This window comes from Mycolicibacterium lacusdiani (assembly GCF_021916785.1).
GTDB classification, from domain to species: Bacteria; Actinomycetota; Actinomycetes; order Mycobacteriales; family Mycobacteriaceae; genus Mycobacterium; species Mycobacterium lacusdiani.
This window is the reverse complement of record NZ_JAKCFC010000002.1, coordinates 627,351-854,132: the sequence shown is the minus strand read 5'-3', so window position 1 is coordinate 854,132 and position 226,782 is coordinate 627,351. Positions and strand designations below refer to the sequence as shown.

Below are 226,782 nucleotides of genomic sequence, written 5' to 3'. Positions count from 1 at the left end.
AGGGTCAGGTTGCCGGGCATGGGTGGGCCATAGCCGCGACGACCCGCGCTGAACGTCGCCGACGCCGCACCGGACGTCATCCCGTGCCACGACCGGTCGAACGACACGACCTCGTACCTGCCGGTGTACAGCTTCGCCATCTTGATGGCCGCCTCGTTGGACTCCGCCCCGGTGGTGAGGAGCAGGACCTTGTTCAACGAGGCGGGCAGGGTTGCCGCGAGCTTCGCCGACACCTCCACCACCGGCTCGCTGAGCATTCCACTGAATAGGTGATCGAGGGTGGCGACCGCCGTCGACACCGTGGCCACCACGTCGGGATGGGAGTGACCCAGCACCGAACTCATCTGCCCTGAGGTGAAGTCGAGGATCGCCGAGCCGTCCTCGTCGTAGACGTAGCTTCCGCTGGCGCGCTTGATGACTCGCGGGACGAACGTGGCCCCGTATCGCACGACATGCTGCTCGGCACTCTTCCAGAACTCGTCGGTGTCCACGCGACGAGTATGCCGTTGGCCGAGGCCGGACGCCGGGCTACGTCCTCGCGCCGGCGATGTTCTGTTTTGGTGCGATCGATCGAACCCCGGGGCAACCCTCGTTGCCACGCGGGGCCGACAGCTCCGACCTTCGGTCGCCTGTGCCCCCAGTCGGACTCGAACCGACACTTGGCGGATTTTAAGTACGGGCGACCGGCCTTCTTGGCCTGCACGTTTGCAACGCCGTTTGGCCCCAAACTCGCTGGTAAGCGCTATATCTCGGGGCGTCTAGCAACCTGACCTCGCAGTACCCTGAGAGGGTTATCCCCCTCAGGGTTGCGCATGGAGTGCACACGGGAACTGTCCCGCTACCCGGTTTGCTGGCCGTGTGAGCGCCGCAGCGGGACGACTGCGCCGTTCTGCCCGTGGCCTGCCGACGCGGGTACGGGTGGCGCTGGCAACTCGATGGGGGCCACGTCGTCCTGCTCGATCCAATCCCCATACGTGTCCAGCGTGACAGTCCGAGTGGCGTGCCCCATTCGTTTACTCACTAGAACGAAGTTCACACCTGCGCTGAGATGCAGCACTGCGTACGTGTGTCGTAGGTCGTGGACACGAACGCCGCGAACCGCTGGCCGCGTTGCGGTCGCGGGGCGGCTGGCGGGTAGGCCGATGGCTTCGAGGGCGGGTTTCATGATCGTGTCGTAGAACGCACCCAAAGCGAGAGGTTGAGACCAGTCCAGCGGCACCGCGTACCGCTGGCCCTCGGCCCGGTGTCCTCCCCCGTTCTTGCGCGACGGCCATAACGGCGCTGAGGGCTCGTTGGCGCGTTCGTGAACGTTGGCAAGGTAGTCGGCCATCCGCTGCGCCAGCCAGGGCGGCAGCGGCACCGTGCGTTCCGACTTCTTCGTCTTCAACGGCCCCGTGACCCAATGCGTACCCTTCCGCCCTGGCACCTGCTTGCGTTCCTTCGCCCGCTGTACGCGTACCGATGCGCTCGGAGCGTCAGGGTCCGCGCTCGGAGCGAACACAATGTCGGCCACTTCGAGGCCGGTGACTTCCGCAGCACGCAGGCCGGTGTATGCCATGAACTTGATCATTAGCGCGTACACGGGATAGGCGGGCAGCGTCGGCCCGATGTAATCGGCGGGCGGAATACCAGCCACCGCAGCCGATAGCGCGCCGACCTGCCCGGGGCTCAGCGGGCGATGCTCGAACCTCTCGCGGTTGCCGTTCGAGGACGCGCCGGTGAACTCGATTGCATCGCAGGGGTTTACCGCGATGGCACCGTGGCGCTGCGCATACTTGAGCACCCTCCGCAGCACGTCGTACGCGTGCTTGACGGTGCCAGGGCTGAGCGGCGCTCGGTCGCCCTGGCGACTTCGCTGGCGTACGAGCCCAGAAACGAACTGCTCGCAGCGGCGAGGCGTGATGCTCGCGACCGACACCTCCCCCAGTTCCGGCAGCACGTAGCAGCGCAGCAGGCGGGCGTACTCGTCGGCGGTCGACTGCTTCGGCCTGCCGTTCGCGACCTGTATATCCAACGCACTCAACCACTCTCGCGCGTAGTAGCCGAGCGGCAGCTCACCGGCCCTGCGCTGATCGGACAGTGCTGACGTGCCGCCAGTGTGGCGGGCGGCTTCGAGTTCGTCCTTGAACGCCTGCGCCTCGGCGTAGTCCTCGAACGTCTCGGAACGGTTGCGGTACTTGCCCTTCCGCTGCACGCCATAGTCGTCGCGCATCGGCTCGCGCCAGCCGACGCGGTATTTGACGACGAGCTTGCCGTCCTTGCGCCGCTTCGTGGCAACGCGGTTGAGTGATGCCATCAGGCCACGCCCTCACGTGCGAGCACGCCGCGCACGGTGCTTGCGTGCCAGCGACTTCCGCCACGCGGTGCCCTCACCCCATCTGCTGTGAACCGCTCGGCGATGGCGTTGGCGCTCAGCTTGTTTCGCGTGCGCATGCGGACGATGCGCTTGGCCGTATCGGCGTCCACCTCGGGCCGTCTGCCGAGCGTCACGCCATTGCGACGCGCCTTCGCCAGCCCCTCGCGGGTGCGCTCACTGATCTTGCGCTTCTCTTCCGCCGCCATCGCGATCCGCACGTCGGCCAGCAGCCGTTGCGACGGGTCACCACTGTCAGCCTTGTCGCAGTCGAGCAGCCGCCAGCCGTTGCGCTCGGCGCGGTCGTAGAGCGTGGCCGCGTCGAGCTGGCTGCGCGTCACCCGGTCGAGCGCCCTCACCAGTAGCGCATCGGCCACGCCCGCCTCGATCGCGGCGATGGCGACGGCGCGCCCGTGCATGCCGTCCACGTTGCCGCCGCTGACGACATCGGTCGTCACGGTCAGCAGCTCGTAGCCGTAGGTGGCGCAGTGCTGCGCCAGGGCGGCGCGTTGCGCTTCGAGGCCGTGGCCGCGATCGCCCTGCTTGTCCGTTGACACGCGGCAGTAACCAACTACGCGCAACCGTCCGCTCGGGGCGGTATCCGCCGCTGCTGTCCTTGCCATCAGTCCTCCGATGTTCGAGCCGTGTAAACGTTCGAAACGGTCGTTTCGAACAGTTTCACACTACGCTCGCGCGCTGAAATACACTGTCCCAGTGCGCTATTCGCTACCATTTGGCTTGGTGCGTATGGGGTTTGGGCGCGACCGCGGTGCGCTTCAGCTCGGCCTCCCAGTAGTTTTCGCGGGTGCCGCCGCTGAACTCCACGGTGACGAGCAGGTCGCCGCCGTCGAGCTGCACGCGGCGCACCGTGCCTTCCTCGCCGCTGTGCGGCGCGCGGTACGGCAACACCTTCACCCGGTCCCCATACGCGAGGTACGCCGCATCCACCTGAGCCGGTTGCCGCCTGCCGCGTTCTGCTGCCATCACGCGTTCCCCCGCCCGTGTGCCCGCCTGCCGAACGCAATGGGCGCTGCGGGGCGTACAGCGGCGCGCGCGGGGCTATCCGGTAGCGCGGCCACGGCTGCTCCGTACGTGTCGCGGCTGACTGCCGTTGTTGGCGAGCTGCACGACGGCGTCCTCGTACGACATCAGGCCAGTGCCAGGGCGGCTGCGCTCGGCCTCGGCCTGCGCGTCCCTGACCTACTCAGGGGTCCAGTGGTCGTTGGGCGCCGGCTGGGGGCCATCGGGTACTAGCTCGGCGTCCACGGGTTCGTTCGGGTCGGCGGCGGGCAAGGCGCGGGGCGGTTCGGTCAGGCCGCGTCGTGCGTGGCTTTCCTCGCGGCTGATGCGGGCAATGCCGGTCACGTCGCCTGCGATGTCCTGCCAGGGCGCGGCGATGACCTCGACCTCGACCTCGACCGAGGTCTTCTCGTTGATACCGGCGACGGCGAGCACGTGTTTGACCGCCGCCAGCTTCACGGCTTCGCTCTCCGCGCTCTCCGCAATGCCCAACAACTGCTTTGCCATTCGATCGGCCGCGTCCGAGAGTCGTTGTTGCGCTTTGCGTCTAACAGCTGGGGCACGGCCTCCGTGATATCCGCAGACCGTGCCGCCGAGGATCGCGGCGTTCTTGCATTGCTCGCCGTTTTTGCGGTGGCCGGTGCAGCGGCGCTCGGGGTGCGCGCTGCGGGTCCAGTCGCGACCTTCGTCAGGTCGAGACTCCGATAGGTCTTCAGTCATGTTCGGTAGTCCTTTCTCGTTCGGCATGTCAGGGGCGGGTGTTCGGACTTACGTTGGTGTCTCTGGTGTCATGCATCGCTCACCTGTTCACGTCGCGGAACCGGATTGACGGGCCGACGCGGTGTCTGGCGGGTGCAAACGGACAGCGCCTCGCGCGCGCGAAGACTCGTGTCCGTTTGTCCGTTTGTCCGTTTACCCCCTGATTCGTGCCATCCCCGCAGTTCAGACGAGTTTTTCAAACGGACAAACGCTGTCGGCTCGGACCTCGGTCGCCCCTGAATCGGACAGTCGGATTTTGTCCGTTTGCCCTCGGCCTCTGAAACGGACAAACGGACAGAACGGACAATCGGACACACAACGGACAAACGGACAGTCATCTCTAGGCACTCTCTTCGGTCGTCGTTCCGAGTCCTCGACGTACGTACTCGCCACGTCCGGCCTTGCGAATAAACCCGTCGTCGGCCAACCGCCGCAGATACCTGCCGAGGGTGTCTTTCGATATCCGCAAGCCCGGTGAGAGCCGATCGGCGGTCACCGGGTGATCGCTGGCTTCGACGGCCTGCAAGACCTCCAGCATCTTCGTGCCGCCCTTGGCGACGTTGCGCTCCTTGGGGTCGGTTTGGAGCACGTCGCTGACGCGTCGATCTGACTTGCCGAGGATCGTGAACCTCACGACGTTGGCCGTGCGTCCGCTATCGGTCGTGACGGGTACTGGTGTCAGGGTGTATTCGAGTGCCAGGTCTTCGGGTCCGGCGCTGTTCTTCTCCTGCGAGAGCACTCGCAACCCCTCGTCGGACTGCTGGTCCTTGGCGAAGGCGATGATCGACCGGGCGACTTCGCCGAATGCGCTTGACCCGTTGATGGCTGCGACCACTTCACCGCCGGGAGCCTTCGTCAGGTGCACGATGCCGATCACAGCCCCATTGATGGCACGTGCGATCCGCGCCCACGGTTCGAGGTAGTCGCGCACCTCGTTGTTGTGGTTGATGTTCACCTTCGACCCGATCGAACTCATGATCGGATCAACGAACACCACCGTCACTCCCAACTCGCGCAGCCCGTCTGTGAGCGCCTTCTCGTCGTCGCGGGAGCTGAGGCGAACCTCTTGGCCGTCGATCTCGACTTTGGGAAAGTGAATGCGGCTCATGTCCGCACCGTGTGCGCGCAAGCTCGGTTTCACCATGTATTCCACCGATTCCTCGGACGCGATGTAGGCGACGTGTTGTGGCTTCCCGGCGAAGCATCCTTCGAGTTTTCCGTTCGAGTAGTCGGCTGCGAATGATCGCGCAGCGGTTGACTTTCCGGCACCGGGCCGACCGGCGAAGAGCCCGAGTGTCGCGCGTTGCGCTCGGCCACCTCCGCCGTGCTCCCAAGCCCATTCCGGTACATCGTCACGGATGTCGTTGCCGCTCAGCCATGTCAGGGATCGCGTCTTCGTCTTATTGCCGGTGATCGGATCGTCTTCGGACGTGTCGTCGACATCCACGTCGGCATAGGGGTCGTCATTTCGGTGGACGTGCTGGCCGAGGTCGTCACGGGACTGCTCGTCGGTCTTCGTCGTCGCGACATGCTCCACCGCCCACGCGAACGTGCTCGGGACTTCGAGGGCGGGCACCTTCTCGCGAGTTCGCCTGCGCAACTCCACCAGCCGAGCGTGAAGGGCTTCTTGCGCTGTGCTCCAATCATTTTCGGTGATGCAGCCGAGCCGTACGGCGCAGGCCAGCCGCACGGCCTGCTTCACGACCCACGGGTGCCGCCCCGGCTTCGTCGTGCTCGGGTGATCGGTAGGCAACTCGTCGATGATCGCGCGGACGTAGCCGCACGTGTCGTCTGCGAAGTCCCATGCATCAGGGACGTTCTCGGGGTCGACGTGTGCGGTGTCGCCGTCTTCTTCGTAGATGCCGACTTCGACTAGCCGCTCGTCCAGCTCGACTAGCGTTAGGGGTGCTCCGGTGTCCTCGTAGCAGCGGACGGGTAGTCGCTCGCCGTCGCGCTTGCAGTTGTTCGAGCCCGGTAGACGCATGGCGCGACCGGGCTGAAAGACGTTGTCGACTTTCGCACCATGGGACTTGGCGACGACTGCTACCAGCCGGCCGAATCGCTTGAGGATGGCACGGGCCTTCGCGGTGTCACCGATCAGCCCGTCCTCTACAGGCCAGTAGACGTGCCATCCGTGGCCGCTGTGCGTGATCGCAGAGGGCCGGGTGCCGAGGACGCCCGACACGGTGCTGACGATCGTCTCGGCCACCTCGACGCTCGGGCACTTACCGTCCTCGAAATCAAGGTCGACTACCATTGCGGCCAGCCTCGTCGCGTCATCGTCGCCTCCGCGACCGGCGTTCTCGCGTTCGGGGCCTGCGGTCGGGTTCACGCCGAAGAAGACATCGGCGTCCTCGGGGAGCTTGCTGACGTATCCCGCCACGTCGGCCAGGGGCAGGACTGCTGTCTGCGTCTCGCCGTCGCCATGTTTGACGAACGTTCCGACCAGCTCGTCGCCTGTGTAGCAGAGCAGTTCGAGCAATGCCGTGATGTCGAGCATTGGCGGCTCGGGCGGGTCGTCGTCGTCCTTGGCGGGTATCATGTGAATCAGTTACTCCTTCTTGCGCGTTGGTGGTGACTGGCGATCACCCCGGCTGCTACCGCGAGCAGCCGGGGTCTCGCCGTCTAGGCCGACATCGCCTGCGCCGGTCGTTCTTTTAGCGAGGCGATCCAGTCGAGGCCGTCGCGTTTCGAGAAGCGATGGCGATTGCCGAACACCGTGGGCAAGATTTCTCTGTGCAGCACCGCATCTCGAATGCTGCGGCGCGTAACGCCGCTCAGCTGTTCGTCATCGTGCAGGAACCGGAACAGCTCGTCCTCAGTCAGGTTCGGTCGGTCTAGCTCGTTGATGTGGCTCACGGTGATTCCCTTCCGTCGTCGCCCGCCGCGGGTCGTGCATGAGTCGTTCTACGCCGCGAAGATGAAACGACCCCCGTTGAGACCGCATATCTGCACCGTCTCCGCGAACTTTCTTTCCGAGAGCCGCCAGAAACCGGACACTTTCCATTCGGTTTTCTGGCAACAGACCACTTCAGCGCCGTGCGCGAGTTCGGCGGGTGGCGCTATGGCTCGCCACGGTCGTCTGCCCGCGCTCGGGCGCCTGCGGGTCGTCGGTGTTCTCGGTGGGCTCAGATGGGCGTTGCGGCTGCTCGGCGGGGCGGTCTGCGCCATACCTCGGGCGGATACCGACGCGGGTGCGGATGTACCCCGGTCCCGGCGGTGCTGGCTCATCACGTGCAGCGCGCTCGGCTTCCTGCGCGGCCCTACGCTCGGCCAACTCTTCGGCCTGGCGGCGCTCCGCGAGGCCATCGGTCAGCTTGCCGCCGGGGCCGCGCCTCACCGGGCACCGCCGGTCCACCGCTCGACGGCAGCCTTCGCCGCGCCGTCGAACGCGACGCGGGCATCGGCCTCCGCGAGGATGTCGCCCGCCTCCGCAGTCGCCGCCAGCGCCTGAAGACAGGGATCGCACACCTCAAACGCCAAAATCCACGGGGGCCGACTGATCGTCGCGTACACGCCGAGCGCATCCTCACCACGGCAATCGACAGCCTCCGCGAGATCGCAGTGCCCAACCGGCCACCGCAGACGATGCAGCCCGCCGAAGTCCGTGACCGTGCTCGGGTCGCGCAACACGTGAACGGTGTCCTGCTCCCCTGCGAAGTGGAGCATGGGGATTGCCATCATCGCGGGATCGTCCCGGTCGAAGGGCTTTGCGCCATCTAAGGCATGGTCGATGTAGTGCACGTCCTCCGCCGTCCACAGCCGGTGCGACAAGTCGACTACCCGCCGATACAGACTTGGGCACAAGGCCGGGTCCGCCAGCCGGTCGACCGCCAGCGCGCCAAACGTCGAGCACCACTCGTTCAGGTGCGAGGCGATGTTCTCGGCCTCGCGGATTGCGGCGAGCGAGTGACTTGGCTGGGGAATGAGTGTCATGGGTTCTTCCTTCCTCGGTTCGTGGACGACGGCAACTGCACGATGAAGTCCCACAAGGCTTGCGTCGAGTAGCGGCGCTTGCCCGCCACGATCGCGGCGACGAGCTGGCCCGATCTGCGGGCGTTCGTCAGGTAGGTCGACGTGACGGTGACGCCGTGCGACGCCAGCCACGCGACGGCCTGATCGGTGGACAACGTTGGTAACGGGCTCAATTCGTCCGCCATGCTCGGCGGCGGTGCGGGGATTGTGCGACTCATACCGTCAAGCCTGACACATCTTCACGACGCGTGCTCGCAGCAAGGTGCATGCATACTGCGTGGAAGATGCTGCAAGGTAACCACATTGGTGCTTCGTCGAATGCATCGTTGGGATGGCGGAGGTACGGTCGAGCCAACTCGACAGGATGGAGAAGACCGTGGCCGGTACCGGAGTGAAGGCCGACGCCCTTGTGCGGCGGACCGCCGATGGCGTGGATTACATGACGATCTGGTCTGAGATCGCGGACCTACTCGAAGTGTGGAACGCCGAACGTACCAGCGTTTCCTCGCTGCTCACGTACAACACGGTCGCCGCCGGGGAGGCCGTGAGCCAGGGCATCGCTGCGGCCTCGTTCGAAGAAAGTTCGGAGTTCGGCATCAGCCGCGCTTCGAATCCACCTCCGAACGTGCTCGTTCTGTCTTTTGGCCTCAAGGATTACGACCTGCGCACCAGTTTCACCTGGCAAGCATTGCGCGCCATGACATCCGAGCAGGTGCGCAACTCTGTCAGGTTGGTACTCGACTCCGATAACCGGCTCGTCAACGGAATGGTGATGCGGCGGCTGTTCGACCCGTCGCCGTGGCTTAGCCCCGAGCGGTCGACCGTCTACGGCCTGTGGAACGGCACGGACGGCCTCGCCCCGCCGCCGCACATGGGCATCGAATTCGATTCTTCTGCAACGCATTACCATCCCAGCGGTGCAAACCTGCTCGATGCTCAAGACATCGAGAATCAGATCAACGAATTGACCGTCAAGGGCTACGGCACCCGCCCCGGCAGCCAGTTGATCATTCTCGCGAACCCGACCGAAGGCGAATCCATCCAGGGCTGGCGCGCTGGCGTCGAGTCGCGCCCTGGCGGGCCGAAGGCGAAGTGGGACTTCGTGCCGTCGAGCAATGCGCCCGCGTGGATCAGCGCCGAGAACATCCACGGGGCCATCCCGCCCGCCGAGCACGCCGCGACCGGCCTGAAGATTCAAGGCGCGTATGGGAAGGCGTGGTTGATCGAGTCGAACTACGTGCCCGCCGGGTACGTAGCAGTCGCTGCCAGCGGCGGAATCGACCACCCCGACAACGTAATTGGCGTGAGATCACACGTCGACCCTGCTTGGCAAGGCCTTCGAGTAATCCCAGGCGGTCACCCACATCCCATCCAGGACACGTTCTTTGTCCGTGCGTTTGGCGTCGGCGTTCGTCATCGGGGCGCGGCCTCGGTGCTTCAGGTGACGACGGACCCGACCTACACCGCGCCGACGATCGCGATCTGATGCCCGATAGCGAGGGCGGCGGCTTCCCCTACTGCGAGCCCGACACCGCGCCCTCTCGGGTGCCCGGTGTCCGCAACCCGTTCGAGGCCGTCGAGGACAGCGAGTTCGGCGTCGGTCGCGGCGGCGGGATCGGGTGGGACTACCGGAAGCCGGGGCATCAGGAACGGTTGGCCCGCAGAGGTGTCGGCCCTGCTGACGGCGGGCCGCATCGACCTCTGTCGCCCGGTATCGGCGTGACGGCAGGCAGGCAGTCCGGAACCCCCGGCAAGCGCATCGCCCCCTAGACCGGCGGGCAGTGCTGGACGTTGGTTGCGGCCCCGGCACTGCCGGCCAACGGCGTGGCGGCGGCACCGTGGAAACCCGATTGCGAGGGACGGTGCCGCCGTCACCCGCTTCATGTAGCTGGGGTTTGGGCTACTGATAGATATTCTTCAGTGCGTCACCGAGCCGTCCCGCTGGCGCACCGAGAGCGAGCAGGTACCCGGCGACGAAGCCGTAGCTGTAACCCGCATCGACCAATATTCTGACCGGCGGCTCGAACTTGGCTTTGTAGAACGCACCTCTGCTGTGATAGCCGTTGTAACCAGCATCGTGCAAATCGTCTAGCGCCGTTGCGATTTCGGCAGGCACCTCAGGTCCACGCTCGCCGGTCGCAAGATTCAGTGCGTTCGTCGCCGCTGCCCAACCCGGTATTTCGTCACCCGGCCACGCGGTGACGCCGAGCAATTGACCGTCTGCGGCCTGCTCCGCGTGACCGAGCAGTTGGAGGTCTGGTGCGTGCGCCAGCACCGAACCACCGCGAGTGACGCCAGGGCTCTTGTTCGTCCCGATGTTGCCGTTCGCGCCGTAGCTCACGACGGCTTCCGGCTGCGCGGCGAAGTGATTCTTGTTCGGTACGAATAGGGCGCGGGCCGTCCATCGGTCGCCGGGACTGTTCTCGGCGAGCCACTGCACGACGACGGCGGGGTCTGTTCCGTGCGGTGTCCACACGCGTTCTGTTGGAGACATTCCGCCATTGTCCCAGCTACCTCTGACAAGCCCGGCGTGTCCCGGTGTCGTGTCGGGCGTTCGGCAGTCGAGCTGGCCCGCGATGTGGCGGTCAGCGGCTCTCAGCTCACCGCTTCTGCACGACCCAACCCTCACGGTGCCACTGGACGATCGTCGCGGCGAGCGTGACGACGGCGCGAGCCTCTTCGTCGGAAGGCGCGCGCTTCGGCGCGGTGCCGCCGTGCCGGTCGTGGTTAGGCCACAGCAGACGCAGCATCGCGACGAGCGGCGCAACGTCTTGAGATTGATCACTGCCGGGCAAGATCAACTTCCAGTTTCCCGAGTTCGGGCCGCCCAATTCGCCCAAAACCTGACCCAGTGTGGCGGAGAGATTATTGGGCATAACCTCGCGGATAAGTACGTGCTCGACAGCCTTGATGGCGTGATCCCATGCGTCCGAGGGGTCGCCGTTTTTACCGAAGGCATTCGACCAAGCCTCCCGGAGGTCGTTCGTGGCTTCGTCGGCTGTTGCGGTCGCGGAGTCGAAAGTGGCTTGAGCCTGATCGCTGACAACACGGGTCAGCGAGGAGCCATCATCGGCGACGGTCCATACGGAACCACTCACGCTGAGCAGTTGCCGTAGAGCGGCTTTGCTTCCGCCGCCAACGTTGTAGATGCCGAGTGTCCCGTCCACCATGTCTAGGAAGAGTTCATCGTCGGAGATGGCGGCGGAGATAAGGGCTTCACCGGTCTTGCTGGCATGCCAACCGGGGTTGATGTCGGCGCGTATGAGTGCGATGAGGGCGCGAAGAGGCCGCTCATTGCCGAAGAATCCAGCGGTTCCCGTCGTGGCAATTTCCCGCCACCAGTGAACGAGTCCTGGGCGAAGGTGTACTGGAACGCCCTCGTATGGGCCGTCTGGGCCCGCTCCGGTCATTCTCTGGGACAAACGTTGTCTCACCACGCGCCCCAGACTATGTGCAGCCCCCGACGCGCAGCGGCACCACGCCGACGCGGTCAGCCGCCGAGCTGGCCCGCGATCCTGCGCTCGGCTGCGGCGTGCACGTCGGCCAGGGCGGCGGGCGTGCGGGTGCGGGTGCGGGCGTAGCGGTACAGCGCGGCCTCCACGTCATCACTGAGCCCAGTGCACGACGTGACCGAGCCGTCGCGGTCGATGCGCGCCAGGGCGAAAGCCATCGCTGCGCGCAGCTCCGCGACGCGCTCGGCTGCGGTCAACTCGCGAACTGGGGCGAGACGGGACATGGCGCACCTCCTTGCCAGCCGTCAACGGCCACGGCGTCGCGGCTTGTTCCCCACGGGATCAGCATTTCCATTCATCGACTGGTAGACCGAAGTAGTCGGTTAACTCGTTCGTCGGCTCCTGGAGCCACTGCCCGTCCTCGTACACCATTGTGCGGGACTTCTTTACGAGGCCGAGCACTCCAACGCGGACGATCGCCTTCGAGTCGCCTTCCATGCGTACGCCCTCGACTTGCAGGGTCATGCCGTCGCCTATACCAAGTTCTTCGACACACCGCTCGGCGAAGCGGACGTAGTCTTCTTGGCTGATCGCGTCGCGAAGCTGCTTGCTGTAGAGCAGCCATTGCCCTGCGAAGTCGCCGGATGAGTAGCGGTCAGCGTTTTCCTGCTCAGCTGCGGTCGCGGCTTCTAGCGTCTTCGGTTGTCCTTCTGGTTTTGTCGGTGCCGCTGGTGCCGTCGATGACGTGGCGGCGTCACTCTGGCTCCCGCTTGCGTTGTCGGTCGACGGGGAGCTGCTGCACCCGCCGAGCGCGAACATGAGAAAGGCAGCGAGTACGGCTCTGCTCAACATGCCGAGAGCCTAGACAACCCGCTGACGACAGTTCGCACCTTTGAGGCCACAACCGCGTTTGCTGGATGGCCCCTCCCCCGGCACTGACCCCCGCAGGGTTGCACACGCAGTGCACACGCGAACTCGCCTCGCGAGTGCGCCGCAGTCGTGATCGCGCGCTGAGCTGCGGCAATACGTGCCCCCAGTCGGACTCGAACCGACACTTGGCGGATTTTAAGTCCGCTGCCTCTGCCAATTGGGCTATGGGGGCGTTACTGGGAGGCGACGCTACCAACCCCGGCGCACCCGTCGCCGAGTGTCGCGTCGAGCAACGGTTTCCGGGCCAGACCGTGGCGGTAACCAACGTTCGGCGGAAACTAGTCACCGGCCCTCTCCAGCACCGCGGCCAACCCGTCGAGGTACGCGCACACCGCCTTCTGCTGCGAGGGCGTCAAGCCGTGGCCGACGTCGTCGAGGGCGCGAACCACCGGCGCCCACGTGTCGAAGAGCAGCTCGAGCGCATCAGGCAGCGCGCGTACCGTCACCCTCCGTCGATCACGGTCGTCACGCACCCGTTCGACGTAACCGCTGGCCTCTAAACGATCGAGCAGCACGGTCACCGACGCTGACCGCAAGCCCAGCCGGCGGCCCAGTTCGGTGGGGCCGAGCGGCCCGTGCAGGTCGAGCAGCCGAAGCGCCTGCATGTCCGTGGCGTTGATCCCCATCGTCCTGGCCTGGCGCCGCTGCATGTCGTCATGAGCAGCGAGGAACGTCCGCAGGGACAGCATGGGCTCGCTCAAGCCGGCCAGCCAGTGGCCCGACTCGTCTCGCTCGTGCACGACGTCACCTCCCGGTCACAACTCTCTCAGTCGACGTGTATTACGTTAATCTAGCTACCCAGTCGAGAAATGCGAACACGCCACGTTCGCCGAAAGGACACCGACGCGCGTGACTCGCCATGCCGTGATCTCCGGGGCCGGCATCGCCGGACCCGCCCTCGCCCATCAACTCGCCGGGCGAGGCTGGCGAACCACCGTCGTCGAACGCTTCCCCGAGCGTCGCGACGAGGGCCAGAACGTCGACGTTCGTGGCGCCGCGCGCGAGGTCGTGCGCCGGATGGGCATCGACGGCGACGTTCGCAAGGCGGGCACCGGCGAGATCGGGATGCGCTTCCTCGACGAGAACGGCGTACCGAAGGCCTCCTTCCCTCTCGGTGCACCTGGCGAGACAGACGGTCCCACTGCCGAATTGGAGATCCTCCGAGGCGAGCTGTCGCGCATCCTCATCGATCACACCCGCGCGGCCACCGACTACCGCTTCAGCACCGAGATCGCGGACGTCACCCACCACGGGAACCGCGTGACCGTCGACCTGAACGACGGAACCACACTCGACGCCGACCTCGTCGTGATCGCCGAAGGGCTGCGCTCACGCTCGCGCCGGTACGTCACGACCGCCGACGTCAACGATCTCGGGATGTACTTCGCGTACGTCACCATCCCCCGTCTGCCGGACGACGATCAGTGGTGGAACTGGCAGCACGTCCCAGGCTCGCGCGCGGTGCACACCCGTCCGGACAACCTCGGGACCATCCGAGCGCTGCTGACGTTCATCTCCGACGTGCGCGGCCTGGAGACACTCGGCCTCGCCGATCAGGTGACCATCCTGCAGCGGACGTTCGCCGACGTCGGCGGCGCGGCACCGCGCATACTCGCAGCACTCGACAACGGTGCGCCGCTGTACTTCTCGTCCGTCGGGCAGGTGAGCACGACGACGTGGAGCAACGGGCGCATCGCCCTGCTCGGCGACTCCGCCTTCTGCAATGCGACCTTCGGCGGCGTGGGCACCAGCATGGCGCTGATTGGCGCGTACGTCCTCGCCGGTGAGTTGTCCCGCGACGACGACGTCCACGCCGCCCTCACGCGATACGAGGGCTTCATGCGCTCGAAGATCGTCGACTTCACCCCACCCATTCAAATGAAGACGCTCCGACGTGCCAGCCCACAGACCCGCGCCGGCATCCGACTGCTGCACAACGGCGCTCGAGTGATGACGAGTCCTGCCGGCAAGACAGTGATGAACGTGTTCGGGAAGCGGTTCAGCAGGGTGTCAGTCGACGGCGTTCAGCTACCCGACTACCCCGGCTGACCTATTCGTCGCCCGAGTCCGACTCCCCCGCATCGTCATTGGCCGACCCCGTGTCGTTCTTCGGCGTGGCGTCCTTGGGCTGCTCGTCCTTGGGCTCGGCGTCCTTCGGCTCCGTACCCGTGACCCCGGAGTCCTTCGTCCCGGCGTCCTCGGCTTCCTTCTCGACGTCGACGTCGCCGAGGCCCTTGGACTCGTCGTCGGACGGGGTGGTCCCGGTCGGCTCCTGCGGCGCCTCGGGAACTTCCGGAACGACAGGAGTTTCGACCTCCTCGCTCACGGGCGGCGTGACGACCGGGTCCTCGGCGACCACTGGCGCCGTCTCGACGAGCGGTTCGGCTACCAGGGTGTCGCCGCCCGCGTCCTGCGCCCCTCCGGCGAGGCTGACGGTCGTGTCGGTGGAGAGGGTGCGCAACGCCGAGACGTCGGACACGGCCGCGGTCTCGAACGGAGATGGCGGTGGCGGTGTCGCCAAGGCCGTCGCGATACCGAACTGCGCCGCTTCGATGCCGTCGACGATGGCCACGGCGCCCTCGCCGAGCGCCACGAAGAAGTTCCTGGTCCCCTCCACGGCTGCATCGATGATGTTGCCGAGGTTGAAGGTGAGGACCGCGCTGATGAGGTTCTGCGTGCCGACGATGAGGGACGTCGTCACGACGTTGCCTGCAGCCAGGAACCCGTTGGCGAGGTCGATCCATGCCCTCGGCACTGCGGCTTCGAGCGCCGTCTGAACCGCATAGAACTTCTGGTTGCGCCAGATCAGCGAATCCAGCAGCGGTTGCCCGACGGCCACGACCGAATCCCTGATGGCGGTCGTGATGGTGTCGAACGCGCCGACGAAGTTCAAGGCCAGGACTTCCTGAATGACCTCGACCGTGACCCCCGGGATCGCCAGCAGCGAATCCACCGCACCTACGCCGGCCTTGCCCAGCCCGGCTAGGTACACGGCCCAGTTCGCCGCCCAGTTGCGAATCTGTTGCCGGACGATCGGCAGCGTCAAGATGTACGGCACCTCGAACGCAGTGAGTTCGAATTGGGTCGAGGCGGCCACTGCCGCTGTCCGCGCTTGCACCGAAAGTGCCTGCGGCGCCACCGGCGAAATGGGTGCCAACGCAATGGCGCCCCCGCCGACCAACGCCACACCCGTGGTGAACCACGGCCTCATCGAAGTCTCCATGCCAATCCCCACGTCATCGAATAGGTCAGATCAAGATCACACTAAACCGCTGCAACCAATCTTGAGGCGAAACCACTACCCCATCGGCATCTCTGGCATGGGTACGTTGCAGCGATTGCGGAAGTCGGCGGCGGCCTGTCGGACCCCCCGCAATTCGTCACTCACCCGCGGGTTTGCCTGGAAGTACGCCTCGATCTCGGTGCGCATCTGGTCCCGCGGCATCCCCTTGAGGCCGGTGAAGAATGCGTTGACATCGGGGTGAGTGAACAGATATGTCGACGTGCCGGCCGACACCCCGGACATCACACCGGCCAAGTCGGCAGCCGTGCAGTTGGGCGGATCCGCGGCAGCGGGAGCTGTGGTACCTACGAGAATCGCCCCGGCGACGACACCGACGGCAATCGTGTTCTTGAGTAACATTTTTCGAACTCCTCTTCGATTCAGTAGCGACATGTCATGGGTTCTCAACGTGGACCAATGCCACCACCGCCACCACCGCCACCACCGCCACCGGGACGACCTGGACGACCTGGATCCCAGATCACGTCGACATCCCATCCGTCGTCGCAGTACCAGGGATCGGCACAGTAGGACGGGTATGCGGGGCCGGCCAAGGGTGGCGTCGGGCCCCCACCACGAACGGTCCCCTGTCCGCACACCGTCGAGTTGCCGGCTTGCACGCAATCGGCCATGGCGTGTGGTGTGACGACGACGCTGATGGGTAAGAGCGCAAGGGCAGCCAAACCTACTCCGAGGCAACGCTTGACCAGTAGTGCCACTGTTCCTCCTGGACTAGTCGGCCCACCGAAGTCGACAATCCGCAGACACGATCGAACCGCGTACGCAAAACGGTAGTCCGCATCGACCTGAGTGGGGCCGACTACGACGAATTCATGATCGCTACGGCGTACGTTGATTGCGTCGGCAACCAAAAATGCTTGCAGTGGTGCGGTATTAGGCACGCAAACGACGATGGTCCAGGCAGCCGGTCGGCAGCGTCCTCGTCCAATCGCGATTCTGCCGTCTGCGGCGGTGTTACCGTCCGCCTATTCCGTCCTTCAGGAGGGCCGACACATGGTTGCCAACTCGAACGACTGGAGCCGCCCAGCCGCGATGTCCATTCCGCCAGAGGGGTACTTCGAACTGGAGCGCGGTCGGTACGGCCCCACGTATCCGAGAACCCCTGCCTGTCACGGTTTCTCGATCATCGCGAAGGTGAAGGAGGGCCGCGAGGAGATCGTCCGTGCGTATGGCAAGACGATCGAGGAGACCATCGCCGCCAGCCCCGACGCTCTGGCTCCGCTGCGATTGCACTACCTACGGTGGATTCTGTTCGACGTCGGATCCGGCCTGCACTTCCAGTACCAGGGGATCTTCGACACCGATTTCGACAAGTACACCGAAGACGCGGTTCAACTGTTCAGCGCCACGGGAATCACGACCGTCTTCACCAATCTGGAGGGCTTCCCCGAGGACTGGAAGGAGAACCCCGACGCGTTCATCGAGTTCGTCCGGGATCACCAGGTCCCGAGCTTCCTCGAATACGGCGAATACCCATATGTGACGGCCGACGAGATCAAGAAGGCGCTGCGGCTGAAGGCAGCCTTCTCCGACATGCTGGATCAGATGCAATAGATGCTCGAACTCGACGACATTCAGCACATCCTGCTGACTCGAACGCCCGCGATCACCGGACGGTACGAATTCCTGACGTTCGATACGCCGACCGGCGGTAGAGCGTGGCTGACGGCGCTGGCCGATCTGGTGCAGTCAGCCGACGACGCGACGGCCACGATGGACGAATCCGAGCGTTGGGTCACGCTGGCGTTCACGTGGAACGGCCTGCGCGCGCTGGGAGTGCCAGAGGATTCGCTCGCAACGTTTCCCGCCGCGTTCCGCGAGGGCATGCCGTCGCGGGCGAGCATCCTCGGCGACGTCGGTCCGAATGCGCCGGAGAAATGGGTGGGTGGCCTCGCGGGGGACGACTTGCATGCGATTGCAATCCTGTTCTCTCGCAGCGACGAGCAGTGCGTTCGATCCATCGCCGCGCACGACGAGTTGCTGGCGCGCACTGACGGCGTGCGCAGCCTCTCGCATCTCGACCTCAACGCGACACCGCCGTTCAACTACGCCCACGACCACTTCGGCTTCCGGGACCGACTGTCGCAACCGGTGATGAAGGGCAGTGGCGAGGAGCCCACGCCTGGATCCGGCGCGGCACTCGAGCCAGGGGAGTTCATTCTTGGCTATCCCGACGAGAACGGCCCGGTCGCCGACCTACCGGAGCCCTCGGTGTTGTCGCGAAACGGAAGCTACATGGCTTATCGGCAGCTTCGGGAACACGTTTCGGTCTTCAGGGACTATCTCCGCGAACACTCCGAGACTCCGGACGACGAGGATTTGCTCGCGGCGAAGTTCATGGGCAGGTGGCGCAGCGGCGCCCCGCTGGTGCTGGCTCCGGACGCCGATGACCCGGAACTCGGTGCGGACCCGATGCGCAACAACGACTTCAACTACGAGAAGATGGATCCGCACGGGTATGCCTGCCCGCTGGGCTCGCATGCCCGGCGGCTCAACCCGCGCGACACCGCGCACTACATGAACCGTCGCCGCATGATCCGTCGCGGCGCCACCTACGGACCCGCCCTGCCCGAAGGGGCACCCGACGACGGCGAGGATCGCGGCATCGCCGCCTTCATCATCTGCGCCGACCTGATTCGTCAGTTCGAGTTCGCCCAGAACGTGTGGATCAACGACGAGTCGTTTCACGAACTCGGAAACGAGCACGACCCCATAGGCGGCATGCAAGACGAGACCATGGACTTCACCGTCCCGAAACGCCCGATTCGGAAGGTCTACAAGGGCATTCCTGCCTTCACGACGCTGCGCGGCGGAGCATACTTCTTCCTGCCAGGCTTGTCGGCGATTCGCTACCTCTGTGCGCTCGGGGACTGATCCATGACCCCGACGCCGGCACGAACCTACAACCAGGCGCACGTCGCCCGCCGACACGACGGCCGTCGACGAATCAGCATCTACTGGACGTGGAGCTACCCGTGGGAGGCGCAGCGAGACCCGGCCTCGATGGAGAACCGGTTCTCCACCATCACCGAGGTCCGCAACGTCGCGTGGCCAGCCTACGAGACACCGGAATACGACTCGGCGACGTTCCTGCAAGGCATCGCGGGGACGCTGGAACTCTTCCACCGCTCGACACTCGACTTTCAGGCCGTCGCCGAAGCGGTCACCGGCCATTCGGTGGCGGTGTTCCAACGCATCGACCAAGCCGGCTACCGGCAGCCGATCGACGAGCGAATATTGGCCGACACCGACACCCTCATGGTGTTCGGGCTCGACCATCTCCTCGGCGAGCAGGATGCCAGCCCCGACGAGATCGCCGCCATCAACCAGTGGCTGGAACGGGAAGGGACCTGCCTGCTGCTGGCGCCGCACCACGACGTCGGCTTCACCGACGACTACGCGCAGCGGCAGGTCGAATACGAACACCATGGCGATCGTCTGGTCCCTCGCCAACAACGCTTCAGCGCGTACACCCGATCGCTGATGAAGGCGCTCGACGTACCGGTGCACAACACGTGGGGATTGCGGCCCGCAGTGGCCGAGGCCACACGGGAGATTGCACCGCTCAACGCCATCCGAGACCTCGACGAACCACACCTGCTCGACGACGTCACGACATTCAACTTCCATCCGCACCTACCGCACTACGAACTTCTCGAACCCGAGGGATCGCGTCTCCACGTTCTGGGCCGCCAACGGGTCGACCCTCACCGTCCGCACCCGTTCACCGACGCGGGCAACACGGAGTTCAACGCGTTGATCTGGATGCCTCCGAGCGACCGGCGATCCGGCGACGTCGTACTCGTCGACTCGACGCACTTCACCACGTTGTTCGGCGGCACCGACAGTCTGCGGAATCTCTGGAGGAACCTCGCCACGATGTCGATGTGACCTCCCTCGTTCCCCGAGCGATCCCGCGTCCGCCGTGATAGAGACAGACATGGTCAGCCTTCCGAATGCCCGCGTCCTGGCCCGGTCGCTCTGCGCCGCAGTGCTCGCCGTGGCCCTCGCCGTGCCGATGCCCGCCGCCAACGCGGAACCGCAACCCGTCGCGCCAGCGGACTTCGTCGCGCTCGAAGACGTCGACCCCACGATTCTGCAGGACATCCGTTACGTCACACCGCACAACTTCACCGGCGACCCCGTTGACGGCTACGAGGCGCCGCTGTGTCTGCTGACCCGCGACACCGCCGAAGCCCTCCGCCGCGCACAGCAGGAATTCCTCGCCGACGGCTACACGCTGAAGGTGTACGACTGCTACCGCCCCCAGCGCGCCGTCAACGACTTCGTCGCCTGGGCAAGGGACTTGGACGACCAGCGCATGAAATCCGAGTTCTACCCCCGGGTCGACAAGTCGACGCTGTTCCGGGACGGCTACATCGCCGAGCAGTCCGGTCACAGCCGGGGCAGCACCGTGGACCTCACCATCGTCGCGCTTCCCGCAGAGCCGACGCGGGCCTACGTCCCCGGCGAGCCCCTGGTCGACTGTGCCGCGCCACGGGCCGAACGCTTCCCCGACAACGGCGTCGACACCGGGACCGGCTACGACTGCTTCGACACCCTGTCGCACACGCTCGACCCTCGGATCCAAGGCGACCAGCTGAAGAACAGACTGCTGCTCAAGGACGGCCTCGAGAAGCAGGGCCTGGAGAACTACGAGAACGAGTGGTGGCACTTCACCTACAAGCCGGAGACCTTCCCCGAGACGTACTTCGACTTCCCGGTCACCCGCAACAGCCTCACCAACTGACCGCCTGGCGTGACGGCGCCCACAGCGGCGCAAGGACGGCGTAAAGGACTGCTCGGCAGGCGTCAAGAAAGCGTCAACGCGGCCGGTTGACCTGCGTAGCGGTCGTAATTTCAGCGCATGGCCGTTCTTGCATTCGTCGTGCTGACCATCGCGGTATTCGTGGTGCTCGGCGTCATCCAGAGGGCTCTGGAGTCATGAGCCTCGCCAACGCCGTAGGACTCGTCCTCGCCGTCCTAGTGGCATCGTTCATGGTTGCCGCCCTGCTGTTCCCCGAGAGGTTCTAGGTGTCTCCCACGACCGCGGGGATCCTGTTCCTCGCCTCCCTGATCCTCGCGCTGGCCGCCGTCCACGTACCGCTCGGCAACTACATGCACCGGGTCTACACCTCCGACCAGCACACTCGCGTCGAACGCATCCTCTACCGCGCCATCGGCGCCGACCCGCGGGCCGAGCAGGGTTGGGGCGCCTACGCCCGCAGCGTGCTCGCGTTCTCGGCCGTCAGCGTTCTCGGCCTATTCCTCTTCCAGCTCGTGCAGGGCAAGCTGCCTCTGCACCTGCACGATCCGGCCACCGAGATGACTCCCGCGCTGGCGTGGAACACTGCCGTCAGCTTCGTCACCAACACCAATTGGCAGGCGTACTCAGGTGAGTCGACGCAGGGCCACCTGGTGCAGATGGCCGGGCTCACGGTGCAGAACTTCGTCTCCGCCGCCGTCGGCATGGCCGTGGCGATCGCCTTGGTCCGCGGCTTCGCCCGGCGCCGCAGCAATGAGTTGGGCAACTTCTGGGTCGACCTGGTGCGCGGAGCCATCCGCATCCTGCTGCCGCTCGCGGCGATCAGCGCCGTCGTGCTGATCGCCGGCGGCGTCATCCAGAACTTCGCCCTGCACACCCAGGTCGTCGAGACGCTTGCCGGCGGACAGCAGACCATCCCGGGCGGACCCGTGGCCAGCCAGGAGGCGATCAAGGAACTCGGCACCAACGGCGGCGGCTTCTTCAACGTCAACTCGGCACACCCGTTCGAGAACCCGACGGCGTGGACCAACTGGGTGGAGATCTTCCTGCTGTCGGTGATCGCGTTCAGCCTGCCGCGCACGTTCGGCCGCATGGTCGGCAGCACCAAGCAGGGACTGGCCATCGTGGCCGTCATGGGTCTCATTGCCACGGTGAGCATCTCGCTCACGATGTTCTTCCAGATCCGGGCGCACGGTACCGTGCCCACCGCGGTCGGAGCGGCGATGGAGGGCGTCGAGCAACGCTTCGGCGTGGCGGACTCCGCGGTGTTCGCCAGCGCCACCACGCTGACGTCGACCGGTGCGGTGGACTCGTTCCACGACTCGTACACCAGCCTCGGCGGCCTGATGACGATGTTCAACATGCAGCTCGGCGAGATCGCCCCTGGCGGTGTCGGTTCCGGCTTGGCCGGCATGTTGATCCTCGCGGTCATCACCGTGTTCGTCGCCGGGCTGATGGTCGGGCGCACGCCCGAGTACCTCGGCAAGAAGATCACCGCGCGCGAGATCAAGCTGGCAGCAGCCTATTTCCTCGTCACCCCGCTGATCGTGCTGACCGGCACCGCCGTCGCCATGGCGATGCCCGGCCAGCGAGCGAGCATGCTCAACACCGGTCCGCACGGCCTGTCGGAGGTCCTATACGCCTTCACGTCCGCGGCGAACAACAACGGCTCGGCGTTCGCGGGCATCTCGGTCAACACCGTCTGGTACGACACCGCGCTCGGCCTGGCGATGCTGTTCGGTCGCTTCCTCCCGATCATCCTCGTCCTCGCCCTGGCCGGATCGCTGGCAGCACAAGGCAGTACGCCCGAGTCCGTCGGCACGCTGCCCACCCACCGGCCGCAGTTCGTCGGAATGGTGACCGGGGTGACGCTCATCCTCGTCGCGCTCACCTTCCTCCCGATGCTCGCGCTCGGACCCCTCGCCGAAGGAATCCACTAACCATGACCACGTCCCCCTCGTCCTCCGTCGTCGACCGTGACGCCAGCGGCCCCCCGAACGTCGAACGTGACGCTGGAGACACGCCGTCGTCCACGCAGCGCGTGCAGGGCGGCCTCCTCGACCCCCGCATGCTGTGGAAGTCGCTGCCCGACGCGCTACGCAAGTGCGACCCGCGCACGCTGTGGCGCAATCCCGTCATGTTCATCGTTGAGGTGGGCGCTGTCTGGAGCACCGTGCTCGCCGCCATGGAGCCGACGTGGTTCGGCTGGTTCGTCGTGTTCTGGCTCTGGCTGACGGTCGTCTTCGCCAACCTGGCCGAGGCCGTCGCCGAGGGCCGCGGCAAGGCCCAGGCCGACTCGCTGCGCAAGACCAAGGCCGACACCATGGCCCGCCGCCTCACCGGGTGGACGCCGAGCACCCCGGGCACGGTCGAGGAGATCGCCGCTCCCCTGCTGGCTCAGGGTGACGTCGTGGTCGTCGAAGCCGGCGAGGTGATACCCGGTGACGGTGACGTGCTCGAAGGCATTGCGTCGGTGGACGAATCGGCCATTACCGGCGAATCTGCCCCGGTGATCCGCGAATCCGGCGGCGACCGGTCCGCCGTCACGGGCGGCACCACCGTCCTCAGCGATCGCATCGTCGTGAAGATCACCCAGAAGCCCGGCGACAGCTTCATCGACCGCATGATCGCCCTCGTCGAGGGCGCCAACCGGCAGAAGACGCCCAACGAGATCGCACTGAACATCCTGCTCGCCGCGTTGACGCTGATCTTCGTGTTCGCCGTCGCGACCCTGCAGCCGCTCGCGATCTACTCGAAGGCCAACAATCCCGGCGTCCCGGACAGCCTGGCACTCACCGGCGATGGCATCAGCGGCATCGTGATGGTCGCGCTGCTCGTCTGTCTTATTCCCACCACCATCGGTGCGCTACTGAGCGCGATCGGCATCGCAGGCATGGACCGGCTCGTGCAACGCAACGTCCTCGCCATGTCCGGCCGTGCCGTCGAGGCGGCCGGCGACGTCAACGTATTGCTTCTCGACAAGACCGGCACCATCACGCTGGGCAACCGGCAGGCGGCCGACTTCATCCCGCTCGACGGCGTCACACCCGACGAGTTCGCCGACGCCGCACAGCTGTCCAGCCTCGCCGACGAGACCCCCGAGGGCCGCTCGATCGTGGTGTTCGCCAAGGCGGAGTACGGCTTACGTGGCAGAACCACCGGCGAACTCGACGACGCGCAATGGGTCGAGTTCACCGCCGCCACCCGGATGTCGGGCGTCGACGTCGGCGGTCACAGTCTGCGCAAGGGTGCCGCCGCATCGGTCGCCGAGTGGGTGCGCAGCCAGGGCGGCACGGTGCCCGAGGAACTCGGTGCCGTCGTCGACCGGGTATCCGGCTCCGGTGGGACTCCGTTGGTGGTGGGCGAGGTGCGCGACGGCCGCGCCCGCGCGCTTGGCGTCATCCACCTCAAGGACGTCGTCAAGCAGGGCATGCGGGAGCGGTTCGACGAGATGCGCAGCATGGGCATCCGCACCGTCATGATCACCGGCGACAATCAGCTGACCGCCAAGGCCATCGCCGACGAGGCGGGCGTCGACGACTTCCTCGCCGAGGCGACACCCGAGGACAAGTTGGCCCTGATCAAGCGCGAACAGGAGGGCGGCAAGCTCGTCGCGATGACCGGCGACGGCACCAACGACGCCCCGGCACTCGCGCAGGCCGACGTCGGCGTCGCGATGAACACCGGCACGTCGGCCGCCAAGGAGGCCGGCAACATGGTCGATCTGGACTCGGACCCGACGAAGCTCATCGAGATCGTCGAGATCGGCAAGCAGCTCTTGATCACCCGCGGGGCGCTGACCACGTTCTCGATCGCCAACGACATCGCGAAGTACTTCGCGATCATCCCGGCGCTGTTCGTGACGCTCTTCCCCGGCCTCGACGTGCTGAACGTGATGCGCCTGCACAGCCCGCAGTCGGCGATCCTGTCCGCGGTCGTCTTCAACGCGCTCGTCATCATCGCGCTGATCCCACTGTCGCTGCGCGGAGTGCGCTACACCCCTAGCAGTGCCTCGAAGTTGTTGAGCCGCAACCTCTTGGTGTACGGACTCGGCGGCATCGTCGCGCCGTTCGTCGGCATCAAGCTCATCGACCTGCTGATCCAACTCTTCCCAGGGATGTCCTGACATGTCATTGACCAACCTCTTCCGTCAACACTGGGCCGCACTGCGCGCGCTGCTGGTGTTCACCGTCATCCTCGGCGCCGCCTACCCCGCGGCCATCTGGCTGATCGCGCTACTGCCCGGACTCGACGACAAGGCTCGGGGCTCCGTCATCGATGCCGACGGCAAGCCGGTCGGCAGCAGCCTGATCGGCCAGCAGTTCACCGACGCCGACGGCGCTGCGCTACCGCAGTACTTCCAGAGCCGACCGTCGGCGGCGGGCGACGGGTACGACCCGATGGCCACCAGCGCGAGCAACCTCGGGCCGGAGAGCATCGTCGACGCGCCGGACAAGCCGAGCCTGCTGACGCTGGTGTGCAGCCGCAGCCGGGACGTCGGGAGTGCCACCGGGGTCGACGGCGCCCGGCCGTACTGCACCGGCGACGGCGCGGGTGCGGTGCTGTCGGTCATCGGGCCGCGCGACGCGTCCGGACGGGTGGCCCGCCCCACCCGCGTGGTCAGCGTCAACGAACCGTGCGACACCACGCGCACGCCGTTCCTCGACTCCTACGAGGGCGTACGCGTCGAGTGCGCCAAGACCGGCGAGGACTACGCCGTCGGCCAGCTGGTGCCGATCCGGGGTGCGGCACCAGCCGACCCCGCGGTGCCCGCAGACGCCGTCACCGCGAGCGGCAGCGGCCTCGATCCGCACATCTCGCCCGCCTACGCGGCATTGCAGGTGGACCGGGTGGCCCGCGCCCGCGGCATCGACCCCGGCCTGGTGCGTGCCGTGGTCGCCGAGCACACCGATGGCCGTGCGCTGGGGTTCATGGGCGAGCCGGGGGTCAACGTGCTGGAGACGAACCTCGCCCTGGACCGGCTTGGGTGAGTAGCTTGCGGATCACCCCATGCGGCACGGGTGAGTAGCTTGCGGATCACTCCGTGCGGCACGGGTGGATGATGGGCAGGTGAGCAGCGCATCGTCGAACCCGGGAAGGCGAGGTGAACTGCGCGTCTACCTGGGCGCGGCGCCAGGCGTGGGCAAGACGTACGCCATGCTCGGCGAGGCGCACCGCAGGCTGGAACGCGGAACCGACGTGGTCGCTGCGGTCGTCGAGACCCACGGCCGCCGCAAGACCGCGGAACTGCTCGACGGCATCGAGGTCGTCCCGCCGCGCGTCGTCCGCTACCGCGGCTCGGAGTTCACCGAGTTGGACGTCGACGCCGTGCTGCGCCGCAACCCGCAAGTGGTGCTCGTCGACGAACTCGCGCACACCAACACCCCGGGCAGCCGAAATGCCAAGCGCTGGCAGGACGTCGACGAACTACTCGACGCGGGCATCACCGTCGTCTCCACGGTCAACGTGCAGCACCTGGAGAGCCTCAACGACGTCGTCGCTCAGATCACCGGCATCGCGCAGCAGGAGACCGTCCCCGACGAGGTGGTCCGCCGCGCCGATCAAGTCGAGCTGGTCGACATCGCGCCTGAGGCGTTGCAGCGCAGACTCTCTCACGGCAACGTCTACGCCCCCGAGCGCATCGACGCCGCACTGAGCAACTACTTCCGGCGCGGCAACCTCACCGCCCTGCGTGAACTGGCCCTGCTGTGGCTGGCCGACCAGGTCGACGCCGCACTAGCCAAGTACCGCGCCGACAACCACATCACCGACACGTGGGAGGCCCGTGAGCGCGTCGTCGTCGCGGTGACCGGCGGGCCGGAGTCGGAGACGTTGGTGCGGCGCGCCTTTCGCATCGCGTCGAAGTCGAGCGCCGAGCTGATGGTGGTGCACGTCGTGCGGGGTGACGGCCTGTCCGGCGTGTCGGCCCCGCAGATGGGCCGGGTGCGCGACGTCGCGACGAGCCTGGGCGCGACGGTGCACACCGTGGTGGGCGACGACGTCGCAACGGCGCTGCTGGACTTCGCCCGCGAGCGCAACGCTACCCAGCTCGTGCTTGGCATCTCCCGCAGGTCACGGTGGGCCCGCATCATCGACGAGGGCATCGGCTCGGCCGTCGTGCGCGACTCGGGCAAGATCGACGTCCACATGGTCACGCACGACGAGGCCAACCCCGGTTGGGCGTGGTCGAGCGTCACCGCGGGCCAACGACATCTGGCGTCCTGGCTGGCCGCAGTCGCGGTGCCGTCGGCGATCTGCGCGGTGACCGTGCTGCTGCTGGACCGCTTCCTCGGCATCGGCGGCGAGAGCGCGATGTTCTTCGTCGGCGTACTCGTCGTGGCGCTGCTCGGCGGCGTGGCACCCGCAGCGCTGTCGGCGGTGTTCTCGGGCCTGCTGCTGAACTACTTCCTCGTCGAGCCCCGGTTCACGTTCACGATCTCGGCACCCGACAGTGCGATCACCATCATCGTGCTGCTGGCCGTCGCGGTGGCGGTCGCGGCACTCGTCGACGGCGCGGCGAGCCGGGCGCGGGAGGCCCGCCGCGCGTCGCGGGAAGCCGAACTGCTGGCGCTGTTCGCGGGTTCGGTGCTGCGTGGCGCCGACCTGTCCGCGCTGCTCGAGCGGGTCCGCGAGACCTACTCCCAACGTGCAGTCAGCCTGGTGCGCGAACCCGCAGGCGTCATCGCGTGCGTCGGCGATGAGCCGTGCGTCGACGTCGACACCGCCGACACCGCGATCGAAGTCGGTGACGACGAGTTCTGGATGTTGTTGGCGGGCAGGAGTCTGCCTGCCCGCGACCGCCGCGTCCTGGGTGCGGTCGCGAGGCAGGCGGCCGGGCTGGTGCGCCAGCGCGAGCTGACCGAGGAGGCCGGAAGGGCGGAGGCCATCGCGCGGGCCGACGAGTTGCGCCGCTCCCTGCTGTCAGCCGTCAGCCACGATCTCCGTACCCCGTTGGCCGCGGCCAAGGCTGCGGTGTCGAGCCTGCGCGCCGAGGACGTCGGCTTCTCGCCCGAGGACACCGCCGAACTGCTCGCCACGGTCGAGGAATCGGTGGATCAGCTGACGGCCCTGGTCGGCAACCTCCTCGACTCCTCGCGGCTCGCGACAGGTGTCGTACGACCCGAACTGCGCGAGGTCTTCCTCGACGAGGTCGTGCACCGGGCGATCGTCGCGATGCCCCGCGGCTCGACCGGCATGGGACGGATCAAGGTCGACGTCGGCGACGCCGCCGTGCTGGCCGACGGCGGCCTGCTGGAACGCGTGCTGGTCAACGTCATCGACAACGCACTGCGCTATGCCCCCGCCGGATTGGTGCGGGTGAACGCGGGACGGGTCGGCGACCGGGTGCTGATCAACGTCGTCGACGAGGGACCAGGCGTCGCACGCGGCGCGGAGGACTCGCTGTTCGCGCCGTTCCAGCGCCTGGGCGACACCGACAACACGACCGGTGTGGGTTTGGGCCTCTCCGTCGCGCGGGGCTTCGTCGAGGCGATGGGCGGCAGCATCGCGGCCAACGACACACCGGGCGGCGGGCTCACCGTGGTGCTGGACCTGGCCGCGGCGGAGGACCAGCGATGACGCGGGTCCTGGTCATCGACGACGAGCCGCAGATCCTGCGCGCGCTGCGCATCAACCTGTCGGTGCGGGGTTACGAGGTGCACACGGCGGCAACGGGTCTCGAGGCGTTGACGGTGGCTGCCGAACACAAGCCCGACGTGGTGGTGCTCGACCTCGGCCTGCCCGACATGTCGGGTATCGAGGTGCTCGAGGGTCTGCGCGGGTGGCTGACCGCGCCGGTGATCGTGCTGTCGGCGCGAACCGATTCGTCGGACAAGGTCGAGGCTCTCGACGCCGGCGCCGACGACTACGTGACGAAGCCCTTCGGGATGGACGAGTTTCTGGCCCGGCTGCGGGCGGCCGTGCGGCGCGGGGCGACGTCCGTCGACACCGACCAGCCGGTGGTCGAAACTGCCTCCTTCACAGTCGATCTCGCCGCGAAGAAGGTCACCCGCGGCGGGGTCGACGTCCACCTCACGCCGACCGAGTGGGGCATGCTGGAGATGCTGGTGCGCCACCGCGGCAAACTGGTCGGCCGCGACGAGCTGCTCAAGGAGGTGTGGGGGCCCGCGTATGCGAAGGAAACCCATTACCTGCGCGTCTATCTCGCACAATTGAGGCGCAAACTCGAGGACGACCCGTCGCACCCCAAGCACCTGCTGACCGAAGCCGGCATGGGCTACCGCTTCCAACAGTGATTCGTGGAGTATTTCCTGCGCTGGTCGCAGGTTATCCGCCACGTATCGCTCGGGTGATCTCGCTGAGCACGCGCTCTGGGTACTCGGTCAGGTCGAGCCAGGTGAATCGCAGCAGCTGGTAGCCCGCCAGCGCTATCGCGTTCTGCTTGGTGCGATCGCGCTGAAACGTATCGGAGTCGGTATGGAAGGCGAAGCCGTCGACCTCGATCGCGACCTTCGCCCCGTGAAACACGACGTCCACCTCGTAGCCGGCGATTCGTCGATTCGCCTGCCAGCCCGTGATGCCCGCGGCCCGCAGCAATCGCGACAGCAGCCGCTCGGCCTCCGACCGCGTGCCATCCTCGGCGGCCTGCAACAGCCGGCGTGCGCGAGGTGACCCGTGCCGACCCTTGTTCCGTAAATGAGCGCGCCACAGCTGGGCGAGATCGGCATGGTGGCGCTGCAGCGCGTGGTCCAGCAGTGGCGCACCGCCACCCTGGCGGCTTGCTGCCTCGACGACGGTGAGGGGCGTCGCCGTCACCCGCAATCCGCGTCGCTCCACGAGATCGGCCGGCGCAAGGTCGCGTCGACGCAGCCGCGTGCCGGGCCGGTGCACCCGCCGACGCCCGCGCGCCACGGTGACCTCGACGATCTGCGGCGCGAAGTTGGTCAGGCCCAGCCACCATGCGGCGGCCAGACCGCTCGCAGCCGCGTCACTGCCGTAGCCCAACACCCCGACGCGCACCCTCGCGGCGTCGGAGAACTGCCTGTCCTCGACGAAGAACACGCCGGGAGTGCAGCGGCGCCAGTGACCCGTTCGCACGCGTCGCTCGACGGCGTATGCGCTGACGCCGATGCTCTGTGCCTGGGCGAGCGTGATGACGCCGTCGTGGTCGCGAAGGTGTTCGTCGAGTAGTGGAGACACGCCTATTAGACGCGCGCGGCCCTCAAACGGCTCCCACCATCCGCAGTCGTGGAACATTTCCTGCGCTCAGCGCGGGAGATGTTCCACGAATCGCAACTACATGAGGCGTTTCGCCATCTCGACCAGGGGTTCGTAGAGGTCGAGCACGGCCTGGGGATCGTCCTCGATCAGGGCGTTGGTGACCATGGTGGAGATCGACGCGACCAGGGCCCGGCACATGAAGAGGTCCTGGTCGGATCTGGCGTCGAAGATCGTCGCCACGCCGTCGACGAACTGCTGCTGCAACTCCAGGCGCTTGGCCATGGCCTCCGGCCCGGCGGTGTACACGCCGACCAGGTACAGGCGGGACAGACCCGGATCGGCCGACATCACCGAGAGGTAGTTGCGGAGCAGCGCCCCGAAACGCCGGATCGCCGGCCCGTTGGCCGGAGCATCCAGCATCGCCTCGATCACCGCGCCCTGCCGCCGCCCATAACTGGCCAGGAAGCAGTCCTGCTTGCTGGTGAACAACTCGTAGAAGGTCTGCCGGGACACCGCGGCGACCTTGATGATGTCCGCAACGCTGGTGTCGCCGTAGCCCTTCGCACCCATCGCGCTCTCCAGGCCCTCGAAGATGCGTTCGCGCTGGTGAGACCGCACCTCGTCGCGAGTGAGGTGCTGCCGCCCTGGTCGAAGTCTCTTACCGTCCATGTCTGGGTGAGCAAGTCTCGAGGATGTGGATGTCGAACTCAAGCGAAGATCATAGGCACGATTCCGTCGGCGATGGGATTTCGCGCGCACGACCTCGTCATAGGACAGCCGTTCGTTTTGCGATACATAGACATCGGTGTTTATATGATGGGCGTACCGCGCGGTAGTGAAGCAGCCAGCTACTCGAAGGGGCCGGTGTCGTCGTAACCGTCCGAGGCGGCAGGAAACTGCCGCCCCCGGAGGTGCGATCGGACGGGTCCGGCTGAGGGGATTGGATCCGTCCCCGGCACCGCCCCGCGGTAACGCTCACACGCTTCGAGCGTCAGCCCGCCGCCGTCTCCTCGGCCAGCGCGATTAGCTTCGCGCGCACCAGATCCGGCCGCTCGTCGGTGATGAAGTGCCCGCCGTCGACCGCCTCGAACGTGTAGTCGTCGGCGTTGGCCGTCTCCGCCGCCGCCATCGACGGGTGGATTGCGGTGTCCGACAGCCCGAACAGCGCGCGGATCGGCACCGTGGCCCGCCGGGATTCCGGACGGCGTGCCCCGGCGGGGAGTTCGTGCAGCAGGAACGTCCGGTAGGTGTCGCGCGCGGTGCGTGCCACCACCGGATCTCGGAATCGCTCGGTGTAGGTGCGCACCACGTCGGCGGGCATCCCCTTGGCCGCCGTCCCGAACACCAGCTTCCGCAGGTAGTTGGTGCGCCGCTGCAGCGGAACGCCGATCGACGCGACGAACGGCTGGTACATCAGGAAACGCCACAGGTGCGGGGCCACGGACCGGGTCGTCTGCCACGGGTGAGCGATGTTCAGCGCAAGATAGCCGTCGACGCGGTCGGGTGCCGCCAGCGTGACCAGGTGTCCGACGTAGCCGCCCCAGTCGTGGCCGACTAGCAGGAAGTTCGTCAGGCCCAGGGCGTCGGCCAGCCCCAGGACGTCGGCGGCCACCTCCTCCTTGACCCACTGGTGCGGGGCAGGCCCCGACCACCCGTAGCCCGGCAGGTCGGGCGCGATGATCCGCAACCCTGGCGGCGGGTCGGCCAGCAGATCCCGGTACGCCCAATGGTGTTGTGGCCAGCCGTGCAGGGCGATGACGGGCCTGCCGTCGGCGGGACCCGCCTCGGTGACGTGGAAGCGCACACCCCGCGCTTCGACGAACGACCTGCGCACACCTGCGATCGGAGGTGGCTCGGTGTTGGCTGACCCCGGGTTGTTCAACGTCGTGTCAGTAGCCATGCCTTGGAACTATAGGGAACTCTCGAACGCACCGACAGGCCCCGTCGCCACCGCCCGGCGCGCTACCGTGCCGGTATGGCCGGCGCACGCGGATACCAGGAAGTCTTCCAAGCCAGCATCGACGACCCGGAGGCGTTCTGGGCTGAGGCGGCGCGTTCGGTGACCTGGACCCGCCCCCCGACGCGCATCATCGACGACTCCAATCCGCCCCTGTACCGCTGGTTCCCCGACGCCGAACTGAACACCTGCGCGAACGCGCTCGACCGTCACGTCGAGCCCGGCGGGCAGGAGCGCAGCGACTCGGGACAGGTCTGGGGCGGCCGCGGCGAGCAGGCAGCCCTGATCTACGACTCCCCCGTGACCGGCACCAAGCGCACCTACACCTATCGCGAACTCCTCGACGAGACTGCGCGATTCGCCTGGGTACTGCGCAGCCTGGGGGTCGAGAAGGGGGACCGCGTCGTCGTCTACATGCCGATGATCCCCGAGACCGTCATCGCGATGCTGGCCTGCGCCCGCCTCGGCGCCATCCACTCCGTCGTCTTCGGCGGGTTCGCCGCGCACGAACTGGCTGCCCGCATCGACGACGCCCGGCCTGCGGTGCTGGTGACGGCGTCGTGTGGCATCGAACCGACCCGCACTGTCGACTACAAGATGATCGTCGACGGCGCGTTGCACCTCGCCGAGCACGACACCCCGGCCTGCGTCGTCCTCCAGCGCGAGCAGCACCCGTGCCATCTGACGCCGGGCCGCGACGTGTCGTGGACCGATGTCATGGCCGACGCGGAACCCGTCGATCCCGTGCCCGTCGCCGCCACCGACCCGCTCTACGTGCTGTACACCTCGGGCACCACCGGAAAGCCCAAGGGCATCGTGCGCGACAACGGCGGACACGCCGTCGCGCTGCTGTGGACCATGCGCAACGTCTACGACACCCAACCCGGCGACGTGTACTGGGCCGCCTCCGACGTCGGCTGGGTGGTCGGCCACTCCTACATCGTCTACGGGCCACTGCTGCTCGGAGCGACGACGGTGCTGTACGAAGGCAAACCGGTCGGCACCCCGGACGCAGGGGCATTCTGGCGGGTCGCCGCCGAGTACGGTGTGAAGACGCTGTTCAGCGCACCGACGGCGATGCGTGCCATCAAGAAGGACGACCCCGACGCGAAACACGTTGCCGACTACGACCTCTCGAAGCTGCGCTACCTGTTCCAAGCCGGCGAGCGACTCGACCCCGGCACTTATCAGTGGGCCGACGAGAAGCTCGGCATCCCCGTCATCGATCACTGGTGGCAGACCGAGACGGGCTGGTCCATCGCCGCCGCGCCGATGGGCATCGAGCAGATGCCGATCAAGCCCGGGTCGGCCACCGTCCCGATGCCGGGCTACGACGTCCGGGTCCTGCGTCCCGACGGCACGGAATGCGAACCGGGCGAGGAGGGTTCGATCTGCGTGAAGCTGCCGCTACCGCCCGGAACGCTGCCGACCCTGTGGGGCGACGACGACCGCTACGTCGCCTCGTACCTCAAGGCGTTCCCCGGCTACTACCTGTCCGGTGACGGTGGCTACGTCGACGAGGACGGCTACCTGTTCGTCATGGGCCGCACCGACGACGTCATCAACGTTGCCGGACATCGGCTTTCGACCGGTTCCATCGAAGCCGTGCTCGCTACGCATCCGGCCGTGGCGGAATGCGCGGTGATCGGCGCGGCCGACGAACTCAAGGGCCAGGTGCCGCGCGGTTTCGTCGTGCTCAAGTCCGGAGCATCGGCCGACGGTCTGGCCGACGAACTGGTCCTTGCGGTGCGCGAGAACATCGGCGCGGTCGCGGCACTCAAGCGCGTCGACATCGTCCCGGCGCTTCCGAAGACCCGCTCGGGCAAGATCCTCCGCAAGACCATGCGCGGCATCGCCGACGGGCGCGACGAGCCGGTGCCGTCGACGATCGAGGATCCCGCAGTGCTCGATGCGCTGCGGCCGATCCTTCGATCCTGAACCGCCGCGGCGCTATTCGATCGACAGGGCGATGCCGTCGAGGATGTCGTGCTCGCTCACCACGAGTTCGGTGATGCCCGCGCGGCTGCGCAGTTCGCGTGCCAGTTCCTCTACGATGATGGCGCCGCCACCGATGACGTCAACGCGTCCCTCGTGCATCGGACCCAGCGCGGCACGCTGCCGGTAGGTCATCGCGATCAGGTCGCCGCAGACGCGCAGCAGGTCGTCGAAACCGACGCGGGACAGGTGGATTGCGTCCGAGTCGTAGGTCGTCATGCCGGCCGCCAGCGCCGCCAGCGTCGTCATCGTCCCGGCCACGCCGACCCAGGTCCGCGCGCCCTCCACCGGAACCACCCGCAGTGCCTGCAGCAGTCCCTCGCGCGCGACCGCGCGCGCATCGGCGATCTCCTCGGCCGTCGGGGGGTCACTGTGCAGACACCGCTCCCGCAGCCGCACGCAGCCGATGTCGGCCGAGAAGCTCGCGGTCACCCCGGCCCGTCCGCCAGTAACCACCTCGGTCGAACCGCCACCGAGGTCGACGACCACGAATGGCCCTGCGGAGTCGTCCAATTCGCCGACGGCACCTCGGAACGACAATGCCGCCTCCTCGGATCCGCTGATGACCTCGGCCACCGCACCCGGCACCACCGCGCCGAGCACCTCGGACGTCATGGCGAAGAAGTCGGCCCGGTTGCCTGCATCGCGCGCCGCCGACGTCGCGACCATCCGCACCTTCGACACGTGGTACTCCCGCATCAGTTCGGCGTAGTCCTCGAGCGCGGCGCGGGTGCGAATCAGTGCCGCCGGAGCGAACTCGCCCGTGGCGTCGACGCCCTCGCCGAGCCGGACGATCCGCATCTCGCGGTGCACGTCGCGCAGACCATTCCCATCGACGTCGGCGATCAACAGGCGGATCGAGTTGGTGCCGCAGTCCACAGCAGCCACCCTCATGTCCAGCTCCCTCGTTCGAGTATGCCCGCCATCGCCGGTTCGGCGCTGAGTATCGCCAGCGCCTCGTCGCCAAAGGGGTTGACGCCCCGGCCCTTTGCCAAGGAGTGCGCCATCACCACGTGCAGGCACTTGACCCGATCGGGCATGCCGCCGCCCGAGAACGTCGTGCCAAGCGGCTCGATCGCATCGCGTTCGGCGAGGTACGACTCGTGCGCCCGGCGATAGGCCTGCGCCAGCTCCTGGTCGGTCGCCAGCCGTTCGGTCATCTCCCGCATCAGACCCGACGACTCGAGCCTGCTCGCCGCTGCGGTCAGCGCCGGATGCGTGAGGTAGTACAGCGTGGGAAACGGTGTGCCGTCGGGCAGTCGCGGCGCGGTCTTCACCACGCCCGGTTCGCCGTTGGGGCAGCGGTACGCGATCGCGAGCACGCCGCGCGGCTCGCGCCCCAGCTGCCTGGCGACCGCCTCGAGGTCGGCCGGCTCAACCACCGGGTACCGGGCCAGGCGGGGCGTCGGGCGGGGGCGGCGACACACCGGGAACACCGGGCACGCCAGGGACACCTGGGGCGCCGGGCGCCGGCGGCGGACCGTGCGGCGCGTCGGCGATGGTGTGCCACAGCGACGTATACCAGGGCTGCCCACTGGGCACCGTCTCCGCGACCTCGCCCGGCACCGCTTCGGGTCCGACCGGTGTGGGCAGTTGTACCTGGTACGGGATGTCGCCCGGCATCACGAAGCCGAGGCGTTCGCGTGCCTGCGCCGCGATGAACACCGGGTCGGCCAGCTTGATCTTCTGCTGCTCGAGATCGGTGATCTGCGAACGCAACTGGGCCTCGGCGTCCTCGAGCTGCTTCATCTCGGCGCGTTGGGAGAAGTACGTCCGGACCGGGCCTGCGATGGTCAGCGTCAGCACGCACACCACCGCGGCCAGGATCGCGGCGCGGCGCGCAGCCGAACCCAACCGCTGCTCGGACTGCTGCTCGGCCGCCTCGGCGATCGACTGGCGGACCGGAACGACGACGATCTCGTCGTCGTCGACCGACTCGTCGTCGATGTCCGGGGTGGCGGCACGGGGCAGCGCGGGCCTCGGCTCCCGGCGCACCGGCGACGCGCCGCGGGGTCTGCCCTTGGCCGCCTCACCGGACTTGCCGCCCTTGCCCGGGCGCGACGCCGGAGAGCGCCGCCTCGGGTCGGGCCGCTTTGCGTCGGGCATGGTGAAAAGCTACTTGCTCTCCAGCCCGAAGCGCGGGAAGGCCAGGTCACCGGCGTAGCGGGCCGAGTCACCGAGGATCTCCTCGATGCGCAGCAGCTGGTTGTACTTGGCGACGCGCTCGCTGCGCGCGGGCGCACCGGTCTTGATCTGCCCGCTGCCGACCGCGACCGCGAGGTCGGCGATCGTGGTGTCCTCGGTCTCGCCGGAACGGTGGCTCATCATCGTCTTGTAGCCGCTGCTGTGCGCGAGCGTGACGGCGTCGAGGGTCTCGGTGAGCGTGCCGATCTGGTTGACCTTCACCAGCAGGGCGTTCGCGGCACCCTTCTCGATGCCCTCTTCGAGGCGCTCGGGGTTCGTCACGAACAGGTCGTCGCCGACGATCTGCACGCGATCGCCGATCGCGTTGGTCAGCGCCACCCAGCCGTCCCAGTCGTCCTCCGACAGCGGGTCCTCGATCGAGACCAGCGGGTAGGCGTCGATCAGCTCGGCGTAGAACTCGATCATCTGGGCGTCGGTGCGGGTTTCCTTCTCGAAGGCGTAACCCGTTCCGTCGGTGTAGAACTCGGTGGCCGCGACGTCCAGGGCCAGCGCGACGTCGGTGCCCAGCTTCAGGCCGGTGGCCTCGACGGCGACGGCGATCAGGTCCAGTGCAGCCTTCGTGCCCGCAACGTCGGGCGCGAAGCCACCCTCGTCGCCGAGGCCGGTCGCCAGACCCTGCTTCTTCAACACGGACTTCAGCGAGTGGTAGACCTCCGCGCCCCAGCGCAGCGACTCCTTGAACGTGGGCGCACCCATCGGGGCGACCATGAACTCCTGGACGTCGACGCCGGTGTCGGCATGCGCGCCGCCGTTGAGGATGTTCATCATCGGCACCGGCAGGATGTGCGCGTTGGGCCCGCCGAGGTAGCGGAACAGCGGCAGCCCGGCGGTCTCCGCGGCGGCCTTGGCGACGGCCAGCGAGACGCCGAGAATGGCGTTGGCGCCCAGGCGCGACTTGTCGGGCGTGCCGTCGAGGTCCAGCAGCGCCTGGTCGATCAGGCGCTGGTCGTCGGCGCTCTGGCCGATGATGGCGGGGGCGATCTCGTCGAGGACGGCGTTGACCGCCTTCTCGACGCCCTTGCCGCCGTACCGGTCACCGCCGTCGCGGAGTTCGACGGCCTCGTGTTCGCCGGTGGAGGCGCCCGAGGGCACCGCGGCGCGGGCGAACGTTCCGTCACTGAGCGCGATCTCGACCTCGACCGTGGGGTTGCCGCGGGAGTCGAGGATTTCGCGGGCTCCGACCTGCTCGATCATTGACACTGTCGCGCCGCCTTCCGTCCGGGGTGATTGCGCACATCAGCCTAGAGGGTGGGCGTGGCGGCTGCCCCTCCCAGGACCGCGTGTGCCCTAGAGGTGGTGGCCCTCGGCGTACGCCGTCGCCCAGTCGCGCACGGTACGGGCGTACTGATCGGACAGGTTGTAGGCCCGCAGCGCGTCCATCCAGCCCTGCGGCTTGGCCAGGTCCTTGCCCCGCCAGCACAGGTATCCGGCCGCCGACAGCGCGGCGTCGTCGATGTTGTCGGGGCTGATCTGCCCGTCGTTGTTGGCGTCGACGCCGTACAGCTTCCACGTCTCGGGGATGAACTGCATGGGCCCCATCGCCCGGTCCAGCTCCTCGTCGCCGTCGAGCTTGCCGCGGTCGGTATCGGCGATCGCCATGTTGCCCAGCGAACCGTCGAGGCGCACCCCGCGGATCGGTGGCGTGACCTCGCCGCCGGGCGTCACCGACGAGCCGCGGTAGGTGCCGTGATGGCTCTCGACCATCCCGATGCCTGCCAGCGTCGTCCACGCCAGGTGACACTTCGGGTTCACGACCTCCGCCACCCGCGCGGCGTAGGCGTACGCCTCGAGCGAGGTCACCGGCATGCCGAGGGCGGGCGCCCGTTCCGCGGCCCATTCGTGCAGCTGATCGGCCGCGCGGCCCTTGGCCTGGGTGTCGATCTGGGGCACCGGGTCACCGCTGGGCGGCGGGACGCCCTCGGGGATCGGGATGCCGGTCTGCCACGAGCACGAGGAAGCCATGAGCAGCGCCGTTGCGATGATCACCGCGACGGCCCGCCCTACACGCAGTGGCGACACCGGACTCCTCTGACCTGACGGACCCGACCCATTGTGCCAAGGCCAACGGCGTGGTCCCCGCAACCGTGCCGCACGACGGGCCATTCAGACGCCGTATTTAGGGCTGCCTACCCTATGAATGCGTCGCGCGGTAATGTCACGCGCGTCTAACTATGAGGAGGCTGTATGAGACGGCATGTTGCCTGGCCGGTGTCGGTCGCGGCGGTAGCCCTGGTCCTGAGCGGCTGCTCCGGCAGCACCAGCGAAGGGTCGGACTCCAGCGCGAGCGAGACCAGCTCGAGTTCGCCGGCCTCCAGCTCCTCGGCGGTAGCGGCACCGAACCCGTTGGCGGACCAGGCGGCAGTCGAGTACAAGGCCTACGCCGACGGACAGGTCGACGAACTCGTCGGCGCCGTCAAGGTTCTCACCGACGCGGTGCGCGCGAACGACCTGAAGGCCGCGCAGGACGCCTATGCCCCATCGCGCGTGCCCTGGGAGCGCATCGAGCCGCTCGCGGGCCTGGTCGAGGAGATCGATGGTCTCGTCGACTCGCGCGTCGACGACTTCTCAGGTGTCGACGATCCCAAGTTCACCGGCTGGCACCGGCTCGAGTACCTGCTGTTCGAGAAGAACACCACCGAGGGTGGCGCTCCGTACGCCGACCAGCTCGACAAGGACATCGCGACGCTCAAGGAGCAGTTCGCGACCGTCGAGGTCAAGCCGATCGACGTGTCCAACGGCGCTGCCGAACTCATCGAAGAGGTCTCCGAAGGCAAGATCACCGGTGAGGAGGACCGCTACTCGAAGACCGACCTGTGGGACTTCGACGCCAACATGCAGGGCGCCCAGGCCGCGGTCGACAAGTTGACCCCGGCACTCAACGAGGCGGACCCGGCGCTGCTCGGCAAGATCGATGCCGGGATCACGTCGGTGTTCGACACGATGGCACCGCTGCGTCAGGGTGAGGGATGGGTGCTGTTCTGCACCGAGAACGATCCCTACCCGTCCCCGCGCTGCCCGGCCGTCACCGTGACACCCGATGTGATCGACAAGCTGAAGGCCGAACTGGCCGGGCTGTCGGAGAACCTGTCGCAGGTGTCGGGAGTCCTGAAGCTTTCGTGACGGCAGGCCTTTCGTGACGGCGGGCCCGACTGATCGGTCCCCGCGCCGGGGCATCTCGCGACGAGGTTTCGTCACGGGTGCCCTCGGCGCGGGCGCCGGCGCCGCGGTGGGAGTCGGTGCCACCATGGCGCTGACCGACTCCGGCCACGGTGAGGGCAATCGCGGTCGCCCCGACCCACGGTTCGTGGCGTTCGAGGGACCGCACCAGACTGGCATCACCGCGCTACCGATTCCCGAGCAGGGGCTGGTCGCGTCGTTCAACCTGCAGTCCCGCAACCGCGCGGGACTCGAGGCGACGCTGCGGGAACTCACCGAGGAGATCCGCGGGTTGATGGCGGGCCAGCCGCCCGAGACCCGCGATCCCGCCTACCCGCCGGTGGACTCCGGCATCCTCGGCGAGAAGCCGCCGCCGGACAACCTCTCGATCGTGGTCGGCCTCGGCGCATCGGTGTTCGACGACCGGTTCGGCCTGGCCGATCGCAAGCCCAGGGATCTGGTCACCATGCCGTTCCTGGCCAACGACCGGCTCGATCCCAAGCTCTCCCACGGCGACGTCTCGATCATCTTCGAGGCAGGCCACAACGACACCGTGCAGTTCGCGTTGCGTCAGCTGATGCGCAGGACCCGCCGCGACATGGTGCTGCGCTGGATGATCGACGGCTACGCCCGCGGCATCGGCGCAGGCGCCACCTCCGGAGCCACCACACCGCGAAACCTGTTGGGCTTCAAGGACGGCACGGCGAACCTCGACGTCGACGACGACGCACTCATGGACCGCCACGTCTGGGTCGGCCCGGGAGACGGCGAGCCCGAGTGGGCAGTCGGCGGCTCGTATCAGGCGGTCCGGATCATCCGCATGTTCGTCGAGTTCTGGGACCGCACCCAACTCGTCGAGCAGGAGGCGCTGATCGGCCGCAGCAAGGTCAGCGGCGCGCCGCTCGGCCTCACCGGCGAGTTCACCGACCCCGACTATCCGTCCGACCCCGACGGCAAGCGAATCAAGATGGACGCCCACATCCGGCTGGCCAACCCCCGCACCGCGGGCACGGACGAAAACCTGATCCTCCGGAGGGGGTTCAACTACTCGCGCGGGTTCGACGGCGCCGGCCGACTCGACCAGGGCCTCGCCTTCATCGCTTACCAGCGCAGCCTGGAGAAGGGCTTCCTCGCCGTGCAGGAACGGCTCAAGGGCGAACCGCTCGAGGAGTACATCATGCCGGTGGGCGGCGGCTTCTTCTTCATGCTGCCCGGCGTCACCGGAGACGACCGCTTCCTCGGCGACACCCTGCTCGCGTGAGCTACTCGGGGGCCGCTTCCGGGTCAGCCGGGGGCTGCTCTTCGCCCTCGTGCGTCGTCGGCCAGTGCGCCCGCCACTCGTCCTCGGTGATCGCCCCAGGTGACGTCACGTCGATCGCCTGCGGCGCATCGCTACCGCGCCGGGCGGCGGCCACGGCCTGCTCGACCTTGCGGACGGTGTCCATGAAGTCCAGCGTCGCGGTCCGCATGGCGTTCTCGGTGTCACCACCGTGCGCGGTCCCGATCGACACCATGCCCTCGGGGATCAAGTCGGCAGGCAGCCCGGCGGCGGACACCCGCTCGTAGACCTTCTGCGTCAACGCGAGCGCCGGCTGCGCGATCGGCACGTCGTCCATCGACGAGTTCCTGACCTTCTCGGCGGCCTTGCGTTCCTCCCACTGCGCGAGCTGCTCCTCCAGCGACACCGACTCCCCGGCCAACACGGCGGGCACCCGGTTGGCCAGCTTGCGGACCAGCGCGTCGGCGACATCGTCGATCGAGAACGCACCCTCGGGTGCGTCCTGGGCGATGCGGGCGTGAAAGAGCACCTGCAGCAGCACGTCGCCGAGTTCGTCGCGGACGTCCTCGGCGTTGCCGCCCCGCACCGCGTCGAACAGTTCGTAGGTCTCCTCGAGCAAGTACCGACGTAGCGAGTCGTGGGTCTGCTCGCTCTCCCACGGCCCCGCGGTGCGGAGCCGGTCCATCGTGGCGACTGCGTCGACCAGCCGCTCGCCGGGCTGCGGGGGAGGCACCGAGATCAACTGCTCCCCCGCGGCCAGCCGGGAGCGCACCTCGGGATGGTCGGGGTCCGACGACAGCAGCACCGGCGCCGCGTCGTCATCGGGTGCGCCGAACGAGCATGGCCGGGCCGCGGGCAGCGACCAGGGCACCTTGATCGGCATCTCCTCGGTGTACTGAACGTCCCCGGCGAGCAGGCCGACGGCCTCGACCGGCACCAGCGAGGGGCGGCGTGGGTCGACCAGGACGACGGTCACGGGAACTCGAACATCGTCGTGGGACCTCTACCTCTTCGCGCGTGCGGGGGTGGACGCACCCTGCTCCTCGCGCGAACTCTGCTCGCCGCGCCACTGGTCGAAGTTCGTTATATCAACATCGGTGCGAGGTCGGCCATCCAGCGCCAATAGCAGTTCGGCCACGGCACCGGCCAGTTCGAGGTCCCGGATGCGCGGGGCGCCGATGCCGGTGCCCGCCCGCGGGATCGGCATGGTGATCGTCGACGTCGTCGCGCGGTAGGTCGCACTGGGGTACATCCGCTTGAGGCGCAGTTGCTGGGAATCCTGCAGCGGCAACGGCGAGATGCGCACCGTCGACTCCGACACGCCGCCCACTTCGGTCACGCCGTACTGGCGGCACAGCAGCCGCAGCCTGGCCACCGCGACCAACCGCCGCGCAGGCTCCGGCAGCGGGCCGTACCTGTCGACGAGTTCCTCGACGACAGCGGCGATCGCCTCCTCGTCGTTGGCGGCCGCGAGCCGGCGGTAGCCCTCCAGTCGCAGCCGGTCGCTGCCGATGTAGTCGGGCGGCAGGTTGGCGTCGATCGGCAGGTCGATCCGGACGTCCTTCGGTTCCTCCTGCGTCGCAACGGTTTCTCCGTCGACGGCAGCGCGGAACGCCTCGACGGCCTCCCCGACCAGGCGCACGTAGAGGTCGAACCCGACCCCGGCGACGTGACCGGACTGCTCGGCGCCCAGCACGTTGCCCGCGCCGCGGATCTCGAGGTCCTTCATGGCCACGGCCATGCCTGCGCCCAGCTCGTTGTTCTGGGCGATGGTGGCCAGCCGGTCGTAGGCCGTCTCGGTCAGCGGAACCTCCGCCGGGTACAGGAAGTACGCGTAGCCGCGCTCCCGGCTGCGCCCGACGCGGCCGCGCAGCTGATGTAGCTGGGAGAGGCCGAAGGTGTCTGCGCGCTCCACGATCAGCGTGTTGGCGTTCGAGATGTCCAGGCCGGTCTCGACGATCGTGGTGCACACCAGGATGTCGTAGTCGCGGTTCCAGAACCCTTCGACCGTGCGCTCCAGCTGCTCCTCGGGCATCTGCCCGTGTGCGACGACTACGCGGGCCTCGGGCACCAGGTCGCGGATCTTGGCCGCGGCCGAGTCGATGGAGCGCACCCGGTTGTGGATGAAGAACGCCTGGCCGTCGCGCAGCAGTTCGCGGCGCAGCGCTGCCGCCACCTGCTTGTCGTCGTGCGGCCCGACGTAGGTCAGCACCGGGGACCGCTCCTCGGGTGGCGTGAGGATCGTCGACATCTCGCGGATGCCTGCCAGGCTCATCTCCAGGGTGCGCGGGATCGGCGTGGCGCTCATGGTCAGCACGTCGACGTGGGTGCGCATCGACTTGATGTGCTCCTTGTGCTCGACGCCGAAGCGCTGCTCCTCGTCGACGATGACCAGGCCGAGGTCCTTCCACGTGACACCGGTCTGCAGCAGCCGGTGCGTGCCGATCACGATGTCGACCGAGCCGTCGCGCATGCCCTCGAGCGTCTTGCGCGACTCCGACGGATCGGTGAAGCGCGACAGGCCCTTCACCGTCACCGGGAAGCCCGTCATCCGCTGACTGAACGTCTGCAGGTGCTGATCGGCCAGCAGCGTCGTCGGCACCAGCACCGCGACCTGCTTGCCGTCCTGCACCGCCTTGAACGCCGCGCGCACCGCGATCTCGGTCTTGCCGTAGCCGACGTCACCGCAGATGACCCGGTCCATCGGGACCGGCTTCTCCATGTCGCTCTTGACCTCGGTGATGGCGGTCAGCTGGTCGACGGTCTCGGTGAATCCGAACGCGTCCTCCATCTCGTTCTGCCACGGGGTATCCGGACCGAACGCATGCCCGGGCGCAGACTGACGCTTGGCGTACAACGACACCAGCTCGCCTGCGATCTCGCGTACTGCCTTGCGCGCCTTGGTCTTCGTGTTGGCCCAGTCGCTGCCGCCGAGCTTCGACAGCGACGGTGCCTCCCCGCCGACGTAGCGGGACAGCTGGTCGAGGGCGTCCATCGGCACGAACAGCTTGTCCGAGCCGCCGCCGCGCTTGGCCGACGCGTACTCCAGCACCAGGTACTCGCGGCGCGCGCCGCCGACGGTGCGTTCGGTCATCTCGACGAACCGACCGATGCCGTGCTGGTCGTGCACCACCAGGTCGCCCGCGGTCAGCGCCAGCGGGTCGACGACGTTGCGCCGCTTGGCGGCGAGCTTCTTGCCCTCGGTGGCCGTCACCCGGTTGCCGGTGAGGTCCGCCTCGGTGATCACCACGAGCTTGGCCCCTGGCAGCACGACGCCTTCGCACAGCGGGCCCTTGAGCACCCCGACGACGCCGGCCTTGGGGGCGTCGCCCGGCTCGAGCATCGCCGCGGCGACGTCGGATTCGCCGAGCTGCTCCACGACGCGGTGCGCGGTGCCCGCGCCGGGTGCGACGATCGCCGCCAGCCCGCCGGTGGCGACGTGCGCGCGCAGCATCGCGAAGACCTCGTCTTGGAAGTCCGGGGTGTTCTGCTGCGACCGTGCTGACGGAGCCGGCCGGATGTCGAGTGTGATCGCCGACGGATCGCCGAGCTGACTCAGCGTCCACCACGGATGCCCGCCCGCCGCGGCGTTCGCCCTGACCTCCTCGAGACCACGGAATCCCGAGCCGCCCAGCTGTTCCAGGTCGATCGGTGCGTCGGCGCCCATGGCCGCGATCGACCACGACGCCTCGAGGAACTCCCGGCCCGTCTTGACCAGGTCGGCCGCGCGGGTGCGCACCTTCTCCGGATCGCACACCAGCACCGGGCTGTTCGCCGGCAGGTGGTCGGTCAGCAACGACAGGTCGGCGGGACGCAACACCGGCAGCAGCGACTCCATGCCCTCGACGGGGATGCCCTCGGACAGCTTGGCCATCATCTCGCCGACGGTGCCGCTGACGCGGTTGTCGTCGTGGGGCTGTTCGGCGGCCAGCGCGGCGGCACGCTTGCGCACGTCGTCGGTCAGCAGCAGTTCACGGCACGGCATCGCGATCAAGCTGTCGACCTCGATCTCGGGGATCGAGCGCTGATCGGCGACCGAGAACATCCGCATCTCGGACACCTCGTCGCCCCAGAACTCGATGCGCACGGGATGCTCGGCGGTCGGTGCGAACACGTCGAGGATGCCGCCGCGGACCGCGAACTCACCGCGCTTGGCGACCATGTCGACGCGGGTGTAGGCCAGCTCGACGAGGCGCTCGATCACGCCGTCGAAGTCGGCGTCGGAACCGACCGTCAGCGTCACGGGTTCGACTCGGGCGAGGTCCGGCGGCATCGGCTGCAGCAGTGACCGCGCGGTGGTGACGACCACCCGCAGCGGGCGGCCGAGCCGAGTGTCGTCGGGGTGAGCGAGCCTGCGCAGCACCTTCATTCGTGCGCCGACCGTCTCCACGCCCGGCGACAGGCGTTCGTGCGGCAGGGTCTCCCACGACGGGAACATCGCGACGGCGTCCCCGAGCACCGCCCGCAGCTCGTTGGCGAGTTCGTCGGCCTCCCGGCCGGTCGCGGTCACGGCCAGCAGGGGTCCCGCTTCGGCGAGCGCGGCGGCGACGAACAGCCGCGCGGCAGCGGGCCCGACGAGCGCGCCTTCGGTGGCGCCGGCCGCAGCGCGTTGTGTGACGTCGCGCAGCCCCGGGTCGGTCAGCGCAAGCGAGACGAGCCCGGCGATCGGGGTCTGGACATGGTCATACCCCGGTGCATTCATGGTTCCTCCATTGTAGGGAGCGCTCCGACGTCCGCCGACCGGGTGACCGCCGGGCTGGGCGGGCACCGGGGAGCTTCGTCACAGCCGTCACAGGTGTCACTGGCCGAGGCGCGCCACCGGACTCGTGAATGTCCCATCTGGTCAGCGAATTAACACCCCGATGACAAGGGTCGGGCGATTGATTCGCTCGCTAGGTGGAACATCGCGCAGTCGATCGGGCCGCCGCGCGCAGTGACTCTCGTGACTGATGTGACGTGCGTCGAGCTACTGCTCGTGCAGCATCGGGTCGGGCTCGAGGTGGGTCAGACCGTTCCACATGAGGTTCACCAGGTGGGCGGCCACGACCTCCTTCTTCGGTTCGCGGGTGTCGAGCCACCACTGCGCCGTCATCGACACCGACCCGACGAGGGCCTGTGCGTACAGCGGCGCGAGTTCGGGGTCGAGACCGCGGCGGGAGAAGTCGCCGGCCAGGATCGACGACACCTGGTTGACCGCGTCGTTGAGCAGCGTCGAGTAGGTGCCCGACGTGATGGCCGCCGGGGAGTCGCGGATCAGGATGCGGAACCCGTCGGTGCGTTCCTCGACATAGGTGAGTAGCGCCAGCGCGACGCGTTCGAGGCGGACCCGGGAGCGGTTGTTGCTCAGTGACGACGTGATCCCGTCCAGCAGAGCGGACATCTCGCGGTCGACGACGACGGCGTAGAGGCCTTCCTTGCCACCGAAGTGTTCGTAGACGACGGGCTTGGAGACGTGCGCGCGCTGAGCGATCTCCTCGATCGAGGTGCCGTCGTATCCGCGTTCGGCGAACAGCGACTTCGCGATCTCGATGAGCTGTTGGCGTCGCTCGCTACCGGTCATCCGGGCGCGGGGTGCGCGGGGTTCCTTCTCCGGTGCGGCCACGCCGATTACCCTATGTGGTCGACTAGAGTCTCACCGACAGTCCGTCGTAGTGTAATCGGCAGCACCTCTGTTTTTGGTACAGATAGTTCAGGTTCGAGTCCTGGCGACGGAGCAGCGAGCAGCCCTGCAAGCCCCCCGCCGAGCGTGCGCGTCTGCGGCCGACACGCCGCCAAAATCCCACACTCCGCGCACGCTCGCGTGAAAAGAAGGTCAACATGACGACACGAGGCGAGGCCGCGGTCATCGTCCTGGCAGCCGGGGCGGGCACTCGGATGCGCTCGACCATTCCCAAGGTCCTGCACACCCTGGCGGGCCGCAGCATGATCTCCCACGCCCTGCACGCGATCGCCGCGGTCGAGCCGCGGCACCTCGTCGTGGTGGTGGGCAGTGACCGCGAGCCGGTGTCGGCGGCGGTCACCGCGCTGGCCGAGGAACTGGGACGCGATGTGACGATCGCCGTACAGGAGGAGCAGCGCGGCACCGGCCACGCCGTGGGGTGCGGGCTCACCGCACTGCCAGATGACTTCACCGGCACCGTGGTCGTCACCGCGGGCGATGTCCCACTACTGGACGCCGACACCCTCGCCGACCTGATCGACGCGCACAGTGCGGAGTCGGCCGCTGCCACGGTGCTCACCACCACCGTCGCCGACCCGACCGGTTACGGCCGCATCCTGCGCACGCAGGACAGGGAGGTCATCGGAATCGTCGAGCAGGCCGACGCCACCGAGAAGCAACGCGACATCCGCGAGGTCAACGCCGGCGTCTACGCGTTCGACATCGGCGCGTTGCGATCCGCGCTGAGCCAGCTGCGCAGCGACAACGCCCAGGGCGAGCTGTACATCACCGACGCCATCTCGATCGTGCGGCAGAGCGGCCACGTGGTCCGCGCCCGTCACCTCGACGACAGCGCGCTGGTTGCAGGCGTCAACGACCGCGTCCAGCTCGCCGATCTCGCGGCCGAGCTGAACCGACGCATCGTCGCGCGCCACCTGCGCGCGGGCGTCACGGTGGTCGACCCCGCGACCACGTGGGTGGACGTCGACGTGACGATCGGTCAGGACACGGTGGTGCGTCCGGGCACCCAGCTGCTCGGCGCCACCGCCGTCGGCGCGCGGTGCGAGATCGGGCCCGACACCACCCTGGCCGACGTCTCGGTCGGCGACGGCGCGTCGGTGATCCGCACCCACGGCACCTCCTCGGCGATCGGCCCCGGCGCCGTCGTCGGCCCGTTCACCTACCTGCGGCCCGGCACCGACCTCGGGGCCGACGGCAAGCTCGGCGCGTTCGTCGAGACGAAGAACGCCGTCATCGGCGCGTGTACCAAGGTGCCGCACCTGACGTACGTCGGCGACGCCGACATCGGCGAGCACTCGAACATCGGCGCATCGAGCGTGTTCGTGAACTACGACGGAGAAACCAAGCGCCGTACCACGATTGGTTCGCACGTGCGCACCGGCTCCGACACGATGTTCGTCGCGCCGGTGACGATCGGCGACGGCGCATACACCGGGGCGGGCACCGTCATCCGCACCGACGTCCCGCCGGGAGCGCTCGCCGTCTCGGCCGGCCCGCAACGCAACATCGAGGGCTGGGTGGAGCGCAAACGCCCCGGCAGCGCCGCCGCCGAGGCCGCCCGCAAGGCCGCCGGCAGCGCCCGAACCGACGACTGAGACGACGTCGTCCGTTGGCTTTCTGGTAACCCGGCCATGATCGCCCGGGGAACCTCCGTACCATTGCCCCGTATCGACCGCCGACCGCGAAGGCAGCTCTGAAGTGGCTACGGACTGGACCGACAACCGCAAAAGCTTGATGCTCTTCTCGGGCCGCGCTCATCCCGAGCTCGCCGAGCAGGTGGCGAAGGAACTCGACGTCCACGTGACGGCGCAGACGGCACGGGACTTCGCCAACGGCGAGATCTTCGTCCGCTTCGACGAATCCGTGCGCGGCAGCGACGCCTTCGTCCTGCAGAGCCATCCCGCGCCGCTCAACACGTGGCTGATGGAACAGCTGCTGATGATCGACGCGCTCAAGCGCGGCAGCGCCAAGCGGATCACCGCGATCCTGCCGTTCTACCCGTACGCCCGGCAGGACAAGAAGCACCGCGGACGCGAGCCCATCTCGGCCCGGCTGGTCGCCGACCTGCTGAAGACCGCGGGCGCGAACCGGATCCTGACCGTCGACCTGCACACCGACCAGATCCAGGGCTTCTTCGACGGCCCCGTCGACCACATGCGGGCGCAGAAGCTGCTGACCAGCTACATCGCCGAGAACTACTCAGGCCACGACATGGTGGTCGTCTCCCCCGACTCCGGCCGCGTCCGCGTCGCGGAGAAGTGGGCCGACTCGCTCGGCGGTGTCCCCCTGGCGTTCATCCACAAGACGCGTGACCCGCTGGTGCCCAACCAGGTGGTGTCCAACCGCGTCGTCGGCGACGTCCGGGGCAAGACGTGCATCCTGACCGACGACATGATCGACACCGGCGGCACCATCGCCGGAGCGGTGAACCTGCTGCGCCAGGACGGCGCGTCCGACGTCATCATCGCCGCCACCCACGGCGTGCTGTCGGATCCGGCGGCCCAGCGCCTCGCGGACTGCGGCGCACGCGAGGTCATCGTCACCAACACCCTGCCGATCGGCGAGGAGAAGCGCTTCCCGTCGCTGACCGTCCTGTCGATCGCCCCGCTGCTGGCCAACACCATCCGCGCGGTCTTCGACAACGGCTCCGTCACCAGCCTGTTCGACGGGTCGGCATAGATGACCCACCCGGTCATCTATCACAACCCGAAGTGCTCGACGTCGCGCAAGACCTTGGAGTTGTTGCGCGACAACGGCATCGAGCCCACGGTCGTGCAGTACCTGAAGACGCCGCCGACCCGTGCCGAACTGGCGACGATGATCGCCGACGCGGGCATCGACGTCCGGACCGCCGTCCGCAAGCGTGAGTCGCTGTACGCCGAACTCGGCCTGGCCGACGCATCCGACGACGAACTGCTCGACGCGATGGCCGCACATCCCATCCTGATCGAGCGACCCTTCGTCACGACGTCGAAGGGAACGCGGCTGGCCCGGCCGATCGACGCGGTGCGCGAGATCCTGTGACGCCGGCCCGCTTCACCCGCTGCGTGGTCGCGGCCGCGCTGGTCGCGCTCGGCCTCACGGCGTGCGGCCCGGCGACTCCCGAGTACAAGTCGATCTGGACGACGACCACCACGACGACGACGTCCACCAGCAAGGAACCGCCGATCCCGTTCGCGCAGTACCTCGAGAACGCCGGCGTCACGGGCCAGCCCGTCGCACCCGACAAGATTCCCGACCTCAAGGTGACCATGCCCGCCCCGGCCGGGTGGCGCACCTACTCAAACCCCAACCTGTCGCCCGGCACCCGCACGATCGCCAAGGGCGACACCTATCCGACGGCGATGATCCTGGTCTTCCGGTTGGCCGGTGACTTCGACGTCGCGGAGGCCATCAAGTACGCCGACGCCGACGCCGAGCTGTCGGAGAACTTCAAGAAGCTCAACGGCTCCAAGGACGACTTCAAGGGCTTCCCGTCGTCGATGATCGAGTGCACCTACGACCTCAACGGGCGGCGGATGCAGAGCTACAACCGCGTCGTCATCGCCACCGGACGGCCCGCGGCGCCCAACATGCCGGGCCAGCGCTACCTGGTGCAGTTGACCGTGACCAGCTTCGCGGACCAGGCGCGGGCCGAAGGCCCGGAGGTCGAGCAGATCATCAAGGGCTTCGACGTCGCCGCGGCGTAGCCGCATGTCCAACACTGCGGCGTAGGCCCTACTGTCGTCGTCATGAGCGACTGGACTGCTGCCGACCTGCCTTCGTTCGCCGGGCGGACCGTCATCGTCACCGGCGCCAACAGCGGCCTCGGCGAGGTGACCGCCCGCGAACTGGCCCGGGCCGGCGCCAGCGTGATCCTCGCCGTACGCAACGAGGAGAAGGGCCGGGCCGCCGCGGCGACCATGCCCGGCGACACCGAGGTGCGACGCCTCGACTTGCAGGACCTGGCATCGGTGCGCGCGTTCGCCAACGGCATTGCCAAGGTCGACGTCCTGGTCAACAACGCAGGCATCATGGCGGTGCCCTACGCCAAGACCGTCGACGGGTTCGAGAGCCAGATCGGCACCAACCACCTCGGCCACTTCGCGCTGACCAACCTGCTGCTGCCCAAGGTGAGCGACCGCATCGTCACGGTGTCGTCGATGATGCACCTGATCGGCGTCATCAGCCTCAAGGACCTGAACTGGACGTCGCGGCCGTATCTGGCGTGGCCGGCGTACGGGCAGTCCAAGCTGGCCAACCTGTTGTTCACCATGGAGTTGCAGCGCAGGCTGACCCAGGCCGGCTCGCCCGTGCGCGCGATCGCAGTGCACCCGGGCTACTCGGCCACCAACCTGCAGGGCAACACCGGCAACGCCTTGGGCAGCAAGGTGTGGCGCGCGGCGAACGCGGTCGCGACCGACGCCGATTTCGGCGCCAGGCAGTCGTTGTACGCGGTGTCCCAGGACATTCCCGGCGACTCGTTCGTCGGGCCGCGCTACGGCATGCGAGGCGCCACCGGGCTGGTGGGTCGCAGCCCGCTGGCGCGCAACGCCAAGACCGCCGCCGCGCTGTGGGACCTGTCGGCGCAGCTCACGGGCACCGACTTCACGCTCGCAGCCCGAATCTGACGCCGTCACTCGATTTCGTGGTGTAGGCCCGATTGCGCTAACCTTGGCGACGATCACGGCGAGGGTGGCCCCGGATTCTTGGCGAAGCCACCGTTATCGACGGAACACGAGCCGCAGCCCTGCTGCGCCGAGTCGCCCTTGCCGCGCCCACACCCCGGCATAGGAGCAGACACATGGCCAAGACCAAGGCCCACCTTCCGAACAACCTGACCGTCAAGGTCCGCACCGAGACCGGCAAGGGCGCATCGCGTCGCGCTCGCCGCGAGGGCAAGGTGCCCGCCGTGCTGTACGGCCACGGCACCGACCCGCAGCACCTCGAACTGCCCGCCCGCGAGCTGGCGGCCGTGCTCCGTAACTTCGGCACCAACGCGGTGCTGACGCTCGACGTCGAGGGCACCGAGGCGCTCGCGCTGCCCAAGCAGATCGAGATCCACCCGATCCGTCGCAACATCCAGCACGTCGACCTCATCGTGGTGCGCCGCGGCGAGAAGGTGACCGTCGAGGTCAACGTCGTCGTCGAGGGCGACGCCGCGCCCGGCACCCTGGTCACCCAGGAGACCAACAGCATCGAGATCGAGTCCGACGCCATGTCGATCCCGGAGCAGCTGACGCTGTCGATCGAGGGCACCCCCGCCGGTACGCAGATCTTGGCGAGCCAGATCGATCTGCCCGAGGGCGTCACGCTGGTGTCGGATCCCGAGCTGCTGGTCGTCAACGTCATCGTGGCGCCGAGCGAAGAAGAACTCGAGGCCGAGGGTGGTGGCCCGTCGCTCGAGGAGCAGGCCGAAGAGGCCGAGGCAGAGGGCGACGAGGACGGCGAGGCATCGTCGGATTCCGAGTCCGACTCCGACTCCTGATCGGGTAGGGCGGACAGCTCGTGGCCGAGCCGCTGCTGGTGGTCGGCCTGGGCAATCCAGGCCCGCAGTACGCCACCACCCGGCACAACTTGGGCTTCCTGGTCGCCGACGTGCTCGCCGACCGGATCGGCTCGGGCTTCAAGGTCCACAAGAAGTCCGGCGCCGAGGTGGTCACCGGCCGCCTCGGCGGCCGGTCGGTGGTGCTGGCCAAGCCGCGCACGTACATGAACGAGTCGGGGCGCCACGTCGGCCCGCTGGCGAAGTTCTACTCCGTGGCGCCTGCTGACGTGATCGTGCTGCACGACGAACTCGACATCGACTTCGGCCGCATCCGGCTGAAGTTCGGTGGCGGGGTCGCCGGGCACAACGGCTTGCGATCAGTCGGTTCGGCGTTGGGCACCAACGACTTCGCCCGGGTGCGGCTCGGCATCGGCCGACCGCCCGGGCGGCAGTCGGGTGCGTCATTCGTGCTGGAGAACTTCGCGTCCAGGGAGCTGCCGGAGGTCGGACTGCTCTGCGAGCAGGCCGCCGACGCCACCGAACTCCTGGTGCGCGACGGCCTCGAACCCGCGCAGAACGTCGTGCACGCCTGGGGCTAGCGGTGCCTAGTGCGGCCTAGTGCGGCCTAGTGCGGTACCACTCCCCTTCCGCGAGCGTGCGTGTCTGCGGGCGACACGCCGACCCGGAGGGCGAGTTCACGCACGCTCGCGCCTATCTCCGGAGCGCTAGCTCCGCCCCGCGATCCCGCTGTCGACGACCTTGGTCGGCTTGTGCGGATACCGCTTCTCGGCGAACGCCTTCGCCGCGGAGTTCGGTAGCACGTAGAGCGTTTCGCGCTTCTCCTGCAGCGGCTTGAGCACGATGTCCATGAACCCCTTGCGGTCGTCGAGGTATGGACCGATGACCTCCTCACCCGCCGGGCACACCGCCAGGCAGTAGGCCGCCTTGTAGTTCGCCTTGAACGACAGGCTCTGCCACATCGACGCGCTCTCGGAATCGGTGACGCGCGAACGGTAGTCGGCCGCGTCGTCGCTGTCGGCGACCGTCTGCACCCAGTCCGTGAAGCCGCCCATGAACTCGCGGTAGTTGTGCGTCGAGCACGCGAAGAAGTCGAACTCGCCGTCCTTCTTGATGGCCCCGACCGGGCACGCCGCCACGCACAGCTTGCACTCCAAACACGGCGAATAGTCCAGCGGCTCACCGTACTTCGAGATCGGCGCGTCGACGATGATCGTCGCCAGCAGGACGAAGTTGCCGAACTTCGGGTGGATGACGTTGCGGTGGATGCCCATCACGCCGAGCCCGGCGGCGACCGCGACGGGTTTGTGCGCGACCACCCAGATGCGGCCCGGGAAGCGGTCCATCTCCATCGGGAACGTGGCCGACGGGTTGAGCGACCGGTAGCCCGTGTCCTGGAGGACGCGCGTGATGCGGTGCGCCGCTTCGTTGATGATCTCCCCGCTGCGGTGGAACTCCTGGTTCGCGACGCTCCTGGCCACCGACCGCACGTTGTCCCGGTTCATCTTGACCACCAGCGAGATGAAGCTCCGAGCACCTGGCAGCGCGGCGTCGGCATGCTCGCGCTCGGACTGCAGCGCGGGGTCGTCGATGGTGGCGAACGCCGCGTCGTCGGCACCGGCGTCGAGGCACACCTGCCGGAGCCAGTCGGCGTCGATCACCGCGGGCGGCTTGAGCGTGTGGCCACGCATCTTCCGCACGGTGGGGTGATCGGCGATGCGGGGCGACACGTCCGAGGCCATGTGGCTGAGTATAGCCACATGAACTCAGATCACGTCAACGTCAATCAGACGTGCGCCGCGCATAGGCGCGCAGCGCGAACGGCGCGATCACCGCGGTGATGGACAGCGACCACAGGATGGTCGCCAGCACGGGATGGTGCAGTGGCAGTTGGGCGTCCGGTGGCGCGGGGGGACCGTTGCCCCACAGCTCGCGCATCGCCTGCGCCAGCGACGACACCGGGTTCCACTCGGCGACCACCCGCAGCCAGCGGGGCATGGGTTCCGTCGGCGCGAACGTGTTGGCCAGGAACGTGATGGGGAACAGGACGGTGAACATCACGCCGTTCACGGCCTCGACCGAGCGCATCAACGATCCGACCAGGATCCCGAACCAGATCATCCCGAAGCCGAACACCAGGATCAGTGCGAACGCGAGCACGGCTTCACCGACGCTGCCCCGGATCCGCCATCCGATGCACAACCCCGTCACCGCCATCACCACTACGCCGATCGACGAGTGCAGCAGGCTCGCCACGCTGCGGCCGATCAACACCGCCGAACGCCGGATGGGCAGGGAGCGGAACCGGTCGATGATGCCCTTCTCGACGTCGGCGGTGATGCCCGACGACACCACGAACGCGGTGAACACGATGGTCTGCGCCTGGATGCCGGGCAGCAGGAACTCCCGGTAGGACGCCCCGCCCCTGGTCGCGATCGACGCGCCGAAGACGAACGCGAACAGCAGCACGAACATGATGGGCTGCACGGTGACGTCGCTCAGCATCTCCGGCATGCGCTTGGTGTGAATCATGTTGCGCTTGACCATGATCCATGACTGCTGAACGATGTTGGTCGGGCGGATCTCCGGCCGCTCGGCGGTCACGGCGGGCCGTGGCTGGACGGCGGTCATGCGGGCTCCTCGTCGTCGGCGCGGTGGCCGGTCAGGGACAGGAATACGTCGTCGAGGCTTGGCCTCGACAAGCCGATGTCGTCGACGTCGATCTCGTGTTCTTGAAGCCAGCCGGCGACGGTGGTCAGTTCGGCGATGCCGTCGGCGGAGGCGGTGAGCTGACGCGCACCGATGTCCTCGTGCACCTCCGCGCCGGTGCGGGCCAGTAGATCCCGTGCGGCGGGTAGGTCGTCGGCATGGGAGACGGTGACGACGAGGCTGGCGTTGCCCGCCTGCTGTTTGAGCTGCAACGGCGTGCCCTTGGCGATGATGCGGCCGCGGTCGATCACGACGATGTCGTCGGCGAGCTGGTCGGCCTCCTCCAAGTACTGCGTCGTCAGTAGCAGCGTCGTGCCCTCGGCCACCAACCCGCGCAGCACGTCCCACAGGTCGTTGCGGCTACGCGGATCCAGCCCGGTGGTGGGCTCGTCGAGGAACAGCACCGGCGGTGACGCGATGAGGCTGACGGCGAGGTCGAGCCGTCTGCGCATGCCGCCCGAGTACGACTTGACGGGCCGGTCGGCGGCATCGGCGATGGAGAACTGTTCCAGCAGTTCGTCGCCGATCCTGGCCAGATCACGCTTCCCGATGCCGTACAGCCCACCGATCATGCGGATGTTCTCGCGCCCGGTCAGCAACTCGTCGACGGTCGCGGCCTGACCGGTCAGCCCCATGTTGCGCCGGACCATGTCGGGTTGCTCGCGCACGTCGTACCCCGCCACCCGTGCGGTGCCGCTGGTGGGCAGCGAGAGCGTCGTCATCATCCGCACGGTGGTGGTCTTGCCTGCGCCGTTGGGCCCCAGCAGGCCGAGCACCGAACCGGCGGGCACCGAGAAGCTCACGCCGTCGACCGCCGGTCTCTGGTCGTCGGCGCCACCGAACTTCTTGACGAGGTCGATCGCCTCGATGGCCGGGGACGTCATGGACCAACCGTAGCGAGGCCCGCCGACGAGACTCCATTGCATTTCATGCCCACCGCCTAGAGTCGGCGAGGTGCTGCTGTGGATCAACGGGGCATTCGGGGCCGGGAAGACGCAGACTGCCTTCGAATTGCACCGCCGACTGCCCGGCTCGCACGTCGCCGACCCGGAGCTGATCGGCTTCGCGATCCAGAAGATGCTGCCGCCCGACGCGCGCGGCGACTTCCAGGACCGCCCGCAGTGGCGCGCCGCGGTGGTCGCGACCCTGGTCGACGCGGTCGCCGCCAACGGGTCGGATCCGGTGATCGTGCCGATGACCCTGGTGGACAGCGCCTACTTCGACGAGGTGATGGGCGGGTTGGCCGGCGCGGGTGTCGACGTGCGGCACTTCGCACTGCAGGCGTCCGCGGACACGCTCCGTCGGCGGCTGCGAACCCGTTCCGCGTACTGGCTGGGCCGCGCGGTCGGACGTCCCGAGACGTGGGCCATGGACCAGATCCCGCGGTGCGTGCCTGCCCTGGCCACCGAGCGGTTCGCCGCGCACGTTCCGACCGACGAGCGAACCGTCGACGAGGTGGTCGAGGACATCGCCGAGCGCGCCGGACTGTCGCTGGGACGGCCCCGGTTGCCCGCCGCGCGGTATCAGCTGCGGCGTATCGCGGTGGGCGCGCGGCACATCAGGCTGTGACAACCCGGGTCAGGCGATGACGTCGTGCACCTGGTCGACGACGAAGGTCGTGCGGTCGGGTCCGATGCCGCCGGTGACGACCACCCAGCCTCCGACGGGCGGGTAGACGTTCTCGAACCAGGTGTTCTGTGGCTGACCCGTTCCGTACCAGGTCACCCAAGCCGCCGTCCCGCGTTGCGGGTAAACCTGGTTGACTGCCGACACCTGGCCCAGTCGATAACGGGGGTCGGCGGTGCATACGTTGACGGCGTGCTGCCAGCGGGCCTGCGACGAACCGCTGCTGCCACCGGCCTTCGACCGGCGCACCAAGTACACGATGAGCCAGACGATGCCGCCGCCAAAGAGCAACGAATAGAACGTCAGCTGGCCGAGTACGAGACCCGGTCGATCCACGACACCCCCCTATGGTGGCGAGCGTGCGCGAACTCGGGTTTTAGACCGGCGTGTCGCCCGCAGACACGCACGCTCGCGGGATTAGGTGACCAGCGAGACGGAGTTGGCGCGGCGCAGCTTGCCCGACGGCGTCTTCGGGATGGTGCCCGGGCCGAGGACGACCACGTTGCGCGGCCGGACGTCGACCTCGGTGACGACCTCGTGCGCGACGTCGTGCTCGATGCGGCGCACCTCTGCCGGGTCCTGCCAGGCGTTGGACTCGACGGCGACGGCGAACGTCTCGCGCGAGTGGCCCGCGTCGAGTCGCACGGCGACGGCGCAGCCGGGACGCACGCCCTTGACGCGGCCTGCGGCACGCTCGATGTCGGTCGGGTAGATGTTGCGACCCGCCATGATGATGACGTCCTTCACGCGGCCGCAGACCACGATGTGGCCGTTCTCCATTTGGTAGCCGAGGTCACCGGTGTCGTACCAGCCGTGGGCGTCCTGCGACGGCAGGAAACCGCCCATCGTGATGTAGCCGGGGGTCAGCGATTCGCCGCGCAGTTCGATGACGCCGACGCCGCGAGCGGGCATCACCTCACCGTTCTCGTCGACGACGCGCGCCTCGAGGTCCTGCAGCAGCGGGCCGAGCGAGGCCAGCCGTCGGGTGTTGCCCTTCGTAGACGGCACGGCGCGACGCAGCGCGGCAAGCAGGTCGGCGTCGACCTCGTCGACGACCAGGCCCGCGCCGCACTCGGAGAACGACACCGCCAGCGTCGTCTCCGCCATGCCGTACGCAGGCAGGATCGCGTTGGGGTCGAGGCCGAACGGCTTGCCGGCGTCCAACAGGTCCTCGACGTCGGCGGGTTCGACCGGCTCGGCGCCGGACAGCGCGAACCGCAGCGTCGACAGGTCGAACTGACCCGGCTCGGCCTGTTTGCGCAGCCGCTTGGCGAACAGCGCGTACGCGAAGTTCGGCGCCGCGGTCATGGTGCCCTTGTACTTGTCGATGAGCTTGGCCCACAGCAGGGTGTCCCGCAGGAAGTCCATCGGCGTGACCTTGACCAGCTCCGCGCCGAAGTACATCGGGATGGTTAGGAAGCCGACCATGCCCATGTCGTGGAAGCAGGGCAGCCAGCTGACCATGACGTCGGAGTCGACGTCGTACTGCGCGCCGACGAACATCGCCTCGGCGTTGGAGTGGATGTTGCGGTGGGTGATCTGCACGGCCTTCGGCGATCCGGTGGACCCGGACGTCAGCTGCATCAGCGCGAGATCGTCCTCGCTGGCCTCGACGGGATCGATCGGCTCGGCCTCGAGCAGGTCGGTCACCTTGAGGACCTTGATGCCCTTCTCCTCGAGCACGGGGATCGCGACGAGGAAGGGCTCCGAGACGATCACCGCGGTCGCCTCGATCATGCCGATCACGTTCATGGTGTCCTCGGCCCACACCACGAGGTCGGTCCGCGGCGTCGGCTGGTGCAGCATCGTCAGGCTCGCACCGCGCATCCATACGCCCTGGGCGGTGGGAGCGATCTCGACCGGGAAGCCTGCCAGCACGCCGACGGCGTCGCCGTGGCCGACGCCGGCTGCCGCCAGACCGCCTGCGATGCGGCGGGCGCGCTCGTGCACCTCGAGCCAGGTGTGCCGCACGGGTTCGTGGGGTTCGCCGGTCACCATGCCCCGCGTGCTCTCGTGAGCATTGCGGTACATCTTCTCGGTAAATCTACTCACCACGACCTCCTGAGTTCAGGCGCCTGTGCCCGGTAATCAATGCTCCACCTGCTGATAGCCGCCGCCGAGGAGGCGCGCACACACGATTCGGGAGCGGCTTGGAAAAGAAACGGTAAAGCGTCCGACGGCTTGGCCAGGGCGGGCACGATGCCCCCGTCGGGAGTCCCGGCGGGATGCGTCGTCGCGTAGGCCGCGTGACCGCTAGCTTTCACCGTCGCTCATCTTAAGAGACCCTTAAGTAACTAACAAACCCATGACCAAAGTGAGGTCTGGGTCACAGTCCGACGCGTCTACCGCAGTCCCGTCAAGAAGCGTGGGGTTCCGAGACCACCCGGGCCCCGTGCACCGGCCCACTGGCGGCCCGGACGGTGCGGCAGACGCCCTCCCCCGCCAACACCGCGCCGACGTCGACGGCCGAGGACGCCGACGAGCAGAGGAACGCGCACGTCGGGCCGGACCCCGACACGATCCCGGCGAGCGCACCGGCGTCGACACCGGCCGCGAGCGTGCGACGCAGTCGCCCGTCGAGCCCGACGGCAGCCGCCTGCAGATCATTGCCCAGCAGCGGAGCGAGTTGGTGGGCGTCCCCGGACGCCAGCGCGGCCAGCAATGGCTCGGGGTCCTCGAGCCGGGGCGGGCCGCCTGCGGGGTCAGCGCGCAGCCGGTCTATCTCGCCGAAGACCCGCGGCGTCGAGAGACCGCCGTCGGCGAATGCGAGCACCCAGTGGAACGTCGTGCGCGCCAGCACCGTGGCGAGCCGCTCGCCGCGGCCGGTTCCCAGTGCGGTGCCGCCGTGCAGGCTGAACGGCACGTCGCTGCCCAATTGGGCTGCCAGCCCGTGCAGGTCGCGGCGCGGCACGCCGAGTTCCCACAGCGCGTTCATCGCCACCAGCACGGCGGCGGCGTCGGCGCTGCCGCCTGCCATGCCGCCGGCCACGGGGATCGACTTGGCGATCGAGATGGCCACCTCGGGCGCGCGGCCGACGTGCTCGGCCAGGAGTTCGGCGGCCCGCCACGCGAGGTTTCGGTCGTCGGTCGGCAGGGAGCCGGCGCCCTCACCGGTGATCGCCAGGGACAGGACGTCGGCGTTGCGCACGGTGACGTCGTCGAACAGCGACACGGCGTGGAAGACGGTGGTCAGTTCGTGATAGCCGTCGTCACGCAGGTCGCCGACGCCGAGATAGAGGTTGACCTTGCCCGGGACGCGGACCGTCACCGAGCTTGACGGAACCCAGTCGGAGGCGGCGTTTCCGTCGGAGGCGGGCACGCCACACACTATCGCCGCAGCGCCGACGGTAGGGACGAAGTGGTGAGATACCCCTCGTACGATCCCGCCGCTCGCGCCGGCTGTCGCGCAGCCCGCAGGCGTCAACGCTAGTGTTTGCTCGCGAACTGTGTCAAGGATCACTCGGCGCTTCGTGCCGCGACCTTGGCCCGGTTGAGCCGTAGGGTGAAGCCGTGTCCGAACCCGTCACTCGGTTCGACGACTTCGCAATCGAAGGCCTCGTCGGCCGCGGCGGGTCGGCGACGGTGTATCGCGCACAGCGCATCTCGCGGCCCGGCCCTGCGCTGGCACTGAAGGTGCTCGACGAACGGCACCGCGGTCCGTCCGACCTCGAGCGGCTGCACCGCGAATTCGAGTTCGCCAGGCGAGCCGCCCACCCCCACGTCGTGATCGTCGACGAATGCGGGGATGGTTGGCTTGCCATGGAACTCGTCGACGGCGGCTCGGTGAGCACCCTGGGCACCCTGCCCGCCTTCCTGACCGCGCTGGCCGACATCGCCGAGGCGCTCGACCATGCCCACCGTATCGGCGTCGTTCACTGCGACGTCAAGCCGTCGAACATTCTGGTGCACAGCGACTTCGCGGTGCGCGGCGCCGTGCTCGTCGACTTCGGGGTCGCCCGCTCGCTCACCGAACGCGCACCGCGCCCCGCCACCCGCATCGACGCGTCACTGCCCTACACCGCGCCGGAGATCCTGCACGGTAGGACGCCGTCGGCGGCGTCGGACGAGTACGCGCTGGCCTGCACCGCAGTCGAACTGCTGATCGGCACAACGCCTTTCGTCGCATCGACGGCAATGGGACTGATCGACGCACACCTGAGCCACCCCGTGCCGCGTTACTCCCGCCGGCTGGCATGGGTGAGCCACGCGTTCGACTCCATTCTCGCCAAGGCCATGGCGAAGGACCCCGACCACCGCTACCCCACCTGCTCGGAGTTCGTCCGGCTGGTCGCCCGCGCGCTGACCCCGTAAGACCCAAACGTCGCGGAAACATGGCGTAATGCAAGGTTTACCGTGCACGGGTTGCGGGCCGCTCGCACCGGTCTAGCGTTTGCTCAATGGCTGCACCCACCGAGTACGACAACTCAGCACTCGCACACGAAGAAGAGGGCTACGAAAAGGGCCTCAAGCCAAGGCAATTGCAGATGATCGCCATCGGCGGTGCGATCGGAACGGGTCTGTTCATGGGCGCGGGCGGACGGCTCGCCAGCGCCGGCCCCGGCCTGTTCATCGTGTACGCGATCTGCGGGGTCTTCGTCTTCTTCATCCTGCGCGCCCTCGGCGAACTGGTGCTGCACCGACCCTCCTCGGGATCGTTCGTGTCGTACGCCCGCGAATTCCTCGGCGAGAAGGCGGCTTACGTCGCGGGTTGGATGTACTTCTTCAACTGGGCGTGCACCTCGATCGTCGACGTGACGGCCATCGCGCTCTACATGCACTACTGGGGCGCCTTCGAGGCAATACCGCAGTGGACGATCGCCCTGATCGCGCTCGTCATCGTGCTGGCCGTCAACATGATCTCGGTCAAGTGGTTCGGCGAGATGGAGTTCTGGGCGGCGCTGATCAAGGTCGTCGCACTGGTCACGTTCCTGATCGTCGGGATCATCTTCCTGGCGGGACGCTTCACGGTCGAGGGTGCGGCGACCGGCCCGTCGGTGATCGCCGACAACGGCGGCATCCTGCCCAACGGCGTGCTGGCGCTCGTCGTGATCACCTCAGGCGTGATCTTCGCCTACGCCGCAGTGGAATTGGTCGGCACCGCGGCAGGTGAGACGGAGAACCCTGCCAAGGTGATGCCCAAGGCCATCAACTCGGTGATCTTCCGAATCGCCGTGTTCTACGTGGGTTCACTGGTCCTGCTGGCACTGCTGCTGCCCTACACCGCCTACGTGCAGGGCACGAGCCCGTTCGTCACCTTCTTCTCGAAGATCGGCGTTCCCGCTGCCGGCGACATCATGAACTTCGTCGTGCTGACCGCGGCACTGTCGAGCCTCAACGCCGGCCTCTACTCGACGGGCCGCATCCTGCGCTCGATGTCGATGAACGGCAGCGCCCCGCAGTTCACCTCCAAGATGTCCAAGCGGGGCGTGCCGTGGGCAGGCATCGCGTTGACGGCCTGCTTCACGGTGGTCGGCGTCTTCCTCAACCTGGTCGTCCCGGCCGAGGCATTCAACATCGCGTTGGACCTCTCGGCACTCGGGATCATCGCCTCCTGGGCGACGATCGTGATCTGCCAGATTCAGATGTACCGCTGGTCGAAGAAGGGCATTCTGCAACGCCCGTCGTTCCGCCTGTTCGGCACGCCGTACACGAGTTACGCCACGCTGGCCTTCCTCGGCGGCGTGACACTGCTGATGTGCATCGAGAACTACTGGAACGCGATCGCGCTGCTCATCATCGTTCCCACGCTCGTCGGCGGTTGGTACGCAGTGCGCGGCAGAGTGCTCAGCGTCGCCCAGGAGCGCGTCGGGTACACCGGCAACTACCCGGTGGTTGCGGAGACCCCGCTGCAGGCCGAACTCATCGCCAAGGACAACCGGCACCCCGTGGAGCCGAAGGAGTCCGACTAGCTCGAGTCGGTGGTGCGGACCGCTTCGGCGTCGTCCTGCTGCTTCGCCTTGGGTTGCCAACCCGAGCGCTGCAGCAGCCGCACGAAGTCGGCGATCGCGAGGGTCTCGCCGCGACGAGCCGGATCGATGCTCGCCGACAGCAGCCGCTCGGCCGACTCGTTGCCCGAGCCCGCCCACTCGGCGAAGGCGTTACGGGAAGTCTTGCGGCGTTGCGCGAACGCGATGTCGATCAACTTGAAGACCTCGTCGCGGAACTCCGCGTCGGTAGGCCACGGCGGTGCCGAGTCCGCAGGAGTCTCGTAGCGATCGATGCGCACCAGCCCCGAGTAGACCCGCGGGATCGGCCAGAACACCGTCGGCGACACCATGCCATAGCGGCGGACGTTGCCGTAGAAGCGAACCTTCGCACTCGGCACGCCGTAGTCCTTGCCGCCCGGTTCGGCAGCAAGCCGCTCGGCGACCTCGGCCTGCACCATCACCATCACGGTGCGGATGGTCGGGAACTCGGCGAGCAGATGCAGGATCGCCGGGACCGCCACGTTGTAGGGCAGGTTCGCCACGACCGCGGTGGGCTGATCCCGGTAATCCGGCATCGCCTCGATGTCGGCCCGGGTCAGCGTCAAGATGTCGTGGTGCAACACGTTGAGGCGACCGGCCTCGCTGTGCGAATGCTCCCCGACGGTCTTGGGCAGGCGCTCACACAACACCGGATCGATCTCGACGGCGGTGACCCGCGAGCCGCGATCGAGCAGGGCAAGTGTCAGGGATCCGAGACCGGGGCCGACCTCGAGCACGTGATCGTGCCGGTTGACCCCGGAGGCAGTAGCGATCCTGCGAACGGTGTTCGCATCGTGGACGAAGTTCTGACCAAGCGATTTCCGCGGCCGGAAGTCGAGTTCCTTCGCCAAGTGTCGTATCTCGGTGCGACCGAGGAGCCTGATGGTCAGCGCACTCCCAACCTTCCACTACACGTAGGCCAGGCACCCCATCCTTGGCGCGCCCGTGTTACCTCAGCAATCGCGATCTGTTCTTCCCTCGTTGCCAGATCGGCCCGCTGAGAATACCTCAGACCACCGTTGCGTTCCCATGTGTTTTGATCAAATTGCACGCCACCGTAAAATCCGTTGCCTGTGTTGATCGCCCAGTTGCCTCCCGCTTCACACTGGGAAAGCGAGTCCCAGGTTGCACCCATGGACACCGGCGGCACCTCGGTACCCGGCTTGGCGCCCACCCGCAGGATGGCGTCGCGGGCGGGTTCGACCACGACATTGGCTACTGGCAACCTGCCCGTTTCGACCCCGTTGGTGGTGGCGATGGCAAACGTGACGTCCTGCGTGCCGGGTGTTCCGGGGTCCTCGACGACCTGGCGGCTCATGTTCATATTGACGTCCGGGATGGTGTGACTGGCGGGCTTCAGCGGCATCCGCTGGGTCACCTTCTCGGTCCGCACCCGGGTCACACGGATCTGCATTCCGTCTACGACCGGTGACGACGCGGCGGGAGTCACCGCATCGCTCTGCTGCAGCGGAACGCCTGCGGCCTCGAGCAGACCGGCCACGTTGGCAGCCGCCAGACGGACCGTGCGGACCACGCCCGCGTCGTCGAGCTGAACCGTCCGCGGCGTCACGACGGGCAGTGACATGCCCTTTAGCGGCACGCGGGTGGCGCGCGACGCCGCTGCCGGCGCGGTGTCGGTCATGGCGAGCTGAGCCAGCGCGCCCTGCACCGTCGACGCGGTGGTCCACACCTCGCGGCTGTCGCGGCCGTCCATCGAGATCTGCAGCGGCCTGCTCCGGCTCAGCACGATGGTGTCCGACTGGTGCACGTCCTCGTCGGCTGCCGGGAACAGATCGTCGCGGTCACCGACCTCGAACCCGTTCTCCTCGACCACGTCGATCACCCGGGTCTTCATGGTCGACACCGTCATCGTCGAACCGTCGACCGTGAGTTCCACAGTCTTGTGCGAGGCGACGGCCGAGCCACCGGCAAAGGCCAGCGCGGCCAACAGCAGGGCGACGCAGAGTCGCAACATCGGCGAGCGGGTCTCGTGCAATCTGTGCAAGACGTTCAAGAGGTCAATCCCAAAGATGTATGGCCGGCGCGTGGACAGGACTCAACCGGCGGTTTCATCACAGGACGGTAACGAAATGCCCAGGTAGGGGCAACTTGGCTCACCGACGCAGCCCGTAGGCCCCTGCGGCTGTGTCGGAAGTCTCGCGGGCCAGCTCGGTAGCCGAGCGATCGAGCACGTCGGCCAACGCCCGGACCGTGTAGGGCAGACAGTACGACTCGTTGGGTGCGCCGCGGTACGGATGCGGGGTGAGGAACGGGGCGTCGGTCTCGACGAGCAGTTGCCCGAGCGGGATCAACCGCGCGGCGTCCCGCAGCGCGGCGGCGTTCTTGAAGCTGACCGTGCCCGACAGGCTCAGCAGCCAGCCGGCGTCGACGCACACCCGCGCCATCTCCGGACCCGAGGAGAAGCAGTGGAAGATCACGGTGTCGGGAGCACCCTCGGCGCGCAGCACGTCGAGCACCTCGGCGTCGGCGTCCCGGTTGTGGATCATCAGCGGCTTGCCGGTCCGCTTGGCCAGGTCGATGTGCCATGCGAACGCCTCGCGCTGCTCGGCGGGGTCGGCACAGCCCTCCAGGCGGCCGGGCCAGAACATGTCCATGCCGGTCTCGCCGATCGCGACGACCCGGGGGTGGGCAGCCAGCCGCTCGATCTCTGCCCGCGCCTCGCCGTCGAGGGCTCCTGCGCGGGTCGGGTGCAGCGCGACGGCGGCGTAGACCCGCTCGTCCCATTCGGCGGCGTCGACGACCCAGCGGGCCGACTCGAGGTCATCGGCGATGGTCACGACGGCTTGAACGCCGACCGAGGCGGCACGGTCGAGGATCGCGTGCACGTCGTCGGCGTTTCGGGCCCCGCAGGCGTCGAGGTGGGTGTGCGCGTCGACCAGCGGTGCCAGCGGTTCAGGCAGTGGAGGGGCCTGCCGTTCGCGCCGCGACGATCCGGTCGCCTCGTTATCGGATGTTCCGGACACGCCCTAGACAATAAGGTGAAGCGCGATGAGCACCCCTGATCTATCCCCCGGCGCGGGGACGCGCACCCCTGATCTATCCCCCGGCGCGGGGACGCGCACCCCTGATCTATCCCCCGGCGCGGGGACGCGCACCCCTGATCCCTCGCACGGCGCCGGCAGACCCTTCTACGTGACCACTGCCATCGCCTACCCGAACGGCGTGCCGCACGTCGGTCACGCCTACGAGTACGTCTCCACCGATGCAATCGCCCGGTTCAAGCGACTCGACGGGTTCGACGTCCGATTCCTCACCGGCACCGACGAGCACGGACTGAAGATGGCCCAGACCGCGGCCGCCGAGGGCATCCCGACCGCGGACCTGGCGCGGCGCAACTCCGACGTGTTCCAGCGGCTGCAAGAGGGCCTCGGCGTCACGTTCGACCGCTTCATCAGGACCACCGACGCCGACCACGTGGAGGCGTCGGTCGCGATCTGGAACCGGATGAGCGACGCCGGCGACATCTACCTCGACTCGTACTCCGGGTGGTACTCGGTGCGCGACGAACGCTTCTTCACCTCCGACGAGACCGAGGTCGTCGCCGACGGCTCGCGCATCGCCACCGAGACCGGTACGCCCGTCACGTGGACCGAGGAGCAGACCTATTTCTTCCGGCTTTCGGCCTACACCGAGCGGTTGCTCGCCCACTACGAGGCGCACCCGGAGTTCATCGGGCCCGACGTCCGGCGCAACGAGATCGTCAGCTTCGTCTCCGGCGGACTGCGCGACCTGTCGATCTCGCGCACGACGTTCGACTGGGGCGTCAAGGTGCCCGACCACCCCGACCACGTCATGTACGTCTGGGTGGACGCGCTCACCAATTACCTGACCGGCGTGGGCTTCCCGGACACCGAGTCCGAGTCCTACCGTCGCTACTGGCCTGCCGATTTGCACATGATCGGCAAGGACATCATCCGGTTCCACACGGTGTACTGGCCTGCCTTCCTGATGTCGGCGGGGCTCGAACTGCCGCGCCGGGTGTTCGCGCACGGCTTCCTGTTCAACCGCGGCGAGAAGATGAGCAAGTCGGTGGGCAACGTCGTCGACCCCGTCGCCCTCGTCGACGCGTTCGGGCTCGACCAGGTTCGCTTCTTCCTGCTGCGCGAGGTGCCGTTCGGTCACGACGGCAGCTACAGCGAGGACGGCATCATCAGCCGGATCAATACCGACCTCGCCAACGAGCTGGGCAACCTGGCGCAGCGGTCGCTGTCGATGGTGAACAAGAACCTCGGCGCGGCCGTGCCCGATCCGGGACCGCTGAGCGCCGAGGACGCCGAGATGCTCGCTGCAGCCGATGCCCTGCTTCCGACGGTCCGCGCGCACTTCGACGAGCAGGCCATGCACCTTGCGCTCGAGGCGATCTGGTCGGTGCTCGGCGCCGCCAACCGGTACTTCTCCGCCCAGGAGCCATGGGTGCTGCGCAAGTCGGAGGCCGCCGAGGATCAGCAGCGGTTCGGCGCGGTGCTGTACACGACGCTGGAGACCGTCCGCATCGCCGCGCTGCTCGTCCAGCCGGTGATGCCGGAGTCGTCGGCGAAGCTGCTGACGCTGCTCGGACAGGACGAGGACGCCAGGACGTTCGCGTCGATCGGCACGCGGTTGGCACCGGGCACGGCACTGCCGAAACCCGAGGGCGTGTTCCCCCGCTACGTCGTCGAGGAGGCTTCATAGTGAGCTGTGCCACATTCGGCGTCTAGGTGTCACACTTCGACGGTCACGGGTGTCTTGAGGTCAGACCGGCAGCGCAGCCGGAACGACCCTGAGGAGTAGTCATGACCACGAGCAAGCAGACCAACGTCGTGGTGATCGGCGGCGGATACGCGGGCGTCATCGCGGCCAATCACCTGCGGACCAATCCGGACGTCGCGGTCACGCTGATCAACCCTCGCCCGGTGTTCGTCGAGCGAATCCGGCTGCACCAGTTGGTGACGGGCTCCGACGATGCAATCGTCGACTACGCCGACGTGCTGGGCACCGACGTCCGGCTGGTGGTCGACTCGGCCGTCCGGATCGACGCCCCGGCGCGCACCGTCACCCTCGCGTCCGGTGACACCGTCGCCTACGACTACCTGATCTACGCCGTCGGCAGCACCGGCGCTGCGCCGACCGTGCCCGGCGCCGCCGAATTCGCCTATGCAGTCTCCGAATTCGAGCACGGTGAGCCGCTGCGCGCCGCGGTGGCGGGCACCCGGCGGGGCGAGCCCGTCGCCGTGGTGGGCGCGGGCCCGACCGGCATCGAGATGGCCACCGAGTTGGCCGAAGAGGGGCACGCGGTGACGCTGCTGTGCGGTGGCGTGCTCGGGCCGTACCTGAGCAACCCTGGCCGCAGGTCGGTCGCGAAGGTGATGCGCCGCCTCGGCGTCACGGTCGTCGACGGGCCCGGCTCGAAGGTCACCGAGGTGCGCGAGGGCTCGGTGGTGCTGTCCGACGGGCGCGAACTGCGCAGTGCCGTGACGATCTGGACGGCGGGCTTTGGGGTGCCGGACCTGGCGCGGCGCAGCGGCCTGACGACCGACGGGCTCGGCCGGCTGCTCACCGACGAGACGCTCACCAGCGTCGACGATCCGTTCATCGTCGCCGCAGGAGATGCGTCCGCGCCGTCGGGCGCTCCGCTGCGGATGAGCTGCCAGGCCGCGCTGCCCCTCGGCGCGCAGGCCGCCAACACGGTGCTGAGCCGGATCGCGGGAACCGAGCCGGCGGTGATCAATCAGGCGTTCACGGGCCAGTGCATCAGCCTCGGGCGCAACGCGGCCACCATTCAGTTGGCTCGCCCCGACGATCGGGTGCTGCCGCTCTACATCGGTGGCCGCGCTGCCGCCACGGTCAAGGAAGCGGTGTGCAAGGGCACGATCTCGTTCCTGGCCAAGGAGGCCCGCAAGCCGGGCTCGTACTTCTGGCTCAAGGGCGGCAAGCGTGCGCAGCGGCTGGCGGAGGCCGACACCGCGTCGGTCCGATGAGCGACGAGCACGCCGAACGGTTCACTCGGCTGCGGCCGCTGCTGTTCACGATCGCCTACGAGATCCTGGGCGCCGCAACCGAAGCCGAGGACGTGCTGCAGGACGGGTACCTGCGCTGGGCCGAGGTGGACCTGGACACCGTCGAGGACACCAAGGCCTACCTCGCCCGGCTCGTCACCCGTCAGGCCCTCAACGCCCTGCGCGCGCAGTCCCGCAGGCGCGAGGAGTACGTCGGACCGTGGCTGCCCGAGCCCGTGCTGGTCGATGCAGGCGACGCGTCGTCGGACGTGGTACTCGCCGAGTCCGTCTCGATGGCGATGATGGTCGTGCTGGAGACGCTGAGCCCCGATGAGCGTGCGGTGTTCGTGCTGCGCGAGGTGTTCGGCTTCGACCACGGCGAGATCGCCGAGGCCATCGGGAAGTCGCCTGCGGCGGTTCGCCAAATCTCCCACCGGGCACGCGAACACGTCCAGGCCAGACGGCGACGGTTCGAGCCGGTCGACCCCGCGACGTCCTTGGAGATCACCGCTCAGTTCTTCGCCACCGCCGCGACCGGAGACGTCAACGGGCTGATCGGCATGCTCGCACCGGACGTGGTGTGGACGGCCGACAGCGACGGAAAGGTCAGCGCCGCACGGCGTCCGGTGTCCGGCGCCGACAGCGTCGCCCGGCTCATCGTCGGCCTCATCCGGCTCGGCGGGCCCGACGGTCGCGCCGAACCCGCGTTCTACAACGGGGCACCCGCGCTCGTGCTGTACACCGGCGACAAGTTGGAGGGCGTGGTGTCGGTCGAGATCGTCGACGGCAAGATCGCCAACTTCTACGCGATGCGCAACCCGGAGAAGCTGGCGGGCGTGACGGTCTCCCGCGCGATCGGGCGGGTCTGACAAGCTGAGGCGGTGCACGTCGAGCCGCTGAGTGCCGGGAGCGCCCCGGTAGTGCTGCGCGCACTCACAACGGCGACCACGCGGCTCCGTCTGCCACCGCCTGCCGCACTGACCGGGGACTGGTTCGCCTCGCGCGCGGTGATCGTACCCAGCGTGGCGGTGCTGCCGGTGGATCCGGCCGACGTGTTCGACGTCGCGCCGGGGGCGGGTGACGGCACCGTCGGCGGCGGGTGGATCGGTTACCTGTCCTACCCCGACGCGGGTAGCGACGCGGCGGACGGCCGCATCCCGAGAGCAGCTGGCGGGTGGACGGATTGCGTCCTGCGGCAGGACCTCGACGGCCAGTGGTGGTACGAAAGCCTGCTCGGCACAGGGCCTCCCGCGTGGATCACCGACGCGCTGGCAGCGCCGGCGCCGGTTCTGCCCCACCACGTCGACTGGCGTACACCGGATCGCGCCACGCACCGCCGCGGCGTCCTGGCATGTCTGGAGGCCATCCGAGCCGGCGAGGTGTACCAGGCCTGCGTGTGCACGCAGTTCACCGGCGAGCTCGACGGATCGCCGGTCGATCTGTTCGCCGACGCCGTCGCCCGGACCGCACCCGCCCGCGCGGCGTTCCTGTCCGGCGAATGGGGTGCGGTGGCGTCGCTGTCACCCGAGCTGTTCCTGTCCCGGCACGGCGAAGTCGTCACATCGAGCCCCATCAAGGGCACCCTGCCGCTGGAGCGACCGCCGTCGGCGCTGCGGCAGTCGATCAAGGACGTCGCGGAGAACGTGATGATCGTCGACCTGGTGCGCAACGATCTGGGCCGGGTGGCGATCACCGGATCGGTGACGGTGCCCGAACTGCTCAGCGTTCGGCGCGCCCCGGGCGTGTGGCATCTGGTGTCGACGGTCGAGGCGCGCGTCGACGCCGACCTGCCGATGGCCGCACTGCTCGACGCCACTTTTCCACCGGCGTCGGTGACCGGGACGCCGAAGACGCGGGCGCGGGAACTGCTTCGGACCTGGGAGCCTGCGACGCGCGGGATCTACTGCGGGACGGTCGGATTCGCCTCCCCGGTGGCGGGATGCGAACTCAACGTCGCGATCCGGACCGTCGAGTTCGACGCCGGCGGCTCGGCAGTTCTCGGCGTGGGGGGCGGTATCACCGCTGACTCGGATCCGGACGACGAGTGGGACGAATGCCTGCACAAGGCGGCACCGGTCGTCGGGCGGACGCTAGCCGCGGGCCCGCAGCACGGCGTCGTACAGCTCGCGCCGTGACGGCGCACCCGGCGTCGCCTCGACCACCTCGGCGCACGCGTCCTTGACCCGCATGCCGTCGTCGACCCTGGCCTGCACCAGGGTCACCAGGGTGTCGACGTCGGCCCGCGGTTGCGCGCCGGCGAGCACGACGGTGATCTCGCCAAGCACGCCCTCGGCCGCCCACTCTGCGAGGTCACCGAGCGTCCCGCGCTTGACCTCCTCGTGGGTCTTGGTGAGTTCGCGGCAGACGACCGCGCGGCGATCGGCGCCGAGCACGTCGGCGGCGTCGCGCAGGCACTCCGCCAGACGGCGCGGCGACTCGAAGAACACGCACGTACGCTGCTCGTTGGTCAGGGCCTTGAACCACGTGAGGCGGGCGGCGTGCTTGCGCGGGGCGAAGCCGTCGAAGCAGAACCGGTCCGACGGCAGACCGGACACCGCCAGCGCCGTCGTCACCGCCGAGGGGCCGGGCAGACAACTGACCGTCAGCCCGGCCGCGGCGCAGGCGGCCACCAGCCGGTACCCGGGGTCGCTGATCAGCGGCATGCCCGCGTCGCTGACGACGAGCACCGTCGCTCCCCCGGCCACGTCGTCGACGAGACCCTGCACCCGCGCCGCCTCGTTCTGATCGAAGAAGCTGACGATCCGGCCCGCCGGCTTCACCTCCAGCGAGTGGGCGAGCACCCTGATCCGGCGGGTGTCCTCCGCGGCGATGACGTCGGCGGTGGCCAGCGCCTCGATCAGGCGTGCCGAAGCGTCGCCGACCTGCCCCAACGGTGTTGCTGCGAGCAGCAGGCGGCCTCCGGTCACAGGCAACAGCCTACGATCGCATGCGTGACCGCCCCGCCCGCCGAGCGCACCGTGCCGGTGATCAGCCCGGCGCCGCTGATGCCGACGCCCGACTTCGGGCCGCTCGACCGGATGCAGGGCTGGATCATGACCGCGGTCATCACCGCGCTCGCGGCGATCACGCGCTTCATCAACCTCGGCTCGCCCACCGACGCGGGCACGCCGATCTTCGACGAGAAGCACTACGCGCCGCAGGCCTACCAGGTCCTGGGCAACCACGGCGTCGAGGACAACCCCGGCTACGGCTTGGTGGTGCACCCGCCGGTGGGCAAGCAGTTGATGGCCATCGGCGAGGCGATCTTCGGCTACAACGGGCTGGGCTGGCGGTTCAGCGGAGCCGTGTGCGGCGTGATCATCGTGCTGCTGGTGGCGCGCATCGTCCGTCGGATCACGCGGTCGACGCTGATCGGCGGCATCGCCGGGCTGCTGATCATCGCCGACGGCGTCAGCTTCGTGACGGCGCGTACGGCACTTCTCGACGTGTTCCTCGTGACGTTCGTGGTGGCGGCGTTCGGGGCGCTGATCGTCGACAGGGACCAGATGCGCGAGCGGATGCACGTCGCACTACTCGAGGGCCGGATCGGTGAGACGGCATTCGGCCCGCGGCTCGGCGTGCGCTGGTGGCGGTTCGGCGCGGGCGTACTGCTCGGGCTCGGCTTCGCGACGAAGTGGTCGGGCCTGTACTTCATCCTCTTCTTCGGGCTGATGACGCTGGCGTTCGACGTCGCCGCGCGTCGGCAGTACCGGGTGCCGCGGCCGTGGGTGGGGACGCTGCGACGCGACCTCGGCCCGACGGCGTACGCGATGGGCCTCATCCCGGTGCTGGTGTACCTGGCGGCGTATGCGCCGTGGTTCGCGTCCGAGACCGGGGTGTACCGCCACGAGGAGGGCCGCACCATCGGCGACGATGGTCTGCTGCCCAACGCCATTCGCTCGCTCTGGCACTACATGTACTCGGTGTTCACGTTCCACTCGGAGCTGACGAATGCCGCGGGCAACCACCATCCGTGGGAGTCGAAGCCGTGGACGTGGCCGATGTCGCTCCGGCCGGTGCTGTACGCAATCGACCAGCAGGAAGTGGGCGGCTGCGGCGCGCAGTCCTGCGTGAAGGCCGTGATGCTCGTCGGCACGCCCGCGATGTGGTTCCTCGCGGTGCCGGTGCTGGGCTGGGCGCTGTGGCGCGCGGTCGTCAAGCGCGACTGGCGCTACGGCGTGGTCCTGGTCGGCTACTTCGCGGGCTACCTGCCGTGGTTCGCCGACATCGACCGGCAGATGTACTTCTTCTACGCCGCGCCGATGGCCCCGTTCCTGGTGATGGCGATCGCGCTGATCCTCGGCGACGTCCTGTACGCGCCTCGACAGAACCGAGAGCGGCGAACGCTGGGCCTGCTCGCGGTGTGCTTCTACGTCGCGCTGGTCATCACGAACTTCGCCTGGCTGTTCCCGATCCTCACGGGGCTGCCAATCTCCCAGGCGACCTGGAACATGCAGATCTGGTTGCCGTCCTGGCGCTAGGGGCTTGGCACTGAGTTCCCGCGACGTCTACACCAGCGTCGTGCTCCAGGAGTTATCCACAACCGTGGGGTAGACGTCGCGAGAACCGGCGGGTTCTGTCGGGTGCGGCCACCAGCATCCGGTTCATGGAACGAGCATTCGTCGGCAGTGAGCTACTCGACGGCGGCCTCACGCCGGGCCAGTTGCGGTGGCGGTACAGAGCCGTCCACCCGCGCATCTACGTGCCGCGTGACGCCGCGTCGTCGATCCAACTCGACGCATACGCCGCCTGGCTGTGGACCGATCGCCGCGGCATCGTGTCCGGCCGTGCGGCCGCCGCACTGCACGGGGCGCTGTGGGTGATCCCCGATACGCCGATCGAGATGATCGCCCCGCAGGGTCGCCCTCGACCAGGGGTGCTGATCCGCAACCAGCGCATCGACTGGGACGAGGTGTGCATGATCGACGACCTGTCGGTCACGACGCCCACGCGGACGGCGCTGGACCTCGCCAGGCACTTCGCGCGTGACACTGCCGTCAAGTACCTCGATGCGCTGGCGGCGGCGACTGGCATCACGGGCGAGGACGTGGCACCGCTCGTCGAGCGATATCGCGGCGCCAGGGGGATGAAGCGCGCCCGCATTGCGCTGGACCTCATGGACGGCGGGGCGCAGTCACCGATGGAGACGTGGCTACGTCTGCTCGCAATCGATGCCGGATACCCGCGGCCTCGGACCCAGATCCGCGTGCACGACGGCAACACCGAGGCGTTTCTCGACATGGGCTGGGACGAACCCAAGATCGGGCTGGACTACGACGGTCAGCAGCACCAGACCGACCGTCAGCGCTTCGTGCACGACATCGGGCGCAACGCGATGGTCGAGCGCCAGGGCTGGCTGGACATTCACGTCGTCAAGGAGCACGGCAAGGGCTTCATACTGCAGCGCATTCGGGAAGCAGCCGAGCGTCGGCGGTGGTTTCCGCTCGCGAGATCTACACCAGCGTCGTGATCAGCGGCAGATCGACGACAGTGGTGTAGATCTCGCGAGGAATCAAAGCGGGTCGCGCGCCACCGGGCACGACATGCACCTCGGGCCGCCGCGGCCGGTGCCCAGCTCGGACGCGGAGATCGGCAGCACCTCGATGCCCGAATCCGCAAGCCGCGCATTGGTTTCCGCGTTGCGCTCGTAGGCGACGACGACGCCGGGCGCCAGTGCCAGGGTGTTGTTGCCGTCGTCCCACTGCTCGCGCTCGGCCGTCACGGGGTCCAGGCCGGTGTCGATGACGCGCAGCTTGCCGATTCCCATCGCATCCGCTGCCGCCTTCACGAACGGGGCGGCGCCGTCGATCTTCACCCCGCTGCCCGTGCGGTGGATCGTGAACGCCGACAACGAGTCGACGATGTTCGGGTACATGACGACGGCGTCGTGGTCGACCATGGTGCACACCGTGTCGAGGTGCATCTGCGCCCGCTCCTGGGCGATCGGCACTGCCAGCACGGTATGCGCGAGGTCGTCGTCGAACAGGGTGCGCGCCAACGCCTCCGCTCCGGCGGGCGTCGTGCGCTCCCCCACCCCGACGGCCACCACGCCCGGCGCCAGCAGCAACACGTCACCGCCCTCGACCGGAGCGGAGCGCGACTCGTACGCCCGCCGCACGCCGAGGAACCGCGGGTGGTGCGCATAGATCAGGTCGGTCAGCGACGTCTCGCGCACGCGGGCGGGCAACGCCAGCGACGTGATCGCCACCCGCGCCCCGATCCAGAACGACGAATCCCTGGTGAACAGCAGATTCGGCAGCGGGTCGATCACGAAGTCGCCACCGTGGTGCATGCGCCGGACCAGCGACAGCTCGATCTCGTCGAACGGCAGCTCGTTGAACGTCATGCCCGCCATCAGCACGTGGGCCAGCGCGCCGGCGTCCAGCGTGCGCAGGTACACCGAGAGTTCTTGCGCCAGGGGCAGTCCGAGCCTGCGGGCGTCGACCGCGGCCGAGATGCCGTGCATCCGCGCCGCGCCGCTGGCAAGCGCCTCGCTGAGCAGATCGGCGACCAGCAGCACCTCGACACCGCGCGAGCGCAGCAGATCGGCGAACGCGTCGTGCTCCTGCTGCGCACGTGCCACCCACGGCAATCCGTCGAACAGCAGCTTGTCGTTGTTGCGCGGCGTGAGGCGCTGCAATTCGGCGCCGGGCCTGTGCAGGATCACCACCCGGAGCGTGCCGACCTCGGAATCCGCTCCCAGCAGCGTCTCAGTCACGTCTAGCACCGTACGCCCAGGGCACTTCGTCGTCCTTCCAACGCGGCACCTCAACTATCGTTGAGGTCATGGAGACGCTCGAACTGAGCCCTGGCGAGCTGTCGCGGCGCAGCGGCGTGGCGGTGTCGGCACTGCACTTCTACGAACGCGAAGGCCTGATCGTCAGCAGGCGAACCACCGGCAACCAGCGCCGATACGCCCGCGAGACGATCCGGCGCGTCGCGTTCATCCGGATGTCGCAGCGGCTCGGCATCCCGCTGGCCCGCATCCGGGAGGCGCTGTCCACGCTGCCCACCGACCGCGTGCCCACCAGCAAGGACTGGGCGCGCCTGTCGGCCGGCTGGCGGGAGGACCTCGACGAACGGATCCTGCACCTGCAGCGGTTGCGCGACAACCTCTCCGGCTGCATCGGCTGCGGTTGTCTCAGCCTCAAGGCGTGCTCGCTGGCCAACCCGGGCGACGTCCTGGCTCAGCGGGGACCGGGGGCTGCGAACCTATGACATCGAACGCCTGTGCGATAGGATCGAAACCGTGGCTGGAAGCGCGATGCCGGTTCAGACCTCGCTGTTCGATTGCACCGACCGGCGAGATCTCGGTGACGGCGCCTGGATAGACGTCCGGGCCGGTTGGCTGACCGGCCACGACGAGTGGTTCGGCGAACTGCTCGAGGCCATCCCGTGGCGCGCCGAGCGCAGGCAGATGTACGACCGCGTGCTCGACGTGCCCCGCCTCGTCAGCTTCCACGACCTACTAGCCGGGCCCGCTCCGCACCCTGCGCTCGCGAAGCTGCGCGTGCGGCTCAACGACATCTACGCCCGCGAACTCGGCGAGCCGTTCACCACCGCCGGACTCTGCCTGTATCGCGACGAGTCGGACAGCGTCGCCTGGCATGGCGACGACATCGGCCGCAGCCGCTCCGAGGACACGATGGTGGCGATCGTGAGCCTGGGCGCGACAAGGGCTTTCGCGATGCGGCCCCGCTCCGGTGGCCGCTCGCTGCGCCTGCCCCAGGCGCACGGCGACCTGCTCGTCATGGGCGGGTCGTGCCAGCGCACCTGGGAGCACGCGGTGCCCAAGACCACCAAGCCGACCGGCCCGCGGATCAGCATCCAGTTCCGGGCCCGCGACGTCCGCTAGGCCCCGCGGACGTCCTCGACGGCGGTAACCACCAGGTCGCGGGCACGCTTGGTGTCCACCGGCACGACGGGCTGATTCGGTACGACGAGTGGGTTCGCTGTGACGATCACCAGGAACGACCCGAAGGTCGCGACGTAGTTGTACAGCTCGCCGGAGGCCGGCTTGCCGTTCACCACGGTCTGCACGACGCGGTGGGTGCCCGTGGTCCGCACGTCCTCGATGGCCGGCGCCTCGGCCACCTCGACCAGGCCGCGCGCACCCGTTCCGGCGAACGCCACCTTCTGACAGTCCGCGCCCGGCTCCGGCAGCGGCACCGCCTCGGACGTCTCGACGGCGATCGCGATGAACCGGTTGCCCGCGCCCTCCGCGGTGACGGCGGCCATGTTGCCCTTCAGCCCCGGCGGCACCTGCAGGCCGGTCGCGAACTTCCCGCAGGCGGGCGGGTCGAATCTGATGCCCGGCGGAAGTGCCTGCGGCGCAAGCAGACGCGGGTCGACGCCGGTGGGGTTCACGGTGGACACCTTGAACTCCGGGCCGAACGCCGACTTCAGGTCGAGCACCTTCGCGATGTCGCCCTCCGACTCGTCACCGGACGACGCCGACCCGCCGGAACAAGCGGCGCATGCGGCCAGCAGCAGGGCGGACAGGAGCACGAGCGGGGTCCGAGACATCGGCGCCAATCTACCCGCCGGCGGGTGCGGCACCCCGCAACGCCGACACGGTGCTGCTCAGCAGCGTCGCGCCGAAGTCGGCGGGCAGGCCCGGCTCCGCCGATCCCGGGTCGGTGACGACCGTGACGTAGGCGACGTGACCGGGCAGGTATGCGGTGAAGGTGTCTGCGTTCGAGCGCGTTTCGGTGCTGCCTTCGACCACGGTGACGGTGTCGGCGCGCAGTGTGAGCGTCTGCGCGTCGTCGATGGGCGGCGCGTCCACCATCGACACCGTTCCCGAGGTGTGTCCGGCCAGCACCGCGAACTCGCCGCACTCGGCACGCGCGACGTCGTCGGGCCCGACCGGCGCCGCCGCCGCGACGACGTAGACGATGGCCCCCGGACCCGACGCCGACCAGCCCCGCACCGATACGGGGTCCACCGGCGGATCGGCCAGCACGCCGCACGCCGACGGTTCGGCCGTCCACTGCGCGCCGAGTCCCCACATCGCCACCGGCGCGACGCGCCCCGTCACGTCGGCCACCTCGAACCCCGGGGGTAGCGCGGTGCGCGTCCGACCAACCTTCGCGGGGTCGATCACCGTGTTCACCGTCGAAGGCGCCGCGGCTGCCCCGGAAGTGGACGGAGGCGCTGGCGGCTCGGATTCGCCACACCCCGCGCACAGCGTCAGCACCAAGGCGGCCGCGAAGATGCGCACGCCGCCTTGATACCACGGCTACTGTGGCGTGGGACCAATGCCGGCCGAGGACACGCGCCTCGAATCCTCGAGGAGGTTCCCAACAGTGTGTACGCGAGTCCTGTGGAACGACAACGCGTTAGCAGTGCTGGCGGGGCGGAGCATGGATTGGCCCGAGTCGACTGAGCCATTGCTCACGTCGTTTCCGCGTGGTCGCGCACGCGACGGTGGCCGACTGCTCACCGAGGTGGTGGTGGCCGAGAATCCGCTGCGCTGGACCAGCATTCACGGAAGCCTGGTCGCGACCGTCTACGGTCTCGGCACCGTCGACGGGATCAACGAGAAGGGCCTGGCGGTCCATGCGCTCTATCTCAAGTCCACCGACGTCGGAACCCGCGACCCGCGGCGACCGGGGCTCCACACCGGGCTGTGGGCGCAGTACTTGCTCGACCAGGCCGCAACGGTTGCCGAGGCATTGACCCTGATGACGGACGTGCAGCTGGTCATGGTCGGTGCGAACGGGCACGACGCCACCCTGCACCTGGCGGTCGAGGACCCGACCGGCGACAGCGCCATCCTCGAACTCGACGGGGGAGAACTCGTGGTGCACCACGGACGCGAGTTCAGGCTGATGACCAACGACCCCACGTACGACGAGCAACTCGGGCTGCTCGCGGCCCGCGACTTCTCCCATCCCAGCCGCGACATGCCCCTGCCCGGAAACGTGAACCCGGTCGACCGGTTCCAGCGCGCCGCGTATTACGCAGCACTGCTTCCCGAGCCGTCGACGGAGCGCCAGGCCGTGGCCAGCGTTCTCGCGATCATGCGCAACGTGTCGGTTCCGTTCGGCGCGCCCTACGGCGAGTTCGGCGTGTACAACACCGAGTACCGCACGGTCTGCGACCTCACGCACCTCGTCTACTTCTTCGAACTCACCACCAGCCCCAGCACGCTGTGGGTTCGGCTGAGCGGCCTCGACTTCGCAGAAGGCGCACCGACGCGGGTGATCGATCCGTATGACGAGACGCTGGCGGGCGACGTCACGGGATCGTTTGCGACGCGAGACGTCGGCTTCTGACCCCTGGACGTCAATTTCGAGCGCTTTGGCACGTCCGTCCGTAGGCTCATGCTGCTTTCCCACGACAGGAGATCCTTGAGAATGAACACGCCCACGAAGGCCGCAGGCCCCGTCGTCGCAGCTGTCGCGTTGGCCCTGGCCCTCGCCGGGTGCGGGTCCGACTCCGAGACGCAGGCGACGTCCTCCTCCTCGTCGGAGAGCAGCAGTGCGTCGAGCAGTAGCGCCGAGAGCAGCGCGCCCGAGACCAGTGCGGCGCCCGCAGGCAAGCGCGAGACGATCGCCGACTACATCAAGGCGAACGGCATCACCGAGACGCCGGTCAAGAGGGGCCAGCCGGGTACGCCGACGGTCGACCTGCCCGTGCCGGCCGGTTGGCAGGACGCGGGGCCCAAGACCCCGCAATTCGCCTACTCCGCAATGGTCTTCACCGGCGATCCCGCGATGGCGGCCGATCCGCCCACGATCGTGGCGCTGATGTCCAAGCTGACCGGAGACGTCGACCCGGCGAAGATCGCCGAGTATGCCCCTGGCGAGCTGCAGAACCTCCCGGGGTTCGAAGGCGGCGACGCCAAGAAGGACGAGTTGGGCGGTTTCGAGGCCTACCAGGTGGGCGGCAGCTACCTCCGTGACGGCGTGAAGCGGATGATCGCCCAGAAGACCGTCCTGATCCCGTCGGGCCCCGACCTGTTCGTGCTGCAGGTGAACGCCGACGGTCTCGAGGATCAGATGGGACCGCTGATGGACGCCACGACCACCATCGACGACAAGACGGTCATCACCACGTAGCCGATCAGGCCCGCGAGATCTCCGACGCCTCGGCGACCTGCTCGTCGGTCGGCCGCACCCCGGTGTAGCGCTCGAACTGCTCGGCGGCCTGCAGGGCGATCACCTCCGCACCGGTGACGACGGCGGTGCCTGCGTCCCGCGCCGCGGTGATCAGCGGCGTCTCCGACGGCAGGGCCACCACGTCGAACACCGTGGCCGCGGCGGCGATGGTCGCTGGGTCGAACGCGCACTGCGACGCCTCGGCGCCACCCGCCATCCCGATCGGCGTGACGTTGACGATCACCGATGCGGTGCGGTCACCCACGTCGGGTGCGTACTCGTAGCCGAGGCGATCGGCCAGCGCTCCACCGGTGTCGACGTTGCGCGCGACGATGAGACCAGAGGTGAAGCCGCTGTCGCGGAAGGCCGCACCGACCGCGTTGGCCATTCCGCCGCTGCCCCGGATCAGCACCGTGCCGCCGGGGTCGAGACGGTGTTCGGCGATGAGCCGTTGCACCGCAAGGTAATCGGTGTTCGACGCGGTCAGATGGCCACCCGGGACGGACACGTCGTTGACGATGGTGTTGACCGAGTGGATGGCCCTGGCCGAGGGCTCGACCTCGTCGACCAGGGCGAGGACGTCTTCCTTGAACGGCATCGACACCGAACACCCGCGGATGCCGAGCGCACGCACGCCGCCGATCGCCGCGGCGATGTCGGTGGTGGTGAACGCCTTGTAGACGAAGTCCAGGCCCAGCACGTCGTAGAGATGGTTGTGGAACCGCGTGCCGATGTTGCTCGGTCTCGCGGCCAGCGAGATGCACAGCAGGGTGTCCTTGTTCAGCGGCGGTCGCCGGCCTGCCGACTGCGTCATCAGCCCAGCGCCCGCATGACTTGGCGTGCGAGAGAATGGATCTCGCGGTACTGCACCGGGGTGAGCGACGTCTCGCGGAGTGTGGGCACGTCTATCACCGTAGTCACCACCCCGAGGTCGTCGCGATGCCAGCGCGCGCCATACCGGTTGAGGATCGCGCGCATCGCGTAATTGTCGGCCAGCACGCGTGCGGTGAACTGCCGAACGCCGTCACCGTGCGCCGCGACGGCCAGGGCGTCCATCAGGAACGACCCGATCCCGCGGCCCTGGTAGTCGTCGCCGACGATGAACGCGACCTCCGCGACCGCCGGCTGGCCCTCCTCGCGCACGAACCGCGCATCTGCGACGATCGGACCTGCGGCGCCGTCGGTCAGCACCCACACGAAGTGGTCGACGTAGTCCACCTCGAACAGGTAGCTCATCAGCCGGGCAGTCGGCGTGCGGGTGGATTGGAAGCGCCGGTACAGCGTCTCGCTCGAGAACTGCACGGGACCGTGCACCAGGCGTTCGTTGTCGCCGGGGAGGACCGGCCGCAGGAACAGCACGGTGCCGTCGCGCATCGTCACCGGGATCGGCGCGACGTAGGCCGCGAGCCGCTGCCGGGCGGTCCGGACGAGGGAGTCCATCATGGCCGGCGCTTCGAGCATCGTCGCGAACGCCTCGCGTCCCCCGACCCACCCGGTGAGGCCGTCGATGGCGGTCACGGTCGCCGTACGCGGGGCGTCTCGCAGCAACGCGATCTCGCCGACGATGAGGCCGGGTCCGACGGTCGCGACGCTGGAGTCGCCGTCGACGTTCGCGTGCGATACCTCGGCATACCCCGACTGGATCAGGAGGAAGGAGACGGCCTGCTCGCCCTGGCGCATCAGCACCTGGCCTGGGGCGGCGCTCAACGGTCTAAGGCGAGCCGCCAGCGGACCCAGGGATTCGGTGGGACAACCAGCGAAGAATGCCAGTTCAGCCAGCTCGTCGACGCTGACGGCATCGGTTCCCGTCACGCCCCGAGGCTACGGGTTCCGCGCAGCCATGTCAGGGAGTGACGGCATCCATCGGTGGACCGTTCAGTGCGGTCACCTCGCGGTGGGCCACAGCCGTCGCGACGGCGGTTCCGTCCCGGACCACGCCCACGATCGCCACTTCGTCGTTCACGGTGAAGGCGCCGGTATCGCCGATCTGGCTACCGGCCGCCGTGATCGCGTTGGTATCGGCGTTCACGACGTAGGTGCGGGCCACGCCGTCGACACCCTGCGCGGTGACCGAGGTGGGCGTGACGTCGATCAGCCTCCCCTCATGGCTGATCGACTGCTCGACGTGCGGGATCGCGGCGTTCTGGACCTGCTGCTGCACTGGCGACGCGGTCGGAACCGGGTCGGCCGTGCGCGCGAGGATCGCGGCGGTCACCGAAGCGAAGACCACGGCGAAGGAGATCGTCAAGAAGATGGTGACCGTTCGCCGCATCTCGCGGTCCTGCATCGTGTTGGTCTTGCCCATTGCGGGCCTCGCCTCTCGTCGGGTAAGGAACGAATACCCGAGGCGTCGGCTGAGAAAACACCGAAGTTCACTTGCCCGTCGGCGGCGGCGGCGGGATCTCGACAGCCAGGCGGTGTCAGAGTGCGGAAAAGCCATTGTCCGGGGTCCTCCCGCGTAATACAGTCGAGGTCAGGTTGAGGGCACAGCCGTCCAAACGTCATTCGACGCCCGGCAAGAACTGCGAGCGGTGGCTTTAAGCCAACAGGGCCCATTCCCGTGACGTGACTCCCAATCCCCCTTGGAGTTCACCGTGTCCATCGCACCCAATGCCACACGTGGCGCGCCCATTCGCCCGCACGAAGCGTCGTTCACGTCCTGCCCGATCGGCACCTCGACGACCTTGCACGGGGTCGCAGGCGAGATCGACGCGGCCAACGCGTCCGACCTCTCCGACTACGTCGACGCCAACCTCGAAGACGCGGGAAAGCTCATCCTCGACCTGCGTGAGTTGACCTTCTTCGGCACGCAGGGCTTCTCCGTCCTGCACCGCATCAACGTCACGTGCTCGCGGCGTGGGGTCACTCTGGTGGTGGTGTCCGGATCCGAAGTGGACCGGATACTGCGGATCTGCGACCCGGCAGGTGGCCTGCCGGTCGCGCGATCACTCGAGGCTGCGATCAACGCGGCGGCGTCGCCGCCACCGACTCACCTCAGGTTGGTCCCCCGGGGCTGAGAACTCGTCGCGGTAGGCGCGCTCCTGCTCGCGATCCAGCTTGGCCTGGCGCCATCCGCCGTGGCCCTTGCCGCCCGAGGCGAACATCCAGAATCCACCGGCGATCAGCACGACCGACAGCACGGTGAGCACCACGGGTGAAGCCCATCCCGCCCCGCCGCCGGCAGCCGTCAACATCAGACCGACGGCGACCACGCCGGCGATCACCGACGACAGTCCTAGCAGTGGCAACCAGTAGCTCTTGGTGGAACGTTCTCTCGCCATGTCGAGTACCTCAACTCGTCGGGGGCTGAGCCTCTGCGTGGGGATGCTGCTCGGCCCAGCGAAGTTCCTGCTGCCGAACACGACGGTGGGTCAGCCACAACCACGATCCCCCCACGATCCACGCGAGCACCGCAATGCCCGCGCACACGGCGCCGGTCGCCACGTTGCCGGACGCGAACGACGCCAGGCCGACGACCAACGCGACGACGCCTACGGCCATCGTCACCAACCCCGGTGCGTTCACACCGTTCTTCATCGTCTCGCCCGCGTGCTGACGCGTCGTTCGGGCGTGATCGATCGGATCGTGCGACGTATCACCCATCGTCCACCTCACTTCCGGCGCCGCATCTCCAAAGCGCGCCGCCACAGTCGATCGGATACCCGCGGCCGAACCGTCAAAACGGCCGGGCGACCGCGTTCACCGTTGTGTCACCAACGCCCACTGCCGTTTCGCATCTCCAGCGCGGGGAACCCCGCCACCCATGCCCAATCCCGCCGTCCTCTTCGACATCGACGGAACCCTCGTCGACAGCAACTACCTCCACGTCCACGCCTGGCTACGGGCGTTCTCGGAGGTCGGCATCGACGTCGAGTCGTGGCGCATCCACCACCGGATCGGCATGGACGGCGAATCCCTGCTCGACGAGTTGGTCCCCGACGAGTCCGCCGATCAGGCGCCGCGGGCCAAGGAACTCCACGGGACGTTCTACAAGGAGACCGCGCCGCTCATCCGTCCCCTCGCCGGCGGACGTGAACTCCTCGACGCCGTCGCCGACATGGGCCTGCAGGTGGTGCTCGCGACGTCGGCGCCGGAGGACGAGCTGGCCATCCTTCGAGACGTGCTCGATCGGGAGGACATCCTGTCGGCGGTGACATCGTCCGAAGACGTCGAGACCGCGAAGCCGCGGCCCGACATCGTCGAGAAGGCGCTCGAGCGCGCAGATGTGCCCGCCGAGCAGGCCGTGTTCGTCGGGGACACGATCTGGGACATCACGGCAGCCAGTCGCGCCGGGGTCGAGTGCATCGCCTTCGCCAGTGGAGGCATCGGCCGCAAGGAACTGGAGGACGCCGGCGCGATCGCCGTCTACGACAACCCACGGGACCTGCTCGAGCAGTTGGCGTCGAGCCCGATCGGGCGACTGCGCGGCAGCGGCTAGACCGCGTAGGGCAGAGTCGATCCGATGAAGTAGACGACGGCGGCCGAGATCACGGCGACGAACATCAGGAACGCCGATACCGTGGCGATCACGTAGGTGACCCCATCCAGTTTCGACTCCGGTGTCCGAGACTTCGTTTCCATGACCTTCGCTTCCGTCGAACCGCGTCCGATGTGCTGTCAATACCCAAACCCCAGCACCAGAAAACGCCGGGGTTAGCCGGGGCTACGGAATCAGCGCTCGAATCGGCCACGAGCCGCCACGCGGAATCGACGCCTACCAGTCAGCGCGGGTCTCAACTGCGTATTCGCAGAAAATTCGTCGCCATTGCGATGACGACGGATTCCGTATTAACCTGGTCACACCAGGTTGAGTGCACAGCCGAACGTCATCGTCATCCGGCGCGAATCCTCCGGCGACGGCTCTCAACCGCAGAACGTGACGTGAACTTCAGTACGAACCCTCGACTGATGGAGTTCTCGAATGTCGGTAGCACTGGCGGCCCCCCTGGCCGCAACTCTTCGCCCCGGCGCCATCTGCATTCGCGATGAGCGTCTCGACCCCTCGACGCTGCTGGTCGACGCCGCGGGCGAACTCGACGCCGCGAATGCGCGCCAGCTCGTCGACCACGTCGCGGCGATCGACGACCCACATTCGACGCTGATCGTGGACCTACGCGAATTGACGTTCTTCGGTACCGAAGGGCTGTGGGCGGTCAACCGGATCATCGCGGCGAGCGCCAAGCGTCACGCGACGTCCGTGCTGGTGGCCGGACCCGAGGTGCGGCGGGTGCTGCGAATCTGCGATCCGCACGGAGCCCTGCGGACGGTGAGTTCGGTGGTCGACGCACTGGTGGCGTCGAAGCCGAACCCGATGCACACGCTCATCCACGCCTAACCCGCCCCGGGGACATCGGTCCGCGCAGCCACCGAGGCCGACGCACCCACCGTGAACACGTCGATGACCACGTCGTCGTCCCGGTACCCGGCCATGCGGTACAGACCCGGCGTCGCGGCGATCACCTCGTTGGCCTCGTCACCGCTCATCGGGTAGTCGGCCACGGCATGGCGCCAGTGCGCCGCGACGATGGTCGTACCGCCGTCGAGTCGCGGGCACTCGCGAACCAGGACGTCCCGCAGCGCGGACGCCTCGAAGTAGTAGGCCACCTCCGAGATCACGACGAGATCGGTGCCGTCGAGCGGCCAACGTTCGTCGAGTGACAACCGCAACAGGTCGACCCGTTCAGTCGTCCCACTGCGTTCGAGCCGTGCTCGGGTGGCGTCGAGGGCGACAGCCGAGACGTCGGTTGCCGTGACCTTGGCGCACCGCGCGGCCAGCGAGTCGGTGAGCACGCCCACCGAGCATCCCGGCTCGAAGGCGTGCTCGTAGCGGGGTGAAGGCAGCATCGCCAGCGTGATCGCGTACTTGCGTTGCTCGTACCAGCGCTCCCCAAGGCTCCAGGGATCTGCTGCGGCAGCGTAGATCTCGTCGAAGTACTGGTCCGACAGGCGACCGGTCACACGAACACGACCTCTCCGACTCGCATCAGCCGATCCACGACGTCCGGCGGCAGTACCGCCCCGCCGCCGCCGGCGGGTGGCACCGTCTGCGAATGGAACTGCGCGGCCGCCGACTCCTTGCGTGCCGCTGCGCTCGCGTCGACGACGACGCGCTGCATGCGCGACCAGGGCACCGCGGCGTCCGCGGGTTCCGCCCAGTGCCACATCCAGATCGGGTACTCGAGCAACCGCACGGAGGTTCGAGCGCATGCCGCGGCGGCAGCGCGACCGACCGCCTCGTGGTCCGGATGGCCGTCGCCCCGCCACGTCGCCGCGCACCACGAGCCCGGCGGTCGGCCCGTCAGCAGACCGACGAGCGATTCGGTCAGCGCACTCTCGTGGGACTCGAGTTCTCCGTCGGGTAGGCCCAATTCGACGACGTCGTCGATGCCGAGAGCGTCCGCTGCCCGCCGGAGTTCGCCCCTCCTGGCCGCCTCGAGGCCCGCGCGCCGAGCGGGCGACCAATCGGCGAAGGCGCCACCGCCATCGGTGACCGAGATCAATTGGACGTCGACGCCCCGGTCGCGCAGCGCAGCCGCGGCCCCGCCGAAGCCGTAGGTCTCGTCGTCGGGGTGCGCTGCGACGACGGTGAGCGACGAGCACGTCGAGAAGTCCAGCGTCGGAGACCCCGGCAGCCAGTCGAGCCACGCCGCGGACGACGTGCCACCGTCGGCGATCGGGCACGCTGCGAACCTCGACTGGTTGCCCACGTCGGCGCTCACCGTGCGGCCAGTCGGCCGAGCGCTGCGAGGTCGCGCTCGGCGTGGCTCTGGCGCACGTACATGGTGAGGTCGGCGACCCGCTGTGCGTGCGCGGCGTCCATCGCGAGCGGCTTCGGTCCGAGTGCGCGGCCCGTGCGGGTGATCGCCTCGTCGACCGCGTGCTCTACCACTGCCCGCACCCGGCGGGCGATCAGTTCGGCGTCGGGATCGCAGGGGTCCGAATCGATGGCGCGTGCCGCTGCCGCCACCGTCGCCTCCGCTGCCGCGAGCGCCCCGTCCACGGCACCGAGATGGGCCTGGGCGTGCGGATCGGCCGGTGCCGCCGACGAGTTTTGCGCGGCGTGCGACACCGCGCGATAGAGCGGAGCAGCGACGGCGCGGGCGCCACCAAGCCAACACGCAGCCACGCCGATCGCGCCGTGCCAGAAGCCATGTCGCGTCAGATACTCGCCAGGGGCGCCGACCTCCACCGCAGCCGCCGACGCGAAGTGGACCGGTCCGGTGTCGCTGTCCCGCATCCCGACGTTCTGCCAAGTCGACGGCAGTATGGACACCCCAGGGTCGGCCAGGTCGACCGCGTACAGCCCGCGAGATCCGTCGGCGCGGCGCGCGGTGACGAGCGCGTGGGTGCACAGACCCGCACCCGAGCACCACGCCTTCGTCCCATCGAGGACCACCCGGTCGGCGTGGTGGGCCGTCACGACGGCGTCCGGTGGCTCGGCCGCCCACACGCCCCACAGTTGACCGACCGTCGGGGGTGCGCCGTTGCACTCCGCGAGGATCGCGGCAGCGTCGCAGTGCGCCTCGGCGAGTCGGCCCGCGGTGACGTCGACTTCGGTCAGCCTGGCCAGTGCCGTCCAGCGGTCCAGGGTGCGCCCGTGACCCGGCAGTGGCAGGTCGAGTTCGCCAGCGTCCAGCCACTGGCGGAGGCGATCGTGGGTCACGTTCGTTCCGTCGTGACGCCGGTGGCGACCGACCGCAGGTGCGCGGCGAACCCGCGCGGCGCCCTGCCGACGGGGCGTGCAGACGTCGACACGGAGATGCGGCGGTCACTGTCGATGCGAACCCCGGCCGCTCGGAACCGGTTGACCAGGTCGACGTCCTCGTCGTTGGCCAGGGTGGCGAAACCGCCCGTCTGCCAGTAGGTGGCTGCCCGGAAACCCATGTTCGCTCCATGGACGTGCCGATGCCCGCGTCCGTCGGGCCGGTACTTGGTCTGGTAGGAGGACAGGTAGCGGCGGATGGCGACGGTGGACGTGTTGCGCCAGTTGGGTACTCGCACGACGCCGAGCACGACGTCCGCGCCCGACCCGATCTGCCGGATCAGCCAGTCGGGATCGACCCTGCTGTCGGCGTCGGTGGTCGCGTACCAGACCTCGTCGTCCGACGCCGCCGTCGGGAGCGACTTCGCGTAGTCGAATCCCGCTGCGCGCGCGGCCCCGACGTTGCGCAGGTTTACCTCCACCGCGTGCACGGCAGCGCCGAACGACTGGGCCAGTTCGGCCGAGCCATCGGTGCAGGCATCGAGCACGACGACCACCGACGTCTCGAACGGCAGATGCGCTGCGGCGTCGAGCACCGATTGCACGCACCCTCGGAGTCGGCTCGCCTCGTCGTGGGCGGGAATGACGACGACGGCGTGGCGCAGCGTGACCCCCTGCAGCGGTGAGGCTGGTCGCCTCACCCCTTTACTCATAGGCCGGGTAATCGACAGCGGCCAACACCTTGGCCAGGTGCACCGCGTTGCGGGCCACCGTCGCGGTCGTCGAGGCCACCGCCTCGGGCACCTCGTCGAGATCGCCATAGTCGGTCGAACCCATCGCCGGACCCGTCCAGTAGGTGTTCGCCTGCGCCGGAATGGTGTAGCCGACGTCGTTGAGCGCCTGGAAGACGTCGGCGGCGACCTTGTGCGCGCCGTCCTCGTTGCCGACGACGCTCACCACCGCGACCTTGCCCGCGAGGATCGGCCGTCCCGCGTCGTCCTTGCTGGACAGCTCGGCGTCGAGGCGTTCGATGACCCGCTGGGCGATGCTGGACGGATGGCCCACCCAGATCGGGGTGCTGAACACCAGGATGTCGGCGGCGAGGATCTTCTGCCGGATCGTGGGCCACTCGTCGCCGTCGCCCATGTCGGCCTCGACCCCCGGGGCGATCGCGTAGTCGACGCAGCGCACCGACTCGCATTCGACGCCTGCCTCGCGTAGGTGCGAGAACACGTGCTGGGCGATGAGTTCACTGCTTGATGGTGCCGGGCTGGGTTTGAGGCTGCACACCAGCGCCAGGGCGGTCAACTGCTCCCTGTCACTACTCATGATCGATCATCTACCCAATCGTTCCGTCGCGGAATCTGACGAGGACATGACGTGGGTTGCGAGGCCGTGAACCGGGGTAACGCTGATGCACCACCAACAGGAGGACACATGGCCGGACGAGACCCGGAGCAGAGCGAATCAGACGTGCAGGCCGACGATCACGTGGCCTCGACGCGGGCGAGCAACGGCGACGATGGTGACTACGTCGGCCGCACGTTCGCCGACGACGACTTCGATGCCGGCGAGAGCGGCGCCGAGGCGCGCGCGAAGACCGAATAGCTCTCTTCGGCTCACCCCTTTGCGACGCGGGCGATGAGGTTGCGGGTGGCCTTCTCCACGATCGCCTGCCGTTCGGCCGGGTCGTCGGTGCGTTCTGCACGACGGGCCGACGCCTTGATCGTGAGGCCCTGCTCGTAGGCCGTCACCACCCGCGGATCGACGTAGGACGCCCGGGCGACGGCAGGCGTGTTACCGAGCCCTTCGGAGACTTCCTTGAAGACATGCGATTCGACGCGCTTGACCACCTTCTTGGACACCGGCGGATCGGCGTCGACGAACGCCTCCGCCGCGAGCACAGTGCCATGCCAGGTACGCAGGTCCTTCACGCTGTAGTCGGACCCGACCATATCCTTGAAGCGGGCGTTCAGGTCCTCGGCATGCAGGTCCGCCCACCCGGACATGGTGCGGCACACCAGAAGGCGGTTGCCGTCGTGTTGGCGCCGCAGTAGCGACCGGATGGACCGCACCACCTGCGGGTCCTCGATCTCGAGCATCCGCCGCACCCCGCTCTTGGCCGGGTAGTCGAACGACACTGCGTTCTTGCGGACCGTCACGTGTTCGCACAGCAGCGTCGCGATGCCGTAGGACTCGTTCTCCTCCGCATACTGCTCGCCGCCTGCCCGGAAGTACCCGCGGTCCAGCAGGTGCAGCGCGATCGCCAGCACGCGGTCTCGGTCCAGACCCTTGCGTCGGAGGTCCTCGGCGACCTTGATCCGCCACTGCGGCAACGTCTTCGACATGCCGAGGACGCGGTCGAACTTCTCCTCGGCCCGCTCCTCCTGCCACCTCTGGTGATACAGGTATTGGCGTCGCCCGGCGGCATCGGTGCCGACCGCCTGAATGTGCCCGTTGGCGTACGGACTGATCCACACCTTCTTCCAGGCCGGCGGGATGACCAGGTCCCTGATGCGGGCCAGCGCCGCCTCGTCGGTCAGCGGCAAACCGTCGGTACCGACGTAGGAGAAACCCTTGCCGCGTCGCACCCTTCCGTAACCCGGGCCGGTGACGACGCTGCGCCGTAGCCGCACCGCAGGGACCTATCCGTTGCTCTTGCGCAGCGCGTCGGGCTTGTGCACGGCATCGTTGCCGCTCTTCTCGCTACGCACCCGATACTGCGGATCGTCGGGGCTCGCCCGCACCGTGCGCTTGGCCGCCTTCGTGTCCTCGGTGATCTTCTCCTCGACGGTCCCCTCGGCGGTGCTGCCATGGCTGCTCCACTCGACGTGGTCGCCCTTCTTGAATTCCTTGTCGTCTTTGCTCATGAGGTCGTATTACCCACTGTCACAGGCATTGAACGGACGGTTTCACCTCAGCGCCCATGTTGCGTTCCATCATGGCCAGCGCGGCTTCACCGAGTTCGGGGATGATGTGGGCGACCGCGTCGGGTGGCACGACCACGTCGAGGTGACGCAGATAGCCGTCGAGGGCGGTGTAGAGGATGCACTGTTCGGTCACCTGGCCGGTGAGTACGACGCGCTTGGTCTCGAGGCGTCCGAGCAGGTAGTCGAGCGCGGTCGCGTAGAACGCGCTGTGGCGCACCTTGGTCAGGAAGGTGCATTCGTCGCCCGGCACAATCGGTTTGATGAGATCCGGTCGCTTGCCGTCGAGCGCGGTCCGGATCAGGTCACCGCGGTCCGCGGTGAAGTCTCCCCTGTTGTCGTTGACGTAGATGAGGTCGACGTCGTCGCGTGACCGCGCCTCGTCGATCAGCGTGGCCAGGGGGTCGACGATCTCTCCGACGTTGGCGGCGAGTGCGTCGCCGTCGCGATGGTCGTAGTCGTTCAACATGTCGATCACCAGTAGTGCGGTCTTGCTCATGAACCCGTCCATACCCGCGAATGGTCGGCTCATACGCCCGTATTTGACTCCGCGATGACGTTTCGTCACGGTGGATGGAACTCACACAGTGGTAAATTCATGATCAAGGTTGAGAGTGCAGCCTGCGGTGTCGTCGCCGGGGCGGACACGGTTCCCCCCGCGTCTGGACGCTGACACCACTTCGATCGCCGACCGGTAGCCATACCGACGTCGGCAAGACGCCCCAATGGGGCAGGGAAGCTGGTGGGCATGCTGCCCAAGCAGACCATTACCGATCAAGCTGTCGACCTGTGCGGGCCTGCGGCCCCGGGCCCGACGCTCGATCGCGCCGAACTCCTCGAGCAGGTCGGCACCGGCCTCGCCGGATCGCTGAACCTCCGTCGCACGGCCATCCGCCTGTTGACCCTCATCACTCCCGGTCTCGCCGACTGGGCGGTCGTCATCGTCCCCGACAGCACGACCGGCGGCCTGCACGTGCTCGGCGGCGCGGGTCACGGCTTCAGCGATGTCGTGCCGATGGCCCAGGTGTACGACCAAGCGCTGGGCCGGGTCATGCGTTCCGGAAGGACCGAACTCCTGCACGTCGAACTCGGCGACTTCGAGACCCCGGTCGTCGGCGACGGACTCGCGGCGCTGATACCCCACCCGCGACTGTCGGCCGAGGCCGCCGCACTGCGCCCGGCCGACGTGGTCGGCCTGGGGCTCACGGCGCGAGGTACGACCGTCGGCGCCTTGATCCTGGTCCGCGGTCAGGGCCGCGGGTTCGACGCCCACGACGTCGCCCTCGCCGAGCAGGTCAGCGAGCGGGCGGCGCTGGCGCTGGACTCGGCTCGCCTCTACGAGGACAGCTCGCGCATCGCCAGCACGCTGCAGCGGGGTCTGCGTCCACCGTCGCTGCCGGACATCGACGGCGTGCGCCTGGCAGCGCTGTACCGGCCCGCGGCCGAACACCTCGACATCGGCGGCGACTTCTACGACGTCCACGGCTCCGGCGACGACTGGCTGCTGGCACTCGGCGACGTCAGCGGCAAGGGCGTGGAGGCCGCAGCCGTCACCGGCCGCGCCCGGCAGAGCATCCGCACCGCGTGCCTGTTCGACCGCAGGCCCACCGCACTGCTCGGCGCGCTCAACACGGTGCTGCACGAGACGGGCACCGACAAGTTCGTCACCGTGGTGTGCGCTCGGCTGCGCCGCTCGGGCGACGGCCGGATCACGGTGGAACTCGCGTCCGCCGGTCATCCCCCGCCAATCGTGTTGCGTGCCAACGGCCGAGTGGAACAGGTCGACGTTTTCGGCACCGCGGTGGGCATGATCCCGCGCGTCGAGTACGCATCGGTCGAGATCGAACTTCGGCCGAACGACACCCTGCTGATGTTCACCGACGGGATCGACGAGGCGTTCGGCGCCGACGGCATGTACGGCGTCGAACGACTGCTCCGACTACTCCCTGCCTACGCCGGCGCCGCACCCGAGGTGGTTTGCGAGGCCATCGAGCGCAGCGTCATCGAGCACCTCGACAGCCGCGCCCACGACGACATCGCCCTGCTCGCGGTGACGTGCGGGGGTTGAGTTCGTGAGCGACCTCGCCCTCGCCTCCGCCTACGACGACGCCATCGCCTCGGGCGACGCCAACACCGTGGCCGCGGTCATCGACCGGATGCTGGCCGCAGGCGAGTATCCGGTCACCGTCCTCACCGACGTCATCGCCGCGTCGCAGCGCGAGGTCGGCGCCCGCTGGCAGCGCGGTGAGTGGACCGTCGCCCAGGAACATGCGGCCACCGCGCTCGCCGTCTCGGCCACCAGGGTGGTCGCCGCACACGTCCGTCGGGTCCCACCGACGCGTGGCGGCGCGCTCATCGCATGCGCGGAGAAGGAATGGCATGCCCTGCCCGCCATGATCATCGACTGCGCGCTGCGGGCAGACGGCTGGGACACCACGCTCCTCGGCGCATCGACCAGCCCGATGCGCCTGAACCGGCACCTGCAGGAGCTGGGCCCCGAGGCCGTCGCCGTGAGTTGTTCGGTACTCGGCTCCCTGCCGACGTCACGCCGCTTCATCGAGGCGAGTACCGCTGCGGGAGTGCCGATCCTGGTCGGTGGGCCCGCATTCGGCCCCGACGACGCGCGTGCGCGTGCCCTCGGCGCCACCGCGTGGGCGCGCGACGCGCACGATGCCATCCGAGCGATGCGGGAGCTGCCCGCGGTGGTCGCGCCCGCACCGGCGCTGCCCGCAGAGGCGCTCGCCGAGCAGTCGGCGCTCGAACTCGACCACCGCAGGATGGTCGACCAGCTGCGCCGACGATGGTCGGTCGCCGCGAGCGGCACCGGTTCGGTCAACCTGGCCGACGACGAGGTCGTCGACGTGCTCAACCAGACGCTGCACGCCGTGGCAGCCGCGGTGCTGACCGCGGACCCGCGGCCGGTGTCTGAGACCTCTGCCTGGATCGACGACCTACTGCGCGGCCGTGGCGCCGACCCGGCCTCCGTGGTCGAACTGAGCGGACTCGTCGGCGAAGTGCTGCGGGACTACCCGCTGGCAGCCGCCGTCGTCGCGGAGCACTTCGCCACCGGACTCGGCTGACGCATTCGCGGGGCTAGTGCTCCTCGAGCACTGGGTGAGTAGGGGAATCGCTCGTCGCGGTGATGAACTCGTCGATCAGACGGAACACCTCGTAGGGCGCCTCGACGTGGGCGAAGTGCCCCACCCCGGGCATCACCTCGAGGTGACAGTCTGGCCGCGCCTCGAGTGCGGAGTACGCGTGGTCGACGGGAATGATCGTGTCGTCCTCACCCCAGATCGCCAGCGTCGGCAGATCGGACTTCAGCTTCAGCCGGTTCAGGGCGCTGACCGACTGGCCGCGGTAGTCGACGACCGACCGCAGCGTCCGCAGGAACGACTCGCGGGTGGCGGGATCCGCGAACGACGAGTACGCACTCCAGATCTCTGCGCCACGCGGTGAGCGCAGACCCATCGACGTCAGCCACGACTTGACCGAATTGCCCACTCGCAGAACCGGTGTCGGCGCGATGATCGGCATGATCAGCTCCGCACCCGGCGCCGAGAGCAACCGCAGTATCAAACCCACGTCGGGGCCGAGGCCGCCACTGCTGATGAGCACCAGCCGTCGGCAGTAGTCGGGGTGCTGGTAGAGGAACTGCATCGCGATGCCGCCGCCGAGCGAATGACCGACGACGGTCGCCGACGAGACGCCGAGTTCGTCGAGCAAGTCGCGCAGGCCCACGGCGAACGCGCCGAGCGAGTAGTCGGTCCTCGGCTTCGCCGACTGTCCGTGGCCGAGCAGGTCGGGGGCGATCACCCGGTACCGCTGCGCCAGCTTCGGCAGCAGTTCACGCCATGACTGGGAACTTCCGGCCATGCCGTGGACGAGCAGTAGGACCTCGCCCCGACCTTCGTCGTAGTAGGCGATGCGTTCGCCATGGATGTCGATGAACTTCTGTTCTGTCATCAGGTCTCCGCTTCCTCGGACCCCCACCTTACCGATCGGTAACCTTTCCGTCCGCCAATCGTGGTGTCCGCGGATGGGAGGCGGCGAGTGTGGGTAACGTCACGCCCATGAAGCTCATCTCGCCGACAGATTCGATGTTCCTCCTTGGCGAATCACGCGAGCATCCGATGCACGTCGCCGGTTTGCAACTGTTCGAGCCGCCAGCCGACGCCGGCCCAGACTTCGTCCGCGAACTGCACGCGGTGATGGCCGGGACGGGTGACTTCCAGCCCACGTTCCGCAAGCATCCGGGCACCCTGCTTGGCGGCATCTCGAACCTGACGTGGGCCGTCGACGACGACATCGACGTCGACTACCACCTGCGGCGTTCGGCGCTCCCCCGTCCCGGCCGGGTGCGCGAGCTCCTCGAGCTGACGTCGCGCCTGCACGGCACGCTGCTGGACCGCCACCGCCCGCTGTGGGAGACGCATCTCATCGAAGGTCTCGCCGACGGCCGCTTCGCCATCTACGTGAAGTTCCACCACGCGCTCATCGACGGGGTGTCGGCCCAGCGGCTGCTGATGCGCGCGCTGACCCCCGATCCCGACGATCGCGAGACCCGCATCGCCTGGACGCTCGGCTCGAGGCGGCGCAATGCCGAGGACGCGCCCTCGCGGTCGGCGCTCCAGCAGCTCACCGGCGTCGCGGGTTCGGCACTCTCCCTCGCGCCGACCACGCTGTCGCTGGCACGTGCCGCGCTGCTCGAGCAGCAGCTCACGCTGCCCTTTCGCGCACCGAAGACGATGTTCAACGTGCCGATCGGCGGTGCGCGCCGGGTGGCCGCGCAGTCGTGGCCCCTGGCCCGGTTGCGCAACGTGAAGACGGCGGCGGGGACCACGGTCAACGACGTCGTGCTCGCCATGTGCGCAGGCGCGCTGCGGGCGTACCTCACCGAACAGGACGCGCTGCCCGACACTCCCCTGATCGCCATGGTTCCGGTCAGCCTGCGCGGTGAGGACGAGCAGGACGCGGGCGGCAACCTGACCGGGGCGATGCTGTGCAGCCTCGCCACCGACGTCGCCGATCCAGGCAAGCGACTGGAGATCATCAGCACGTCGACGCGCGAGAACAAGCAGGTGTTCAACGAACTGCCGCGCACCCAGGCGCTCGCGCTCTCGGCGTTCGTCATGTCCGGACTCGCACTGGGCCTGCTACCCGGCTTCGTCTCGTCGGCGCCGCCGCCGTTCAACATCGTGATCTCGAACGTGCCGGGCGCACGCGAACCGATGTACATGAACGGCGCCCGCCTCGACGGCAACTACCCGTTCTCGATCGCCCTGGACGGCCAGGCGCTCAACATCACGTTGACCAACAACGCCGACAACCTCGACTTCGGCCTCGTCGGCGCAAGGAGCAGCGTGCCGCACATGCAGCGCCTCCTCGGCCATCTCGAGGACTCGCTGACCGCGCTCGAGGAGGCAGTGGGAGCCTGACGGCTCGGACCGATTGGGTTCTGCGCCGCCGTGCTGCGATGCTGGTGCGTCGTGGCGGTTGACGGTGGTACCCGATGAGTCGCGGTCTGTACGACCGCTGCACCTGCGGCCACACCCATCCCGAGCATTCGCTGTTCGGCACGTGCCGCGCGTGCCTCGACTGCGGCGAGGTGTTCGACGAGGACGACGATCACCCCTATCGGCAGTGTGAGTGCCGAGCGTTCGACCCCGTTCCCGAGGACGACCCGGTGGTCTACGTCATTCGGGACCGCTGAGGTCATCCAGATCTGCTGAGGCTCAGGCTTTTCCGAACGCGATCGACACGTTGTGGCCGCCGAAGCCGAAGCTGTTGGTGACCGCGTGGCGGAAGTCGCCGCGGCGGGCCTCACCCGTGACGACGTCGAGGTCCATCTCGTCGTCGAGGTGCCTGAGGTTGAGCGTCGGCGGCACGACGCCGTCGCGCAGGGCGAGGACGGTGAGCACCGCCTCGATCGCACCCGCCGCCCCGAAGGAGTGGCCGAGAGCCGCCTTCGGCGCGTACACGGCGGGATGGTGGCCGCCGAACACCTTGTTCAGGGCGATGGCCTCGGCTTGGTCGCCGCACACCGTGCCCGTGGCATGGGCGTTGACGTGGTCGACGTCGGTGGGCGACAGACCCGCGCGCTCGAGCGTGCGGTTGATCGCGTACGTCTCCTGCTCGGCGCCGGGGTCGGGCAGGAACGGGTCGTAGCCGTCGGAGGACACCGCGGCCCCGAGCACCCGCGCCAGCACCGTCGCTCCACGCGCCTTGGCGTGCGCCTCGGTCTCCATGACCAGCATCGCGCCGCCTTCGCCGAGCACCATGCCCCTGCGGTCCCTGTCGAAGGGGCGACAGGCCCCGGCCGGATCGTCGTCACCGGGGGCCAGCACGCCGTCGATCTGGCCGTACGCCGCCAGCGGCACGCCCTCGATGCGCAACTCGACCCCGCCACAGATGATGATGTCGGCGTCGCCGAACACGATGCCGCGCCACGCCTCGGCGATGGCGGCAGCGCCGGACGCGTCACCGGTGAGCGGCGCCGTGACACCGGCGCGCGCCTTCTGGTCCAGTCCGACCGCCGCGGCAGCACCATTCGGCATGAACATCTGGACGGCCAGCGGTGACACGGCCTTCAGGCCCCGCTCCTGCATCTGGTGGTACGCCACGATGATGTCCTCGGTGCTGCCGAGGCCGGTACCGACCGTCACGCCGAGGCGCGCGGTGTCGACCTCGGGCGATCCGGCGCTCGCCCACGCCCTGCGGCTCAGGATCAGCGCCATCCGCTGCAGCCAGGACAGCCGCCGCAGCTCGACGCGACTCAGCTCGCTCTCGAAGTCCTCGAGCATCTGACCGCCGGCACGCGACGGCAGGTCGAGACCCTCCAGGTTGGGGGCAGACAACTGGCGGATTCCGCTGCGACCCTCGAGCAGCGCGGCCCAGGTGGACTCGGCGTCGGTGGTGAGTGCCGTGGTGGCAGCGACACCGGTGATGACGACGTCTGGGTACTGGCCCGACATGGTTCGCCTTTCTCGAGGCCGGCGGGGGAACGTCACCCGCCAACACCACTGCAGTGTTCTAGGGGGCGCTTGTCGTACGGCGCATTGTCAACACCACGGCAACGTCAGAGCAACGGCATGCCGCCGACGGCTACCCCCGAAGCCCCTCGCCAACCATTTCTCGACGGACGCGGGCGAAAGCCAAAATACAGGGTCGCCGCCGGAACCGGTGCAGTCGATGGCCATCGACGCTGGTGACGAAAGTCCTCAGACCCCCGCCGGGGCCGGTGCCGTCTCCGAATCCGCCGGCGGCGGCCGATGCGCGAGGCCGCGGGTCCGGACCATCTTGGGCCACCAGAACCATCGGCCGAGCAGCGCCGCGATGGCCGGGGTCATGAACGACCGCACGATCAGCGTGTCGAACAGCAGACCCAGCGCGATCGTGGTGCCGACCTGCCCCATCACGCGCAGCTCGCTGAACGCGAAGGTGGCCATCGTGGCCGCGAACACCAGACCGGCCGACGTCACCACCGACCCGGTGCCCGCCATCGCGCGGATGATGCCGGTCTTGAGCCCGCCGCTGATCTCTTCCTTGAACCGCGACACCAGCAGCAGGTTGTAGTCCGATCCCACCGCCAGCAGCAGGATCACGGACATCGCCAGCACCATCCAGTGCAGCTCGAGGCCCAACAGGTGCTGCCAGAGCAGCACGGACAGGCCGAACGAGGCGCCGAGCGAGAGGAGCACCGTCCCGACGATCACCGCGGCGGCGACCACGCTGCGCGTGATGAGCAGCATGATGATGGAGATCAGCGTCACGGCAGAGATGCCCGCGATCAGGAGGTCGTAGGCCGAACCGTCGCGCATGTCCTTGTAGGTGGCCGCGGTGCCGCCGAGGTAGACGGTGGAGCCCTCCAGCGGAGTGCCCTTGATCGCCTCCTTGGCCGCGGTCTTGATCGCGTCGATGTGCGAGATGCCTTCGGGCGTCGCCGGGTCGCCCTCGTGGCTGATGATGAACCGCACGGACCTGCCGTCCGGGGAGATGAAGTTCTTGATGCCCCGCTTGAAGTCCTCGTTGTCGAAGATCTCTGGCGGCAGGTAGAACGAGTCGTCGTTGCGCGCGGCGTCGAAGGCGTCGCCCATGGCCGTCGAATTCTCCGAACTCGCCGTCTGCTGGTCCTGCATGCCCTTCTGGGTGGCGTACTGGGTCAGCATCATCGTCTTCATCGACTTCATGGTCTCGATCTGCGACGGCAGCAGCGCGACGAGTTGAGGCAACAACGTGTCGAGCTTCTCCAGCTCGGGGACCAGCAGCTGGATGTCGTCGGTCAGGGTGTTGATGCCGTCGAGCGTGTCGAACACCGACCTGATCGACCAGCAGACCGGGATGTCGTAGCAGTGCGGTTCCCAGTAGAAGTAGTTGCGGATCGGGCGGAAGAAGTCGTCGAAGTTGGCGATGTCGTCGCGCAATTCGGCGATGTCGACGACCATGCCGTTGACCTTGGCGACCATCTCGTGGGTCACGTCGGCCATCTGGGCGGTCAGGCTCGACATCTCGGTCAGCGTGTCGATCGTGGTCTGCATGTCGTCGGCCTGCTTGAGCATGTCGGCCGAGCGGTCGGCGTTGTACTTCTCGTTGAGCTTCTGGGTGGTGCTCTGCATGCTGAGCAGGAACGGGATCGAGGTGTGCTCGATCGGCTTGCCCTCGGGCCGCGTGATCGTCTGCACCCGGGCAATGCCCTCGACGTGGTAGATCGCCTTGGCGATCTTGTCGATGACGAGGAAGTCGGCGGAGTTGCGCAGGTCGTGATCGCTTTCGACCATCAGCAGTTCGGGGTTCATCCGGGCAGTGTCGAAGTGCTTGTCGGCCACCGCGTAGCCGACGTTGGCGGGCATGTCGGCCGGGAGGTAGACGCGGTTGTCGTAGTTGGTCTCGTAGCCGGGCAGCGCGAGCAGGCCGACGAGGGCCAGCGCGATCGTGGCGACCAGGACGGGGCCCGGCCACCGCACGACCACGGTGCCCACGCGGCGCCAGCCACGCGACCGGATGGTGCGCTTGGGTTCGAACAGGCCGACACGGCTGCCCAGCGCGATCACCGCGGGACCCAACGTCAGCGCGGCCAGCACCGCTACCAGGGTGCCTACCGCGCACGGCACCCCCATGGTCTGGAAGTACGGCAGCCGCGTGAACGACAGGCAGAGCATCGCGCCCGCGATGGTCATCCCCGAGCCGAGCACGACGTGGGCCGTGCCCCCGAACATGGTGTAGTAGGCGTCTTCTCGCGATTCCCCGGTGCCCCGGGCCTCCTGGTACCGGCCGATGGCGAAGATCGCGTAGTCGGTCCCGGCGGCGATCACCATGAGGGTGAGCAGGCTCGTCGCGAACGTGGACAGCCCGATGATCTCGTAGTAGCTCAGCACGGCCACGATGCCGCGCGACGCCCCGAGTTCGAGGAACACCATGAACAGGATGAGCAGCATGGTGGCAATGGACCGGTAGACGAACAGCAGCATGACCGCGATCACGACGAGCGTGATGATCGTGACCATCACGATGCTCCGGTCGCCCGCGTGGTGCTGGTCGGCGGTCAGAGGTGCGCCGCCGGTGACGTACGCGCGGATCCCGGGTGGAGCGGGCGTGGCCTCGATGGCGTCACGGACCGCGGCGACCGATTCGTTGGCGAGCGTCTCGCCCATGTTGCCGCGCAGATAGACCTGGACGTAGGCGGACAAGCCGTCGTTGCTCTGGGAGCCGGACGCCGTCAGCGGGTCGCTCCAGAAGTCGGCGACGTGCTCGACGTGGACGGTGTCGGCCTGGAGTTTGGCAACGAGTTCGTCGTAGTAGCGATGGGCTTCGGCGCCGAGCGGCTTGTCGCCCTCCAGGATCACCATCGCGTTGCTGTCGGAGTCGAACTCCTCGAAGTTGGCGCCGATCTTCTGCATCGACACCATCGACGGCGCGTCCTTGGCGTTCAGCGAAACCGTGTGCGCCTCGCCGACCTCCTCGAGCTGCGGGACGACGACGTTCGTGATGACGGTCAGCGCCAGCCAGCCCAGTACGACGGGAAGGGCGAGCGCGCGGATGAGGCGCGCGACGCCCGACCGTCCGGCGGCAGGGCGTCCAGCCACCGGCCCATGCTTGCGAGCCACCCGGCCCCCCGATCACTCACAGCCCACGCTCCGTTACGAAAAGCGCAGATCGTGTCATATGTCTAGCTAGACGAACTTGACTCTGTCAATCCACGTCGCAACGTCTCGGTTTGGCGCCCGACCGGCCGGGCAACTCGACTGGGAACGTTCGACGGGCAGTGCGGCCCTCGACTGCTGGATCGAACCGCTCACCGAGCGAAGAAGGACGTGCCATGCCAGGCGGCCAGGGAATCTACGACAACACCGACGAACCCGACGAGGGTGAGACCGGCACCCCCACGGCGGGCGACGACGTCGACACTGACACCGACACCCCGGACGTCAGCATCCCCGAAGGCGCCGAACCGACTGACTGAGCGTCGGCAGGGGCAGAATCGGGTCGATGGCCGCGGATACCTCCGACACCACGCGCGACGACCGGGCGCGGGATCGCGACGAGACGGGCCGGGCGCGCAACGCCCGGCCGCGCGACGCGTTGGGCCGGCCACTTCCACGGGGTGCCGCCGGGGTGCCGCGCGTTCCCGACGACGCCACGTTCACGCCCGCCGAAGCGCTCCGGCAAGCGCAGGACCTCATCGACGACGGAAGTTTCTTCCACGCCCACGAGGTCTTCGAGGCGGTGTGGAAGACCTGCCCGCCCGACGAGCGATGGCTCTGGCGGGGTCTGGCCCAGGTGGCGGTCGGCGTCACCCACGTGCAACGCGGCAATCCGAGTGGCGCGCAGGCCCTCCTCCGGCGTGGCCGGGACGCCCTGGACCGTTCCTACGCTCCTCATGACGTCGATGTTTCCGGCGTCGTCGCGTTCGCAGATCGGCTGCTCGAGGACGTGGAGGCCGGCCGCCACGTCGACACGGCAGGCATCGGACTCACGTTGCGCGCCGGGTGATCCTCAGCCGTTGGCGCCCATCGCCGGGATGCCGAGGGCCAGCAACGCGAGTGTCGCGAGGAACCACCCGGCGCCCTGCCAGATCGGCCAGGTGCGGTTGCGCTGCCAGTCGCGATAGGTCTTGGCGAATGCTCCCAGCGCGCCGATGAACAACACTGCCGGCGCGGACACCGCCCACCAGACGTTGTTCCTGTCGACCACCACGTAGATCGCGAAGGCCGCTGCCGCCAGTGCCACGATCGCCACGGCATACATTGTCGCTGCGCGCAGCGCACGTGGGTCGTGCCAACGCTTTTCGACGTCGTTCGTGCCGAGGGACATGGTTGCCGATCCTTTCCGCGAGCGTGCTCCACTGAGGGCTTCCCCCGCCCGCCTCGGCGAAACGCGACTCGTTGGAGCCCATCGTCGTCGACCGGTGGTTCGCCGTCGTCCGCTGTGCGTCGCGAAGGGCCATCAAACGCACGAGTGAAATCGAGCGCATGAGGTCTCGGCGAACGGGTACCTGCGCCGAGGTGAACGCCCCGTCGACCGCAGCCACGGCATGGCCTGCCGGGGAGGTGCGTCGACGGTGAGCCGACCTGGGCACGCAGAGGACGTCCGCGCCGCGATGATTCGCGACATCGTCCACAGCTTGCGCGCCCTGCTCACCGAGTCCGACCGCATCGCCCACGGCTTCGCCATGGCGCATCGGCTGTCGCCCAGCGACTTTCGCGCTCTCCTACACGTCGTGGCCTCCGAGGCCGACGGCACCCCGCTGGCGGCGAGCGACCTGCGCAGCCGGCTCAACGTCTCCGCGGGTGCGATCACCTACATCATCGACCGGCTCGTCAAGGCGGGCCTCGTCCGGCGCGACGCCGACCCGTCGGATCGCCGCAAGGTCATACTTCGCTTCTCCCAACAGGGGTTCGAACTGTGCCGGTCCTACTTCGAGCCCATCCAGGCGCGTTATGCGCGCGCTCTGGCCGAGGTCTCGGAGCACGACCTGATTGCCACCGAGACCGTGCTCGACGCGCTGCTCGTGGCGATGCGATCACCCACGCCCGACACCGAATCTATCGAGACGTTCGAGTAGTCGGCGCAAGTCGATCCGCCAAACGAACGATGCAGCGCGACGGGGCGACGAGGGCGCTTGAGCGACGTACCTTATTGCAAGGTCGATTTTGACCTTTCACCGTTTAGGTACAAGCGGGGCACATCAGCCGCCGGATTGCCGAACGCAGCCATCGAGCCGTCGAGGATCCGAATTGCGCGACAGCCCGGCATCGCTGACACATCCGATTCGCTAGGCGAACGGCTACAGCGTCCGCGCTGTACGCCCGAGAAGGGAGTCCTTCTCCCCATGACAAGCACGCTGACCACCGCGGCCACCACCGTTCAACTCGACATCGACGTCCCCGCAACCGTCACCCAGCCCGTCAGGCCCACCCGATCCAGGTCGACCGACGAGTACCTCGACGTCATCGACATGTTCCACGCACTGCATGACATGACGGTCGGCAGCCACGAGTACCGCCGTCAACGCGAACGCATCATCCGGCGCTGCATGCCGATGGCCGACCACGTGGCGCTGCACTTCGACAGGCGAGGGGAGGCGCTCGACGACCTCGTCCAGGTGGCCAGGGTGGGACTGCTCAACGCCGTCGAGCGCTTCGACCCGACCCGCGGTTCGTCGTTCGTCGCATTCGCGATTCCCACGATGATGGGCGAGGTGCGCAGGCACTTTCGCGATCACGCCTGGACCATGCACGTGCCTCGTCGCATTCGCGATCTGCACGTGCAGATCACCCGCGCGACCAGCTCGCTGATGCAGGAGCTGGGGCATGCGCCCACGCCGAGCGAGCTGGCCGACTACCTCGGCGCGGATCGGGAGCAGATCGTGGAGTGCCTGATCTCCGCCGACGCCTATCAGCTGCGCTCGCTGGATGCCCCGATCGGCAGTGACGGTGTGCGGCCGCGCATGGTGGCCGACATCGTGGGCGAGGTCGACGAACGCATCGAGTACGTCACCGACCGGGAGGCGATCCGGCCGCTGCTGGCTGCGCTGTGCGACCGCGACCGCGATGTCCTTCAGATGCGCTTCTTCGACTCGATGACGCAGAGTCAGATCGCCGAGAAGATCGGCACGTCGCAGATGCAGGTCTCCCGCATCCTCGCGCGGATCCTTGCCGACATGCGCAAGGCGCTGGAGTAGGCGCGGCTCCCGCGGGTATGAGATTCGTGGCACCCAACGACCGAGAAGATTGTCGAGGACCACGAATGAATCACCTGTGCAGCGGAAGCGGACGGGAACTGGCAGGCGACCCGCCGCCGAACACCGCCGCGAGCTGTCCTGTCTGCGGCCGGGGCGTCCGAGTAGACGGCCACGACACCGACCACGGAATGACGTTCAGCGTCGCGGCGCATCAGCAGATCTTCCAGAGCCGCTAGCATTCTCCCGTGACGGGGCTGGGCACCGTCGGCCAGGCGGTGGCGGTCTTCGTCGCCACGAACGTCGACGACGTCGTCATCCTCGCCCTGTTCTTCGGCCGCGCGGCCGGCCACCGGGCCGCGACGACCGCCGTCGTGGTCGGCCAGTATCTCGGTTTCGTCGCGATACTCGCGGGGTCGGTCGTGGCGGCGCTGGGTGCCCGGCTGCTCCCCGAATCGTCGATCGCCTATCTGGGTCTGCTGCCGCTGCTACTCGGGATCTACGCCGCGTGGGAGGCCTGGCGTTCCCGGGGCGACGATGACGACGACGCGGCGGGTCCCTCGCAACTGGGTGTGTTGACCGTCGCGGCGGTGACGTTCGCCAACGGCGGCGACAACATCGGCGTCTACATCCCCGTGTTCGCCGTCGCCGGCGTCGCGGGGATGGTCACCTACGTGGTCGTGTTCCTGGTCGGCGTCGCGGCCTGCTGCGCGCTGGGCTGGTACCTCGCCACCCGCCCAGCCATCGCCCGGCTGATGGCGCGCTGGGGGGACGTCGTCCTACCGGTCGTGTTGATCGTGCTGGGAGTGGTGATCCTCGTCGAGGGCGGGGCGTTCGGGATCTGACCAAGGCGGGCCAGCACCCCGGCGGTCGACCGAGACAAGGGCTTGGAAGGATGCGGACGTGACCGCAGCGCCGCCGCCGTCGGGCGAACCTCAGCCCTCCCCACCGGTTCCGGGCATGGGTACCCGCACTGCTGCGCTGCTCGTCTTCGGCTCGTCGGCTGCGGTGCTGGTCATCGAGATCACTGCCCTGCGCCTGCTCGCGCCGTACCTGGGGTTGACGCTGGAGACCAGCACCCTGGTCATCGGCATCGCGCTCACCGCGATCGCGATCGGTTCGTGGGCCGGTGGGCAGTTCGCCGACCGGTCGGATCCGCGCAGGCTCATCGCGCCGTCGTTGGGCGTCTCCGGTGCCGTCGTGGCGATCACGCCCGCGATGGTGCGGACCACGGCCGAGTGGGCGCAACCCATTCTGTTGCTGGTCGCGTCGCTGACCATCCTCGTTCCTGGCGCCCTGCTGTCCGCCGTGACGCCCATGGTGACCAAGCTGCGTCTGACGGCCCTCGCCAAGACCGGCACCGTGGTCGGATCGCTGTCCGGAGTGGGCACCATCGGGGCAATCACCGGCACCGTGCTCACCGGTTTCGTGCTGATCTCTCGGGTTCCGGTGAGCGGCATCCTCGTTGGGCTCGGCGCCCTCCTGGTGGTGGGCAGTCTCGTCGTCGAGTGGCGAATGCGGGTGTGGCGCAGGGCGAGCGCGGCGGCGGTCGCCGGCATCGTCGTACTGGGCGGTCTCGCGGGGCTGGTGGCGCCGGGAGGGTGCGATGCCGAGACCCAGTATCACTGCGCCCGCGTGATCGGCGACCCGGAACGTGCCGGTGGGCGCACGCTCGTGCTCGACGGGATACGGCACTCCTACGTCGACGTCGACGATCCCACCACCTTGACGTTCGCCTACGTGCGCGCGATCGCCGCCGCCGTCGACAGCGCCTTCCCTCCGAAGGAACCGTTGGCGGCCTACCACCTCGGCGGCGGAGGCATGACGTACGCCCGCTACCTCGCCGCGACCCGTCCGGGGTCCCACAGCGTCGTCTCCGAGATCGACGGTGGCGTGGTCGGTTTGGACCGCGAGAGGCTGGGGCTGACACCGGACGGCGGGATCGACGTACGGGTCGAAGATGGCCGACTGGGCCTGCGCGAGCTGTCCGCGCGCAGCCGCGACGTCGTGGTCGGCGACGCCTTCGGCGGCGTCAGCGTCCCGTGGCACCTCACCACCAGGGAGGCGATCGGCGACGTTCGGCGCGTGCTGAAGGACGACGGCGTGTACGTCGCCAATCTCATCGACTACGGCGCACTGGCGTTCCTACGGGCTGAAACGGCGACTCTCGCAGAGACCTTCGATCACGTCGTCCTCGCCGGGGAACCCAGGGACGTCGGCGTCGACCCGTCGGCCGCGCCGAACGGCGGAAACTTCGTCGTCATCGCCTCGGACCGGCCGATCGAGCCCCGAAGGTTGCGAGATGCCCTGCGACAGCGCGAGACCCAGTGGACCACGATTTCCGGCGCGGACCTCGCCGACTGGATCGGCGACGCCCAGGTGCTCACCGACGACCATGCTCCAGTCGATCAACTCGCGGAGCCGAACCGCCCGTGAGGCGCTCCCGCGCGACGTTCACGAAGTCGGCGACCAGCGGGTTGGAGTCACCGACGCGGGTCGCCACCATGACCTTGCTGGTCGGGAATCGCTCGACCGGCACGGTCGCCAGATCGGTGCGCAGCGAGCTGCGCCGGTCGCCCACCGGCAGGACCGCGATCGCCTGACCGCTCGCCACGAGTTCCATTCTGTCCTCGAAACTCTCGTTGACCGGGCCCGCCGAGATGGGACCGGGGTCGCTGCCCCGGTACGAATCCGTCGGATAGAGCGCGCGGGCGCCGCCGTGCGGGCAGATGAACTGCTCGCCGGCGAAGTCGTCCGGCGAGACCGACGCCCTGCCGGCCAGGTGGTGGTCGATGGGCACCACCAGCATCCGTGGCTCCTCGTAGAGCACGGTCGTCTCGGCGACGTCGGCGGGGAACGTGAGCGGGTCGCGGGCGACGACGGCGTCCACTCCTCCCTCGGCGAACACCCGACCGTCATGGCACTCGAGGTGGCGGGTGTCGATCTCCGCATTCGGGTGACGCCGACGCAGTTCGCGCACGGCAGGAGTGATCACCAGATCCTCGACGTATCCGATGATGACCTTGCCGGTCGGCCGGTAAGCGCGGGTCACCAGCGTCGCCTGACGAGCGGCCCGCAACAGCGCACGAGCCTCCGGTAGGAATGCCCTGCCCGCCTCGGTGGGCAGCGTGCCTTGCGGCGTGCGGTCCAGCAGACGTACGCCCAGGCGATCTTCGAGGCGCTGTATCTGGCGACTGAGCGACGGCTGTGCCAGATGCAGCTCGGCGGCCGCGCGGCTGAAGTTCCCGTGCTCGGCCACCACGGTGAAGTAGCGCACCAGTCGCAGCTCTAGATCGGTCCCGAGGTCGTTCATCCGTGCACCACCCACATGACCCTCCCAACCCGGCAGGTGGCCGGAGGTATTCCTCGCCATGCCGATTCGGCATGGCGGGATGCAAACCAGGTCTTGGACACCGTGCGCCCACGGTCGAAGACTCGAAGGCACGGATGCGACGAGAGGATCGGCGAAATGGGCAGGTACGACGGCAAGAACGTCGTCATCACCGGTGGCAGCAGCGGACTCGGACTGGCGGCCGCTCGGTACCTGGTGGACGAGGACGCACGCGTCATGGTGACGGGACGGACCAGCGAGACACTGGCGGACGCCGCTCACCGACTCGGCGACCGCGGTGTCGCGGTGCGAAGCGACGCCAGTTCGCTCACCGACATCGACGCGCTGGCCGACCGGGCCGCCGCCGAGTTCGGCACCGTCCACGCGCTGGTGGTGAACGCGGGCATCGGCAGCTTCGACGCCTTCGAGGACGTGACCGAACGGACCTTCGACGACGTGTTCGCGATCAACGCGAAGGGTCCGTTCTTCACCGTGCAGAAGCTGGCGCCGCTGCTCGCTCCGGGCAGCGGCGTCGTGTTGACGACGTCGATCGCCAATCGAACGGGGTGGGACAGGCTCAGCGTCTACTCGGCCAGCAAGGCGGCGCTGCGGTCGATGGCGCGCACCCTCAGCCGGGAACTGCTGCCGAGGGGAATCCGCGTCAATGCGATCAGCCCCGGCTCCATCGACACCGGGAAGCTGGAGAAGGAGGCGCCGGAGCGAGCCGAACTCCTCAAGGCCCAGTTCACCGCGAGCAGCCCGATGCAGCGGTTCGGCCATCCCGACGAGTTCGCCCCCGCGGTGGCCTTCCTTGCCTTCGAGGCGACGTTCGTCGCGGGCATCGAATTGGTCGTCGACGGCGGCGAGTCCCAGCTCTGAGGCCATGTCGATCGACGAACACCTCAATCATCATGCGAGACAACGGAAAGGCCCGTCCATGAGCACCCTCGAAGGCAAACGAGTCGTCATCACGGGAGGCACCAGCGGCATCGGCCTCGCCACCGCCAAGGCACTGGTGAGCGGCGGCGCTCGCGTCCTCGTCACCGGCCGGACCGCGGCGTCCCTCGATGCCGCGCGAGCCCAGCTGGGTCCGACGGCGATCGTCGAAGACAGTGACGCCGTGACCGGCATCACCGCACTGGCCGACCGTGCAGCCGCCGAGTTCGGTGGCGTCGACCTGCTGGTGCTCAACGCAGGCGGAACTCTCGTCGCGACTCTCGACGAGACCACCGAGGCGTCGTACGACGAACTGTTCGATCTGAACGCCAAGGCGCCCTTCTTCACGCTGCAACGGGTCCTGCCGCTGATGCCCGCCGGGAGCGCCGTCGTGCTCACGACCTCGGTGAGCCACGTCAAGGGCATCGCATCGACGAGCGTGTACTCGGCGACCAAGGCTGCGCTTCGGTCGATGACGCGAACCTTCGCCCGCGAGCTGGCCAGCCGTGGCATCCGCGTCAACGCCGTGTCCCCCGGCCCGATCGACACCGGCATCCTGGAGCGGAACATGCCTCGCGACGATGCCCGGCAGTTCCTCGCTCAGATGGCCGCCGAGAATCCGATGCAGCGCCTCGGCGAGGCCGAGGAAGTCGCGAAGGCGATCACCTTCCTCGCGTTCGACGCCACCTACACCACCGGCACCGAACTGGCCGTCGACGGAGGTGCATCCCAGTTGTAGGTCAGGTCGCTTCGGCCTCGAAGGCGGCGAGCGCCGCCTCCAATGTCGCGAAGGTGGCGAACATCTCGTCCAATGCGGTCACCTCGATGGGTCTGCGCGTGGCCGGTGAGTCGGCGACGACGGCGTAGAACACGGCCGTGTCGAGTTCCTGCGCGGTCAGTACCAGCACGCGCAGCCCTGCCGAGCCCATGAACGTGACACCGGTCAGATCGATGATCAGTGCGCGACCCGGGGACGTACGGGCGGCGGCGACGGCGTCTTCGAGTGACGGTGCCGTCGCCAGGTCGACGTCGCCCTCGACGAACAGGACCGTGACGTCGCGATCTCGACGTTCCTCGCGTGTGATGACCGGACTCGGGGGCATCGTCGGCCGACCCTTCCTTCTCACGACGCGGACGTCGCGTGTGGGCGGACATACAGTTCGAAGGCGAAGGACTCCGGTCTGAACCCAGGTCGACTCTATCCGATGTTTGAGTCGTCCCTCCGACGTGAAAGTAGACACCAAGGGGGGACGACCACATCGCGGGAGCTTGGATGACGACTGACGTAGCTCACGCGCGGCGTCCGCTGGTACGGCGATGACACCGCCGCGGCTACATCTGGTGGTTCCGGCGCGCGCTGAGTCGTTGTCGGCCGTGCGCGAACAGGTGGCGGCCTGGTTGTCGTCGCTCGGGACGCCGGACGAGCGGATCGGCGACATCGTCCTCGTCGTCAACGAGGCGTGCAGCAACAGCATCGAACACGCCTACATAGGTGGCGCGGCCGGCGCCATCCGGGTGTCGGCCGACGTCGATTCGCAGTCCATCTGCATCACCGTCGAGGACTTCGGCCGGTGGAAGACCGACACGTCGAAGACCGACGTCTCGCGCGGCCGTGGCCTTGCCCTGATGCGTGCCATGAGTTCTCACGTCGGCCTCTACACCAATACGAGCGGCACGCGAGTGTCACTGAGCTTCCCGTCCCCACCCGTCGACCGCCCCTAGGTCCATTCACGGTCGGACCCGTGACTGGCCGGGTAGGCGTGCACGAGCGCCGAGTGAAGTTTCGGGACCACGTGGGTGAGCGTGTGCTCGGCATCGTGGGCGATCCGATGGGCGTCGGCGAGACTGACCGCCGGATCGATGTCGAGTTCGGCATCGGCGTGTAGCCGATGCCCGATCCACCGCATCTTCACGCTGCGAACGCCGGTGACGCCGGGCTCGGCGGCAAGCGCCGTCTCAGCGGTATCGACGAACGTGGGATCGACGGCGTCCATGAGGCGGCGGAAGATGTCACGGATGGCAGTCCGGAGGACCGCGAGGATGGCGACGGTGATGACCAGGCCGATGATCGGGTCGGCCAACGGGAAGCCGAGCGCGACGCCACCAGCACCGAGCAGGACCGCGAGCGAGGTGAAACCGTCTGTGCGAGCGTGTAATCCGTCCGCGACGAGGGCGGCCGAGCCGATCCGGCGGCCGACGCGGATGCGGTAGAGGGCGACCAGTTCGTTGCCGATGAACCCGACGAGTCCGGCGAGGGCGACCCAGCCGACGTGCTCGATGGGCACCGGATCGATCAGGCGGCGGACCGATTCGACGCCGGCGACGATGGCCGACAGGGCGATCATCGCGACGACGAACAGCCCGGCCAGGTCCTCGGCGCGTCCGAACCCGTAGGTGTACCGCCGCGTCGCTGCCTTGGTACCGAGCGCGAAGGCGATCCACAGCGGTATCGCGGTGAGGGCGTCGGAGACGTTGTGGATGGTGTCGGCCAGGAGTGCGACCGACCCGGAGACGACGACGATGCCGATCTGCACGAGCGCCGTCGCACCGAGGACGAGCAGGCTGATCTTGACCGCGCGGATCCCCGCTGCGCTCGACTCCAGCGCCCCGTCGATGCTGTCGCTGGCGTCGTGGCTGTGCGGTGCGAACACCTCGCGCAGAGCTGCGCCGAACCTCCCGCCGCGACGATCGTGATGGTGATGTCCGTGGTCGGTGTGCGAGTGGCCGATCATGCTCGTCGCCCCGTTCCCGTGCTGCCACCCGGTTCGCCGACGCGTAGCCGGGCGATCCCTGCGGTGTCGCGGTGGTGGCCCGGGACGCCAGGACCCGCGTGTTCGGCGTTGTAGACCGCGTCGGTGACGAGCTGTGCGATGTGGTCGTTGTCGAGGTTGTAGTAGATCGTGGTGCCCTCGCGCCGGGTGCGGACGAGTCGGGCCATCCTCAACTTCGCCAGGTGCTGGGACACCGACGGTGCGGGCTTGCCGATGTGGGTGGCGAGATCGTTGACCGACATCTCGCGGCCGACCAGCGCCCAGAGGACCTGAACGCGCGTGGCGTCGGCCAGCATCCGGAACACCTCGACCACGAGGCCCACCTGGTCGTCGGGAAGCCGACCGCCGCGGGTATCGCTATCTGCATTCATACGCAGATAATAGACCGTCGTCGTAGACCTGGCCATGGGCTGGGTTCTGACTCGATGATGGCCGCGACCGCGGAGTGCGGCCGACACGGCGTCCTGCGTCAAACTCTGTGGAGCTAGGGAGAATCGAACTCCCGACCTACTCGATGCGAACGAGTCGCGCTACCAACTGCGCCATAGCCCCTAGTGCCGGTACAGGTTATCAGTCACCCCGCCCGGCGAGAAAACGACCGGCTATTGGCCTGCCGCTCGGGGCAGGTCGTAGTCACGCTCGAGCCGGGTGTACTCGAGATGCTCGAAGATCGGGTCCTCGTCGTCGATCTCCAGGACCACCGATCCTGGGCGACGCAGTCGTGAAGGGACGACATCGAACTCCTGGTCGTCGGTGTTCTCCACCCCCAACCTCGACCGAGCCATGCGCTGCGCCCTGCGGCGCCGCAACTGCTCTTCGATCCGGGTCTGCCGTCGCAGATAGGCAAGGTAGAGGACGGTGACGACGCCGATGGTGCCGCACAACCACCACAGGCTCGGACTCACCAGGTAGGACGCCACGGCCGAAGCGAGCAGGAGCACCGACATCGCCATCAGCATGCGCTTGCGGAAGGCGAACTTGCGCTCGCGGACCGCCACGGCGGTCTTGGTCTCGTACCGGTTGGTGCGAGCCCGCGACATGGAGTCGGCCAGTTTCGGCTCGCCGTCGGACTCGGCTTCCAGGCCCGACGAGTCGTCGACGTACTCGTAGTCGTGGTCGGTGCCGTCGTCGATCGCCTCGAGGCCGTCGGTGTCCTCGTCGGTCTCGAAGGTGGCGTCGACCTCGGAGACGGCGGCGGGTGCGGCCGGCTCGCGGACGTCCGGCCCGACGGCCTCGAACTCGCCGGTGTCGTCGGAGAACTCGGCGTCGGCGCGAGTGCGAATGGCGGCGGTGGGAGGGCCGGCCCCGGCCGCGACGTACTCGGGTTCGGCGGGGACGTCCTCGTCGGGCTCGGCATGGAAGTCGAGCGGCAGCTGGGGCTCGTCGGCCTGCGGTTGGGCCGTCGCTCCCACCGGCAGTGCACCGGAGTCCATCTCGACGACGTCGACGTCGAGGTAGTCGGGTTCGCTCGCCACCGCGCTCGCGGCCAGCACCACGGCCTTGCGGGGTGCGGTCTCAGCGTCGTCCCCGTCGTAACCGTCGTCGTACTCGTCGAGGTCTTCCTGGGCGGGGCGCCAGTCCGGGTCGCTGAAGTGTCCGGCGGCAGGGCCGCGCTTGCGCAGTCGCGCGCCTCGACCGGTATTGAGCACCCGGGTGGCCAGCGCGACGTCACTCGTCCGGCGCACGGTGTCCCGCTTGCTGATGAGCATCGGGACGAGGACGAACAGCCAGAGCACGACGAGGGAGATCCACAGGAGGGATTGGGGGATGCTTGGCATTGCGCCGGCTCCTTTCCCCTTCAGGCTAGGTCTGACGACCAGCGCATCGAGGGGGGACGCGCCGAGGACAATTACACACCTGTAATTCCCCTTCTACAAGCACATTCGCCACTCATGTCACATCTGCAACACGTTCACGCCCAGTTCGCTCGTCCGGACCGGACCAGCGCCGCCGTCGCGGACACCTGCAGTTCCTCGACCGTCAGCGCCACCAGAAGGTGGTCGCGCCACGCGCCGTCGACCTCCAGGTACCGTCGCAGCAGACCCTCTTCCCGGAACCCCGTCTTGGCCAGCACCCGGCGACTCGGCGCGTTCTCCGGCCGCACCGTCGCCTCGATCCGGTGCAGCATCACCCCGCTGAAGCCGTGGTCGACGCCCAGCGCGAGCGCCGCGGTCGCCACTCCCCCGCCGTTGAATTGGCGAGCCACCCAGTAGCCGATCCAGGCGGACCGCAACGCGCCATGGGTGACGTTGCCGATGGTCAGCTGTCCGCAGAACTCGCCGTCCAATTCGATCGCGTACGGCAGCATGCGACCCCGTCGCGCCTCCGCCCGCAACCCCGAGCAGATCGCCGGCCAGGACGAAACAGCATGCCGCACTTCCCAATTGACCTCTGCGACCGGCTCCCACGGTTCGAGGTGGGCGCGGTCGGCCAACCGGATGCGGCTCCACACGCCGCCGTCGCGCAGCCGCACCGGCCGCAGCCTCACCAGGCCTGCACGCACCCGGATCGGACCGATCGGCTTGGGCCAGCCCGGGTGCATCGAGGCGGAGCGAAACAGGTTCACCGACGTGCCACCGGTCGGTCAGCCGCGCTGGGCCAGGAAGGCCACGTCGACGACCTCACCGGTGCGGACCTCCTCGGTCTCGCTCGGCACCATCACCAGACAGTTCGCCTCGGCCAGCGTCGCCAGCAGGTGTGACGACGCGCCGGGCGCACCACCGAGCGCCTGCACCAGGTACTCGCCGGTGTCCTGGTCGCGCATGAGCTGCCCACGCAGGAAGCCCTTGCGCCCGGCGACCGAGCTGATCGGCGACAGCGCACGGGCCTGCACGACACGCCGAAGCGGTTGCCGCTTGCCCAGCGACATCCTGATCAGCGGCCGCACCATGACCTCGAACACGACCAGCGCGCTCACCGGATTGGCAGGCAGCAGGAAGACCGGGACGCCGTCGCGCCCCAGTTGGCCGAAACCCTGCACCGACCCGGGATGCATCGCGATGCGGGCGACTTCGACCTCGCCCATGTCGGCCAGCACGGTGCGGACGCTCTCGGCGGCCACCCCGCCGACCGCACCGGCGATCACCACGACCTCGGCGCGATTGATCTGACCCTCGACGACGTCGCGAAGGGTCTTGGCCTCGGTGTCGACGATCCCGACGCGGTTGACCTCGGCGCCGGCGTCGCGACCGGCCGCGGCCAGCGCGTAGGAGTTGACGTCGTAGACCTGCCCGTTGCCGGGCGTGCGGGAGGTATCGACGAGTTCCCCACCCACCGACATCACCGACAGTCGCGGCCGGGGATGCACCAGCACCCGCTCGCGACCCACGGCCGCGAGCAGACCGACCTGTGCCGCGCCGATGATCGTGCCCGCGCGGACCGCGACGTCACCGGGCTGGACGTCGTCCCCGGTGCGGCGCACGTAGGCGCCGGACCGCACGCCGCGCAGGACGCGCACCCGCGAGTCGCCGCCATCGGTCCAGCGCAGCGGCAGTACCGCGTCGGCCAGGGTCGGCATCGGCGCGCCGGTCTGGACGCGGGCGGCCTGACGTGGCTGTAGGCGGCTGGGGGTGCGGGCACCGGCCTCGATCACGCCCATGACGGGCAGGCTCAGGTCGCCGCGGTTCTGGTCGTCGTCCGCCCCGGCTCCCAGGACGTCGACGCTGCGAACGGCGTACCCGTCGATGGCCGCCTGGTCGAAGCCGGGCAGTGGTCGCTCGGTGACGACCTCCTCTGCGCACATCAGGCCCTGCGCCTCGGCGATCGCCACTCGAACGGGTCGGGGTGCCACCGCAGCGGCCGCCACCCGAGCCTGCTGCTCCTCCACCGAACGCAAGTCAAGCCTTTCTGCAGTCCTAGGGCCCGCCGTGCGCACGTGCGCGTCGCCGCCCAGCCCGGGGGCTGGATTGCCGCGTCAGCCCGCGGGAAGACCCAGTCGCTCGACCAGCCAGCTCCTCAGCTCGGGGCCGTAGTCGTCGCGTTCCAACGCGAAGTCAACCGCAGCCTTGAGGTAGCCGCCGGGATTTCCCAAGTCGTGTCGGGTACCGCGGTGCACCACCACGTGCACCGGATGCCCGTCCTCGATGAGCAGTGCGATCGCGTCGGTCAGCTGAATCTCGCCGCCGACGCCCTTCTGCACCCGCCGCAACGCGTCGAAGATGGCCCGGTCCAGCACGTAGCGGCCGGCGGCGGCGTACAGCGACGGCGCGTCCTCGGCCTTGGGCTTCTCGACCATGCCCTTGACCTTGAGCACGTTCGGGTTGGCGGCGTCGGGCACGACCTCGACGTCGAAGACGCCGTAGGCACTGATCTTGTCGGCAGGCACCTCGATCGCGCACAGCACAGTCCCGCCGCGCTTGGCACGGACCTTCGACATGGTCTCCAGCACGCCGGTGGGCAGCACGAGATCGTCGGGCAGCAGCACCGCGATGGCGTCCTCGTCGGGCAGCAGGCTGTCCTCGACGCAGCCGACCGCGTGCCCGAGACCCAGCGGCTCGTGCTGCACCACGGACTCGACCTTGATCAGAGCCGGCGCCCGCCGCACCTTCTCGAGCATGAGCTGCTTGCCGCGGGCCTCGAGGGTGCCTTCGAGGACGAGGTCCTCGACGAAGTGCGCGACCACGCCGTCCTTGCCCTCGGAGGTGATGATCACGAGACGCTCGGCGCCCGCTTCGGCGGCTTCGGCGGCTACCAGCTCGATGCCAGGCGTGTCGACGACGGGCAGCAGCTCCTTGGGAACCGTCTTCGTCGCGGGAAGGAAACGCGTTCCCAAGCCTGCGGCGGGAACGACGGCGGTGCGCGGAATCGGCACCAGAGCCTGTGGAGTCATCCGTCACACGATAACGCCATCGACCGTTCCCGACCCTGCGAGTCCACCATCTCTGCGCGACCCGGCCAGCGGGGTGACAGGCTGGCGACCGTGACGGTCGGCGGGAGGACGAAGGCGCAGTGGCGATCGGCCGTGCTGCGCGCCCGCCGGGAGCTGACACCGGCGCGCCGCAGCGCTGAAGCGGATGCGATCCGGGCCGCACTGAGCACCGTCGTCGAGCGCGGAGACGTCGTCTGCGCCTACGTGCCGGTGGCTTCCGAACCGGGGTCGGTCGACATGCTGGACGCAATGGTGGCCGCAGGCGCACGGGTACTGCTGCCCGTCGCGCGGGACGACGACGGCACCCCGGTGCCGCTGTCGTGGGGCACCTACCGCGGCGACGCGCTGGTCGAGGCGCCGTTCGGGCTTCGCGAACCCGCGCCGCCGCACGAACCTCCGCAGGCGATCGCATCGGCCGCGCTGGTGCTGGTGCCCGCGCTTGCCGTGGATCGCCGCGGCGTCCGGCTCGGCCGAGGCGCCGGTTACTACGACCGCTCGCTTCCGCTGATCGGCCCCGGCGCACGACTGTGCGCGGTCGTGCGGGACGAGGAATTCGTCGCGGAGTTGCCCGGCGAGGCGCACGACGTGGCCATGACGCATGTGCTGACACCGGGGCGAGGACTCTTCGAACTACCGCGGCGGTGAACTGCGCTGCTCGTCACCGTGCGTCGGCGGCTCGGCAGGAATTGACCGGGCCGCTTGGCGGTTCTAGCACTTGCACCGGTAGAGTGCTAACAAGTTTGACCATCTTCGGAGGTTCACGTGCCGACCTATTCGTACGCATGTACTGAGTGCGACAACCGCTTCGACGCCGTACAGGCGTTCACTGACGATGCGCTGACGACGTGCCCGCAGTGCTCGGGTCGTCTGCGCAAGCTCTTCGGCAAGGTCGGCGTCGTCTTCAAGGGCAGCGGCTTCTACCGCACCGACAGTCGCGATGCGGCCAAGAGTTCGTCGAGCAGCTCGTCGAACGGCGATTCGTCGTCGTCGACGTCGTCCTCGTCGGAGTCGTCGAGTTCGGCAGGCAAGGACTCCGGCAGCAAGGAATCGAGCAGCTCGAGTTCCAGCTCGTCTAATTCGTCCTCGAGCGACGGCGGCAGCAAGTCGTCGTCGAGCAGCACGGCTCCGGCCTCCGCCGGCTCCAAGTAGAGGTTGTCCACAGGCCTGCGCGCCAGGCATGTTCACCCGGACCGTCGCTCTCTAGCGTGAGGGCATGGGGCATTCGCTCGACCCGTCGGCATGGGGCCGCCTCGCGGCACTACGCCCCGACTGGACGCGTACCGTCGCCGCCCGCCGCGCGCTCGCGGGTGCCCTCGTCGTGCTGGCCGCCGTGGCCGCCCTACGCCCGGATCCAGCCGACGGACGCGTCGACGTCGTCGTCGCCGCCCGGGACCTGGCCCCCGGCACCGCGCTCACCGACGCCGACGTCCTCGTCGAATCCCATTCGGCAACAACGGTTCCCGACGGCGCGCAGTCCGACATCGACGGGCTGGTCGGCATGAACCTGGCCGGGCCCGCCCGACGCGGCGAGGTCATCACCGACGTGCGCCTACTGACCCCGCGTCTGACCGAAGCCACCGCAGGGCCGGACGCGAGGGTCGTGGCACTGGACCTCGCCGACGCGGCGCTGCTCGACCTGCTGCGGCCCGGTGACGTCGTCGACGTACTCGCTGCCCCATCGACCCTGCCCGGCGATCACGCCGACGCCCCGCCACGGGTGCTGGCTGCCGAGGCCGTCGTCGTGCTGGTGTCGCAGCGGTCGTCGTCGCCAACGAGCGGCGATCAGCGCGTCGTACTCGTCGCGCTGCCCTCACGCTCCGCGACCGAGGTAGCGGGCGCATCCCTCACCCAGGCACTCACGCTCACGCTGCGGTGACGCGGTACTCCACACGCCTGCGGCGAGTTACGGTTGGGGCGCAATCGTCACGTCCGGAAGGGGACAGCTCGTGCTCAAGGGCTTCAAGGAGTTTCTCGCTCGCGGCAACATCATCGACCTCTCGGTCGCGGTCGTCATCGGCACCGCGTTCACGGCACTGGTCAAGTCGTTCACCGACACGATCATCACGCCGCTCACCAGTCGCATCGGCGCCAGCGGTACCGACGTCGGGCTGCTCAAGGTCAGCATCGGCGGCGGCCAGACCATCGACCTCAACGTCTTGATCTCTGCGACCATCAACTTCGTCCTGGTCGCGGCCGTCGTCTACTTCCTCGTGGTGGCGCCCTACAACCGCCTGCGCAAGCGAGGCGAGGTGGAACAGGCTCAGGACACCGAACTGAGCCTGCTCACCGAGATCCGCGACCTGCTGGTCGACGGACGCGGCAGCGCACCCGGTGCCGGGCCCAGCCCGGATACGGCGAAGGTGACGAGCGCCGACAAGGACTGACCCTCACAGAGAAAGAAGACAGCCCCCCGGCCGGAGCCGGGGGGCTGTTCTCGATGAGCGGGCGAACGGTTAGTTCATGTTCCAGGGCTCGCCGTAGGTGGTGACGCTGTCGCCGGTGCTCGAGATCAAGCGGGCGAACGGACGCAGCAGCACGCCACCGGCAGCACCGGTCACCGTTCCATGCGCGTTGGAGACGGCAACCGCACCGTCGGGACCCGCGACGTCCACCGAGAAGGTGGCGACTTCCTGGATGCCGGGGCCGTTGCCCAGGTCAGCACTGAAGGACACGCCGGGGAACAGGTTCGGGGTGATGACCGACTCCAGGCCGAAGGGAGGGCCGGTGATGTCGCCATCGTCGATCAGGATGTTCGGGGTGGTGTACGAGAAGTTGATGCCCACACCGAGCGACCAGGGGAAGCCGATCTGGTAACCCAGCTCCAGCGTTCCCTCGAACTCATCGGCACCGGGGCCCGCGACGATGTACTTGGCCTTGCCCGAGTGGAACCACTCACGGGTGAGCCGGTTGCGGTCCAGGGGGAACACGCCATTGAGGAACGTGTCCCACTGCTGGACGGTCAGCGTGCGGTCCTTGCCGTCAACGAGGCTCAGCTCGTTGTCCAGACCTGCGTGTGAGGTGCCCGTGCTCGCGAACAGAGCCGCGATGGTCGCGACCAACGCGACCAGCACCCGACTAATTGCCTTCATTTGGGTTGACCCTTCTAGATGGTGAACTGCGGTGACTGCGGCCCTGCGGAGCGAGCGTGCCGGCCGGACCGAAGTCCGACCGGCACGCACCGCTACTTGGTGATCGTCACAGGAGTGACAATTGTTAATTCATGTTCCAGGGCTCGCCGTAGGTGGTGACGCTGTCGCCGGTGCTCGAGATCAAGCGGGCGAACGGACGCAGCAGCACGCCACCGGCAGCACCGGTCACCGTTCCATGCGCGTTGGAGACGGCAACCGCACCGTCGGGACCCGCGACGTCCACCGAGAAGGTGGCGACTTCCTGGATGCCGGGGCCGTTGCCCAGGTCAGCACTGAAGGACACGCCGGGGAACAGGTTCGGGGTGATGACCGACTCCAGGCCGAAGGGAGGGCCGGTGATGTCGCCATCGTCGATCAGGATGTTCGGGGTGGTGTACGAGAAGTTGATGCCCACACCGAGCGACCAGGGGAAGCCGATCTGGTAACCCAGCTCCAGCGTTCCCTCGAACTCATCGGCACCGGGGCCCGCGACGATGTACTTGGCCTTGCCCGAGTGGAACCACTCACGGGTGAGCCGGTTGCGGTCCAGGGGGAACACGCCATTGAGGAACGTGTCCCACTGCTGGACGGTCAGCGTGCGGTCCTTGCCGTCAACGAGGCTCAGCTCGTTGTCCAGACCTGCGTGTGAGGTGCCCGTGCTCGCGAACAGAGCCGCGATGGTCGCGACCAACGCGACCAGCACCCGACTGATTGCCTTCATGTTCTCCCTTTTGTGTCGAAGGTGATCCGGCAGGCTCACCGCGGTGGTTCCGGTGGGTGGTCTTACGCCTCAACCACACACCGTGCAAGAGCTTCATGTGAGCGGAATTAGAAAGTCCACATGTTGCTCTTATCAATCGCTCATCGTTGACAGCAGAAACATAACGGTGAGGCATCCCCCCGGCAACGCAAGCGATTCTCGAGTTTGGGAGACGCACAGGCGAAGAAGCGATTTGCTGAGGCGTACCGAAGCCGACTCGTGTACGGGCCCGTCTACGAAGGCACTACGTCATCGACGCCGGTCACATACCGAAAGTATCCAAGGGACGAAGTGCGCACCTCGGGCCCGCCGCATTTCGCTCAGCGGGAAAGCACAGGTCAGCCGTGGTGTGGCGGGACGTTGTCCCGCAGCCAGCGATCTCGGTCCGGATCGTCGTCGGGGCGGGTGTCGTCGCGCTCGTCACTAGTGATAGTGGGAATGGATTCGCCGAAGATCTTGTTAACTACATCCCGCGTTGGCCGCGCTGGGTCGCTCATGAGATCCACCCGGTGTGACGAAGATCACAGTTGGCGCATCGGCGCTGTTCACCGTGCGTTAACACAACACGGGTGTGACGTACGAGGTTTGGCGTCACCACGAGCATTGCTCCACCTGTGCCCCTGAGACCGAGACCGAGGTCCGGTCGCCTGAACACCGGCTCAGATGTCCAGGCTGGATAGCTGGGCGATGACCTGAGTCGCGAGCGGACCCAAAGTGGCCATGCCGTCGCGTACCGCGCCACGTGAACCGGGGATGTTGACGACGAGCGTGCTGCCGGAGATGCCGGCCAGGCCGCGGGAGACGCCGGCGTCGACGATGCCCGCCGACAACCCGGACGCCCGCAGCGCCTCGGAGATGCCGAGGAGTTCCCTGTCGAGGATCGTGCGCGTGGCCTCGGGCGTGACGTCGCGCGGCGTGACACCGGTGCCACCGACGGAGATCACCAGGTCGACGCCGCCGATGACGGCGGTGTTGAGCGCGTTGCGGATCTCGACCTCGTCGGACGCCACGACGACGACCCCGTCGACGACGAATCCCGCCTCACCCAATAGTTCGGTGACCAACGGACCGCTGTGGTCCTCCTCGTCGCCATGCGCGGTGCGATCATCGACGACCACGACCAGCGCGCGGCCCACCAGTTCCGACGGCTGTTCCATGAACTCAACCGTATATGGCCCGACCGACGCGGGCGTGACCATTCTCAGCTCGGGTCGCCCCGGCGCGATGGTCACTGGGCGGCCTTGCCAAGGGTGACCTGCACGGTCTGCGGCTTGCCCGACGGATCGAGGTAGGTCAGCGTGACCTGGTCGCCGGGCGCCTTCGAGCGGACGGCTGCCACGAGCGCGTCGGCGCTGCCGATCACCCGGTCGTCGACCTTGGTGACGACGACGCCGCTGGGCAGACCTGCGGCCGCCGCAGCGCCACCGCTGGTGACGTCGACGATCTTGGCGCCGTCCGCCGCCGCGTCGTTGCCCACCTGCACGCCCAGCGAGGCGTGCGAAGCGGTGCCGTTCTGGATGAGTTCGTCGGCGATGCGCTTGGCCTGGTCGACCGGGATGGCGAAGCCGAGCCCGATCGAACCACTCTGCGACTGCGCCGAATCGCCGCCCAGCGTGGCGATCGCGGAGTTCACGCCGACGAGTTCGCCGTTCATGTTCACCAGCGCGCCGCCCGAGTTACCCGGATTGATCGCGGCGTCGGTCTGGATCGCGTCGAGCACGGTGTTCTGGTTCTTCACATCGCCGCCTGCGGCCACGGGCCGGTTCAGCGCGCTGACGATTCCGGTGGTGACGGTGCCCTCGAGTCCGAGTGGCGATCCGATGGCCACCACGTCCTGGCCGACGCGCAGATTGCCCGAGGAGCCCACGGTGATGGGCGTCAGGTCCCTGGCGTTGTCGGCGCGGACCACGGCGATGTCACTGCTCGGGTCGGTGCCCACGACGGTGAACGACGTGGTGGCTCCGTTGGCGAAGGTGACCTTGGTCTGGACGGCACCGCCGCCGGGGCCGCCGTCCTTGGCAGCCGAGACGACGTGGTTGTTGGTGAGGATCAGTCCGTCGGACGACAGGATGATGCCCGAGCCCTCCTCGGACTGCCTGCCCATGTCGGTCTCCAACTTGACCACGCTGGGAACGACCTTGGCGGCGACCTGCTCGACGGAGCCGGCGGGCAGGCTGGCCGCGGGCTCGCCGGGGGTTGCACCGGAGACCGAGGACACCGATGCCCGGTCGGGCTCGACCAGCGTTGCTACACCGCCGCCGATTCCGGCCGACACCAGTGCGATCGCGAGCGCTCCGACCGTCAAAGCGCCTGCGCGCGAACGGGTCTGCTGCGCGGGCACCGGCCCACCCGGCATGACGCGGGTCTGCGGACCCCCGGCGTACGGATCGTGCGGGCCGCGGTAGCCGTGCTGTTGGGTCGCGTAGCGCCAGTCGTAGTTCGGCTGCTGCGGACCTGGACGAGCCTGCCCACCCGGGTAACCAGGCGCCGCGTGGTCATAGCCACCGGGACGCGGGCCCTGCGGCGGCTGCGGCGGCGAATACCTCGGGTGGTTCGTCATCTGCGGTCTGCGCTCTTCCTTCGAATCGGTGCCTGGTCGATCAGTACGTACAACGAAACGCTCGTCCAGACAGTGCCCCCCTGGGCTGAGAATCCACTTAGAGATTCTTCGGGGCAGGCCGAGACTTTCTCCCGACCGCCAGACCAATCACCCTCAATCATCGACGCCCGCGTTCGACCCGTCCACTGCAGCGCCCGCGCGTGTCGCCATGGGGCGACCGGGTAGCACCACGTGGATGGAGGTCCCCGGCGGGTCGGCGCCAGGCACGGTGTCCTCGATCCACAGTGTCCCACCGTGTTTCAGCACGACCTGCTTCACGATCGCCAGCCCCAGGCCCGAGCCGGGCATCGCCCGCGCGGCCGTCGAGCGGAAGAAGCGCTCGAAGACCAGTGCCCGTTCGTCGGCGGGGATGCCGGGGCCGTGGTCGGCGACGACGAGCGTTGCGTTGACCGGATCGATCTGGACCAGCCGGACCCCGACGCGTCCGCCGGGCGGACTCCACTTGGCCGCGTTGTCGAGCAGGTTCAGCACGGCGCGCGACAGACCAGCGGCATCGCCGTCGACCTGCCAGCCCTCCAGGAGGACGTCGAACTCGATGTCGTTGCGGCGCCGCCGAACTCGTTCGAGGCTGCGCTCGACCACCTCGGCCATGTCCACGGGCTCGTGCACGGCGATGCCCTCGTCATCGCGGGTGAGGTCGACGAGGTCGCCGACGAGGGTCGACAACTCCTCGATCTGTGCGATGACGTCGGTGCGCAGATCGTCCATCTCCTCGTCGGGCAGCCGCGGGGCGCCGGGCTGCTGTGACGCCATCAGCAGCTCGACGTTGGTGCGCAGCGAGGTCAGCGGGGTGCGCAGTTCGTGGCCCGCGTCGGAGACCAGCCGGGCCTGGCGTTCGCGCGACTCGGCGAGCGCGCGCAGCATCATGTTGAACGCCTCGGTCAGACGCGCCAGTTCGTCGCTCCCGTGCACGGGTATCGGGCGCAGATCGTCGGTCCGCGCCACCCGTTCGGCGGCCTGGGTGAGGCGGGCAACGGGTCTCAGCCCGGTGCGCGCGACGGTGCCGCCGGCGATCGCCGCGACGGCCATGCCGAGGCCGCCGACGATCAGCAGGATCGTGCCCAACCGGCTGAGCACCCGCCCCGTCGGCTCCATGCTCTTGGAGATCAGCAGCGAGCTGCCGTTGTTGAGGTGGTAGGCCAGCACCCGTTGCCCGTTGATGGTGCGCAGCGACATCCTGAGATGACCGGTGATGACGTCCTTCTCGGGCGGTCCGAGCGGCAGGGTCTGCCCCTGCTGGTTGGCGGTGTAGATCGACCGGCCGGGATTGACCAGCATGGCGTTGACGTCGGAGTACGCCGTTCCCTCGATCGCCTTGCCGGGGTCGGCCGCCAACGACCCGCTCTCGATGAGCAGTTTGGCGCGGCTCTGCAGCTGGTTGTCGACGTCCTGATACAGCGCGCGGGACACCACCACGTAGACCGCGACCGCCATGAGCACCACGACCATGGCCACCATCGACATCGCGAGCAGCATCACCCGCCAACGCAACGACACCGAACTCACGTCGTGCAGTACGTCGGTGGCCGGGCGGCCGGAGGGATTGGGCCGCCGCTTGCGCCACGGCTTCACCCGAACCATCAGGGCGGGGTCTCGCGCAACACGTAACCCACGCCGCGCACGGTGTGGATCAGTCGCGGTTCTCCCTCGGCCTCGGTCTTGCGGCGCAGATAACCGACGTAGACCTCGAGCGCGTTGCCCGACGTCGGGAAGTCGAAGCCCCACACCTCCTCGAGGATCCGGCTGCGAGTCAGCACCCGGCGGGGGTTGGTGATCAGCATCTCGAGCAGCGCGAACTCGGTGCGGGTGAGGCTGATGGCGCGCTCGCCGCGCATGACCTCGCGGGTGACGGGGTCCAGGCTGAGGTCGGAGAACGTCATTGCCACCGACTCGCCGTCGTCCTCGGGCGTCGCGCGGCGAAGCAGGGCACGCATCCGGGCCAGGAGTTCCTCGAGTGCGAACGGCTTCGGAAGGTAGTCGTCAGCGCCGGCATCGAGGCCGGCCACGCGCTCGGAGACCGAATCGCGCGCGGTGAGGACCAGGATGGGCAGATCGTCGCCCGTGCTGCGGAGCTGTCGGCAGACCTCGAGTCCGTCGAGGCGCGGCATCATCACGTCGAGGACCACCGCATCGGGGCGGGTGCTCGCAATGGATTGGAGGGCTTCCACGCCGTCCTGCGCCAATTCGACCGAGTAGCCGTTGAAGGAGAGTGAACGGCGGAGGGATTCGCGGACAGCGCGATCATCGTCTACGACAAGTATTCGCACAGCCACAGTCTCAACCCACTGTCTGAGACTGGGCTGAGAGGCGCGCCGTCAGACTGGCGCGGTGCGTCAGCGGCGGCCGAGGTCGATCAGGCCGAGGCGGGCGGCCTTGAGCAGGCGACGCGGCACCTTGTGCTGCTGACCAGCGACGTTGACGTTGACGAGCCCGGTGGCCTCGGTCTTCCACTGCGCGCGACGGCTACGGGTGTTCGAGCGCGACATCCTCCGCTTGGGCACGGCCATGACGAGCATCTCCTTGATCAGGGGTGTTGCCGCGCATACGACAGCGGCCAACGGTTGCCTAGAAGGATAGCCGCCGACCTGCGTAGCGTCCAAAACGTCGGCCGTCGCCGCCGCGGACGCACGGAGCGAGCCTTGACGCGTTACCGGAGGTATCGGCTAACCTACCGGTTGGTTGAGAGCCGTCGATGGCGATGGGAGCCCTGTTACGTTGGCAATGAATCGAGATTCGGTGCGCATCGGCAACTGCTCGGGCTTCTACGGTGACCGCCACGCGGCCATGCGGGAGATGATCACCGGCGGCGACCTGGACTACCTCACCGGTGACTACCTGGCCGAACTCACCATGCTCATCCTCGCCCGCGACCGCGCGAAGTCGCCGGAGCGGGGATACGCCAAGACCTTCCTGACCCAGCTGGAGGAATCGCTGGGGTCGGCGCTCGATCGCGGAGTGAAGATCGTCGCCAACGCAGGCGGGCTGAATCCGGCAGGCCTGGCCGAGGCCGTCCGAGCCCTCGCCGAGCGCCTTGGTCTGACGGTCGACGTCGCGCACGTCGAGGGCGACGACCTCATCAACCGTGCCGACGACCTTGGCCTAGGTCAGCCTCTTGCGGCCAACGCCTACCTCGGCGCGTGGGGCATCGCCGACTGCCTGCTCGGCGGCGCCGACGTCGTGGTGACGGGCCGGGTGACCGACGCGTCGGTGATCGTCGGTCCTGCCGCCGCGCACTTCGGCTGGAGCCGCACCGACTACGACGCGCTCGCCGGCGCCGTCGCCGCGGGACACGTCATCGAGTGCGGCACCCAGGCAACCGGCGGCAACTTCGCGTTCTTCACCGAAGTGCCCGATCTGATGCACGCCGGCTTCCCAATCGCCGAGATCGACGCGGACGGATCGTCGGTCATCACCAAGCACCCCGGCACCGGCGGACTGGTCAGCACCGACACCGTGACCGCCCAGCTGCTCTACGAGATCGGCGGCGCGCGCTACGCCAATCCCGACGTGACGCTGCGCGTCGACAGCGTGACGCTGGCCGACGACGGACCCGACCGGGTGCGGATCAGCGGAGTGCGCGGCGAGCCGCCGCCGCCCACGCTCAAGGTCTCGCTGAACTCGGTCGGCGGCTTCCGCAATGCGATGACGTTCGTGCTGACGGGGCTCGACATCGAGGCCAAGGCGGATCTGGTGCGCCGGCAGCTGGAGTCCAACCTGACCGTCGAGCCCGCGGAGATGGAGTGGACGCTCGCGCGCACCGACCATCCCGACGCCGACACCGAGGAGGCCGCCAGCGCGCTGCTGCGCTGCGTCGTCCGGGACTCCGACCCCAAGAAGGTGGGACGCCACTTCTCCTCTGCCGCAGTGGAACTGGCGCTCGCGAGCTACCCGGGCTTCACCACGACTGCACCGCCTGCCGACGGCCAGATCTACGGCGTCTTCACCGCCGGCTATGTCGACGCGACCGACGTCCCGCACGTCGCGGTCCATGGTGACGGCACCCGCGTCGACATCGCACCGGCCGAGGAGACCCAGGCACTCCAGCCCGTCGACGCGCCCGAAGTGCCCAACGCCCCCGCAGACGGACCGACCCGCCGCATGCCACTAGGGACCATCGCGGGTGCACGCAGCGGCGACAAGGGCGGCGACGCGAACGTCGGGGTGTGGGTGCGCACTCCCGAGCAGTGGCAGTGGCTGGCCCACACGCTCACCGTGGATCGACTGCGCGAATTGCTGCCCGAGACCGCGGATCTCACCGTCACCCGACATCTGCTGCCCAACCTGCGTGCGGTCAACTTCGTGATCGAGGGCATCCTCGGCCAGGGCGTCGCACATCAGGCCCGCTTCGACCCGCAGGCCAAGGGGCTCGGCGAATGGCTGAGAGCCCGCTACATGGACATCCCGGAAGGACTTCTGCCGTGAGCATCTGGACCACCCCCGAGCGTGACGCGCTTCGAAAGACGGTGCGCACCTTCGCCGAACGCGAGATCCTCCCCCACGTCGACGAATGGGAACGCGCCGGAGAGATACCGCGTGAGCTGCACCTGGCCGCCGGTGAGGCGGGCCTGCTGGGCGCGCCCTATCCAGAGGCCGTGGGCGGAGGCGGCGGGGACGGCGCCGACGCGGTGATCATCTGCGAGGAGCTGCACCAGTCCGGTGTGCCCGGTGGCGTATTCGCGTCGCTGTTCACGTGCGGGATCGCGGTTCCCCACATGATCGCCTCGGGCGACGAGCGGCTCATCGACACCTACGTCCGGCCCACGCTGCGCGGCGAGAAAATCGGCTCGCTGGCCATCACCGAGCCGGGCGGTGGCTCCGACGTCGGGCACCTGACCACCCGGGCCGACAGGGATGGCGATCACTACGTCGTCAACGGCGCGAAGACCTACATCACCTCGGGCGTGCGGGCCGACTACGTGGTCACCGCGGCGCGCACGGGCGGACCGGGGGCAGCGGGCGTGTCGCTGATCGTCGTCGACAGGGGCACACCGGGATTCGAGGTCACCCGCAAGCTCGAGAAGATGGGGTGGCGCTCCAGCGACACCGCCGAACTCGCCTACACCGACGCCCGCGTTCCCGTCGAGAACCTGGTGGGCGCCGAGAACACCGGCTTCCTGCAGATCGCCGCGGCGTTCGTCTCCGAGCGGGTGGGTCTGGCCGCGCAGGCGTACGCCAGCGCCCAACGCTGCCTCGACCTGACCGTGCAGTGGTGCCGCGACCGCGAGACGTTCGGCCGCCCGTTGATCTCACGGCAGTCGGTGCAGAACACGCTCGCCGACATGGCCCGGCGGACCGACGTCGCCCGCGTGTACACCCGGGCACTGGTCGAGCGTCAAATTGCAGGTGACCAGAACCTCATCACCGACGTGTGCTTCGCGAAGAACACCGCCGTGGAGGCCGGCGAGTGGGTGGCCAATCAGGCAGTGCAGTTGTTCGGCGGCATGGGCTACATGGTCGAGTCGGAGGTCGAGCGGCAGTACCGCGACATACGCATTCTCGGCATCGGCGGCGGGACCACCGAAATCCTGACGGGGCTGGCCGCCAAGACGCTTGGATATCAGTCGTGACCACCCTGAAGTCGACGATCGACGTCCGTTCGGCCACCTACACCGGTGCAACGGAGGCGATGGCGACCAAGATCGCCGAACTCGACGCCGAGCACGTCAAGTCGCTGGCCGGTGGCGGCACCAAGTACGTCGAGCGCCACCACGCCCGCGGCAAGCTCACCGCCCGCGAACGCGTCGAGGCGCTGCTCGACCCGGACTCGCCGTTCTTGGAGCTGAGCCCGCTGGCGGCCTGGGGCACCGACTTCACCGTCGGCGCCAGCGTGGTGACGGGCATCGGCGTCGTCGAGGGCGTCGAGTGCCTGATCGTGTCGAACGATCCGACGGTCAAGGGCGGCACCAGCAACCCGTGGACGTTGAAGAAGATCCTGCGCGCCAACCAGATCGCCCTCGAGAACCGGCTGCCGGTGATCTCGATGGTCGAGTCGGGTGGCGCCGATCTGCCGACGCAGAAGGAGATCTTCATCCCGGGCGGCCGGATGTTCCGGGACCTGACCCGGCTGTCGGCGGCGGGCATTCCCACGATCGCGCTGGTGTTCGGCAACTCGACGGCCGGTGGGGCGTACATCCCCGGCATGTCCGACCACGTGGTGATGATCAAGGAACGCTCGAAGGTGTTCCTCGCCGGTCCCCCGCTGGTGAAGATGGCCACCGGCGAGGAGTCCGACGACGAGTCGCTCGGCGGCGCCGAGATGCATTCGCGCGTATCGGGTCTCGGCGACTACTTCGCCGTCGACGAACTCGACGCCGTCCGCATCGGTAGGCGCATCGTCGCGCGCCTCAACTGGCGCAAGCAGGGCCCGACCCCGCAGCCCGTCGTCGAGCCGGTGTTCGACGCAGAGGAGCTGATCGGCATCGTGCCCGCCGATCTGCGCATCCCGTTCGACCCGCGCGAGGTCATCGCGCGCATCGTCGACGGTTCGGACTTCGACGAGTTCAAGCCGCTCTACGGCGGGTCGCTCGTCACGGGCTGGGCGACGCTGCACGGCTATCCCGTCGGCATCCTGGCCAACGCCCGCGGCGTGCTGTTCAGTGAGGAGTCGCAGAAGGCGACCCAATTCATCCAGCTGGCCAACCGCTCAGACACGCCACTGCTGTTCCTACACAACACGACCGGCTACATGGTGGGCCGCAAGTACGAGGAAGGCGGGATGATCAAGCACGGCTCGATGATGATCAACGCCGTCTCGAACTCCACGGTCCCGCACATCTCGCTGCTGATCGGCGCGTCCTACGGCGCAGGCCACTACGGCATGTGCGGTCGGGCGTACGACCCGCGCTTCCTGTTCGCGTGGCCCAGTTCGAAGTCCGCCGTCATGGGTGGCACGCAACTGGCGGGCGTGCTGTCGATCGTCAGCCGGGCGGCGGCCGAGGCCCGCGGCCAGCAGGTCGACGAAGACGCCGACGCCGCCCTGCGCGCTGCGGTCGAGGCGCAGATCGAGGCCGAGTCACTGCCGATGTTCTTGTCCGGCAGGCTGTATGACGACGGGGTCATCGACCCGCGCGACACCCGCACCGTGCTGGGGATGTGCCTGTCCGCCATCGCCAGCGGCCCGATCGAGGGGACGTCGAACTTCGGCGTCTTCCGGATGTGAGCGCCATGACGTTGGCGATTTCGGCGCGCCTTGCCGCGGTGACCGCGGGTTTCCGCGCCGAAATCGCAGAGGGAGTGAAGTGATCACCACAGTCCTGGTCGCCAACCGCGGCGAGATCGCCCGACGCGTGTTCGCCACGTGCCGACGGCTCGGCATCGGCACCGTCGCGGTGTACACCGACCCCGACGCCGCGAGCCCCCACGTCGCCGAGGCCGATGCCCGCGTGCGCCTCGATGGCCGCAACGGGTACCTCGACGTCGCGCAGTTGATCCGCGCGGCCCGCGCGTCCGGTGCCGACGCGATTCATCCCGGGTACGGATTTCTCTCGGAGAACGCAGAATTCGCCGCCGCGGTGCAGGACGAAGGAATGGTATGGATCGGCCCGCCGGTCCCGGCCGTACAGGCGATGGGCAGCAAGATCGAGGCCAAGAAGATGATGGCCGCCGCGGGTGTGCCGGTGCTGGCCGAACTCGACCCCGAGACGATCACCGCCGAACAACTGCCCGTGCTGATCAAGGCGTCTGCCGGTGGCGGCGGCCGCGGCATGCGGGTGGTCCGCGATCTGGCCGAACTGCCCAAGCAGGTCGAGGCAGCGCAGCGCGAGGCACAGTCCGCGTTCGGCGACGCGACGGTGTTCTGCGAGCGCTACCTGGCCACCGGTCATCACGTCGAGGTGCAGGTGATGGCCGACGCGCACGGCACGGTGTGGGCCGTCGGAGAGCGTGAGTGTTCCATCCAGCGCCGCCATCAGAAGATCGTCGAGGAGGCCCCGTCACCACTCGTCGAGCGCGTCGAGGGCATGCGGGACAAGCTGTTCGAAGCCGCCCGCCTGGCCGCCGAGGCGATCGACTACACCGGCGCGGGCACCGTGGAGTTCATGGCGGACTCAGATGGCCCCGGGGCGGGGTCCTTCTTCTTCCTTGAAATGAACACCCGCCTGCAGGTCGAGCATCCGGTGACGGAGGAGACGACGGGGCTCGACCTCGTCGAACTGCAGCTGCACGTGGCCGACGGCGGCCGGTTGGACCCGCAGCCTCCGCCCGCGCGAGGTCATTCGATCGAGGTGCGCCTGTACGCCGAGGACCCGTCGAAGAACTGGCAGCCCCAAGCCGGCCCCGTGCACCGGTTCGACGTGCCGACGGCGCGGGCGGCGTTCACCACCCTGGGCTCGGTCGGCGTGCGCGTCGACACCGGCGTGGTGGACGGCTCGGAGGTGTCGATCTTCTACGACCCGATGCTGGCCAAGGTCATCTCGTACGCGCCAACCCGCAGGCAGGCCGCGGCCGTGCTCGCCGACGCCCTGGTCAGGACGCGGCTGCACGGCATCACCACCAACCGCGACCTGCTGGTCAACGTGCTGCGGCACCCGGCGTTCATCGACGGCGCCACCGACACCGCGTTCTTCGACACGCACGGCCTGGCCGAGTTGGCGGCTCCGTCGACCGCACCCGGTGCCGCCCGCCTGTCGGCGATCGCCGCGGCGCTGGCCGATGCGGCCCACAACCGGAGCCGCGCAACGGCTCTGCGCGCCGTTCCCGGCGGGTGGCGCAACCTTCCGTCGGGTCACCAGGTGAAGCGGTTCACCGACGCGAGCGGTGACGAGATCGAGGTCCGGTACCGGTTCACGCGCGGTCGCCTCGAGCTGCCCGACGACGCCGACGTGGCGCTGGTGTCCTCGGCACCGGAGCAGGTGGTGCTGGCGGTCGACGGCGTCGAGCGTTCCTTCGGGGTCGCGCGCTATGGCGACACCGTGTTCGTCGACAGCCCGCTCGGGTCGGTGCGACTCACCGCACAACCGCGCTTCGGCGATCCCGACGCCGCCGTCGCTCAGGGTTCATTGCTGGCGCCGATGCCGGGCTCGGTGATCCGGGTCGCCGCCGCGGTGGGCGACCGCGTGACGGCCGGCCAGCCGCTGATCTGGCTGGAAGCCATGAAGATGGAGCACACCATCGCCGCGCCGAGCAGTGGCGTGCTCACCGAACTGAACGTCGATCCGGGCCAACAGGTGGACGTGGGCGCCGTGCTGGCCCGAGTCGCAGACCAAGACTGATTCAAGGAGAAACCAATGAGCTTCATCGAGACCGACGAGCAGAAGGAACTGCGCAAGGCCGTCGCGCAGTTCTCGGCCAACTACGGCGAGAAGTACTACCTCGAGAAGGCCCGCGCCGGTGAGCACACCACCGAGTTGTGGGAAGAGGCAGGCAAACTCGGCTTCATCGGCGTGAACCTTCCCGAGGCGTATGGCGGTGGCGGCGCCGGGATGTACGAGCTGTCGCTGGTGATGGAGGAGATGTCCGCGAGCGGCTGCGCGCTGCTGCTGATGGTGGTCTCCCCCGCCATCAACGGCACCATCATCAGCAAGTTCGGCACCGAAGAGCAGAAGCAGCGCTGGATTCCCGGCATCGCCGACGGGTCCATCACGATGGCCTTCGCGATCACCGAGCCCGACGCCGGATCCAACTCGCACCGGATCACGACGACCGCGCGCCGCGACGGCAGCGACTGGATCCTGTCCGGACAGAAGGTGTACATCTCGGGCGTCGACCAGGCCCAGGCGATCCTCGTGGTCGGCCGCACCGAGGAGGCGAAGACCGGAAATTTGAAGCCTGCGCTGTTCATCGTGCCCACCGATGCTCCCGGCCTGTCGTGGACCAAGATCGACATGGAGATCGTCAGCCCGGAGAACCAGTTCCAGTTGTTCCTCGACGACGTCCGGCTGCCTGCCGATGCGCTCGTCGGCTCCGAGGACGCCGCGATCGCGCAGCTGTTCGCGGGCCTCAACCCGGAGCGCATCATGGGTGCGGCGAGCGCCGTCGGCATGGGACGCTTCGCGATCAACAAGGCCACCGAGTACGTCAAGACGCGGCAGGTGTGGAAGACGCCGATCGGTGCGCACCAGGGCATCTCGCATCCTTTGGCGCAGAACCACATAGAGGTCGAACTGGCCAAGCTGATGATGCAGAAGGCCGCGACGCTCTACGACCTCGGCGACGACGGCGGCGCCGCAGAGGCCGCGAACATGGCGAAGTACGCCGCGGGCGAGGCGTCGGTGCGCGCCGTCGACCAGGCCGTGCAGTCCCTCGGCGGCAACGGCTTGACCAAGGAGTACGGCATCGCGTCGGTGCTCGTCGCGTCACGGCTGGCCCGCATCGCACCGGTCAGCCGCGAGATGATCCTGAACTTCGTCGCGCAGACGTCGCTGGGCCTCCCCCGGTCGTACTGATGAGCGCTGACACACTCGTCCACTACTCCGTCGAGGCGGGCGTCGCACGCCTGACGCTGGACTCACCGCACAACCGCAATGCGCTGTCCACCGCGTTGGTGACCCAGTTGCACGACGGGCTGGCGACCGCAGCGGCCGACCCGACGGTGCGGTGCGTCGTCCTCGGGCACGAGGGCGGCACGTTTTGCGCGGGTGCTGATCTCAGCGAGGCGGCAGGCCGCGATCCCGGCGACCTGGCAGTCGACCGCGCCCGCGAGATGACCCAGGTGTTGCGCGCCATCCTCGAGCTTCCGGTGCCGGTGATCGGGGCGATCGACGGGCACGTTCGCGCAGGCGGTCTGGGGTTGGTCGGCGCCTGCGACATCGTGGTCGCCGGGCCGGCGAGCACGTTCGCGCTGACCGAGGCGCGCATCGGCGTTGCACCTTCGGTGATCTCGCTGACCCTGCTGCCGAAGATGACGGCGCGCGCCGCGGGACGCTACTTCGTCAGCGGTGAGAAGTTCGGCGCCGGCGAGGCGGCGGCCATCGGGCTCATCACGGTCGCCTCCGACGACGTGGCGGGCACCGTCGCAGCGCTGGCCGCCGACGTCGCCAAGGGTTCGCCGCAGGGCCTCGCCGCGTCGAAGGCGCTCACGACCGCGTCGATCCTGCAGTCGTTCGACCAGCACGCCGACGCGCTGGCCGAGCAATCCGCCGCGCTGTTCGTCTCGGAGGAGGCCCGCGAGGGCATGCTGGCCTTCCTGGAGAAGCGGCCGCCCCGCTGGGCGTCGGCGTAGCGTCGTGGGTAGTCGCCGCCGACACTTCGAGGCGACGTTGCCGAGTTGGATGAGGTCCGCCCCTTGCATGTACCGAGGTTCGTCGTAGGCTCGTGTCGATGAGCACTCCAGCGTCGCGCAACGGGTCGAAGCGCGCTGCCGACACGGATCGCATCCACGTTGCTCAACTCCTCACCGAGGCCGCATCCCAGGGCCGGTTGCAGATGGCCGATTACGAGGATCGGTTGACCAAGGCGTACGCCGCTCAGACCTTCGACGAACTCGAGCGCCTCAGTGCCGACCTGCCCGACGTGGCGACGGCATCGGGTCGCAGCGGCGGCGCCTGCCACCCCGCGCCGTCGACCCTGCTCCTGGCGATCATGAGCGGTTTCGAACGGCGGGGCCGCTGGAACGTGCCGCGCCGCGTGACGTCGTTCGCCCTGTTCGGTGGTGGCGTGATCGACCTGCGCTACGCCGACTTCACGTCACCCGAGGTGGAGATCCACTCGTACTCGATCTTCGGCGGGCAGACGATTCTGCTGCCGCCCGAGATCAACGTCGACGTCCACGGTGTCGGGGTCATGGGGTCGTTCGAGCACATCGGCGACGTCGGCTCCCCTGGTGCACCGCAGGTGACCATCCGCGGCTTCTCGCTCTGGGGCAGCGTCGGCATCAAGCGCAAGAAGCGCAAGAACCCCTGACGAACGTCGGCCCCTGCCGCGAGCGGAAGGGGCCGACGTCTTGTCGTGCGTCAGTGGCTACTCGCCGTCGCCGCCACCGTCGTTGTCAGCGCCGTCGGTGGCGCCACCATCGGTGGTGCCGCCGCTCGTGCTGCCTGCGGGGGTCTTGCCGCCCTTGATCATGCTGTCGATGGCCTTGAACGCGGGCTTGAAGACACCCCACGCTCCGCCGCCGCGCACGCCGTCGGACGAGCCGCCGCCTCCGGGGACGATGATGACCGGCTCGACCTTGTTGCCGTCCTTGACTTCGGTGTCCTCTTCTTCCTCCGCGACGGCCTCTTGCTTCACCGATGAGGTGGATTCGACGGGTGCGGTCGCTGGTGCTGGCTCTGCGGCCGCTTGCACCGGTGCAGCGCGCAGCGCGGTCGGGGCAGGAGCGGATGAGTCGGCCGTGGACTCCTCGGCCCCACTCACATCGGCCGCCTGAAGTGTCTCTACGTCACTGTCAGTCGCGGCGACCTTCAACGCCTCGGTCTCGGGAACCTCCACTGGCACCGGCGGACTCTCCACCTCTGGCACGGGACCCGTCAGGAGGTAGCGGACGACACCGGTCACGCCGTTGTCGAAGAACTCATTCCACAAATCCTTGGATCGCTGGTCGCCTGCACCTGCAACCAGCCGCCACCGGAAGTTCTCCGATATGCCGCCATCGAAGAACGTTTCGATGTCGAGCTTCTGCGTGGGGTCTCCCGTGCTCGCGAGCAGCCGCTGCTTGACGACCTCGGTCGCGCCACCATCCCAGAACTGATCCAGAGTGGCCTGCTGATCCGGGCTCAACCCGGTGTTCCGGATGGTGTTGTAAATGACGCCGAAGCTGCCGCGGCGGGCCGGGTTCGGGTTGCCGAGATATCCACTGATGACGTAGACGGGGTCGCCGTTCTCATCGAAGATCGGATCGCCTTCTGCATCGACGGCTTGCACATACGTCGGATTGCCGTCTTCGTCGAGCACGGGCTCGCCGTCCTCGTCGAGAATCGGCTGAAACACCGGCACAGCTTGCGAGTTGTAGATCGTCGGTGCATTGAAGAACGTGTCGAGCAGCCGCCGCTGGTCCACGCTTAGACCGGTGCCGACGAGCGCGTCGTAGAACAGACCCTGGAACCCGTTCTGCGCGATGTTCTCCGAACCGTCGGCGTTCAGAGAATCACCGAAGAACGTGTTGATTTGAGCCCGCAGCGTTGGGTCAGCCTGGTATGCGAGCAGTCGGTAGCGCGCTACTTCGCTGAGCCCTTCGTTGAAGAAGGTGTTGATCTGGAACGGCGTCGGATCATTCTGGTTCGGATAGTCGCGAGTCAGAAGCAGTCGGACGACGTCGGACAGGCCCGCCTCGAAGTACGAGTCGATAACTTCGGTTCCGCGGGGGTCGTTCACGTTGGCGTTCTGCAGCAGCTGCTGGAGCACCCCGAATGCGTGAATGGTGCCTGCGTTGTCGGGGTCACCGGGGAACTCACCGAAGTACGTGTTGATCAGATCCGTGAGATTCGCGTTCAGGTCGACCTGCGTCTTCTGCGCCACCTTGACTTCGCCAGGCGACATCGGCGGCGCGATGGCGACCGTGGCGGCGACGGCGCCGGCAGCAGCAAAGGCCACGCCTGCAGTGATGAATGGGCGAAGTGCCATGTGAATCCCCCTTGGATCTGATGGTGGCTCGGTGCGTGGCGAAACGATACTGCGCGGCTTAGAAGAAGCTGAGAAGACCATAAACCGTTTCCAATCGTTTTGCCACGGCTATGTCGAAAGTTTGCGAAGCAATCACTGAAACGCGCCCTGATGCCAGTTGTCACACCTTTAGGACGATTGATCGACGCAATTCGGCCTGTTCGACTCAACACCAGTTGAGAGGGGTTTTCGACCGTCGAAAACGGCGCGGGCCGACCCCGGCGGAGAGAAGATCAAGATCGACGGGGGTCGGGCCGGCAGGACGATTGCCGGAATGGTTGCCGGCAGCTAATTCGAGTTAACCAGCGTGCAGTTGCAGAACGGGGTCAGCGACGTTTGCGGGACCGCAGATAGTCGCTGACCACGGCAGCACCCAGGCCGTCGAGTTCCGGCACCACGACACGGCCCTCGACACGGCGCGCCACCTGATCGATGAACCGCGTCAGGCTCGGGTCGCTGCCGAGCCGAAAGATCGTCACGTGCGCGCCGAGGCGGGCGATCTCGTCGAAGCCACGCACGGTGTGAGCGATGGTGCGCGGATGCGGCGGGTAGTCGAAGAACACCGACGAACCGTCACCGTCACCGAAGTCCTCGAGGTGCGCGGTGGGCTCGCCGTCGGTCACGATGAGCACCGTCGGCTGAGCGTTGGGATGACGCCGGAGATGGCGGGTGGCCAGCGCAAGCGCGTGGTGCAGGTTGGTGCCCTGCTCGTAGACGCCTTCCAGCCCGGCGAGTTCGCTGGCAGACACGGTGCGCGCATAACGCCCGAACGCGATGATCTCCAGCGCGTCCGACCGGAAGCGGGTACTGACGAGATGGTGCAGCGCCAGCGCCGTCCGCTTCATCGGCAGCCAGCGGTTCTCCATCACCATCGAGAACGACGTGTCGACCAGCAGCGCCACCGCCGCCTGCGTACGTGTCTCGGTCTCGGAGATCTCGACGTCGTCGACGCTGATCCGCAGCGGCGGTTCCGCGACCCCGGTTCCGGCCTGCCGCAGGACGGCGTTGGTCAGAGTGCGCGTCACGTTCCAGGGCTCGGTGTCACCGAACTGCCAGGGCCGCGTGGCACCGGTGAGTTCACCGGCGGCGCCGGCGCGACGCGTATCGCGTTCGCCGTGTCGCCCCGAGAGTTGTTGCGCCACATCGCGAAGCGCGGCCTGGCCGAGCTGGCGCATGGCCTTGGGCGACAGTCGCCACTGCCCGTCCGAGCCACGGTCGAGGAACCCCTGCTCCATCAGGGCACGCTCGAGTTCGGCCAGGGTGCGCGCGTCGACGGCAGCGTCCTCACCCAGCTGGCGGGCCAACATGTCGAGGTCGACGTCGTCCATCTGCGCGCCGGCATAGCTCTGCGAGAGTTGCTCGGCGAGTTGTTCGAGTTCGGCGATGTCGGCCATCGCTTGCGCGCCCTCGCCCATTCCCATGGGGTTGTCGCCGCTGAAGTTCTCCGACCCCGACCAGTCCTCACCCGGGCGGGCCGACTGCAGATGAGAGTCCAGGCGGTTCAGCGCGTTCATGAGCGACGGCGACCCGAAGGCTTGCTGTGCCAACGCGTCGAGTTCTGCGCGCTGCTGTTCGGTGAGGCTATTGCGGAAGCGCTGGGCGGCCGCCGCACGTTGGGCGAGCGAGTCCAGTAGCTCGTCGATGTTCTGCGGGTTCTCCGGGAAGTACTCGCCGTGCTTGGCCATGAAGTCTTGGAAGTCCTGGGGCGTGTCCTGCCCCTTCGCATGCTTGTCGAGTAGCTCGTTGAGGTCGTCGAGCATCTCGTTGACGCGCTGACGGTCCTCGTCGGTCGCGTTCTCCAGCGCCTGCTTCATGCCTGCAAAGCGCTGGTCGAGCATCTCGCGACCCATGAGGTCCTTGATCTGCTCGTACTTCTCGCGAGCCTCCTGGCTGCGCCAGTCGTACTCGGCGAGTTCCTGCACGGCCTTGGCCGGGGACGGCGACAGCGACTCCATCTGGAGTTCGCCAAAACGCGCGTCGTCGTCGAGCGCCCGCGCGAGCTCCTTGCGTTCGGCTAACACCGCCTCGTCGAGCAGCTTCTTGATGTCCTGCAGCGTGCCGTCGAGATTGTTGCGTTGCAAGAGCTTCCGGCGCTTGCTGTTGGCCTCGGCGGCCAACCGGTCGGCACCCCGCTGGTTCTGGGTGCCGCGCCGCAACAGCTCCTGCAGTGCCCGCCGCGGCGAGCTGCCCTCCATCACGTCCTGGCCGATCTGCTCCAGTGCGTCGCGCAAGTCAACCGGCGGCGCCAGCGGGTCGGGCCCGCCGGTGTACCGGGAGTACCGCGAGAGGCGCTTAGCCACGGCGGCACACCTCAACGCGGCTCGTCCCTCGCCGCTTGATCGTCGTACCGCGTTCAGCCATAGACGGTTTCGCCCTCGCCGGACACCTTGTCGATCCGCTTGGCCAGGTACAGGGCTTCGAGCGCCAACTCCAGCGCCCCTGCCCGTTCACCGTCGCTCTGTGCGCCGAGGCGCTCGGCGATCTCGTCGACCACCGGCAGATCCGGCACGGCGGCAAGCACGTCCTTGGCCGACACCCGCTCCCCGGTCGTCACCGGCGCACCGTCCTCGACGGCAACCACCAGCGGTCCCACGTCGATGCCGCCGAGCAGGCGCTGTGCGGTGTCGGCGGTCGCCCGGCGCAGCAGGTGCTCCAGGATGGCCTGCTCGCGGCCCTCCTCGCCGGACTCGAACTCGAGCTTGCCGCGCAGCACGTCGATCACGGTGGCGAGGTCGACGACGCGGGCCACCGGCTCCTGCTCGCCGAGGATCGTCGACCGGTGCCGGGCTGCGGCCGCGACCGTCTCGGCCGCGGCGATCGCGAAGCGGGCGGAGACACCCGACCGCTGATCGATCGACGACGACTCGCGCAGCGCGCGGGCGAACCGGGCCAGGATCTGCACTAGGTACTCCGGCACTTCTGCAGCCAGATGCGCCTCCTGGGTGATGACGCCGACCTCGGCGTCCAGGCGGACCGGGTAGTGCGTCCGGATTTCGGCGCCGAAGCGGTCCTTGAGTGGCGTGATGATGCGGCCGCGGTTGGTGTAGTCCTCGGGGTTCGCGCTGGCGACCACCAGAACGTCGAGCGGCAGCCGCAGCGTGTAGCCGCGGACCTGGATGTCGCGCTCCTCCATCACGTTGAGCATCGACACCTGGATGCGCTCGGCGAGGTCGGGCAGTTCGTTGATCGCGACGACGCCGCGGTGCGCGCGCGGAATCAGGCCGAAGGCGATGGTCTCCGGGTCACCGAGGCTGCGTCCCTCCGCCACCTTGATCGGGTCGATGTCGCCGACGAGGTCGGCCACGCTGGTGTCCGGCGTGGCGAGCTTCTCGGTGTACCGGTCGCTGCGGTGCACCCAGCTGATCGGCAGGTCGTCACCCGAGGTCGCCACCCGGCGAATGGATTCCGGGGTGATCGGGCTGAACGGGTGCTCGTTGAGTTCCGAGCCGTCGATGACGGGCGTCCACTCGTCGAGCAGGCCGGTGAGCGCGCGCAGCAGGCGCGTCTTGCCCTGACCGCGCTCACCCAGCAGCACGATGTCGTGGCCTGCGATGAGCGCCCGCTCCAACTGCGGCAGCACGGTGTCCTCGAACCCGAGGATGCCCGGCCATATGTCGCGCCCTTCGGCCAAGGCGGCAAGCAGATTCTCCCGGATCTCGTCCTTGACTCCCCGCTCCTGGTGGCCTGAGGCACGCAGTTCACCGACGGTACGGGGGAGATCGTTAGGTGATGTCACGACTCCACGCTACGACTGCTCCGCGACAGCGGCACGAGTTCCCCCACGAGCGAACGTCTCCGGCGGCTCGTCGACCCCGCCAAGCGCGCCGCCGAATGGTTCGAGCATTCCCACGCGACCCATGACTCGACTCATCATCACGGCAAAGACCGAAACCTCGAGGAATGACCTTCGAGACGACATTGCCATTCGCGTCCCGAATATTTGCCAGAATCGATCTTGACCCGGTCCGTCGGCCCGATCGCAATACGCGGCGCCATTCGAAGGAACCCAATAAAACAGCTCTGAACTGGATGCTTGCACTCGCAAGGAGGAGGGGCCTCCGATCCCGCTCAGCGACGACAAAACCTTCGCTATCAACGCACGAGGCGCGTACATTGGGATGCAGAATCAGCCAGGGGGCGGTTCGAAGGGTCTTCTCAGCAAGGCCCGGGGCTATTTGAACAAGGGGAGATCATGGCACGACTGAACACGGCGACCTCGCGACGACTGCAGCTTGCGGTTGGCGGTGCACTCGCGAGCGGCGCGCTCCTATTCAGTGGGTCGGCAGGCGTCGCCAGCGCGGAACCCGCGCCTGCGCCGAGCCCCGGCTGCTTCGGTCTGCCGATCTGCCTGCTGCCGGGGTTCGAGGGTGGCGGTGGCTACGCGACCGGGAACGCGGGCGGTGGCTACGCGACCGGCGAGGCCGGCGGCGGTTACGCGACCGGCGAGGCCGGCGGCGCAGCATCGCGCGGCCAGGCCGGCGGCGCCTTCAATCACGCGGAGTGATGCCACGCTGAGCTGAACGAACGCGATTCCTCCCGCGAGCAGGCACCAACTCGCACGTGAGGGTTGTGATCAATGCGAGTTGACGTCTGCTCGCGCGGCCCGCGTCAGTGCGCGAAGTGCCGCGCGCCGGTCAGGTAGAGCGTGATGCCCGCCTTGGTCGCGGCCTGGGTGACGACGTCGTCGCGCATGGAACCGCCCGGGTGGACGATGGCCTTTACCCCTGCCGCGGTCAACGTCTCGAGACCGTCGGGGAAAGGGAAGAACGCATCGGATGCGGCGACGGCGCCCGCCACCCGGTCACCGCCGCGCTCGACGGCCAGCCGGGCCGCGTCGACGCGGTTCACCTGTCCCATGCCGACGCCGACGGTCGCACCGTCCTTGACGACGACGATGGCGTTCGACTTCACCGCCCGGCAGGAGCGCCAGGCGAACTTCAGCTCGGCCAGGGTCTGCGGATCGGCAGGCTCGCCGGTGGCCAGCGTCCAGGTCACCGGGTCGTCGCCGGGGGCGTCGAGGGCGTCGCGCTGCTGCACCAGCAGACCACCGCTCACCTGACGGAACTCGGTGCCGCCCGGCTGCGGCTCGGCTGCGACCAGCACGCGGATGTTCTTCTTGCGGGCCAGGATCTCGACGGCGCCGGGCTCGTAGGCGGGCGCGATGATCACCTCGGTGAAGATGTCGGCGACGGTCTCGGCCATCTCGACGCTGACCGCCGTGTTCGATGCGATCACCCCGCCGAAGGCGCTGAGCGGATCGCACTCGTGTGCCTTGCGGTGCGCATCGGCGACCGACACCGACGACACCGCGATGCCGCAGGGGTTGGCGTGCTTGATGATCGCCACGCAGATGTCCTCGTGGTCGAACGCCGCCCGCCACGCCGCGTCGGCGTCGGTGAAGTTGTTGTAGGACATCTCCTTGCCGTGCAGCTGTTCGGCCTGCGCCAGGCCCGGCCAGGCCGCATCGTCGACGTACAGCGCGGCCTGCTGGTGCGGGTTCTCGCCATACCGCAGCACCGCGCTGCGACGCCAGGTGCCCGCGTACCACAGCGGCAGCGGCTGCGCCGGCTCCTCCGGTGACAGGGTGTCGGCCATCCACGTGGCGACGGCCACGTCGTACTCGGCGGTGTGCCGGAAGGCCAATGACGCCAAACGCTTCCGCTCGGCGAGGGTGAACCCGCCCGACCGCACCGCGGCGAGCACTCCGTCGTAGCCGATCGGCTCGACGACCACCGCCACGCTCGGGTGGTTCTTGGCGGCGGCACGAACCATCGACGGACCGCCGATGTCGATCTGCTCGACGCACTCGTCGACGCCCGCACCCGACGCCACGGTCTCGGTGAACGGGTACAGGTTCACGACGACGAGTTCGAAGGCCTCGACGCCGAGGTCGGTGAGCGCCGCGACGTGCTCGGGCTTGCGGGTGTCGGCCAGCAGCCCGGCGTGCACGCGCGGATGCAGCGTCTTCACCCGGCCGTCGAGCACCTCGGGAAAGCCGGTGACGTCCTCGACGGGCGTGACCGGAACACCGCTCGCGGCAATCGTTTTGGCCGTCGAGCCGGTCGAGACGATCGTGACGCCCGCATCGTGCAGGCCACGCGCGAGATCGGCCAGACCCGTCTTGTCGTAGACGCTGATCAATGCTCGCCTGACCGGACGCCGGCCCTCGCTCGCGTCGCTCATCCCATGGCCGCCTTTCGTCCCGTCCAAGTCACACCGCGCGTCGCCATCGCCGCGAGTACGTCCACCAACAATCGTCTTTCGACCACCTTGATGCGCTCGTGCAGAGTCGCCTCGTCGTCGTCGTCGAGCACCGCGACCGCCTCCTGGGCGAGGATGGGGCCGGTATCCATGCCTGCGTCCACCAGGTGCACGCTGCAGCCGGTGACCCTCACACCGTAGGCCAGCGCGTCGGGCACCGCGTGCGCGCCGGGGAAGGCGGGCAGCAACGCGGGGTGGGTGTTCACGACGCGACCCATGAACCGCGAGAGGAATTGTGGGCCAAGGATCTTCATGAAGCCGGCGCTGACCACCAGATCCGGCTCGTGCTCGGCGGTCGCCGCGGTGATGGCGGCGTCCCACGCGGCGCGGTCGGGATGGTCGCCGAGGCGGGTCGTGTAACCGGGGATGCCCGCGGACGACGCAACCTCGAGCGCCCGGCAGTCGCGGTCGGTGCCGACGGCGATCACCCGCGCGGGGTAGTCCCCGGTGGCCGCATCGAGGAGCGATTCGAGCAGGGATCCGGTGCCCGACGCCAGTACCACCAGCCGAGCGGGTGCACTCGGGGGCACACGGAGCGGGGGCTGCACGCGAAGCAGCCTAATCGGCCGGTCGCCGGCCCTCGCCGCTGGTGGCCCCGGGCCAATCGTCGTCGTCGGTGACGAAGTGCGCCTCGGGATCGTCGTCGAGGTCGTGCGGTCGCGGCTCACGTGCCCGCGGCACCGGCTCGGGCTCGTAGTACGGCTCGTCGCCCACGTCGTCCTCGGGCTCGGGGTCCGCGTCCGGCCCGAGGTCCACTTCATCGCGCACCGGGTCGGGGTCGGCGGACGGTCCGGGTGATCCCATCACGACGGTGGGCGACTCGGAGTCGCCGACGAACCCGTCGTCGTAGGGCTCGTCGTCGGGGACCGCTTCGGGGCCGGCCTTGCGGACCGCGACGGGGCGTGGCTTGCGCACCTGGCTGATGCCCCCGGCCATGACGACCGTCAGCCCGCCGACGCCGACGAACCAGAGCAGGATGGCGGGCGCGAACGTCGCCTGGTCGACGCCGACGTCGCCGAAGTTGCCGAGCCGTCCACCGCCGGCGTAGGCGAGCAGGGCCATGACGACCGCCGACATCACCGCCGCGGTCGCCAACTTGGCCGCCGCCGCGGGGAGCGGCAGAGGCCGGCGGGCGCATTGCTGGCCGAGTGCCACCGCAGACGCTGCGCCCACGATCAGCAAGGCCACCCAGATCGGACCGAGCGGTGGCGTCGGGAGCGCGGCGAGGACCGGCACGGGCGGGATGTCGCCGCCCAGCACGGTGAAGGAGCTGAACGTCGCGAGCCCGACGTGGGCACTGGAGCCGACCGCGACCGCGGCGGTGCCGACGATGACGTTGGGGACGTAGAGCGCCGACAGCAGCGTCAGGCTCAACTGCCCGAACAGTGAGTCGGTGATGCCGTAGAGGTCGTGCATGGTGCCCCAGTGCACGACCATCGACGCCACCGCGACGACGCCCGAGAGCCCGCACAGCGCGAGCACGCCCGCCGCTGCCGCACGGCCCGCCTCGGGCAGCCAATCCGGCACCCACGGCAAAGCCGCGATGCGGCGGTGCATGCGCATGCCCACACCGATGACGGCGCCGGCGAGGTGTACCGCCAGCACGCCGCCGAACGCCCGCAGCGCACTGGGCGTCTGCAGCTCGGTCAGCACCGACGAGGCGTCGTGGATCACGGCGAGGGAGAGCGCCGCGATGAGCAGCGGACCGCCAAGCGCGGACGCGACCACCCACCTGGCCACGAACCACGACGTGCTCGGCGACAACGCATTGGCCGTCGACCTGGCCGTGCCCCACACCATCAACAGCAGCGGCAGCAGCGGCATGACGCCCAGCACCCGGCCGCCGATCGACACGGGCACCTGATGCACGCCGAGCCACATGCTCGCGATGGCGCCGAACGCACCGGTCATGTCGCTGTTGGCGATCAGCAACTGGAGCAACACGACCGCGGCGATGATCACCAGGGCGACCACCGACGGACCGAACGCGACCCTCAGCAGGTCGCGGGCCTGGCGGGTGCCGACGGGCCGGTTGTCCACTAGACGGGTCACTCCTCGCGCAGGCAGGGGCGCGCGTGGATCGTGTGCGCGCCGCTAGAGACTACGACGGCGGAGGACCGCCCTGTGGGGAGGTGGACTGCTGTGTCGACTGCGGCTGCTGCTCCGACTGCGGCTGCGCCTGGGCCTGGGGGCCGGTGTCGGCGGAGCTGCCGGGAGGCTGCGGCTGGCCGTAGGCGGGGAAACCGGTGGGAGGCGTCGGGGGGCCGGACTGCTGCCCGCCCTGTGCGCCCTGCAGGGCCTGGCCGCTGAAGCCGCCGGTCGACGGGCCGCCGTAACCGTAGCCCTGCTGCGGGTAGCCCTGGCGCTGCTGCTGCCCCTGGTGCGACCCGAGCTGCTGCGGCTGCCCATGCGACTGGCCTTGCGACTGGCCTTGCGACTGACCGTAGTACTGCTGCTGCGGTGAGTAGCCGCCGTAATGCTGCTGCTGCTGGTGGTCGTACTTCTGCCGCGGCTCGGGAGCGGTGATGACGCCCGAGTCCAGCAGGAGGTTGGCGATGGCCGCACCCGCCTGCAGGAACGTGAAGGCGATGATCACGTAGAGCGCCCAGCCGATGCTGACCTCGGCGGGTGCGTTGATGACCTCGGCCAGCACGAGCAGGAAGGCCAGCGTCGCGACGATGGCCACCCAGGCGCGGCGCGGCTTCTGCTTGGCGAGCACTCCCGCGCCTGCGATCAACGCGGCGACGACGGAGGCGATGACGGCCAGGCCGAGGCCCGTGGTGCTCCCGCTGGCGCTGCCCAGCTGCGGGAAGTCGGAGTTGCTGATCGTGAACAGCGGACCGAAGTTCAGCAGATAGACACCGAGGCCCAGCAGGGCGACGGCGAGGCTCAGGTACAGCGGCAGCTTGCTCGCGCCGGTCGGCGTCTGCTCCGACGGCTTCGCGAACTGCTGTGTGGGCGCGGCGAACTGGGTCGTCGGCGCCGGTGGCGGGTATCCGGGGTTACCGGGCGGGTAGCTCATGAAATCTCCTGTGCTCCTCGATTCGCCACCCACGCTAGCGCACGCGCCTGCGAGTCCCGACGAGCGCTCGTGCCGCCATCGCCCGCGATCAGACCGACGCGAGCACCGGCTCGCCGCGCGAATTCGATTCCGCCGCCTCGATCTCGCGCACCAGCGGCAGGACGTGCGCGCCGAAGTACTCGATCTCCTCCTGGAAGTGGAGGAAGCCGCCGAGGATGAGGTCGACGCCACGCTTGCGGTAGGCGACGATGCGTTCGGCGATCTGCTCGGGGGTACCGATCAGCTGGGTGCGGAAGCCGTCGTTGTACTGGACGAGATCCTCGAACGACGAGTCGGCCCACATCCCCTTCTTGTCGCCGGTGGAGTTGCCTGCCTGCTGCACGGCGCCGCGGAAGCCCTCGACGGCCGGCTTGTTGGCCTTCTCGATGATCTCCCGCAGGACGTTCCTCGCCTCCTTCTCGGTGTCGCGCGCGATGATGAAGCCGTTGAGCCCCACCTTCACCTCGCGGTCGACGGTGCGGGCGTGGTCGCGAACCTCGACCACCTGCTCGGTGATCCCGTCGAAGTCCTTGCCGTTGGAGAAGTACCAGTCGGAGTAGAGCCCGCCGTTGCGTCGCGCCGCGGTCGAGTTGCCGCCCTGGAAGATCTCGGGGTTGGGCCGCTCGGGCGTGTTGGCGGGCTTGGGCTTCAGCGTGAAGTCGTGGATGCGGTAGAAGTCGCCACGGAAGTCGACGTCGTCCTCGGTCCAGATCTTGCGCAACACCTGGAGGAACTCCGCGGTGCGGCGGTAGCGCTCGTCGTGTTCCAGCCAGGGCTCGCCGAGGTGGGTGAACTCGTCCTTGAACCAGCCGGAGACGACGTTGACGGCGAACCGCCCGCCGGAGAGCTGGTCGGCGGTGGCGCCGAGCTTGGCCAGGACGCCCGGCTGCCACAGGCCGGGGTGGACGGCGGCAATCACCTTCAGACGTTCGGTGGCGAGCAGCAGCGCCAGCGAGAAGCTGGTCGACTCGTGCTGGTACTCGGCGCCGTAGCTGGCCTCGTAGCGAACCTGCGACAACGCGTACTCGAAGCCGTTGTTCTCCGCGGTCTGCGCGAGCTTCTTGTTGTAGTCGTAGTTCCAGTCGGTGCGCTGCTCGATGTCGCTGGTCACCAGGCCGCCGCTGACGTTGGGCACCCAGTAGGCGAACTTGACGTGGTCGGCGATGCGTTCGGTCGTCATGGGTGCCATATCAGCAACCTGGCGCCCGCAGGTCACGGTTAAGGATCTGACGGAATGTAATGGTGCGCGGGGGCGTGCGTGTTCAATCTCGACGGCCGTCGCGCGGGCTCACCTGCGCACGGCCTTGCGCACACGGACTGAAACACGTTCTAATTCTCGCCATGGACTACGGGCTCGTTCTCTTCACCAGTGACCGCGGCATTGCGCCGGCACCAGCCGCCAAGCTCGCCGACGACCACGGCTTCACCACCTTCTACGTGCCCGAGCACACGCACATCCCGATCAAGCGCGAGGCCGCGCACCCGACCACGGGCGACGAGTCGCTGCCCGACGACCGCTACATGCGCACCCTGGACCCGTGGGTCTCGCTGGGCGCCGCGTCGGCCGTCACCACCCGGGTTCGGCTGTCGACCGCGGTGGCGCTGCCCGTCGAGCACGACTGCATCACGCTGGCCAAGTCGATCGCGACGCTCGATCACCTGTCCGGCGGCCGGGTGTCGCTCGGCGTCGGGTTCGGTTGGAACACCGACGAACTCGCCGACCACAACGTGCCGCCTGGCCGTCGCCGCACCATGCTGCGCGAGTACCTCGAGGCCATGCGCGCGCTGTGGACCCAGGAGGAGGCGGAATACCACGGCGAGTTCGTGAACTTCGGCCCGAGCTGGGCGTTCCCCAAGCCGGTCCAGTCCCACGTGCCCGTACTGGTGGGCGCTGCCGGTACCGAGAAGAACTTCAAGTGGATCGCCAAGTCGGCCGACGGCTGGATCACCACGCCGCGCGACTTCGACATCGACGCGCCGGTGAAGCTGCTGCAGGACACCTGGGCGGCGGCCGGTCGCGACGGCGCACCCCAGATCGTCGCGCTCGACTTCAAGCCCGACCCCGACAAGCTGGCCCGCTGGGCCGACCTGGGCGTCACCGAGGTGCTGTTCGGCCTGCCCGACAAGTCCGAGTCCGACGTCGCCGCCTACGTCGAGCGACTGGCGGGCAAGCTCGCCGCCCTCGTCTAGGAGCCCCTCCCCACCCTCGGAGCCACTCCCCACCCTCGGCGAGCGTGCGTGTCTGCGGCCGACACGCCGCGTTAGAACCTGAGTTCGCGCACGCTCGCGCCTAGGCCAGCGTCGCGGTGTTCGTCTTGCCGTCGTTGGTGACCGCGATGGCCGCGCCAAGGGGATCGCCCTCGGTCATCACTGCCATCAGATCGGGGTCGGTGGTGAGCGCCATGAACCGGCTCTGGTCGGCGTCGAGCCTGCCGATGATGACGCCGGTGGTCTCCGGCCAGTCGTAGCGCACCGAGTACGTCTCGATGGTGCCGCGGCCTTCGGCGTTGCGTGTGACGGCGACCTTGGGCTGCGCGGCGATCTGCGCCTGCAACTCCTTGCTGCGGTCCGGCGCCCAGTCGCTGGGCTCGGTCGAGTAGACGCCCACCGAGTACTTGCTCATGACACCGCCGTTGGCGCCGACGAGGCCGTACGCCCCCGGCTTGTCCCGCATCGCGGCGACGGTCTCGGCGATGCCGTGCAGTGAATAGCTGTTGCCGGGGCCACCGAAGTAGGGCAGCCCGCCGGTCAGCGTGAGGCCGCGCGGATCGTCGTGCGTCAGCCCGAACTCGTCGCACACCGCGAACACCGGGAACGGGAAGCAGCTGTAGAGGTCGAACGTCGCAACGTCGTCGATGCCGATGCCCGCGACCCGAAGCGCTTCGGCGACGGCCTGTTTCGCGGAGATGCTGACGCTGACGTCGGTGCGGTCCAGCAGGTCCTGCTCGGTCTGGTCGGCGTGCCCGCGCAGGTACACCCACTTCTCCTCTGGCACGCCGAGCCGGGTGGCGGCGGCCACCGACATGACCAGCGCGGCGGCGCCCTGGTTGACGGTGTCGCGGGCTACCAGCAGGCGGGGATACGGGTCGCAGATCAGCCGGTTCTCGTCGGTGACCATGACGATCTCGCCGACCGAGCGTTCGACCGGGGACGACGAGAACGGGTTCTTGGCAGCGACTTTCGAGAACGGCGCGAACAGTTCGGCCATCTCGCGCCGATAGTCGGCGACGCCGAGGCCGAGGCGGGCGCGCCGCGCGTTGTCGAGGAGGCCGTACTGCACGGGTGCGCCCGTCAGCCCGTGGCCCGCGGTGTACTCGCTCATGTACTGCTCGAAACCGTAACCGCGGTCCTCGAGTTGGCCGCCGACGTGTTCGGTGAAGTCGGGCTTGTCGAACTTCTCCCCCGTCGCTTCGCTCGCCCTGGCCCGGTCCGCGAAGTACTTCGCCGTCGACCCCGGTTCGGAGCCGACGATCAGCGCCACCTCGATGTCGCCGGCGGCGATCGCCCCGGCGAACTCCGTCATCACCTTCTGCGGGCCGTTGCCACCGATGGGCTCGAGCACGGCGCGTGCCGGGTCGGCGCCAATGCGGCGAGCCACCGAGCGCAGGTAGTTGTCCGACGCGCCCAGCGGCGGATCGGCGAAGGGCGTGCAGATCTCGAACTGCCGCAGCCCGACGAACACCTCGATGGCCGCGGCGACGTCGGCGGCGGACGTGCCGGTGTCTGCGAGCGCAGCCTGGGTGGCCCTGGTCGCCAGTTCGACGGCCGAGATGCCCTGATAGTCCGGGTCGCCGAGGCGCTCGGTGAACTGCCCGACGCCGACGAGCACGGGGGTACGCGGGTCGACCTGCATGACAAACCTCCTGGCACGTGTTAATTCGTCACGCTAATAGAACCTGTTGCAGTTTAGCGAACGGGCCGTACGTACGCCCGATTCGACGTACATCATCGCTGTTGTACGTCGAACCGGTTGTATACGCTGGTTGCATGTCCTGGGAGCCGCGTCCGATGTCGCTCGTCGTCGGCGGAATCGTGCCGCCCGAAGACGTCGTCGGCCGGGTGCGCGAGGCCGGCGAGGTCCTCGCGTCGCTCCCGGCTGCCGGTGCGGTGCTGGTGGGCGACCGCAGGCACGGCAAGACCTCGCTGTCGCGCCTGGTGCAGCGCCTCGCCGCTGACCGTGGCGCGGTCGTGGTCGCCGTCAGCGCCGAAAGGGCCAGCTACGCGGACTTCGTCGCCGCCCTCACCAGTGAGCTGGCCCGGCTCGACCCGGGTTGGGCGCAGGAACTCGCCAGGATCCGCGTCTCCGTCACCGCGGGGCCCGTCCGCATCGAGCGCGACGTCCGGGCGGCAGCCGCCTTCGACGAACTGCTGAACCGCGCCATCCGGCGGACCGACGGCCGGCTGCTCGCCCTGTTCATCGACGAGGTGAGCATCCTGGCCCGCAACCTGGAACGCGCACAAATGGGCAGCGGCGACGCGTTCCTGCACCTGCTGCGGCGCCTACGGCAGGAGAACCAGGGCAGCCTCGCCACCGTGCTGTCCGGCTCGATCGGGTTCCACCACGTGTCCGGCGACGCTCCCAGCACCGTCAACGACATCACGAAGATCGCCGTGGGACCCATCCGCTTCGATCACGCGACGTATCTCGCCGAGTGCCTGCTGATGGGCAGCGGCACGCCGACGACCGATCGCCACGCCGTCGCAGCGGCCATCGCGTCGGCCGCGGAGAACGTGCCCTACTACATCCAGCATCTGGTGGCTGCAGCCCGCAAGTCCGCTCAGTCCACGGGCGCCGCTGCGGCGCCCGAACTCATCGGCCGGCTCGTCGACGACGCCGTCGACGACCCGTACGACCCGTGGGATCTGCGGCACTACCGGGACCGGTTGACGCACTACTACGGCGACGATGCCCCGGCGATAGCCAAGCTCCTCGACGTCTACGCCCACGCCGACGGGCCGCTGACCGTCGACACCGTGCTGGCCCGACTCCGCAGCGAGGGCAGCACCATCGCCGACCGCGACGCGCTGGTCGGATTCATCGAGCGGCTGGTCCTCGACCACTACCTGATCCGCACCGCCGACGCCGACCGCTTCTCGTCGGCGTTGATACAGCGGGCGTGGAAGGCCATGCGGCGGTGATGAGCGCCCTGCCGGTGTTCACGCCGAACGCCCTCGAGCCCGCACGACTCGACGGGCTCACCTTCGGCCGGGCCGACGTGTTCGACGACCTGGTGTCGAGGCTGCGGTCCGCCGCCCGCGACGGCTCACGCCCCCACACCCTGCTCATCGCAGCCCACGGCGGCGGCAAGACCCACACGCTGCACGTCGCGGTGAACCGTGCGCTGGCCGACGACGACACCCGCGCGCGCGTCCTGCCTGTGCTGCTGCCCGAGTCGTCGCTGGCCATCGGCTCATACCTCGACCTGCTGACCGAGATCGCAGGCCAGATCGGCGGCGACCTGGCCGACACCGCGCGGGCGCTGCGCCGCACCAGGGACCCGGTGGGCATCGAAGCCGCGATCTCCGCCGTGGCGGGTGACCGGATGATCCTGCTGGGCCTGGAGAATCTCGACCGCGTCTTCGACCGCATCGGCGAGGTCGGCCAGGGCAGCCTGCGCGCGTGGGTCGAAACGTCAACTGCCGTGCTGGTATTCGGCACCGCACCCACGCTGTTCCCCGGGGTCTCGTCACGCACCCACCCCTGGTACGGATCGTTCATCGTCGAGACACTGCCCGAACTCGACCTCGACGAGTGCGTCGCGCTGTTCACCTCCGCCGCCGAGCAGCGAGGCAAGGCAGACGTCGCCGAGTTCGCAGCCTCAAGCATTGGGCGCCAGCGACTTTCGGTGATCCACCGTCTGATCGGTGGTTCGCCGCGGCTGTGGCACCTCCTCGCCGACGTCGCCGACGCAACCTCCGTCGACGCCGTGACGCCCGTCCTGCACGCGCTGCTGGATCAGATGGCGCCCTACTACCAGCAGCGCCTCTGGGAACTTCCCGCCGGCGAGCAGCGGCTCGTCGTCGAACTCGCCCGCGGCCGGCAGGCCCGCACCGTGGGCGACCTGGCCGACGCAGTGGGCGTGTCCAATCAGTCCGCGGCGTCGGCGCTGGGTCGGCTCAGCGACACGCGGTGGGTGTCGTCGTCGAAGGCGCTCGACGGCGACCGCCGCACCTCTTGGTACGACGTCACCGATCCGCTGCTGCGCTACTGGGTGCAGTACCGCGAGGGCAACCCGGAGCCGCTGGCCCGTGCGATCGAACGGCTACGCGACGAGTGACCCCCGAACGCGAGACTGCGGCCAGATCGTGAATCTCGGCGGATTCGCGACCTGACCGCAGTCTCGGCGGAACGTGGTGCTGCTTACAGGCTTTCGTAGATCTCGCGGGCCAGGCGCGCGGTCTCGGACGGCGTCTTGCCGACCTTGACGCCTGCGGCCTCGAGCGCCACCTTCTTGCCGTCGGCGGTACCCGCACCATCGGACACGATGGCACCTGCGTGGCCCATAGTCTTGCCCTCGGGCGCAGTGAATCCCGCGACGTAGCCGATGACCGGCTTGGTGACGTTGGCCTTGATGTAGTCGGCGGCCTTCTCCTCGGCGTCGCCGCCGATCTCGCCGATCATCACGATGACCTTGGTCTCGGGATCCTTCTCGAACGCGGCGATGGCGTCGATGTGGGTGGTGCCGATGACCGGGTCGCCGCCGATGCCGATGGCGGTCGAGAAGCCGAGATCGCGCAGCTCGTACATCATCTGGTAGGTCAGCGTGCCGGACTTCGACACCAGGCCGATCGGACCCTTGCCGGTGATGTTGTTCGGCGTGATGCCGACCAGCGACTCACCGGGGGTGATGATGCCGGGACAGTTCGGCCCGATGATCCGGGTCTTCGGCGCTGAGTCGCCGCCTTTAGACAGGTTGTAGGCCCACGCATAGGCGCTGTCCTGCACCGGGATTCCTTCGGTGATGACGACCAGCAGCGGGATCTCGGCGTCGATGGCCTCGATGATGGCGTCCTTGGAGAACGCGGGCGGGACGAAGGCGATCGACACGTCGGCGCCGGTCTCCTTCATCGCCTCGGCGACGCTGCCGAACACCGGCAGTTCGACGTCGTTGCCGTCTTTGTCCTTGTGCGACACGGTGGTTCCGGCCTTGCGGGCGTTGACGCCGCCCACGACCTGGGTGCCCGCCTTGAGCATCAGCGCGGTGTGCTTGGTGCCCTCGCCGCCCGTGATGCCCTGGACGATGACCTTGGAATCCTTGTTCAGGAAGATAGACATCTTTGTGGCTCCCTTACTTGTTGGCCAGCTCGGCGGCCTTGTCGGCACCGGCGTCCATGGTCTCGGCCTGAATGACCAGGGGGTGGTTCGCTTCGTCGAGGATGCGGCGACCCTCTTCGACGTTGTTGCCGTCCAGACGAACCACGAGCGGCTTATTAGCGCTGTCGCCGAGCTTCTTCAGCGCGCCGACGATGCCGTTGGCCACCGCGTCGCAGGCGGTGATTCCGCCGAACACGTTGACGAAGACGCTCTTGACCTGCTCGTCGCCCAGGATGACGTCGAGGCCGTTGGCCATCACGTCGGCCGAGGCGCCGCCACCGATGTCGAGGAAGTTCGCCGGCTTCACGCCGCCGTGCTTCTCACCGGCGTAGGCGACGACGTCGAGCGTCGACATGACCAGCCCCGCGCCGTTGCCGATGATGCCGACCTCACCGTCGAGCTTGACGTAGTTGAGGTCGTTCTCCTTGGCCTTCAGCTCGAGCGGATCCGTGGCGTCCTTGTCCTCGAACTCCTCGTGACCCGGCTGACGGAAGTCCGCGTTGGCGTCGAGGGTGACCTTGCCGTCCAGCGCGAGGATCTGATCGTCGGGCGTACGCACCAGCGGGTTGACCTCCACCAGCGTGGCGTCTTCGCCGATGAAGACCTCCCACAGCTTCTGGATGGTCACCGCGGCGGCATCGAGCACCTCGGCGGGCAGGTGGCCCTGCTCGGCGATCGAGCGCGCGGTGGCCAGGTCCACGCCCTTGACGGCGTCGACGGGCACCTTCGCGAGGCGCTCGGGCTTGGTGGCCGCGACCTCTTCGATCTCCATGCCGCCCTCGACGGAGCACATGGCGAGGTACGTGCGGTTGGAGCGATCGAGCAGGAAGGAGATGTAGTACTCCTCTGCGATGTCACTGGCCTCGGCGACCAAGAGCTTCTTCACGACGTGGCCCTTGATGTCCAGGCCCAAGATGTTCTGCGCGTGCGTGAACGCGTCGTCGGGGGTGGCTGCGTACTTCACGCCGCCGGCCTTTCCGCGGCCGCCGACCTTCACCTGCGCCTTGACCATGACGGGCTTGCCGATCTCCTCGGCGATGGCCTTCGCGCCCTCGGCGGAGTCGGTCACCCGGCCCGGCGTCGTCGGTACGTTGTGCTTGGCGAACAGTTCTTTCGCCTGGTATTCGAAGAGATCCATGGGCTCACTGTCTTGTCTGCGTTGACGTTTGCGTTATTTAGAGGTCTGGCCAGAATTTGGCGCTGGACTCGAACCAGTGGAAACTTTATCCACACGCGGAGGAGGCTCCGGCACCGCCTACCAGTCATGTGGCACATCTCACCGGGGTGCTGAAGTGATACGGATCACAATCGCGGTTGGAATCAATCCTCGGGTTGCCACCAACATTGGATTTTGGTTAACGTGCCTGGGGCCTCGATAACGGTACGGTTACGGAACTAAGGATATTTCGGTTGGCAGAGCACAGTTCGTCCAGATTCCCGCAAGGGGTTCCGACGGGCGCTTATGACGCCGCCATCACCGACATCATTCCGTTCAACGAGTTCGGCGACCTGGCTGACCTGGGCGACGACCTTGGTTTCAGCAACAGCTCCGCCTTCGACCGCGAAGCCCGCGTCATCCACGCCCCCGAGCTGGACGACCTGCACGACACCGACGACCTGATCCCGCTGCGGCTCGAGGTCCCCACTCAGTTCCAGCTCACCGGCAGCAGCCGCCACAGTGCTCGTCAGACGGCACGCGCCTACCGCGAGAGCAACACCGACACCAGTGACGGCATGGCCCAGACCGACGTCATCGACATGTCGTCGCGGCGGGGCGCACACCGCAAGCTCGACGCAGGAGCGGTCAAGGGCCGTCTCGTCGCCGCAGCGATGGCAGCAGGCGCCACCGCGGCCGCTGCTTACTCCGTCGCCAACAGCACCGACGTTCCCGCCGCCGACACCATGCTCGCCGCGGGCCAGGGCGCCTTCGTCGACGGCGGCACCATCACCGGCTCCGTCGACGGCATGCAGATCGTCACGGTGGCCCCGGTCGCCAGCGCCGCGATCCACAGCGAGGAACTCGCCAACGGCGCCGCCTACGCCCAGGAGCGCGCTGAGCGCGAGGCCCGCCTCGTCCGCCCCATGTTCGTCATGCCGACCAAGGGCGTGTGGACGTCGGGCTTCGGCTACCGCTGGGGCGTGCTGCACGCCGGCATCGACATCGCCAACTCGATCGGCACGCCGATCCTGGCCGCCTCGGACGGCGTCGTCGTCGACGTCGGCCCCACCGCCGGCTACGGCGCCTGGGTGAAGCTGCGTCACTCCGACGGCACCGTGACCCTGTACGGCCACCTGAACACCTGGTCGGTCAGCATGGGTGAGCGCGTCATGGCGGGCGACCAGATCGCCACGATGGGCAACCGCGGCAACTCGACCGGCCCCCACTTGCACTTCGAGGTGCTGTCCGGCGGCACGAACCGCATCGACCCGGTGCCGTGGCTCGCATCGCGTGGCCTGACCCCTGGCGGTTACGTAGGCTAGTTCGGTGGCTGACCGGACGTCCTCCTCCGACGGACCATCCTCAGACCGAACGCGCATCATCAGGCGACGCCCGGATCCTCTGCACGCCGACTTCGCCCCGCAGACCGGCATCATCCGTCGAGCCCCTACCGGCCCGGTACCCGTCGTCGTCCCACCCGGCCGCGACGACCCGCAGACGACGTTCATCACCCCGCCCGAGTCGCAGACCACGTTCATCGAACCGCCCGACGCGAACACCTTCCTGCGGCCGCCCGACGACCCCCAAGCGACCTACCCGCCGCGCGCCACCCCGGAGGTCGTGCGCGCCCGTCCCAGCCCCGGTGCCGCATCGGCCACCGCGACCATGGCGATCATCAGCGGCTGGGCCACCGCCGTCATCGCCACGTCGCTGATCACCAACTGGTGGCGTACCGACGAACTGTTCTGCATCGCAATCGGTTTCCTCACCGCGGTGTCGGCTTCGGCCACTATCGGCGGGCTGATCTCGTTGCTGCTGCGCCGTCGCATCGGCCGGCTGCTCATCGGCGTCGGCAGCATCGTCGCACTCATGATCTTCGCCGGCCTGTTCGTGGCGGGCGCCAGCCTGCCCGCGATCGTCTACGCCATCCCGGCGCTGCCGCTGGTCACCATCGTGCTGGCGGTGCTGCCCGCGACCGGACGCTGGTGCCGCTAGCTAGCGGGTCAGAGCTTCTGGATCGGCGCGTGGTTGTGCATGAGCTTGACCCGTCCGGCACTGCCGAAGTCGATGAGCGACATCGCCGACTCCCCCATGCCCGAGACCTCCTCGACGCGGCCCAGCCCGTACTTGTCGTGCGTGACCCGGTCGCCCGGCTCCAGCACGATCAGCGGCTTGTTCCTCGCACCGCCGGGACGTGACGTCGGCGACGGACGCGGCGTGCCGAAGCGGCCCGCCCCGCTCACCGGTGCGCTGTACGCCGACGCCGGGGTGTCGACGCGGCGCCAGTCGATGAGTTCCTGCGGGATCTCGCGCAGGAACCGCGACTCCGGGTTCAGCATCGGCTGACCCCACGACGACCGCACCTTGGCCCTGCTGAGGTACAGCCGCTGCCGCGCACGGGTGATGCCGACGTAGGCCAGGCGGCGTTCCTCGGACAATTCGTTAGGGTCGCCGAGGGCGCGCATGTGCGGGAACATGCCGTCCTCCCAGCCGGTGACGAACACGACGGGGAACTCGAGACCCTTGGCGGTGTGCAGGGTCATCATCGTCACGACACCCGCGCCGTGCTCGGGGATTCCGTCGGCGTCGGCCACCAGCGACACCCGTTCGAGGAACTGTGCCAGCACGCCGGTGTCGGGCACGTCCTCGTCGACGGGCTCGCCCTCCTCCTCGCGCAGCGCTGCGGCGTTGGCCAGGTCGATGCTGAATTCGTGTGCGACGCTGACCAATTCGTTGAGGTTGTCGAGCCGTGCCAGGTCCTGTGGGTCGCTGGACGCTTCGAGCTCGCGGCGGTACCCGGTGCGGTCGAGCACCGCCTCGACCAATTCGCCCAACTCACCGTCGAGCAGGCCACGCAACTCGTCGAGCAGGCTCGTGAAGCTCGCGACCGCCTTCTCGGAGCGGGTGTTCAGCATCGGCACCCGCCCCTCGGCGGCTGCCTGCAGCGCGTCGTTGAAGCTGGCGCCGGTGTTCTCGGCGTAGACCGCGACGCACGCCTCCGCCCGGTCGCCGATGCCGCGCCGCGGCGTGTTCAGGATGCGCCGCATGCTGACCGCGTCGCCAGGGTTGTCGAGCACCCGCAGGTAAGCGACGATGTCGCGAATCTCCTTGCGCTCGTAGAACCGGACGCCACCGACCACCTTGTAGGGGATGCCCGCGCGGATGAACACCTCTTCGAGCGCTCGTGAGTTGTTGTTCGTGCGGTAGAAGACCGCGACGTCGTTGTAGGTGATGTCCCCTCGGTCGGACAGCTCGTCGATCTCGCTCGCCACGAAGCGGGCCTCGTCGTGCTCGTTGTCGGCGACGTAGCCGACGATCAGCTCGCCCTCCCCCGCGTCGGTCCACAGCCGCTTCTCGCGTCGGCCCGAGTTGCGCGCGATCACGGCGTTCGCGGCGCTGAGGATGTTCTGGGTGGAGCGGTAGTTCTGCTCGAGCAGGATCGTCGTCGCGTTGGGATAGTCGCGCTCGAAGTCCTCGATGTTGCGGATCGTGGCGCCACGGAAGGCGTAGATCGACTGGTCGGCGTCACCCACCACGCACAGCTCGGCGGGCGGCACCTCGGCGTCGTTGAGGTCGTGGCCGACCAGCTCGCGCACCAGCATGTACTGGGCGTGGTTGGTGTCCTGGTACTCGTCGACCAGGATGTGCCGGAACCGTCGGCGGTAGTACTGCGCGATCTGCGGGAACGCCTGCAGGACGGCGACCGTCTCCCCGATCAGGTCGTCGAAGTCCAGCGCGTTGGCCGCACGCAGCCGCTTCTGATACTCCGAGTAGACCTCTGCCACGATGCGGGTCAGCTCGTCGGTGGAGTCGTTGAGTTCGGCCGCCGCGCGATCCGGGTCGATCAGCTCGTTCTTCAGGTTCGAGATGTTGGTCGCCAACAGCCGCGGTGAGTACTTCTTGGTGTCGAGGCCCATGTCCTTGGCGATCATCATGAGCAGCCGGCGTGAGTCGTCGGCGTCGTAGATCGAGAAGTTCGAGTTCAGGCCAGGCAGCAGCGACGCCTGGTTGCGCAGGATTCGCACGCAGGTCGAGTGGAACGTCGACACCCACATCGACCGTGCCCGCGGACCGATCAGGCCGGCTACCCGCTCGCGCATCTCGGCGGCCGCCTTGTTGGTGAACGTGATGGCCAGCACCTGGCCCACCCCCACGTCGCGGGCGGCGAGCAGGTAGGCGATGCGGCGGGTGAGCACCGCGGTCTTGCCAGACCCTGCACCCGCGACGATCAGCAGCGGTGACCCCTCGTGGATGACCGCTTGGCGCTGCTGAGGATTCAGTCCGTCGAGGAGCTGATCTGTTTCGGTGGCGATCGACATAGCGTCTCTGAACTTACCGCTGCCCGGGGACACCGCGGCGGAGCCGCGAAAACCAGCACTGCGGCATACCCGCCGAATAGGGCTTTGCGCGGACGCGGGAGTTGGTGGCACACTCGATCCGTGCTCGTAGCGCAGGGACGATTTTTTTACGGATACCGGCCGCCGGTGTCCGTGGTCTAGCTGCTTTCCCAGAGCCCCGCGGTCCGCTTCCGGATCCGGGGCTCTTCTTCTCTCGTGAGGCCCGAAACCGGATGAGACCACAATCCACCCGAGACGACGATTCGGAGCCACACATCATGAGCGTTGACGCAGAACCCACACCAGACATCGACGACCTTCGCCAGGAGATCGACCGGCTCGACGCCGAGATCATCACGGCCGTCGCCCGGCGCGCGGAGGTCTCGAAGATCATCGGCAAGGCGCGGATGGCCTCCGGCGGCACCCGCCTGGTGCACAGCCGCGAGATGAAGGTCATCGAGCGCTACAGCGTGCTGGGCCCCGAGGGCAAGGACCTGGCGATGCTGCTGCTGCGCCTCGGCCGCGGACGCCTCGGGCACTAGCCCTCAGGGCGTGCCGAAGCCCGCATCGCCCAGCACCTTCCGGCCCTTCTCGCCGGTGACGAAGTCGACGAAATCCTGCGCCAACTCGGCGTTCGACGAGTCCGTCAGCGTCGCGATCGGATAGGTGTTGACGGCGTCGGCGGCCTCTGGGAAGTGGACGGCGGCCACCTTGCCGCCCGAGCCCGCGACGTCGGTGACGTAGACCAGCCCGGCGTCGGCCTGCCCCGACGTCACCTTGCCGAGCACGTCGGTCACCGATGACTCCTCGCTCACCGGGGCCAGCCGAACGCCTGTCGCCTGCTCGACGGTCTCGGTCGCGGCGCCGCACGGCACCTGCGGTGCGCACGTGACCACGTCGAGCCCGGGGCGAGCGAGGTCGCCGAACGTGGCGATGCCCTCGGGGTTGCCCGGCGCGACGGCGATGGTGAGGACGTTGCTTGCGAAGTCGACGGGCTCGCCGGCCAGCAGGTCCGCCTGCGCCGCCTTGTCCATGTTCTTGGCGTCCGCCGATGCGAAGACGTCGGCCGACGCACCCTGGGTCAGCTGAGTGACCAGGTCCGACGAGCCCGCGAACGAGAAGTCGACCGTCGACCCAGGGTGGTCGGCCTCGAACTGCTCGCCGATCTGGGTGAACGACTGCTTGAGCGAGGCCGCCGCGAACACCGTCAGGGCGTCCGGGGAAGCAGTGTCCTGACCGCACCCGGCGGCCGAAGCCGCGACGGCGAGTAGCGCCGCCGCGACCGCGAGGGGTCGCACGCTCTACTTCGTCAGCGCGATGTACTTCGTGTCGAGGTACTCCTCGATGCCCTCGGTGCCACCCTCACGACCGAAGCCCGACTCCTTGATGCCGCCGAACGGAGCAGCCGCATCCGAGATCACGCCGCGGTTCACGCCGACCATGCCCGACTCGATGGCCTCGGCCACCCGCAGCGCCCGGTCGAGCGACTGCGTGTAGACGTACGCCGCCAACCCGTACTCGGTGTCGTTGGCCGCGGCGATGCCCTCCTCCTCGGTGTCGAAGCCGGTGATCGGCGCGACGGGCCCGAACACCTCCTCCTTGAGGATGCGCGCGTCGGTCGGGACGTCGGCGAGCACGGTCGCCGGGTAGAAGTTGCCCGGCCCGTCCGGCGCCACGCCACCCACCTCGACCGTCGCGCCGCGCGATACGGCGTCGGACACCAGCTCGGTCACCTTGTCGAGCTGCTTCTGGTTGATCAGTGGTCCCAGCGTCGACGACTCGTCGAGGCCGTTGCCGAGCTTCACCTCGCTCATGCGCTTGACGAGCTTCTCGGTGAACTCAGCGCGGACCGAGTTCGCGACGTGGAAGCGGTTGGCCGCGGTGCACGCCTCGCCGCCGTTGCGCATCTTGGCGAGCATCGCGCCGTCGACCGCGGCATCGACGTCGGCGTCGTCGAACACGATGAACGGCGCGTTGCCACCCAGCTCCATCGAGGTGCGCAGCAATTTGTCCGACGACTGCTTCACCAAGGCCTTGCCGACACCCGTGGATCCGGTGAAGGTGAGCTTGCGCAAACGTCCGTCGTCGATCAGCGCGCTGGTGACCGCACCGGGATCACTGGTCGGCAGGACCGACAGCACGCCCTTGGGCAGGCCCGCCTCGTCCATCAGCTTCGCGAGGTACAGCATCGTGAGCGGCGTCTCCTGCGCGGGCTTGACGATCATCGTGCAGCCGGCCGCGAACGCCGGGCCCATCTTGCGGGTGCCCATGGCCAACGGGAAGTTCCACGGCGTGATCGCGTAGCAGGGGCCAACGGGCTGCTTCGTGACGATGATCCTGCCGGTGCCCGCAGGGCTCGGGGTGTAGCGGCCGCCGATGCGCACGGCCTCCTCGGCGAACCAGCGGAAGAACTCGGCGCCGTAGGTCACCTCGCCCTTGCTCTCCGCGACCACCTTGCCCATCTCGAGCGTCATCAGCGCCGCGATGTCGTCGGCGCGGTCGGTGATGGTCTCGAACACCGATCGGAGGATCTCGCCGCGCTTGCGGGGCGCGGTCGCGGCCCACTCGGCCTGGACGGCGCACGCGGCGTCCAGCGCGGCGACGGCGTCCTCCGCAGTCGCGTCGGCCACGCTGATCAGCGGTTCGTCGCTCGAGGGGTCGAGCACGTCGAAGGTCGATTTACGTGTGAGTTCCTCACCGCCGATCCACAGGCCGGTGGGAACTGACTTCAGGAGGGCGCTGGTGTCCATACATCCATCATTTACACCTTCGTTTCGACGCCCGCATTAGGGTTTGGATATGGCGCAGATTTCAGACATCTCGACGACTCCGGCGTGGAACGCATTGGTCCGGCACCACGAGACCATCGGCTCGAAGCACCTGCGCGAATTCTTCGACCAGGACCCGGCCCGCGGCCACGAATTGACCTTGACCGTCGGCGATCTCTACATCGACTACAGCAAGCACCGCGTCACCCGCGAGACGCTGGAACTCCTCGTCGACCTCGCCCGCGCGGCCGACCTCGAGGGCAAACGCGACGCGATGTTCGCAGGCGAACACATCAACACCTCCGAGGACCGCGCGGTGCTGCACACGGCGCTGCGACTGCCCCGCGACGCGTCGCTGACCGTCGACGATCAGGACGTCGTCGCCGACGTGCACGAGGTGCTCGATCGGATGGGCGAGTTCACCGACCGGCTCCGCAGCGGCGAGTGGTCGGGCGCGACGGGTGAGCGCATCACCACCGTCGTGAACATCGGCATCGGCGGTTCCGACCTCGGCCCGGTGATGGTGTACCAGGCGCTGCGGCACTACGCCGACGCCGGCATCTCCGCACGCTTCGTCTCCAACGTCGACCCCGCCGACCTCGTCGCGAAGCTCGACGGGCTCGACCCCGCCTCGACGCTGTTCATCGTCGCCTCGAAGACGTTCTCCACCTTGGAGACCCTGACCAACGCGACGGCCGCGCGGCGCTGGCTCACCGACGCACTCGGCGATGAAGCCGTGGCCAAGCACTTCGTCGCGGTGTCCACCAACGAGAAGCTCGTCGACGAGTTCGGCATCGACACCGCCAACATGTTCGGCTTCTGGGACTGGGTCGGCGGCCGCTACTCCGTGGACTCGGCGATCGGACTGTCGGTGATGGCGGCGATCGGCAAGGAGCGGTTCGCCGAGTTCCTGGCCGGCTTCCACCTCATCGACGAGCACTTCCGCACGACGCCGCTGGAGTCGAATGCGCCTGTGCTGCTTGGCCTGATCGGGCTTTGGTACAACGAGTTCTTCGGCGCCCAGTCGCGCGCGGTGCTGCCCTACTCGAACGACCTGGCCCGGTTCGCGGCGTACCTGCAGCAGCTCACGATGGAGAGCAACGGCAAGTCGGTACGCGCCGACGGCTCACCGGTGACCACCGAGACCGGCGAGATCTACTGGGGCGAACCGGGTACCAACGGTCAGCACGCCTTCTACCAGTTGCTGCATCAGGGCACGCGGCTCATCCCCGCGGACTTCATCGGGTTCTCTCAACCGACCGACGACCTGCCGACCGCCGACGGCACCGGCAGCATGCACGACCTGCTGATGAGCAACTTCTTCGCTCAGACCCAGGTGCTGGCGTTCGGCAAGACCGCCGAGGAAATCGCCGCCGAAGGCACCGCGGCCGACGTCGTCCCGCACAAGGTGATGCCCGGAAACCGGCCCAGCACATCGATTCTCGGCACCAAGCTGACGCCGTCGGTCGTCGGCCAGCTGATCGCGCTCTATGAACACCAGGTGTTCACCGAGGGCGTCATCTGGGGCATCGACTCGTTCGACCAGTGGGGCGTTGAACTCGGCAAGACTCAGGCCAAGGCGCTGCTGCCGGTGCTCACCGGTGACGGCTCCCCCGCCGAGCAGACCGACAGTTCGACCGACGCCCTGGTGCGGCACTACCGGTCCGAGCGCGGTCGTTCAGCCTGACCGCCTGCGATTCGTGGAGTGTTTCCTGCGGTGAGCGCGGGAAATGTTCCACGAATCGCTACTCGGGGTCGGGGTCGGGATCGGGCCGGGTCCAGCCGACGATCATCGCGGGTAGGCAGCCACCGATCAGCAGCACTGTCAGCACCATGAGACCGCCGGCGTAGGCCATGTCGGGGTCGGTGCCGTCGGTGAGCGTCGCGCCGAAGATCAAGTAGAAGGCCGGCATCAGCATCAGGGCCTGGGTCACCGACAGGCCCATCGCCCTTGCGCTGTTGCGTTGCGCGACCTCGAACTCGTCGAGTGCCCCCTCCGGCGCGTCACCCCTTCTGCCCGAGACGATCTGCAGTGCGATCCACAGCGGGAAGAACAGCACGCAGGCGGGCAGCCACAGCAGCGGCGCCCACTGCAGACCCGCCGCGCAGAGGATCGAGACGACGGCCATGAAAGCGAACGTCACCGCGAGCCCGATCACCAGAAGGCGCCGCCTACCCTGGGTTCGCCAGCCGGGTAGCGAATTGGCATGTCTGCGTTCGGTCTTGAGGAACTGGCGGGTGCGGTAGTCCTGGTAACGGTCGAGGATGCTGGGTTCAGTCATGGTCGTTTCCTTCCGCTCGTCTTCCGTAGAGTTCGGCCGACAGCGGCGTGAACGCGGTGCGGGAGAAGACCGCCTCGACCGGAAGACCGAACACGTCGCAGATCCGGAACGCCAGATCGAGGCTCGGGTAGTGGTCGCCCCGCTCGAGCGCCCCCACGGTCTGGGGGTTCACGTCGATCAGCGCCGCGAGTTGGGCTCGCGTCATCCGCCGCTCGGCGCGCAGCACGCCGATGCGATTGTGGATGGGGAGGTTGTCCCCACGCCTCACCGGACTCATACAACTAAACGTTAGGAAAACCCAACGCTGGCGTCAAGCCCCAACGCAATTCGTGGAGTATTTCCTGCGGTGAGCGCGGGAAATGTTCCACGAATCGCTAGGCGAAGCGATCCATGAACCGCGGCGGCAGCAGCTTGATGACCTCGACGAGCGGCCACCAGGGCCAGCCGGGTACGACGGCGCGGCCCTTTTCCTTCTCGATGGCGTCGACCATCGCCTTGACGCCGGTCTCGTTGTCGACCATCAGCAGCGTCGAGTTCGACTTCGCGGTCATCTCGGACTCGATGTAGCCGGGCTCCAGCGTGGTGATCTTGATGGGGCTCGACTTGTACTCGGCCCGAAGCGATTCGCCCAGCGACGTCACGCCCGCCTTGCTCGCGGCGTAGGCCGCCTTGAACCCCGGCACGCCCTTGTTGCCCAGCACCGACGACACCAGCACCAGGTGCCCGCGGCCGGCGGCCTTGAACATCGCCAGCGCGGTCTCGATCTGCACCAGCGCGCTGACCAGGTTGGTCTCGATCGTCGCCTTGTTGGCCCACAGCTTGCCGCCACCGAGCGGATAACCCTTGCCGATGCCCGCGTTGACGATCACGGTGTCGATGCCGCCGAGTTCCTCGGACAGCGCCTCGAACACCTTGGGCACCTGCTCGTGGTCGTTGACGTCGAGAGACGCGACGGCCACGGTGATGGCCGGGTACTTGGCCGTCAACTCGGCCTTGAGTTCCTTGAGGTTCTCGGTGCGACGGGCGCACAGCGCGAGGTCGCGGCCCTTGGCGGCGAACTGGCGAGCCATGCCCGCGCCCAGCCCCGAGCTGGCGCCGGTGATGAGGATCTTCTGCCGAGTCATGCGAGCAGGATAACCGGACTCGACAGCCGTCAACTAACTGGTCGGTGGGGCCGACACGCGCGATCGCCAGCGACCGCACAGCGTCATGGCCGATGATCGACGTCGTGAAACGCAGAGTCTTGCTGACCATTGGGCTCGTCGTGGGAGCGTGTGGTGCCGTCCCCATCGCCCACGCTGACGAGGCCGGACCGCTGTTCCGGCTCGTCGACACCGCAGCGCAGCGCCTGCTGACGGCCGACCCCGTCGCGGCGTCCAAGTGGGTGGACGGCGGTCAGATCGTGGACCCGGCCCGCGTGGGGCAGGTGCTCGACGCGGTGGGTGCCGACGCGCGCACGCGTGGGATCGACCAGGGCTACGTGCGGCGGGCCTTCGAGAACCAGATCCACGCGACCGAGGGCATCCAGTTCACCCGCTTCGGGCAGTGGAAGTTCGACCCCGCAGCGGCTCCGACCACGGCGCCGGACCTGTCGGAGTCCCGCACGGCGATCGACGGCTACAACAAGACGATGGTCGCCGAGATGGCCGCACAATGGGGTGTGCTGCGCGGCGCGGGCTGTCGCGTGGCGCTCGACGAGGCGCGCACCTCGGTGATCGCCCGGCGTGCCCTGGACCCGCTGTACGACCGGGCGCTCGACGTCGCCACCGGGTCGTACTGCGGCTAGCTCACTTGAGCAGCTTGGACATCCGCCGGTCGGCGAGCACCTTGCCGCCGGTCTGACACGTCGGGCAGTACTGGAACGACTTGTCGACGAACGACACCTCGCGCACGGTGTCCCCGCACACCGGGCACGGCAGGCCGGTGCGTGCGTGCACCCGCATGCCGCTGCGCTTCTCGCCCTTGAGCGTGGCCGCCTGCTGGCCGACGGACCGCGACACCGCGTCGGTGAGCACGGTGATCATCGCGTCGTGCAGTGCGTCGAGTTGGGGGTCGGTCAGCCTGCCCGCCGTCGCGAACGGCGAGAGCCGGGCGACGTGCAGGATCTCGTCGCTGTAGGCGTTGCCGATGCCCGCAATCACCTTCTGGTCGGTCATGACGGTCTTGATCCGCCCGCCGTTGCCCTTGAGCACCTCGCAGAGCGCTTCGCGGTTCAGCGACAGCGCATCGGGTCCGAGCGCGGCGATGCCTGGCACCTTGGCCGGGTCGTCGACGAGGTAGACCGCCAGCCGCTTCTGCGTGCCGGCCTCGGTGAGGTCGAAACCGGGTGCCTCGCCCGGGGTTCCGAGGTGCACGCGCAACGCGATCGGACCCTTGCCCGGCTTGAGCGGTAGCGGCGAGAGCTTGTCGGACCACCGGAGCCACCCGGCGCGCGACAGGTGGGTGATGAGGTGCAGGTCGTCCACCTCGAGGCCGAGGAACTTGCCCCAGCGGTTCGCGCCGGTGACCTGGCGGCCGTGCAGCGCGGTGGGCGGCGGGTCGAACGTCTTGAGCACCGACAGCGCGGCGACGTCGATGCGACCGACGGTCAAGCCGGCGGCGTGACGCCGCAGATGGTCGGCCAGCGCCTCTACCTCGGGCAGTTCGGGCATGTCATCCAGTGTGCCGTACGGGTGCCCGACGTCGTCGTCATACGCCGGGGGTGACGACTGACAGTCCCCAGCTGACGATCGACAGCACGATGGCGGCCCAGATCGCCGTCCACCAGAAGTCGTCGATGAACAATCCCCAGTGGGTGGTGTTCTCGGTGATCCGCGACGTGATCCACAGCATCAGCGCGTTTACGACGACGTGGAACAAGCCCAGCGTGACGATGTACAGCGGCAGCGAGATGAGCTGAACGATCGGCTTGATGATCGCGTTGACCAGACCGAAGATCACCGCGACCACGAAGACGATGCCCGCTCGCTGCAGCGTGTCGTCGCCACCGACGAAGGAGATGCCGTCGACGACCAGTGTGACGATCCACAGCGCTACCCCGGTCAGCGCGGCGCGCAGGAAGAATTGGGCCATGTGCGGATCTTGCCACCGCGCAGCGGTTCAGGCGGGTCGCAGCAGGTACGTGTCCATGATCCAGCCGTGCCGCGCGCGGGCCTCGGCGCGGATCGAGGCGATGCGTTCGCCGTCGTCGCCGACCGTGCCCGCGACGAGCAGTTCGTCTCCGGTACCGAGGTAGGCGCCCCACCAAATACGGGTCGACGGCGGGCAGCCGAGGAACGCGCAGTCGCCGTCGAGCATGACGACCGAGGTGCCGGTCAGGCCGTCCTCGCGGAGTCTGCGCCCGGTGGTGATGAGTACCGGTTCGCCGATGTCGTTGAGCGGGATGCGATGTCGGGCCGTCAGCGCCTGGATGGCCGTGATGCCGGGCACGACCTCGTAGGTCAGGTCGATGCGCTGGGCGACGATGTCGAGGATGCGCAACGTGCTGTCGTACAGCGACGGATCGCCCCACGCGAGGAATCCACCGACACCGCCGTCGGGCAGCTCCGCGAGCATCGCCTGGGCCCATTGGTCGGCCCTGGCGGCGTGCCAGTCGGCGACGGCCTGGGTGTAGTCGCCGTCCTTCGCACGCTTGGGGTCGGGCAGCTCGACGAAGCGGTAGCCGGGTTCGCGGATGAACCGGTGGCACACCTCCCGACGGAGTGCCACCAGATCGTCCTTGGCGGCGCCCTTGTCGGGCGCGAAGAAGACCTGGGTGTCGTTCAGCGCGGCGACGGCCTGGGCCGTCACGTAGTCGGGATCGCCGGCCCCGATGCCGATCACGTTGATGCGCCGCGTCATGGGGCGAGTATGCGCTACGAGGTCTGACCGCGACTGCGGCGCAGCTCCTCGGCGCGCTCGATGTCCTTCTCCTCTGCGGCCGCGTTCTTGTCGATGACGCGGGTGTCGCGTGGCGGCAACTGCAGTTCCCGTTCGGCGGGCAGCCCGGCCTGCAATTGGCGGCCGCGTTCGAGTTCGGCGTCCAGTTCGGCGCCGAAGAGCAACGCGAGGTTGGTGATCCAGAGCCACAGCAGGAAGACGATGACGCCTGCCAGTGCGCCGTAGGTCTTGTTGTAGCTGCTGAAGTTCGAGACGTAGATGGCGAAGCCGATCGAGGCGACGATCCAGGTGATGATCGCCAGCCCGGCCCCGATGCTGATCCAGCGGAACTTCGGCTGCTTCACGTTCGGTGTGGCGTAGTACAGGATCGCAACGGCGAGGACGACGGCGATGAGCATCAGCGGCCACTTGGCGATGTTCCACACCGTCAACCCGGCGTCGCCGATGCCGATGGCGCCGCCGATCGACTTGGCGACGGGACCGCTGACGGCGAGCATGAACGCGACGAGCGCGGCGAGGACCAGACCGCCGAAGGTGAGCACCAGCTGCAAGGGGCGCAGCTTCCAGAACGGCCTGCCCTCCTCGATCTCGTACATCCGGTTCATTGCGCGCCCGAACGCCCCGACGTAACCCGAGGCCGACCAGAGCGCCGTCGCGAGGCCGAGGATCAGCGCGAAGCCCGCCGACGGCGTGTTCACCAACTGATCGATCGTGGGGCGCAGTGTGTCGACGGCCGACGTCGGCGCAACGCTGTTGACGGTCTCGAGGACCGCGTCGGTCGTGGCCCTGCCCTGGCCGAAGACGCCGAGCAGCGAGACCAGCGCCAACATCGCGGGGAAGATCGAGAGCACGGCGTAGTAGGTCAGCGCCGCCGCGAGGTCGGTGCACTGATCCTGGCTGAATTCCCGTGCGGTCTTGCGCAGTACGTAGATGATCGACGGCTTGGTGAGGTCCGCCGGCGAGTCCGGCTTGCGCGGATCGTCGGGATCGGGGGCCTTCTCCTCGGCCTCCGCAGTGGCATTCGTGTCAGTGGCCATGTGCCAATCGGTACCCGTCGCCCGATCTGCCAAACGCACTCGGCGTCCCGCTACCGAAAGTATCCGGTACCGAGGGTATTGACATGGTCGAGCCGAGGTACCTACGTTGAGTCATCGGCAACGAAGGGACGTCAACGGTGACCCGTTCCAGCCAGGCCGGCGCAGCCGTCGGCCCCACGCGAGACGCCGTCTCCGACCGCCTCCTGCGAGGTTCGGTGCGGAAGTCCTACGCGCCCGTCGTCGACATCGACTGGGACGCAGCACTGGACCCGGACAAGTTCTTCCTGCCACCCACCGTCGTCTCGCTGTACGGAACCCCGATGTGGGACGCGATGACCCGGCAGCAGCAGATCGAGTTGTCCCGTCAGGAGTTGGTCAACACCCTGTCGGCGGGCATCTGGTTCGAGAACATCCTCAATCAGGCGCTGCTGCGGGACCTGATGCACGCCGACCCCACGTCGAACGCCACGCACTACGCGCTCACCGAGATGGGCGACGAGACCCGGCACATGGTCATGTTCGGCAAGGCGATCGAGCGACTCGGCGCCAAACCCGTGCAGCCACGCCGGTACCAACGCGTCATGATCAACGGGCTCCCGCTCGCCTTCAAGGGGTCGCTGCTGTGGGTGGCCGCACTGGTCGGCGAGGAGATCTTCGACTCGTTGCAGCGCCAGATGATGGACGACCCCGAACTGCAGCCAATGGTGCAGCGCCTCATGCGGATTCACGTGACCGAGGAGGCCCGCCACATCCAGTTCGCGCGCGACGGCGTGCGCAGGCGGGTCCGCGAGATGCCGCGCCTGCACCGGATGTGGGTGGCGAACCTCAACGGCGTGGGCGGGTTGTTCTTCCGGTTCCTGTTCACCAACCCGGTGCCGTACCGCCGCGCAGGCCTCGACGGCCGCGAGGCGCGACGGGTCGCCCGGCGCAGCCCGCACCGCCACGAGGTGCAGATCTCGGGGTTCGCTCCGCTCGCGGCGTTCCTCGAGGAGGTCGGGCTGATGGGGCCGCTCGCCCGGCGGCTGTGGCGGCGCACCAACTTCCTGCCCGTCGCCACGTCGCCGACCGTTTCCCACGGGGATCCTGCGGCGGCGGGCGACCACGAGACCTACGAGGGTCCCGCCGTCTTGCGCATCGCCGACGAGGACCACGCGGTGCGGGTTCGACTGGCCGGCCACCTCGACCCGATCGACGGCCGATTCCATTGGCGCGGAACGGTTCACGGCAGGCTTCCCGACGATGCGCTGCGGCGCCCGGAGGCGCTGCTGACCGCGAACGGCCGCACGGCGGCGGCGCGTCTCACCGAGCGCACGCAACAGGGCGACTACTCCATCGCGGGCCTTGGCACTCCGCCGTTCGCGTGACGAGCGCATGACCGGGCACCGCCGTTCGGCACCGCGGAATTAGAACGTGTTCTAGTATCCCCCACATGCGGTTCACGTATGCGGAGGCAATGACCGATCCGAAGTACTACATCCCGTTGGCGAAGGCTGCCGACGAGGCCGGGTATCACGCGATGACCATCCCGGACAGCGTCGCGTACCCGCAGGAGTCCGACTCGACGTATCCGTACACCGAGGACGGCAACCGGGAGTTCCTCGATGGCAAGTCCTTCATCGAGTCGTTCGCGCTGATCGGCGCGCTCTCCGCGGTGACCACGCGGCTGCACTTCAACATCTTCGTGCTGAAGCTGCCGATCCGCCCGCCCGCACTGGTTGCCAAGCAGGCCGGCTCGCTGGCCGCGATGTTCGACAACCGCCTCGGCCTCGGCGTCGGCACCAGCCCGTGGCCGGAGGACTACGAGATCATGGGCGTGCCGTACGCCAAGCGCGGCAAGCGGATGGACGAGTGCATCGACGTCATCCGCGGCCTCACCTCCGGCGACTACTTCGAGTACCACGGCGACTTCTACGACTTCCCGAAGTTCAAGATGACGCCGGCGCCCACCAAGCCGGTGCCGATCCTCGTCGGCGGACACGCGGACGCGGCGTTGCGGCGTGCCGCCCGCAACGACGGCTGGATGCACGGTGGCGGCGACCCCGAGGAACTCGACCCGCTGCTGGCAAAGCTGGCGCGCTTCCGCGAGGAAGAGGAGCGCATCGGCCTCGCCGACGAGTTCCAGATCCACGTGATCTCGATCGACGGGTTCACCCTCGACGGTGTGAAGCGCTTGGAGGACAAGGGCATCACCGACGTCATCGTCGGCTTCCGGATCCCCTACATCATGGGTGAGGACACCGAGCCGCTCGACGCCAAGATCCGCAACCTCGAATGGTTCGCGGAGAACGTCATCGCCAAGGCGACCTAGTCGCCAGTCCCCCGGGCCACCAGGCGGTCCACGGCGCGGGGGCTGAGCACCTCGTCGAGCACCATGGCCGCGGTACCGACCACCGCGGAGTGGCCGCCATGGGCGGCCTGCACCACCTCGAGTTCGCGCGTCGACATCGCAGTCGCGTTGCCGTACAACGTCTCTCGTAACCCGGCGACGAAGATCTCGTAGGCCCCGGCCAAATCGCCTGCGATGACGAGCACCTTCGGGTTGAGCAGGTTCACCGCGGCGGCGACGACTTCACCGATGTGCCTGCCGCTGTCGCGGATCATGCGGCGCACCTCCGGGTCACCGGCGTGCGCGAGTTCGACGACGTCGCGCATGTGCCGCACCGAGTAGCCGCGCTGCTGCAGCGCGTGCACCACGGCCCAGCCCGCGGCGATGGTCTCGAGGCACCCGGTGTCGCCGCACCGGCACGCGAGGCCCGCGGCCGTCGGCGTCTTGTTGTGACCGAACTCGCCCGCCGCCTGCGACGACCCCCGCTGCAGCGCCCCGCCGGCGATGATGCCCGCGCCCAGGCCGGTGGAGACCTTGAGCACCAGCAGGTCGTCGATGCGCTCGCGCTCACCGCCGCGCTCGCCGAGCGCGATGGCGTTGGCGTCGTTGTCCAGCAGGACCGGGACGCCCGAGAATTCGTCGAAGTACGGCCGCAATCGAACGCCGTCCCAGCCGCGCAGGATCGGTGAATCCCGGCTGCAGCCGCGTTCGCGGTCGACGGGCCCCGGCAGGCTGACGCCGATGCCGTACACCGGGACGTCGGGAAGGTCGGCGAGCAGGACGTCGAGTCGCTTGACCACGTCGGGCAGCAGGTCGTCGGGTCCGAGCGCCACTTCCTGGTCGATGTCGGCTGTGGCGACGATCTCACCGGCGAGGTCGCACACCGCCAATCGCGTCCGGCTGATCCCGATCGCGACGCACAGCACCATGCCGGCGTCGGCGTCGAAGCTGAGCATCGTCGCGGGCCGTCCGCCGGTCGATGGTGCGCGTTCGGTCTCGGCAACCAGGCCCAGGTCCAGCAGGGCGGCTACCCGCGCGGTCACCGCGGTACGCGACAGCGACGTCGTCGCCACCAGTTCGGCCCGCGTGGTGTCGCGCAACTCGCGGATCAAGGCGAAGACGTCGCCGACGGTGGTCACACTCCGATTGAACCCCACCGACGTAAGCTGCGCCACTTTCGCCCCAAAAAGACCAAAGTCGGTTTGAGGACATGCATAAGTAGGTCTACCGTTTCCCTCATGACTCGCACCCTGTCGCGCCCGTCCGGACCCATGTCCGTCGTCGCGCCCGACCCGACCGTCCGGTGGCTCGCCGTGATGGCGCTCGCCCTTGGCGGGTTCGGCATCGGCACCACCGAGTTCGTCGCGATGGGGCTACTCCCCGACATCGCCGCCAGCCTGCGCATCACCGAGCCGGTCGCCGGACACGTCATCTCCGCCTACGCCTTGGGCGTCGTCATCGGCGCACCGCTGATCGCGTCGCTCACGGCCCGCATGCCACGCAAGACGCTGCTGCTCGGGCTCATGGTGCTGTTCACCGTCGCCAACCTGGCGAGCATGTTCGCTCCGTCCTACGGCACCCTGATGGCAGCGCGCTTCGTGGCAGGCCTGCCGCACGGCGCGTTCTTCGGCATCGCGGCGCTGGTGGCCGCCCACCTCATGGGCCCGCGCAACCGGGCCAAGGCCGCTGCCTACGTACTGAGCGGGCTCACCGTCGCGACCGTCCTCGGCGTCCCCGTGGCGTCGTGGCTCGGGCAGCACTTCGGCTGGCGCAGCGCGTTCGGCCTGGTCGTCGCCGTCGGCGCCATCACGCTGACCGCGATCTGGTTCTGGCTGCCCGACATGCGCAGCATGCACGTGACGAGCCCGCTGACCGAACTCGGCGCGTTGAAGCGCGTGCAGGTGTGGCTGGCACTGCTGGTCGGCATGATCGGCTTCGGTGGCATGTTCGCCGTCTACACCTACGTCTCGACCACGCTGACCGACGTCGCCGGCCTGTCCCGGGGCCTGATCCCGTTGGGGCTGATGGCGTTCGGACTCGGCATGGTGGTCGGCAATCTGGTCGGGGGCAAGATGGCCGACAAGTCGGTGATCCGCGGTCTGTACGCGTCGCTGACGGCACTCGGCATCGTGCTCGGGATCTTCGTGTTCGCCGCGCACAACCCGTGGACCGCTCTGCTGGGGCTGTTCTTCATCGGCGCGACGGGTGCGTCCATCGGGCCCGCCCTGCAGACCCGGTTGATGGACGTCGCCCACGACGCCCAGACCCTGGCCGCTGCGCTCAACCACTCCGCGCTCAACATCGCCAACGCGGCGGGCGCGTGGATCGGCGGCATGGTGATCTCCGCCGGCCTCGGCTACACCGCGCCCGCCGCGGCAGGTGCGGCGCTGACGGTCGCAGGCTTGGTCGTGCTGACCGTCTCGGTGGTGCTGCAGCGGTGGACCGAACGCGCCGGCTGACTCACTGCGCCGACGGATGCACCTCGACGGGATAGCCGTGCCGCAGCGCGTCGACCGACAGTTCGGGCGTGAGCACCGTCGCCTCGCCAACGGCGCGGATGGGGTCGACGTAGCCCTCGGGCGTCCAGCGCCACAGCGTCTCGTCCCACAGCAGCCGGAAGTCGCCGCCTGACTCGACGAACACCCCGTCGGGGAGGGCGGCGATCGCCGCCCTGCGACGGGGCTCGTTGCGGGACGTCCGCAGCCGCCTATTGAGGTCGGTGGCGTTGTCGACGGGGTCGTCGGCGCCGCGATTCACTGCGTCGCGGTAGGCGCGATAGGACTCGCGTCGACACTCGCCGCACGGCCGGTGTCCGGCCGCGAGCGCCACGGCGTCGTCGAGGAAGAACAGTTGCGTGTAGCGGCCCGGCCTCATGACCTCCTGCTTGCGGCCGTTGAACTCGAGCCGGCAACTGATCCACAGGATCGAATTCGACGCCCGGACGATCCGCTTGGCGTCGTCGTGCAGCACGCCCCGGTTGCCCACGAGCGAGCCGCGCGCCGGGGTCGCGATCAGCTCGCCGTCCGGGCGGACGCGGTTCCGAAGCGGCATGCCGTGACCGTAGCGCCGGGGTGCGACGTGCCCGCTGCTCGGCTGAGCCGGACCACGCGATTCGTGGAGTATTTCCTGCGGTGAGCGCGGGTGATGTTCCACGAATCACCGCAAGCGGTTAGCGGGAGCATCGTCTGGGCACCCTCCTGCATGGCATTCAAACTGACGTACAGCGACGGGCAGGAATCTGAGTACGGCGACGATACCGTCTGGGAGGTCGACGACGGTGTGCTGAAGCTGGGCAAGAAGGAAGGCCGATGGTCGGTGCTGTTGTCGCCGAGTCACTGGGCCGTCATCGAACTCGATGGGGCCAAGTCGCGGGAGACCGACGGCAAGGACGAGGACGAGTCCGATGACGAGTCAGACGACGACGCGAAGGACCGCGACGTCGAGGACGACTCGAAGGACGACTCCGACGGGGACGACAAGTCCAAGGACGACTGACTCTGCTTGAATGACCAGGTGCGCAACGGTTCTCAGCCCGCGACCGAAAGTGGTGCCGCCGTCGCCGTCGACGGGTTGCTCGTCGCCGACGCGGGCGACGCCTGGGAGCGGGCCGGATTCACCGTCGACGACGGGTCGGTGTGCCGGGTCGGAAGCGTCGCCGTCCGGCTGATCGGACGTGACCGCGGCACCGGCATCGTCGGGTGGTCGCTGGGCGGTCTGCCCGGCGGGTCCGTCGATGACGTCGATGGCGTGCCGACCACGGTGGCCAGTGGTGCCGTGACGACACCGGCGCAGCACGCCAACGGCGTAATCGCCATCGACCACGTCGTGCTGATGTCACCAAACCTGAGCCGGACGATCGAAGCATTCGGAACGATCGGCGTCCAGCCGCGCCGGACACGCGACGCCGAACTCGGCGGACGGCCCATTCGGCAGGTCTTCGTGCGGATGTGCGAGGTGATCGTCGAGGTCGTCGGCACACCGGACGCGATGGGCGAGGGTCCGTCCACGCTGTGGGGGATCACGTACACGGTGGCGGACATCGATGCCACGGCATCGTTCTTCGGCGACCGCACCGCGCCGGTCAAGGACGCCGTGCAGCCCGGCCGCCGGATCACCACTCTGCGGCATCACGACCTGGGAATGTCGGTCCGCTCGGCGATGATCTCGGCGCGTCGATGAATGGCCCGATCGGGCCCATGCCTATCCTCTGCACTCATGGGCGCTGACGTAGTCCTCATCCACACCGACGGCGGGTGCCGGCCGAACCCCGGTCCCGGCGGTTGGGGTGCGGTGCTGCGCAGCGGTGCGCACGTCCGCGAGATGTGTGGCGGCGACCCCGGCGAGACGAGCAACAACCGCATGGAGTTGACGGCGCCCATCATGGCGCTCGAGGCGCTCACCCGGCCCGTGGTGGTGCACCTCCACACCGACAGCACCTACGTGCGCAACGGCATCACCAAGTGGGTGCTCGGCTGGGAACGCAACGGCTGGATGACGTCGGCCAAGCAACCCGTGAAGAACGTCGACCTCTGGAAGCGGCTGCGACTGGCGTGCGCGCTGCACCAGGTCGAGTGGTTCTGGGTGAAGGGGCACTCGGGCGTTCCCGACAACGAGTTGGCCGACGTCCTGGCGACCAGGGGCATGGCGGAGGCGATCGCCGCGTCCCGGTGAGCCCCTATTCCCATACCACCTCGTCAGGGCTCTTGTCGTCGCGCAGGCCGCGCCAACTCGGTTGGCGCAGGCGGCCATCCGAGGTGCGCTCGCTGTAGCGGACCTCCCCCACCAGCTCCGGGCGCACGAACGTCACGCCCTTGGCGTCGGGGCCGGTGAGTCGCTTCGTGAACGGCGATTCGTCGGTGTGCAGCGGCGCCAGGGTCTTCTTGAGACTCGCCAGGTCCTTCTCGGTGAAGCCCGTCCCGACCCGGCCGGCGAACTGCAGCCCGCCCTCGGGATCGGGCACACCCAGGAGCAGCGCGCCGATGCCGCTGCTGCGGCCGCCCTCCCCGGCACGCCATCCGCCGATCACGACTTCCTGTGTGCGCCAGAGCTTGTCCTTGACCCACGACGACGACCGCCGGCCCGGCTGGTAGGTCGAGTCGAGCTTCTTGGCGACCACGCCCTCCCACCGGCGTTCCCGCGCCGTCTCGAGGGCCTCTGGGCCGTCGCCGTCGAGCCGATCCGGCACGATGAGGCCGCCGGCGTCGACGAGCGTCTCCAGGATCCGGCGTCGGTCGGAGTACTTGGCGCGCAACAGCGATCGTCCGTCGAGTGAGAGGACGTCGAACGCCCAGAACTCAACCCGGGTCGAGCGCGCGCGGTTCTGCATCAGCCCGAAGTTCGGGACACCCGCTTCGTCGAGCGCCACGGCCTCGCCGTCGAGGATGACGTGATGGTCGGCCAGATCGGCGGCGAGCGCCTGCAGTTGGGGATACTCGCGGGTGACGTCGCGGCCGCTGCGGGATCTGAGTTCCAGCGCACCGTGATCGGCGTCGACGAGCAGCCGGTAGCCGTCCCACTTCCCCTCGAACGCCCACTGGCCCGCCTTGAGTTTCGCCACCGACCCGTGGGTGGCGAGCATCGGCGCCAGATCCTTCGGCATCGGCGTTGGCTGCTCCTTCATGCGATGCGCCAGCCAGTTCTTGCCGCCGGTCTGGATCAGCGCGTATCGACCGGACACCTTGGACCCGTTCAGCGTGACGATCACCTCGCCGCCCTTCTCGGGTCCGTCGGGCGGGTTGTCGTTGAACTTCTCGGCCTCGTAGGTGCCGGAGTCGTAGATGAAGACCTCGCCACCGCCATACTCGCCCTTGGGAATCGAGCCCGCGAAGGTCGCATACTCCAGCGGGTGATCCTCGGTGTGCACGGCGAGGTGGTTGACCGACGTGGTCTCGGGCAGGTTCTTCGGGATGGCCCACGACACCAGCACGCCGTTGCGCTCCAACCGGAAGTCGTAGTGCAGTCGCCGGGCATGGTGCTCCTGGATGACGAAGGTGTCGTCGTTGCCGACCGCCGGCGCCTGCTGCGGGACGGGTTCGGGCGTCTTCACCGGATCGCGCATGCTGCGGTAGGTCGTCAACTTGTCTGCCAGCGGGACGTATTCGTCGAGTCCAGCCAGCAGGTCGCCGTCGGCCTCCACCCGCGCGAGCACCTCGTCGAACCGCAGGTGCCGCAGATCGGGGTCCTCGATCTCCTCCCAGGTGCGCGGGGCCGCCACCGTCGGCTCGTCCCTGCCGCGCAACGAGTACGGCGCGATGGTGGTCTTGGCGGCGCTGTTCTGGCTCCAGTCGAGGAAGACCTTCCCGGCGCGCAGGCTCTTGGTCATCGTCGCGGTCACTTGCTTGGGCATCTGCTTCTCGAGCTGCACGGCGATCCGCTTGGCCAGCACCGACGCGCCCTGTGAACTCACCGGCTCGGCGAGCGGGACGTAGAGGTGCAAGCCCTTGCTGCCGCTGGTGAGCGGATAGGTCGTCAGCCCGATGTCGGTGATGAATCCGCGCACCTCGTGGGCGACCTCGCACAGCTGGCGGAACGCCACGTCCTCCCCGGGGTCGAGGTCGAACACGATCCGCGTCGCTGGCCCCGGCGTCGAAGGATTGACGAAACGCCACTGCGGCACGTGCACCTCGAGCGACGCCTGCTGCGCGATCCAGGCCAGCCCTTCGCGCGAGTCGATCACCGGGTACGTCGTGGTGCCCGACTTGTGGGTGACCGACCCGCGGCCGAGCCATTCGGGCGCCGACGACGCCAGCTGCTTCTCGAAGAAGTCTGGCTGCCCGACGCCGTTGGGCCAGCGCTTGCGCGTCACGGGCCTGCCCGCGATGTGCGGCACCATGACGTCGGCGATGGTGGCGTAGTACTCGAAGACCTCCGCCTTGGTCGTACCCGTGGCCGGGTAGAGCACCTTGTCGGCGTTGGTCAGCTTCACCCGCCCGCAACGATCCACCATTCCACGCTATTACCCGCTGTTACGTTGACCTAGTGATGCGAGCGTTGGCAATGTGCGCGGCGGCTGTGGCGGCCGTCGTGACGGCGGCGCCGGCGGGAGCCGACCCGCAGGATCTGGTGCCCTACTGCTCCGGCGATCAGACGCCGATGGATTCGAACTGCCGGGCGACGCCCACGCAGGTGTTCACCCACCCCGACCCCACGGGGTCTGGACTCAGCCCCGATCTGCCCTACGGCCTGACACCCGGCGACCAACCGGCGATCTAGCCTCAGTCGTCCTCGAACTGCACGGCGAACGGCGCGGTCGGCACCTCGGCAATCGCGAGCTTCGCCGCCGCGTCCATTGGGATCCGATTCCGGGCCAGCGCGGCGAGCGCCGCGCTGGTGCCGACGTCGCGACCCGCCTGCTCACTCAGCAGCCACCGCACCTCCAGCAGGTCACAGTAGGCCTGGATCGGGGTGCCCGCGCGATGCACGGCGTCATGGGCCAGCCGTTCGGTTGGCGTCAGCACCTCCATCACCCACAGCCGGGCGGCGGTCGACTCATCGACGTCGTACCCGGCCTCGGCGGACAGCTGCGCCTGGTAGGCCCGAAGGTCACCAAGCAGGATGCGCGCCTGCCCCTCCCCCACGTCGAGACCGGTGAGCCGCTGCAGGTCCTGGGCGTGGTAGCGCCGGTCGCCGACCGCGAACCGCACGTGCATCCGGCTGGGGTCGGCACTGTCGGGCTGCAGGGACAGTTCATCGACGGCGAAGCCCAGCTCGTTGAGCCGACGAATGATCCCCTCGACGCGGTAGCGGTCGTTGAACCCGAACACCGGCTCCGAGTGCAGGATGCTCCACAGCTCCTCGTACCGGAGCCGAACCTGTTCGGCCTCCCCGATCAGCGTGTCCTGCAACTCCTCTGACGTGTCGAGCCGCGCGGCGAGGTCCACCATTCCCATCGCCACGTTCTCCACCGCGATGTCGAGGTCATACTGCCGTTGTCCGCGGCTCAGCGACGGATGCACCTCGGAGGTCTCGGCGTCGACGAGCCACGCTTGCAGCAGCTGGCCGTCGCGGGAGAACAGCGTGTTCGCCAACGAGCAGTCGCCCCAGAACATTCCGTGCCGGTGCAGCTCCACCAGCAGCCCGGCCATCGCGTCGAGCAGACGGGCGCGATGCTTGGGTTCCTCGGGCGGCAGGCGCATGAAGAGCCTGCGGTACTGCCAGGACCCCTCCAGGTAGCGGGTGACCAGGATCGCGGTGTCGAACTCCGGTTGCAACACAAGCCCGGCCGGGCGTACCGCGGGCAGCCCCATGTCCTCGAGGCGGCGCAGGACGTCGTACTCCTTGGCGGCGATCCGCCCCGGCATGTCCTTGACTGCCCACACCTGACCGTCGGCCTCGACGAACTTGACCAGGTGCCGACTCGGCCCGACGGCGAAGTCGCGCAACGGAACGTCGGGCACCAGCCACTGCTCCAGCGGCCGGTCCCACGGCAAGGAGAGCAGCCCCGCCGTAGGCGCCCTCAGCCTGAGTTCACTCACTGCCCCGGGTCGCTCCGCTCCTGCCCGCCGGAAGGCGCACGCACGTCAGTTCAGGCGTTCGCCGGTCTCCGGGTGGAACAGGTGCACCGCGCCCTCCTGGTGCCTGCGCAGCCGCACCGTGTCGGCCAGCCGGGGTGCCGTGCGCGGGTTGCAGCGTGCCACCAGCTCCACGCCCGTCGAGCCGGAGCCCGCGTGGGTGTACACGTAGGCCTCGCTGCCGAGGTCTTCGACGAGGTCGACGACGACCTCCACGCCACCGCTATCGGTGACCTCCAGTTGCTCGGGCCGGATCCCAACGGTCACCTCGTTGACGCCCGCACCGGACAGGGTCGAGATGTCGTCACGCTCCAACTCGAACACCGAGTCACCAACCCGGACGCCGTTGTTCGTGATAGCCGCGGTGAACAGGTTCATCGCGGGCGAGCCGATGAAGCCGGCGACGAAGGCGTTGGCCGGGCGATCGTAGAGTTCGTTGGGCGCGGCGAACTGCTGGAGCTTGCCGAAGCGCAGCACGGCCACCCGGTCGCCCATCGTCATTGCCTCGACCTGGTCGTGGGTGACGTAGACGGTGGTGGTTCCGAGTCGACGCTGCAGCGCCGCGATCTGGGTGCGGGTCTGCACGCGCAGCTTGGCGTCGAGGTTCGACAGCGGCTCGTCCATGCAGAACACCTGCGGCTCGCGGACGATCGCACGTCCCATGGCGACTCGCTGGCGCTGACCGCCGGACAGCTTGGCGGGCTTGCGATCCAGGTGCTCGGTCAGGTCGAGGACCTTGGCCGCCTCCTCTACCTTCTTGCGGCGTTCCTCGGCCGAGACGCCGCGCAGCTTGAGCGCGAAGCCCATGTTCTCAGCAACGGTCTTGTTCGGGTACAGCGCGTAATTCTGGAACACCATCGCGATGTCGCGGTCCTTGGACGGCACACCCGTCATGTCCTTGCCGCCGATCTCGATGGCGCCCTCGTCGATGTCCTCCAAGCCGGCCAGCATCCGCAGTGCGGTGCTCTTGCCGGAACCGGAAGGCCCGACCAGGACCACGAATTCGCCGTCCTCGATCTCGAGGTTGAGGTTGTCGACCGCGAGCTTGTCCGAGCCCTCGTAGATGCAGGAGGCGTTCTTGTAGGTGATCGATGCCATGTCTCTAGCTCCTTGAAAGTGAGGGGAAGTTACTTGATCGCGCCGAAGGACAGACCGCGCACGAGCTTGTTCTGCGCGAACCATCCGCAGAGGATGACGGGCAGGGCCGCCATCGTCGCGGCCGCCGACAACACGGCCCAGTACTGACCCTCACCGGCGATGAACCCGACGAGGTACACCGGCATGGTCTGTGCGTTCACCGCGGTGAGGTTCACCGCGAAGAAGAACTCGTTCCACGCGAAGATCACGCAGATCAGCGCGGTCGCCGCTATGCCGGGTGACACCAGCGGCAGGATCACCTCGCGCACCGAGCGCCACAGGCTCGCACCGTCCAGGCTCGCCGCCTCGAGCAATTCGCCCGGCACCTCGAGGAAGAACGAGCGCATCATCCAGACGGCGATCGGCAGGTTCATCGCCGTGTAGAGGACGACCAGGGCCCAGATGTTGTCGAGTAGACCGACGTTGGAGACGATCACGTACAGCGGCAGGATGACCGCGACGACCGGCAGCATCTTCGTGCTCATGAAGAAGAACAGTGCGTCCGACGTCTTGCGGACGGGCCGCAGCGACAGGGCGAACGCGGCGGGCACGCCCAGCAGCAGCACCAGGATCGTCGACATGCCGGTCGCGAACAGCGAATTCAGCATGGCGGGACCGATGCCCTGGCTGAACACGGCGCTGTACTGGTCGAGTGTGGGGGTGAAGAACAGCGTCGGCGGATTGGTGGCGGCGGCGCTCTCCTGCTTGAACGACGTCAGCACCATCCAGAAGACCGGGAAGAAGAACCCGAGGCCTGCGAGCCAGGCCACGATCCCCCACGGGCTGAACTTCTTGCTCTTCTTCTTGCGCGGTCCGGGCGGCGCCGCTGTCGCGGAGGCATTCTCGGTAGCAGTAGCGGTCATGTCAGGCTGCCTCTTCCTTGCCGGTGAATGATTTGAAGATCAATCGGAGCGCGAAGCTGGCGATCACCATCGTGAACAGGACGACCACCACGCCCATGGCCGCGGCCTGACCCATGTCGAACCCGAGGAACGCGCGCTGATAGATGTAGAACGGCAGGTTCGCACTCGCGATGCCCGGCCCGCCCTGGGTCATCATGAAGATCGCGTCGAAGGTGTTGACCAGGTAGACCGCACCGAGCACCACGCCCAGTTCGATGAACCGGCGGAGGTGGGGCAGGGTCAGCTCCCGGAAGAGCTGGAACGCACCGGCACCGTCGACCCGGCCCGCCTCGAGCTGGTCGCGGGGCATCGACGTCAGGCCCGCCAGGATGAGCAGCATCATGAACGGCGTCCACTGCCAGATGAGTTCGACCATCACCATCGTGAGCGGGAACTGACCGATCCAGTCGACCGGGCCGATCCCCACCAGCGAGAGCACCCAGTTGAGGATGCCGTTCGTGGGGTCGAGGATCGTGGTCTTCCAGATCAGGGCTCCCGCAACGGGTGTGATCAAGAAGGGCGTAATCAGCAGCGTCCGCACGATGCCGCGGCCGAGGAAGGCACGGTCGAGCAGCAGCGCGAGCAGCAGGCCGAGCAGCGCCGAGATCAGCACGACGCCCACGATCAGGATGACGGTGTTGAGTGCCACCGACCAGAACTGACTGTCCTTGACCACCGCGATGTAGTTGTTGAGCCCAACGAATTGTCGCGACCCGGGGCGAACCAGGTTCCAGGACAGCGTCGAGTAGTACAGCGTGAACAGGAACGGCAGCTGCGTGACCGCAATCATGAAGATGAGTGCGGGTAGCAGCGGCCCTCGCCTGCGCCAGCCTTCGGCGCGGCTCACGCCGGTCTCCTGTGCAGCCCGGATCTTGCGGACCCGCTCGGCTACCGCCTTCTCGCCGGCGTCGGCGTCGGTATCGGCAGTAAGAGTCATCACTTCTCCTGGTAGGTCTTGCCGACGACCTCGGCATATTGCTGTGCTTGCGCCAGCGCTTCGTCCACCGAGATCTGGCCGGCGATCGCCGCGCTGATCTGCTGGCTCACCCGTGTTCCGAGATCCTGGAACTCGGGGATCCCGACGAACTGCACGCCCGTGTACGGCACCGGTTGCACCGTCGGCTTGTCCGGGGTGGCGTTGGTGATCGACTTGAGGGTCAGCGGGCCGTAGGACCGCGAAACGGCCTCGTACTCCGGCAGTTCGGTGTAGGTCGAGGTACGGCTACCGGGTGGCACCCTCTCCCAGCCGAGCTTCTCGCCCACCAGCTTCATGTAGTCCTTGCTGGTCATCCACGAGATGAACTTCCAAGCGCCATCGGGATTCTTGGCCCCCTTTGGGATGCCCAGCGCCCAGGTGTAGAGCCAACCCGAGTTCGGCTTCTCGACGATCGGCGCCGGCAGGTAGCCGATCTTGCCGACGAGGTCCGGGTACGTCTTGGGGTCTTCGAGCGTCGACACCGCGGACGTGGCGTCGTACCACATCGCCGTCTGTCCCTGACCGAAGAGATTGGCGCATTCCTGGAAACCCGTTGAGGAGGCTCCCAATTCGCCGGACTCCTTGATGGTGTTGACGTAGAAGTTCACGGCCTCCTTCACCTGGGGGCTGTTCAGCTGGGCGTTCCACTGCTCGTCGAACCAACGCCCGCCGAAGGTGTTGATCACGGTGTCCAAGGGTGCGAGCACCTCGCCCCAGCCCGGCTTGCCGCGCAGGCAGATACCCGCGCGGTCGGCGGTCTTGAGCGTCTTCGCCCACTGCCCGACCTCCTGCCACGTGGGCTGGTAGTTCGGGTCCTGGTTGACGGTGATGCCGGCCTGCTCGAACAGGTCCTTGCGGTACATCAGGAACGACGACTCGCCGTAGAACGGAACCGAGTACATGTCGCCCTCGTAAGACAGCGACTCCCGCAGCGACGGGATGAAGTCGTCCATGTCGTAGCCGGGCGTGTTGTTCGCGTAGTCGTTGAGTGGCAGCAGCCACCCGTCCTTCGCCCACTGCGGCGTCTCGAAGTTGCTGATCATGGAGACGTCGAATTCGCTACCGCCCATCGCGGCCGACATCGTGATCTTGGCCCGCGCCTGGTTCTCCGAGAGCGAGATGAACTTCAGCTTCGTGCCGGGGTTGTCCTTCTCGAATTCCGTCGACAGCTCCTGAGCGTCGGTCATCTGGGAGTTGGACACGAGGGCGATCGTCACCTCGTTCTCCGATGCGCCCAGACTGCCCGCCCCCGCGCAGCCTGCCGTGAACGTCAGGCCGGCCGCCGCAGCGCACGCCCCGAGTCGGTGTAGAACTCTTCGTCGAGTCTTCATACCGGTCAACCTCTCACTGTGCCAACGAACATGGTCACTGTTCCAACAACCAACGTGCGCAATCGAATTCGCATACCAATAGCTTCGCCATGCCACCGCGCAGGGCGGCCAGGGTGGCGACGTACTTCTCCGGACCGCTGCAGACCAGGATGGTCTTCGCGCACGCCCGGACGTCCTCGAGTGGGACGGACACCGCGCGGTGCGCGAGTTCGGTCTCCACGGGCGCACCGTCGGCGTCGAAGAATCGGCCGCCGATCTCGCCGACGGCCCCGCGGGCCACCAGATCGTCGAGCATGCGGACGTCGAGGAAGCTGCCCTCGAACAACGTGGTGGAGGTGGACACCGAGCCGACGCCGAACAGCATCGTGTCCGCGCGGCGGCCCGCGTCGAGCGTCCGCGAGATCACCGAGTCGCTGCGCAGCGAGACCACCGTGGACGGATCAGCGTAGAGCGGCGCGGGCAGGCGCATGGCGTCGGCGCGCAACATGTCCGCGCTGCGGCTGAGGATGAACTCCATGCCGGTCTGGTAGGAGGCGGTCGACATGGCGCCGTCGAGCTGGACGACCACGCGGCAGCTCGCCACGCCTGGGCTCAGTGCCGAAACTGCGGCCACTTGCTCTGGGCCCCAGGTGAATCCGAGCACGTCGTCGTGGGCGAGGCGCCGCATGAGCAGGGCCGCCGATGCGCGGCCGAGGTGTCCGGTGACGACGGCCTCGGTGATGCCGAAGCGATCCTCGAGCAGGCGCTCTTCCTCGGCGTGCAGGTCGTCTTTGAGCGTCGGTGGGACGACGACCTCGATGCGCACCAGCCCGTTGGCCTTCGCCCGGGCGATGAGGCGGCCGGCCGTGGGGCGGGAGACGCCGAGCTTGGCGGCGATCTCGGCCTGTGTGAGCCCGTCCAAGTAGTAGAGCGTGGCAGCGCGCAGAGCGAGTCGGAGGTCTTCGGGCGTCGATCCGGCGGTGGGCTCGGTCGAAGCCACCGCCCGACCGTCCGACGCCTCTGCCGACCTGAAGTCCGATACAGCTGCAGCCACGTTGGGGGCTCCGCCTTTCGAATTTCGACTGAACTTATGCTCAGGGGTGCGAGTAGATGATCATCACGCTAACATCGAAGTGTGACGCACACAACACCCCAGACTTCGGACCACGAGCACCCCGCGATCGACCCCCAGACGGTGGTGTTGGCGTCATGAAGCTGAGCAACGAGACGCTGCCCGAAGTGCCGATCGACAAGCCCGGGTACGACCGCCGCGAGGTGGGAATCGGCATCGTGCACTTCGGCGTCGGCGGCTTCCACCGCGCCCACCAGGCGATGTACGTCGACCGGCTGCTGCAGACCGGCGAGGCGAACGAGTGGGGCATCTGCGGCGTCGGCGTCCTGCCCGGCGACCGCAAGATGGCCGACGTCATGGCAGTACAGGGCGGCTTGTACACCCTGCTGGCGCTGCGCGCCGACGGCGGACGCGAGGCACGCGTGATCGGCTCGATCGTCGACTACCGGTACGCACCCGACGATCCGGAAGGCGTCATCGAGCTGATCGCCGCGCCGACCACTCGGATCGTGTCGCTGACCATCACCGAGGGCGGGTACTCGATCGACGACGCCGGACCCGACAGCGTCTTCGGGCTCGTCACTGCCGCCCTCGCCCGGCGCCAGGAACGCGGGCTGCCCTCGCCGACGATCGTGTCGTGCGACAACATCGAGGGCAACGGCACCGTGGCCCGCAAGGCCTTCACCGCGTACGCCGAGCGGGAACACCCGAGCCTGGCCGGCTGGATGGCCGAGCACACGCAGTTCCCGAACTCCATGGTCGACCGCATCACGCCTGCCACCTCGCCCGAGGTGATCGAGACGGTCGAGTCCGAGTTCGGCGTCGAGGACCAGTGGCCCGTCGCCGCGGAACCCTTCACCGCCTGGGTCCTCGAGGACCACTTCTCCGACGGCCGACCGAGGTTCGAGGACGTCGGCGTCATGCTCGTCGACGACGTCATGCCGTACGAGCTGATGAAGTTGCGCCTCATCAACGCAGGCCATCAAGCGCTGTGCTACTTCGCCTATCTCGCCGGCTATCGGCTGGTGCACGACGCCGCAGGCGACCCGCTGTTCGCGGAGTTCCTGCGGCGGTACATGGACGAGGAGGGCACCCCGGCACTGAAGCCGGTGCCTGGCATCGACCTCGACGACTACAAGCGCACGGCGATCGAGCGCTTCGCCAATCCCGGCGTGCGCGACACCATCGTTCGGCTCTGCTTCGGCTCGTCGGACCGCATTCCGCAGTGGCTCCTGCCGGTGGTCCGGGAGAACCTGCGCAACGACGGACCCGTCGAACTGTCCGCCGCCGTCGTCGCCAGTTGGGCCCGCTACGCGGAGGGTGTCGACGAGCAGGGCGAGCCGATCGACGTCCAGGACCAGCTGGCCGAAAGCCTCGTCCCGCTGGCCAAGTCGCAAGTCGACAACCCGACCGCGTTCATCGAGAACACCGCACTGTTCGGCGACCTGGCGCAGCAGCCGCGGTTCGTCGATGCCTACGTCCGGGCGCTGGACTCGCTGCACCGCAACGGCGCTCGGGCGACACTCGAGCAGTTGGTCAAGTCGTGACGCAGAGGGCCCTCGTCATCGGCGAGGCGCTGATCGACGTCGTCGAACGCGACGGCGCGGTTACAGGTGAGCACGTCGGCGGCAGCCCGTTGAACGTCGCGGTGGGGTTGGGCCGGTTGGGCCGTCAGGTCGACTTCCTCACCCACGTGGGCACCGACGAGCGTGGCCGGCGCATCGTCGACCACGTCGAGGCGTCCGGCGTCGCGCTGGTGCCGGGCAGTACCAACGCCGCGCGCACTCCGACGGCTCTGGCGCGGCTCGACGCGGCAGGCGCCGCCACCTACGAGTTCGACATCGAGTGGCAACTGTCCGGCACCCCGGAGGTGGGGCCGCCGCTGGTGGCGCACACCGGATCCATCGCGGCGTTCCTCGACCCCGGGTGCCTCGCGGTCGCGGCCCTGCTCGACGCCTACCGGACCTCGGCCACCATCACCTACGACCCCAACGTGCGCCCGGCCCTGATCGACGACCGCGAGCAGGCGATCGGTCGCATCGACCGCCTGGTCGAGAAGGCGGACGTCGTCAAGGTCAGCGACGAGGATCTGCGGTGGCTCGACCCGGACCGCTCCCCCGAGGAGATCGCCGCGGCATGGCAGTCCGTCGGCCCGGCGGTCGTCGCGGTCACGATGGGCGAGCGCGGGGCGTTCGCCACGTGCGCAGCGGGAACGGCGCGCATCGAGGTGCCGAAGGTCGAGGTCGTGGACACCGTGGGCGCGGGCGACGCGTTCATGACGGGACTGATCGACGAGCTGTGGACGCTGGACCTGCTGGGCGCCGACCGCCGAGCCGACCTGGCCGCGATCGACACCGAGACGCTCGAGCGCGTACTTCGGGCGGCGGCGAAGGTGTCGGCGATCGTCGTCGGCCGCGCAGGCGCCGACTTACCGGACCGTGCCGCTCTGCTTCGGGACTAGCCCGATGGGCAATACTGGGTCATGCGTTCCATCTGGAAGGGATCCATCGCGTTCGGGCTGGTGAACGTGCCGGTCAAGGTCTACAGCGCGACTGAAGACCACGACATCAAGTTCCATCAGGTCCACGCAAAGGACAACGGACGCATCCGCTACAAGCGGACGTGCGAGGTCTGCGGTGAGGTGGTCGAGTACCGCGACATCGCGAAGGCGTTCGACGCCGACGACGGCCAGACCGTGATCATCACCGACGACGACATCGCGACGCTGCCCGAGGAGCGCAGCCGCGAGATCGAGGTCGTCGAGTTCATCCCGGCCGAGCAGCTCGACCCGCTGATGTACGACAAGAGCTACTTCCTGGAGCCGGACTCGAAGTCGTCGAAGTCCTACGTCCTGCTGGCGAAGACGCTCGCGGAGACCGACCGGGTGGCAATCGTGCACTTCGCGCTACGCAACAAGACGCGGCTTGCGGCGTTGCGGGTCAAGGACTTCAGCAAGCGCGACGTCATGGTGATCCACACGCTGCTGTGGCCCGACGAGATCCGCGATCCCGACTTCCCGGTGCTGGACAAGGAAGTCGAGATCAAGCCAGCCGAGCTGAAGATGGCGGGCCAGGTGGTGGAGTCGATGACCGACGACTTCCACCCCGACCAGTTCCGCGACGACTACCAGGAGCAGCTGCACGAGCTGGTGCAGGCCAAGCTCGAGGGCGGCGAGGCGTTCACGACCGAGGAGCCCGAACCGGAGAACCTCGACGAGACCGACGACGTGTCCGATCTGCTAGCCAAGCTCGAAGCCAGCGTGAAGGCGCGCAAGGGTGGGGCCAGTTCAAGCTCTGACTCGGACGACGACGACGACGACGAGGACGAGGACGAGAAGCCCGCCAAGAAGGCGCCTGCGAAGAAGGCTCCCGCCAAGAAGACCGCCGCCAAGAAGGCCCCGGCCAAGAAGACCGCGGCGAAGAAGGCTCCCGCCAAGAAGACTGCTGCGAAGAAGAGCTGATGCTGGGCCGCGACTTCTGCACCATGGCTGCCAACGCGACGTAATCACGACCGTCGTGCAGATCTCGGTGACGGTGGCGTCCATCCGCGTCGCTCGAAGGCACGGCGCAGACGGTGCAGGATGAACCGACGGCTGTGTTCGCTGACCACGCGGATGTCGTGCCAGCCACTCCGCTCGACCAACTCCGCACGGCCTATGTCGTGCACGTACTGCGTTCTCTGGGTGCTGTGGTGCGAGCCCTCGTAGTCCAGACCGACTTTCGGTTCGTCGTACCCCATGTCGATGAACGCGCGCCGCTGGCCGTCACGGACCTCGATCTGCGTTCTGGGCGTTGGCAGTCCGTCGTCTATCAGGAGAAGGCGCAACCAGGTCTCGCGTGGGGACTGTGCACCCGCGTCCATCAGGTTCAGCGCCACCCTCGCACGTCGGTTCCCGCGTGCACCTGGATAGCGGGCGGCCAGGAGCAAGGCGTCCTCGGCGGTCACGCCGGTGACGGCCGCCAACGCATCGAGGTGGGCTACGGCGGAATCGCGCGGCAGGTGTCGGCCGAGATCGAGAGCAGTGCGCGCCGGGGTGGTCACCGGGATCTCGCCCAGGTAGACGATCTCGTCGGGCGAGATCCGCTCCTCACGCACGATCACCCCGGGGCGCGGCCGAGTGTGTTCGGTGATCATCTCGACGGGCGTCGATGGGTCAACCCACTTCGCGCCGTGCATCGCAGCGGCGGCACGGCCTGCGACGATGCCCTTCCGACCCGTCCACATCCAGGCCGCGACCGCGTTGATGAATACCGTGCGATGGGCGCCCTTGGGTAGATAGACACCGGGGTGGGCCGCCGTGAAGTTCCAGCGCAACTTCCCGCGGGTGAGGATGCCGTCGCGGATCGCCTCTCGCCCTACGAATGGCTCTCGCATGACCAGGATGCTCGGGGCAGCCACCGACGAAACGGCTGGCGGCGCGGGCCTACCCGCCCTGCCTGTGGATGGATTCCTGCGCGAGTTCTGCACCAGGGCTGTGAACCACGCCGTATCGCGACCCTCGTGCAGAAGTCGCGTCACGGCCAAAGTAGAACGTGTTGCAGAAATTCCTCACGCGGCGTGATCGCGCTTGTTACGGTGACCCGCGGCAAGGGAAGTGAGGAACCGTGATTCTCGACAGATTCAGGCTCGACGACCAGGTGGCAGTCGTCACCGGCGCGGGCCGTGGCCTGGGCGCCGCGATGGCGCTCGCATTCGCCGAAGCCGGTGCTGACGTGGTCATCGCCGCGCGCACGCAGTCCCAACTCGACGAGATGGCCGAGCAAATCCGGGGCACCGGCCGGCGCGCGCACGTCGTCGTCGCCGACCTCGCCCACCCGGAGGCCACGGCCAAGCTCGCGGCCGAGGCCATCGAGGCGTTCGGCAAACTAGACATCGTCGTGAACAACGTCGGCGGCACCATGCCCAACGCCCTGCTGAGCACCTCGACGAAGGACCTCCGCGACGCGTTCACGTTCAACGTCGCGACGGCTCACGCACTCACGACGGCGGCCGTGCCGCTGATGCTCGAGCACTCCGGCGGCGGCAGCATCATCAACATCACCTCGACGATGGCGCGGGCATCCGGTCGTGGCTTCGCCGCCTACGGCACCGCCAAGGCCGCGCTCGCGCACTACACCCGGCTGTCGGCTCTCGACCTCGCGCCGCGCATCCGCGTCAACGCGATCGCGCCGGGGTCGATCCTCACCTCCGCCCTGGAGATCGTCGCGAGCAACGACGAACTACGCGACCCCATGGAGAAGGCCACCCCGATGCGGCGTCTCGGCGACCCACTCGACATCGCCGCCGCCGCGGTCTACCTCGCCTCCCCCGCCGGCTCGTACCTGACCGGCAAGACGCTCGAGGTCGACGGCGGCCTCACGACCCCGAATCTCGACATGCCCATCCCGGATCTGTGAGGACACACTGTGACTGAACCGAGCACTCCCATCAAGGTCGCCGCGATCGGCACCGGAAACGTCGGCCGCCACGCGCTGACGCAGCTGATCATCGACCCCCGCTTCGAGCTGACCGCGGTGTGGGTGTCATCGGAGTCCAAGGCGGGCAGGGACGCCGGTGACCTCGCCGGCCTCGACACCACGACCGGCATCACGGCCACCACCGACCTCGACGCGGTGCTCGCCACCAACCCCGACGCCGCGGTCTACACCGCGATGGCCGACAACCGACTGGTCGAGGCCCTCGAGGACTACCGCCGCATCCTCGCCGCCGGAGTCAACGTCGTCGGCAGCAGCGCCGTCTTCCTCCAATACCCCTGGGGCACATTGCCTCCGGAGATGGTCGCGCCCATCGAGGAGGCCACCAAGACCGGCAACTCCAGCCTGTTCGTCGGCGGCATCGATCCTGGGTTCGCCAACGACCTGCTGCCCCTTGCCCTCGCCGGCACCTGCCAGAGCATCGAGCAGGTCAGGTGCATGGAGATCATCAACTACGACACCTACGACAGCGCCACGGTGATGTTCGACGTCATGGGCTTCGGCAGGCCGCTCGACGACCTGCCCATGCTGCTTCAGCCGGGCGTGCTGAGCCTGGCGTGGGGCTCGGTGGTCCGTCAGCTCGCCGCCGGCCTGGGCGTCGAACTCGACGAGGTCAAGGAGGAATACGTGCGCGAGCCCGCGCCCGAGGCCTTCGACATCGCCTCGGGGCACATCGAGAAGGGCACGGCCGCCGCGCTGCGCTTCGAGGTGCAGGGCATCAAGGACGGGAAGGTGGTCGTCGTCCTGGAGCACGTCACGCGACTGCGCGACGACCTGTGCCCGGACTGGCCGCAGCCCGCGCAGGAAGGCGGCTCCTACCGCATCGAGATCACCGGCGAACCGTCATACACCGTCGACCTGTGCCTCTCGAGCCCCAACGGCGACCACAACCACGCCGGTCTCGTGGCGACGGCGGCCCGCGTCGTCAACGCCCTGCCCGAGGTCGTGGCCGCAGCGCCCGGCATCCGAACCACGCTCGACCTGCCCCTGGTCACGGGCCGTGGGTTGTACGCTGTCGGTTCACTGTGAACGACACAGCGACCATCTGAGGGGATCCGCCATGACGACCGCCAAGCGTTACTTCCTGCCACTGGTCGCCGCGGCGGGTGCCGTTGTGTCCGTGTCGCTTTCGCCGGTTGCCGCGGCCGAGCCGACGTGTCAGACCACCCCGGGTGGCACCTACACCGGTACGGGGATCACCCAGTGCCAGTCGCCGGGCAACGTCCAGATCAACGCGACCGCACCGGCACCGGTGTACCCGTACCCGTGGGACGACGAGTTCTTCGGACCCGCGCTGATCATCGGCGGCGGCAGCTGGGGCAACGCCGGTCACCGCTGATCGTCGGGTCCATTCACCCACAACGGGCGTAGACTTCCTCCGTAGATCGGAGCAGGTCATGAGCATTCGTTTCCGCATTCTCACCCCACTGGTGGCTGCCGTCGGCATGGCGGGTGCGGTGTTGCTCGCGGTACCCGCGTCAGCGCAGCCCACGTGCGTCGACACCGCGCCGCGGACCACCCTGTGCAGCACCAATGGCAGTTCGTCGCTCACCACGTCACCGCCGCCCATGAACAACTGGCCCTGGTACGGCGGCGGCTTCGGGTTCGGCGGGTTCGTGATCGGCCTGGGCTGACAGCCCCTGACTGGCCGACGACCTAGGTTTCGGCTAACCTAACTTTTCTATTCGTCACACCGGATGGAAAGTTGGTTCGTGCTACCGGTACCCGCCACGCGTCAGCGTCATGGATTCTGGCTGCTCGGACCCGCATTCGTCGCGGCGATCGCCTACGTCGATCCGGGCAACGTCGCCGCGAACGTCAGCGCAGGTGCGCAATTCGGCTTCCTACTCGTCTGGGTCATCCTGGTCGTCAACGTCATGGCGGGCCTGGTGCAGTACCTCTCCGCCAAGCTGGGCCTCGTCACCGGCAGATCGCTGCCCGAGTCGGTCGCCGACCGAGCGAGCACCAAGACCCGGATCGCGTACTGGATTCAGGCCGAACTGGTCGCCATGGCAACGGATCTGGCCGAGGTCGTCGGTGGCGCCATCGCGCTGTACCTGCTCTTCGACCTCCCCCTGCTGCTCGGCGGCGTCATCACCGGCGCGGTGTCGCTGCTGCTGCTGGCGATCCAAAACCACCGCGGACAGAACGTCTTCGAGCGCGTGATCAGCGGGCTGCTGCTCGTCATCGCGATCGGCTTCCTCACCAGCCTGGTGGTCGAGCCGCCTTCGGTTGCCGACGTGGCCAGCGGCCTGGTGCCGCGCTTCGACGGGCCCGAGAGCATCCTGCTCGCCACCGCGATGCTGGGCGCCACCGTCATGCCGCACGCGGTGTACCTGCACTCGGGTCTGGCGCGCGATCGGCACGGCCAACCCGAATCCGGGGCACCACGACGACGCCTGCTGCGCATCACCCGGTACGACGTCGGCCTGGCCATGCTCGTCGCGGGTGCGGTCAACCTCGCGATGCTGCTGGTGGCCGCGACCAACCTGCAGGGCATGGAGAACACCGACTCGATCGAGGGCGCCCACGCGGCCGTGGAGTCGACGCTGGGCCACACGGTCGCACTGTTCTTCGCGATCGGCCTGCTGGCGTCGGGCCTGGCCTCGACGTCGGTGGGCGCCTACGCCGGGGCCATGATCATGCAGGGGTTGCTGCACCGGTCCTATCCCCTGCTGCTGCGACGGCTCGTCACGCTGATCCCCGCGCTGGTGGTGCTCGCCATCGGCGTCGACCCGAGCCGCGCGCTGGTGCTCTCGCAGGTGGTGCTGTCGTTCGGCATCCCGTTCGCGCTGATTCCGCTGGTGCGCCTGACCAGCGACCGCGCCCTCATGGGCGTCGACGTCAACCACCGCGTCACCACCGCGCTGGGCTGGCTGGTGGCGGGGGTGATTAGTGTGCTGAACGTGGTGCTGATCTACCTGACCGTCACGGGCTGAATGCAGCCGTACTTCGCCTACGGATCGAATCTGAACGTCGCGCAGATGGCGCGACGCTGTCCCGACGCGGTCGACCCACTGCCTGCGACGCTCGCCGACCACGACTGGCTCATCAACGAACGCGGCGTGGCGACGGTGGAACCGTCCGTCGGCGCGGAGGTACACGGCGTGCTGTGGCACGTCAGCGACCGCGACCTCGACGTCCTCGACAGCGCCGAGGGCGTGCCGGTCCGCTACCGCCGCGACAGCCTGGTGGTGCAGACCGAACGCGGACCGCTGCGGGCCTGGGTCTACATCGACCACCGCGTCGAACCCGGCGCCCCGCGTGCGGGCTACCTGGAGCGGGTCATCGACGGCGCCCACCACCACGGACTGCCGCAGCGCTGGGTGGAGTTCCTACACCGCTGGGACCCGGTGAACTGGCCCCGCGGCCTTGCCCCGACCGATACGCCGGGCCCGCAGTCGCTCACCGAACTGCTGGCCGACCCCGAGATCGACGAACGCTGCACGCTCCGTTCGTCGTTCGGCTTCCTGGCCATCCACGGCGGTGGCCTCGAGCGCATGACCGACGTCATCGCCGAGCGTGCGGCCGAAGCGGCAGGCGCCTCGGTCTACGTGGTGCACCACCCCGCCGACTACCCCTACCACCTGTCGTCGGCGGCCTACCGCGCCGACGAATCAGCCCGGCTCGCCGAGTTCCTCGACCACGTCGACCACGCGATCTCGCTGCACGGGTACGGGCGGATCGGGCGCAGCACCCACCTGCTCGCCGGCGGCGCCGACCGCGACCTCGCAGCCCACGTCGCGCGGCACGTGTCCGTCCCGGGCTTCCAGGTGATCACCGACCTCGACGCCATCCCGCGCGAACTCCGCGGCCTGCACCCCGACAACCCGGTGAACCGAACCCGCCGGGGCGGAATGCAACTCGAGCTGACACCGCGGGTGCGCGGCATCAGCCCGCGCAGCGGGCCTGCCGGCGACGACGGTCTAGCGCGTCCCACCGCCGCGCTGATCGACGGCCTGGTCGCCGCGGCCCACCACTGGACCTGAGGTCTCCTCCAGATCGAGCACGGGCGTGGGCCTGCGGAACCCGTGCGTCACCGCGGCGAGCCACACCAATCCGACTGCCAGCCAGATCAACCCGATCGTCAGCGCCTCGCTGGACAGGCTGGTCCACAGCCACACCGTGAGCGCGAAGCCGATGAACGGCAGGATCAGGTTGTTCAGCACGTTCTTCTCGCCCTCGTCGACGAAGTAGTGCTTGATCACCGTCAGGTTGACCGCCGAGAACGCCACCAGCGCACCGAAGCTCACCACCGACGCCAGGGTGGCGAGGTCGATCCAGATGGCCAGCAGTGAGATCACCGAGATCACGATGATGGCCCACGTCGGCGTGCTGAACTTGATCGAGACGTGTCCGAACACCTTGCGCGGCAGTACGCCGTCGCGGCCCATTGCGTAGAGGATGCGGGCGACCGACGCCTGCGACGTGAGCGCGGAACCCGACGCGCCGGCGACGTAGGCAGCCGTGAAGAACGCCGACAGGAACGCGCCGCCGGCTGCTGTCATGACGTCGAGCGAGCCCGAGTCGACGTCTTCGAACGCGTTCGACGGGAACACCAGCTGCGAGGCGTAGGACAGGACGATGAACAGCACGCCGCAGATGAGGGTGGCCAACATGATGGCCTTGGGCACGTCGCGCCTGGCGTCCTTGGCCTCCTCGGAAAGCGTTGACACTGCGTCGAAGCCGAGGAACGACAGGCACAGGATTGCCGCACCGGCCAGCACGGGCGCCATACCACCCAGGGTGTCGTCACCGCGGAACGGCGCCATGACGTCGACGCTGCCCGCGCCCGTGATGGTCGCGACCGCCATGACGAGGAACACCACGATGAAGATCGCCTGCACGGCGATGATGAGCATGTTGGCTCGCGCCACCGAGACGATGCCGACGATGTTGAGCACCGTGACGATGCCGATGGTGACCAGGATGATGGCCCACTGCGGGATGGCAGGCACCGCGGCGTTCAGATACAGCCCGATCACCATGTAGTTGAGCATCGGCAGGAACAGATAGTCCAGCAGCAGCGACCAGCCCGCCAGGAAGCCGATCGGCGCACCGAACGTCTTCTGCGTGTAGGCGTACGCCGAACCGGCGACGGGGAACGCCGCGGCCATCCGCGCATACGAGCGGGCGGTGAAGATCATCGCCACCAGGGTCACGATGTATGCCAGCGGCACGCGGCCCCCGGACTCGACCGTGACGATGCCGTAGGTGGTGAACACGGTGAGCGGCACCATGTAGACCAGACCGAACAGCACCAGCGACGGCACGCCGAGCGCCCGTTTCAGCGTTCCTTCATGTGGATCGGCAGAGATCCCAACCAATGGCTCCGATGACATCGGCATTCCCTTCTAAGAAGCGGTGAACGCGGGAGCACCCCGCAGGTAAGTACCGCGGATGCGCACACCAGGCAGGTCAAGTGCCGGCGTCTCGCGCGGATCGGCGTCGAGCCACACCAGGTCGGCACTCGCACCGGGGACGAGCCGCCCCCACACCCGTTCGCCGAAGGCCTGGTCGGCGACCGCAGCCGTCGCCGCGGTGAGCGCGCGGTCGATGGTGAGGATCTCCTCGGGGACCCAGCCGCCGTCGGGTTGCCCGTCGGACGTCTGCCGCGACACCGCGATCGCGATGCCGTCGAGTGGGGCGCCCGACGACACCGGCCAGTCCGAGCCGAAGGCCAGCGGCGCACCCGACTGGTCGAGGGTGCGCATCCGGTATTGCTTGTCGGCGCGCTCCTGCCCGAGCCGCGGGATGGTGAGCACCGTCATCAGGGCGTCCATCTGCGCCCAGAGCGGTTGCATGTTGGGAATGACCCCGAGTTCGGCGAACCTGGCCAGATCGGCGTCGTCGACCAGCTGCACGTGTGCGATGACGGGCCTGCGGTCACGCGGGCCGTTCCACTCGGCGGCGTACTCGATCGCGTCGAGCGCCTGGCGCACCGCGGCGTCACCAATGGCGTGGATATGGATCTGCAGACCCAGTTCGTCGATCTGACGGGCCGCCTCGGACAGGCTGTCGCCCTCCCACACCGTCATGCCGTGCCGGTGCAGCCCCGAACAATAGGGAGCCAGCAGCGCGCCGGTCTCGTTCTCGACCACGCCGTCGGCGAAGAACTTGACCGTGTTGGCCGTCAGCATCGGGGAGCCGAGCTGATCCACCCGACGCTTGACCTTGGAGAAGTGCTCGACCTGGGACTCGAAGTGGCGCGGGTCGGCGTACAGGGCGAGGTTGAAGCGCATCCGCAGGGCGCCACGGCGCGCGGCCTCGATGTAGGTGTCGACGTCGCCAGGCTCGACCCAGGCGTCCTGCACCCACGTCACTCCCCTGGCGAGGTAGTAGTCGGCGGCGGTGCCCAGCGCGGCGATCCGCACGTCCTCGTCCTGCGGCGGCATCACTGCGGTGAGGAGGTCGATCGCACCCCACTCGCGTAGCGTGCCGAGCACCGAGCCGTCGTCGCGGTGCGGGATCTCGCCGAGTTCGGGGTCGGGCGTGTCCGCGGTGATGCCTGCCCGCCTCTGTGCGGCCGTGTTGCACCACACGGTGTGGTAGTCCCAGGCACGCAGCACCACGGGTCGGTCGGGCACCGCCTCGTCGAGCCAGCGGGCGTCGAACAGCCCGCCCTCGGCGAGGCTGCCGTCGTAGGAGGCGCCGACGATCCACTCCTGGTCGGGGTGCGCCTCGGCGTACGTGCGCACCGCCTCGACGATCTCGGACACCGACCCGCAGGGCCGTACGGCGGGCCCCACGTACTCGAGTCCGCCGAGCATCGGATGGGCGTGACCGTCACCGAAGGACGGCATCAGGAAGCCGCCCTCGAGGTCCACCTCCTCGACCTCGCCGTCGGCGGCCGCCGACCGGGCGGCGTCACCCAGCCCGTCGATCACGCCGTCGGTGACGAGCAGCGCATCGGAAACGGGCACCTCGGACGTCCCCGTCCAAACGGTTCCGTTGTGAAACAGCGTCATCGCCACGGTTTGGCACCTTACGCGGGGAAAACCCTTTCGCAATCCGAACTCACCCATCCATTTCCGTGGCGGCTCCGAATAGAAGACGTGGAACGTGGAGACCTGATGTCACGCCCGACCGTCGCGGAGGAATCGACGACGCGCCGGCGCGGTGCGGCCCGCAAGGCAGCCGCCGCGTCGGCACCGGCGATCTATCGCACCCGCATCACGCACCTGCGCCGTACGCCGGTGCATCACTACTTCGAGCAGGGCGGTTACAGCTGGTACGTCGACCTCGACGAGCTGCCGACGTTGCCGGCGTGGATGCGGCCGTTCGCCCGCTTCGAGGCGAGCGATCACTTCGCCGGACCGCCCGCCGACGGCCGCGAGGACACCCTGCGCCACCGGGTGGACGACTTCCTCGCCGGGCACGGCATCGACATGCGCGGTGGTTCCGTGACCGCCCTGCTGCAGGCCCGCGTGCTGGGGTACGTCTTCAACCCCGTCAGCCTGTACTGGTGCCACGACGCCGACGGCGTGCTGCGGCACGTCGTCGTCGAGCTGCACAACATCCAGGGTGAGCGGCACGCCTACCTGCTGCCGCCGACCGACCACGCGCCCGCAGCGGTAAAGAAGACGCTGCCGATGTCGCCGTTCAACGACTCCGACGGCTACTACCTGTTGCAGGCGCCCAGGCCGAACGGATCCGTCGACGTGACCATCTCCCTGCACCGCGAGCACACGCCGGGGTTCGTGGCGACGCTGCGCGGCAACCGGCGTTCGGCCAGTGTGGGGCAGGTGCTGGCGCTGCAGTTCACGGCGCCGATGGCTCCGCTGATGGGAGCACTGTGGATGCGCATCCACGACGTGACCCTTTGGGCGCGACGGGTGCCGCTGGTCTCTCGCGAGTCGTGGGCACCGCGGGAGCCGGTGGGCCAACTATGACTTCGGGCGACTGGACCGGCAATTCCACTGCCGCCCAGTCCGGCTCTTTCGAAATCGGTTCGGGCGCACGCCTATTCGTGCCCGGCCCCGCGGAGATCATGATAATTGTGACTTCGCTGGGAATCGCCGCTAGGCTACCGGGCGTGACGGCCGACCTCGACGCCTTGCTGCGCCGGGCCGGAGAACGAGACGTCGAGGCGTTCACCGCCTTCTACGACGCGACCCGCGCGAGGGTCTACGGCCTGGTGACGCGCGTATTGCGCGACCCTGGCTACAGCGAAGAGACGACACAGGACGTCTACCTGCAGGTTTGGCACAACGCCGCCAACTACGACCCCGCCGCGGGATCCCCGTTGGCGTGGTTGATGACGCTGGCCCACCGCCGCGCCGTCGACCGGGTGCGCAGCGAGCAGGCCGCCAGCCAACGCGAGTCCCGCTACGGCGCGGCCAATGTCGATGTGGCCGCCGACCGCGTCGCCGAGGCCGTGATTCACTCAGAGGAGCGCCGCGAGGTCGTCGCGTGCCTCGACACGCTCACCGACGCACAGCGCGAATGCATTCAGATGGCCTATTACGAGGGTCTGACCTATGTCCAGGTCTCCACCCGTCTGGCCGCGAATCTTGCGACGATCAAGTCACGGATGCGCGACGCCATCCGAGGACTGCGCAACTGCTTGGGGGTGTCGTGACCGAGCCCGCACATCAGGACCTGCTCGCCTTGGCAACCCCCTACGCCTTGCACGCCGTGTCGTCCGACGAACAGCGCGACATCGAGCAGCAGATCGCCGGTGCCCCCGAGGATGTGGTGCGCGCCTTCCACGACGAGGTGCGCGCGGTCCGGGAGACGATGGCCGTGGTGTCGTCGACGACGTCGGTCGAGCCGCCCGAGCATCTTCGGGACCGGCTGCTCGCCGCAATCGGTGACGCGCCAAGGCTTTCGGTGGTTCCAGGCCCGAATGCCCAGGCAGCGCAACCCAAGTCGCGCTCTACGCGGTGGCGCACCGTCGCGCTGTCCGCCGCTGCCGCCGTCATCATCGGCCTCGGCGCGGTGGGAGTCGGCGCGGCGCTGCGACCGGAGGAAGCGAAACCGTCTGCGGCCGAACAGATCTTCGAGGCGCCGGACGTCAAGACCGTGTCCGGCCCCATCCCGACCGGCGGTACCGCCACGGTCGTGTTCTCCCGCGAACGCAACGCCGCGGTGCTCGTGATGAACGACGTCGCACCGCCCTCGCAGGGCTACGTGTACCAGATGTGGCTCGTCGCATCCGATGGTGCGCACTCCGCAGGCACCATGGACGCGAGCGCGGTGTCGCCGTCGACGACTGCGGTGCTGCCCGACATCGACGGCTCGAAGGCCTTGGCGTTCACCGTGGAACCCGGCACCGGGTCGACGCAGCCGACCAGCCCGGTGTTCGCCGAGCTACCGCTTATCTGACCTCAGAGGTCTTCCATCGTGGCGGACGCCGCCTCGTCGATGACGTCGGCCGCGTCGTGCCTGCGGGCGAAGGCCCGGCGCTGCCGGGTGGCGCCGTTTCCCGACGCGACCACCCGCTCGAGTTCGCGGTGCACGAAGTCGGCGTCGCCCACGGCGTCGAGTGCGGGGGTGACGTGCTCGATCAACGCGTGCAGGAGGTCGACCGCGGGGATCGGTGCGTGGGTGCCGACGAGGTCGATCCCCTCGCCCTCGAGCCCGTCGCGGGCGCTCTTCCAGTACGCGGCACGCAGGGCGTGCGCCGTCAGCGGCACCGTCGGCTGGTTGCGCTCCCGCTCGTCGAGGGCTGTCATGACGGCAGCGCGCACCAGCGCGCCCAGCAGGACCGACTGGGTGGCCGTGGCGGGGACGTCGGCGGCCCGCACCTCGACGGTCGGAAAGTTCGCCGATGGGCGGACGTCCCAATAGACCATCCCGTCGTCGAGCATCGCGCCGGAGTCCTGCATCATCCGCACCGTCGCGTCGTAGTCCTCGACGGTGTCGAAGTGCGGCGGCGGACCGGCGCTGGGCCACCGGGCCCACAGCACGCTGCGCCAGCTCGCGTGGCCGCTGTCGGAGTTGCGGTAGATCGCCGAGTTGGCGGTGAGCGCCAGCAGCGAGGGCAGCCATGGTCGCAGTCGGTTGCTCACGTCGACGGCGGCCTCGCGCGACGGCACCGCGACGTGGACGTGGCAGCCGCAGATGCCCTGCTCGTGGGCGATCATGCCGAACTTCTGGGCGATCTCCCGGTACCGCGGGGTGTCGGTGATCGGGAACTCCTGCGGGACGGTCGGCGGCAGACCCACCGCGAGCAGCCGCGCTCCGGCTGCGGTTGCCGCCTCGGCTGCGACGCGACGCTGCCGGCGCACGTCGTCGTGCAGCTCCTCGATGGTCGAGGCGACCGAGGAACTGGTCTCGACCTGACACCTGGTGAGTTCGAGCTGCAGTTCGACACCGCGCTCCTCGGCCGCGGCGGCCGTCTCGCGGTTGAGCGGCACTGGCTCGCCGCTGTCCGGATCGACGAGGAGGAATTCCTCTTCGACGCCCAGGGTGGGGTGGCTCACGACGCCTCCGGTTGGTGAATGTTTTGATCCGGCCCGTCGGATGTACACGACGGGCCGGATCTCGGGAGTGGCTCTTGAGCCGAGCGCCTGCGCTTCAGCCAGGCCGTATTGATGCCCTGCCTGCACGGAACCAAACCTGCGAGATCAGGGGTCACCTAGGGTCGGGGCATGGCCAGGGACTTCCGGTTCGGTTTCGGTTTGCACGCCGCACGACGGCTGTCCGCAGTGCAGGACTGGGCGACGCGCGCCGAGGGCATGGGCTACGACGTCCTGCACGTTCCCGACCACCTCGGTGCCCCGGCCCCGTTCCCGACCCTGATGGCTGCCGCGGCGGCGACCGAGACGCTGCACCTGGGCACCTTCGTGCTGAATGCGGGGTTCTACAAGGCGGCGCTGCTGGCGCGCGACGTCGCCGAACTGCGCGACCTCAGTGCGGGCCGGTTCGAGTTGGGTCTGGGGGCCGGCTACGTCCGCAGGGAGTTCGAACTCGCCGAGATCCCCTATCCCACGGCGGGACAGCGCGTCGACCACCTGCGCCACGTCGTCGAGTACATGGAAGAGCACCTGCCCGACGTACCCCTGCTGATCGCAGGCAACGGCGACCGGCTGCTGACGATCGCCGCCAAGCACGCGCAGATCATCGGCCTCACCGGCGGCGACCCCGCCGGGGCGGACGGCGACCCGCTCGCCGAGCGCATCGCGTTCGTGCGCAACGCGGCACCGGAGCGCTTCGACGAGCTGGAACTGAACGTCTCGGTCACGGCGATGCCGATCGACGACTCCGGCATGCCCGATCTGTCGATCACGCGGCGCTTCCTGCCGGACCTCACCGACGAGCAGCTGCTGCGCACGCCGGGCGTGCTGTCGGGGTCGACGAAGGACATCGCCGACACCATCCGTGGATACCGCGACACCTACGGCGTCACGTACGTGATCGTGCAGCAGCCGCACGCCGAGGCCTTCGCGAAGGTGATCGAGGAGCTGCGCTAGGGGTCAGCGACCGCGAAAGGCGTCCTTGAGGCGCTGGCCGGTCATCTTGACCCGGGCCTTCATCTCGTCGTTCGCGCCTTCGTTGCGCAACCGGTTGTCGCCCGTGGCGCGGCCGATCTTCTGCTTGGCCTGACCCGCAAGGCGGTCGACGGTGTGGCGGGCCTTCTTCGCTGTGCTCATGATCTTGGTATTGCCGCTGGTCGTCGGGCGGAAACCTGCAGCAACGCCCAATGCCGGTATGCTCCAAGCCGGTCCGCCCCCGTAGCTCAGGGGATAGAGCACGGCTCTCCTAAAGCCGGTGTCGCAGGTTCGAATCCTGCCGGGGGCACCACGTAGCGTCCGCTCAACCCATTCAGGGCAGCGGCGGCAGCTTCATCAGCTCGTCCATCGCCACCTCGCCGGACTGCACCTCGGGCGGAGACTGCCGGGTGGGCATGAAGATCACCGGCCGATAGTCCGGCGCCGGGTTGGGGTTCGCGGCCACGCACCCGATGCCGAACCGGGTCGGCGTCGGCACACCGAAGTTCTCGACGCAGCACGTCGTCGCGACGCCGTCCATGTCCACGCCGGGAGCGGCGAGTGCCGTGCACGTCGAGTACGCCTGGTCGTCGAAGACGTCGGCGTGGGCGATGCCAGCCCCGCCGAGGACACCGAACGCAGTCACAGCGAGGCCTGTTACGAGCATGCGTGTGACGGATGTCATGGGGCTCCCACCATAATCAGCGGGTGTCCACGCCGTCCACCCTCGAGGTCATCCTGTTCGTGGTGACGGCGCTCCTGTCGGCCGGGCTCGTCACGTTCGTGTCGCTCTTCGTCGCCGCGCGCAGACGGCTGACGGCGGTGCGCCGCGAGCTGGAGGCGGTGCGCACCGAGGGTTCCGGTCGTCGGCGCAGGCGCGGGGTGGGTCCGATGGCGGTGAAGTCGGTGCTCAAGACCGCGGACGCGGTGCTGAACCGCGGCCTCGGCGCGGTGCAGAACTCGATCGACCAACTCGCGGGCTGGGCCCAGGTCGAACGGCCAGACCTCGCCCGCCTCACGCCCGGCGGTGACGTCGTGCTGGTGTTCTCCGACATCGAGGGCTCGACCCGGCTCAACGCCGCGCTGGGCGACAAGGCCTGGGTCAAGCTGCTCGAGCGTCACGACGATCTCGTCCACACCCACGTCGCCCGCCACGGCGGGAACGTGGTCAAGTCGCAGGGCGACGGGTTCATGATCGCGTTCGCCGAGCCGCGCGACGCCGTCTTGTTCGGAACCGACGTCCAGCGCGCGCTGGAGGCGAATCCGCAACGGTGGCAGGACATCCGGGTCCGCATCGGCGTCCACATGGGGACGTCGGTGCGGCGTGGTGACGACCTCTTCGGGCTCGACGTCGCAACGGCGGCGCGGGTTGCCGATCAGGCCGACGGCGGCGAGATCCTCGTCAGCGCGCCGGTGCGCGACGCGGTGTCCGACCTCGCCGACGTGCACTGGGGCCCGCCACGCGACGTCGAACTGAAGGGCGTACCCGGCGTCCACACGCTGCACCCGGTGCTGGCCGGGTAGGGCTCAGCTTCCCCGGGTGTCGATGACCTGCTGGGCCACGTCGATCAGCTTGACGTTGCTGTCCTGGGACAGCTGGCGCAACATCGCGAACGCCTGCACGTCGTCGACGTTGAACCGCTCCATGATGATGCCCTTGGCCTGTCCGATGCGGTCGCGCGTCGTCAAGGCCGATTGCAGCTGATCGCCCTCGCGGCTGGCGATGATCGCCGCGGCGGCATGGGCGGCCAGCACCATGCCGATGGTCTCTGCCTCGCCGTCCCAGACGTCGGCCTGATAGCCGAACAGGTTGAGCGCGCCCGCGGTGCGGTCGGCGGTGTAGAGCTTGAACGACAGCCCACTGAGGATGCCGAGCTTCACGACCTCCGGCGAGTACTTCGGCCACTGCGTGTCCTCGCGGAAGTCGTCGGTGCGGACCACCGTCTCGTCGAGCGCGGCCTGGACACACGGGCCCTCGACGTGCTTCATCTGCAGCTGGTCGATCTCGAAGAGGACGTCCGACGTCGGAGCCAGGGTCTCGAAGGCGCCGCCCTTGCCCACCAGCAGGACGCCCGCAACGTCCACGCCGGGAATCAGTTCGGTCGCTGCGGACGTCACGTCGGCCAGGATGTCCATCAAGGTGCGCGGCATCGCCGTCGCCCGAGCCAACTCCGCCATCCGCAGGGCGAGATCGCGATTACTCACCGTCATGACCTGATTCTCCCCTGGCATTGGTGATCAAAAGCAAGTTTGCCCCATGCCGTCACCGGGCAAGGCAGTGGCTAGGCGAGATCGGTGGCCGGCCACTGCCCTTGCTCAGGTCCCGTCGGTTCTGCCGTGAGCCGACGGGGCCGACCCCAATTCCGCCATTGCGCCGAGTCACTCTGTTAGTCGTAGTACGGTGCAAGGATGAGCGGCGTGTGGATCCTCGGCGGCCGGCAGACCGACTTCGCGCGCAACTTCACCCGCGAAGGCCTCGACTTCGCCGACCTGACCGCCGACGTCGTTCGGGCGACGCTGGACGCGTGCCGGATCGACGCCGGGGACGTCGGCGTCGTGCACGTCGCCAACGCCTTCGGCGAGATGTTCGCTGCCCAGGGCCATCTCGGCGCCATGCCCGCCACGGTCGTCGACGGGCTCTGGGACACGCCGTCGACCCGGCACGAAGCCGCCTGTGCGTCCGGAAGCGTCGCGATCCTGGCCGCGATGGCCGACCTGCGCTCGGGCGCCTACGACTGCGCGCTCGTGGTCGGCGTCGAACTCGAGAAGACCGTGCCCGGTGACGCGGCAGCCCGCTATCTCGGAGCCGCGGCGTGGACCGGTCGCGACGGCGCCGACGCGACCTTCATATGGCCGCATGCCTTCAGCCAGGTGCTCGACGAGTACGACCGTCGCTACGGCGTCGACGAACGCCACCTGCGCGCCATCGCAGAACTCAACCTTCGCAATGCCAAGGCCAACCCGAACGCCCAGACTCGGGACTGGTCCGTCCCCGACCCGATCGAGGCCGACGACCGGGTGAACCCCGTGGTGGACGGACGGCTCCGCCGTTACGACTGCAGCCAGATGACCGACGGCGGCGCCGCGGTGGTGCTGGTCTCCGACGCGTACCTGCGCGACCATCCCGCCAGCACGCCCATCGGGCGCATCGACGGCTGGGGACACCGCACCGTCGGCCTCGGTCTGGCTCAAAAGCTCGAGCGGTCACGCGATGACGAGTACGTCATGCCGCACGTGCATGCCGCGGTACTCGACGCATTCGGGCGGGCCCAGATTACGCTCGACGACCTCGACGGCATCGAAGTGCACGACTGCTTCACCCCGAGCGAGTACCTCGCCATCGACCACATCGGTCTGACCGGACCCGGCGAGTCGTGGAAGGCCATCGAGAACGGCGAGATCGCGATCGGCGGACGGTTGCCGATCAACCCCAGCGGCGGGCTGATCGGCGGCGGCCACCCCGTCGGCGCCACCGGCGTCCGCATGCTGCTCGACGCCGCCCGTCAGGTAAGCGGTACCGCCGGCGACTACCAGGTCGACGGCGCGCGGACGTTCGGCACGCTCAACTTCGGCGGGAGCACCGCGACCACGGTGAGCTTCGTCGTCTCCCATGCTCAGGAGGAATCACGATGACCACCGCTGCGACCAACCCGGAGATCGTCGCGAAGTACCTCTCCACCCTGCCCGAGGACGACGACCACCCCTACCGCACCGGGCCGTGGCGGCCGCAGACCACCGAGTGGGACGCCGACGACCTGATGGTCGTCGAGGGCGAACTGCCCACCGACCTCGACGGCGTGTACCTCCGCAACACCGAGAACCCGCTGCACCCGGCGCTCAAGACGTACCACCCGTTCGACGGCGACGGCATGATGCACGTCGTCGGCTTCCGTGACGGAAAGGCGTTCTACCGCAACCGCTTCATCCGCACCGACGGCTTCCTGGCCGAACTCGATGCCTGCGGCCCGCTGTGGCCGGGCATCGCCGAGCCGATCGAGCTGGCCAAGCGCGACTACGGCTGGGGCGCACGGACGTTGATGAAGGACGCCTCCTCGACCGACGTCGTCGTGCACCGCGGCGTCGCACTGTCGAGCCACTACCAGTGCGGTGACCTCTATCGCGTCGACCCCTACACCGGCGACACCCTCGGCAAGGAAGACTGGCGCGGCGGCTTCCCGACCGACTGGGGTGTGTCCGCCCACCCCAAGGTCGACGACGCGACCGGCGAACTGCTGTTCTTCAACTACTCCAAGCAGGCACCGTTCATGCACTACGGCGTGGTCGACGCCGCCAACGAGCTGGTGCACCTCGTCGACGTGCCACTGCCCGGCCCGCGGCTGCCACACGACATGGCGTTCACCGAGAACTACGCGATCCTCAACGACCTGCCGCTGTTCTGGGCGCCCGAGTTCCTCGAGCACGGCGTGCACCTGCCGCGCTTCCACCGCGACGTGCCATCGCGATTCGCGGTCATTCCGCGCCGCGGCCAGACCGGCGACATCATGTGGTTCGAGGCCGACCCCACCTACGTTTTGCACTTCACCAACGCCTACGAGGACGGCGACGAGATCGTTCTCGACGGCTTCTTCCAGGGCAACCCGGAGCCGGCGCTCGCGCTGGACCAGATGCAGACCCGCCTGCACCGGTGGCGGTTCGACCTCACGACGGGCACCACGCGCGAGGAATCCCTGACCGACAGCGTCACCGAGTTCGGCATGATCAACCCCGGCCACGCCGGACGCGACTACCGCTACGCCTACGCGGCCACCGGCAAGCCCGGCTGGTTCCTGTTCGACGGCCTGGTCAAGCACGACCTGCGGACCGGAACCGAGGAGCGCTTCGCGTTCGACGACGGCGTCTACGGCAGCGAGACCGCGATGGCGCCCAGAGTCAACGGCACGGCAGAAGACGATGGCTATCTCGTCACGATCACGACGGACATGAACGCCGACGCGTCGTACTGCCTGGTGTTCGACGCGGCCCAGGTGGGCGATGGTCCGGTCTGCAAGATTCAACTGCCCGAACGGGTCTCGAGCGGGACCCACTCCACGTGGGCGCCTGGCTCGGAGCTGCGCCGCTGGCAAGACGTCGACCGCGCCGCCGAGGCGATCGGACTCTAGCCGGGCATGACCGGCGTCAACGCGGTGGGCCGGATGCTCGGCGTGCTCGGCGACGAGTGGACGCTGCTCATCGTCCAGCAGGCCCTACTGGGGGCTGCCAGATACGGCGACTTCACTGCGCGCCTGCCGATTTCGCACGCGGTGCTGACCGGCAGGCTCAAGACGATGACGGCCGAGGACCTGGTGACCCGTCGGGTGTATCAGGACAGGCCGGTGCGGGCGGAGTACGTCCTGACCGAACGAGGGCGGGCGCTGTGGCCCGTGCTCGCGTCGGTGTGGGCGTGGGAGCGGCAGTGGGTTTCCCGTCACGGCGACGGGTTGCCCGCGATGCACCACGCCGCCTGCGGTGCCGACGTCGCGCCGGTGCTCGTCTGCCGGTCCTGTCGCGAGCCGACGTCGGAGAAGGAGCTACGGGTCCGGTGGGGTCCCAGCGGATCGTGGCCGCGGTCGGTGCCGGTTCAGACCACGCGCAGGCGGTCGTCCCCGGACACCGGACGATCCGCCCCCGGCCTGTTCCCGGAGACCATGACGATTCTGGGCAATCGGTGGGCGTTCGCGGTCGTGGTCGCCGCATTCGTCGGCACCAGCCGGTTCGGCGACTTCGAGGCTCAGCTCGCCGTCCCGCCGAGCACGCTCGCCGACCGCCTGACGACTCTCACCGACCGCGGAATCCTCGCCAACGCGAGCGGGCCCTACCTGCTGACCGAGAAGGGACGCGCGGTATTGCCCGTGCTCATCACGGCGCTGCAGTGGGCTCAGCAGTGGTACCCAGCCGCGGAGGGCCCAGCGGTGCTGCTGCACCACATCGCCTGTGGCGCAGCGTTCCACGGCGCACTCGCCTGCGACTCGTGTGCCGAGATCCTCCGCGGAAATCAGCTCGAAAGGACCTGGCACTCTCCGGCCTAGAGTGCTAAATTCGGTATCGCACAGTGATTGGTCGCCCGCCAGGGTGGCGGGCATTTCAGTGACATAGGAGGTGGATTGCTGTGCTTCGCTTCGATCCCTTTAGCGACCTGGACGCGATGGCCCGAGGCCTGCTGAACAGCCAGACCGGATCGGCTCGTAGTCCGCGGTTCATGCCGATGGACCTGTGCAAGGTCGACGACCACTACCTGCTCACCGCGGACCTCCCCGGGGTCGACCCCGGCTCGGTCGACGTGGACGTGGACAACGGCACGTTGACCATCTCCGCGCACCGCACCGCGCGCTCGGAGGACTCGGTGCAGTGGCTCACCAACGAGCGGTTCTTCGGCACGTACCGCAGGCAGCTATCCCTTGGCGACGGCATTGATTCCGCGAAGATCGCCGCGTCCTACGAGAACGGCGTCCTCACCGTGACGATCCCACTGGCGGAGCGGGCCAAGGCCCGCAAGGTCGAGATCGCGCACGGCGGCGGCCGGAAATCAATCGAGACGACGACCGTAGACGCCTGACGGTCCGGGTGGTGGGTGACGGTCCCAGCACGAATGCCCGGTGGCCGTCACCCACCCAACCGGAACCGCAGATTGTTGCGCACCGCAAGCCATTCGAAGTCCAAGATGGAGTACACCACGGTGTCGCGCCGGGACCCGTCCGGCAGCACCTGATGGCTGCGGAGCACCCCGTCCAGCTTGGCGCCGAGCCGCTCGATGGCCGCCCGGCTGGTCGAGTTGAAGAAGTGCGTGCGGAATTCGACTGCGACGCAATTCAACTGCTCGAACGCATGGGTGAGCAGCAGCAACTTGCACTCGGTGTTGACACCGGTGCGCCGCACGGCGGGCACGTACCAGGTGTAGCCAATCTCCAGGCGCCGGTTGGCCGGGTCGACATTGCAGTAGCTCGAGGACCCCACCAGCGTGCCGTCGGCGTCGCGCACCACGAACGTCAGACCCGTCTGTGGGTGCTGCACCGCCAGCCGCCCGTCGATCCACTCCTGGGCCGTCTCGGGGGTCGGCGCGCTGGTGAACCAGAGTTCCCGGACGTCGGCCGACGCCTTGACGATCTCCGGCGCATGCGCGGCCGTGAGCGGCTCCAGCGTCACCCATTGCGGGCCGGTGAGCACCACCGGTTCCACGAATCCCGTCACGTTCGCTGCCCCTTACCCGTCCATGCCGCGACCACCGCCAACACCGACAGCACCACCGCGGACACCGTCACCGCCGCGCCGATGTACAGCCCGTAGCCCGCAGCCACCGGAGGTGCCACGTACAGCCGGTAGTAGAACCCCACCAAGACGGCGATGAACACCGAGATACCTAGCGCAACAGCCGATGCCACCCGCGCCGAGAGCCCGCGCGCGGCCATCGCGGCCGCCACGATGAGCGTCGACGACAGCACCACGATGAACTGACCGACGCCGAACCCGTCGGGCGGAACCCCGATCTGACCGTTGCGGCCGCCGATTGCGTTCGCCCGGCCGCCACCGCCCGCAGTAGTGGTCAGCCAGGGCAGCCATGCGCTCACCAGCAGCACGGCCGCGCACAGCACGACGAACCATCCGGGGCGCAGACGAGCCATGCGACGAGGGTATCGGGTGCTCGGACGTAGGCTGCACCCATGACGGAACTGCCCGACTGGGCCCACGGCCTGGACCTCGCGCCCCACCCGGAGGGTGGCTGGTACCGCGAGACCTGGCGTAGCGATCTGACCGTCACGCAGTCGGCGCTGCCGCCCGACTACACCGGTCCGCGCAGCGCGGGAACGGCGATCCTGTTCCTGCTGATGCCCGGTCAGCAGTCTGCGTGGCACACCGTGCGCAGCGCCGAGCTATGGCTGTATCACCGGGGCAGTCCCCTGCTGCTCGAGATTGGGCGGGAAAGGGAGAGTGCCCCAACGGTTCTGCTCGGCAGCGACATCGGCGCCGGGGAGTCCCCGCAGATCGTCGTGCCGCCTGGGCACTGGCAGCGTGCCACGCCGCGTGACGACGAACCGACCCTGGTGAGCTGTGTCGTGGTGCCGGGGTTCGACTTCGCCGACTTCGCGCTACACGCCCCTACCGACTGAGCAGATCGACCGCGGCCGCCACCAGTTCGGCGTTGCCCGGCGTGGTCGACCCGTCGGGAAGCCGCAGCGTGTCCTCCATGCCGATGCGGGTCTGAACGTCGCACGCGCCGGCATGTTGCAGCAGCGGCCAGCAGCTCTCGTCGAGCCCGTGCAACAGCACCGGCGCGGGCGAATTGGCGGCGCGCACCCTGGCCAGCATGTCGTCGGCGACGGCAACGTCCTGGTTGCCCTGCAACTCGATCATCGCGCGCATGCAGTGCTCGACCATCTCGGACTCCGCCCACGACGCGACGGCCTCGGCACCGAACAGCCCGATCTCGACGCCGACGCCCATGTCCAGCAGCATCTTCGCCAGTTCAGGCGCGCCTGGTTCGTGCCAGTTGACCGAGGCGAAGTCCGGCAGGACAGTCCACGCCCGAACCTCGCGGCGCCGGGCATCGGCGTCGGGCAGCGCCCAGAACCCCGTCGTGACGCCGAGCGGCAGCCCCGGAATGGCCTCGCGGACCGCTGCGACTGCCGCCCCGACGGCGTCGGGCTCCAACGAGTCCGTGCCGTCGGCCGTCTTGGGATGCATGTGCACGGCCTGCGCGCCGGCCCGATGCGACTGGACTGCGGCCTCGGCCAGCTGGGCAGGCGTGACGGGCAGCCGCGGGTGCTGGTCCGGCGTGCGGGCACCGTTGATGCAGGCCTTGAGGTAGATCATGACGTACCCCTCGCTAGCCGAAGACGGCCTTGAACCTCTCCAGAGATGCACGGATGTCGCTCTTCAGTGCGCTCGCGACCACCATGCCGATCGGCCCGAACAGCGCGGGACCGCCGAGGTGGATGTCGAACGACACCGTAGAGCCGGCAGGCGACGGCTTGATCTTGCCGATCAGCTTGACCTTGACCCCGCCCTTGCCGTTGCCGTCGAGCGTCATCGACTGCGGCGGCTTCCAGTTCACGATCGTCCAGTCGATGCGGTTGAGCATGCCCTTGACCTCCAGGATCGAGGTGATCCTGGTGCCCTTCTCCAAGTTCTCGGGCAGCGTGCTGCGCCACATCCGGTGGATCGTCAGCCACTCCCTATAGCGCGACAGATCGGACGCAGCCGTCCAGGCCTGCTCCGGCGGGAGTGGAATCTCGACGGATTCGGAGAGCTTCGCCATCGGCCTACGACAGCGGGGGGTTCGGCGCCTGCGGAGGCGTGTTCGGGCCGGGCTGCTGGTTGGGCGGCACCTGTCCGGGCTGTTGCTTGGCGGCCTGCTCGCGCGCCGCCTTCTTGGCAGCCTCCTGCACCTTGTCGACGTGCGAGGCGTACTTGCCCTGCGTCTTCTTGTCGACGACGTCGCCCACCTTGTCGATGGCGGTCTCTACCTTGTCGGCGTTCTTCGACACCGCGTTCTTCACCTTGTCCAAGAATCCCATGCGTCAAGCTTATAGAACGCTCATAGCTCGGCCGAGCGCCAGAGCCGGCGCCGCTCCCCCAGCATCGCGCCCTGCGCCCACCAGATGACCTCGATGACAGCCGCGCCGATCAGCCCGACGACCAGTGCCATGGTCGTGACAGAGGCGTCCGACGGATCGAGCAGGAACAACTCCTGCGCCATCGGTACCGAGAAGATCAGCACGTAGGCCAGCCCCGACACCGCCACCAGCGCCACGCGCCACCACTCGTACGGCCGGGCCACCACCGCGAGCACCCACACCGCCCCGACGAGCAGCGTGATCAGCGCCGCAGTGGACGCCTGGGTCTGCTGGGTCGGCGTCGCCGCCCTGCCCTCGTAGGCCAGCAGGTACGACACGAACGTCGCCGTGCCCACCACGACGCCCGACGGCAGCGCCGAGGTCATCACGCGCCGCACGAAGCCGGTGTGCGCCCGTTCGTCGTTGGGTGCCAGCGACAGCACGAAGGCCGGGATGCCGATCGTGAACCACGCCGCGATCGTCACGTGGATCGGCTGGAACGGGAACGGCAGCGGGTCTGTGCCGAAGATCGCCGACGCCAGACCGGCCAGCCCGACCGCCATTGCCAACAGCACCGAGTACACCGTCTTGGTGAGGAACAGGTTCGAGACGCGTTCGATGTTCCCGATGACGCGGCGGCCCTCGCCGACGACATACGGGAGCGTCGCGAACTTGTTGTCCAGCAACACGATCTGGGCCACTGCTCGGGACGCGGACGACCCGGAGCCCATCGCGACGCCGATGTCCGCGTCCTTGAGCGCCAGCACGTCGTTGACGCCGTCGCCGGTCATCGCAACGGTGTGACCACGCGACTGCAGCGCGTGCACCATAGCGCGCTTCTGATCGGGCCGGACTCGGCCGAAGGTGGTGCACTCCTCGAGTGCGGCGGCGAGTTCGTCGGGCGCCGTGGGGAGTTTGCGGGCATCCATGGTCTCGCCGCGCAGGCCGAGCGTGCCCGCCACCGCGCCGACCGACACGGCGTTGTCGCCACTGATCACCTTGACGGTGACGTGCTGGGAGGCGAAGTAGTCCAGGGTGTCGCGGGCGTCGGGCCGGACCCGCTGCTCGAGTACCACCAGCGCCACCGGGGTGACGACGCCTGGCGCGTCGGGAAGGTCGACCGCCCGGTCCGATGACGCGAGCAGCAGGACGCGCAAGCCCTGGGCGCCGAGCCGTTCGGCCTCCTCGGCCTCCGGGGTCGTCGGATCGAGCAGCACGTCGGGCGCGCCAATCACCCAGTTGCCATGCTCGCCGTAAGACGCACCGCTCCACTTGGTCGCCGACTTGAACGGCGCGGTGGCGGTGGCCGTCCAGCCCGGAGCGGCGGGATAGGCCTCGGCGATGGCCGCGATGCTGGCGTTGGGGTGGGTGTCGTCGGCGGCGAGCTGCGCCAGTACCTTCGCTGCGTCATCCCCCCGGTCGCTATGCTCCTGCCCGCCGGCGCCCGCCTCGGCCAGCGTCTTGGTCTCCGCGAGCCGCATCCCGTTCTCGGTGAGCGTCCCGGTCTTGTCGGCGCACACCACGTCGACGCGGGCGAGGCCCTCGATGGCGGGGAGTTCCTGCACCAGGCACTGCCTGCGACCCAGCCGAACCACGCCGACCGCGAACGCGATCGACGTCATCAGCACCAGACCCTCGGGAACCATCGGCACCAACGCGCCGACCATGCGGAGCACCGACTCCTGCCAGTCGGCACCGGTGGTGAACAACTGCGTGTAGATGATCAGCAGGCCCGCGGGCACCAGCAGGTAGGTGATGAACTGCAGGATCTTGTTGATGCCACTGCGCAATTCGGACTTCACCAGCGTGAACTTGCTGGCCTCCTCGGCGAGTTTGGCGGCGTACGCCTCGCGGCCCACCTTGGTGGCGCGATACGCCCCGCTGCCCGCGACGACGAAGCTGCCCGACATGACGTCGTCGCCGGCATCCTTGGCGATGGCGTCGGCCTCACCGGTGAGCAGCGACTCGTCGACCTCGAGGTCTCTCTGCTCGAGAATCGTTCCGTCGACCACGATCTGGTCGCCGGGACCGAGTTCGATGACGTCGTCGAGCACCACCTCGCTCGGCGGGAGTGCACGCGTTCCCGACTGCCGCCGGACGGTCGGCTTCGCTTGACCCACGATGGCCAGTTCGTCGAGTGTCCGCTTGGCACGCAGTTCTTGGATGATGCCGATGGCGCTGTTGGCGACGATCAGCAGGCCGAACAGACCATTGATCAACGATCCGGTGGCCAGCACGATGAGGAAGAGCACCCCGAGGATCGCATTGATCCGGGTCAACACGTTGGCGCGAACGATCTCCGAGACGCTGCGCGCCGCCCGCGCCGGGACGTCGTTGGCCTTGCCCGCCGCGACGCGCTCGGCGACCTCGGCGTCGGAGAGACCCTGGGCCAGGGCGCTACTCAACTGTCCTCAATTCTCTTCGCGCAAGCGCTCATCGGAAGAAGGTTCCCATGCCGTCCCCGTCGTAGTACTCGAGCTTCAGCACGTCGCCGTCGAACGTGGCGGTCGACGTGCTGCCGGGCGGCGAGTTCTCGGTGACGAACGAGACGGCGAAGACGTTGCCGTTCCAGTGCTTCAGCGGCACGGTGAGCTTCGGGCCGATCGCGAGGTTCAGCTCGCCGTTGCGCTCCGTGACGCGTGCTGCCCCGTAGTACGGGTTGGCGTACTCGCCGACGTAGTCGGACAGCGGCGCAGGGGGTGCGGGGTTGGCTGGCGGCTGCTGCCCGGACAGTGAGCCGACGGGCTTCTCCATGGCGAGGAACGCCTGGTTGTAGAGCGGGAACCAGTCCTCGCGAACCTCGCCGAACTGGACCAGGTCGGCGAACTCGGCGGTGAGCGCCTCCGGCACGCCGGAGGGGGTGGCGTTGGTGAGCGCGACGATCGCGACGTCGGCCGACGGCAGCAGCAGCACGTTGGTGCCCGAGCCCAGTTCGAATGCGCCGGAGTGGCTCAGCTGCATGCGCGCTCCGGAGGTCGACCCGACGTTGAAGCCGTAGCCGTAGAACCCGGAGCGCATCGCGGCCTCCGACGGCGGGCTGGACACGATCTGCGGCGTGACGGCCGGCAGCAGTGCCTTCGGGTCGACGATGGTCTTGCCGTCGTGAGATCCGTTGGCCAGCATCATCGCCATCCACTTGGTCATGTCGTTCGCCGAGCTGCTGACGCCGCCCGCGGGCGACTGCGCCTGCGCGTCGCGGACGTAGCGCGGGAAGTACATGCCGTCGACGTGGATGTGCCCGGCGGCGCGGTTGGCCCGCGCTTGGTATTCGTCGAAGCGCGAGCTGGTCGACGTCATGCCAAGCGGCCGGTACAGCACGTCCTGACTGATGTCCTCCCACGACTTCCCGGCGCTGACGGCGACGGCCTCGGCGGCAGCAGTGAGCCCGAAGTTCGTGTAGTCGTAGGTGATTCGGAACGGGTCGAGCGGCAGCTGGCGCAACCTCTCGAGGACCTGCCGGCGGTCGTAGCCCATCTCCTCGAGCAGGTCGCCCGCGTGGTCGGGCAGCCCGGACCGGTGCGAGTACATGTCGCCGATGGTCACCATGCGCGTGACGGCTGGGTCGGCGAGACCGAACCAGGGCAGCTTCTCGACGATCGGCGTATCCCATCCGATGGCACCCTCCCCCACCTGATGGGCGACGACGGTGGAGCCGAGCGGCTTGGACAGCGAGGCCAGCTGGAACACGGTGTCGGGGTCGACCTTGTTCACGTCACCGCTGCCGTTGCGACTGTCCTTGACGCCGAAACCCTTGGCGTACAACGTCTTTCCGCCGTGCACCACGGCCACCGACATTCCCGGTATGCCGCTCTCGTCCATCAGCCCCTTGGCGATCGCGTCGAGCTTGCCGACGGCATTCTCGACGGCCTTGTCCGGCAACGGCATTGCGGGCACCAGCGGCGGCGGCACGTCGGAGAACTGACCGTCGTCCGGGCGGCTCGACGTGTCCTCCTGCTCCGGGGAACTGCAACCCGCGAGCACGGCGAGGACGGTGACCGGCACGACGAGCCGGCGAATCAAGATCGAGAAGCGCACACCTGCACGCTAGTCGGTCAGGACCGCCACCATGCGTCCAATGACGCCTCCGTCATGCGTTCGACGCGCTCACCGGGGCGGGGGGTCGCGACCGGCACGCCCTCGCTGGTCGCCGCGGTCAGCATCCGCTCGACGGGTTCGGACCACGGGTGCGTGGCCAGCCGGAACGTCGCCCAGTGGATCGGGACGAGCAGGCCGCGGTCGGTGACGTCACGGTGGGCACGCACCGCCTCCTCGGGGTTCATGTGGATGTCCGGCCAGCCCGGGTGGTAGGCCCCGATGGGCATGAGCGTCACGTCGAACGGTCCGTGCTCGGCGCCGATGTCGGCGAAGATCTTGCCGTAACCCGTGTCGCCGCCGAAGAACGCCTTGTGCCGGGGCCCGATCACGGCCCACGACGACCACAGCGTCACGTCGCGGTTGACGAAGCGTCCCGAGAAGTGCCGGGCCGGGGTGCAGACCAGCGTCAGGTCCCCGAGGCGCGCGCTCTCGTTCCAGTCGAGTTCGACGATCCGGTCGTCGGGGATGCGCCAGGCCCGCAGGTGCGCGCCGATGCCGAGCGGCACGAAGAACTTCGACCGCTGGGTGCGGGCGAGCTGCTTGACGGTGTCGATGTCGAGGTGGTCGTAGTGGTCGTGGCTGATGATGACCGCGTCGATGGCGGGCAGCGCCTCGAGTGGGGCGGGTACCGGGTGCAGCCGTTGCGGACCGACGGCCCGGGACGGTGAGCACCGGTCGCTCCAGATCGGGTCGGCCAGGATGCGGTAGCCGTCCACCTCGATCAGCGCCGACGAGTGACCGAACCAGGTGACGGCGAGGTCCGCGGCGGGCTGGTCGACGGCGGGCGTCACCAGCGGAACCTCCCTCGGCGGGCGCTGGGCCGGCCCGTTGCCGACGACGTCGCGCAGCAGCAGGAACTGTTCCTCCCTGCTCAGGCTGGTCTCGGAGGCGGGTTCGAGGTTGACGAACACCCCGTCGCGGTAGTTCGGCGACCGCTTGGCGACGGCGCCGATCTCGACCGGCGAGGCGCCGAGCGCCGACGGGGTGCCCTGCAGCGCGCGCAGGGCCCAGCCGCCACCGACGATGGCCGCCGTCCCGCCGATCAGACGTACCGCCTCGCCAAGCATCAGGCGCCCTTGAAGTTCGGCGGTCGCTTCTCGATTCGGGCCACCTGGGCCTCGATGATGTCGCTGCTGGCCCACGCCCGATCGAAGAGCTCCTTGTGGGCGGGCCAGGCGTCCTCGTAGGCGCCGTCGTCGTTGAGCACGCGTTTGGCGTGCTGCAGCGCCAGCGGGGCGAAGCCCGCGATCTCCTGAGCCCACGCCTGCGCGTCGGCGAGCGTGCCGATGCGGTTGGCCATCCCGGTCGCCAAGGCGTCGTCGGCGGTGAGCCGCTCGGCGGCCAGCAGCATGCCGCGCGCCCGGCCGGCACCGACCAGCGACGTCAGCCTGCGGATGCTCCAGTTGTCCAAGGCGATACCATATTTCGCGACGGGGAACTGGAAGTATGCCTCGGGTGCGACGACCCGCAGGTCGCAGATCATCGAGAGGATGACACCGGCGCCGATGGCCGGTCCGTTGATCGCGCCGATCACGGGAACGGGCGCCTGGTCGATCGCGATGTTGAGCGCCCTGGCCTTCTCGGGCAGCTCGTCGGCGACGCCCTGCCCGCCGGAGAGGTCGGCGCCGGAACTGAAGACGTGGCCGCCGCCGGTGAGGACGATGGCGCGGACGTCTTCGGTGGCCGCCTTTTCGATCACTTCGCGCAGGCCGTCGACCAGTTCGCTGTTGAGAGCATTGCGTCGCTCGGGGCGTTGCATCTCCAAGGTCAGCACGGCGCCGTCACGGCTAACACCAATCATGGCGACCAGACTATAGATAGCCTTTTCGGGGTGAGCCGGATAGCCGCCAGGGCGCTTCGCGATGCCGTGTTGGACGAGGGATCGTTCCGCAGCTGGGACGCCGCGCCGCTGGCGGTGCCCACCAACCCCGACTACCGCCGGGAACTCGACGAGGCGGCGGCCGCCACGGGCCTCGACGAATCCGTGCTGACCGGTGAGGGCACGGTATTCGGCAGGCGCATCGCCGTCGTCGCCTGCGAGTTCGACTTCCTGGCCGGCTCCATCGGCGTTGCTGCGGCCGAGCGAATCACCGCCGCGATCGAACGGGCGACAGCCGAGAATCTGCCGCTGGTGGCATCGCCCAGTTCGGGTGGCACCCGGATGCAGGAGGGCACGGTCGCGTTCTTGCAGATGGTGAAGATCGCGGCAGCGGTCGAGCTGCACAAGCGCGCACACCTGCCGTACCTCGTCTACCTGCGGCATCCGACGACGGGCGGGGTGTTCGCGTCGTGGGGATCGCTGGGCCACGTCACTGCAGCCGAGCCGGGCGCGCTGATCGGCTTCCTGGGCCCGCGGGTGTACGAGCACCTGTACGGCGAGCCGTTCCCCAAGGGCATCCAGACCGCGGAGAACCTGCACCGGCACGGCGTGCTCGACGGCGTCGTGCCGCTGGCGGTGCTGCGGTCGGTGCTGCACCGCACGCTCAAGGTCGTCCTCGACCCGCCCGGCCTGCTGCCCGACCCGCCCGAGCCGGACCCCGTCGCCGACGTTCCGGCCTGGGACTCGGTGGAGGCGTCGCGGCGGCCGGACCGGCCGGGAGTGCGCTACCTGCTCGAGCACGGCACCACCGAGCGGGTGCTGCTCTCGGGCACGGGCGGCCAGGGCGAGGCGGCTACGACGCTGCTCGCGCTGGCCCGATTCGCCGGTCAGCCCGCGGTGGTCGTCGGCCAGCAGCGCGGTCGCGGCGGCGGCCTGGTCGGGCCACGGGCACTGCGGGAGGCCCGGCGCGGGATGGCACTCGCCGCGAGTCTGCGGCTACCGCTGGTGCTCGTCATCGACACCGCGGGTCCTGCGTTGTCCACCGAGGCCGAGGAGGGCGGGCTGGCGGGTGAGATCGCGCGCTGCCTGGCCGAACTCGTCACCCTCGACACTCCGACGGTGTCGGTGCTGCTGGGTCAGGGCAGTGGTGGTCCCGCGCTGGCCATGGTGCCCGCCGATCGGGTGCTGGCCGCGCAGCACGGCTGGCTCGCGCCGCTGCCACCCGAGGGCGCCAGTGCGATCGTCTACCGCGACGTCGACCACGCCCCCGATCTCGCTGCGGCTCAGGGTATGCGGTCCTTGGATTTGCTTCACAACGGCATCGTCGACGTGATCGTCGGCGAGCGCCACGACGCCTCCGACACGCCTGCCGACTTCACCGATCGGCTGGCGGCTGCCATCGGCGCCGAGTTGGTGACACTGCGCGACGTGCCGGACGACGCCCGGCTGACTGCGCGGTTGCGCCGTTATCGGCGCATCGGGCTGCCCTGACGGCGGTACACCTCGGCCGGTCTGCCGCGGCTACCCTCGGTCGTCTCACCCGTCGGCTCGATGAGCCCACGCCTGGTCAACCTGCGTGCGAAGGCGTCGCGCGGAATCGACTCTCCCGCAACGGCTTCGTGAACCCGGCGGAGATCGCTGAGCGTGAACGTCTCCCCTGCCAGCCGGTCGGGATCGGGATACTCGGCGTACTCGGCGCGCAGACGCGCGACCGCTGCGTCGATGATCGCCTCGTGGTCGCGCCACATCCTGCCGGGTCGCGACACCGGCATCAACCGCGTCCGGTCGGCCAACCGCTGCTCGAGGGCAGCGAGCGGGACGACCGCCATGTGGGCCACCGACAGCACGCGCCCCCTGTCGTCGCGGTCGATGGCATCGAAGACGTGCAGCTGCCGCGGCTGCAATCCCGTCACCCCGGCCTTGTCGCGCAGCGACCGGTGGACGGCCTGCTCGAGCAGTTCGTCGACGTGCATGAAGGTCCCGGGTAGGGCCCAGCCCCGCTCGTTGGGACGCGGCACCTGCAGCACCAGGAGGTCGCCACCGTTCGGCTCGAGCGTCAGCACGGCGGTGTCTACGGCGACGGACGGCTGGGGGTACTCGTCGAGCCGAGCCATCGTGTCAGCCCCCTGGTGTATCGTTCGATTTATCGCGATTTCGCGCAAAGTAGTTCTCGGGGAGGAGAACGGTATGAATCTATCAACAGCACAACTGGATCGGGCGTGCGGCGTCCTGCTGGCCACGGCGGCGGGTGACGCGCTCGGGGCGCCGTATGAGTTCGAGCCGCCGCGCGGCCCCGATCTGGAGGTCGCCATGGTGGGCGGCGGCGCGTTCGGATGGAGCCCAGGCGAGTGGACCGACGACACCTCGATGGCACTGGCGATCGCAGAAGTGGCCGCGACGGGCGCCGACTTGCGCGACGAGCCGGCGCAGACCGCGATCGTCACGCGGTGGTACGACTGGTCACTGACCGCGACCGATGTGGGCAACCAGACCCGCAGTGTCCTGGGCGCCACCGGTCGCGCCGGCGTCTCGGCCGCCAACGCGCTGGCCGCGTCTCGGCTGCTGCACGAGCGCACCGGTCACACCGCAGGCAACGGATCGCTGATGCGGACCGCGCCCGTCGCACTGGCCCACCTCGACGACGAGGACGCGTTGGTCGACGCCGCACGAACCATCAGCGAGCTGACCCACTTCGATCCCGACGCCGCCGAGGCGTGCGTGCTCTGGTGCCTGGCGATCCGGCATGCCGTGCTGACGGGTGATCTCGACGTGCGCACCGGGCTGAATCGCCTGCCCACGGACCGGCGGGATCTCTGGGCCGGACGCCTGGACGTGGCGGAGGCGTCGGTGCCGTCGTCGTTCCGGCGCAACGGCTGGGTGGTGGAGGCTTTGCAGGCGGCATGGTCGGCGATCGCGACCACGCCGGTGCCCGCCGACGACCCGGCGGCGGGCGTCTTCGCAGCGGATCACCTGCGGCTGGCGCTCGACGCCGCGGTGCGGTCGGGCAACGACACCGACACCGTCGCGGCGATCGCCGGTGGACTGCTGGGGGCGAGGTGGGGCGCGTCTGCTGTACCGGGTACGTGGCGCAGGCTGCTTCACGGCTGGCCGGGTCTCCACGCGCGTGGCCTGGTATCGCTGGCAACGCGGATCGTGGGGGCCGACCGCCCCTTCGAGAACTACGTCGTGCCGATGACCCCGTCGCCCCACCCGCACGACGACGGGGTGTGGTTGGGCGATCTGGAGACGCTGCGGGCGCTTCCGGACGGCGTGGACGCCGTCGTCTCGCTGTGCCGGGTGAACGACCGGGAGCTGGCACACGGCGTCGAGCAAATCGACGTCCGCCTGATCGACGTCGTGGGCGCCAACGCGCATCTGGACTTCGTGCTGCTCGACACGGTGCGTTTGGTCGAGACGCTGCGGGCCGAGGGTCGGACCGTCCTGCTGCACTGCGTAGCGGCGCACAGCCGGACCCCCGCGGTCGCCGCGCTGTACGGCGCGCGCCAGGCCGGGATTAGAGGGCGAGATGCCCTGGCGGCGGTGTGCGACGTGCTGCCGGATGCGTACCCGAACTGGGACTTCCGCGACGCGCTCGACCGTCTCGCACCGTGACTCACACCTCGATCGGCGGATGTAGGCGCTGCATCGTGTACTGCCGGTTTCGTCTTGCCGCCCAGGAACTGGCGGCGAGCGAGGCTGCCAGTAAGCCCACGAGTACGGCGATCGCGATCCACAGCCGCGAGTCGATGCCACCGACGGTCAACTGACGCAATCCGTTGACCGCGTAGGTCATGGGGTCGAACGGGTGGATGATCTGGAACGGCTTGGCAGTGGTCTCGACCGGATAGATCCCGCCCGCCGACACCAGCTGCAGCATCAAGAAGGCCAGTGTGATCACCCGGCCGACGGCGACGCCGAAGACCGCGTTGAACATCTGGATGAGCGCGAGGAACGTGGCGGCGACCAAACTCAAGAACGCCACCGTCGCAACCGGATACTTGGCGTTCAGCCCGACACCGAAGTGCACCACGACGTACATGACCAGCACCTGGCAGGCGACGATCACCAAACCCGGCCAGTAGGACGCCAGCACGACGCGCAGCGCTCCAAGTCCGTTGACGATGGGGCGGCTCTGTAGCGGCGTCAACAGCATCCACACGATCAAGGCCCCGATGAAGAGCGCCAATGGCAGGAAGAACGGTGCGAAGCCGGTGCCGAAGGTGGGCGCCGGGTTGTCGTTGACCTGTTCGAGGGCAACCGGCGCGGACAGCGTGTGGGCCACCTGGGTGCGCTGCGCGGGTGTCCACGACGGCACCTGCGTCGACCCCTCGCGTAGTTTGGTCGCGAGTTCCCGGCTGCCGGCTTCGAGTCGGTCGGTACCGTCTGCGAGTTGGCCTGCGCCCTGGGAGATCCGGTCGCCACCGGCGGCGAGTTGCACCAGGCCGGAGTTCAGTTGCTTGGCCCCGGTGTTGAGCTGATCGACGCCGTTGCGCAGCGCCACGACGTCGGCGCGCAATCCCCCGTTCAGTGCGCGCGTCAGGAACGTGCGCAGCGTGCTGTTCGGGTCACCCAGTTCGTTCTCGAGGTCGGTTGCACTGTCGCGCAGCCGAATCAGTCCAGCGTCGGTGGTCGGGTCGACGCCTTGGGACTGCAGTAGCCCCTGGGCGCCGGCGAGGAACTCGCCGGTGTCCCGCACCGCCGGGTCCGGATTGTTGCGAAGGAAGCCGACTGCCTGGTTGACGATCGCCGCGGCTTGGGCCTGGTCGACGTTGAGGGCGGCGATGCGGTCGGTGGTGGACCGCACGGCACCGCTCAGCCGCTGCGCGGCCTGGCCCACCCGGTCGGGGTCGAGCCGTAGGTCGCCGACCCGGTCCAGAACGTCGATCAGGGGGTCGATGGCCGTGTCGACGGCAGTGTCGAGTCGTTGTGTGCCCGCGGCGAGTTGAGCGGATCCGTCGCGGGCGGTGTCGAGTCCGGTGGCGAGGGCGCGGGATCCGGTAGCCAATTCTCGAGCGCCGTCGTTCGCGGTGGTGATGCCCGTCGCGAGTTGGTCGGCACCGTCGGCGGCCTGCACCAGACCGGCGCCCGCGTCGGTGAGGCCGGTCAGCACGGTGCCCACGGTGCGTTGGCCGATGCTGGCGTTGACCTGATTGAGCACCTCGCGCGAGGCGTTCTGGCCGATGACCGTGGCGAGGTAGTTGTTGGCGTCGTTGAAAGTGAACCGGATCTTGGCCTGCTGGGGGTCACCGCCGGACGGGGATGCGACGTCGGCGCTGAAGTCCTCGGGCAGCGTGATCGAGAAGTAGTAGTCGCCGGATGCGACACCCTTGGCGGCCTCGGCGGCTGACGTCTGGTGGAGGTCGAGCTGGCCCGACTTCATTAGCGCCGACGCCACCTGGTCACCGGCCTGCAGCAGCTCGCCCTGCGCTTGGACGCCGCGGTCCTCGTTGACGAGCGCGACGGGCACCTTGTCCACCTCGGAGAAGGGGTTCCAGAACGCCCACAGGTACATCGCGCCGTAGAGCAGGGGCATGAGGACGACGGTGATGATGGCGATGCGGGGCAGGGCGCCGCGGGAGTACCGCTTGACGTCGGTGCCCAGTGACATTCCGGCGAGCACGGCTACTTCGCACCCTTCTGCTCGACCGCGAGTTCAGCGGCGGTGGTGTTGGCGACGGGGATCAGCAGGCACGGGCGGTCGTCGGGCAGCGGGTTCGAGGAGCTCGTGACTATGGTTTGCCGGGTGCCGAGGTGGACGAGGCGGTCGAGCAGCAACGCGCGTTCGCGGTCGTCGGCGACGGAGTCCAGACTGCCGACGACCAACAGCCGCGGTGTGGTGGTGTCGGCGAGCGCGATGCGGAGCAGGATGGCGTCGAGTTCACCGAGCTGTTCGACGAACTGGTCGAGGTGCGGTAGCGGTAGGTCGCCGAACACCGGTGCGCAGACCCGCCTCAGGTCCGCGTCATCGGCGCGGCGGATCAGCTTGTACCAGGCGGCATTCCACCTCAGCTGTTCGGTCAGCAGGTCACGGACGGTGACCGATTCCGGGACGGTGTCGATCTCGTCGACGCCGGCGAGCGCGGCCAGCTTGAACACCTCGCGTGCGCGGGTCGCGCCGAGGACGGTCAGCGTGCCGTCGTTGGGGCTCATCCGTCCTGCGAGCGTCATGAGCAGCGCGGTGCGTCCGGTGCCTGGCGGGCAGATCAACACCGTCACGCCGCCGTCCGGGACCTCGAGGTCGACGGGCCCGTACACCGGACCCCACGGTCCGCTGACCCGAATGCCGCGCGCTGTGATGGCGGGCGGTGCCGCCGGCTCGTCGGCGGGGCTGACCACCATCTGACTCCTTCGCGTGAGCTGACCGGTCAATCTCAGCACAGCGACGGTGTCCCCGTACTGTGTCGATGAATTGGTCACGCCGCCAAAATCTTTGGGACGGCCGTCACAGGCGTGGCATCCTGGCACGGTGGAATCCCTGCTGCACTTCGCCGGCAACTTCTGGTGGCTGATCTTCCCCCTGGGCGGGGTGATCGGCGGCGGGGTCAAGGCGGTCGCCGCAGCAAACGAGCGGCGGGCCGAGCGCAGGCTCGAGCGCTACCGGATCAAGCAGCAGACCAAGATCGCGGTCGCCGAGGCTTCGGGACGGGCCCGGATCGACGAGGTGTCGGCGCGCCGGGAGATGACCAGGGTGCTCGCACGTCACGACGACGTCGACGCCCGCTGGCTCGACTACGAGATGGACGTGGCGAAGCTGCTCGACTTCCCATTGATGACCGACATGCGGGATCCGTTGACGGCGGCGTTCCACGGGGCGCGCAGCCGGGCCGATCTGCTGCGTCCGGTGTCGGTGGACGAGGTGATCGGCGACCGCGACGCCCAGGCTGAGTATCGCGATGCGGTGCACGACTATGCCGTCGCGTTCGAGGTGGCCGAGGCAGAGGCGATCCGGCGGCGGCGCAGCGACTTCTCCGCCGACGACCGGGATCGGTTGGCACGGGCGCAGAGCCTGTTGCGGGTGGCGTCTGACGGCTCGGCGACCGTGCAGGAGCGGCAGAACGCGTATGGGAAGGCGCAGCGGGAACTCGATGGGCTGATCGTCTTGCCCGCGGTGACGCGCAAGGCGTTGGAGCGGTCCGTGGCAGGCGAGTTGGAGGCCTGAGGGTTCGGGTCGTGGAGGGCCCGCACTCTTGCGCCCGCGACGTCTCGTCCCGGTCGGGGCACTACACCGAGGGTCCGACAATCGGCACGATGCTCGGTCGAGTCATCCCCAGTGCTGACTTCTTCCACAGCCTGGTCAAGGCTGCTTTTTGGTGCGGACTTGTGTCGTACCGGGGTAGTAGGTTCGAAGGTATGTTCGAAGAGTTCGGGACGGCCTTTCGAGCCACCGGCACGGTGGCTGAGTGGGCCCGCGTGGAGGCTGCAGCCACCGCCCGCCGGCTCGCGGCGATGGTCGTTCTCTTGGATCAGGCCTACGCCGCGGACGGGTCCGCCGACCGCGAGCAGTGGTACCTCGACAACTGGGGTGCGGTCTCCGCGGAGATCGGCGCCGAGCAGAACATCACCCAGGGCGCGGCGTCGCATCAGCTATTGATCGCGACGGCCCTGCGGGATCGGTTGCCCCACGTGGCGGCCTTGTTCGCCGACGGGCTGGTGTCCTACCGCGTGGTGGCGGCCATCACTGCCCGCACCGCCCTGGTCCGCGATCGCGACGCGCAGCGCGCAATCGACAAGGCCTTCGCCGACGTGCTGACCGCGTGGGCGCCGCTATCGGAGGACAAGCTGAACAACGCCATCGACGCGATCGTCGCCGAACACGACCCGCACGGGGTGTACCGCACGAAGCTCACGGCCAAGGGCCGCAGCATTCAGTTCGACTACGACGGCTCCGGCATGGCCACGATGTTCGGCACCCTGTTCGCCACCCACGGCAAGGCCGTCGAGAAGCGGTTGAATGTCCTGGCTCGGACCGTGTGCCCGGGCGATCCGCGGACGGTCGAGCAGCGCCGCGCCGACTCGATCCACTCCGTTCTTCACGGCTTGGACTACCTGCCGTGCCTGTGCGGAAGCGACGACTGCCCCGGACCCACCACAGCCCCGAAGGGCGATGCGGTGGTCTATGTCGTGGTCAATGAGGACACCCTCGACGACACCAGTGCTACAGCCGATGCTCAGGACGCCGCACTCGACGGCGAACCAGACCCGCTATTCGACAAGCCACTGTCGGAGATCACCACGTGGGATGAGCTGGGTGGCAACACCAACGACGCCGACGACGTCGATGACTTAGCCGCCGAGGGCCCCGACGTTCATGTCGAGGACGAAGCCGACGCGCCGGCCGAACCGGATTCGGTAGGCGAACCTGGTGGAGCAACCACCCTCACAAATCGCGAGCAGCCCGCCACGCGCCCCGGCGCGATCCTCGGTGGACCGTTCCTGCCCGGCGCGCTGGCCCGCCGCTTTGCCCTCACCGCCAAGGTCCGCAAGATCATCCACCCCGGCGACAGTCCACCCGAACCCCGCTACACCCCATCGCGCCGGCTGGCGGAGTTCGTGCGCTGTCGAGACCTCACCTGCCGCTTCCCCGGCTGCTCGCAACCCGCCACCGAGACCGACATCGACCACACCATCGCGTGGCCGATCGGCCCCACCTGCGCATCGAACCTCAAATGCCTATGCCGTCGACATCACTTGTTGAAAACGTTCTGGGGCGGACCCAACGGCTGGCGAGACCGACAGCTGCCGGACGGGACCATCATCTGGACCTCACCACACGGCCGGACCTACATCACCGAGCCGGGCAGCAAGCTGCTCTTCCCCAGCCTCTGCGTGCCCACCGCACCAGTCACGATCACCGCTGACGAAGCCGAACGAGCACGCGCGCAATACAACCCAGGCCTCACCATGCCCCGCCGAAAATGCACCCGCACCCAAGGCCGCGCACAACGCATCACCGATGACCGCCGACTCAACCAGGCGGAAGCAGAGCAAGAGGCCGCTAGCTCACGTCCTCCGTGGCATAACGCTGGAGCGTCGGACCCAGCCACGCAACGAGTTCCGCCCGACTCATCGCGGTGACCGGAGGAATGCGCAAGACGAAGCGGCACAGCGCCATTCCCAAGACCTGGGTAGCGATGAGGCCGGCGCGGCGCGGCGCATCGTCGGGCACCAGCTTCGCGATGGCGGGCAACAGTTGGCCGGCGAAGATGTCCGCCATGCGCTGTGCCGCATCGGCATTCGTGGTCGCCGACCGCAGCAGGACCACCAGCGCGTCGTCGTCCTCCCAGCGCGCCAGGAAGTGCGACACCATCGCGGCGCCCAGGTCCGACGGCGGCAGGTCGGACAAATCGGGGAAGCGCAGGTCGAACTCCGCCGCCGCGGCGAACAGCTGCTCCTTGTTGCCGAAGTAGCGCATCACCATCGAGGGGTCGATGTTGGCGTCGGCCGCAATCGCGCGGATGGTCGCCGCCTCGTACCCGGACTCGGCGAAGCGCTCCCTGGCCGCGGCCAGGATCACGGCCTTCGTCTGATCCGCCTTCGCTCCCATGCGAACGACTGTATGCCAACAACCGTTGACTTTCTCCGAACCGCGGCGCATGCTGAAAAAGTCAACACGCGTTGGCATAGCGGCCAGCAGAGGAGCGACCATGACCGGCACGACAGCCCGAGACGCCCACATCACCGACGTCCTCGTCGTCGGCGCCGGCCCCACCGGGCTGGCGCTGACCGCTGCGCTACTCCGCCACGGCGTGCGCGTCGTCCTCGTCGACAAGCAGGCCGAAGGCGCCAACACCTCCCGCGCCGCAGGCATCAACGCCCGCACCCTCGAGGTGCTCGAGGGCATCGACGTCACGCGCCGCCTGCTCAAGGAGGGCATCGAAGCCCCGCGCTTCACCATCCGCGACGGCGCCAAGACCCTGCTCACCGTCGACTTCAGCGGCCTCATCACCGCCTACCCGTTCACGCTCCTGGCCCCGCAATCCACCACCGAACGCCTACTGCTCGACCGCGTCCGCGAACTGGGCGGCGACGTCCACCGCGCCAAGACCCTCGCCTCGCTGACCCAGGACACCGACGGCGTCACGGCGACCTTCGCCAACGGCGAGACCGTCCGGGCGCGCTACGTCGTCGGCGCCGACGGCATGCACAGCACCGTCCGCGAGCAGGCCGACATCGGCTTCCGCGGCGGCTGCTACGAACACTCCTTCGTCCTCGCCGACGTCCGCCTCACCGGCGACGCTCCCACCGACGAAGTCCGGCTGTTCTGGGCCGCCGAGGGCCTCACCGTCGTCGCACCTCTACCCGACGGGTCGTTCCGGATCGTCGCGCCCGTCGACGACGCCCCCGAGCAGCCATCCCGCGCCTTCATCCAGACGCTGCTCGACGCTCGCGGCCCCGGCGGACTGGCCGTCACCGACGTCACCTGGGGCTCGCGATTCCGCATTCACCACCGCGTTGCCGACGCCTACCGCGCGCGCCGCATCCTGCTCGCCGGCGACGCCGCCCACGTGCACAGCCCCGCAGGCGGTCAGGGCATGAACCTCGGCATCCAGGACGCCGTCGTCCTCGCCGACGCCCTGGCCGCAGCCGTCAGCGGGGACCCCGCGCTGCTCGACCGGTACGACACCACCCGCCACCCCATCGCCCACCAGGTCGTGGAACTGACCGACCGCCTCACCCGGCTCGCCACCCTGCCCCGCCCACTGCGTCCACTGCGCAACGTCGTGCTCGGCATCGTCGGCCGCATACCCGCCGCGCAGCGGGCGCTGGCGTCCCGGCTGTCGGGTCTCGTCTACCGCTGAGAACCGGGCTGGCAAACTGACACGATGCAAACGATCGAGGCGGACTACCTCGTCGTGGGCGCCGGTGCGATGGGCATGGCCTTCGCCGACACGTTGATCGCCGAGACGGACGCCACCGTCGTCATCGTCGACCGCAACGACCAGCCCGGCGGCCACTGGCTCAGCGCCTACCCCTACGTGCGCCTACACCAGCCGTCGGCCTACTACGGCGTGAACTCCCGCACGCTCGGCACCGACTCCATCGACGCCAGCGGGTGGAACCAGGGTTTCTACGAACTCGCCGGCGGCAGCGAAGTCGTCGCCTACTACGACACCGTCATGCGCCAGCACCTGCTGCCCAGCGGCCGGGTGTCGTACTTCCCGATGAGCGAGTTCCTCGGCACCGACGACGACGGCGCCGGCCTCGTCCGCACCCTCGGCGGCGAGGACCACCGCGTGGTCGCACGGCGCCGGATCGTCAACGCCACCTACCTCAGCGTCGTCGTGCCGTCGATGCGTCCACCGCTCTACGACGTGTCCCCCGACGTCACCTGCATCCCACCCAACGGCCTCCCCCGCCGGCCGGTCCACGACCAGTACGTCATCGTCGGGGCGGGCAAGACCTCGATGGACACCGGCCTGTGGCTGC

Annotated in this window: 229 protein-coding genes and 4 tRNA genes (2 of these 233 running past the window's edge); 107 read left to right on the top strand and 126 right to left on the bottom strand. The window is 68.3% G+C overall.

All coding sequences use genetic code 11. The features are described from left to right. From LOK44_RS09160 to LOK44_RS09115, 10 genes are all read right to left on the bottom strand, one after another. Window positions 1-491, bottom strand: the beginning of a protein-coding gene (locus tag LOK44_RS09160) for an aspartate aminotransferase family protein (RefSeq protein WP_237569653.1). 808 nt of this gene lie to the left of the window's left edge; 491 of the gene's 1,299 nt are visible here — the first part of the coding sequence; it begins with the start codon at window positions 489-491; the stop codon falls past the left edge of the window. Window positions 492-838: 347 nt separating this feature from the next. Further along, window positions 839-2,296 carry a tyrosine-type recombinase/integrase gene (locus LOK44_RS09155; RefSeq protein WP_237569652.1) on the bottom strand — a complete coding sequence of 486 codons (1,458 nt, stop codon included), beginning with the start codon at window positions 2,294-2,296 and terminating at the stop codon, window positions 839-841. After that, window positions 2,296-2,976 carry a recombinase family protein gene (locus LOK44_RS09150; protein ID WP_249783087.1) on the bottom strand — a complete coding sequence of 227 codons (681 nt, stop codon included), beginning with the start codon at window positions 2,974-2,976 and terminating at the stop codon, window positions 2,296-2,298. The genes LOK44_RS09155 and LOK44_RS09150 overlap by 1 nt, the downstream gene beginning before the upstream one ends. Before the next feature lie 103 nt (window positions 2,977-3,079). Beyond that, window positions 3,080-3,337: a hypothetical protein gene (locus LOK44_RS09145; protein WP_237569650.1), complete on the bottom strand. Its 258-nt coding sequence runs from the start codon at window positions 3,335-3,337 to the stop codon at window positions 3,080-3,082. Between the two features lie 216 nt (window positions 3,338-3,553). Beyond that, complete coding sequence (locus LOK44_RS09140) at window positions 3,554-4,093, bottom strand: putative phage terminase small subunit (protein WP_237569649.1); 540 nt, start codon at window positions 4,091-4,093, stop codon at window positions 3,554-3,556. A 379-nt stretch (window positions 4,094-4,472) separates the two neighbouring features. Next, window positions 4,473-6,674: an AAA family ATPase gene (locus LOK44_RS09135; protein WP_237569648.1), complete on the bottom strand. Its 2,202-nt coding sequence runs from the start codon at window positions 6,672-6,674 to the stop codon at window positions 4,473-4,475. Between the two features lie 83 nt (window positions 6,675-6,757). Next, window positions 6,758-6,991: a hypothetical protein gene (locus LOK44_RS09130; RefSeq protein ID WP_237569647.1), complete on the bottom strand. Its 234-nt coding sequence runs from the start codon at window positions 6,989-6,991 to the stop codon at window positions 6,758-6,760. 172 nt (window positions 6,992-7,163) lie between these two features. Then, window positions 7,164-7,472 (bottom strand): hypothetical protein, encoded by a 309-nt coding sequence (locus LOK44_RS09125; RefSeq protein WP_237569646.1) that lies wholly within the window; start codon window positions 7,470-7,472, stop codon window positions 7,164-7,166. Beyond that, a complete protein-coding gene (locus tag LOK44_RS09120) occupies window positions 7,469-8,068 on the bottom strand; it encodes a hypothetical protein (protein ID WP_237569645.1) in 600 nt (199 codons plus the stop codon). Before LOK44_RS09120 ends, LOK44_RS09125 begins: the two co-directional genes overlap by 4 nt. Then, on the bottom strand, window positions 8,065-8,325 hold the full coding sequence (locus LOK44_RS09115) for a hypothetical protein (protein WP_237569644.1): 261 nt from the start codon (window positions 8,323-8,325) through the stop codon (window positions 8,065-8,067). Before LOK44_RS09115 ends, LOK44_RS09120 begins: the two co-directional genes overlap by 4 nt. Window positions 8,326-8,471: 146 nt before the next feature. On the opposite strand from LOK44_RS09115, the gene LOK44_RS09110 reads away from it, so the two are divergent. Together LOK44_RS09110 and LOK44_RS09105 are read left to right on the top strand one after the other, a co-directional pair. Beyond that, a complete protein-coding gene (locus LOK44_RS09110) occupies window positions 8,472-9,593 on the top strand; it encodes a hypothetical protein (RefSeq protein ID WP_237569643.1) in 1,122 nt (373 codons plus the stop codon). Beyond that, window positions 9,593-9,877 (top strand): hypothetical protein, encoded by a 285-nt coding sequence (locus LOK44_RS09105; RefSeq protein WP_237569642.1) that lies wholly within the window; start codon window positions 9,593-9,595, stop codon window positions 9,875-9,877. The genes LOK44_RS09110 and LOK44_RS09105 overlap by 1 nt, the downstream gene beginning before the upstream one ends. Window positions 9,878-10,007: 130 nt before the next feature. Here LOK44_RS09105 and LOK44_RS09100 read toward each other — a convergent pair whose 3' ends face one another. The 6 genes from LOK44_RS09100 to LOK44_RS09075 form a co-directional block, all read right to left on the bottom strand. Then, on the bottom strand, window positions 10,008-10,547 hold the full coding sequence (locus tag LOK44_RS09100) for a hypothetical protein (RefSeq protein WP_237569641.1): 540 nt from the start codon (window positions 10,545-10,547) through the stop codon (window positions 10,008-10,010). A 160-nt stretch (window positions 10,548-10,707) separates the two neighbouring features. Further along, on the bottom strand, window positions 10,708-11,517 hold the full coding sequence (locus LOK44_RS09095) for a hypothetical protein (RefSeq protein WP_237569640.1): 810 nt from the start codon (window positions 11,515-11,517) through the stop codon (window positions 10,708-10,710). An 80-nt stretch (window positions 11,518-11,597) separates the two neighbouring features. Then, window positions 11,598-11,843, bottom strand: a complete 246-nt coding sequence (locus tag LOK44_RS09090) for a hypothetical protein (RefSeq protein ID WP_237569639.1) — start codon at window positions 11,841-11,843, stop codon at window positions 11,598-11,600. Between the two features lie 58 nt (window positions 11,844-11,901). Then, entirely contained in the window at window positions 11,902-12,411 is a 510-nt protein-coding gene (locus LOK44_RS09085) for a hypothetical protein (protein WP_237569638.1), read from the bottom strand. 176 nt (window positions 12,412-12,587) lie between these two features. Then, window positions 12,588-12,661 (bottom strand) — tRNA-Leu (locus LOK44_RS09080). 106 nt (window positions 12,662-12,767) lie between these two features. Then, window positions 12,768-13,229 (bottom strand): MarR family winged helix-turn-helix transcriptional regulator, encoded by a 462-nt coding sequence (locus LOK44_RS09075; RefSeq protein WP_237569637.1) that lies wholly within the window; start codon window positions 13,227-13,229, stop codon window positions 12,768-12,770. Between the two features lie 109 nt (window positions 13,230-13,338). On the opposite strand from LOK44_RS09075, the gene LOK44_RS09070 reads away from it, so the two are divergent. Beyond that, complete coding sequence (locus LOK44_RS09070) at window positions 13,339-14,538, top strand: FAD-dependent monooxygenase (protein WP_237569636.1); 1,200 nt, start codon at window positions 13,339-13,341, stop codon at window positions 14,536-14,538. A 1-nt stretch (window position 14,539) separates the two neighbouring features. Here the strand turns inward: LOK44_RS09070 and LOK44_RS09065 are convergent, their stop codons facing one another. After that, window positions 14,540-15,700, bottom strand: a complete 1,161-nt coding sequence (locus LOK44_RS09065) for a hypothetical protein (RefSeq protein ID WP_237569635.1) — start codon at window positions 15,698-15,700, stop codon at window positions 14,540-14,542. Window positions 15,701-15,787: 87 nt separating this feature from the next. Next, complete coding sequence (locus LOK44_RS09060; RefSeq protein WP_237569634.1) at window positions 15,788-16,165, bottom strand: heme-binding protein; 378 nt, start codon at window positions 16,163-16,165, stop codon at window positions 15,788-15,790. A gap of 621 nt (window positions 16,166-16,786) precedes the next feature. Here LOK44_RS09060 and LOK44_RS09050 point away from each other — a divergent pair. The 10 genes from LOK44_RS09050 to LOK44_RS09005 all read left to right on the top strand — a co-directional run bounded on the left by LOK44_RS09050 (window position 16,787) and on the right by LOK44_RS09005 (window position 28,813). Continuing rightward, window positions 16,787-17,347: a hypothetical protein gene (locus LOK44_RS09050; RefSeq protein WP_237569633.1), complete on the top strand. Its 561-nt coding sequence runs from the start codon at window positions 16,787-16,789 to the stop codon at window positions 17,345-17,347. Beyond that, window positions 17,348-18,667 (top strand): Dyp-type peroxidase, encoded by a 1,320-nt coding sequence (locus tag LOK44_RS09045; protein WP_237569632.1) that lies wholly within the window; start codon window positions 17,348-17,350, stop codon window positions 18,665-18,667. Window positions 18,668-18,670: 3 nt separating this feature from the next. After that, on the top strand, window positions 18,671-19,684 hold the full coding sequence (locus LOK44_RS09040; protein ID WP_237569631.1) for a hypothetical protein: 1,014 nt from the start codon (window positions 18,671-18,673) through the stop codon (window positions 19,682-19,684). Window positions 19,685-19,733: 49 nt separating this feature from the next. Then, window positions 19,734-20,543, top strand: a complete 810-nt coding sequence (locus LOK44_RS09035) for a M15 family metallopeptidase (RefSeq protein WP_237569630.1) — start codon at window positions 19,734-19,736, stop codon at window positions 20,541-20,543. A gap of 194 nt (window positions 20,544-20,737) precedes the next feature. Then, window positions 20,738-20,827 carry a potassium-transporting ATPase subunit F gene (locus tag LOK44_RS09030; protein ID WP_163923085.1) on the top strand — a complete coding sequence of 30 codons (90 nt, stop codon included), beginning with the start codon at window positions 20,738-20,740 and terminating at the stop codon, window positions 20,825-20,827. Next, window positions 20,828-22,498: a potassium-transporting ATPase subunit KdpA gene (kdpA, locus tag LOK44_RS09025; RefSeq protein ID WP_237569629.1), complete on the top strand. Its 1,671-nt coding sequence runs from the start codon at window positions 20,828-20,830 to the stop codon at window positions 22,496-22,498. 128 nt (window positions 22,499-22,626) lie between these two features. Next, window positions 22,627-24,684 (top strand): potassium-transporting ATPase subunit KdpB, encoded by a 2,058-nt coding sequence (gene kdpB / locus LOK44_RS09020; RefSeq protein ID WP_237569803.1) that lies wholly within the window; start codon window positions 22,627-22,629, stop codon window positions 24,682-24,684. A 1-nt stretch (window position 24,685) separates the two neighbouring features. Continuing rightward, the gene (locus tag LOK44_RS09015) at window positions 24,686-25,549 is read left to right on the top strand and encodes a potassium-transporting ATPase subunit C (RefSeq protein WP_237569628.1); all 864 of its coding nucleotides are present in this window, start codon (window positions 24,686-24,688) and stop codon (window positions 25,547-25,549) included. A 64-nt stretch (window positions 25,550-25,613) separates the two neighbouring features. Next, on the top strand, window positions 25,614-28,136 hold the full coding sequence (locus LOK44_RS09010; RefSeq protein WP_237569627.1) for a DUF4118 domain-containing protein: 2,523 nt from the start codon (window positions 25,614-25,616) through the stop codon (window positions 28,134-28,136). Then, entirely contained in the window at window positions 28,133-28,813 is a 681-nt protein-coding gene (locus tag LOK44_RS09005) for a response regulator (protein ID WP_237569626.1), read from the top strand. Before LOK44_RS09010 ends, LOK44_RS09005 begins: the two co-directional genes overlap by 4 nt. Window positions 28,814-28,844: 31 nt before the next feature. Here LOK44_RS09005 and LOK44_RS09000 read toward each other — a convergent pair whose 3' ends face one another. The 3 genes from LOK44_RS09000 to LOK44_RS08990 all read right to left on the bottom strand — a co-directional run bounded on the left by LOK44_RS09000 (window position 28,845) and on the right by LOK44_RS08990 (window position 31,638). Next, the gene (locus tag LOK44_RS09000; protein WP_237569625.1) at window positions 28,845-29,717 is read right to left on the bottom strand and encodes a type IV toxin-antitoxin system AbiEi family antitoxin domain-containing protein; all 873 of its coding nucleotides are present in this window, start codon (window positions 29,715-29,717) and stop codon (window positions 28,845-28,847) included. 96 nt (window positions 29,718-29,813) lie between these two features. Next, window positions 29,814-30,356: a TetR/AcrR family transcriptional regulator gene (locus LOK44_RS08995; RefSeq protein WP_237569624.1), complete on the bottom strand. Its 543-nt coding sequence runs from the start codon at window positions 30,354-30,356 to the stop codon at window positions 29,814-29,816. Between the two features lie 373 nt (window positions 30,357-30,729). After that, entirely contained in the window at window positions 30,730-31,638 is a 909-nt protein-coding gene (locus LOK44_RS08990) for an alpha/beta fold hydrolase (RefSeq protein WP_237569623.1), read from the bottom strand. 75 nt (window positions 31,639-31,713) lie between these two features. Here LOK44_RS08990 and LOK44_RS08985 point away from each other — a divergent pair, with 75 nt between their 5' ends. Then, on the top strand, window positions 31,714-33,633 hold the full coding sequence (locus tag LOK44_RS08985) for a propionyl-CoA synthetase (RefSeq protein ID WP_237569622.1): 1,920 nt from the start codon (window positions 31,714-31,716) through the stop codon (window positions 33,631-33,633). A 12-nt stretch (window positions 33,634-33,645) separates the two neighbouring features. Here the strand turns inward: LOK44_RS08985 and LOK44_RS08980 are convergent, their stop codons facing one another. From LOK44_RS08980 to LOK44_RS08960, 5 genes are all read right to left on the bottom strand, one after another. Beyond that, entirely contained in the window at window positions 33,646-34,584 is a 939-nt protein-coding gene (locus LOK44_RS08980; protein WP_237569621.1) for a Ppx/GppA phosphatase family protein, read from the bottom strand. Further along, window positions 34,581-35,072, bottom strand: coding sequence for a DUF501 domain-containing protein (locus LOK44_RS08975; RefSeq protein WP_163923059.1), 492 nt, complete (start codon window positions 35,070-35,072; stop codon window positions 34,581-34,583). Before LOK44_RS08975 ends, LOK44_RS08980 begins: the two co-directional genes overlap by 4 nt. Then, window positions 35,065-35,796, bottom strand: coding sequence for a septum formation initiator family protein (locus tag LOK44_RS08970; RefSeq protein ID WP_237569620.1), 732 nt, complete (start codon window positions 35,794-35,796; stop codon window positions 35,065-35,067). Before LOK44_RS08970 ends, LOK44_RS08975 begins: the two co-directional genes overlap by 8 nt. Before the next feature lie 9 nt (window positions 35,797-35,805). Further along, window positions 35,806-37,095 carry a phosphopyruvate hydratase gene (gene eno / locus LOK44_RS08965; RefSeq protein ID WP_237569619.1) on the bottom strand — a complete coding sequence of 430 codons (1,290 nt, stop codon included), beginning with the start codon at window positions 37,093-37,095 and terminating at the stop codon, window positions 35,806-35,808. Window positions 37,096-37,182: 87 nt separating this feature from the next. Then, a complete protein-coding gene (locus tag LOK44_RS08960; protein ID WP_237569618.1) occupies window positions 37,183-37,914 on the bottom strand; it encodes a lytic transglycosylase domain-containing protein in 732 nt (243 codons plus the stop codon). 165 nt (window positions 37,915-38,079) lie between these two features. On the opposite strand from LOK44_RS08960, the gene LOK44_RS08955 reads away from it, so the two are divergent. Both LOK44_RS08955 and LOK44_RS08950 read left to right on the top strand, forming a co-directional pair. Beyond that, complete coding sequence (locus LOK44_RS08955; RefSeq protein ID WP_237569617.1) at window positions 38,080-39,015, top strand: EfeM/EfeO family lipoprotein; 936 nt, start codon at window positions 38,080-38,082, stop codon at window positions 39,013-39,015. Window positions 39,016-39,139: 124 nt separating this feature from the next. Beyond that, entirely contained in the window at window positions 39,140-40,312 is a 1,173-nt protein-coding gene (locus LOK44_RS08950; RefSeq protein WP_237569616.1) for a Dyp-type peroxidase, read from the top strand. Window position 40,313: 1 nt separating this feature from the next. Here the strand turns inward: LOK44_RS08950 and LOK44_RS08945 are convergent, their stop codons facing one another. The 3 genes from LOK44_RS08945 to LOK44_RS08935 form a co-directional block, all read right to left on the bottom strand. Further along, entirely contained in the window at window positions 40,314-41,306 is a 993-nt protein-coding gene (locus tag LOK44_RS08945) for a nucleoside triphosphate pyrophosphohydrolase (RefSeq protein ID WP_237569615.1), read from the bottom strand. Between the two features lie 27 nt (window positions 41,307-41,333). Beyond that, the gene (mfd, locus tag LOK44_RS08940; protein ID WP_237569614.1) at window positions 41,334-45,032 is read right to left on the bottom strand and encodes a transcription-repair coupling factor; all 3,699 of its coding nucleotides are present in this window, start codon (window positions 45,030-45,032) and stop codon (window positions 41,334-41,336) included. A gap of 264 nt (window positions 45,033-45,296) precedes the next feature. Continuing rightward, window positions 45,297-45,890 carry a TetR/AcrR family transcriptional regulator gene (locus LOK44_RS08935; RefSeq protein ID WP_237569802.1) on the bottom strand — a complete coding sequence of 198 codons (594 nt, stop codon included), beginning with the start codon at window positions 45,888-45,890 and terminating at the stop codon, window positions 45,297-45,299. Window positions 45,891-45,972: 82 nt separating this feature from the next. On the opposite strand from LOK44_RS08935, the gene LOK44_RS08930 reads away from it, so the two are divergent. The 8 genes from LOK44_RS08930 (at window position 45,973) to pth (ending at window position 52,076) form a co-directional block, all read left to right on the top strand. Beyond that, a tRNA-Gln gene (locus LOK44_RS08930) sits at window positions 45,973-46,044 on the top strand. Between the two features lie 103 nt (window positions 46,045-46,147). After that, entirely contained in the window at window positions 46,148-47,605 is a 1,458-nt protein-coding gene (gene glmU, locus LOK44_RS08925) for a bifunctional UDP-N-acetylglucosamine diphosphorylase/glucosamine-1-phosphate N-acetyltransferase GlmU (protein WP_237569613.1), read from the top strand. 103 nt (window positions 47,606-47,708) lie between these two features. Further along, a complete protein-coding gene (locus LOK44_RS08920) occupies window positions 47,709-48,689 on the top strand; it encodes a ribose-phosphate diphosphokinase (protein WP_237569612.1) in 981 nt (326 codons plus the stop codon). After that, the gene (arsC, locus tag LOK44_RS08915; RefSeq protein ID WP_237569611.1) at window positions 48,690-49,034 is read left to right on the top strand and encodes an arsenate reductase (glutaredoxin); all 345 of its coding nucleotides are present in this window, start codon (window positions 48,690-48,692) and stop codon (window positions 49,032-49,034) included. It begins immediately after the preceding gene. Then, entirely contained in the window at window positions 49,031-49,699 is a 669-nt protein-coding gene (locus LOK44_RS08910) for an LpqN/LpqT family lipoprotein (protein WP_237569610.1), read from the top strand. Before arsC ends, LOK44_RS08910 begins: the two co-directional genes overlap by 4 nt. A gap of 42 nt (window positions 49,700-49,741) precedes the next feature. Beyond that, the gene (locus LOK44_RS08905) at window positions 49,742-50,620 is read left to right on the top strand and encodes an oxidoreductase (RefSeq protein ID WP_237569609.1); all 879 of its coding nucleotides are present in this window, start codon (window positions 49,742-49,744) and stop codon (window positions 50,618-50,620) included. Window positions 50,621-50,793: 173 nt separating this feature from the next. Next, window positions 50,794-51,477: a 50S ribosomal protein L25/general stress protein Ctc gene (locus LOK44_RS08900; RefSeq protein WP_237569608.1), complete on the top strand. Its 684-nt coding sequence runs from the start codon at window positions 50,794-50,796 to the stop codon at window positions 51,475-51,477. Between the two features lie 20 nt (window positions 51,478-51,497). Continuing rightward, entirely contained in the window at window positions 51,498-52,076 is a 579-nt protein-coding gene (gene pth, locus LOK44_RS08895; protein WP_237569607.1) for an aminoacyl-tRNA hydrolase, read from the top strand. A gap of 126 nt (window positions 52,077-52,202) precedes the next feature. Here pth and LOK44_RS08890 read toward each other — a convergent pair whose 3' ends face one another. The 3 genes from LOK44_RS08890 to LOK44_RS08880 are packed head-to-tail and all read right to left on the bottom strand — an operon-like array spanning window position 52,203 to window position 55,088. Further along, entirely contained in the window at window positions 52,203-53,237 is a 1,035-nt protein-coding gene (locus LOK44_RS08890) for a 4Fe-4S binding protein (protein ID WP_237569606.1), read from the bottom strand. Window positions 53,238-53,277: 40 nt separating this feature from the next. Further along, window positions 53,278-54,126, bottom strand: a complete 849-nt coding sequence (locus LOK44_RS08885) for an ABC transporter permease (protein ID WP_237569605.1) — start codon at window positions 54,124-54,126, stop codon at window positions 53,278-53,280. Next, window positions 54,123-55,088, bottom strand: coding sequence for an efflux ABC transporter ATPase subunit, DrrA-related (locus LOK44_RS08880; RefSeq protein ID WP_237569604.1), 966 nt, complete (start codon window positions 55,086-55,088; stop codon window positions 54,123-54,125). Before LOK44_RS08880 ends, LOK44_RS08885 begins: the two co-directional genes overlap by 4 nt. Window positions 55,089-55,158: 70 nt before the next feature. Between LOK44_RS08880 and LOK44_RS08875 the strand changes: the two genes are divergently transcribed. After that, window positions 55,159-55,773 carry an AAA family ATPase gene (locus LOK44_RS08875; protein WP_237569603.1) on the top strand — a complete coding sequence of 205 codons (615 nt, stop codon included), beginning with the start codon at window positions 55,159-55,161 and terminating at the stop codon, window positions 55,771-55,773. A 9-nt stretch (window positions 55,774-55,782) separates the two neighbouring features. Here LOK44_RS08875 and LOK44_RS08870 read toward each other — a convergent pair whose 3' ends face one another. The 3 genes from LOK44_RS08870 to LOK44_RS08860 all read right to left on the bottom strand — a co-directional run bounded on the left by LOK44_RS08870 (window position 55,783) and on the right by LOK44_RS08860 (window position 59,149). Then, window positions 55,783-56,166, bottom strand: coding sequence for a hypothetical protein (locus tag LOK44_RS08870; RefSeq protein ID WP_237569602.1), 384 nt, complete (start codon window positions 56,164-56,166; stop codon window positions 55,783-55,785). An 81-nt stretch (window positions 56,167-56,247) separates the two neighbouring features. Further along, the gene (locus LOK44_RS08865; RefSeq protein ID WP_237569601.1) at window positions 56,248-57,882 is read right to left on the bottom strand and encodes a fatty acyl-AMP ligase; all 1,635 of its coding nucleotides are present in this window, start codon (window positions 57,880-57,882) and stop codon (window positions 56,248-56,250) included. 304 nt (window positions 57,883-58,186) lie between these two features. Further along, window positions 58,187-59,149 (bottom strand): 4-(cytidine 5'-diphospho)-2-C-methyl-D-erythritol kinase, encoded by a 963-nt coding sequence (locus tag LOK44_RS08860; RefSeq protein WP_237569600.1) that lies wholly within the window; start codon window positions 59,147-59,149, stop codon window positions 58,187-58,189. Between the two features lie 191 nt (window positions 59,150-59,340). Between LOK44_RS08860 and LOK44_RS08855 the strand changes: the two genes are divergently transcribed. Beyond that, a complete protein-coding gene (locus LOK44_RS08855; protein ID WP_237569599.1) occupies window positions 59,341-60,141 on the top strand; it encodes a serine/threonine-protein kinase in 801 nt (266 codons plus the stop codon). Between the two features lie 86 nt (window positions 60,142-60,227). Continuing rightward, window positions 60,228-61,739, top strand: coding sequence for an amino acid permease (locus tag LOK44_RS08850; RefSeq protein WP_237569598.1), 1,512 nt, complete (start codon window positions 60,228-60,230; stop codon window positions 61,737-61,739). Here the strand turns inward: LOK44_RS08850 and rsmA are convergent. The 3 genes from rsmA to LOK44_RS08835 all read right to left on the bottom strand — a co-directional run bounded on the left by rsmA (window position 61,736) and on the right by LOK44_RS08835 (window position 64,780). Further along, entirely contained in the window at window positions 61,736-62,686 is a 951-nt protein-coding gene (gene rsmA / locus LOK44_RS08845; protein ID WP_237569801.1) for a 16S rRNA (adenine(1518)-N(6)/adenine(1519)-N(6))-dimethyltransferase RsmA, read from the bottom strand. The two genes, LOK44_RS08850 and rsmA, sit on opposite strands and share 4 nt — an antisense overlap. Beyond that, on the bottom strand, window positions 62,683-63,810 hold the full coding sequence (locus tag LOK44_RS08840; protein ID WP_237569597.1) for a resuscitation-promoting factor: 1,128 nt from the start codon (window positions 63,808-63,810) through the stop codon (window positions 62,683-62,685). The genes rsmA and LOK44_RS08840 overlap by 4 nt, the downstream gene beginning before the upstream one ends. Before the next feature lie 100 nt (window positions 63,811-63,910). Continuing rightward, window positions 63,911-64,780, bottom strand: coding sequence for a TatD family hydrolase (locus tag LOK44_RS08835; RefSeq protein ID WP_237569596.1), 870 nt, complete (start codon window positions 64,778-64,780; stop codon window positions 63,911-63,913). Window positions 64,781-64,805: 25 nt separating this feature from the next. Here LOK44_RS08835 and metG point away from each other — a divergent pair, with 25 nt between their 5' ends. The 4 genes from metG to LOK44_RS08815 all read left to right on the top strand — a co-directional run bounded on the left by metG (window position 64,806) and on the right by LOK44_RS08815 (window position 69,927). Then, complete coding sequence (metG, locus tag LOK44_RS08830; RefSeq protein ID WP_237569595.1) at window positions 64,806-66,488, top strand: methionine--tRNA ligase; 1,683 nt, start codon at window positions 64,806-64,808, stop codon at window positions 66,486-66,488. Between the two features lie 101 nt (window positions 66,489-66,589). Then, window positions 66,590-67,774, top strand: coding sequence for an NAD(P)/FAD-dependent oxidoreductase (locus tag LOK44_RS08825; protein WP_237569594.1), 1,185 nt, complete (start codon window positions 66,590-66,592; stop codon window positions 67,772-67,774). Beyond that, complete coding sequence (locus LOK44_RS08820) at window positions 67,771-68,661, top strand: RNA polymerase sigma-70 factor (protein WP_237569593.1); 891 nt, start codon at window positions 67,771-67,773, stop codon at window positions 68,659-68,661. The genes LOK44_RS08825 and LOK44_RS08820 overlap by 4 nt, the downstream gene beginning before the upstream one ends. 12 nt (window positions 68,662-68,673) lie before the next feature. Beyond that, on the top strand, window positions 68,674-69,927 hold the full coding sequence (locus tag LOK44_RS08815; protein ID WP_237569592.1) for an aminodeoxychorismate synthase component I: 1,254 nt from the start codon (window positions 68,674-68,676) through the stop codon (window positions 69,925-69,927). Here LOK44_RS08815 and rsmI read toward each other — a convergent pair. Then, complete coding sequence (rsmI, locus tag LOK44_RS08810; protein WP_237569591.1) at window positions 69,883-70,719, bottom strand: 16S rRNA (cytidine(1402)-2'-O)-methyltransferase; 837 nt, start codon at window positions 70,717-70,719, stop codon at window positions 69,883-69,885. The two genes, LOK44_RS08815 and rsmI, sit on opposite strands and share 45 nt — an antisense overlap. A 24-nt stretch (window positions 70,720-70,743) precedes the next feature. On the opposite strand from rsmI, the gene LOK44_RS08805 reads away from it, so the two are divergent. Both LOK44_RS08805 and LOK44_RS08800 read left to right on the top strand, forming a co-directional pair. After that, window positions 70,744-72,273, top strand: coding sequence for a dolichyl-phosphate-mannose--protein mannosyltransferase (locus LOK44_RS08805; protein WP_372481203.1), 1,530 nt, complete (start codon window positions 70,744-70,746; stop codon window positions 72,271-72,273). Between the two features lie 125 nt (window positions 72,274-72,398). Further along, window positions 72,399-73,262 (top strand): type IV toxin-antitoxin system AbiEi family antitoxin, encoded by an 864-nt coding sequence (locus LOK44_RS08800; protein ID WP_237569590.1) that lies wholly within the window; start codon window positions 72,399-72,401, stop codon window positions 73,260-73,262. A gap of 42 nt (window positions 73,263-73,304) precedes the next feature. On the opposite strand, the gene arcA is transcribed toward LOK44_RS08800, so the two are convergent. After that, complete coding sequence (gene arcA / locus LOK44_RS08795; protein WP_237569589.1) at window positions 73,305-74,510, bottom strand: arginine deiminase; 1,206 nt, start codon at window positions 74,508-74,510, stop codon at window positions 73,305-73,307. 68 nt (window positions 74,511-74,578) lie between these two features. On the opposite strand from arcA, the gene soxR reads away from it, so the two are divergent. Together soxR and LOK44_RS08785 are read left to right on the top strand one after the other, a co-directional pair. Then, a complete protein-coding gene (gene soxR / locus LOK44_RS08790) occupies window positions 74,579-75,010 on the top strand; it encodes a redox-sensitive transcriptional activator SoxR (RefSeq protein WP_163922959.1) in 432 nt (143 codons plus the stop codon). Between the two features lie 46 nt (window positions 75,011-75,056). Then, window positions 75,057-75,647 carry an alpha-ketoglutarate-dependent dioxygenase AlkB gene (locus LOK44_RS08785; protein WP_237569799.1) on the top strand — a complete coding sequence of 197 codons (591 nt, stop codon included), beginning with the start codon at window positions 75,057-75,059 and terminating at the stop codon, window positions 75,645-75,647. Here LOK44_RS08785 and LOK44_RS08780 read toward each other — a convergent pair. Together LOK44_RS08780 and LOK44_RS08775 are read right to left on the bottom strand one after the other, a co-directional pair. Further along, window positions 75,644-76,318 carry a DUF5642 family protein gene (locus LOK44_RS08780; RefSeq protein ID WP_237569588.1) on the bottom strand — a complete coding sequence of 225 codons (675 nt, stop codon included), beginning with the start codon at window positions 76,316-76,318 and terminating at the stop codon, window positions 75,644-75,646. The two genes, LOK44_RS08785 and LOK44_RS08780, sit on opposite strands and share 4 nt — an antisense overlap. A gap of 10 nt (window positions 76,319-76,328) precedes the next feature. Next, complete coding sequence (locus tag LOK44_RS08775) at window positions 76,329-77,015, bottom strand: DUF5642 family protein (RefSeq protein WP_237569587.1); 687 nt, start codon at window positions 77,013-77,015, stop codon at window positions 76,329-76,331. 85 nt (window positions 77,016-77,100) lie between these two features. Here LOK44_RS08775 and LOK44_RS08770 point away from each other — a divergent pair, with 85 nt between their 5' ends. Together LOK44_RS08770 and lpqN are read left to right on the top strand one after the other, a co-directional pair. Then, complete coding sequence (locus LOK44_RS08770) at window positions 77,101-78,072, top strand: bile salt hydrolase (RefSeq protein WP_237569586.1); 972 nt, start codon at window positions 77,101-77,103, stop codon at window positions 78,070-78,072. A gap of 81 nt (window positions 78,073-78,153) precedes the next feature. Beyond that, a complete protein-coding gene (gene lpqN, locus LOK44_RS08765) occupies window positions 78,154-78,858 on the top strand; it encodes an envelope biogenesis lipoprotein LpqN (RefSeq protein WP_237569585.1) in 705 nt (234 codons plus the stop codon). 4 nt (window positions 78,859-78,862) lie between these two features. On the opposite strand, the gene LOK44_RS08760 is transcribed toward lpqN, so the two are convergent. Genes LOK44_RS08760 through LOK44_RS08750 form a run of 3 tightly spaced genes read right to left on the bottom strand, consistent with a single transcriptional unit; the run spans window position 78,863 to window position 81,202 of the window. Then, window positions 78,863-79,711, bottom strand: a complete 849-nt coding sequence (locus LOK44_RS08760) for a shikimate 5-dehydrogenase (protein ID WP_237569584.1) — start codon at window positions 79,709-79,711, stop codon at window positions 78,863-78,865. Further along, a complete protein-coding gene (gene pat, locus LOK44_RS08755; protein ID WP_237569583.1) occupies window positions 79,711-80,709 on the bottom strand; it encodes an acetyltransferase Pat in 999 nt (332 codons plus the stop codon). The genes LOK44_RS08760 and pat overlap by 1 nt, the downstream gene beginning before the upstream one ends. Before the next feature lie 31 nt (window positions 80,710-80,740). After that, window positions 80,741-81,202 carry a hypothetical protein gene (locus LOK44_RS08750; RefSeq protein ID WP_237569582.1) on the bottom strand — a complete coding sequence of 154 codons (462 nt, stop codon included), beginning with the start codon at window positions 81,200-81,202 and terminating at the stop codon, window positions 80,741-80,743. Window positions 81,203-81,491: 289 nt separating this feature from the next. On the opposite strand from LOK44_RS08750, the gene LOK44_RS08745 reads away from it, so the two are divergent. Next, complete coding sequence (locus LOK44_RS08745) at window positions 81,492-81,914, top strand: STAS domain-containing protein (protein ID WP_237569581.1); 423 nt, start codon at window positions 81,492-81,494, stop codon at window positions 81,912-81,914. Here LOK44_RS08745 and LOK44_RS08740 read toward each other — a convergent pair. Continuing rightward, window positions 81,843-82,178, bottom strand: a complete 336-nt coding sequence (locus LOK44_RS08740; protein WP_237569580.1) for a hypothetical protein — start codon at window positions 82,176-82,178, stop codon at window positions 81,843-81,845. The genes LOK44_RS08745 and LOK44_RS08740 overlap by 72 nt on opposite strands. Window positions 82,179-82,188: 10 nt before the next feature. Continuing rightward, window positions 82,189-82,500 (bottom strand): protein UsfY, encoded by a 312-nt coding sequence (usfY, locus tag LOK44_RS08735; RefSeq protein WP_237569579.1) that lies wholly within the window; start codon window positions 82,498-82,500, stop codon window positions 82,189-82,191. Between the two features lie 160 nt (window positions 82,501-82,660). Between usfY and LOK44_RS08730 the strand changes: the two genes are divergently transcribed. Further along, window positions 82,661-83,335 (top strand): HAD family hydrolase, encoded by a 675-nt coding sequence (locus LOK44_RS08730; RefSeq protein ID WP_237569578.1) that lies wholly within the window; start codon window positions 82,661-82,663, stop codon window positions 83,333-83,335. Here LOK44_RS08730 and LOK44_RS08725 read toward each other — a convergent pair. After that, window positions 83,332-83,478 carry a hypothetical protein gene (locus tag LOK44_RS08725; protein ID WP_237569577.1) on the bottom strand — a complete coding sequence of 49 codons (147 nt, stop codon included), beginning with the start codon at window positions 83,476-83,478 and terminating at the stop codon, window positions 83,332-83,334. The two genes, LOK44_RS08730 and LOK44_RS08725, sit on opposite strands and share 4 nt — an antisense overlap. A gap of 340 nt (window positions 83,479-83,818) precedes the next feature. Here LOK44_RS08725 and LOK44_RS08720 point away from each other — a divergent pair, with 340 nt between their 5' ends. After that, complete coding sequence (locus tag LOK44_RS08720) at window positions 83,819-84,232, top strand: STAS domain-containing protein (protein WP_237569576.1); 414 nt, start codon at window positions 83,819-83,821, stop codon at window positions 84,230-84,232. Here the strand turns inward: LOK44_RS08720 and LOK44_RS08715 are convergent. The 5 genes from LOK44_RS08715 to LOK44_RS08695 are packed head-to-tail and all read right to left on the bottom strand — an operon-like array spanning window position 84,229 to window position 87,928. Beyond that, entirely contained in the window at window positions 84,229-84,855 is a 627-nt protein-coding gene (locus LOK44_RS08715) for an SAM-dependent methyltransferase (RefSeq protein ID WP_237569575.1), read from the bottom strand. The genes LOK44_RS08720 and LOK44_RS08715 overlap by 4 nt on opposite strands. After that, window positions 84,852-85,616: a PIG-L deacetylase family protein gene (locus LOK44_RS08710; protein WP_237569574.1), complete on the bottom strand. Its 765-nt coding sequence runs from the start codon at window positions 85,614-85,616 to the stop codon at window positions 84,852-84,854. The genes LOK44_RS08715 and LOK44_RS08710 overlap by 4 nt, the downstream gene beginning before the upstream one ends. Continuing rightward, complete coding sequence (locus tag LOK44_RS08705) at window positions 85,613-86,560, bottom strand: acyl-CoA dehydrogenase family protein (RefSeq protein WP_237569573.1); 948 nt, start codon at window positions 86,558-86,560, stop codon at window positions 85,613-85,615. Before LOK44_RS08705 ends, LOK44_RS08710 begins: the two co-directional genes overlap by 4 nt. Continuing rightward, window positions 86,557-87,300, bottom strand: coding sequence for a glycosyltransferase family 2 protein (locus LOK44_RS08700; RefSeq protein WP_237569572.1), 744 nt, complete (start codon window positions 87,298-87,300; stop codon window positions 86,557-86,559). Before LOK44_RS08700 ends, LOK44_RS08705 begins: the two co-directional genes overlap by 4 nt. 4 nt (window positions 87,301-87,304) lie before the next feature. Further along, the gene (locus tag LOK44_RS08695) at window positions 87,305-87,928 is read right to left on the bottom strand and encodes a flavodoxin family protein (RefSeq protein WP_237569571.1); all 624 of its coding nucleotides are present in this window, start codon (window positions 87,926-87,928) and stop codon (window positions 87,305-87,307) included. A gap of 108 nt (window positions 87,929-88,036) precedes the next feature. Between LOK44_RS08695 and LOK44_RS08690 the strand changes: the two genes are divergently transcribed. Further along, complete coding sequence (locus LOK44_RS08690; protein ID WP_237569570.1) at window positions 88,037-88,207, top strand: hypothetical protein; 171 nt, start codon at window positions 88,037-88,039, stop codon at window positions 88,205-88,207. Between the two features lie 11 nt (window positions 88,208-88,218). Here LOK44_RS08690 and LOK44_RS08685 read toward each other — a convergent pair whose 3' ends face one another. Genes LOK44_RS08685 through LOK44_RS08675 form a run of 3 tightly spaced genes read right to left on the bottom strand, consistent with a single transcriptional unit; the run spans window position 88,219 to window position 90,025 of the window. After that, complete coding sequence (locus LOK44_RS08685; RefSeq protein WP_237569569.1) at window positions 88,219-89,235, bottom strand: DNA topoisomerase IB; 1,017 nt, start codon at window positions 89,233-89,235, stop codon at window positions 88,219-88,221. A gap of 9 nt (window positions 89,236-89,244) precedes the next feature. Beyond that, a complete protein-coding gene (locus LOK44_RS08680; RefSeq protein WP_237569568.1) occupies window positions 89,245-89,469 on the bottom strand; it encodes a hypervirulence associated TUDOR domain-containing protein in 225 nt (74 codons plus the stop codon). Window positions 89,470-89,488: 19 nt separating this feature from the next. Then, the gene (locus tag LOK44_RS08675) at window positions 89,489-90,025 is read right to left on the bottom strand and encodes a cysteine hydrolase family protein (RefSeq protein ID WP_237569567.1); all 537 of its coding nucleotides are present in this window, start codon (window positions 90,023-90,025) and stop codon (window positions 89,489-89,491) included. A gap of 249 nt (window positions 90,026-90,274) precedes the next feature. Between LOK44_RS08675 and LOK44_RS08670 the strand changes: the two genes are divergently transcribed. Further along, window positions 90,275-91,594 carry a PP2C family protein-serine/threonine phosphatase gene (locus LOK44_RS08670; RefSeq protein WP_237569566.1) on the top strand — a complete coding sequence of 440 codons (1,320 nt, stop codon included), beginning with the start codon at window positions 90,275-90,277 and terminating at the stop codon, window positions 91,592-91,594. A 4-nt stretch (window positions 91,595-91,598) separates the two neighbouring features. Next, window positions 91,599-92,606, top strand: coding sequence for a cobalamin B12-binding domain-containing protein (locus LOK44_RS08665; RefSeq protein WP_237569565.1), 1,008 nt, complete (start codon window positions 91,599-91,601; stop codon window positions 92,604-92,606). Window positions 92,607-92,619: 13 nt separating this feature from the next. Here the strand turns inward: LOK44_RS08665 and LOK44_RS08660 are convergent, their stop codons facing one another. Continuing rightward, the gene (locus LOK44_RS08660; protein WP_237569564.1) at window positions 92,620-93,492 is read right to left on the bottom strand and encodes an alpha/beta fold hydrolase; all 873 of its coding nucleotides are present in this window, start codon (window positions 93,490-93,492) and stop codon (window positions 92,620-92,622) included. A 107-nt stretch (window positions 93,493-93,599) separates the two neighbouring features. Between LOK44_RS08660 and LOK44_RS08655 the strand changes: the two genes are divergently transcribed. After that, on the top strand, window positions 93,600-94,964 hold the full coding sequence (locus LOK44_RS08655) for a WS/DGAT/MGAT family O-acyltransferase (RefSeq protein ID WP_237569563.1): 1,365 nt from the start codon (window positions 93,600-93,602) through the stop codon (window positions 94,962-94,964). A 74-nt stretch (window positions 94,965-95,038) separates the two neighbouring features. After that, on the top strand, window positions 95,039-95,239 hold the full coding sequence (locus LOK44_RS08650) for a hypothetical protein (protein ID WP_237569562.1): 201 nt from the start codon (window positions 95,039-95,041) through the stop codon (window positions 95,237-95,239). A 22-nt stretch (window positions 95,240-95,261) separates the two neighbouring features. On the opposite strand, the gene LOK44_RS08645 is transcribed toward LOK44_RS08650, so the two are convergent. Further along, window positions 95,262-96,500: a KasA/KasB family beta-ketoacyl-ACP synthase gene (locus LOK44_RS08645; protein WP_237569561.1), complete on the bottom strand. Its 1,239-nt coding sequence runs from the start codon at window positions 96,498-96,500 to the stop codon at window positions 95,262-95,264. A gap of 246 nt (window positions 96,501-96,746) precedes the next feature. Beyond that, window positions 96,747-99,608: an MMPL/RND family transporter gene (locus tag LOK44_RS08640; RefSeq protein WP_237569560.1), complete on the bottom strand. Its 2,862-nt coding sequence runs from the start codon at window positions 99,606-99,608 to the stop codon at window positions 96,747-96,749. A 233-nt stretch (window positions 99,609-99,841) separates the two neighbouring features. Here LOK44_RS08640 and LOK44_RS08635 point away from each other — a divergent pair, with 233 nt between their 5' ends. Both LOK44_RS08635 and LOK44_RS08630 read left to right on the top strand, forming a co-directional pair. Beyond that, the gene (locus tag LOK44_RS08635) at window positions 99,842-99,985 is read left to right on the top strand and encodes a hypothetical protein (RefSeq protein ID WP_237569559.1); all 144 of its coding nucleotides are present in this window, start codon (window positions 99,842-99,844) and stop codon (window positions 99,983-99,985) included. Between the two features lie 26 nt (window positions 99,986-100,011). Next, a complete protein-coding gene (locus LOK44_RS08630) occupies window positions 100,012-100,515 on the top strand; it encodes a DUF309 domain-containing protein (RefSeq protein WP_237569558.1) in 504 nt (167 codons plus the stop codon). Between the two features lie 3 nt (window positions 100,516-100,518). On the opposite strand, the gene LOK44_RS08625 is transcribed toward LOK44_RS08630, so the two are convergent. After that, complete coding sequence (locus LOK44_RS08625; protein WP_237569557.1) at window positions 100,519-100,836, bottom strand: hypothetical protein; 318 nt, start codon at window positions 100,834-100,836, stop codon at window positions 100,519-100,521. Between the two features lie 247 nt (window positions 100,837-101,083). On the opposite strand from LOK44_RS08625, the gene LOK44_RS08620 reads away from it, so the two are divergent. From LOK44_RS08620 to LOK44_RS08605, 4 genes are all read left to right on the top strand, one after another. After that, entirely contained in the window at window positions 101,084-101,587 is a 504-nt protein-coding gene (locus LOK44_RS08620; RefSeq protein ID WP_237569556.1) for a MarR family winged helix-turn-helix transcriptional regulator, read from the top strand. A 267-nt stretch (window positions 101,588-101,854) separates the two neighbouring features. After that, the gene (locus LOK44_RS08615) at window positions 101,855-102,706 is read left to right on the top strand and encodes a SigB/SigF/SigG family RNA polymerase sigma factor (protein ID WP_283817757.1); all 852 of its coding nucleotides are present in this window, start codon (window positions 101,855-101,857) and stop codon (window positions 102,704-102,706) included. Between the two features lie 245 nt (window positions 102,707-102,951). Further along, window positions 102,952-103,548 carry a cadmium resistance transporter gene (locus tag LOK44_RS08610; RefSeq protein ID WP_237569555.1) on the top strand — a complete coding sequence of 199 codons (597 nt, stop codon included), beginning with the start codon at window positions 102,952-102,954 and terminating at the stop codon, window positions 103,546-103,548. A 58-nt stretch (window positions 103,549-103,606) separates the two neighbouring features. Continuing rightward, complete coding sequence (locus LOK44_RS08605) at window positions 103,607-105,139, top strand: fused MFS/spermidine synthase (protein WP_237569554.1); 1,533 nt, start codon at window positions 103,607-103,609, stop codon at window positions 105,137-105,139. On the opposite strand, the gene LOK44_RS08600 is transcribed toward LOK44_RS08605, so the two are convergent. Then, entirely contained in the window at window positions 105,087-106,016 is a 930-nt protein-coding gene (locus LOK44_RS08600) for a LysR family transcriptional regulator (protein ID WP_237569553.1), read from the bottom strand. The two genes, LOK44_RS08605 and LOK44_RS08600, sit on opposite strands and share 53 nt — an antisense overlap. Window positions 106,017-106,172: 156 nt before the next feature. Here LOK44_RS08600 and LOK44_RS08595 point away from each other — a divergent pair, with 156 nt between their 5' ends. Next, window positions 106,173-106,913 (top strand): SDR family oxidoreductase, encoded by a 741-nt coding sequence (locus LOK44_RS08595; RefSeq protein ID WP_237569552.1) that lies wholly within the window; start codon window positions 106,173-106,175, stop codon window positions 106,911-106,913. A gap of 58 nt (window positions 106,914-106,971) precedes the next feature. After that, window positions 106,972-107,709: an SDR family oxidoreductase gene (locus tag LOK44_RS08590; protein ID WP_237569551.1), complete on the top strand. Its 738-nt coding sequence runs from the start codon at window positions 106,972-106,974 to the stop codon at window positions 107,707-107,709. A 1-nt stretch (window position 107,710) separates the two neighbouring features. On the opposite strand, the gene LOK44_RS08585 is transcribed toward LOK44_RS08590, so the two are convergent. Continuing rightward, entirely contained in the window at window positions 107,711-108,073 is a 363-nt protein-coding gene (locus tag LOK44_RS08585) for an STAS domain-containing protein (protein ID WP_237569550.1), read from the bottom strand. Window positions 108,074-108,287: 214 nt separating this feature from the next. Between LOK44_RS08585 and LOK44_RS08580 the strand changes: the two genes are divergently transcribed. Further along, the gene (locus tag LOK44_RS08580; RefSeq protein WP_237569549.1) at window positions 108,288-108,692 is read left to right on the top strand and encodes an ATP-binding protein; all 405 of its coding nucleotides are present in this window, start codon (window positions 108,288-108,290) and stop codon (window positions 108,690-108,692) included. Here LOK44_RS08580 and LOK44_RS08575 read toward each other — a convergent pair. The 7 genes from LOK44_RS08575 to LOK44_RS08545 all read right to left on the bottom strand — a co-directional run bounded on the left by LOK44_RS08575 (window position 108,689) and on the right by LOK44_RS08545 (window position 114,569). Continuing rightward, complete coding sequence (locus LOK44_RS08575) at window positions 108,689-109,702, bottom strand: cation diffusion facilitator family transporter (RefSeq protein WP_237569548.1); 1,014 nt, start codon at window positions 109,700-109,702, stop codon at window positions 108,689-108,691. The genes LOK44_RS08580 and LOK44_RS08575 overlap by 4 nt on opposite strands. Next, window positions 109,699-110,112 carry an ArsR/SmtB family transcription factor gene (locus LOK44_RS08570; RefSeq protein WP_237569547.1) on the bottom strand — a complete coding sequence of 138 codons (414 nt, stop codon included), beginning with the start codon at window positions 110,110-110,112 and terminating at the stop codon, window positions 109,699-109,701. Before LOK44_RS08570 ends, LOK44_RS08575 begins: the two co-directional genes overlap by 4 nt. Window positions 110,113-110,220: 108 nt before the next feature. Next, window positions 110,221-110,293, bottom strand: a tRNA-Ala gene (locus tag LOK44_RS08565). Window positions 110,294-110,343: 50 nt separating this feature from the next. After that, window positions 110,344-111,519: a divisome protein SepX/GlpR gene (sepX, locus tag LOK44_RS08560; protein ID WP_237569546.1), complete on the bottom strand. Its 1,176-nt coding sequence runs from the start codon at window positions 111,517-111,519 to the stop codon at window positions 110,344-110,346. 134 nt (window positions 111,520-111,653) lie between these two features. Beyond that, on the bottom strand, window positions 111,654-112,307 hold the full coding sequence (locus LOK44_RS08555; protein ID WP_237569545.1) for a GNAT family N-acetyltransferase: 654 nt from the start codon (window positions 112,305-112,307) through the stop codon (window positions 111,654-111,656). An 18-nt stretch (window positions 112,308-112,325) separates the two neighbouring features. Continuing rightward, window positions 112,326-113,576, bottom strand: a complete 1,251-nt coding sequence (gene glp, locus LOK44_RS08550; RefSeq protein WP_163922850.1) for a molybdotransferase-like divisome protein Glp — start codon at window positions 113,574-113,576, stop codon at window positions 112,326-112,328. Window positions 113,577-113,654: 78 nt separating this feature from the next. Next, entirely contained in the window at window positions 113,655-114,569 is a 915-nt protein-coding gene (locus tag LOK44_RS08545) for a UTP--glucose-1-phosphate uridylyltransferase (RefSeq protein ID WP_237569544.1), read from the bottom strand. 90 nt (window positions 114,570-114,659) lie between these two features. On the opposite strand from LOK44_RS08545, the gene LOK44_RS08540 reads away from it, so the two are divergent. The 4 genes from LOK44_RS08540 (at window position 114,660) to mscL (ending at window position 116,992) form a co-directional block, all read left to right on the top strand. Continuing rightward, the gene (locus tag LOK44_RS08540) at window positions 114,660-115,253 is read left to right on the top strand and encodes a 5-formyltetrahydrofolate cyclo-ligase (RefSeq protein WP_237569543.1); all 594 of its coding nucleotides are present in this window, start codon (window positions 114,660-114,662) and stop codon (window positions 115,251-115,253) included. Between the two features lie 117 nt (window positions 115,254-115,370). After that, entirely contained in the window at window positions 115,371-115,757 is a 387-nt protein-coding gene (locus LOK44_RS08535; RefSeq protein WP_237569542.1) for an FmdB family zinc ribbon protein, read from the top strand. Window positions 115,758-115,821: 64 nt separating this feature from the next. After that, a complete protein-coding gene (locus tag LOK44_RS08530) occupies window positions 115,822-116,484 on the top strand; it encodes an SAF domain-containing protein (protein WP_237569541.1) in 663 nt (220 codons plus the stop codon). 70 nt (window positions 116,485-116,554) lie between these two features. Beyond that, complete coding sequence (mscL, locus tag LOK44_RS08525; protein WP_237569540.1) at window positions 116,555-116,992, top strand: large-conductance mechanosensitive channel protein MscL; 438 nt, start codon at window positions 116,555-116,557, stop codon at window positions 116,990-116,992. Window positions 116,993-117,061: 69 nt separating this feature from the next. Here the strand turns inward: mscL and mspA (LOK44_RS08520) are convergent, their stop codons facing one another. The 7 genes from mspA (LOK44_RS08520) to rpmF all read right to left on the bottom strand — a co-directional run bounded on the left by mspA (LOK44_RS08520) (window position 117,062) and on the right by rpmF (window position 123,623). After that, entirely contained in the window at window positions 117,062-117,697 is a 636-nt protein-coding gene (mspA, locus tag LOK44_RS08520; protein WP_237569539.1) for a porin MspA, read from the bottom strand. 124 nt (window positions 117,698-117,821) lie between these two features. Continuing rightward, window positions 117,822-118,457 carry a porin MspA gene (gene mspA / locus LOK44_RS08515; protein WP_237569539.1) on the bottom strand — a complete coding sequence of 212 codons (636 nt, stop codon included), beginning with the start codon at window positions 118,455-118,457 and terminating at the stop codon, window positions 117,822-117,824. 698 nt (window positions 118,458-119,155) lie between these two features. Then, complete coding sequence (locus LOK44_RS08510; protein ID WP_237569538.1) at window positions 119,156-119,653, bottom strand: MogA/MoaB family molybdenum cofactor biosynthesis protein; 498 nt, start codon at window positions 119,651-119,653, stop codon at window positions 119,156-119,158. 71 nt (window positions 119,654-119,724) lie between these two features. Beyond that, window positions 119,725-121,056 (bottom strand): S1C family serine protease, encoded by a 1,332-nt coding sequence (locus LOK44_RS08505; protein WP_237569537.1) that lies wholly within the window; start codon window positions 121,054-121,056, stop codon window positions 119,725-119,727. Between the two features lie 153 nt (window positions 121,057-121,209). Then, a complete protein-coding gene (locus LOK44_RS08500) occupies window positions 121,210-122,697 on the bottom strand; it encodes a HAMP domain-containing sensor histidine kinase (protein WP_237569536.1) in 1,488 nt (495 codons plus the stop codon). After that, entirely contained in the window at window positions 122,697-123,383 is a 687-nt protein-coding gene (locus LOK44_RS08495) for a response regulator transcription factor (protein WP_237569535.1), read from the bottom strand. The genes LOK44_RS08500 and LOK44_RS08495 overlap by 1 nt, the downstream gene beginning before the upstream one ends. 66 nt (window positions 123,384-123,449) lie before the next feature. Further along, entirely contained in the window at window positions 123,450-123,623 is a 174-nt protein-coding gene (gene rpmF / locus LOK44_RS08490; RefSeq protein WP_237569797.1) for a 50S ribosomal protein L32, read from the bottom strand. Window positions 123,624-123,837: 214 nt separating this feature from the next. Here rpmF and LOK44_RS08485 point away from each other — a divergent pair, with 214 nt between their 5' ends. The 7 genes from LOK44_RS08485 (at window position 123,838) to LOK44_RS08455 (ending at window position 132,954) form a co-directional block, all read left to right on the top strand. Next, the gene (locus LOK44_RS08485) at window positions 123,838-125,538 is read left to right on the top strand and encodes an acyclic terpene utilization AtuA family protein (RefSeq protein WP_237569534.1); all 1,701 of its coding nucleotides are present in this window, start codon (window positions 123,838-123,840) and stop codon (window positions 125,536-125,538) included. Continuing rightward, the gene (locus LOK44_RS08480) at window positions 125,535-126,683 is read left to right on the top strand and encodes an acyl-CoA dehydrogenase family protein (protein ID WP_237569533.1); all 1,149 of its coding nucleotides are present in this window, start codon (window positions 125,535-125,537) and stop codon (window positions 126,681-126,683) included. Before LOK44_RS08485 ends, LOK44_RS08480 begins: the two co-directional genes overlap by 4 nt. Further along, on the top strand, window positions 126,680-128,275 hold the full coding sequence (locus LOK44_RS08475; protein WP_237569532.1) for an acyl-CoA carboxylase subunit beta: 1,596 nt from the start codon (window positions 126,680-126,682) through the stop codon (window positions 128,273-128,275). The genes LOK44_RS08480 and LOK44_RS08475 overlap by 4 nt, the downstream gene beginning before the upstream one ends. A 79-nt stretch (window positions 128,276-128,354) precedes the next feature. Then, window positions 128,355-130,325 (top strand): ATP-binding protein, encoded by a 1,971-nt coding sequence (locus tag LOK44_RS08470; protein WP_237569531.1) that lies wholly within the window; start codon window positions 128,355-128,357, stop codon window positions 130,323-130,325. Window positions 130,326-130,340: 15 nt separating this feature from the next. Beyond that, entirely contained in the window at window positions 130,341-131,498 is a 1,158-nt protein-coding gene (locus tag LOK44_RS08465; RefSeq protein WP_237569530.1) for an acyl-CoA dehydrogenase family protein, read from the top strand. Next, entirely contained in the window at window positions 131,498-132,274 is a 777-nt protein-coding gene (locus LOK44_RS08460) for an enoyl-CoA hydratase family protein (RefSeq protein ID WP_237569529.1), read from the top strand. The genes LOK44_RS08465 and LOK44_RS08460 overlap by 1 nt, the downstream gene beginning before the upstream one ends. A gap of 98 nt (window positions 132,275-132,372) precedes the next feature. Further along, window positions 132,373-132,954 carry a DUF1707 SHOCT-like domain-containing protein gene (locus LOK44_RS08455; RefSeq protein WP_237569528.1) on the top strand — a complete coding sequence of 194 codons (582 nt, stop codon included), beginning with the start codon at window positions 132,373-132,375 and terminating at the stop codon, window positions 132,952-132,954. Window positions 132,955-133,011: 57 nt separating this feature from the next. On the opposite strand, the gene LOK44_RS08450 is transcribed toward LOK44_RS08455, so the two are convergent. The 3 genes from LOK44_RS08450 to LOK44_RS08440 form a co-directional block, all read right to left on the bottom strand. Continuing rightward, window positions 133,012-134,613, bottom strand: coding sequence for a hypothetical protein (locus tag LOK44_RS08450; protein WP_237569527.1), 1,602 nt, complete (start codon window positions 134,611-134,613; stop codon window positions 133,012-133,014). A 365-nt stretch (window positions 134,614-134,978) separates the two neighbouring features. Then, complete coding sequence (locus LOK44_RS08445; RefSeq protein ID WP_237569526.1) at window positions 134,979-136,952, bottom strand: VWA domain-containing protein; 1,974 nt, start codon at window positions 136,950-136,952, stop codon at window positions 134,979-134,981. Between the two features lie 53 nt (window positions 136,953-137,005). Then, window positions 137,006-138,388, bottom strand: coding sequence for a sigma 54-interacting transcriptional regulator (locus LOK44_RS08440; RefSeq protein WP_237569525.1), 1,383 nt, complete (start codon window positions 138,386-138,388; stop codon window positions 137,006-137,008). Window positions 138,389-138,844: 456 nt separating this feature from the next. Here LOK44_RS08440 and LOK44_RS08435 point away from each other — a divergent pair, with 456 nt between their 5' ends. Continuing rightward, the gene (locus tag LOK44_RS08435; protein ID WP_237569524.1) at window positions 138,845-139,156 is read left to right on the top strand and encodes a hypothetical protein; all 312 of its coding nucleotides are present in this window, start codon (window positions 138,845-138,847) and stop codon (window positions 139,154-139,156) included. Between the two features lie 104 nt (window positions 139,157-139,260). On the opposite strand, the gene purH is transcribed toward LOK44_RS08435, so the two are convergent. The 5 genes from purH to sfnG form a co-directional block, all read right to left on the bottom strand. Continuing rightward, a complete protein-coding gene (gene purH / locus LOK44_RS08430) occupies window positions 139,261-140,835 on the bottom strand; it encodes a bifunctional phosphoribosylaminoimidazolecarboxamide formyltransferase/IMP cyclohydrolase (RefSeq protein ID WP_237569523.1) in 1,575 nt (524 codons plus the stop codon). Then, window positions 140,832-141,461 (bottom strand): phosphoribosylglycinamide formyltransferase, encoded by a 630-nt coding sequence (gene purN / locus LOK44_RS08425; RefSeq protein WP_237569522.1) that lies wholly within the window; start codon window positions 141,459-141,461, stop codon window positions 140,832-140,834. The genes purH and purN overlap by 4 nt, the downstream gene beginning before the upstream one ends. A 10-nt stretch (window positions 141,462-141,471) precedes the next feature. Beyond that, window positions 141,472-142,953, bottom strand: a complete 1,482-nt coding sequence (locus LOK44_RS08420) for a cell division protein PerM (protein ID WP_237569521.1) — start codon at window positions 142,951-142,953, stop codon at window positions 141,472-141,474. 61 nt (window positions 142,954-143,014) lie between these two features. Then, complete coding sequence (locus LOK44_RS08415; RefSeq protein ID WP_237569520.1) at window positions 143,015-143,935, bottom strand: DUF5336 domain-containing protein; 921 nt, start codon at window positions 143,933-143,935, stop codon at window positions 143,015-143,017. A gap of 88 nt (window positions 143,936-144,023) precedes the next feature. Further along, window positions 144,024-145,154, bottom strand: coding sequence for a dimethylsulfone monooxygenase SfnG (gene sfnG, locus LOK44_RS08410; protein WP_237569796.1), 1,131 nt, complete (start codon window positions 145,152-145,154; stop codon window positions 144,024-144,026). Window positions 145,155-145,315: 161 nt separating this feature from the next. Between sfnG and LOK44_RS08405 the strand changes: the two genes are divergently transcribed. Further along, window positions 145,316-146,164, top strand: coding sequence for an LLM class F420-dependent oxidoreductase (locus LOK44_RS08405; protein ID WP_237569519.1), 849 nt, complete (start codon window positions 145,316-145,318; stop codon window positions 146,162-146,164). Between the two features lie 100 nt (window positions 146,165-146,264). On the opposite strand, the gene LOK44_RS08400 is transcribed toward LOK44_RS08405, so the two are convergent. Next, window positions 146,265-147,827: an acetyl-CoA acetyltransferase gene (locus LOK44_RS08400; RefSeq protein WP_237569518.1), complete on the bottom strand. Its 1,563-nt coding sequence runs from the start codon at window positions 147,825-147,827 to the stop codon at window positions 146,265-146,267. A gap of 155 nt (window positions 147,828-147,982) precedes the next feature. On the opposite strand from LOK44_RS08400, the gene LOK44_RS08395 reads away from it, so the two are divergent. Next, window positions 147,983-149,113 carry an ATP-binding protein gene (locus tag LOK44_RS08395; RefSeq protein WP_237569795.1) on the top strand — a complete coding sequence of 377 codons (1,131 nt, stop codon included), beginning with the start codon at window positions 147,983-147,985 and terminating at the stop codon, window positions 149,111-149,113. Further along, window positions 149,092-150,252, top strand: coding sequence for an ATP-binding protein (locus LOK44_RS08390; protein ID WP_308192723.1), 1,161 nt, complete (start codon window positions 149,092-149,094; stop codon window positions 150,250-150,252). Before LOK44_RS08395 ends, LOK44_RS08390 begins: the two co-directional genes overlap by 22 nt. A gap of 83 nt (window positions 150,253-150,335) precedes the next feature. Here LOK44_RS08390 and sucD read toward each other — a convergent pair whose 3' ends face one another. Together sucD and sucC are read right to left on the bottom strand one after the other, a co-directional pair. Then, window positions 150,336-151,250, bottom strand: coding sequence for a succinate--CoA ligase subunit alpha (gene sucD, locus LOK44_RS08385; RefSeq protein ID WP_237569517.1), 915 nt, complete (start codon window positions 151,248-151,250; stop codon window positions 150,336-150,338). A 13-nt stretch (window positions 151,251-151,263) separates the two neighbouring features. After that, entirely contained in the window at window positions 151,264-152,427 is a 1,164-nt protein-coding gene (gene sucC / locus LOK44_RS08380) for an ADP-forming succinate--CoA ligase subunit beta (protein ID WP_237569516.1), read from the bottom strand. 272 nt (window positions 152,428-152,699) lie between these two features. Between sucC and LOK44_RS08375 the strand changes: the two genes are divergently transcribed. Continuing rightward, window positions 152,700-153,770, top strand: a complete 1,071-nt coding sequence (locus LOK44_RS08375; protein ID WP_237569515.1) for a M23 family metallopeptidase — start codon at window positions 152,700-152,702, stop codon at window positions 153,768-153,770. Between the two features lie 4 nt (window positions 153,771-153,774). Then, window positions 153,775-154,443: a hypothetical protein gene (locus tag LOK44_RS08370; protein ID WP_237569514.1), complete on the top strand. Its 669-nt coding sequence runs from the start codon at window positions 153,775-153,777 to the stop codon at window positions 154,441-154,443. An 8-nt stretch (window positions 154,444-154,451) separates the two neighbouring features. Here LOK44_RS08370 and pcrA read toward each other — a convergent pair whose 3' ends face one another. After that, window positions 154,452-156,767, bottom strand: coding sequence for a DNA helicase PcrA (pcrA, locus tag LOK44_RS08365; protein ID WP_237569513.1), 2,316 nt, complete (start codon window positions 156,765-156,767; stop codon window positions 154,452-154,454). 296 nt (window positions 156,768-157,063) lie between these two features. On the opposite strand from pcrA, the gene LOK44_RS08360 reads away from it, so the two are divergent. Continuing rightward, the gene (locus tag LOK44_RS08360) at window positions 157,064-157,327 is read left to right on the top strand and encodes a chorismate mutase (protein WP_372481202.1); all 264 of its coding nucleotides are present in this window, start codon (window positions 157,064-157,066) and stop codon (window positions 157,325-157,327) included. 3 nt (window positions 157,328-157,330) lie between these two features. Here LOK44_RS08360 and modA read toward each other — a convergent pair whose 3' ends face one another. Both modA and LOK44_RS08350 read right to left on the bottom strand, forming a co-directional pair. After that, window positions 157,331-158,083 carry a molybdate ABC transporter substrate-binding protein gene (gene modA, locus LOK44_RS08355; protein WP_237569511.1) on the bottom strand — a complete coding sequence of 251 codons (753 nt, stop codon included), beginning with the start codon at window positions 158,081-158,083 and terminating at the stop codon, window positions 157,331-157,333. A gap of 3 nt (window positions 158,084-158,086) precedes the next feature. After that, complete coding sequence (locus LOK44_RS08350) at window positions 158,087-159,535, bottom strand: NAD-dependent succinate-semialdehyde dehydrogenase (RefSeq protein ID WP_237569510.1); 1,449 nt, start codon at window positions 159,533-159,535, stop codon at window positions 158,087-158,089. A gap of 49 nt (window positions 159,536-159,584) precedes the next feature. Between LOK44_RS08350 and pgi the strand changes: the two genes are divergently transcribed. Continuing rightward, window positions 159,585-161,240, top strand: coding sequence for a glucose-6-phosphate isomerase (gene pgi, locus LOK44_RS08345; RefSeq protein ID WP_237569509.1), 1,656 nt, complete (start codon window positions 159,585-159,587; stop codon window positions 161,238-161,240). 58 nt (window positions 161,241-161,298) lie between these two features. Here pgi and LOK44_RS08340 read toward each other — a convergent pair whose 3' ends face one another. From LOK44_RS08340 to LOK44_RS08330, 3 genes are all read right to left on the bottom strand, one after another. Beyond that, complete coding sequence (locus tag LOK44_RS08340) at window positions 161,299-161,835, bottom strand: hypothetical protein (RefSeq protein ID WP_237569508.1); 537 nt, start codon at window positions 161,833-161,835, stop codon at window positions 161,299-161,301. Then, complete coding sequence (locus LOK44_RS08335; RefSeq protein WP_237569507.1) at window positions 161,828-162,112, bottom strand: helix-turn-helix transcriptional regulator; 285 nt, start codon at window positions 162,110-162,112, stop codon at window positions 161,828-161,830. Before LOK44_RS08335 ends, LOK44_RS08340 begins: the two co-directional genes overlap by 8 nt. A 97-nt stretch (window positions 162,113-162,209) precedes the next feature. Next, window positions 162,210-162,959: an SDR family oxidoreductase gene (locus tag LOK44_RS08330; protein ID WP_237569506.1), complete on the bottom strand. Its 750-nt coding sequence runs from the start codon at window positions 162,957-162,959 to the stop codon at window positions 162,210-162,212. Between the two features lie 104 nt (window positions 162,960-163,063). Here LOK44_RS08330 and LOK44_RS08325 point away from each other — a divergent pair, with 104 nt between their 5' ends. Continuing rightward, window positions 163,064-163,621, top strand: a complete 558-nt coding sequence (locus tag LOK44_RS08325) for a chorismate mutase (RefSeq protein WP_237569505.1) — start codon at window positions 163,064-163,066, stop codon at window positions 163,619-163,621. Window position 163,622: 1 nt separating this feature from the next. On the opposite strand, the gene LOK44_RS08320 is transcribed toward LOK44_RS08325, so the two are convergent. From LOK44_RS08320 to LOK44_RS08305, 4 genes are read right to left on the bottom strand one after another with little or no spacing between them, the layout of a single operon-like run. Continuing rightward, window positions 163,623-164,486, bottom strand: a complete 864-nt coding sequence (locus LOK44_RS08320) for an Fpg/Nei family DNA glycosylase (protein WP_237569504.1) — start codon at window positions 164,484-164,486, stop codon at window positions 163,623-163,625. 37 nt (window positions 164,487-164,523) lie between these two features. Continuing rightward, window positions 164,524-164,907 carry a phage holin family protein gene (locus LOK44_RS08315; RefSeq protein WP_237569503.1) on the bottom strand — a complete coding sequence of 128 codons (384 nt, stop codon included), beginning with the start codon at window positions 164,905-164,907 and terminating at the stop codon, window positions 164,524-164,526. Window positions 164,908-164,934: 27 nt separating this feature from the next. Then, window positions 164,935-165,675, bottom strand: a complete 741-nt coding sequence (gene cobF / locus LOK44_RS08310; RefSeq protein WP_237569502.1) for a precorrin-6A synthase (deacetylating) — start codon at window positions 165,673-165,675, stop codon at window positions 164,935-164,937. Between the two features lie 14 nt (window positions 165,676-165,689). After that, window positions 165,690-166,751 (bottom strand): YihY/virulence factor BrkB family protein, encoded by a 1,062-nt coding sequence (locus LOK44_RS08305; protein ID WP_237569501.1) that lies wholly within the window; start codon window positions 166,749-166,751, stop codon window positions 165,690-165,692. A 137-nt stretch (window positions 166,752-166,888) separates the two neighbouring features. Between LOK44_RS08305 and LOK44_RS08300 the strand changes: the two genes are divergently transcribed. Then, window positions 166,889-168,115 (top strand): diiron oxygenase, encoded by a 1,227-nt coding sequence (locus LOK44_RS08300; protein ID WP_237569500.1) that lies wholly within the window; start codon window positions 166,889-166,891, stop codon window positions 168,113-168,115. A 65-nt stretch (window positions 168,116-168,180) separates the two neighbouring features. Continuing rightward, window positions 168,181-169,059 carry an LLM class flavin-dependent oxidoreductase gene (locus LOK44_RS08295; protein WP_237569499.1) on the top strand — a complete coding sequence of 293 codons (879 nt, stop codon included), beginning with the start codon at window positions 168,181-168,183 and terminating at the stop codon, window positions 169,057-169,059. Here the strand turns inward: LOK44_RS08295 and LOK44_RS08290 are convergent. Further along, window positions 169,056-170,216 (bottom strand): ROK family transcriptional regulator, encoded by a 1,161-nt coding sequence (locus LOK44_RS08290; RefSeq protein WP_237569498.1) that lies wholly within the window; start codon window positions 170,214-170,216, stop codon window positions 169,056-169,058. The two genes, LOK44_RS08295 and LOK44_RS08290, sit on opposite strands and share 4 nt — an antisense overlap. A 99-nt stretch (window positions 170,217-170,315) precedes the next feature. On the opposite strand from LOK44_RS08290, the gene LOK44_RS08285 reads away from it, so the two are divergent. Next, window positions 170,316-171,536 carry an MFS transporter gene (locus LOK44_RS08285; protein WP_237569497.1) on the top strand — a complete coding sequence of 407 codons (1,221 nt, stop codon included), beginning with the start codon at window positions 170,316-170,318 and terminating at the stop codon, window positions 171,534-171,536. A 1-nt stretch (window position 171,537) separates the two neighbouring features. Here LOK44_RS08285 and LOK44_RS08280 read toward each other — a convergent pair whose 3' ends face one another. Then, window positions 171,538-172,128 (bottom strand): hypothetical protein, encoded by a 591-nt coding sequence (locus LOK44_RS08280; protein ID WP_237569496.1) that lies wholly within the window; start codon window positions 172,126-172,128, stop codon window positions 171,538-171,540. A gap of 150 nt (window positions 172,129-172,278) precedes the next feature. On the opposite strand from LOK44_RS08280, the gene LOK44_RS08275 reads away from it, so the two are divergent. Genes LOK44_RS08275 through rnhA form a run of 3 tightly spaced genes read left to right on the top strand, consistent with a single transcriptional unit; the run spans window position 172,279 to window position 173,748 of the window. Beyond that, window positions 172,279-172,572 carry a hypothetical protein gene (locus LOK44_RS08275; RefSeq protein ID WP_237569495.1) on the top strand — a complete coding sequence of 98 codons (294 nt, stop codon included), beginning with the start codon at window positions 172,279-172,281 and terminating at the stop codon, window positions 172,570-172,572. An 18-nt stretch (window positions 172,573-172,590) separates the two neighbouring features. Beyond that, entirely contained in the window at window positions 172,591-173,256 is a 666-nt protein-coding gene (locus LOK44_RS08270; protein WP_237569494.1) for a VOC family protein, read from the top strand. 36 nt (window positions 173,257-173,292) lie between these two features. Continuing rightward, a complete protein-coding gene (gene rnhA / locus LOK44_RS08265; RefSeq protein WP_237569493.1) occupies window positions 173,293-173,748 on the top strand; it encodes a ribonuclease HI in 456 nt (151 codons plus the stop codon). A gap of 4 nt (window positions 173,749-173,752) precedes the next feature. Here the strand turns inward: rnhA and LOK44_RS08260 are convergent, their stop codons facing one another. Further along, window positions 173,753-176,023, bottom strand: coding sequence for an ATP-dependent DNA ligase (locus tag LOK44_RS08260; protein WP_237569492.1), 2,271 nt, complete (start codon window positions 176,021-176,023; stop codon window positions 173,753-173,755). A gap of 35 nt (window positions 176,024-176,058) precedes the next feature. On the opposite strand from LOK44_RS08260, the gene LOK44_RS08255 reads away from it, so the two are divergent. Further along, window positions 176,059-176,289, top strand: a complete 231-nt coding sequence (locus tag LOK44_RS08255) for a hypothetical protein (protein ID WP_237569793.1) — start codon at window positions 176,059-176,061, stop codon at window positions 176,287-176,289. A gap of 2 nt (window positions 176,290-176,291) precedes the next feature. Here LOK44_RS08255 and LOK44_RS08250 read toward each other — a convergent pair whose 3' ends face one another. Genes LOK44_RS08250 through LOK44_RS08225 form a run of 6 tightly spaced genes read right to left on the bottom strand, consistent with a single transcriptional unit; the run spans window position 176,292 to window position 182,912 of the window. Next, entirely contained in the window at window positions 176,292-177,551 is a 1,260-nt protein-coding gene (locus LOK44_RS08250; protein ID WP_237569491.1) for a DUF4032 domain-containing protein, read from the bottom strand. 45 nt (window positions 177,552-177,596) lie between these two features. Further along, a complete protein-coding gene (locus LOK44_RS08245) occupies window positions 177,597-178,685 on the bottom strand; it encodes an ABC transporter ATP-binding protein (protein ID WP_237569490.1) in 1,089 nt (362 codons plus the stop codon). A 29-nt stretch (window positions 178,686-178,714) separates the two neighbouring features. Further along, window positions 178,715-179,587, bottom strand: a complete 873-nt coding sequence (locus LOK44_RS08240) for a carbohydrate ABC transporter permease (protein ID WP_237569489.1) — start codon at window positions 179,585-179,587, stop codon at window positions 178,715-178,717. A 1-nt stretch (window position 179,588) separates the two neighbouring features. Next, on the bottom strand, window positions 179,589-180,563 hold the full coding sequence (locus tag LOK44_RS08235) for a carbohydrate ABC transporter permease (RefSeq protein ID WP_237569488.1): 975 nt from the start codon (window positions 180,561-180,563) through the stop codon (window positions 179,589-179,591). Then, the gene (locus LOK44_RS08230; RefSeq protein WP_237569487.1) at window positions 180,563-181,933 is read right to left on the bottom strand and encodes an ABC transporter substrate-binding protein; all 1,371 of its coding nucleotides are present in this window, start codon (window positions 181,931-181,933) and stop codon (window positions 180,563-180,565) included. The genes LOK44_RS08235 and LOK44_RS08230 overlap by 1 nt, the downstream gene beginning before the upstream one ends. A gap of 34 nt (window positions 181,934-181,967) precedes the next feature. Beyond that, a complete protein-coding gene (locus LOK44_RS08225) occupies window positions 181,968-182,912 on the bottom strand; it encodes a sugar-binding transcriptional regulator (protein WP_237569486.1) in 945 nt (314 codons plus the stop codon). 209 nt (window positions 182,913-183,121) lie between these two features. On the opposite strand from LOK44_RS08225, the gene LOK44_RS08220 reads away from it, so the two are divergent. From LOK44_RS08220 to ku, 3 genes are read left to right on the top strand one after another with little or no spacing between them, the layout of a single operon-like run. Continuing rightward, complete coding sequence (locus tag LOK44_RS08220; protein WP_237569485.1) at window positions 183,122-184,531, top strand: mannitol dehydrogenase family protein; 1,410 nt, start codon at window positions 183,122-183,124, stop codon at window positions 184,529-184,531. Next, window positions 184,528-185,445, top strand: a complete 918-nt coding sequence (locus tag LOK44_RS08215) for a carbohydrate kinase family protein (protein WP_237569484.1) — start codon at window positions 184,528-184,530, stop codon at window positions 185,443-185,445. Before LOK44_RS08220 ends, LOK44_RS08215 begins: the two co-directional genes overlap by 4 nt. A 21-nt stretch (window positions 185,446-185,466) precedes the next feature. Further along, complete coding sequence (gene ku, locus LOK44_RS08210; protein ID WP_237569483.1) at window positions 185,467-186,444, top strand: non-homologous end joining protein Ku; 978 nt, start codon at window positions 185,467-185,469, stop codon at window positions 186,442-186,444. 44 nt (window positions 186,445-186,488) lie between these two features. Here ku and LOK44_RS08205 read toward each other — a convergent pair whose 3' ends face one another. Next, window positions 186,489-187,358: a type IV toxin-antitoxin system AbiEi family antitoxin gene (locus LOK44_RS08205; RefSeq protein ID WP_237569482.1), complete on the bottom strand. Its 870-nt coding sequence runs from the start codon at window positions 187,356-187,358 to the stop codon at window positions 186,489-186,491. Window positions 187,359-187,588: 230 nt separating this feature from the next. Between LOK44_RS08205 and LOK44_RS08200 the strand changes: the two genes are divergently transcribed. The 6 genes from LOK44_RS08200 (at window position 187,589) to LOK44_RS08175 (ending at window position 192,447) form a co-directional block, all read left to right on the top strand. Further along, window positions 187,589-188,380 carry an SDR family oxidoreductase gene (locus LOK44_RS08200; RefSeq protein WP_237569481.1) on the top strand — a complete coding sequence of 264 codons (792 nt, stop codon included), beginning with the start codon at window positions 187,589-187,591 and terminating at the stop codon, window positions 188,378-188,380. A gap of 9 nt (window positions 188,381-188,389) precedes the next feature. Further along, window positions 188,390-189,487 carry an NAD(P)H-dependent amine dehydrogenase family protein gene (locus LOK44_RS08195; RefSeq protein WP_237569480.1) on the top strand — a complete coding sequence of 366 codons (1,098 nt, stop codon included), beginning with the start codon at window positions 188,390-188,392 and terminating at the stop codon, window positions 189,485-189,487. A gap of 31 nt (window positions 189,488-189,518) precedes the next feature. Continuing rightward, window positions 189,519-189,797 (top strand): hypothetical protein, encoded by a 279-nt coding sequence (locus LOK44_RS08190; RefSeq protein ID WP_237569479.1) that lies wholly within the window; start codon window positions 189,519-189,521, stop codon window positions 189,795-189,797. 58 nt (window positions 189,798-189,855) lie between these two features. Next, window positions 189,856-190,092: a hypothetical protein gene (locus LOK44_RS08185; RefSeq protein ID WP_237569478.1), complete on the top strand. Its 237-nt coding sequence runs from the start codon at window positions 189,856-189,858 to the stop codon at window positions 190,090-190,092. A gap of 78 nt (window positions 190,093-190,170) precedes the next feature. After that, the gene (locus LOK44_RS08180; protein ID WP_237569477.1) at window positions 190,171-191,397 is read left to right on the top strand and encodes an Nramp family divalent metal transporter; all 1,227 of its coding nucleotides are present in this window, start codon (window positions 190,171-190,173) and stop codon (window positions 191,395-191,397) included. Next, window positions 191,398-192,447: a poly-gamma-glutamate hydrolase family protein gene (locus tag LOK44_RS08175; RefSeq protein WP_237569476.1), complete on the top strand. Its 1,050-nt coding sequence runs from the start codon at window positions 191,398-191,400 to the stop codon at window positions 192,445-192,447. Here the strand turns inward: LOK44_RS08175 and LOK44_RS08170 are convergent. Next, window positions 192,385-193,800, bottom strand: coding sequence for an APC family permease (locus LOK44_RS08170; protein ID WP_237569475.1), 1,416 nt, complete (start codon window positions 193,798-193,800; stop codon window positions 192,385-192,387). The genes LOK44_RS08175 and LOK44_RS08170 overlap by 63 nt on opposite strands. Window positions 193,801-193,812: 12 nt before the next feature. Beyond that, entirely contained in the window at window positions 193,813-195,426 is a 1,614-nt protein-coding gene (locus LOK44_RS08165; protein ID WP_237569792.1) for an amidohydrolase, read from the bottom strand. A 105-nt stretch (window positions 195,427-195,531) separates the two neighbouring features. Between LOK44_RS08165 and LOK44_RS08160 the strand changes: the two genes are divergently transcribed. The 3 genes from LOK44_RS08160 to LOK44_RS08150 all read left to right on the top strand — a co-directional run bounded on the left by LOK44_RS08160 (window position 195,532) and on the right by LOK44_RS08150 (window position 197,785). Next, a complete protein-coding gene (locus tag LOK44_RS08160; protein ID WP_237569474.1) occupies window positions 195,532-196,350 on the top strand; it encodes a DUF1365 domain-containing protein in 819 nt (272 codons plus the stop codon). Between the two features lie 98 nt (window positions 196,351-196,448). Then, window positions 196,449-197,039 carry a sigma-70 family RNA polymerase sigma factor gene (locus tag LOK44_RS08155; RefSeq protein ID WP_249783248.1) on the top strand — a complete coding sequence of 197 codons (591 nt, stop codon included), beginning with the start codon at window positions 196,449-196,451 and terminating at the stop codon, window positions 197,037-197,039. Further along, the gene (locus LOK44_RS08150) at window positions 197,036-197,785 is read left to right on the top strand and encodes an anti-sigma factor (RefSeq protein ID WP_237569473.1); all 750 of its coding nucleotides are present in this window, start codon (window positions 197,036-197,038) and stop codon (window positions 197,783-197,785) included. Before LOK44_RS08155 ends, LOK44_RS08150 begins: the two co-directional genes overlap by 4 nt. Window positions 197,786-197,787: 2 nt before the next feature. On the opposite strand, the gene LOK44_RS08145 is transcribed toward LOK44_RS08150, so the two are convergent. Further along, complete coding sequence (locus LOK44_RS08145; protein ID WP_237569472.1) at window positions 197,788-198,885, bottom strand: glutamate--cysteine ligase 2; 1,098 nt, start codon at window positions 198,883-198,885, stop codon at window positions 197,788-197,790. A 168-nt stretch (window positions 198,886-199,053) separates the two neighbouring features. Here LOK44_RS08145 and LOK44_RS08140 point away from each other — a divergent pair, with 168 nt between their 5' ends. Continuing rightward, window positions 199,054-199,875: an LLM class F420-dependent oxidoreductase gene (locus LOK44_RS08140; protein ID WP_237569471.1), complete on the top strand. Its 822-nt coding sequence runs from the start codon at window positions 199,054-199,056 to the stop codon at window positions 199,873-199,875. A 3-nt stretch (window positions 199,876-199,878) separates the two neighbouring features. Here LOK44_RS08140 and LOK44_RS29915 read toward each other — a convergent pair whose 3' ends face one another. Continuing rightward, the gene (locus LOK44_RS29915; protein WP_237569470.1) at window positions 199,879-200,157 is read right to left on the bottom strand and encodes a CsbD family protein; all 279 of its coding nucleotides are present in this window, start codon (window positions 200,155-200,157) and stop codon (window positions 199,879-199,881) included. Here LOK44_RS29915 and LOK44_RS08130 point away from each other — a divergent pair. Continuing rightward, a tRNA-Arg gene (locus LOK44_RS08130) sits at window positions 200,131-200,206 on the top strand. The two genes, LOK44_RS29915 and LOK44_RS08130, sit on opposite strands and share 27 nt — an antisense overlap. A 21-nt stretch (window positions 200,207-200,227) precedes the next feature. Here the strand turns inward: LOK44_RS08130 and LOK44_RS08125 are convergent. After that, the gene (locus tag LOK44_RS08125; protein WP_237569469.1) at window positions 200,228-200,578 is read right to left on the bottom strand and encodes a hypothetical protein; all 351 of its coding nucleotides are present in this window, start codon (window positions 200,576-200,578) and stop codon (window positions 200,228-200,230) included. Between the two features lie 23 nt (window positions 200,579-200,601). Between LOK44_RS08125 and LOK44_RS08120 the strand changes: the two genes are divergently transcribed. Further along, window positions 200,602-201,417: an adenylate/guanylate cyclase domain-containing protein gene (locus LOK44_RS08120; RefSeq protein ID WP_237569468.1), complete on the top strand. Its 816-nt coding sequence runs from the start codon at window positions 200,602-200,604 to the stop codon at window positions 201,415-201,417. Window positions 201,418-201,420: 3 nt separating this feature from the next. Here the strand turns inward: LOK44_RS08120 and LOK44_RS08115 are convergent, their stop codons facing one another. Continuing rightward, a complete protein-coding gene (locus LOK44_RS08115; protein WP_237569467.1) occupies window positions 201,421-202,104 on the bottom strand; it encodes a GAF and ANTAR domain-containing protein in 684 nt (227 codons plus the stop codon). A gap of 198 nt (window positions 202,105-202,302) precedes the next feature. On the opposite strand from LOK44_RS08115, the gene LOK44_RS08110 reads away from it, so the two are divergent. The 4 genes from LOK44_RS08110 (at window position 202,303) to LOK44_RS08095 (ending at window position 206,446) form a co-directional block, all read left to right on the top strand. Then, window positions 202,303-203,526: an acetyl-CoA acetyltransferase gene (locus tag LOK44_RS08110; protein WP_237569466.1), complete on the top strand. Its 1,224-nt coding sequence runs from the start codon at window positions 202,303-202,305 to the stop codon at window positions 203,524-203,526. Further along, window positions 203,523-205,013, top strand: a complete 1,491-nt coding sequence (locus tag LOK44_RS08105; RefSeq protein ID WP_237569465.1) for a carotenoid oxygenase family protein — start codon at window positions 203,523-203,525, stop codon at window positions 205,011-205,013. Before LOK44_RS08110 ends, LOK44_RS08105 begins: the two co-directional genes overlap by 4 nt. A 6-nt stretch (window positions 205,014-205,019) precedes the next feature. Beyond that, entirely contained in the window at window positions 205,020-205,919 is a 900-nt protein-coding gene (locus LOK44_RS08100; RefSeq protein WP_237569464.1) for a winged helix-turn-helix transcriptional regulator, read from the top strand. 80 nt (window positions 205,920-205,999) lie between these two features. Further along, on the top strand, window positions 206,000-206,446 hold the full coding sequence (locus LOK44_RS08095; RefSeq protein WP_163922584.1) for an Hsp20/alpha crystallin family protein: 447 nt from the start codon (window positions 206,000-206,002) through the stop codon (window positions 206,444-206,446). Window positions 206,447-206,493: 47 nt separating this feature from the next. Here the strand turns inward: LOK44_RS08095 and LOK44_RS08090 are convergent, their stop codons facing one another. Both LOK44_RS08090 and LOK44_RS08085 read right to left on the bottom strand, forming a co-directional pair. After that, window positions 206,494-207,078, bottom strand: a complete 585-nt coding sequence (locus tag LOK44_RS08090; RefSeq protein WP_237569463.1) for a GNAT family N-acetyltransferase — start codon at window positions 207,076-207,078, stop codon at window positions 206,494-206,496. After that, on the bottom strand, window positions 207,075-207,509 hold the full coding sequence (locus tag LOK44_RS08085) for a hypothetical protein (protein ID WP_237569462.1): 435 nt from the start codon (window positions 207,507-207,509) through the stop codon (window positions 207,075-207,077). The genes LOK44_RS08090 and LOK44_RS08085 overlap by 4 nt, the downstream gene beginning before the upstream one ends. A gap of 39 nt (window positions 207,510-207,548) precedes the next feature. Here LOK44_RS08085 and LOK44_RS08080 point away from each other — a divergent pair, with 39 nt between their 5' ends. After that, window positions 207,549-207,995 (top strand): cupin domain-containing protein, encoded by a 447-nt coding sequence (locus LOK44_RS08080; protein ID WP_237569461.1) that lies wholly within the window; start codon window positions 207,549-207,551, stop codon window positions 207,993-207,995. On the opposite strand, the gene LOK44_RS08075 is transcribed toward LOK44_RS08080, so the two are convergent. Genes LOK44_RS08075 through LOK44_RS08045 form a run of 7 tightly spaced genes read right to left on the bottom strand, consistent with a single transcriptional unit; the run spans window position 207,985 to window position 215,337 of the window. Then, on the bottom strand, window positions 207,985-208,698 hold the full coding sequence (locus LOK44_RS08075) for a 3-keto-5-aminohexanoate cleavage protein (protein WP_237569460.1): 714 nt from the start codon (window positions 208,696-208,698) through the stop codon (window positions 207,985-207,987). The two genes, LOK44_RS08080 and LOK44_RS08075, sit on opposite strands and share 11 nt — an antisense overlap. A gap of 13 nt (window positions 208,699-208,711) precedes the next feature. Next, window positions 208,712-209,143, bottom strand: a complete 432-nt coding sequence (locus LOK44_RS08070; RefSeq protein WP_237569459.1) for a type II toxin-antitoxin system Rv0910 family toxin — start codon at window positions 209,141-209,143, stop codon at window positions 208,712-208,714. A gap of 4 nt (window positions 209,144-209,147) precedes the next feature. Further along, the gene (locus LOK44_RS08065) at window positions 209,148-209,402 is read right to left on the bottom strand and encodes an antitoxin (protein WP_237569458.1); all 255 of its coding nucleotides are present in this window, start codon (window positions 209,400-209,402) and stop codon (window positions 209,148-209,150) included. Between the two features lie 20 nt (window positions 209,403-209,422). Next, window positions 209,423-211,846 (bottom strand): HAD-IC family P-type ATPase, encoded by a 2,424-nt coding sequence (locus LOK44_RS08060; protein ID WP_237569457.1) that lies wholly within the window; start codon window positions 211,844-211,846, stop codon window positions 209,423-209,425. A 28-nt stretch (window positions 211,847-211,874) separates the two neighbouring features. Continuing rightward, on the bottom strand, window positions 211,875-213,476 hold the full coding sequence (locus tag LOK44_RS08055) for a serine hydrolase (protein ID WP_237569456.1): 1,602 nt from the start codon (window positions 213,474-213,476) through the stop codon (window positions 211,875-211,877). A gap of 17 nt (window positions 213,477-213,493) precedes the next feature. Next, on the bottom strand, window positions 213,494-214,603 hold the full coding sequence (locus LOK44_RS08050; RefSeq protein ID WP_237569455.1) for an MBL fold metallo-hydrolase: 1,110 nt from the start codon (window positions 214,601-214,603) through the stop codon (window positions 213,494-213,496). Further along, a complete protein-coding gene (locus LOK44_RS08045; protein WP_237569454.1) occupies window positions 214,603-215,337 on the bottom strand; it encodes an enoyl-CoA hydratase in 735 nt (244 codons plus the stop codon). The genes LOK44_RS08050 and LOK44_RS08045 overlap by 1 nt, the downstream gene beginning before the upstream one ends. A gap of 30 nt (window positions 215,338-215,367) precedes the next feature. Here LOK44_RS08045 and LOK44_RS08040 point away from each other — a divergent pair, with 30 nt between their 5' ends. Further along, a complete protein-coding gene (locus LOK44_RS08040) occupies window positions 215,368-216,846 on the top strand; it encodes a carboxyl transferase domain-containing protein (protein ID WP_237569453.1) in 1,479 nt (492 codons plus the stop codon). On the opposite strand, the gene LOK44_RS08035 is transcribed toward LOK44_RS08040, so the two are convergent. After that, window positions 216,822-217,469 carry an NUDIX hydrolase gene (locus LOK44_RS08035; RefSeq protein WP_237569452.1) on the bottom strand — a complete coding sequence of 216 codons (648 nt, stop codon included), beginning with the start codon at window positions 217,467-217,469 and terminating at the stop codon, window positions 216,822-216,824. The two genes, LOK44_RS08040 and LOK44_RS08035, sit on opposite strands and share 25 nt — an antisense overlap. Before the next feature lie 73 nt (window positions 217,470-217,542). Here LOK44_RS08035 and LOK44_RS08030 point away from each other — a divergent pair, with 73 nt between their 5' ends. Beyond that, the gene (locus LOK44_RS08030) at window positions 217,543-218,967 is read left to right on the top strand and encodes an ADP-ribosylglycohydrolase family protein (protein ID WP_237569451.1); all 1,425 of its coding nucleotides are present in this window, start codon (window positions 217,543-217,545) and stop codon (window positions 218,965-218,967) included. Window position 218,968: 1 nt separating this feature from the next. Here the strand turns inward: LOK44_RS08030 and LOK44_RS08025 are convergent, their stop codons facing one another. Together LOK44_RS08025 and LOK44_RS08020 are read right to left on the bottom strand one after the other, a co-directional pair. Further along, window positions 218,969-220,963, bottom strand: a complete 1,995-nt coding sequence (locus LOK44_RS08025) for a YhgE/Pip domain-containing protein (protein WP_237569790.1) — start codon at window positions 220,961-220,963, stop codon at window positions 218,969-218,971. Between the two features lie 14 nt (window positions 220,964-220,977). Next, a complete protein-coding gene (locus LOK44_RS08020) occupies window positions 220,978-221,694 on the bottom strand; it encodes an ATP-binding cassette domain-containing protein (protein WP_237569450.1) in 717 nt (238 codons plus the stop codon). Between the two features lie 127 nt (window positions 221,695-221,821). Between LOK44_RS08020 and LOK44_RS08015 the strand changes: the two genes are divergently transcribed. Both LOK44_RS08015 and LOK44_RS08010 read left to right on the top strand, forming a co-directional pair. Beyond that, window positions 221,822-222,514, top strand: a complete 693-nt coding sequence (locus tag LOK44_RS08015; RefSeq protein WP_237569449.1) for a hypothetical protein — start codon at window positions 221,822-221,824, stop codon at window positions 222,512-222,514. Between the two features lie 191 nt (window positions 222,515-222,705). Then, window positions 222,706-224,430 (top strand): HNH endonuclease signature motif containing protein, encoded by a 1,725-nt coding sequence (locus LOK44_RS08010; protein WP_237569448.1) that lies wholly within the window; start codon window positions 222,706-222,708, stop codon window positions 224,428-224,430. Here the strand turns inward: LOK44_RS08010 and LOK44_RS08005 are convergent. Next, entirely contained in the window at window positions 224,351-224,899 is a 549-nt protein-coding gene (locus LOK44_RS08005) for a TetR/AcrR family transcriptional regulator (protein ID WP_237569447.1), read from the bottom strand. The genes LOK44_RS08010 and LOK44_RS08005 overlap by 80 nt on opposite strands. Window positions 224,900-224,999: 100 nt before the next feature. Between LOK44_RS08005 and LOK44_RS08000 the strand changes: the two genes are divergently transcribed. Then, the gene (locus LOK44_RS08000; protein WP_237569446.1) at window positions 225,000-226,154 is read left to right on the top strand and encodes an FAD-dependent oxidoreductase; all 1,155 of its coding nucleotides are present in this window, start codon (window positions 225,000-225,002) and stop codon (window positions 226,152-226,154) included. Window positions 226,155-226,178: 24 nt separating this feature from the next. Continuing rightward, window positions 226,179-226,782, top strand: partial view of an NAD(P)-binding protein gene (locus LOK44_RS07995; RefSeq protein WP_237569445.1) — the beginning only. It continues 797 nt past the right edge of the window; 604 of the gene's 1,401 nt are visible here — the first part of the coding sequence; its start codon is at window positions 226,179-226,181; the stop codon falls past the right edge of the window.

Bases quoted from the DNA above. Each gene is read 5' to 3' on its own strand.
- LOK44_RS09155 (WP_237569652.1), bottom strand. From the start codon at position 2,296: ATGGCATCACTCAACCGCGTTGCCACGAAGCGGCGCAAGGACGGCAAG.
- LOK44_RS09150 (WP_249783087.1), bottom strand. From the start codon at position 2,976: ATGGCAAGGACAGCAGCGGCGGATACCGCCCCGAGCGGACGGTTGCGC.
- LOK44_RS09145 (WP_237569650.1), bottom strand. From the start codon at position 3,337: ATGGCAGCAGAACGCGGCAGGCGGCAACCGGCTCAGGTGGATGCGGCG.
- LOK44_RS09140 (WP_237569649.1), bottom strand. From the start codon at position 4,093: ATGACTGAAGACCTATCGGAGTCTCGACCTGACGAAGGTCGCGACTGG.
- LOK44_RS09135 (WP_237569648.1), bottom strand. From the start codon at position 6,674: ATGATACCCGCCAAGGACGACGACGACCCGCCCGAGCCGCCAATGCTC.
- LOK44_RS09120 (WP_237569645.1), bottom strand. From the start codon at position 8,068: ATGACACTCATTCCCCAGCCAAGTCACTCGCTCGCCGCAATCCGCGAG.
- LOK44_RS09115 (WP_237569644.1), bottom strand. From the start codon at position 8,325: ATGAGTCGCACAATCCCCGCACCGCCGCCGAGCATGGCGGACGAATTG.
- LOK44_RS09110 (WP_237569643.1), top strand. From the start codon at position 8,472: ATGGAGAAGACCGTGGCCGGTACCGGAGTGAAGGCCGACGCCCTTGTG.
- LOK44_RS09105 (WP_237569642.1), top strand. From the start codon at position 9,593: ATGCCCGATAGCGAGGGCGGCGGCTTCCCCTACTGCGAGCCCGACACC.
- LOK44_RS09095 (WP_237569640.1), bottom strand. From the start codon at position 11,517: ATGACCGGAGCGGGCCCAGACGGCCCATACGAGGGCGTTCCAGTACAC.
- LOK44_RS09090 (WP_237569639.1), bottom strand. From the start codon at position 11,843: ATGTCCCGTCTCGCCCCAGTTCGCGAGTTGACCGCAGCCGAGCGCGTC.
- LOK44_RS09085 (WP_237569638.1), bottom strand. From the start codon at position 12,411: ATGTTGAGCAGAGCCGTACTCGCTGCCTTTCTCATGTTCGCGCTCGGC.
- LOK44_RS09065 (WP_237569635.1), bottom strand. From the start codon at position 15,700: ATGAGGCCGTGGTTCACCACGGGTGTGGCGTTGGTCGGCGGGGGCGCC.
- LOK44_RS09060 (WP_237569634.1), bottom strand. From the start codon at position 16,165: ATGTCGCTACTGAATCGAAGAGGAGTTCGAAAAATGTTACTCAAGAAC.
- LOK44_RS09050 (WP_237569633.1), top strand. From the start codon at position 16,787: ATGGTTGCCAACTCGAACGACTGGAGCCGCCCAGCCGCGATGTCCATT.
- LOK44_RS09045 (WP_237569632.1), top strand. From the start codon at position 17,348: ATGCTCGAACTCGACGACATTCAGCACATCCTGCTGACTCGAACGCCC.
- LOK44_RS09040 (WP_237569631.1), top strand. From the start codon at position 18,671: ATGACCCCGACGCCGGCACGAACCTACAACCAGGCGCACGTCGCCCGC.
- LOK44_RS09035 (WP_237569630.1), top strand. From the start codon at position 19,734: ATGGTCAGCCTTCCGAATGCCCGCGTCCTGGCCCGGTCGCTCTGCGCC.
- LOK44_RS09030 (WP_163923085.1), top strand. From the start codon at position 20,738: ATGAGCCTCGCCAACGCCGTAGGACTCGTCCTCGCCGTCCTAGTGGCA.
- kdpB (WP_237569803.1), top strand. From the start codon at position 22,627: ATGCTGTGGAAGTCGCTGCCCGACGCGCTACGCAAGTGCGACCCGCGC.
- LOK44_RS09015 (WP_237569628.1), top strand. From the start codon at position 24,686: ATGTCATTGACCAACCTCTTCCGTCAACACTGGGCCGCACTGCGCGCG.
- LOK44_RS09005 (WP_237569626.1), top strand. From the start codon at position 28,133: ATGACGCGGGTCCTGGTCATCGACGACGAGCCGCAGATCCTGCGCGCG.
- LOK44_RS08990 (WP_237569623.1), bottom strand. From the start codon at position 31,638: ATGGCTACTGACACGACGTTGAACAACCCGGGGTCAGCCAACACCGAG.
- LOK44_RS08985 (WP_237569622.1), top strand. From the start codon at position 31,714: ATGGCCGGCGCACGCGGATACCAGGAAGTCTTCCAAGCCAGCATCGAC.
- LOK44_RS08980 (WP_237569621.1), bottom strand. From the start codon at position 34,584: ATGAGGGTGGCTGCTGTGGACTGCGGCACCAACTCGATCCGCCTGTTG.
- LOK44_RS08970 (WP_237569620.1), bottom strand. From the start codon at position 35,796: ATGCCCGACGCAAAGCGGCCCGACCCGAGGCGGCGCTCTCCGGCGTCG.
- LOK44_RS08955 (WP_237569617.1), top strand. From the start codon at position 38,080: ATGAGACGGCATGTTGCCTGGCCGGTGTCGGTCGCGGCGGTAGCCCTG.
- LOK44_RS08950 (WP_237569616.1), top strand. From the start codon at position 39,140: ATGGCGCTGACCGACTCCGGCCACGGTGAGGGCAATCGCGGTCGCCCC.
- mfd (WP_237569614.1), bottom strand. From the start codon at position 45,032: ATGAATGCACCGGGGTATGACCATGTCCAGACCCCGATCGCCGGGCTC.
- LOK44_RS08935 (WP_237569802.1), bottom strand. From the start codon at position 45,890: ATGACCGGTAGCGAGCGACGCCAACAGCTCATCGAGATCGCGAAGTCG.
- glmU (WP_237569613.1), top strand. From the start codon at position 46,148: ATGACGACACGAGGCGAGGCCGCGGTCATCGTCCTGGCAGCCGGGGCG.
- arsC (WP_237569611.1), top strand. From the start codon at position 48,690: ATGACCCACCCGGTCATCTATCACAACCCGAAGTGCTCGACGTCGCGC.
- LOK44_RS08905 (WP_237569609.1), top strand. From the start codon at position 49,742: ATGAGCGACTGGACTGCTGCCGACCTGCCTTCGTTCGCCGGGCGGACC.
- LOK44_RS08900 (WP_237569608.1), top strand. From the start codon at position 50,794: ATGGCCAAGACCAAGGCCCACCTTCCGAACAACCTGACCGTCAAGGTC.
- LOK44_RS08890 (WP_237569606.1), bottom strand. From the start codon at position 53,237: ATGGCCTCGGACGTGTCGCCCCGCATCGCCGATCACCCCACCGTGCGG.
- LOK44_RS08885 (WP_237569605.1), bottom strand. From the start codon at position 54,126: ATGACCGCCGTCCAGCCACGGCCCGCCGTGACCGCCGAGCGGCCGGAG.
- LOK44_RS08880 (WP_237569604.1), bottom strand. From the start codon at position 55,088: ATGACGTCCCCGGCCATCGAGGCGATCGACCTCGTCAAGAAGTTCGGT.
- LOK44_RS08850 (WP_237569598.1), top strand. From the start codon at position 60,228: ATGGCTGCACCCACCGAGTACGACAACTCAGCACTCGCACACGAAGAA.
- metG (WP_237569595.1), top strand. From the start codon at position 64,806: ATGAGCACCCCTGATCTATCCCCCGGCGCGGGGACGCGCACCCCTGAT.
- LOK44_RS08825 (WP_237569594.1), top strand. From the start codon at position 66,590: ATGACCACGAGCAAGCAGACCAACGTCGTGGTGATCGGCGGCGGATAC.
- LOK44_RS08820 (WP_237569593.1), top strand. From the start codon at position 67,771: ATGAGCGACGAGCACGCCGAACGGTTCACTCGGCTGCGGCCGCTGCTG.
- LOK44_RS08800 (WP_237569590.1), top strand. From the start codon at position 72,399: ATGGAACGAGCATTCGTCGGCAGTGAGCTACTCGACGGCGGCCTCACG.
- soxR (WP_163922959.1), top strand. From the start codon at position 74,579: ATGGAGACGCTCGAACTGAGCCCTGGCGAGCTGTCGCGGCGCAGCGGC.
- LOK44_RS08785 (WP_237569799.1), top strand. From the start codon at position 75,057: ATGCCGGTTCAGACCTCGCTGTTCGATTGCACCGACCGGCGAGATCTC.
- LOK44_RS08780 (WP_237569588.1), bottom strand. From the start codon at position 76,318: ATGTCTCGGACCCCGCTCGTGCTCCTGTCCGCCCTGCTGCTGGCCGCA.
- lpqN (WP_237569585.1), top strand. From the start codon at position 78,154: ATGAACACGCCCACGAAGGCCGCAGGCCCCGTCGTCGCAGCTGTCGCG.
- LOK44_RS08760 (WP_237569584.1), bottom strand. From the start codon at position 79,711: ATGACGCAGTCGGCAGGCCGGCGACCGCCGCTGAACAAGGACACCCTG.
- LOK44_RS08750 (WP_237569582.1), bottom strand. From the start codon at position 81,202: ATGGGCAAGACCAACACGATGCAGGACCGCGAGATGCGGCGAACGGTC.
- LOK44_RS08740 (WP_237569580.1), bottom strand. From the start codon at position 82,178: ATGGCGAGAGAACGTTCCACCAAGAGCTACTGGTTGCCACTGCTAGGA.
- usfY (WP_237569579.1), bottom strand. From the start codon at position 82,500: ATGGGTGATACGTCGCACGATCCGATCGATCACGCCCGAACGACGCGT.
- LOK44_RS08730 (WP_237569578.1), top strand. From the start codon at position 82,661: ATGCCCAATCCCGCCGTCCTCTTCGACATCGACGGAACCCTCGTCGAC.
- LOK44_RS08725 (WP_237569577.1), bottom strand. From the start codon at position 83,478: ATGGAAACGAAGTCTCGGACACCGGAGTCGAAACTGGATGGGGTCACC.
- LOK44_RS08720 (WP_237569576.1), top strand. From the start codon at position 83,819: ATGTCGGTAGCACTGGCGGCCCCCCTGGCCGCAACTCTTCGCCCCGGC.
- LOK44_RS08695 (WP_237569571.1), bottom strand. From the start codon at position 87,928: ATGAGTAGTGACAGGGAGCAGTTGACCGCCCTGGCGCTGGTGTGCAGC.
- LOK44_RS08690 (WP_237569570.1), top strand. From the start codon at position 88,037: ATGGCCGGACGAGACCCGGAGCAGAGCGAATCAGACGTGCAGGCCGAC.
- LOK44_RS08680 (WP_237569568.1), bottom strand. From the start codon at position 89,469: ATGAGCAAAGACGACAAGGAATTCAAGAAGGGCGACCACGTCGAGTGG.
- LOK44_RS08675 (WP_237569567.1), bottom strand. From the start codon at position 90,025: ATGAGCAAGACCGCACTACTGGTGATCGACATGTTGAACGACTACGAC.
- LOK44_RS08670 (WP_237569566.1), top strand. From the start codon at position 90,275: ATGCTGCCCAAGCAGACCATTACCGATCAAGCTGTCGACCTGTGCGGG.
- LOK44_RS08660 (WP_237569564.1), bottom strand. From the start codon at position 93,492: ATGACAGAACAGAAGTTCATCGACATCCATGGCGAACGCATCGCCTAC.
- LOK44_RS08655 (WP_237569563.1), top strand. From the start codon at position 93,600: ATGAAGCTCATCTCGCCGACAGATTCGATGTTCCTCCTTGGCGAATCA.
- LOK44_RS08650 (WP_237569562.1), top strand. From the start codon at position 95,039: ATGAGTCGCGGTCTGTACGACCGCTGCACCTGCGGCCACACCCATCCC.
- LOK44_RS08645 (WP_237569561.1), bottom strand. From the start codon at position 96,500: ATGTCGGGCCAGTACCCAGACGTCGTCATCACCGGTGTCGCTGCCACC.
- LOK44_RS08635 (WP_237569559.1), top strand. From the start codon at position 99,842: ATGCCAGGCGGCCAGGGAATCTACGACAACACCGACGAACCCGACGAG.
- LOK44_RS08630 (WP_237569558.1), top strand. From the start codon at position 100,012: ATGGCCGCGGATACCTCCGACACCACGCGCGACGACCGGGCGCGGGAT.
- LOK44_RS08625 (WP_237569557.1), bottom strand. From the start codon at position 100,836: ATGTCCCTCGGCACGAACGACGTCGAAAAGCGTTGGCACGACCCACGT.
- LOK44_RS08615 (WP_283817757.1), top strand. From the start codon at position 101,855: ATGACAAGCACGCTGACCACCGCGGCCACCACCGTTCAACTCGACATC.
- LOK44_RS08600 (WP_237569553.1), bottom strand. From the start codon at position 106,016: ATGAACGACCTCGGGACCGATCTAGAGCTGCGACTGGTGCGCTACTTC.
- LOK44_RS08595 (WP_237569552.1), top strand. From the start codon at position 106,173: ATGGGCAGGTACGACGGCAAGAACGTCGTCATCACCGGTGGCAGCAGC.
- LOK44_RS08590 (WP_237569551.1), top strand. From the start codon at position 106,972: ATGAGCACCCTCGAAGGCAAACGAGTCGTCATCACGGGAGGCACCAGC.
- LOK44_RS08585 (WP_237569550.1), bottom strand. From the start codon at position 108,073: ATGCCCCCGAGTCCGGTCATCACACGCGAGGAACGTCGAGATCGCGAC.
- LOK44_RS08580 (WP_237569549.1), top strand. From the start codon at position 108,288: ATGACACCGCCGCGGCTACATCTGGTGGTTCCGGCGCGCGCTGAGTCG.
- LOK44_RS08575 (WP_237569548.1), bottom strand. From the start codon at position 109,702: ATGATCGGCCACTCGCACACCGACCACGGACATCACCATCACGATCGT.
- LOK44_RS08570 (WP_237569547.1), bottom strand. From the start codon at position 110,112: ATGAATGCAGATAGCGATACCCGCGGCGGTCGGCTTCCCGACGACCAG.
- sepX (WP_237569546.1), bottom strand. From the start codon at position 111,519: ATGCCAAGCATCCCCCAATCCCTCCTGTGGATCTCCCTCGTCGTGCTC.
- LOK44_RS08545 (WP_237569544.1), bottom strand. From the start codon at position 114,569: ATGACTCCACAGGCTCTGGTGCCGATTCCGCGCACCGCCGTCGTTCCC.
- LOK44_RS08530 (WP_237569541.1), top strand. From the start codon at position 115,822: ATGGGGCATTCGCTCGACCCGTCGGCATGGGGCCGCCTCGCGGCACTA.
- mspA (WP_237569539.1), bottom strand. From the start codon at position 117,697: ATGAAGGCAATTAGTCGGGTGCTGGTCGCGTTGGTCGCGACCATCGCG.
- mspA (WP_237569539.1), bottom strand. From the start codon at position 118,457: ATGAAGGCAATCAGTCGGGTGCTGGTCGCGTTGGTCGCGACCATCGCG.
- LOK44_RS08510 (WP_237569538.1), bottom strand. From the start codon at position 119,653: ATGGAACAGCCGTCGGAACTGGTGGGCCGCGCGCTGGTCGTGGTCGTC.
- LOK44_RS08505 (WP_237569537.1), bottom strand. From the start codon at position 121,056: ATGACGAACCACCCGAGGTATTCGCCGCCGCAGCCGCCGCAGGGCCCG.
- LOK44_RS08500 (WP_237569536.1), bottom strand. From the start codon at position 122,697: ATGGTTCGGGTGAAGCCGTGGCGCAAGCGGCGGCCCAATCCCTCCGGC.
- rpmF (WP_237569797.1), bottom strand. From the start codon at position 123,623: ATGGCCGTGCCCAAGCGGAGGATGTCGCGCTCGAACACCCGTAGCCGT.
- LOK44_RS08485 (WP_237569534.1), top strand. From the start codon at position 123,838: ATGAATCGAGATTCGGTGCGCATCGGCAACTGCTCGGGCTTCTACGGT.
- LOK44_RS08465 (WP_237569530.1), top strand. From the start codon at position 130,341: ATGAGCTTCATCGAGACCGACGAGCAGAAGGAACTGCGCAAGGCCGTC.
- LOK44_RS08460 (WP_237569529.1), top strand. From the start codon at position 131,498: ATGAGCGCTGACACACTCGTCCACTACTCCGTCGAGGCGGGCGTCGCA.
- LOK44_RS08455 (WP_237569528.1), top strand. From the start codon at position 132,373: ATGAGCACTCCAGCGTCGCGCAACGGGTCGAAGCGCGCTGCCGACACG.
- LOK44_RS08450 (WP_237569527.1), bottom strand. From the start codon at position 134,613: ATGGCACTTCGCCCATTCATCACTGCAGGCGTGGCCTTTGCTGCTGCC.
- LOK44_RS08435 (WP_237569524.1), top strand. From the start codon at position 138,845: ATGGCACGACTGAACACGGCGACCTCGCGACGACTGCAGCTTGCGGTT.
- purH (WP_237569523.1), bottom strand. From the start codon at position 140,835: ATGAGCGACGCGAGCGAGGGCCGGCGTCCGGTCAGGCGAGCATTGATC.
- LOK44_RS08415 (WP_237569520.1), bottom strand. From the start codon at position 143,935: ATGAGCTACCCGCCCGGTAACCCCGGATACCCGCCACCGGCGCCGACG.
- sfnG (WP_237569796.1), bottom strand. From the start codon at position 145,154: ATGACGACCGAACGCATCGCCGACCACGTCAAGTTCGCCTACTGGGTG.
- LOK44_RS08405 (WP_237569519.1), top strand. From the start codon at position 145,316: ATGGACTACGGGCTCGTTCTCTTCACCAGTGACCGCGGCATTGCGCCG.
- LOK44_RS08400 (WP_237569518.1), bottom strand. From the start codon at position 147,827: ATGCAGGTCGACCCGCGTACCCCCGTGCTCGTCGGCGTCGGGCAGTTC.
- LOK44_RS08395 (WP_237569795.1), top strand. From the start codon at position 147,983: ATGTCGCTCGTCGTCGGCGGAATCGTGCCGCCCGAAGACGTCGTCGGC.
- sucD (WP_237569517.1), bottom strand. From the start codon at position 151,250: ATGTCTATCTTCCTGAACAAGGATTCCAAGGTCATCGTCCAGGGCATC.
- sucC (WP_237569516.1), bottom strand. From the start codon at position 152,427: ATGGATCTCTTCGAATACCAGGCGAAAGAACTGTTCGCCAAGCACAAC.
- pcrA (WP_237569513.1), bottom strand. From the start codon at position 156,767: ATGTCGATCGCCACCGAAACAGATCAGCTCCTCGACGGACTGAATCCT.
- LOK44_RS08360 (WP_372481202.1), top strand. From the start codon at position 157,064: ATGAGCGTTGACGCAGAACCCACACCAGACATCGACGACCTTCGCCAG.
- LOK44_RS08350 (WP_237569510.1), bottom strand. From the start codon at position 159,535: ATGGACACCAGCGCCCTCCTGAAGTCAGTTCCCACCGGCCTGTGGATC.
- pgi (WP_237569509.1), top strand. From the start codon at position 159,585: ATGGCGCAGATTTCAGACATCTCGACGACTCCGGCGTGGAACGCATTG.
- LOK44_RS08340 (WP_237569508.1), bottom strand. From the start codon at position 161,835: ATGACTGAACCCAGCATCCTCGACCGTTACCAGGACTACCGCACCCGC.
- LOK44_RS08335 (WP_237569507.1), bottom strand. From the start codon at position 162,112: ATGAGTCCGGTGAGGCGTGGGGACAACCTCCCCATCCACAATCGCATC.
- LOK44_RS08330 (WP_237569506.1), bottom strand. From the start codon at position 162,959: ATGACTCGGCAGAAGATCCTCATCACCGGCGCCAGCTCGGGGCTGGGC.
- LOK44_RS08320 (WP_237569504.1), bottom strand. From the start codon at position 164,486: ATGCCCGAACTGCCCGAGGTAGAGGCGCTGGCCGACCATCTGCGGCGT.
- LOK44_RS08315 (WP_237569503.1), bottom strand. From the start codon at position 164,907: ATGGCCCAATTCTTCCTGCGCGCCGCGCTGACCGGGGTAGCGCTGTGG.
- cobF (WP_237569502.1), bottom strand. From the start codon at position 165,675: ATGACGCGGCGCATCAACGTGATCGGCATCGGGGCCGGCGATCCCGAC.
- LOK44_RS08305 (WP_237569501.1), bottom strand. From the start codon at position 166,751: ATGGCCACTGACACGAATGCCACTGCGGAGGCCGAGGAGAAGGCCCCC.
- LOK44_RS08295 (WP_237569499.1), top strand. From the start codon at position 168,181: ATGCGGTTCACGTATGCGGAGGCAATGACCGATCCGAAGTACTACATC.
- LOK44_RS08285 (WP_237569497.1), top strand. From the start codon at position 170,316: ATGACTCGCACCCTGTCGCGCCCGTCCGGACCCATGTCCGTCGTCGCG.
- LOK44_RS08280 (WP_237569496.1), bottom strand. From the start codon at position 172,128: ATGCCGCTTCGGAACCGCGTCCGCCCGGACGGCGAGCTGATCGCGACC.
- LOK44_RS08275 (WP_237569495.1), top strand. From the start codon at position 172,279: ATGGCATTCAAACTGACGTACAGCGACGGGCAGGAATCTGAGTACGGC.
- rnhA (WP_237569493.1), top strand. From the start codon at position 173,293: ATGGGCGCTGACGTAGTCCTCATCCACACCGACGGCGGGTGCCGGCCG.
- LOK44_RS08260 (WP_237569492.1), bottom strand. From the start codon at position 176,023: ATGGTGGATCGTTGCGGGCGGGTGAAGCTGACCAACGCCGACAAGGTG.
- LOK44_RS08255 (WP_237569793.1), top strand. From the start codon at position 176,059: ATGCGAGCGTTGGCAATGTGCGCGGCGGCTGTGGCGGCCGTCGTGACG.
- LOK44_RS08245 (WP_237569490.1), bottom strand. From the start codon at position 178,685: ATGGCATCGATCACCTACAAGAACGCCTCCTGCATCTACGAGGGCTCG.
- LOK44_RS08240 (WP_237569489.1), bottom strand. From the start codon at position 179,587: ATGACCGCTACTGCTACCGAGAATGCCTCCGCGACAGCGGCGCCGCCC.
- LOK44_RS08235 (WP_237569488.1), bottom strand. From the start codon at position 180,563: ATGACTCTTACTGCCGATACCGACGCCGACGCCGGCGAGAAGGCGGTA.
- LOK44_RS08230 (WP_237569487.1), bottom strand. From the start codon at position 181,933: ATGAAGACTCGACGAAGAGTTCTACACCGACTCGGGGCGTGCGCTGCG.
- LOK44_RS08220 (WP_237569485.1), top strand. From the start codon at position 183,122: ATGAAGCTGAGCAACGAGACGCTGCCCGAAGTGCCGATCGACAAGCCC.
- ku (WP_237569483.1), top strand. From the start codon at position 185,467: ATGCGTTCCATCTGGAAGGGATCCATCGCGTTCGGGCTGGTGAACGTG.
- LOK44_RS08205 (WP_237569482.1), bottom strand. From the start codon at position 187,358: ATGCGAGAGCCATTCGTAGGGCGAGAGGCGATCCGCGACGGCATCCTC.
- LOK44_RS08190 (WP_237569479.1), top strand. From the start codon at position 189,519: ATGACGACCGCCAAGCGTTACTTCCTGCCACTGGTCGCCGCGGCGGGT.
- LOK44_RS08185 (WP_237569478.1), top strand. From the start codon at position 189,856: ATGAGCATTCGTTTCCGCATTCTCACCCCACTGGTGGCTGCCGTCGGC.
- LOK44_RS08175 (WP_237569476.1), top strand. From the start codon at position 191,398: ATGCAGCCGTACTTCGCCTACGGATCGAATCTGAACGTCGCGCAGATG.
- LOK44_RS08170 (WP_237569475.1), bottom strand. From the start codon at position 193,800: ATGTCATCGGAGCCATTGGTTGGGATCTCTGCCGATCCACATGAAGGA.
- LOK44_RS08165 (WP_237569792.1), bottom strand. From the start codon at position 195,426: ATGACGCTGTTTCACAACGGAACCGTTTGGACGGGGACGTCCGAGGTG.
- LOK44_RS08160 (WP_237569474.1), top strand. From the start codon at position 195,532: ATGTCACGCCCGACCGTCGCGGAGGAATCGACGACGCGCCGGCGCGGT.
- LOK44_RS08155 (WP_249783248.1), top strand. From the start codon at position 196,449: ATGATAATTGTGACTTCGCTGGGAATCGCCGCTAGGCTACCGGGCGTG.
- LOK44_RS08140 (WP_237569471.1), top strand. From the start codon at position 199,054: ATGGCCAGGGACTTCCGGTTCGGTTTCGGTTTGCACGCCGCACGACGG.
- LOK44_RS08125 (WP_237569469.1), bottom strand. From the start codon at position 200,578: ATGACATCCGTCACACGCATGCTCGTAACAGGCCTCGCTGTGACTGCG.
- LOK44_RS08115 (WP_237569467.1), bottom strand. From the start codon at position 202,104: ATGACGGTGAGTAATCGCGATCTCGCCCTGCGGATGGCGGAGTTGGCT.
- LOK44_RS08110 (WP_237569466.1), top strand. From the start codon at position 202,303: ATGAGCGGCGTGTGGATCCTCGGCGGCCGGCAGACCGACTTCGCGCGC.
- LOK44_RS08105 (WP_237569465.1), top strand. From the start codon at position 203,523: ATGACCACCGCTGCGACCAACCCGGAGATCGTCGCGAAGTACCTCTCC.
- LOK44_RS08100 (WP_237569464.1), top strand. From the start codon at position 205,020: ATGACCGGCGTCAACGCGGTGGGCCGGATGCTCGGCGTGCTCGGCGAC.
- LOK44_RS08085 (WP_237569462.1), bottom strand. From the start codon at position 207,509: ATGGCTCGTCTGCGCCCCGGATGGTTCGTCGTGCTGTGCGCGGCCGTG.
- LOK44_RS08080 (WP_237569461.1), top strand. From the start codon at position 207,549: ATGACGGAACTGCCCGACTGGGCCCACGGCCTGGACCTCGCGCCCCAC.
- LOK44_RS08075 (WP_237569460.1), bottom strand. From the start codon at position 208,698: ATGATCTACCTCAAGGCCTGCATCAACGGTGCCCGCACGCCGGACCAG.
- LOK44_RS08070 (WP_237569459.1), bottom strand. From the start codon at position 209,143: ATGGCGAAGCTCTCCGAATCCGTCGAGATTCCACTCCCGCCGGAGCAG.
- LOK44_RS08065 (WP_237569458.1), bottom strand. From the start codon at position 209,402: ATGGGATTCTTGGACAAGGTGAAGAACGCGGTGTCGAAGAACGCCGAC.
- LOK44_RS08050 (WP_237569455.1), bottom strand. From the start codon at position 214,603: ATGCTTGGCGAGGCGGTACGTCTGATCGGCGGGACGGCGGCCATCGTC.
- LOK44_RS08045 (WP_237569454.1), bottom strand. From the start codon at position 215,337: ATGATTGGTGTTAGCCGTGACGGCGCCGTGCTGACCTTGGAGATGCAA.
- LOK44_RS08035 (WP_237569452.1), bottom strand. From the start codon at position 217,469: ATGGCTCGGCTCGACGAGTACCCCCAGCCGTCCGTCGCCGTAGACACC.
- LOK44_RS08030 (WP_237569451.1), top strand. From the start codon at position 217,543: ATGAATCTATCAACAGCACAACTGGATCGGGCGTGCGGCGTCCTGCTG.
- LOK44_RS08025 (WP_237569790.1), bottom strand. From the start codon at position 220,963: ATGTCACTGGGCACCGACGTCAAGCGGTACTCCCGCGGCGCCCTGCCC.
- LOK44_RS08020 (WP_237569450.1), bottom strand. From the start codon at position 221,694: ATGGTGGTCAGCCCCGCCGACGAGCCGGCGGCACCGCCCGCCATCACA.
- LOK44_RS08010 (WP_237569448.1), top strand. From the start codon at position 222,706: ATGTTCGAAGAGTTCGGGACGGCCTTTCGAGCCACCGGCACGGTGGCT.
- LOK44_RS08005 (WP_237569447.1), bottom strand. From the start codon at position 224,899: ATGGGAGCGAAGGCGGATCAGACGAAGGCCGTGATCCTGGCCGCGGCC.
- LOK44_RS08000 (WP_237569446.1), top strand. From the start codon at position 225,000: ATGACCGGCACGACAGCCCGAGACGCCCACATCACCGACGTCCTCGTC.